At 28.7% G+C, this 230,686-nt stretch carries 188 protein-coding genes, 7 tRNA genes, 2 rRNA genes and 1 other RNA gene (1 of these 198 running past the window's edge); 102 read left to right on the plus strand and 96 right to left on the minus strand.

What is annotated here, in order from left to right:
- Positions 1–1,204 carry the 5' portion of a tRNA uridine-5-carboxymethylaminomethyl(34) synthesis enzyme MnmG gene (gene mnmG / locus EXC34_RS00270; protein ID WP_129687419.1) on the minus strand. The gene continues 629 nt to the left of window position 1, outside the view, so the window shows 1,204 of its 1,833 coding nt (coding positions 1–1,204); its start codon is at positions 1,202–1,204; the stop codon falls past the left edge of the window.
- A gap of 59 nt (positions 1,205–1,263) precedes the next feature.
- On the opposite strand from mnmG, the gene EXC34_RS00275 reads away from it, so the two are divergent.
- A complete protein-coding gene (locus tag EXC34_RS00275; RefSeq protein ID WP_129687420.1) occupies positions 1,264–2,088 on the plus strand; it encodes an HAD family hydrolase in 825 nt (274 codons plus the stop codon).
- A 95-nt stretch (positions 2,089–2,183) separates the two neighbouring features.
- Here EXC34_RS00275 and EXC34_RS00280 read toward each other — a convergent pair whose 3' ends face one another.
- Positions 2,184–4,253, minus strand: coding sequence for a bifunctional metallophosphatase/5'-nucleotidase (locus EXC34_RS00280; RefSeq protein ID WP_129687421.1), 2,070 nt, complete (start codon positions 4,251–4,253; stop codon positions 2,184–2,186).
- A 350-nt stretch (positions 4,254–4,603) separates the two neighbouring features.
- On the opposite strand from EXC34_RS00280, the gene EXC34_RS00285 reads away from it, so the two are divergent.
- The 11 genes from EXC34_RS00285 to rplS all read left to right on the plus strand — a co-directional run bounded on the left by EXC34_RS00285 (position 4,604) and on the right by rplS (position 16,465).
- Entirely contained in the window at positions 4,604–5,893 is a 1,290-nt protein-coding gene (locus tag EXC34_RS00285; RefSeq protein ID WP_129687422.1) for a BMP family ABC transporter substrate-binding protein, read from the plus strand.
- A 14-nt stretch (positions 5,894–5,907) separates the two neighbouring features.
- Positions 5,908–7,770: an ABC transporter ATP-binding protein gene (locus EXC34_RS00290; RefSeq protein ID WP_129687423.1), complete on the plus strand. Its 1,863-nt coding sequence runs from the start codon at positions 5,908–5,910 to the stop codon at positions 7,768–7,770.
- Complete coding sequence (locus EXC34_RS00295) at positions 7,770–9,695, plus strand: ABC transporter permease (protein ID WP_129687424.1); 1,926 nt, start codon at positions 7,770–7,772, stop codon at positions 9,693–9,695. Before EXC34_RS00290 ends, EXC34_RS00295 begins: the two co-directional genes overlap by 1 nt.
- Entirely contained in the window at positions 9,695–10,636 is a 942-nt protein-coding gene (locus tag EXC34_RS00300; protein WP_004420650.1) for an ABC transporter permease, read from the plus strand. The genes EXC34_RS00295 and EXC34_RS00300 overlap by 1 nt, the downstream gene beginning before the upstream one ends.
- 9 nt (positions 10,637–10,645) lie before the next feature.
- Positions 10,646–11,722, plus strand: coding sequence for a leucine-rich repeat protein (locus EXC34_RS00305; RefSeq protein WP_129687425.1), 1,077 nt, complete (start codon positions 10,646–10,648; stop codon positions 11,720–11,722).
- Positions 11,723–11,906: 184 nt separating this feature from the next.
- The gene (locus tag EXC34_RS00310) at positions 11,907–12,491 is read left to right on the plus strand and encodes a variable surface lipoprotein (protein WP_129687426.1); all 585 of its coding nucleotides are present in this window, start codon (positions 11,907–11,909) and stop codon (positions 12,489–12,491) included.
- Positions 12,492–12,750: 259 nt separating this feature from the next.
- Positions 12,751–13,668: a hypothetical protein gene (locus EXC34_RS00315; protein WP_129687427.1), complete on the plus strand. Its 918-nt coding sequence runs from the start codon at positions 12,751–12,753 to the stop codon at positions 13,666–13,668.
- A 534-nt stretch (positions 13,669–14,202) separates the two neighbouring features.
- On the plus strand, positions 14,203–15,018 hold the full coding sequence (locus EXC34_RS00320; protein ID WP_129687428.1) for an HAD-IIB family hydrolase: 816 nt from the start codon (positions 14,203–14,205) through the stop codon (positions 15,016–15,018).
- Between the two features lie 151 nt (positions 15,019–15,169).
- Positions 15,170–15,436, plus strand: coding sequence for a 30S ribosomal protein S16 (gene rpsP / locus EXC34_RS00325; RefSeq protein WP_004420572.1), 267 nt, complete (start codon positions 15,170–15,172; stop codon positions 15,434–15,436).
- Positions 15,436–16,119 (plus strand): tRNA (guanosine(37)-N1)-methyltransferase TrmD, encoded by a 684-nt coding sequence (gene trmD, locus EXC34_RS00330; RefSeq protein WP_129687429.1) that lies wholly within the window; start codon positions 15,436–15,438, stop codon positions 16,117–16,119. Before rpsP ends, trmD begins: the two co-directional genes overlap by 1 nt.
- A complete protein-coding gene (gene rplS / locus EXC34_RS00335) occupies positions 16,109–16,465 on the plus strand; it encodes a 50S ribosomal protein L19 (protein WP_004420576.1) in 357 nt (118 codons plus the stop codon). Before trmD ends, rplS begins: the two co-directional genes overlap by 11 nt.
- Positions 16,466–16,507: 42 nt before the next feature.
- Here the strand turns inward: rplS and EXC34_RS00340 are convergent, their stop codons facing one another.
- Positions 16,508–17,221: an MAGa3780 family membrane protein gene (locus tag EXC34_RS00340; RefSeq protein WP_129687430.1), complete on the minus strand. Its 714-nt coding sequence runs from the start codon at positions 17,219–17,221 to the stop codon at positions 16,508–16,510.
- Between the two features lie 8 nt (positions 17,222–17,229).
- Positions 17,230–17,811 (minus strand): hypothetical protein, encoded by a 582-nt coding sequence (locus EXC34_RS00345; protein WP_129687431.1) that lies wholly within the window; start codon positions 17,809–17,811, stop codon positions 17,230–17,232.
- A 91-nt stretch (positions 17,812–17,902) separates the two neighbouring features.
- On the opposite strand from EXC34_RS00345, the gene EXC34_RS00350 reads away from it, so the two are divergent.
- The 4 genes from EXC34_RS00350 to EXC34_RS00365 are packed head-to-tail and all read left to right on the plus strand — an operon-like array spanning position 17,903 to position 23,734.
- Positions 17,903–20,104, plus strand: coding sequence for a HinT-interacting membrane complex protein P80 (locus EXC34_RS00350; protein WP_129687432.1), 2,202 nt, complete (start codon positions 17,903–17,905; stop codon positions 20,102–20,104).
- Positions 20,104–21,399: a HinT-interacting membrane complex lipoprotein P60 gene (locus tag EXC34_RS00355; protein WP_129687433.1), complete on the plus strand. Its 1,296-nt coding sequence runs from the start codon at positions 20,104–20,106 to the stop codon at positions 21,397–21,399. Before EXC34_RS00350 ends, EXC34_RS00355 begins: the two co-directional genes overlap by 1 nt.
- Positions 21,399–21,710, plus strand: a complete 312-nt coding sequence (hinT, locus tag EXC34_RS00360; RefSeq protein ID WP_096386348.1) for a histidine triad protein HinT — start codon at positions 21,399–21,401, stop codon at positions 21,708–21,710. The genes EXC34_RS00355 and hinT overlap by 1 nt, the downstream gene beginning before the upstream one ends.
- Before the next feature lie 47 nt (positions 21,711–21,757).
- Positions 21,758–23,734 (plus strand): MIP family Ig-specific serine endopeptidase, encoded by a 1,977-nt coding sequence (locus EXC34_RS00365; protein ID WP_129687434.1) that lies wholly within the window; start codon positions 21,758–21,760, stop codon positions 23,732–23,734.
- Between the two features lie 36 nt (positions 23,735–23,770).
- Here the strand turns inward: EXC34_RS00365 and EXC34_RS00370 are convergent, their stop codons facing one another.
- A complete protein-coding gene (locus tag EXC34_RS00370; RefSeq protein WP_129687435.1) occupies positions 23,771–25,138 on the minus strand; it encodes a M17 family metallopeptidase in 1,368 nt (455 codons plus the stop codon).
- A 120-nt stretch (positions 25,139–25,258) separates the two neighbouring features.
- Between EXC34_RS00370 and EXC34_RS00375 the strand changes: the two genes are divergently transcribed.
- From EXC34_RS00375 to rlmD, 4 genes are all read left to right on the plus strand, one after another.
- The gene (locus tag EXC34_RS00375) at positions 25,259–26,251 is read left to right on the plus strand and encodes an ECF transporter S component (protein ID WP_129687436.1); all 993 of its coding nucleotides are present in this window, start codon (positions 25,259–25,261) and stop codon (positions 26,249–26,251) included.
- Between the two features lie 14 nt (positions 26,252–26,265).
- The gene (locus EXC34_RS00380; protein ID WP_129687437.1) at positions 26,266–28,215 is read left to right on the plus strand and encodes a S41 family peptidase; all 1,950 of its coding nucleotides are present in this window, start codon (positions 26,266–26,268) and stop codon (positions 28,213–28,215) included.
- The gene (locus tag EXC34_RS00385) at positions 28,208–29,980 is read left to right on the plus strand and encodes a S41 family peptidase (RefSeq protein ID WP_129687438.1); all 1,773 of its coding nucleotides are present in this window, start codon (positions 28,208–28,210) and stop codon (positions 29,978–29,980) included. Before EXC34_RS00380 ends, EXC34_RS00385 begins: the two co-directional genes overlap by 8 nt.
- Before the next feature lie 201 nt (positions 29,981–30,181).
- Entirely contained in the window at positions 30,182–31,507 is a 1,326-nt protein-coding gene (rlmD, locus tag EXC34_RS00390; protein ID WP_129687439.1) for a 23S rRNA (uracil(1939)-C(5))-methyltransferase RlmD, read from the plus strand.
- A 75-nt stretch (positions 31,508–31,582) separates the two neighbouring features.
- On the opposite strand, the gene frr is transcribed toward rlmD, so the two are convergent.
- On the minus strand, positions 31,583–32,134 hold the full coding sequence (frr, locus tag EXC34_RS00395; protein WP_129687440.1) for a ribosome recycling factor: 552 nt from the start codon (positions 32,132–32,134) through the stop codon (positions 31,583–31,585).
- Complete coding sequence (gene pyrH, locus EXC34_RS00400) at positions 32,134–32,850, minus strand: UMP kinase (RefSeq protein WP_096386311.1); 717 nt, start codon at positions 32,848–32,850, stop codon at positions 32,134–32,136. The genes frr and pyrH overlap by 1 nt, the downstream gene beginning before the upstream one ends.
- A gap of 301 nt (positions 32,851–33,151) precedes the next feature.
- On the opposite strand from pyrH, the gene EXC34_RS00405 reads away from it, so the two are divergent.
- Positions 33,152–34,078, plus strand: a complete 927-nt coding sequence (locus EXC34_RS00405; RefSeq protein ID WP_129687441.1) for a phosphatidate cytidylyltransferase — start codon at positions 33,152–33,154, stop codon at positions 34,076–34,078.
- Positions 34,079–34,096: 18 nt separating this feature from the next.
- On the opposite strand, the gene fba is transcribed toward EXC34_RS00405, so the two are convergent.
- The 4 genes from fba to EXC34_RS00425 form a co-directional block, all read right to left on the minus strand.
- Positions 34,097–34,960, minus strand: a complete 864-nt coding sequence (fba, locus tag EXC34_RS00410; protein ID WP_129687442.1) for a class II fructose-1,6-bisphosphate aldolase — start codon at positions 34,958–34,960, stop codon at positions 34,097–34,099.
- Position 34,961: 1 nt separating this feature from the next.
- Positions 34,962–35,228 (minus strand): DNA-directed RNA polymerase subunit delta, encoded by a 267-nt coding sequence (rpoE, locus tag EXC34_RS00415; protein WP_004420616.1) that lies wholly within the window; start codon positions 35,226–35,228, stop codon positions 34,962–34,964.
- A 72-nt stretch (positions 35,229–35,300) separates the two neighbouring features.
- Positions 35,301–36,080, minus strand: coding sequence for a hypothetical protein (locus tag EXC34_RS00420; protein ID WP_129687443.1), 780 nt, complete (start codon positions 36,078–36,080; stop codon positions 35,301–35,303).
- A gap of 17 nt (positions 36,081–36,097) precedes the next feature.
- Complete coding sequence (locus EXC34_RS00425; RefSeq protein WP_129687444.1) at positions 36,098–36,544, minus strand: hypothetical protein; 447 nt, start codon at positions 36,542–36,544, stop codon at positions 36,098–36,100.
- Between the two features lie 117 nt (positions 36,545–36,661).
- Here EXC34_RS00425 and EXC34_RS00430 point away from each other — a divergent pair.
- From EXC34_RS00430 to EXC34_RS00450, 5 genes are all read left to right on the plus strand, one after another.
- A tRNA-His gene (locus tag EXC34_RS00430) sits at positions 36,662–36,738 on the plus strand.
- Between the two features lie 47 nt (positions 36,739–36,785).
- Positions 36,786–37,151 (plus strand): YigZ family protein, encoded by a 366-nt coding sequence (locus tag EXC34_RS00435; protein ID WP_129687445.1) that lies wholly within the window; start codon positions 36,786–36,788, stop codon positions 37,149–37,151.
- Position 37,152: 1 nt separating this feature from the next.
- The gene (locus EXC34_RS00440; protein WP_129687446.1) at positions 37,153–37,725 is read left to right on the plus strand and encodes a nucleoside/nucleotide kinase family protein; all 573 of its coding nucleotides are present in this window, start codon (positions 37,153–37,155) and stop codon (positions 37,723–37,725) included.
- Positions 37,726–37,776: 51 nt separating this feature from the next.
- On the plus strand, positions 37,777–38,742 hold the full coding sequence (locus EXC34_RS00445; protein WP_129687447.1) for a DnaD domain protein: 966 nt from the start codon (positions 37,777–37,779) through the stop codon (positions 38,740–38,742).
- A 1-nt stretch (position 38,743) separates the two neighbouring features.
- Positions 38,744–39,616: an ATP-binding protein gene (locus tag EXC34_RS00450; protein WP_165001202.1), complete on the plus strand. Its 873-nt coding sequence runs from the start codon at positions 38,744–38,746 to the stop codon at positions 39,614–39,616.
- 45 nt (positions 39,617–39,661) lie between these two features.
- On the opposite strand, the gene lysS is transcribed toward EXC34_RS00450, so the two are convergent.
- Positions 39,662–41,128, minus strand: a complete 1,467-nt coding sequence (gene lysS / locus EXC34_RS00455) for a lysine--tRNA ligase (RefSeq protein WP_129687449.1) — start codon at positions 41,126–41,128, stop codon at positions 39,662–39,664.
- Positions 41,129–41,227: 99 nt separating this feature from the next.
- Between lysS and EXC34_RS00460 the strand changes: the two genes are divergently transcribed.
- Positions 41,228–41,304 (plus strand) — tRNA-Arg (locus EXC34_RS00460).
- Between the two features lie 38 nt (positions 41,305–41,342).
- On the opposite strand, the gene EXC34_RS00465 is transcribed toward EXC34_RS00460, so the two are convergent.
- The 3 genes from EXC34_RS00465 to EXC34_RS00475 form a co-directional block, all read right to left on the minus strand.
- The gene (locus tag EXC34_RS00465; protein WP_129687450.1) at positions 41,343–42,062 is read right to left on the minus strand and encodes an MAG0110 family membrane protein; all 720 of its coding nucleotides are present in this window, start codon (positions 42,060–42,062) and stop codon (positions 41,343–41,345) included.
- 50 nt (positions 42,063–42,112) lie between these two features.
- Positions 42,113–42,187, minus strand: a tRNA-Gln gene (locus EXC34_RS00470).
- A gap of 3 nt (positions 42,188–42,190) precedes the next feature.
- A tRNA-Tyr gene (locus EXC34_RS00475) sits at positions 42,191–42,274 on the minus strand.
- A 167-nt stretch (positions 42,275–42,441) separates the two neighbouring features.
- Between EXC34_RS00475 and EXC34_RS00480 the strand changes: the two genes are divergently transcribed.
- The 8 genes from EXC34_RS00480 (at position 42,442) to EXC34_RS00515 (ending at position 47,951) form a co-directional block, all read left to right on the plus strand.
- Positions 42,442–43,413 carry a ribose-phosphate pyrophosphokinase gene (locus tag EXC34_RS00480; protein WP_129687451.1) on the plus strand — a complete coding sequence of 324 codons (972 nt, stop codon included), beginning with the start codon at positions 42,442–42,444 and terminating at the stop codon, positions 43,411–43,413.
- Complete coding sequence (gene rsmG / locus EXC34_RS00485) at positions 43,413–44,060, plus strand: 16S rRNA (guanine(527)-N(7))-methyltransferase RsmG (protein ID WP_129687452.1); 648 nt, start codon at positions 43,413–43,415, stop codon at positions 44,058–44,060. Before EXC34_RS00480 ends, rsmG begins: the two co-directional genes overlap by 1 nt.
- A gap of 82 nt (positions 44,061–44,142) precedes the next feature.
- Positions 44,143–44,481, plus strand: a complete 339-nt coding sequence (locus EXC34_RS00490; protein ID WP_129687453.1) for an MG284/MPN403 family protein — start codon at positions 44,143–44,145, stop codon at positions 44,479–44,481.
- A gap of 139 nt (positions 44,482–44,620) precedes the next feature.
- On the plus strand, positions 44,621–45,859 hold the full coding sequence (locus EXC34_RS00495; protein ID WP_129687454.1) for an MHO_1580 family protein: 1,239 nt from the start codon (positions 44,621–44,623) through the stop codon (positions 45,857–45,859).
- Positions 45,852–46,250 carry an MHO_1590 family protein gene (locus EXC34_RS00500; RefSeq protein WP_129687455.1) on the plus strand — a complete coding sequence of 133 codons (399 nt, stop codon included), beginning with the start codon at positions 45,852–45,854 and terminating at the stop codon, positions 46,248–46,250. The genes EXC34_RS00495 and EXC34_RS00500 overlap by 8 nt, the downstream gene beginning before the upstream one ends.
- A 16-nt stretch (positions 46,251–46,266) precedes the next feature.
- Entirely contained in the window at positions 46,267–47,076 is an 810-nt protein-coding gene (locus EXC34_RS00505) for a Cof-type HAD-IIB family hydrolase (RefSeq protein WP_129687456.1), read from the plus strand.
- A gap of 246 nt (positions 47,077–47,322) precedes the next feature.
- Entirely contained in the window at positions 47,323–47,523 is a 201-nt protein-coding gene (locus tag EXC34_RS00510) for a TM2 domain-containing protein (protein WP_129687457.1), read from the plus strand.
- Between the two features lie 227 nt (positions 47,524–47,750).
- Complete coding sequence (locus EXC34_RS00515) at positions 47,751–47,951, plus strand: TM2 domain-containing protein (protein WP_129687458.1); 201 nt, start codon at positions 47,751–47,753, stop codon at positions 47,949–47,951.
- 270 nt (positions 47,952–48,221) lie between these two features.
- Here EXC34_RS00515 and EXC34_RS00520 read toward each other — a convergent pair whose 3' ends face one another.
- The 5 genes from EXC34_RS00520 to rpmG all read right to left on the minus strand — a co-directional run bounded on the left by EXC34_RS00520 (position 48,222) and on the right by rpmG (position 59,247).
- Positions 48,222–49,922, minus strand: coding sequence for a BAR domain-containing protein (locus EXC34_RS00520; RefSeq protein ID WP_129687459.1), 1,701 nt, complete (start codon positions 49,920–49,922; stop codon positions 48,222–48,224).
- 351 nt (positions 49,923–50,273) lie between these two features.
- Entirely contained in the window at positions 50,274–52,391 is a 2,118-nt protein-coding gene (locus EXC34_RS00525) for an MAG6410 family transglutaminase-related lipoprotein (protein WP_129687460.1), read from the minus strand.
- A 139-nt stretch (positions 52,392–52,530) separates the two neighbouring features.
- Positions 52,531–56,364 (minus strand): GA module-containing protein, encoded by a 3,834-nt coding sequence (locus EXC34_RS00530; RefSeq protein ID WP_129687461.1) that lies wholly within the window; start codon positions 56,362–56,364, stop codon positions 52,531–52,533.
- Positions 56,358–58,760 (minus strand): GA module-containing protein, encoded by a 2,403-nt coding sequence (locus EXC34_RS00535; protein ID WP_129687462.1) that lies wholly within the window; start codon positions 58,758–58,760, stop codon positions 56,358–56,360. Before EXC34_RS00535 ends, EXC34_RS00530 begins: the two co-directional genes overlap by 7 nt.
- 334 nt (positions 58,761–59,094) lie before the next feature.
- On the minus strand, positions 59,095–59,247 hold the full coding sequence (gene rpmG, locus EXC34_RS00540) for a 50S ribosomal protein L33 (protein ID WP_004420482.1): 153 nt from the start codon (positions 59,245–59,247) through the stop codon (positions 59,095–59,097).
- Positions 59,248–59,419: 172 nt separating this feature from the next.
- Here rpmG and ftsY point away from each other — a divergent pair, with 172 nt between their 5' ends.
- The 3 genes from ftsY to EXC34_RS00555 all read left to right on the plus strand — a co-directional run bounded on the left by ftsY (position 59,420) and on the right by EXC34_RS00555 (position 61,496).
- Positions 59,420–60,463, plus strand: a complete 1,044-nt coding sequence (gene ftsY / locus EXC34_RS00545) for a signal recognition particle-docking protein FtsY (protein WP_129687463.1) — start codon at positions 59,420–59,422, stop codon at positions 60,461–60,463.
- Complete coding sequence (locus EXC34_RS00550) at positions 60,456–60,686, plus strand: sigma factor-like helix-turn-helix DNA-binding protein (RefSeq protein WP_129687464.1); 231 nt, start codon at positions 60,456–60,458, stop codon at positions 60,684–60,686. Before ftsY ends, EXC34_RS00550 begins: the two co-directional genes overlap by 8 nt.
- Positions 60,687–60,767: 81 nt before the next feature.
- Positions 60,768–61,496, plus strand: a complete 729-nt coding sequence (locus tag EXC34_RS00555) for a DUF402 domain-containing protein (protein WP_246003938.1) — start codon at positions 60,768–60,770, stop codon at positions 61,494–61,496.
- A gap of 54 nt (positions 61,497–61,550) precedes the next feature.
- Here the strand turns inward: EXC34_RS00555 and EXC34_RS00560 are convergent, their stop codons facing one another.
- From EXC34_RS00560 to dnaX, 7 genes are all read right to left on the minus strand, one after another.
- Positions 61,551–63,200 carry an MBL fold metallo-hydrolase RNA specificity domain-containing protein gene (locus tag EXC34_RS00560; protein ID WP_129687465.1) on the minus strand — a complete coding sequence of 550 codons (1,650 nt, stop codon included), beginning with the start codon at positions 63,198–63,200 and terminating at the stop codon, positions 61,551–61,553.
- Between the two features lie 71 nt (positions 63,201–63,271).
- Positions 63,272–63,994 carry a 16S rRNA (cytidine(1402)-2'-O)-methyltransferase gene (gene rsmI, locus EXC34_RS00565; RefSeq protein ID WP_129687466.1) on the minus strand — a complete coding sequence of 241 codons (723 nt, stop codon included), beginning with the start codon at positions 63,992–63,994 and terminating at the stop codon, positions 63,272–63,274.
- Positions 63,987–64,901, minus strand: a complete 915-nt coding sequence (locus EXC34_RS00570; RefSeq protein ID WP_129687467.1) for a hypothetical protein — start codon at positions 64,899–64,901, stop codon at positions 63,987–63,989. Before EXC34_RS00570 ends, rsmI begins: the two co-directional genes overlap by 8 nt.
- A complete protein-coding gene (tmk, locus tag EXC34_RS00575) occupies positions 64,888–65,559 on the minus strand; it encodes a dTMP kinase (RefSeq protein WP_129687468.1) in 672 nt (223 codons plus the stop codon). The genes EXC34_RS00570 and tmk overlap by 14 nt, the downstream gene beginning before the upstream one ends.
- Before the next feature lie 2 nt (positions 65,560–65,561).
- The gene (locus tag EXC34_RS00580; RefSeq protein ID WP_129687469.1) at positions 65,562–66,155 is read right to left on the minus strand and encodes a toprim domain-containing protein; all 594 of its coding nucleotides are present in this window, start codon (positions 66,153–66,155) and stop codon (positions 65,562–65,564) included.
- On the minus strand, positions 66,155–66,445 hold the full coding sequence (locus EXC34_RS00585) for a YbaB/EbfC family nucleoid-associated protein (RefSeq protein ID WP_129687470.1): 291 nt from the start codon (positions 66,443–66,445) through the stop codon (positions 66,155–66,157). Before EXC34_RS00585 ends, EXC34_RS00580 begins: the two co-directional genes overlap by 1 nt.
- A 9-nt stretch (positions 66,446–66,454) precedes the next feature.
- Complete coding sequence (gene dnaX / locus EXC34_RS00590; RefSeq protein ID WP_165001203.1) at positions 66,455–68,290, minus strand: DNA polymerase III subunit gamma/tau; 1,836 nt, start codon at positions 68,288–68,290, stop codon at positions 66,455–66,457.
- Between the two features lie 191 nt (positions 68,291–68,481).
- Between dnaX and gpmI the strand changes: the two genes are divergently transcribed.
- The 3 genes from gpmI (at position 68,482) to secA (ending at position 73,461) form a co-directional block, all read left to right on the plus strand.
- Positions 68,482–69,972 (plus strand): 2,3-bisphosphoglycerate-independent phosphoglycerate mutase, encoded by a 1,491-nt coding sequence (gene gpmI, locus EXC34_RS00595; RefSeq protein WP_129687472.1) that lies wholly within the window; start codon positions 68,482–68,484, stop codon positions 69,970–69,972.
- Positions 69,973–70,854, plus strand: coding sequence for a Cof-type HAD-IIB family hydrolase (locus tag EXC34_RS00600; RefSeq protein ID WP_129687473.1), 882 nt, complete (start codon positions 69,973–69,975; stop codon positions 70,852–70,854).
- 63 nt (positions 70,855–70,917) lie between these two features.
- Positions 70,918–73,461 carry a preprotein translocase subunit SecA gene (gene secA / locus EXC34_RS00605; protein ID WP_129687474.1) on the plus strand — a complete coding sequence of 848 codons (2,544 nt, stop codon included), beginning with the start codon at positions 70,918–70,920 and terminating at the stop codon, positions 73,459–73,461.
- A gap of 21 nt (positions 73,462–73,482) precedes the next feature.
- Here secA and EXC34_RS00610 read toward each other — a convergent pair whose 3' ends face one another.
- The 9 genes from EXC34_RS00610 to rplM all read right to left on the minus strand — a co-directional run bounded on the left by EXC34_RS00610 (position 73,483) and on the right by rplM (position 79,894).
- Complete coding sequence (locus tag EXC34_RS00610) at positions 73,483–76,179, minus strand: cation-translocating P-type ATPase (RefSeq protein WP_129687475.1); 2,697 nt, start codon at positions 76,177–76,179, stop codon at positions 73,483–73,485.
- A gap of 71 nt (positions 76,180–76,250) precedes the next feature.
- A tRNA-Ser gene (locus EXC34_RS00615) sits at positions 76,251–76,341 on the minus strand.
- 171 nt (positions 76,342–76,512) lie between these two features.
- Entirely contained in the window at positions 76,513–77,061 is a 549-nt protein-coding gene (locus tag EXC34_RS00620; protein ID WP_129687476.1) for an NUDIX domain-containing protein, read from the minus strand.
- A 57-nt stretch (positions 77,062–77,118) separates the two neighbouring features.
- Positions 77,119–77,625, minus strand: coding sequence for a hypothetical protein (locus tag EXC34_RS00625; protein ID WP_129687477.1), 507 nt, complete (start codon positions 77,623–77,625; stop codon positions 77,119–77,121).
- Positions 77,625–78,515, minus strand: coding sequence for a UTP--glucose-1-phosphate uridylyltransferase (locus tag EXC34_RS00630; protein ID WP_129687478.1), 891 nt, complete (start codon positions 78,513–78,515; stop codon positions 77,625–77,627). The genes EXC34_RS00625 and EXC34_RS00630 overlap by 1 nt, the downstream gene beginning before the upstream one ends.
- Entirely contained in the window at positions 78,508–78,849 is a 342-nt protein-coding gene (locus EXC34_RS00635) for a cupin domain-containing protein (protein WP_129687479.1), read from the minus strand. The genes EXC34_RS00630 and EXC34_RS00635 overlap by 8 nt, the downstream gene beginning before the upstream one ends.
- Before the next feature lie 72 nt (positions 78,850–78,921).
- Positions 78,922–78,998, minus strand: a tRNA-Ile gene (locus tag EXC34_RS00640).
- A 58-nt stretch (positions 78,999–79,056) separates the two neighbouring features.
- Entirely contained in the window at positions 79,057–79,458 is a 402-nt protein-coding gene (gene rpsI / locus EXC34_RS00645; RefSeq protein WP_004420430.1) for a 30S ribosomal protein S9, read from the minus strand.
- Position 79,459: 1 nt separating this feature from the next.
- Positions 79,460–79,894, minus strand: a complete 435-nt coding sequence (gene rplM / locus EXC34_RS00650) for a 50S ribosomal protein L13 (RefSeq protein ID WP_004420427.1) — start codon at positions 79,892–79,894, stop codon at positions 79,460–79,462.
- Positions 79,895–80,108: 214 nt separating this feature from the next.
- Here rplM and EXC34_RS00655 point away from each other — a divergent pair, with 214 nt between their 5' ends.
- The 5 genes from EXC34_RS00655 to EXC34_RS00675 are packed head-to-tail and all read left to right on the plus strand — an operon-like array spanning position 80,109 to position 84,734.
- The gene (locus EXC34_RS00655) at positions 80,109–81,266 is read left to right on the plus strand and encodes an aminotransferase class V-fold PLP-dependent enzyme (RefSeq protein WP_129687480.1); all 1,158 of its coding nucleotides are present in this window, start codon (positions 80,109–80,111) and stop codon (positions 81,264–81,266) included.
- Positions 81,256–81,678, plus strand: coding sequence for an iron-sulfur cluster assembly scaffold protein (locus EXC34_RS00660; protein ID WP_165001204.1), 423 nt, complete (start codon positions 81,256–81,258; stop codon positions 81,676–81,678). The genes EXC34_RS00655 and EXC34_RS00660 overlap by 11 nt, the downstream gene beginning before the upstream one ends.
- Positions 81,671–82,906, plus strand: a complete 1,236-nt coding sequence (locus tag EXC34_RS00665) for a Y-family DNA polymerase (protein WP_129687482.1) — start codon at positions 81,671–81,673, stop codon at positions 82,904–82,906. The genes EXC34_RS00660 and EXC34_RS00665 overlap by 8 nt, the downstream gene beginning before the upstream one ends.
- Positions 82,907–82,909: 3 nt before the next feature.
- Positions 82,910–84,004: a nicotinate-nucleotide adenylyltransferase gene (locus EXC34_RS00670; RefSeq protein ID WP_129687483.1), complete on the plus strand. Its 1,095-nt coding sequence runs from the start codon at positions 82,910–82,912 to the stop codon at positions 84,002–84,004.
- 1 nt (position 84,005) lies between these two features.
- The gene (locus EXC34_RS00675; protein ID WP_129687484.1) at positions 84,006–84,734 is read left to right on the plus strand and encodes a pseudouridine synthase; all 729 of its coding nucleotides are present in this window, start codon (positions 84,006–84,008) and stop codon (positions 84,732–84,734) included.
- Positions 84,735–84,744: 10 nt separating this feature from the next.
- Here EXC34_RS00675 and EXC34_RS00680 read toward each other — a convergent pair whose 3' ends face one another.
- Complete coding sequence (locus EXC34_RS00680) at positions 84,745–85,662, minus strand: DHH family phosphoesterase (RefSeq protein ID WP_129687485.1); 918 nt, start codon at positions 85,660–85,662, stop codon at positions 84,745–84,747.
- A gap of 243 nt (positions 85,663–85,905) precedes the next feature.
- Here EXC34_RS00680 and rplJ point away from each other — a divergent pair, with 243 nt between their 5' ends.
- The 3 genes from rplJ to EXC34_RS00695 all read left to right on the plus strand — a co-directional run bounded on the left by rplJ (position 85,906) and on the right by EXC34_RS00695 (position 88,800).
- Positions 85,906–86,409 carry a 50S ribosomal protein L10 gene (gene rplJ / locus EXC34_RS00685; RefSeq protein ID WP_129687486.1) on the plus strand — a complete coding sequence of 168 codons (504 nt, stop codon included), beginning with the start codon at positions 85,906–85,908 and terminating at the stop codon, positions 86,407–86,409.
- Positions 86,410–86,443: 34 nt separating this feature from the next.
- Positions 86,444–86,815 carry a 50S ribosomal protein L7/L12 gene (gene rplL / locus EXC34_RS00690; RefSeq protein ID WP_004420340.1) on the plus strand — a complete coding sequence of 124 codons (372 nt, stop codon included), beginning with the start codon at positions 86,444–86,446 and terminating at the stop codon, positions 86,813–86,815.
- An 86-nt stretch (positions 86,816–86,901) separates the two neighbouring features.
- Entirely contained in the window at positions 86,902–88,800 is a 1,899-nt protein-coding gene (locus tag EXC34_RS00695; RefSeq protein ID WP_129687487.1) for a transglutaminase domain-containing protein, read from the plus strand.
- A gap of 17 nt (positions 88,801–88,817) precedes the next feature.
- Here EXC34_RS00695 and EXC34_RS00700 read toward each other — a convergent pair whose 3' ends face one another.
- The 7 genes from EXC34_RS00700 to EXC34_RS00730 form a co-directional block, all read right to left on the minus strand.
- Positions 88,818–90,428, minus strand: a complete 1,611-nt coding sequence (locus EXC34_RS00700; RefSeq protein WP_129687488.1) for an ABC-F family ATP-binding cassette domain-containing protein — start codon at positions 90,426–90,428, stop codon at positions 88,818–88,820.
- 146 nt (positions 90,429–90,574) lie between these two features.
- The gene (locus tag EXC34_RS00705; protein WP_129687489.1) at positions 90,575–91,687 is read right to left on the minus strand and encodes a DNA-methyltransferase; all 1,113 of its coding nucleotides are present in this window, start codon (positions 91,685–91,687) and stop codon (positions 90,575–90,577) included.
- Between the two features lie 10 nt (positions 91,688–91,697).
- Positions 91,698–92,516, minus strand: coding sequence for an HpyAIV family type II restriction enzyme (locus EXC34_RS00710; RefSeq protein WP_129687490.1), 819 nt, complete (start codon positions 92,514–92,516; stop codon positions 91,698–91,700).
- A gap of 342 nt (positions 92,517–92,858) precedes the next feature.
- Positions 92,859–93,596, minus strand: a complete 738-nt coding sequence (locus tag EXC34_RS00715) for a YebC/PmpR family DNA-binding transcriptional regulator (protein ID WP_129687491.1) — start codon at positions 93,594–93,596, stop codon at positions 92,859–92,861.
- A complete protein-coding gene (gene nadE, locus EXC34_RS00720; RefSeq protein WP_318025047.1) occupies positions 93,596–94,402 on the minus strand; it encodes an NAD(+) synthase in 807 nt (268 codons plus the stop codon). The genes EXC34_RS00715 and nadE overlap by 1 nt, the downstream gene beginning before the upstream one ends.
- A 5-nt stretch (positions 94,403–94,407) precedes the next feature.
- The gene (locus EXC34_RS00725; protein ID WP_129687493.1) at positions 94,408–95,328 is read right to left on the minus strand and encodes an HpyAIV family type II restriction enzyme; all 921 of its coding nucleotides are present in this window, start codon (positions 95,326–95,328) and stop codon (positions 94,408–94,410) included.
- Positions 95,329–95,408: 80 nt separating this feature from the next.
- The gene (locus tag EXC34_RS00730; protein WP_129687494.1) at positions 95,409–96,848 is read right to left on the minus strand and encodes a DUF2179 domain-containing protein; all 1,440 of its coding nucleotides are present in this window, start codon (positions 96,846–96,848) and stop codon (positions 95,409–95,411) included.
- Between the two features lie 137 nt (positions 96,849–96,985).
- On the opposite strand from EXC34_RS00730, the gene gyrB reads away from it, so the two are divergent.
- From gyrB to smpB, 3 genes are all read left to right on the plus strand, one after another.
- Positions 96,986–98,908 carry a DNA topoisomerase (ATP-hydrolyzing) subunit B gene (gene gyrB, locus EXC34_RS00735; RefSeq protein WP_129687495.1) on the plus strand — a complete coding sequence of 641 codons (1,923 nt, stop codon included), beginning with the start codon at positions 96,986–96,988 and terminating at the stop codon, positions 98,906–98,908.
- A gap of 193 nt (positions 98,909–99,101) precedes the next feature.
- Positions 99,102–99,416, plus strand: coding sequence for a thioredoxin family protein (locus tag EXC34_RS00740; RefSeq protein ID WP_129687496.1), 315 nt, complete (start codon positions 99,102–99,104; stop codon positions 99,414–99,416).
- A gap of 69 nt (positions 99,417–99,485) precedes the next feature.
- Positions 99,486–99,929, plus strand: a complete 444-nt coding sequence (gene smpB / locus EXC34_RS00745) for an SsrA-binding protein (RefSeq protein ID WP_004420225.1) — start codon at positions 99,486–99,488, stop codon at positions 99,927–99,929.
- Between the two features lie 15 nt (positions 99,930–99,944).
- Here smpB and EXC34_RS00750 read toward each other — a convergent pair whose 3' ends face one another.
- Positions 99,945–100,931 (minus strand): LacI family DNA-binding transcriptional regulator, encoded by a 987-nt coding sequence (locus tag EXC34_RS00750; RefSeq protein WP_004420222.1) that lies wholly within the window; start codon positions 100,929–100,931, stop codon positions 99,945–99,947.
- A 39-nt stretch (positions 100,932–100,970) separates the two neighbouring features.
- Between EXC34_RS00750 and ffs the strand changes: the two genes are divergently transcribed.
- Positions 100,971–101,067: signal recognition particle sRNA small type (gene ffs / locus EXC34_RS00755), an RNA gene on the plus strand.
- Here ffs and rsmD read toward each other — a convergent pair.
- Positions 101,061–101,603, minus strand: coding sequence for a 16S rRNA (guanine(966)-N(2))-methyltransferase RsmD (gene rsmD / locus EXC34_RS00760; protein ID WP_129687497.1), 543 nt, complete (start codon positions 101,601–101,603; stop codon positions 101,061–101,063). The genes ffs and rsmD overlap by 7 nt on opposite strands.
- 44 nt (positions 101,604–101,647) lie before the next feature.
- On the opposite strand from rsmD, the gene def reads away from it, so the two are divergent.
- From def to EXC34_RS00800, 8 genes are all read left to right on the plus strand, one after another.
- Positions 101,648–102,235, plus strand: coding sequence for a peptide deformylase (def, locus tag EXC34_RS00765; protein WP_129687498.1), 588 nt, complete (start codon positions 101,648–101,650; stop codon positions 102,233–102,235).
- A 102-nt stretch (positions 102,236–102,337) separates the two neighbouring features.
- Positions 102,338–103,741: a hypothetical protein gene (locus EXC34_RS00770; protein WP_129687499.1), complete on the plus strand. Its 1,404-nt coding sequence runs from the start codon at positions 102,338–102,340 to the stop codon at positions 103,739–103,741.
- Between the two features lie 9 nt (positions 103,742–103,750).
- A complete protein-coding gene (locus EXC34_RS00775; protein WP_129687500.1) occupies positions 103,751–105,910 on the plus strand; it encodes a helix-hairpin-helix domain-containing protein in 2,160 nt (719 codons plus the stop codon).
- Between the two features lie 129 nt (positions 105,911–106,039).
- Positions 106,040–108,940: a DNA polymerase III subunit alpha gene (gene dnaE / locus EXC34_RS00780; RefSeq protein WP_129687501.1), complete on the plus strand. Its 2,901-nt coding sequence runs from the start codon at positions 106,040–106,042 to the stop codon at positions 108,938–108,940.
- Positions 108,941–108,947: 7 nt separating this feature from the next.
- Positions 108,948–109,826: a 5'-3' exonuclease gene (locus tag EXC34_RS00785; protein ID WP_129687502.1), complete on the plus strand. Its 879-nt coding sequence runs from the start codon at positions 108,948–108,950 to the stop codon at positions 109,824–109,826.
- Between the two features lie 132 nt (positions 109,827–109,958).
- Complete coding sequence (locus tag EXC34_RS00790; protein ID WP_129687503.1) at positions 109,959–112,211, plus strand: lipoprotein 17-related variable surface protein; 2,253 nt, start codon at positions 109,959–109,961, stop codon at positions 112,209–112,211.
- A 185-nt stretch (positions 112,212–112,396) separates the two neighbouring features.
- Positions 112,397–114,442 (plus strand): hypothetical protein, encoded by a 2,046-nt coding sequence (locus EXC34_RS00795; protein ID WP_129687504.1) that lies wholly within the window; start codon positions 112,397–112,399, stop codon positions 114,440–114,442.
- Positions 114,443–114,654: 212 nt separating this feature from the next.
- Positions 114,655–116,223, plus strand: a complete 1,569-nt coding sequence (locus EXC34_RS00800; protein ID WP_129687505.1) for a hypothetical protein — start codon at positions 114,655–114,657, stop codon at positions 116,221–116,223.
- A gap of 47 nt (positions 116,224–116,270) precedes the next feature.
- Here the strand turns inward: EXC34_RS00800 and EXC34_RS00805 are convergent, their stop codons facing one another.
- The 3 genes from EXC34_RS00805 to dcm_N are packed head-to-tail and all read right to left on the minus strand — an operon-like array spanning position 116,271 to position 118,823.
- Positions 116,271–117,641: an MAG4270 family putative restriction endonuclease gene (locus tag EXC34_RS00805; protein WP_129687506.1), complete on the minus strand. Its 1,371-nt coding sequence runs from the start codon at positions 117,639–117,641 to the stop codon at positions 116,271–116,273.
- The gene (gene dcm / locus EXC34_RS00810; protein WP_220096528.1) at positions 117,628–118,446 is read right to left on the minus strand and encodes a DNA (cytosine-5-)-methyltransferase; all 819 of its coding nucleotides are present in this window, start codon (positions 118,444–118,446) and stop codon (positions 117,628–117,630) included. The genes EXC34_RS00805 and dcm overlap by 14 nt, the downstream gene beginning before the upstream one ends.
- Complete coding sequence (gene dcm_N, locus EXC34_RS03710; protein WP_246003939.1) at positions 118,404–118,823, minus strand: DNA (cytosine-5-)-methyltransferase N-terminal subunit; 420 nt, start codon at positions 118,821–118,823, stop codon at positions 118,404–118,406. Before dcm_N ends, dcm begins: the two co-directional genes overlap by 43 nt.
- Before the next feature lie 176 nt (positions 118,824–118,999).
- Between dcm_N and EXC34_RS00815 the strand changes: the two genes are divergently transcribed.
- Positions 119,000–120,415 (plus strand): MnuA family membrane nuclease, encoded by a 1,416-nt coding sequence (locus EXC34_RS00815; protein ID WP_129687507.1) that lies wholly within the window; start codon positions 119,000–119,002, stop codon positions 120,413–120,415.
- 57 nt (positions 120,416–120,472) lie between these two features.
- Here the strand turns inward: EXC34_RS00815 and EXC34_RS00820 are convergent, their stop codons facing one another.
- Genes EXC34_RS00820 through EXC34_RS00840 form a run of 5 tightly spaced genes read right to left on the minus strand, consistent with a single transcriptional unit; the run spans position 120,473 to position 125,114 of the window.
- Positions 120,473–120,985, minus strand: a complete 513-nt coding sequence (locus EXC34_RS00820; RefSeq protein WP_004420051.1) for an adenine phosphoribosyltransferase — start codon at positions 120,983–120,985, stop codon at positions 120,473–120,475.
- A gap of 8 nt (positions 120,986–120,993) precedes the next feature.
- Positions 120,994–122,799, minus strand: coding sequence for a translation initiation factor IF-2 (gene infB / locus EXC34_RS00825; RefSeq protein ID WP_129687508.1), 1,806 nt, complete (start codon positions 122,797–122,799; stop codon positions 120,994–120,996).
- A complete protein-coding gene (locus EXC34_RS00830; protein WP_129687509.1) occupies positions 122,778–123,065 on the minus strand; it encodes a YlxR family protein in 288 nt (95 codons plus the stop codon). Before EXC34_RS00830 ends, infB begins: the two co-directional genes overlap by 22 nt.
- A gap of 3 nt (positions 123,066–123,068) precedes the next feature.
- Positions 123,069–124,676 carry a transcription termination/antitermination protein NusA gene (locus EXC34_RS00835; protein WP_129687510.1) on the minus strand — a complete coding sequence of 536 codons (1,608 nt, stop codon included), beginning with the start codon at positions 124,674–124,676 and terminating at the stop codon, positions 123,069–123,071.
- A 9-nt stretch (positions 124,677–124,685) separates the two neighbouring features.
- Positions 124,686–125,114 (minus strand): LSm family protein, encoded by a 429-nt coding sequence (locus tag EXC34_RS00840; protein WP_129687511.1) that lies wholly within the window; start codon positions 125,112–125,114, stop codon positions 124,686–124,688.
- A 331-nt stretch (positions 125,115–125,445) separates the two neighbouring features.
- On the opposite strand from EXC34_RS00840, the gene rpsT reads away from it, so the two are divergent.
- Positions 125,446–125,715, plus strand: coding sequence for a 30S ribosomal protein S20 (rpsT, locus tag EXC34_RS00845; RefSeq protein ID WP_004420037.1), 270 nt, complete (start codon positions 125,446–125,448; stop codon positions 125,713–125,715).
- A 476-nt stretch (positions 125,716–126,191) separates the two neighbouring features.
- On the opposite strand, the gene EXC34_RS00850 is transcribed toward rpsT, so the two are convergent.
- Positions 126,192–127,178: an alpha-ketoacid dehydrogenase subunit beta gene (locus EXC34_RS00850; protein ID WP_129687512.1), complete on the minus strand. Its 987-nt coding sequence runs from the start codon at positions 127,176–127,178 to the stop codon at positions 126,192–126,194.
- A 21-nt stretch (positions 127,179–127,199) separates the two neighbouring features.
- Positions 127,200–128,282, minus strand: a complete 1,083-nt coding sequence (locus EXC34_RS00855) for a thiamine pyrophosphate-dependent enzyme (protein WP_129687513.1) — start codon at positions 128,280–128,282, stop codon at positions 127,200–127,202.
- A 356-nt stretch (positions 128,283–128,638) separates the two neighbouring features.
- Between EXC34_RS00855 and EXC34_RS00860 the strand changes: the two genes are divergently transcribed.
- The 5 genes from EXC34_RS00860 (at position 128,639) to EXC34_RS00880 (ending at position 134,630) form a co-directional block, all read left to right on the plus strand.
- Positions 128,639–129,550 (plus strand): DegV family protein, encoded by a 912-nt coding sequence (locus EXC34_RS00860; RefSeq protein WP_129687514.1) that lies wholly within the window; start codon positions 128,639–128,641, stop codon positions 129,548–129,550.
- Positions 129,551–129,665: 115 nt separating this feature from the next.
- Positions 129,666–130,880 (plus strand): ATP-binding cassette domain-containing protein, encoded by a 1,215-nt coding sequence (locus EXC34_RS00865; RefSeq protein ID WP_129687515.1) that lies wholly within the window; start codon positions 129,666–129,668, stop codon positions 130,878–130,880.
- A 214-nt stretch (positions 130,881–131,094) separates the two neighbouring features.
- Positions 131,095–131,829 (plus strand): sugar ABC transporter permease, encoded by a 735-nt coding sequence (locus tag EXC34_RS00870; protein ID WP_246003940.1) that lies wholly within the window; start codon positions 131,095–131,097, stop codon positions 131,827–131,829.
- Positions 131,819–132,625, plus strand: a complete 807-nt coding sequence (locus EXC34_RS00875) for an ABC transporter permease family protein (protein ID WP_129687517.1) — start codon at positions 131,819–131,821, stop codon at positions 132,623–132,625. Before EXC34_RS00870 ends, EXC34_RS00875 begins: the two co-directional genes overlap by 11 nt.
- Positions 132,626–132,821: 196 nt before the next feature.
- The gene (locus tag EXC34_RS00880) at positions 132,822–134,630 is read left to right on the plus strand and encodes a P68 family surface lipoprotein (protein WP_129687518.1); all 1,809 of its coding nucleotides are present in this window, start codon (positions 132,822–132,824) and stop codon (positions 134,628–134,630) included.
- An 87-nt stretch (positions 134,631–134,717) separates the two neighbouring features.
- Here the strand turns inward: EXC34_RS00880 and EXC34_RS00885 are convergent, their stop codons facing one another.
- The gene (locus EXC34_RS00885) at positions 134,718–135,512 is read right to left on the minus strand and encodes an alpha/beta fold hydrolase (protein WP_129687519.1); all 795 of its coding nucleotides are present in this window, start codon (positions 135,510–135,512) and stop codon (positions 134,718–134,720) included.
- Positions 135,513–135,692: 180 nt separating this feature from the next.
- Positions 135,693–135,767, minus strand: a tRNA-Trp gene (locus EXC34_RS00890).
- 63 nt (positions 135,768–135,830) lie between these two features.
- Between EXC34_RS00890 and EXC34_RS00895 the strand changes: the two genes are divergently transcribed.
- Positions 135,831–136,448: a hypothetical protein gene (locus EXC34_RS00895; protein WP_129687520.1), complete on the plus strand. Its 618-nt coding sequence runs from the start codon at positions 135,831–135,833 to the stop codon at positions 136,446–136,448.
- Positions 136,449–136,824: 376 nt separating this feature from the next.
- On the opposite strand, the gene EXC34_RS00900 is transcribed toward EXC34_RS00895, so the two are convergent.
- The 3 genes from EXC34_RS00900 to EXC34_RS00910 form a co-directional block, all read right to left on the minus strand.
- Complete coding sequence (locus tag EXC34_RS00900; RefSeq protein WP_129687521.1) at positions 136,825–140,328, minus strand: coiled-coil domain-containing protein; 3,504 nt, start codon at positions 140,326–140,328, stop codon at positions 136,825–136,827.
- Between the two features lie 321 nt (positions 140,329–140,649).
- A complete protein-coding gene (locus EXC34_RS00905; RefSeq protein ID WP_129687522.1) occupies positions 140,650–142,014 on the minus strand; it encodes a hypothetical protein in 1,365 nt (454 codons plus the stop codon).
- Positions 141,992–145,783 (minus strand): GA module-containing protein, encoded by a 3,792-nt coding sequence (locus tag EXC34_RS00910; protein WP_165001206.1) that lies wholly within the window; start codon positions 145,781–145,783, stop codon positions 141,992–141,994. The genes EXC34_RS00905 and EXC34_RS00910 overlap by 23 nt, the downstream gene beginning before the upstream one ends.
- A 416-nt stretch (positions 145,784–146,199) precedes the next feature.
- Between EXC34_RS00910 and galE the strand changes: the two genes are divergently transcribed.
- The 3 genes from galE to EXC34_RS03715 all read left to right on the plus strand — a co-directional run bounded on the left by galE (position 146,200) and on the right by EXC34_RS03715 (position 151,189).
- On the plus strand, positions 146,200–147,201 hold the full coding sequence (gene galE / locus EXC34_RS00915) for a UDP-glucose 4-epimerase GalE (protein ID WP_129687524.1): 1,002 nt from the start codon (positions 146,200–146,202) through the stop codon (positions 147,199–147,201).
- Between the two features lies 1 nt (position 147,202).
- Positions 147,203–148,381, plus strand: coding sequence for a UDP-galactopyranose mutase (gene glf / locus EXC34_RS00920; protein ID WP_129687525.1), 1,179 nt, complete (start codon positions 147,203–147,205; stop codon positions 148,379–148,381).
- A gap of 249 nt (positions 148,382–148,630) precedes the next feature.
- Positions 148,631–151,189: an MAG6410 family transglutaminase-related lipoprotein gene (locus tag EXC34_RS03715; protein WP_220096527.1), complete on the plus strand. Its 2,559-nt coding sequence runs from the start codon at positions 148,631–148,633 to the stop codon at positions 151,187–151,189.
- A gap of 63 nt (positions 151,190–151,252) precedes the next feature.
- Here EXC34_RS03715 and EXC34_RS00930 read toward each other — a convergent pair whose 3' ends face one another.
- The 23 genes from EXC34_RS00930 to EXC34_RS01035 form a co-directional block, all read right to left on the minus strand.
- Complete coding sequence (locus EXC34_RS00930; protein WP_129687526.1) at positions 151,253–153,058, minus strand: ABC transporter ATP-binding protein; 1,806 nt, start codon at positions 153,056–153,058, stop codon at positions 151,253–151,255.
- A gap of 12 nt (positions 153,059–153,070) precedes the next feature.
- On the minus strand, positions 153,071–154,867 hold the full coding sequence (locus EXC34_RS00935) for an ABC transporter ATP-binding protein (RefSeq protein ID WP_129687527.1): 1,797 nt from the start codon (positions 154,865–154,867) through the stop codon (positions 153,071–153,073).
- Between the two features lie 37 nt (positions 154,868–154,904).
- Entirely contained in the window at positions 154,905–156,731 is a 1,827-nt protein-coding gene (locus EXC34_RS00940; protein WP_129687528.1) for a M3 family oligoendopeptidase, read from the minus strand.
- Positions 156,732–157,278: 547 nt separating this feature from the next.
- Complete coding sequence (locus tag EXC34_RS00945; protein ID WP_129687529.1) at positions 157,279–158,574, minus strand: Mbov_0401 family ICE element transposase-like protein; 1,296 nt, start codon at positions 158,572–158,574, stop codon at positions 157,279–157,281.
- A gap of 49 nt (positions 158,575–158,623) precedes the next feature.
- Positions 158,624–159,808, minus strand: a complete 1,185-nt coding sequence (locus EXC34_RS00950) for an Mbov_0400 family ICE element protein (protein ID WP_246003941.1) — start codon at positions 159,806–159,808, stop codon at positions 158,624–158,626.
- 117 nt (positions 159,809–159,925) lie between these two features.
- Complete coding sequence (locus EXC34_RS00955; protein WP_129687530.1) at positions 159,926–163,951, minus strand: Mbov_0399 family ICE element protein; 4,026 nt, start codon at positions 163,949–163,951, stop codon at positions 159,926–159,928.
- Positions 163,932–164,549 carry an Mbov_0398 family ICE element protein gene (locus EXC34_RS00960; protein WP_129687531.1) on the minus strand — a complete coding sequence of 206 codons (618 nt, stop codon included), beginning with the start codon at positions 164,547–164,549 and terminating at the stop codon, positions 163,932–163,934. Before EXC34_RS00960 ends, EXC34_RS00955 begins: the two co-directional genes overlap by 20 nt.
- Before the next feature lie 62 nt (positions 164,550–164,611).
- Complete coding sequence (locus tag EXC34_RS00965) at positions 164,612–167,443, minus strand: Mbov_0397 family ICE element conjugal transfer ATPase (RefSeq protein WP_165001207.1); 2,832 nt, start codon at positions 167,441–167,443, stop codon at positions 164,612–164,614.
- Positions 167,443–169,095 carry an Mbov_0396 family ICE element transmembrane protein gene (locus EXC34_RS00970; RefSeq protein ID WP_129687533.1) on the minus strand — a complete coding sequence of 551 codons (1,653 nt, stop codon included), beginning with the start codon at positions 169,093–169,095 and terminating at the stop codon, positions 167,443–167,445. Before EXC34_RS00970 ends, EXC34_RS00965 begins: the two co-directional genes overlap by 1 nt.
- A complete protein-coding gene (locus EXC34_RS00975; protein WP_051043988.1) occupies positions 169,095–169,421 on the minus strand; it encodes an Mbov_0395 family pilin-like conjugal transfer protein in 327 nt (108 codons plus the stop codon). Before EXC34_RS00975 ends, EXC34_RS00970 begins: the two co-directional genes overlap by 1 nt.
- Entirely contained in the window at positions 169,414–169,836 is a 423-nt protein-coding gene (locus EXC34_RS00980; protein ID WP_129687534.1) for a single-stranded DNA-binding protein, read from the minus strand. The genes EXC34_RS00975 and EXC34_RS00980 overlap by 8 nt, the downstream gene beginning before the upstream one ends.
- 8 nt (positions 169,837–169,844) lie before the next feature.
- Positions 169,845–170,072 carry a hypothetical protein gene (locus EXC34_RS00985; protein ID WP_129687535.1) on the minus strand — a complete coding sequence of 76 codons (228 nt, stop codon included), beginning with the start codon at positions 170,070–170,072 and terminating at the stop codon, positions 169,845–169,847.
- Between the two features lie 63 nt (positions 170,073–170,135).
- Complete coding sequence (locus EXC34_RS00990; RefSeq protein ID WP_129687536.1) at positions 170,136–171,647, minus strand: MAG3960 family lipoprotein; 1,512 nt, start codon at positions 171,645–171,647, stop codon at positions 170,136–170,138.
- Positions 171,634–171,834, minus strand: a complete 201-nt coding sequence (locus tag EXC34_RS00995; protein ID WP_129687537.1) for a hypothetical protein — start codon at positions 171,832–171,834, stop codon at positions 171,634–171,636. Before EXC34_RS00995 ends, EXC34_RS00990 begins: the two co-directional genes overlap by 14 nt.
- A 15-nt stretch (positions 171,835–171,849) precedes the next feature.
- Positions 171,850–172,044, minus strand: coding sequence for a hypothetical protein (locus tag EXC34_RS01000; protein ID WP_129687538.1), 195 nt, complete (start codon positions 172,042–172,044; stop codon positions 171,850–171,852).
- The gene (locus EXC34_RS01005) at positions 172,044–173,180 is read right to left on the minus strand and encodes a hypothetical protein (RefSeq protein WP_129687539.1); all 1,137 of its coding nucleotides are present in this window, start codon (positions 173,178–173,180) and stop codon (positions 172,044–172,046) included. The genes EXC34_RS01000 and EXC34_RS01005 overlap by 1 nt, the downstream gene beginning before the upstream one ends.
- Positions 173,181–173,192: 12 nt before the next feature.
- Positions 173,193–174,866: a hypothetical protein gene (locus EXC34_RS01010; protein ID WP_129687540.1), complete on the minus strand. Its 1,674-nt coding sequence runs from the start codon at positions 174,864–174,866 to the stop codon at positions 173,193–173,195.
- Positions 174,859–175,233 (minus strand): hypothetical protein, encoded by a 375-nt coding sequence (locus tag EXC34_RS01015; protein ID WP_129687541.1) that lies wholly within the window; start codon positions 175,231–175,233, stop codon positions 174,859–174,861. The genes EXC34_RS01010 and EXC34_RS01015 overlap by 8 nt, the downstream gene beginning before the upstream one ends.
- A 12-nt stretch (positions 175,234–175,245) precedes the next feature.
- On the minus strand, positions 175,246–175,389 hold the full coding sequence (locus tag EXC34_RS03670) for a hypothetical protein (protein WP_165001208.1): 144 nt from the start codon (positions 175,387–175,389) through the stop codon (positions 175,246–175,248).
- Positions 175,390–175,513: 124 nt separating this feature from the next.
- Positions 175,514–177,619, minus strand: coding sequence for a type IV secretory system conjugative DNA transfer family protein (locus tag EXC34_RS01020; RefSeq protein WP_129687542.1), 2,106 nt, complete (start codon positions 177,617–177,619; stop codon positions 175,514–175,516).
- Entirely contained in the window at positions 177,603–177,917 is a 315-nt protein-coding gene (locus tag EXC34_RS01025) for a hypothetical protein (RefSeq protein ID WP_129687543.1), read from the minus strand. Before EXC34_RS01025 ends, EXC34_RS01020 begins: the two co-directional genes overlap by 17 nt.
- Before the next feature lie 6 nt (positions 177,918–177,923).
- Positions 177,924–179,204, minus strand: coding sequence for a relaxase MobL (gene mobL, locus EXC34_RS01030; protein ID WP_129687544.1), 1,281 nt, complete (start codon positions 179,202–179,204; stop codon positions 177,924–177,926).
- 297 nt (positions 179,205–179,501) lie between these two features.
- On the minus strand, positions 179,502–180,311 hold the full coding sequence (locus tag EXC34_RS01035) for an MAGa4850 family ICE element protein (RefSeq protein WP_129687545.1): 810 nt from the start codon (positions 180,309–180,311) through the stop codon (positions 179,502–179,504).
- Between the two features lie 400 nt (positions 180,312–180,711).
- On the opposite strand from EXC34_RS01035, the gene EXC34_RS01040 reads away from it, so the two are divergent.
- The 6 genes from EXC34_RS01040 (at position 180,712) to EXC34_RS01065 (ending at position 187,259) form a co-directional block, all read left to right on the plus strand.
- Entirely contained in the window at positions 180,712–182,082 is a 1,371-nt protein-coding gene (locus EXC34_RS01040; protein WP_129687546.1) for an ABC transporter ATP-binding protein, read from the plus strand.
- Positions 182,072–182,917 carry an ABC transporter permease gene (locus EXC34_RS01045; protein ID WP_129687547.1) on the plus strand — a complete coding sequence of 282 codons (846 nt, stop codon included), beginning with the start codon at positions 182,072–182,074 and terminating at the stop codon, positions 182,915–182,917. The genes EXC34_RS01040 and EXC34_RS01045 overlap by 11 nt, the downstream gene beginning before the upstream one ends.
- A complete protein-coding gene (locus EXC34_RS01050; protein ID WP_129687548.1) occupies positions 182,910–183,734 on the plus strand; it encodes an ABC transporter permease in 825 nt (274 codons plus the stop codon). The genes EXC34_RS01045 and EXC34_RS01050 overlap by 8 nt, the downstream gene beginning before the upstream one ends.
- Positions 183,724–185,310, plus strand: a complete 1,587-nt coding sequence (locus EXC34_RS01055) for a type 2 periplasmic-binding domain-containing protein (protein ID WP_129687549.1) — start codon at positions 183,724–183,726, stop codon at positions 185,308–185,310. The genes EXC34_RS01050 and EXC34_RS01055 overlap by 11 nt, the downstream gene beginning before the upstream one ends.
- A gap of 90 nt (positions 185,311–185,400) precedes the next feature.
- Entirely contained in the window at positions 185,401–186,039 is a 639-nt protein-coding gene (locus EXC34_RS01060) for a lipoprotein 17-related variable surface protein (protein WP_129687550.1), read from the plus strand.
- Positions 186,039–187,259, plus strand: coding sequence for an endonuclease (locus tag EXC34_RS01065; RefSeq protein WP_129687551.1), 1,221 nt, complete (start codon positions 186,039–186,041; stop codon positions 187,257–187,259). Before EXC34_RS01060 ends, EXC34_RS01065 begins: the two co-directional genes overlap by 1 nt.
- Positions 187,260–187,310: 51 nt before the next feature.
- Here the strand turns inward: EXC34_RS01065 and EXC34_RS01070 are convergent, their stop codons facing one another.
- Positions 187,311–188,396, minus strand: a complete 1,086-nt coding sequence (locus tag EXC34_RS01070; protein WP_129687552.1) for a M42 family metallopeptidase — start codon at positions 188,394–188,396, stop codon at positions 187,311–187,313.
- Positions 188,397–188,623: 227 nt separating this feature from the next.
- Here EXC34_RS01070 and EXC34_RS01075 point away from each other — a divergent pair, with 227 nt between their 5' ends.
- Positions 188,624–190,072 (plus strand): exonuclease/endonuclease/phosphatase family protein, encoded by a 1,449-nt coding sequence (locus EXC34_RS01075; protein ID WP_129687553.1) that lies wholly within the window; start codon positions 188,624–188,626, stop codon positions 190,070–190,072.
- Positions 190,073–190,236: 164 nt separating this feature from the next.
- Complete coding sequence (mgtA, locus tag EXC34_RS01080; protein WP_129687554.1) at positions 190,237–192,939, plus strand: magnesium-translocating P-type ATPase; 2,703 nt, start codon at positions 190,237–190,239, stop codon at positions 192,937–192,939.
- 23 nt (positions 192,940–192,962) lie between these two features.
- Here the strand turns inward: mgtA and EXC34_RS01085 are convergent, their stop codons facing one another.
- Both EXC34_RS01085 and EXC34_RS01090 read right to left on the minus strand, forming a co-directional pair.
- Complete coding sequence (locus tag EXC34_RS01085) at positions 192,963–193,469, minus strand: SprT-like domain-containing protein (RefSeq protein WP_129687555.1); 507 nt, start codon at positions 193,467–193,469, stop codon at positions 192,963–192,965.
- Between the two features lie 292 nt (positions 193,470–193,761).
- Positions 193,762–194,499 carry a nuclease-related domain-containing protein gene (locus EXC34_RS01090; RefSeq protein ID WP_129687556.1) on the minus strand — a complete coding sequence of 246 codons (738 nt, stop codon included), beginning with the start codon at positions 194,497–194,499 and terminating at the stop codon, positions 193,762–193,764.
- 81 nt (positions 194,500–194,580) lie between these two features.
- Between EXC34_RS01090 and EXC34_RS01095 the strand changes: the two genes are divergently transcribed.
- A complete protein-coding gene (locus tag EXC34_RS01095; protein WP_129687557.1) occupies positions 194,581–195,183 on the plus strand; it encodes an FMN-dependent NADH-azoreductase in 603 nt (200 codons plus the stop codon).
- A 92-nt stretch (positions 195,184–195,275) separates the two neighbouring features.
- Here the strand turns inward: EXC34_RS01095 and EXC34_RS01100 are convergent, their stop codons facing one another.
- Positions 195,276–195,668: a DUF4190 domain-containing protein gene (locus EXC34_RS01100; protein WP_129687558.1), complete on the minus strand. Its 393-nt coding sequence runs from the start codon at positions 195,666–195,668 to the stop codon at positions 195,276–195,278.
- Positions 195,669–196,018: 350 nt separating this feature from the next.
- Here EXC34_RS01100 and EXC34_RS01105 point away from each other — a divergent pair, with 350 nt between their 5' ends.
- From EXC34_RS01105 to EXC34_RS01165, 13 genes are all read left to right on the plus strand, one after another.
- Positions 196,019–196,438, plus strand: coding sequence for a MarR family winged helix-turn-helix transcriptional regulator (locus tag EXC34_RS01105; protein WP_129687559.1), 420 nt, complete (start codon positions 196,019–196,021; stop codon positions 196,436–196,438).
- Positions 196,439–196,453: 15 nt separating this feature from the next.
- Positions 196,454–197,023 carry a nitroreductase family protein gene (locus tag EXC34_RS01110; RefSeq protein WP_129687560.1) on the plus strand — a complete coding sequence of 190 codons (570 nt, stop codon included), beginning with the start codon at positions 196,454–196,456 and terminating at the stop codon, positions 197,021–197,023.
- Between the two features lie 231 nt (positions 197,024–197,254).
- Positions 197,255–198,769 (plus strand): 16S ribosomal RNA (locus EXC34_RS01115).
- A gap of 307 nt (positions 198,770–199,076) precedes the next feature.
- Positions 199,077–201,959, plus strand: a 23S ribosomal RNA gene (locus EXC34_RS01120).
- The 16S and 23S rRNA genes sit together here, the layout of an rRNA operon.
- 190 nt (positions 201,960–202,149) lie before the next feature.
- On the plus strand, positions 202,150–202,566 hold the full coding sequence (locus tag EXC34_RS01125; protein WP_129687561.1) for a hypothetical protein: 417 nt from the start codon (positions 202,150–202,152) through the stop codon (positions 202,564–202,566).
- Entirely contained in the window at positions 202,553–203,302 is a 750-nt protein-coding gene (locus EXC34_RS01130; RefSeq protein ID WP_129687562.1) for a F0F1 ATP synthase subunit A, read from the plus strand. Before EXC34_RS01125 ends, EXC34_RS01130 begins: the two co-directional genes overlap by 14 nt.
- Before the next feature lie 8 nt (positions 203,303–203,310).
- Entirely contained in the window at positions 203,311–203,544 is a 234-nt protein-coding gene (atpE, locus tag EXC34_RS01135) for an ATP synthase F0 subunit C (RefSeq protein ID WP_004419585.1), read from the plus strand.
- Positions 203,544–204,113, plus strand: coding sequence for a F0F1 ATP synthase subunit B (atpF, locus tag EXC34_RS01140; RefSeq protein WP_129687563.1), 570 nt, complete (start codon positions 203,544–203,546; stop codon positions 204,111–204,113). Before atpE ends, atpF begins: the two co-directional genes overlap by 1 nt.
- Positions 204,113–204,670 (plus strand): ATP synthase F1 subunit delta, encoded by a 558-nt coding sequence (gene atpH / locus EXC34_RS01145; protein ID WP_129687564.1) that lies wholly within the window; start codon positions 204,113–204,115, stop codon positions 204,668–204,670. Before atpF ends, atpH begins: the two co-directional genes overlap by 1 nt.
- Positions 204,663–206,246, plus strand: a complete 1,584-nt coding sequence (atpA, locus tag EXC34_RS01150; protein ID WP_129687565.1) for a F0F1 ATP synthase subunit alpha — start codon at positions 204,663–204,665, stop codon at positions 206,244–206,246. Before atpH ends, atpA begins: the two co-directional genes overlap by 8 nt.
- Positions 206,246–207,094, plus strand: a complete 849-nt coding sequence (gene atpG / locus EXC34_RS01155) for an ATP synthase F1 subunit gamma (protein WP_129687566.1) — start codon at positions 206,246–206,248, stop codon at positions 207,092–207,094. Before atpA ends, atpG begins: the two co-directional genes overlap by 1 nt.
- 8 nt (positions 207,095–207,102) lie before the next feature.
- The gene (atpD, locus tag EXC34_RS01160) at positions 207,103–208,503 is read left to right on the plus strand and encodes a F0F1 ATP synthase subunit beta (protein ID WP_129687567.1); all 1,401 of its coding nucleotides are present in this window, start codon (positions 207,103–207,105) and stop codon (positions 208,501–208,503) included.
- A complete protein-coding gene (locus EXC34_RS01165; RefSeq protein WP_004419566.1) occupies positions 208,503–208,910 on the plus strand; it encodes a F0F1 ATP synthase subunit epsilon in 408 nt (135 codons plus the stop codon). The genes atpD and EXC34_RS01165 overlap by 1 nt, the downstream gene beginning before the upstream one ends.
- A gap of 42 nt (positions 208,911–208,952) precedes the next feature.
- Here EXC34_RS01165 and EXC34_RS01170 read toward each other — a convergent pair whose 3' ends face one another.
- From EXC34_RS01170 to EXC34_RS01190, 5 genes are all read right to left on the minus strand, one after another.
- Positions 208,953–209,924 carry an MAG5150 family histidine triad lipoprotein gene (locus EXC34_RS01170; protein WP_129687568.1) on the minus strand — a complete coding sequence of 324 codons (972 nt, stop codon included), beginning with the start codon at positions 209,922–209,924 and terminating at the stop codon, positions 208,953–208,955.
- Positions 209,925–209,957: 33 nt separating this feature from the next.
- On the minus strand, positions 209,958–211,007 hold the full coding sequence (locus tag EXC34_RS01175) for a hypothetical protein (protein WP_129687569.1): 1,050 nt from the start codon (positions 211,005–211,007) through the stop codon (positions 209,958–209,960).
- Between the two features lie 85 nt (positions 211,008–211,092).
- A complete protein-coding gene (locus EXC34_RS01180) occupies positions 211,093–211,323 on the minus strand; it encodes a YneF family protein (protein ID WP_096385429.1) in 231 nt (76 codons plus the stop codon).
- A 29-nt stretch (positions 211,324–211,352) separates the two neighbouring features.
- Positions 211,353–217,043 carry an SGNH/GDSL hydrolase family protein gene (locus EXC34_RS01185; RefSeq protein WP_129687570.1) on the minus strand — a complete coding sequence of 1,897 codons (5,691 nt, stop codon included), beginning with the start codon at positions 217,041–217,043 and terminating at the stop codon, positions 211,353–211,355.
- A gap of 285 nt (positions 217,044–217,328) precedes the next feature.
- Positions 217,329–217,820: a deoxycytidylate deaminase gene (locus EXC34_RS01190; RefSeq protein ID WP_129687571.1), complete on the minus strand. Its 492-nt coding sequence runs from the start codon at positions 217,818–217,820 to the stop codon at positions 217,329–217,331.
- A 152-nt stretch (positions 217,821–217,972) separates the two neighbouring features.
- On the opposite strand from EXC34_RS01190, the gene EXC34_RS01195 reads away from it, so the two are divergent.
- From EXC34_RS01195 to EXC34_RS01230, 8 genes are all read left to right on the plus strand, one after another.
- Positions 217,973–218,278, plus strand: coding sequence for a hypothetical protein (locus EXC34_RS01195; protein WP_129687572.1), 306 nt, complete (start codon positions 217,973–217,975; stop codon positions 218,276–218,278).
- A 1-nt stretch (position 218,279) separates the two neighbouring features.
- The gene (locus EXC34_RS01200; protein WP_129687573.1) at positions 218,280–218,849 is read left to right on the plus strand and encodes a diadenylate cyclase; all 570 of its coding nucleotides are present in this window, start codon (positions 218,280–218,282) and stop codon (positions 218,847–218,849) included.
- Position 218,850: 1 nt separating this feature from the next.
- On the plus strand, positions 218,851–220,296 hold the full coding sequence (gene mgtE / locus EXC34_RS01205; RefSeq protein WP_129687574.1) for a magnesium transporter: 1,446 nt from the start codon (positions 218,851–218,853) through the stop codon (positions 220,294–220,296).
- A gap of 166 nt (positions 220,297–220,462) precedes the next feature.
- Entirely contained in the window at positions 220,463–221,821 is a 1,359-nt protein-coding gene (asnS, locus tag EXC34_RS01210; RefSeq protein WP_197722234.1) for an asparagine--tRNA ligase, read from the plus strand.
- 7 nt (positions 221,822–221,828) lie between these two features.
- Positions 221,829–222,842: a glycosyltransferase gene (locus tag EXC34_RS01215; RefSeq protein ID WP_129687576.1), complete on the plus strand. Its 1,014-nt coding sequence runs from the start codon at positions 221,829–221,831 to the stop codon at positions 222,840–222,842.
- A gap of 639 nt (positions 222,843–223,481) precedes the next feature.
- On the plus strand, positions 223,482–225,680 hold the full coding sequence (locus EXC34_RS01220) for an ATP-dependent helicase (protein WP_129687577.1): 2,199 nt from the start codon (positions 223,482–223,484) through the stop codon (positions 225,678–225,680).
- On the plus strand, positions 225,680–227,269 hold the full coding sequence (locus tag EXC34_RS01225) for an MHO_4530 family protein (RefSeq protein WP_129687578.1): 1,590 nt from the start codon (positions 225,680–225,682) through the stop codon (positions 227,267–227,269). Before EXC34_RS01220 ends, EXC34_RS01225 begins: the two co-directional genes overlap by 1 nt.
- Before the next feature lie 13 nt (positions 227,270–227,282).
- On the plus strand, positions 227,283–228,161 hold the full coding sequence (locus EXC34_RS01230; protein ID WP_129687579.1) for a DegV family protein: 879 nt from the start codon (positions 227,283–227,285) through the stop codon (positions 228,159–228,161).
- Positions 228,162–228,179: 18 nt separating this feature from the next.
- On the opposite strand, the gene EXC34_RS01235 is transcribed toward EXC34_RS01230, so the two are convergent.
- The 3 genes from EXC34_RS01235 to rpsB all read right to left on the minus strand — a co-directional run bounded on the left by EXC34_RS01235 (position 228,180) and on the right by rpsB (position 230,675).
- Positions 228,180–228,659 carry a hypothetical protein gene (locus tag EXC34_RS01235; protein WP_129687580.1) on the minus strand — a complete coding sequence of 160 codons (480 nt, stop codon included), beginning with the start codon at positions 228,657–228,659 and terminating at the stop codon, positions 228,180–228,182.
- 235 nt (positions 228,660–228,894) lie between these two features.
- The gene (gene tsf / locus EXC34_RS01240; RefSeq protein WP_197722245.1) at positions 228,895–229,782 is read right to left on the minus strand and encodes a translation elongation factor Ts; all 888 of its coding nucleotides are present in this window, start codon (positions 229,780–229,782) and stop codon (positions 228,895–228,897) included.
- A complete protein-coding gene (rpsB, locus tag EXC34_RS01245) occupies positions 229,779–230,675 on the minus strand; it encodes a 30S ribosomal protein S2 (protein ID WP_129687582.1) in 897 nt (298 codons plus the stop codon). Before rpsB ends, tsf begins: the two co-directional genes overlap by 4 nt.
- Positions 230,676–230,686: the final 11 nt, after the last annotated feature.

Here is a 230,686-nt window from a genome sequence, read left to right on the forward strand (position 1 = left end):
ATATAACCATAGGTTCTTTGTTTAAAATTTTTAATCCTGCATTAATTCCTGCTACAAGTCCTTGTCCAGCAGCTTCTTCATAACCGCTGGTCCCATTAATTTGTCCAGCAGTAAATAAATTCTCAATAATTTTTGTTTCTAGAGAGGGTTTTAGTTGCAAAGGGTCAATTGCGTCATATTCAATTGCATATCCTCATTTTTGCACTCGTGCATTTTTTAATCCCGGAATTGTTCTAATTAATTGATCTTGAACGTCGATTGGTAATGAAGTAGAAAGGCCATTTACATATGTAATAGTTCCATCTGCTGTTTCAGGTTCAAAAAAGACTTGATGACGAGGTTTTGATGCAAATTTAACTATCTTATCTTCAATTGATGGGCAATATCTTGGACCTATACCTTCGATTAATCCAGAATACATTGCACTTTTGTGTAGGTTTTTATTGATAATTTCATGGGTTTGTGGTGTTGTGTAAGTTAAATGGCAAGCAACTTGAGCGGGGATATCAACATTTGAGCGACTTGAAAAACTTAAATTTATTTCATCAAGTATTTCTTGTTCAACTTCTGAATAGTCAATTGAATCAGATCAAATTCTTGGAGGTGTTCCTGTTTTTAGTCTTTGCAATGAAAAACCATGTTTTAAAAGAGAATCACTCAATGTTTTTGTTGTTTTTTCGTTATCTGGGCCACTAAAAATTGCATCAGATCCCCTTAGTATTCTTGAATCCATATAAGTCCCAGTTGTAACCACACAAACCTTTGCAAATATTGTTTGATTATCATCAAGAATTACACCTTTAAAAACGCCATTTTCTGCAATAATTTCTTCAACACCGGCTTGATAAAAGTCTAAATTAGGTTGATTATCAACATATTCATTGATAATTTTTGAATATTTTTCCTTATCAATTTGTGCTCTAAGGGCTCAAACCGCTGGCCCTTTTGATTGATTTAACATTTTCAACTGAATAGTGGCAAGGTCAGCTCACAGACCTTGCATTCCGCCAAGTGCATCAATTTCCCTAGTTATTATTCCCTTTGCAGGCCCGCCGATTGAAGGGTTGCAGGGCATCATTCCTAATCTACTTTTATTAAATGAAATGAGCAAAGTTTTGTGTTTTTGGTGAGTTAAAGCAAATGCAGCTTCTAATCCCGCATGTCCTCCACCAATCACAATTGCATCATAAGTCTTATTATTCATAAATTATATTTTAATACAAAAGATTAATATTAATTATTTAATTTTGGTATAACTATATTATGGAAAAACGTTTAATTCAAGCTTATTTTATTGATCTGGATGGCACAATGTTGGATGCTGGCGAAGATAATGGTTTTATGTCCGCTGAAAACATTGAATTTTTAAAAGAATTACAGAAAACTACTCCAGTTATTCCTTCGACTGGGAGAAGACCAAAAGGTGCAGTTCCTCAAATAATGAAATTGATTAATGCGCCATACGCAGTTTGTTCGACAGGTTCAGTTGTTGCAGATCCTAACGGTGAAATTATTCATAGTGTAAATATAAAAAATGAGACTAAAAATAAGTTACTTAAATTATTCATGGATACTAAATTAAACATAATAATTAATGGTGCAGATACAATTTATCATTTTGGTGAATTCAATTGAAATAAAAGGGATTGAGTAAAAAGATTTGATAAAAAAAGCTATCAAGAAATAGATAAAAATCAAGATATTAGACAATTTTTGATTTTTGGTTTAGATCTAGAAGAAACATCAAATTTTGAAAAATATTTAAACGATAATTACCCTGAATTAGCCACTCATGTTGTTTCTAGAGGATATTCAATTGAGGTTACTGATAAGTCTGCTACAAAAGGTTCTGCAAATAAATATGTTGCTGAGCTTTTAGGTTTAGATATTAAAAAATGTGCTCATATCGGCGATTCAAAAAATGATTTGTTAGCATTGCCTCATGTTGGTTATTTAGTTGCAATGGGTAATGCTGAACAAGAAATTAAGCAAGCAGCAAGTTTTGTTGGTGAAGATTACAGTAATGGCGGTCTAGCAAGAACAATACAAAAATTCGAAAAATTTATTGATAAAACTATTGAAAATTAGTCAATGAATTGATACAAAAAATAACGAATTCAATTTAAATTTACTGATTTTCGTTATTTTTTAATATTCAATTATTTTGAATTTGATGCCAAAAATTATTGTGCAGATTCGGTTGTTGTAGCTGCGGGCGCTTTATGATTTACAACAACATTTTTTGGTAGTTTTTCTGCACTGTAGAAGTCAATTTGTGCATCACCAAATGGATTATTCTCGGTTGCTTTAAAATCTGTCTTTGTGATATGCTGGCCGTATTTAATTAGTTCTTGAAGCATGTCTGACCCCTCAAAGATTAATTTGACTGAGCCATCAGTGATTTTTGCATAATTTAACATGTTGTATTCATCACCACCAACAAGAATATAATCATCGGTAACTAAGTAATATGTAGCGTTTTTATCAATCGCTTTATCATTAATTTTTATTGACTCTTCGACAGGATTGTATATTTTATCCGTTGGTTCAAAATTAATATTTAATTTAACATTTTTTGATCATTGAGCAAAGCCACCTGAAAATATTTTTTTAGCGCCGTGCGCAATAACTTCAATTAATTTATCACCTTTTAATTCAACAGCCGCTATACGATTGCCATAAGGAGACACAGCAAACATGTTGCCACGTGTTATTGGCCCTTTAACTAGGTTTTCGCGGATGCTACCTCCACCAACAAACGCTATTGTGTTATCTAAATTATATTTTTGACCATCTGCTGTTGATTTGTCGCTAATAAACGATCAACCAAGCGCATCAGCAACAAACATACCTAGGTTTGTTTGTTTTTGTCTACCTAGAGCTGATGATTTATTTGCTTCTTCAACTTTGTTAGATGTTGTATGAATAAAATCAATAGGATTATCGAATACTTTAACACCATTAATTTTTTCAAATTCTGCTTTTAACTTAGTTATTTTTTCATCAATTATTTTATTGTTATTTATTGTTCCACCTAAAAGTTCAGTTTCTTCCATTGTTCTAAGTTGTTGATTTACTTTTGTAATTTTATTAGTTTCTGTATCAATATAAATATCTAATTCACTTAAATATTTTGTATATGAATCGGCTTGAGTTAGTATTGTATTGTTTATTTTTTCAGCTTTAACTAATGTGTGCGAGTGTCCGTCAAGAACTAAATCAACACCTTCAACATTATTTGCAAATGTACGTGAATCTCACTCTTTATTTTGTCTATCAACACCTAAGTGCGTTAGCGCTATAACAATATTTACACCCTTATCTCTTAATTCTTTTGCATATTTTGTACCTTCTTGTACTGGATCTTTAAAAGTAACGTGCACTGAGTTTTTTGGGCTTGAGGTTCAAGCAGTATCAGGTGTAGTTATACCCATAATTCCAACTTTAATTCCTGATGCTAGTTCTTTAATTATATAAGGTTTGAATACTAATTCATCTGCAACCGCATCTTTACCATCTATGTCTTTAACCTTGTCAGTTACTGCTTTTTGGTTTCAAACAATGTTAGCTGATAGAAATGGCATATTTGGCGTTTTCTTTTGAATTTCGAATAGATGTGTCAAACCATAGTCAAATTCATGGTTACCAACAGCCACTGCATTATAGTTCATTAAAGCAGCGATTTCTGAGATAGTAACACCTTTATCTGAATCTGATAAAGGTTGACCCTGAATTAAGTCGCCCGCAGATAATAATAAGTCTCTTGAGAAATTTGAACCTAATATTTCTGCATGCCCTTGCATTCCTGAATATTTATTATATTTACCATTATCAAAAACCAAGCGACCATGTTCATCATTTGTGTGAATTAATTTAACTAGTCTAGTTTTGTGGTCTTTTAAATTTCTAAGTTTTAAGTAGTTATCATCAACATTTTTTCTTAGTGCTTGTAATTCAATTGTTTTCTCTTTAACTCATGCATCTTTTTCAGCAGTTAGTTGTTTTGTCTGTTCTTTTGTGTTTCCGCGTTTTTGAATATTTTTGTATTTTTCTTCAAGTTCTTTTTTGTGTTTAGCAATTGTATCATTAAACACTTTGTAGTGTTTTTCATATTCAGCAAGTTGAACTTCAAATTGAGTATTGCTTTGTGCATCTTTATCTTTTTGTTTAGTGTTTGTACAGCTTATAGCAATAGTTGGCAGCACTGAAAGAGCTGCAATTGGCATCATATTTAAAAATAATTTTTTCTTCATTTAATCTCCTATTTTCTCTATATAAAAATTATAAACAAATACGTATCTAATAATTTAATTGTGGCTATAGTAATTAAATTTTAATTATGTTTGTTGGTAATTTATGGAAACTAGTTTAATCTAACTTTGTTGTATTTTCTTTAAAGAGTAAAATTTAATTAAATAAATAATTTTGAACTATATTTTTCCGTATAAAAACATTTTACAATAGATTTCGTAAAAATAAGAATATTTACTATGTTTAGTTGGCAATATATAAAGTAATAAAATATTAATATTTAATATATAATTTAATTGTAAATTTACATATATTCCGTTTGTGTATGTAAAAATTTAAAAAAGGAGATATTTTGAAACGTAAATTTTTACTATCTATTAGTGCAATTTCTGCACTAAGTGCAATGCCTTTAATGGCTGCGGCGTGTGGTAATAAAAAATACTCACACCCAAAACAACCAAGTCAAACAGTTGTTAAAATTAATTTAAACAACAGTTTTAAATTAACAGAAGAACAAATCAAAAAAGCCCCTAAAATCGTTATGATTAACGACGGAGGGGATTTAAACGATAAATCATTCAACCAATCGGCTTGAGAAGGTTTATTAACTTTTGCAGATCTACAAAATAAATTCCCATATTCACAATTTGATGTTATTGAGGTTAAGAACTCACAATTTGCGCAAGCTTATCAAACAGCTTTAAAAGGGGGATATCAAATTTGAATTGCTCCAGGATATTTACACGGAGATCACATTGGTACTTTTGTTAAAAATAATTTAGATAAAATTAAAGAAAATAAAGTTGTAATTATTGGAGCAGATTATACTTCTGATTTGTCAGGTCACGGAATTTACCAAGATTTCAAAACTAAAGAAGCTGCATTTATGGCGGGATATGCTGCGGGTATGTTCCTTTCAAATGAAGCTGATCCAAATAACAGAACAGTTTCAAGTTTTGGGGGTGGTAAATTCCCGGGTGTAACCGACTTTATCGAAGGTTTTTATAAAGGTATTCTATGATGAAATAATCAACAAACCGATGAAAATAAAAAAGTTCACACTCTTACAGAAACAGTAGATTTATCTTCTGGATTTGAAGTTACACCTAAGATGAATTCAACTATCGACAGTGTATTGGCATTAAATCCAAAAATGGTTCTTCCAGTAGCTGGACCTGCTACAAACGTTTTAATTAACAATGAAAAATCAAAAGATAAATATATTGTTGGTGTTGACACCGACCAATCTCTTTCAGCTCCTAAAAATAAAGAATGATTCTTTACTTCAATTCTAAAAAGTATTGGACAATCTACATACGATACAGTTGGTAGATTAGCTTCAACACAAAACTTAGCATCTGAGAGTGATAAATTAGGCAAGTTTGAATTAGATAAACGAGATGGTAATCAAGTAGGTGGATATAATGAAAACTGAGTTGATATTGCGCCTACAAGCATAACCGATCCAGCTAAAAAACAACTTGCTGTTGCCGCGCTTCAAAAAGGTAAAGAAGTGTTTGAAAAATTAACACAAGAAGAAAAAGACTATCTTGCTTCAAAAAGAGCTCTTAAAGATGGCGCAGAATATAATACTGAAGAAGAACGTCTAAATGCTCTTTCAAAAGAATTAATGAAAAAATAAGACAAATTTTCTAAATGTACGCAGTAGAATTTAGAAACATAACTAAAAAATTCCCCGGAATCATTGCAAATGATAAAGTTTCTTTCAAAGTAAAAAAAGGAACAATTCATGCATTGATTGGTGAAAACGGGGCAGGTAAAAGTACTTTGATGTCTATCTTGTTTGGACTATATGAGCAAACAAGTGGGGAAATCCTAATTAATGGCAACAAAGTGCTTTTTTCTGGACCAAATGATGCCAATGCACTAGGTATAGGTATGGTGCACCAGCATTTTAAATTAGTTGATGTTTATACTAACCTTGACAACATTATTTTGGGTGAGGAATGAACAAATAATATAGGTGTAATTGATAGAAACATTGCTATTAAAAAAATTAAAGCATTACAAAACAAATACAACCTACAATTTGACCTTTTCCAAAAATCAGGTGAAGCAACTGTTTCAACTCAACAAAAAGTTGAAATCATGAAAATGCTATATCGTGGAAACGATATTCTGGTATTTGATGAACCAACAGCTGTTTTAACTGATGAAGAAATTCAAGGTCTATTAAAATCTTTTGAAATTTTTAAAAAAGCAGGAAAGACAATAATCTTTATTAGTCACAAACTTAAAGAAATACAACAGGTAGCAGACACTGCTACAGTTCTACGTTTAGGTAAAGTGGCAGGCGACTTTATTATGGGTCAAACATCTATTGATGATATTATCAAGGCAATGGTTGGTAATGAAGTTGTCGAAATTAAAAACAATATTGAATGCAAACGAGATAATGTTGTATTCTCAATCAAAAACCTAACAACAACAAAACTTAAAAAGAACCTTAAAAATATTAACTTTAACATCCACGCGGGTGAAATATTTGCAATTGCTGGTGTAGCCGGCAATGGTCAAGAAGAACTTGAATATGTAGTTGGTGGTATTGAAAAACCATCAAAAGGTTCAATTAATCTTTTAGTTCATGACGAAAAAACAAATAAATATGAGTTAAAAGATATTACAAATACAAATGCACAAGACAGAAGTAAATTACACATGTCTTATATTCCAGCTGACCGTCATCACCATGGAGTTATTCTTGATTTTAGCATCCAAGAAAACTCTGTAATTAGAAGACTTTGAGACAAAGAATTCCAAAAAGCTGGTGTTTTCAAAAATAAAAACATCGCCGGATTTACTCAAAGTGTTATTGAAAAATATGACGTTCGAAGCTCGCAAGGAGCAAAAAGTATTGCTCGTTCACTTTCGGGTGGTAACCAACAAAAATTCATTGTTGGACGTGAAATGATGACTGAACATGATTTTATAATTATTGTTCAACCTACTCGTGGTATGGATATTGGTGCAATAACTAATATTCATACTCAAATTCTTGATGAAAAAGCAAAAGGCAAGGCAATTTTACTAATCTCATATGAATTAGATGAAGTTTTAGCTCTTGCGGACACAATTGCCGTTATTAATGAGGGTAAAATTTTATCAATTAATGATGCAAAAAACATCACTCGGGAACAAATTGGTAAATTCATGTCAGCTTCTTCTTCATCAACAGAAAATTGATTCAATCCAAATGATATTGAAGACTCAAAAGATTCATATATCACAGCATTAAACAGAAAAATTGCAAAACAAAAAGAACAAATCTTGCTTCAAGAAGCTTCAATTAAATCAAGTCTTGTAGTTGCAAGAAAAACCAAGGGTGCTGATAAAAATGTAATCAACGAATTAAAACAAAGTTTATTAAAAGTAAAAGAACAAAAATCTAAATTATTTAATGAAACAAAGCGTGAGTTAATTCATGCAAAAACTTCATTTAATGAAATTTATGAAGATTACAAAAATAATCAAGCAAATAAAATGAAAGGAGAAAAATAATGCAAACAGAAAACAAAAAGTTTAATCTTTGACAAAAATTTTCTGCTAAAGCATCAGAATTTATTCGTTTAGATAAAACAAAATCTACTGCTCGCAAAGTTTCTTCTTCCTTATGGTCATTATTTTTTGGAATTTTAATTGCTTTTGCTTATATCGTAGTCAAAAAAGGTGTACAAAGTTCAATATTTGTTAACCCTATTGAGATTATTACAACTGTTCTTAAATCTTTTAATAGTTCAAACAAATATAAAATTCTTCAATACTTTTTAGTATTCGGCTTTAGCTGCATAGCTTGTGCGTTGAGCTTTAAGGCGGGCTTATTCAATATTGGTATTCCAGGCCAAATGATGATTTCTGGTTTTGTCAGTTTTGCTCTAATAATTCGTTATGGAGCAACAGAATACCAAGAAACACCTACTTGATTGCTAGTTATTGCCCTATTTATATCAATAATATTTGCTTTTGCTATTGGTTTAGTAGCCGGAGCACTTAAAGCTTATTTAAATGTGCACGAAGTTATCTCAACAATTATGATTAACTGAATTATTGTTGGAATATCAATGCTTATTTTTCAACAATCATCAGCATCAATTGTTTGGCCAAACTTTAGCTCAGCACACTTAAAATACTATTTTGCCGATAACTTGCAAGGAACAAATGCGGCATTTACTAACATAAGTACAAATGTAAAAATGGCCTTCTTCATTGTTGGAATTGTTGCATTATTAGCATTATCAATTGGAATTACCTTTATTTTCAACTTTACTAACCTAGGTTACAAAATCAGAATGCAAGGTATTTCTAAATCAAATGGTAAATATATGGGAGTTAACGACAAGCTTTTAACTGTTATGGTGCTTGGAGTTTCATCTGCCATATCAGCTATTGCCGGATTTTACTTCTATGTAATTGGTGAAGGATTCTTCTTAGGAATTACGCAACCACTTAACTTAGGTTTTGAGGCAATCGCAATTAGTTTACTTGCCCTAAACTCACCAGTTGGTGCTCTATTCTCATCACTTTTCTATACATACATTTATACTTCAGGGCCTAGCTTACAATTAGCACCTCTTTACATTCAACCTGAAGACTTACAAGTTATAACATCAGTTATTTTATATCTTGCAGCAACATCAATTATGTTCTTGCAATTTAAACCAATTAACTTCAGTGTTAGAAAAGCGCTATTATTATTAGACCCACGTTATTTAAAATATAGAAAACTAGAACAATTACTTGTTAAAAAAGCTTCATTAATTGCTCAATATAACGCAAAAATTTATGCTTTAGAACAAAATTCTAATAGCCAAAATTATCAATCTTCAATTAGCAAACTTACCAAAATTCAAGATACTTATACTGCTAAATTTACTAAGCTAAACAACGCAATTGAACTAGCTAAATTCAACTGCCAAAAAGCAAATGAACTTTACCAAATTCAAATAGAATTATTTGCTGCTAAAAAAGATAATAATGCGCAATTAATGAGTGATATTAAAGCTAATATAACTCAATTCAAACAACAATGAAAAACAGAAAAAATGCAATTCAAACCTTTTAATTCTGCACCAAGCGAAATTAGAAGTGACATTAAATTAAACAACACAGAAAATTCATTTAAACTGCAAATTAAACAATTACGTAAACAATTAGCACAAATCACCAATGAGTATTTAACAAATGCTATGAACTACAAAAATAGTGATGACCAAACTATTGCCTACTTCGAAAATATCAATGGTGAAAAAATGAAAATTAACTACCAATTAATGACTCTTGGAGTTGGTGTTAAATTTAAACTAAAACAACAACGTAAAGCCCAAATTAAAGACATAAAATCTGAACACAATGACACATATGAAATGATTATTTCACAAAGAAAACAAATGCATATTTGTCCATTTAGAAAGAGAAAGGAGGCATAATGGCATTAACAATTAACGTTTATTCTTGATTCTTACTGTTCTTTTGCATCTTCTCTCTAGGTGCAATTAGTGGGCTATTCTCAGAAAAAGTTGGTATTGTTAACCTTGGTATCAACGGTATGATGGTTATTGGTGCTGCTTGCTATCTTGCATTCAGTAACACACTATCAAAATTTGACGGCAATGAATCTTCAGGATGATGACAAATACCAGCAACACTATTCGCTGTTGGTTGTGCATCATTATTCTCATTACTTCATGGTTTTGCAACCATTAAACTAAAAAGTGAACACACTATTTCAGGTTTTGCTATTAACTTATTAGCATTTGGTATAGCAATTATCCTACTTGACTTCTTTGGTAACGGTAACCGTAAACCTACTATGGGTATTACTGAGTTAAAATATGTAGTTGAAGTTGCTGGCTCGCAAAAACTAGAAATTATTTCTTGAAAAATTGTTATTACTTTAGCAATCATTGCTTTCTCAGCATTCGCTTTATATAAAACAAAATGAGGTCTAAGATTTAGAAGTATCGGTGAAAATCCACAAGCAGCCGATGTTGCTGGAATTAATGTTTATAAATACAAATGACAAGGTATTGCCATTTCTGGCGCAATTGCTGGAGTTGCAGGTGCAATATTTGCTCAAGCAACCCCTGCATCATTTAATGGAGATGTACTTGGTTATGGATATTTAGCACTTGCAATTATGATTATGGGTCAGTGAAACATTTTCATTGTTTGTGGTGTTGCTATTGGTTTTTCACTACTATATGCTCTATCATTCTCAACAGGTGCATTTATCAACACATTAAGACCTTATTCACCTCTACTTGAGACAACTCCATACATATTATCATTAATTGTTATTATGATTACTGCTAAATCATCACGGGCTCCGGCCGCTGCTGGTTTAGTCTACGATAAATCAGTTCGCTAGGAGAAATAAATGAAAAAGTTTAATAAATCACTACTTATAAGCTCTACACCATTATTATTCACTCCGCTTATTGCTACATCATGTAATCTATCTGAAACAATTAATGGTAATAAATACGTACAACTAAGATCAAATACTTTAATTGAACTTAATATTCCTAACCATGTCACAGAAATTGAACCTACAGCACTATTTTTAAGAAGCAAACTAGAAAAAGTTACTTCTAAAAATATTGCAATTCTACCCAAAGATCTATTTCGCTCAGGCAAAGACAACATTGGCGCTAACTCTTCTTTAAAAGAAGTTTCATTCAAAGCTGTTAAAGCTATCGATAATGAAACTTTTAAAGGTTTAATTAACCTAGAAAAAGTTGATATGCCTCTAGTAACTGAAATTGGCGATAGTGCCTTCGAAAATACACCTAAACTTTCTTCTCTTTTTGTTTCTCCTATTTCTAAACTTGGCAAAAATGCTTTCAAAGGCGCAAAATCGCTTATTCAATTCCCTACTCTAACAAATCAAATTACCGAGCTTGCTGAAGGTGTATTCTCAGAAACTGCCCTAACTGAGTTTTCAAATGAAAATATCATTGCGATTGGCAATGCGGCATTCAAAAACTCAAAAATCGAAAAAATTATTGCCCCTAAAGTTACTAAAATTGGCAAAGAAGCACTAATGAGCCAAAGCTTAAAAGAAATAAAATTCTCTGAAAACGCTCAATTCGACCCTCTTGCTTTTGGTTCTAATTTCGCAAAAGCTCCCCAAGCCCTTTTCGATCAAAATGGTCTTTTAACAATCAACCATACTCTATTTCTTATTAACAAAGATAAAGTAACTTCTTTAATTAAAACTGAAAACCGTAAAGTTAAAGAAAAAGATTCAGAAAAGGAAAAAGAAGTTACTTTTACGACCCTTACTCTACCTGATGAAATTACTACTATTAACGTTGAAGCCTTTAATCAACATAGAAATAAATTCAACAAACTAATTGCTAAGGGCGTTAAAATTAGCGACCAAAAACAATTAGATGAATTTAAGAAAAAATTAAACTCATTAGGTATTACTGAAATTGAATTAGCTCAATAATTCAAATTCCCCAAATTAATAATCAAAAATCAAGCATTTATTCCACTGCTTGATTTTTTATTATGCCCATAATATCGCTCAATATTTCATTATTTTGCTGCCGAAAATACATTATTAGCAGTTTTTTAAGAAAATTGCTTTGATATATATAATATGCCCAAATAATATGTAAAAAGGAATAAATATGAAAAAGAATAAATTATTAAGTATAGCTATTATTAGTGCCCCACTTTTATCTATACCTTTTATTGCGGCTGCTTGCCAAAATAATCAATCGAGCCCTAAAACTAAGCAAGGTAGTGAATCGCAACCTGAGGTAGGTTCAAAAGACAAAAAAACTACTCAAACCGATGACAAAAAAGGACAAAAAACAGGTAGCGGCACAGAAGGATCAAAAACTGATAAAAAACCTAGCGAAGACCAAGGTAAAAAAGATTCAATGCAAAGTGGTGCTCCTGACAAACAAAAAGAAATAGCAATGAAACTTGAAGAAGAGAGACTTAAAAAGGAAAATGATCCTGAAAATAACCTACAATTAAAGATTGCTCAAGAATTAGCTGAAATAGAAAAATACAAAAAGCAACACGCTGATAGAAATAAAAAAATAAAAGAGGCTATGGAGAATCTTAAAAAACAAGAAGAAACAGAAAAAGCTAGAATTGAAGAGCAAAATAAAAAAGATAAAGAAGCACAAAATAATCTAAAAGCTGAAGAAGATAAAATAAAAGATTTGGTTTTAAAAAAATCCAAAGCAAATAGTGCTAAATAATCTAAGTTTTATTTATAAATTTCAAATAAATTAATTTGAATTCTTAAAAAATACTAATCTGAGAATTAAAATTAAGCAATATTTACAATTAAAAAATCAAGCATTTACCATTTTTGCTTGATTTTTTATTGATATCTAGACTTATATGTTTCGCTTAAAATAGCATTTTTGCAATATTTTTCATTGAAAATTGCATTTTTTAGTAGTTTTATAATAAAATGCTTATAATAATCCTAAATAATATGTAAAAAGGAAATATATGAAAAAAAGAATAATATTAACAGCATCACTAACAACATGTGCATTGCCACTAGTAGCGATGTCATGCGACAAACAAATGAGGAAAGAAACTGATAAACCGACACCTGTTCCTCAAGGCAATGATGCTAAAGACAAAAAAATCTCATTGTTAGAGGCAATTAACAAAGATTTAGAAGCTAAAATTAAACTATTAGAAAATCTAAATGACAAATTAATGGCCGAAAATAAAGAAATTAAAGCTAACCCCGAAAAATGAGCAAAACATAAAGAATTAACATCATTATGAGCCAAAAACAAAATTGAGACACAAAGCGCTCTTGAGGGTATCAAAGATGTAGCCACAAAAACTAAATATCAAGAGCGATATAATCAGATTGTGGATGTTATAGACAAATCTTCTACACAGCCAACAGCAGAGATTTATAATCAACAATTAACTAAATTGAAAGAGATTGTAGAAGAGATATCAACTCACCCTTATAAACGTCAATATGAGGAAATATTAAAATGAGCAGAGGGCGAGAGTGAACTAATTAAAGAGGATCAATTAAAACAAATTACAGACAATGTTGATATAAAGAAACCTCAGACTATGAAACAAGGTATTGAATCAATTCAAAGTCTAATCCGTAATTTAAAATTGGATGGAGCAATATTTAAATTTGAACCACCAAAATGAGTGAAATTACCAAATGCAGAGAAAATTAAAGAAAGTCAAGAGATTGCTAAAGCTGAATTTGATGCAATAATTAACGAATTAAAAAGCCAATTCCCTTCTTACGCAAATGATATAGATGGCGAAATAAAGGCCCTTGGTGATAATCCTAAATATTCACAATATGTTAAACTAGCAAAGGATTTAATTAATAAATATAGAACAATCTCACAAGGAAATAGGGCTACAACGCAGCCTTAAAAAGATGAAAATGAACAACGACACAATTCTATAGTTAATTTAACTTTAAGAATTTATAATCTAATTTTTATTGATAAATATAAAATAAATTAATTTAAATTCTTTAAAATCACTAATCAAACAACTAAAATTAAATAATATTTACAATCAAAAAAATCAAGCATCTACCATTTTGCTTGATTTTTTTCTTTTACTAATATTAGACCTGTATGTTTTGCTTGAAATATCATTTTTGCAATATTTTTCTTTTAAAATTGTATATGCTGTACTAGAACTTTAAATTTAGGAATTTAAATGCAAACAAGAATCTAATTTTTTTATTTTTCTTTTTTATTTTCAAATTTGTGTGATTAATACCACATTTTTCTTGTAAATTTCTTTTTATTTTTCAATCAATAAAAATTTTGGAATGTTACTTATTCAATTGAAAAATAATTGATTTTAGTAAAAAAATACTAAAAGCTATTTTAAACTTCGGAGTAGGCCTTGTTTTTTTTTTTTTTTTTTGATTTTAATATTAGTTAAAATTATGGAATGAAAAATTTAGTTAAAAAAGCTAAGATATATTTTTTAGATTTAGATGGAACATTTATTGATAAAGTAAATGGTTATGAAACAATTAGCGAAAAAAATATATTAACTGCTAAAAAAGTAAATTTATCTAAACCTGTTATTTTTTCAACTGGTAGAGGTAATACAGAATATACAATGAATATAGCACAACAAGTTGGTTGCGAATATGTTGTGTGTTTAAATGGGGCTCTTGTTGTTGATAAAAATAATAAAGAGGTTTATCGTAAGGAGATGCCTAAAGACATTGTTTTAAATGTTATTGAAGAATTCAAGAAACATAATATGTGTATATATATTAATGGCATAAAAAACATGTACCATAGCGGTAATTTTGAAGGCGTTCTAGTTAAAGAATGATCAAAAGAGAATCCTAAATTTAACTACAATGATATTGATAATAATGGTCCATTTTCAAAATTGCTTGTGTTTGGTTTAAGTATTGAAAAAACAGAAGAATTACACAAATATTTATCTAAAAAATACCCTGAGCTAGCTTTTTATTTGGTGTCGAATGGTTACACAATTGAAGTTGGTCCAAATGATGCTAACAAAGGGATTGCTAATAAATTTGTTTGCGAATTATTAAATATTGACCCAAAAGATGCAATGCATATTGGTGATTCAGCAAACGATATGCCAACAAAATATCATTTAGGTTATTTTGTTTGCATGGGAAGTTCACAAGAACATGTAAAAGCAATTGCTCATTGCGTTGGTCCTGACTATTCAAATTCTGGATTATCAACTGTTCTTGAAGAATTAGAAGAGCTTAAATAGTAATATATTTTGATAAATCGTGTCAAGCAAAAATGCTTGACATTTTTTGTTTTGAATTTTTGTTTTTAATGTAAAATAATAAAGCAATAATGCTGTCAAGTATTTTCGCTTGACACAAATGTCGCAGTTAATTTATTAAGGAGAATATTTTATGGTAAAAATCAGACTAAAAAGAACTGGTTCTAAATTTAATGCTCAATATAAAATAGTTGCTGCTGATTCACGTGCTCCACGTGATGGTAGATTTATTGAGGCTTTAGGACAATACAACCCTCACACAAAAGAATTCTTTGTTAAAGAAGAACTTGTACAAAAATGAGTAGACAATGGTGCTCAACTAACTCAAGTTGTTTTCGACTTATTCAGAAAACACGGTTTAAATGAAAAACTTCAAAAAAATTCAAAACACGCTAAATAATGAAAATTAATTTTTTAACTCTTTTTCCAAATTATTTCAAACCGCTAACTGATGAATCGATCATTGCGAAAGCAATTGAAAAAGATCTAATCAACATTAATATTATTGATTTTAGGAAATTTAGTAAAAATAAACACAACAAAGTCGATGATGAAATTTATGGTGGAGGTCATGGGTTACTGTTACAAGTTGAGCCAATTGATTTAGCACTAGATTCGTTAGAAAATAGAGGTGGTTATAAAGTTTTAGTAACAACACAAGGACGCAAGTTTGATCAAAAAATCGCGAATGAATTATCAACAAAATCACAAATAACATTTATAGCAGGACGCTATGAAGGATTTGATGAAAGAGTTGTAGAACTTGTTGATGATGAAATATCAATTGGAGATTATGTTTTGACTGGTGGCGAACTTCCTGCAATGGTAATGGCAGATTCAATAATTAGACTAGTTCCAGGTGTAATTAGGCAAGAATCACACCAATTTGATTCATTTCAGGATGCAGGATTATTAGATTATCCGCAATACACTCGTCCTCGAGAATATAAAGGTATGAAAGTGCCAGAAGTTTTACTGAATGGCAATCATGCAGATATTGAAAAATGGAAAAAAGATGAGCAATATAAAAAAACATTAAAAAATAGACCCGACATAATTGAAAGGATCAATAATGAGAAATAGATTAATTGAATTAGTAGAACAAAGTCAGCTACGTAAAGATCACCCAGATTTTAGAGTAGGTGACAACGTTAAAGTTTATGTTCGTATCCGTGAAGGTGAAAAAGAACGTATTCAAATTTTTGAAGGTTTAGTAATTTCAAGAACTGAATCAGGTACAAGAGAAAACTTTACAGTTAGAAAAATTTCATTTGGTATTGGGGTTGAAAGAACATTCCCATTACACTCACCATTTATAGCTCAAATTGAGGTTGTTCGTTCAAATAAAGTACGTCGTGCTAAACTAAACTACATTCGTGAAAGAAGTGGTAAATCAGCAAGACTTAAAGAAATCAAACGTAATAAATAATTTATTTAATTTAAACTGCGACATAAATTTAACTACATATTGCTATGTAGTTTTTTTAAACAATTTAATTTTATAAGACTTAATCAATATTATAGTTAGTAACAGTGGAATATAAATATTGCCTAATAAAATAACAAAATTTAATACAAAAATAACTATGCTATTATCACCACTGTAAAATAAAGGTTTACGGAAATTTAAGAAACTATAAATTACAACGCCTGTATCATTTTTAAAAATGCCGTATGTTGCAACATAGATTAAAATTGCAATGAAATAATAAACTACAAATCAAAATATTGGGATAAATAAGTCTAATACTTTAATTTTTACTTCTTTTCTAAATAAATAAAGAATTAAAAGACCAATTATTGGATTAATAAAATGCAGGATAACATTCATAAAAGCGACTGGATAGTTGTATCAAGCTGCAGACCAAAAAATAATCAAACTTCAGAAAACAAACGAAGTAATAGCCATCAAACAAGCCGCGTTAAAAAATAATCTTTTAATAACTTTTGAGTCTTTCTTAATAACTAACAACATCATTGTAATACCAAGAAAAATATTACTTATTGTTGTGAAAAACATTGTAAAGCCAAATCCCTTGAATAAAGCAAACACTGTTGGCAATTCTTCATAAATATCCATAAAAGTTGGATCATAAAAAATAACTACAGAAAAAATTGAGAATAATGTAGTCGAAATTATGAATAATGATGATGTAAAAGTGATATTATCTCTTTTAAAATTCATATATAAAATTATATCTTAATATTCAATGAATCCAATTCAAAATCATTGAAATAAAGCAAAAAAACACCTTCGAATTCGATTTTTTTGCATTTATTTCAATTTAAATTATTGTAAAAAATAAATTTATCTAGCGTTGCATCTGTAAAGAAATAAAGTGTAGGTCGCGTATCGGAAAGCAAATATATTAGTTCTTTAAATTGAATGGGCTGTGTGCCAGCAGATTTAAGTAATGTCAATAAATTATTTTTTGATGCATCTCAATATTTTAAACGCGATTTATTTTTCTTATCAATTGATACAATTTTTTCCCTTGTACTTCCAATTATCAATTGAATTGGTAAAATTTGCTTATCAAATTTAAACGATGCTAAATAACCTTTATTGCTTTTGTTATTGCTAAATTTGAATTTATCTGGGAATAAGTATGCGAGATACGAAAAATCTTTTCAATACAGCGCGACGCTATATTTTTTTTCAATATTTTGACCAGCAATTATTGCATCATAAAATTTCTTAGAAATTGACCAATTAATGTTTTTTTCATTCAAAATTGATGCAAATTCTAAAATTAATTGGCTAATTTTGTTCATATGATTATTATACATTTTCAAATGTTTGGCAAAATAAAATTTATGTATAATATACAATATTAAATTTAATATTAATTAGAAAGAAGGGAATATGGCTAAAAGAAAAGAAACTTTTTTTGAGCGTTTAACTAGAAAAAATGCTCAACAAGAAGAAAATCAAAATCCCAAATCAAAAAAATCAAGAAATTGAAAATTTTGAACAATAAGTTCGCTTTTAACATTGGCTTTAGCAGCTGGTATTTCAGCGCCTTTAATTGCTCAAAGTTTGAATAAAAATTATGAACAACCACTTCCAGACAACACACCGGTATTTAGTTACAAAACACCTGGTTCAAACTCAAATAATGAAGTTAAATTCTACATCAAAGACCTTAAAAGCAACAAATTAGCAGATGACGCAAATGACCCTAAAAAAGTTCTAGACAATGTTTTTCGTCACGCGTTATTCTATCTTTACAATAAAGAAGTTGAAGCTTCAAAAGAATACCAAAGACTATGGAACTCTTCAAGAAAAGAAGATGATAAACAACGTAATGATATTGCTTTAAAAACAATTAAGGAACTAAAGGAAAAACACCGTGGTTCTTTATTAGATGTTAAAAACTTGTTAATTAAAACATATGGTTTTGATAAATGAGAACAAGCTTTCAATGAAATGCTTGTTAAATCGTTTAACGGCGCAAAAAATATTGATGAAGCAGTAGATTTTAAGGTTTATGAATCAATAAGAAATGATGCATTGCGTCGTTTCTCTTTAAACACATCATTTAACATTAATGATATTGATAGAACTGCAACAAGCGATATTTTCAAACTTGATAAAAACGGTAATTTAACCAATGAAATTCTGTACAAAAAAGGCGAAAAAGTATTTAAGTTTTTCCAAAAAGATAAAAACTACTTTGAAATGGATCAAATAAAAGAAAAAATGACTTTTATGACAAATAGTTTTGTTACTGATGATTCATATAAGAGTGCTGAAGGATTTATAAATCACTACTTAAGCAAACATAATCCATTCTTAATTAGTCAATTCACTCTACCAGGAATTGCTCCAAGTAAAAAAGTTGATGGTCAAGAACCAAAATGAAACTTTGATAAAAATGCTGTTAAAAAACTAATGTTTTATTGACCTGCTCAAGGTGAAAATAACTTCAAAGCAATTCCTGCTTTTGACAAAATCAAAGAAAACTTCAAATCATACGATGAACTTGTTGCAAAAGCTAAAGAAAATTCTTCATCAACAATAAATCAAGAAATTGCAGAATATAGTTCTGTTTTAGCCCAACTTTCTCTTGATGAACAAGAAATCAAAACAAATTGAGGTTCAACTGGTCTTACTTCAATTGATGATTTATTAGTTGGCGGTGGCGATAAAACACTTAAAGCCTTTTCTCAATTATCAGATTTGTATACAAACAATATCCCAGAAGTAGATTTATTTAAGGAATTACAAAATATAAGAGAAAAAATCATTTCTGAATTTAAATTACCAAATGTTGATGCCAATAATATTAAATCTCAATCAAAACAAGAAGCTCAAACTGAAATTGGAAAATTCAATAAAGAACTTCAAAAAATATTTGATGAAGCAAGCGACGTTAAAAAAGAGGGAATTTACACTGAAAAATTCAATGAACTTATTGTAAAACCACTTGTTAAATTATTTGAAAATAATGGCCAAATTCAAACAGTTTATAGATTAAAGGACAGTAAAGACGTTCTAATTATCCTAACTTCAAAAGGTATAACTCTAATTAATGTTAAAGCAATTGACAAGATAAAAGAATATGAAAATAAACAAAAATCTGAAATATTAAAAGAAATGATTAAGTCTGACTTTTTATTGAGCAACAAATATAAAAACTCAATATCAGGTAAAAAATACAATGCACTTCAGTTAATTAATCAATCATTAACACAACAACAATATGTTTTAGAAAAAATGTTAAATGAAGATGAATTTTTAAAATATCTAAAAGAACAAAAAAATATTTATGCTTTTGATGAGAACAAAAAACCAATTGAAAATGCAAAATATAACGATAAAGATATTGAAAAAATCAAACAATATAACAAAAATATTCTTATTGCAGAAGATGTTCAAAGAAACTTCAATTTAACCAAATCAGTTGATAATTGAATGAAAGATAGAGCACAAGGTAAATACGATAGCAACTTTATTTATAAAGATGAAAAAGTATTTTTCCCAAATTCAACAAAAAATAAAGATAAAGATGCTAGCGCTCTAGTTTTCGAAAAATTAAATGAATTAAGAAAGGGAATTAAATAATGAAAAAAATAAATTTAGCCATATTATCAAGTTCATTAGTTGCAATTCCTTTTGTTTCTGCTTCTTGTGCAAAAAATGTTAAAACTGTTGAAAAAATCAAACAAGATAATCTAATTAAAGCCGATGCTGCTGAACAATTAAAGGCAAAGTTTACAAGAGCAACTCTATTATCTTTATACAAAATTAAATTCAATAATTCAAATAATCTTGACGAAACATATATAAATGAATTTAAAAAAGAAGAATCGGACTTATTTAAAGATAGTGAAAAAGCATTCAAACTATATGCAAAAAATAAATTAGATAAAGATAAATATTATTTTGCACAAAAAGTTGTTGATTGAACGTCAAGCAGAATTTTAAATAATCAAGAAATCGAAACTCTAAAAACTATTCAACCTCATTCAGAAATAACAACAGAACATTTCAAAGTACTTTGATTGAATGAAAAAACTGGTATTAGAGCTGAACTTGAAAAAATGTTATTTGTAAATAAATATTTTGCAATTAACACAAAAGAAGAGTTAAAGAAAATTGACAAAAACTTTAAATATACAAAAAATATTAAATATGAGTTAAAAAATTACCTACTTGCTAAATACGCAGTTGATAAAAAATATGCTCAAATTTGAATGAAAGATGCTGAAACTAAAGTTGATAATGACTCATTTTTCACCCGCGGTTTTCCAACTATAAAAGATGCAGATACATTTAATGAATTTTGAAAAGATTCAAGTCAACCCAAAGACCAATTAAAAGCAGAAATTGAGTTTATTTCAGGCAATGATGATGATAAAAAACTATACGGTTACAAAGGTTTTAAATCAGCAACAACATCATATTCATTAAAATGAGATTATGAATCTCTTAAAAATAAAAAAGCTAAAAAAGACTTGTATGGATACTTTGATGTAAACAATAATAGATTAGTAAACACAGAAATTGAAAAAGGATTCGTTATTAATCCATACAAAATTTCAACAGGTGAAAAAACAACTCCTATGGTAGTTTATTTAAATCAAATTGCGCCAATTGCTGCATCTCAAGAAGTTGAACTTCCAAATTCAGAAGACTCAAAATCAACAAAATCAAAAGTTACATTATTATCTTTCGATAACACAATGTACAAAGATAAATTGGATATTTTAGCCTTTTTATTCTTCTTAAATGACCAAACTCTTTACGAAACAGCAATTAAGAGTTTTGCTGATTTAGGATACAAAATTAAAATTAATAAAACAAGTATTGCTTTAAGAGAAGCCGCTAAAAGCTTGGTATTTGTGGAGTTGGTATAATGGACAATGTTTTTTTAGATATTATAAGTGGCAAATTAGAAGCAAACTTCATATATAAAGACGATGTTTGTGTTGCTTTTTATGACAAATTTCCTGTTAGCAAAGGTCATTTTCTAGTAGTTCCAATTGAAAGACAAAGAAATATTACCCTTGAAAGCGATGAAACTGCAGCACACTTAATTAATGTTGCGCGTAAATTAGCTAAACAAGAAGTTTTAGATAAAGGCGGCCAAGGCTTCAAAATTTTAATTAATACAAATGCACCTGAACAATCAGTTTTTCACACACACGTTCACGTTATTCCATATTAAAGATTAATATTCACTTTGCGTGAATATTTTATTATCCGGAGATAATTATGAAATCAAACAAAAAACTATTATTTTCATTAATTTTATTGACATCATTTTTGCCTTTTTCAATTGTATCTTGTGTTCAAAAAGGCAAAAATAATGATGAAGTCAAAAAGCAAGAACTTTCAATTAAAATTGACGCAAAAATCAACGAACTAAATACACTTGATAAACAAACTGACGAACCAAAATATTCAGAAGTAAATGCACAAATCAAGGTTGAATTAGCAAAACACAACAACAAATCATTAAAAGACCTAACCGTTCAAGAATTAACTCGTATTTTTAGTGATTTAACTGTTTTTATTGCAACTGTAAATCAAAAAATTAAAACTATTAATGATTTAAAACCGGAATTAGGAGACCAAACTAACCCTGATAAAGGCAATGACAATAGTTCACAAACCCCACCTACCCCACCAAAAGAAGGATATGATAATATTCCAACCCTTCCAACTGACAAGCCTGAATTGCCTGTATGGCCACCTACTTTTCCTAAAATTGATAATAGCTCAAAACACACTTATCCAGAATATGCAAACAAATTTAAAAAAGTAGACTCGAATGTTCTATACAACGAAATATTTGATAGGACTTTTGCTTTGAAATTTGCCACAAAACAAGCAAATGGAAGCCTTATTTCAAATGACAAAGGTACTGGTTGATTACTGGATTATCACAAATACAAAAGTAATCCCCATAAATACAAATTATTTATTGCAACAAACTTACACGTTATAGGTAATTTTAGTAATTCTCTTTCTGATGAATTAAATAAGAAATTAAATTATGAAGACCCTGTTAAAGATAAAGTTGTTGCAGTAGCTTTAGGAAAAGCAAAAACCAAACCAACACAATTTTCGGCATTGCCAAATAACACCGCAAATGAAGAAGCAAATAAAAACCAATGAATTGCCAAATACTACACAAATTCGAATGAATTGGTAAATTATGATAAAGGGGAAGGTGTTACTGACACAGTGCAATCAAGTGCTATTTCTGAACCAAAAATTGTATTTGCCGCGTATGATTTTATGAAAAAGGAATCAATGCAAAAATATCAAGCAGAATTACAAAAAAGTTCTGAAGAATGATACAAAAACCTAAACAATAGCAACATGATTGATGAAGATTATAAAAAACCAATGTTTGATGCATATTTTAAAGGTGACAAACACATTGGAGTAATGGTTGATTTTGCAGTATTTGAGGTCGATGTAGATTTAACTTCCGCTCCTGAAGAATTGAAAGAATGAGTTAATAATGCAGTAAAAGGTCTTGACAACTACGTTGATAGATTGGAAAAAACAGATATTTTACCTAATCAAAATAAACAAATTTCCAAATACATGCTTACAACAGATTATGTTTCTGCTGCTAAAAATGAAAAAAATGAGAATAATTTATACAATATTGAAAACATTTTTATTGGCGGATATCCATTTGGTCATAAACATGGAATGTGAGTTATTAATAATCCAATCGAAAGAAATTCAGAAAATATAACTTCATATCATCGTAGCCCAGTGAATGCAAAAACTTTTGCATTACCTGCCGATAATCATGAAAGTAAATTAGAATTCGGTAATAATTTAGGAATATACGGCAATACTTGAAGAAAATTAATGGCTCAATGATATGGATATCACCACAATATTAATTTTTCTTCACTATATTATGGTGCTTCAGGTTCTTTAGTTTACAATGAATTTGGTCAAATGATTGGTATTTATGACTCAGTTAGAGCAAATGTTAATTCTGGTGACCTATTGCAAACTGGTGGTTTCGCACCATTTATTCAATCAAGTGATATTAATGGAGTTACTGGTGATACACTATATGCTTATAATTTAATTGATGGCACTGATAAATCAAAATTTGCGCACCAATCTAATTCATTTAGAGAAAATCTACGAATAATTTATCCAAATGGATTTGAAAATGGCGAAAAAACAACCAAATTGTTTGACAAAGGCTTTTAGAACAAAAAATAAACCAGCTTGGGCTTATTTTTTTGTTTAAATTAATGATAGTTCAGTTAATGTTTTAACCATTGGACCATATGGAATTTCATTAATTTCCGCTGTTCCAGCTATATCAATGTGAATGAATTCAACATCTTCTGTAAATTCTTTTAAAAACATTGCAGCAGAACAAGAACCGGCATTTCCTGATAAATCAGTGTTTTTTAGATCTGCAACTTGTGATTTTTTGATGTTTGAACCAAATGCTTCATCAAATGGCATTCTTCAAACAAGTTCATTTGCATTTTGTGCCGCTTTACTTAATTGCTCTCAAGCATTTTCACTTGTTGCTCAAACACCTGAGTAAGTGTGGCCTAATGCAACAACGATTGCTCCAGTTAAAGTGGCAACGTCAACGACTCTTGTTGCTTTTAGATTACGAACAGCGTATGTTATACCATCCGCTAATACTAGTCTACCTTCAGCATCAGTGTTGTTGATTTCAACTGTTTTACCATTCATTGATTTTCAAACTGAATCTGGTAATGATGCATCGCCATTAACTCTGTTATCTGTAATGCACATTACAGCCGCAAAGTTTTTCTTAGGTTTTAATTGTGCAATAGCTTTTAGTGTTGAAGCAACAATAACTGACCCTGACATGTCAAATTTCATACCCAACATTGAACGAGAAGGTTTAAGAGAATAACCACCTGAGTCAAAAGTAATACCCTTACCAACTAACACGGTTTTTTCTTTTGATTCTGGATCGCCATTGTATTCAATAACAACAACTCTAGCTTCATACATTGAACCTCTATTTACAGATAGTAATAGACCCATTTCAAGTTTTTCAATTTCTTTTTTGTTTAGAACTGTTACTTTAAGGTTTGAATATTGTTTGAAATCTTCGGCAATAGTTTTAGCAAGTGCTTCTGAGTTTAAAATGTTAGGTGGGGTAACTTGTAAGTTTCTTGCATAGTTAGTAGCTTCAGATAAAATTAATTCTTTTTCAATTGATTTTTCAGTATTTTGGTCAATTTCAACAAGGAATGGTTCAAGCTCAAATTCTGTTTTTTGTTTTTTCTCTTTTAGATTAAATAATTCAGCTTTTTCGAATGAAACTCCACGAATGTAGGCTTGTAAAACTCTTGCTTCATTTAAGTTTTCAGTTGTAAATGATTTAACATCGAATTGGTAATTACGAGCTAAATTAATTGAAAGTGATCCAAAAAATTTAACCAATGATTCGAAAGTTAACTTATCTTTTTCGCCTAAATAAACTAGGGCAAGATTTTCAGATAAATATTCTGTAATTGCATTATTTTTTTCAACCAAATGAGTTTTTGTTGCTTCCCCTTTAAAAGTAGCTTGCAATAAGACTTCATTTGATCTTTTAGTATTTATTTTTTTAATTAGCATCTTATGTCTCCTTTTTATATCAATAATTTTAACATTAAAACACCTTAAATTTATTCTATAATTTAATATTAATTTTATAATTAAATAATGCGATGTGTATAATTTACGTAAAGGAAAATTATGAATCCAGTCAAAACTGATAAAGATTTTAAAATGTTTTCGAGATGGTCAATTAGGCGTATCACTTTTATTGGTATGTTGATTGCTATTTCAGTGTCTTTCTTTTTGGTTGTTGTGCAACTAATGCCTTTTTTGTCTTTACCTTCATACAAAATTAGCATTATTGGTTTGCCAATTAAAATTGCAGGATTTATATTTGGCCCAGTTGTTGGTGGGTTTGTTGGTTTGGTTTCTGAACTTATTTCTTATGCTTTAGTTCCAACATACTTTGATAAGTTCTTTATTTTAGCCGCTGTTCTGGATGGGGTAATTCCAGGCATAATAAGTTGATTATTTTTTAGACTTATTCGCTTCAGCTATGGGGGCAAATTCACTGATGGTGTTTATGCTGAAAAAATATATAAATTATTTAAAAAACTTGACAAATTGCGCTTAAATCCCATTGAAAACGAAAAAATCATTCAAAAAATTGAAGATAAAATAATCCTTCTAAATAATTATAGATTTGGTAGTAAATTACACAAAACATCAAAAAGAAATCTATTAAATATCAATATGATTGTATGCTTGTTAATAATATTATTCATTATTGTTGCTGTTGTAAGTTATATTGGTTTCCATGTTGATGAAGCAGTCATTCAAAGAGGTGTTATTCCAAATCGTTGATTATTGCTTGCAATAATGCTTTCTGGTTATGTTTTAATGATGTTATTCATTATTGCTGCTCGCTTTAAGTTGAGAAGACAACTTTATTTAGTTATTGTGCCAATTGTTGTTTTTTCAGCAGTGTTAGAGACATTTAATGTACCAATTTTAGCTTTAGCTGAACAAAATAGCCTTGAAAATGGTAAACATGTAGGTTCGATATTTGTTTACATGTTTCAACACATAGTTACAAGCCCTGTTAAAATTTGAGGAAATATGTTTATAATTTTCTTTACTTATCAAATAATATCGCCATTAATTTATAAAAATCATGAAATAACATACTAAATATTAGAGGAATAATGTCAAAAAAAATAAAATCATTCATTGCTTCTGTCATTTCGTTAATTTTGCCTACAACACTTCTAAGCAGTTCTTGTGTAACCAACATCTCAAACAAAATTAACAACTTCAAAAATCTAAATAAAGATAACAAAAACACACCAAATCACGAGGTTAGCAATCCAGGCACATCGCCTAAAAAAACAATCCCAATAACCCCAATACAAAATCCACCCAAAAAATCTATTCCGCCAATTGATAAAACAATAGAAAACACATTAAATTTTATTGGTGATAAACCATTTTATAATATAAATTCAGACACTAATATTGAAGACCAAAAAACAACATTTAAAACATATATTCACAAAAAAACCAATGATGTTTATATTAATTTAAATGAAGTTATTGAAAAAATAGGCTTTTTGTTCAATGGAAATAAAATTCAATATAAAAAGAATAGTATCACCAAAAAAATTGCTGATATTGATTTAGGCAATAACAATGAATTGTTCAAGTTTGATGAAGATACAAACGAAATTATTTTTACTTCTTCAAGTGCTTTTAAATTAAATCCGTCAAATTTTCAATGATTTAAATACAATGATATTCGCTATAATGAAACAAAATTTTTGCGAACAAAAAATAAATATAATACCCATAATAAGTTAAAACTTGGTGACTACCAAATGGAAATTATTATTGACAATCAACAAATTTATTTACCATTTTGAGCTTTCAACTTAATGTTTATTTCAAATCAATACTACAACATACAATTTAACGGAAAAAGTTTTATTGGTCTAAATTATCAAACTTCTAGACAGGTTATAGCCGGTCGTCACCGTCTTGATCCAGATTTTTTAAATACAATGGATGCATATTACAATAACTCATTAGAATTAAAATATTCTAGAATTAATAATTTAAATTATTTAGCCTTTTTATTTGATAATTATTTTGGATTAGCCCAAAATTTATATAAATCTAAACAAGTGAAAAATTTTTATGGTTTAGTTGAATCATATAACCTTAAAAATCGATTATTATCAACCTCTAAATCAGAATATGTTTCTGCATACGATGAACTTTGAAATAACATTTTAAATGACCCTCACTCTAGAATTATTAGTAAATCATACGATTGAAAATATTGAGACGTTCACAGGTCGCAGAACATTTCACAGAAAAACAAAGAAATGCTTGATAATAGACAAAAACTAATGGTTGCTCGATTTGAAGCAAAAAATCCAGAAAACCACAACCATAATTTAATTAATAAAATAACGCACGTTTACAAAGACACAGCTAGAATTGTTTTGGATAATTTTGAAGATATAGCTGCATTGTCTGGAAGTAATATTGAAAAATGAAAATACAATTCATTCGCGAGAATGAAGGCAGCTATGGACCGCATTAAAGAAGATGATCCAAATAACCAAGTTAAAAATATTATTTTAGATTTATCTTTAAATGGTGGAGGTTCATCCTTGGAGCTTCAAAAAACACTTGGATTTATAAATAATAAAGATATATCATTAATCATTCATGACAAATTAAGCAGTGAATATACTTACCTAAACTACAATGTTGATACAAATAATGATAAATTGTACAATGAAAAAGATGGTTTTTCAGAGTACAAATGATATGTTTTGGTCGGGGTTAACACCTTCAGTGCCGCCAATTTATTTGCACACGTTGTAAAACAAGAAAACATTGCCACTGTCATTGGCCAAAAAACAGGTGGTGGAATGTTTTCTGTTTTGCCAACAATTCTTCCTGACGGAACAAATGTTGATATTTCAAGTACTCTAGCTTGAACCGGAAAGCCCAATAGAGAAGTACGCACATCAGAAGACCTACCATTTACAGATCAAGGAATTGAGCCCGATTTTTATGTTGATTACAAAAACTTTACAAAACACGATATATTGAATTATCTAATTAAAAAGGAAAATAATGGTTAAAAAAAGAATTTGAATACCGCTAACAGTTGCAGCTTGTGTAATAGCTATGAGTCCAATCGTAGCTGCTCCTTTTTTGCTTAATATTTTAAAAAACAAATTTTATGATTCTAATATTCAAAATATTAAAGATTCCGAAACACCAAAACAACTAAATCTATACAAAAATGCAGAGTTAGTTAATGTTTCTAATGGATTTTTACAAGAACCAAGTGAAATAAGGGTATATCAACATAAAGAAAGCGAAGATTACTATATTAATGCTATAGAAGTGTTCAAAAAAATGAATAATTTTTTTCGATTAAATGGAGTGAATGCAAATAATATTAACAATAAATTTGTGTTAAGCAACAATGGTGCAAATGTTTACTTTAATGAAAAAGATTCAACTATTTCATTCAAAAATTTCAATGATTTTTCCTTTATAAAAACAACAATTAATAGGGATTACAACAAATACATTAATGAACAATATACATCATTTAAGTTAAATAAGAGTGATTTCAAAAATATTAATTTAGCTGAATATGGATTTAATTTTTATGTTTCTGGTGTTAATCTTTATTTGCCAGTTTCTGTGTTTAATTTATTATTTTGTTCGCCAAATTACTTTAATTTACAATTTAATGGGGAAAAATTAATGGTAAGTAATTATGATGCTACCCATGATATTAATTTTTCAAATAACGAATATGTAATTGACTTTTATAAAGATAAATCAAATATACAAAACAGCAAACAACGAAGCACGAATTTAAATTTTTTAGCCCTACTTTTCGATCATTTTCACGGACTTTCGAATCAAATTTACAAGGAAAATGGGGTTAAAAATTTCAAAGAATTACTAAAAAAACATAGTTTAAATGAACAAATATTAAAAAATCAAGTTAGCGAACATGAAAAATCTTATTACCAAATTTGATACAAATATTTTGATGATTTACACTCAAGAATAATTTCAAAATCATATGCTGCGGAAAGTAGCAGATTTCAAATTAATGATGGAATTTATTTATCTAAACGCAGGGATGAATTTAGAAGTATTTATTCAAAACTAGTTAAATTAAGAAGAGAGAAAAATAAATTAAATAAAATAACTCATTTTTACAAAGATACAGCAAGAATTATTTTGGATTCATTTTTAGTTGGAACTCATGAACAAATAAATTCTAGCGATCGTTTTAAATATGACTCTTATTGATTGATGAACGATGCAATTAGTGAGATAAAACGAGTGGACAAAGATAATAAAATAAAAAATATTGTACTAGACATTTCATTGAATGGTGGCGGCTCAAGTGCTGCTCTGCAAAGAGTTCTTGGTTTTATAACAAATAGATCACAAAATCTATTTATACAAGATAGAATGAGTGAAATTTACACAAACATTAGTTTTACTATTGGCACCAACCAAGACGGGCTTTACAATTACAAAGATTCATATAATAATTACAATTGATATATTTTAGCGGGGAAAAACACATTTAGCGCAGCTAATGTGCTTGCGCACAGTGCTAAAACAACTAAATATGCTAAATTAATCGGACAAAAAAGTGGTGGTGGTATGTTTGCTGTTTTACCAACTGTTCTTCCTGACGGCACTCATGTTGATATTTCAAGTCAATCTGGCTGAACATCTGGAACTAATAATAAGATTAAATCGATTGATGATTTACCTTACACCGAACACGGAGTTGAACCAGATTACTACATTCCATATGAAAAATTTTATGACGATAACATATTAGAAAATTTATTTGGAAATTAAAAAAATGTGTATATAATTAATTTGATGCGTTCCCAATGTGAACGGTTACTAGACCTAGAAGGCTAGTTGCTTAAGTGTATATTGCACCTTTCTTACAAAATAATGGAATAAGCCTTATGCGTGATGCTTATTTATTTTCACTTATCTTATATGTTAATAATTTAAAGGGCGTAAAACGCCTTTTTTATATATAATTCATTTATGAATTTTCAGAATGAAATTTTACTTAACATTAAAATAGAAAACTTATCATATGAAGGACTAGGAACTTATCGTAATGAAGATAATTTTCCTTATTTTATTGAAAATGCACTTCCTGGCGAAATAGTTGATATTCAAATTAAAAAGAAAAATTCAAGATTTGCCTTTTGCAAAGTTATAAAGTACCATAAATTTTCTCCACAAAGAAACTTTAATGCTAATGATAAATTGATGCAATCTGGTTCAGCGTCAATTGCGATGCTTAATTATGATGACCAATTAAAATTTAAGCAAGACTACGTTAAATTTCTTTTTAAAAGAAACATTCATTTTGATGATATTAAAAATATTTTAGAGAATCCAAGCCCTTGAGAGTATAGAAATAAACTAACTGTTTTCGTTAATTTTATCGATAACAAAATAGTTTTAGGATTATATGAAAAAAATACGCATAATATCATTGAACAAGATAATTATGATCTAGCATTAAAGCCAATTCAATTGATTTTTGAATGAATTAGTAAAAATATTAATAATTATCCGTTAATAAAAAAACAAGTTAAATTCATTGAAAGTATAACAGTTAGACATTCGAATTTTTCTAATCAATCATTAGTAATTATTAACTCATCTAATTTAGTTGATATTCCCCACGAATTTATTAATGATTTGATAAATAGTAATACTAGTGTTGTGAATATTATCCAGAACATGAAAAACAATACAAAAATTTCAAGCGAAAAATATTTAAATAATTCAACTTTTATCATTGACCAAATTGGCGAATTTCAATATAAAATCAATTGAAATAGTTTTTTCCAAGTTAATAATTATCAAGTTAATAATTTATATAACTTGTTGTTAAATAATTTAAATCTTAAACCCAACAGCATCGTTATTGATGCATATTCTGGTATAGGTTCAATAAGTTTAAAACTGGCCAAAGCATCTAAGTTTGTGTATGGATTAGAAATAATAAAAGAAGCAGTGGATAATGCTGTTGAAAATGCCAAATTAAATATTATCGATAATGTCAAATTTATTTGTGGCGACGTCAATAAAACAATAAAAAACATCAACAAAAATGTTGATGTAATTGTTGTTGATCCCCCTAGGTCTGGAATAAGTGATGTTTTTATGAAGTCTATAATAGAAATAGCCCCAAAAACAATCGGATATATTTCTTGTGATGTTAAGACAATGTGTCGGGATATAGCAATACTTATGCAAGAAGGATATCAGTTAAACTTTCTTCAGCCCTGCGATATGTTCAGTCAAACTCACCATATTGAGTGTGTAGGTATTTTGAATAAAGTTGCTAGTTAATTTAATATGTAAAATGACCTATTAATTCATTTTACCGTTGAATTTGTAAATTTAAAAAATGCGCGGACGCATTTTTTATAATGTTGTAAGTTCTTTTTCTTTTTCTTGAGTTATTTTGTTTATTAATTCAATTTTGATATCAACTTGTTTTTGAATAGTATCTTGATATCTTTTTTGTTCATCTTCACTCAACTCTTCGTCTGCTTTTATAGCTTTTAGTACATCTTGACGCGCGTTTCTAACACCAATTTTAGCTTGTTCAGTGAACTTTGCAAGACTTTTTACAAGTTCTTTTCTTCTGTCAGATGTTAAAGCAGGGAAAGTTAATCTAACTTGATTTCCTTCATCAACTGGATTAATTCCTAAATTAGCAGCCATTAATGCCTTTGCAATATCCTTAACAGAAGATACATCAAAAGGCTTAACTAGTAATTGAGACGCTTCAGGAACCGAAATATTTGCAAGTTCCTCAAGAGGAGTCATAGTTCCATAGTAATCAATTTTAATACCTTTGATTAATTGTGGGTTTGCTCTACCAGTTGAAATTTTTGATAATTCAAATTCGTAGTGATGAATTGATTTTACTGCTTGTTCGTCAAAATTCATTAAATATAGTTCTAATTCCATTATCTTGTTACCTCTGTAAATTCGATATCGCCTTCAATAGCTCTTAATATTGCATCTGGTTCTTGTATATCAAAAACAATCAAACCAATATTATTATCACGGGCCATTGCTGTTGCAGTTAGGTCCATGACCTGTAATTTTCTTTCTAGAATTTCATCATATGTAATTTTGTCAAATTTTTTAGCTACAGGATTAGTTTTTGGATCTGAATCATATATGCCTTTCACTCCATTTTTACCCATAAATATTGTGTCAGCGCCAATTTCAGATGCATATAGTGTTGCCGCGGTATCTGTTGTAAAGTAAGGGCGGCCAGTCCCACCTACAAAAATAACAACTTCGCCATTTTCAAGATATTTAATAGTTTTTTCATTTATATAGTATTCAGCAACACGCTCATCTATTCTTAGTGATGAGTTTACACGTGCTTTTAAGCCTGCTTTTTCAAATCCACTTTGAAGTGCTAACCCGTTCATTATTGTTGCAATCATTCCAATATGGTCAGCTCTATTTCTTGGTATACCATTTTTTTCAGCGCTTGCACCTCTTCAAAAGTTGCCACCGCCAATTACAACACTAACTTGAACACCTTTTTCAACTATTTTTTTAAGTTGCAATGCAATCTTTTCAACTAAAACATAATCAATAGCTAAACTCTTTGATTTATTTGCTAACCCTTCACCGGATAATTTAACCAAAATTCTTTTAAATTTCATATGATCTCCTACATAAATAATTATATTATAATCAACTCACATTTTTTGAACATTAAAATACTAATATTTTTTAAAATATTAAAATTCAATAGTTAAATTTATAACTATTTTTTCCAAAACATTCATTTTGCAATTGAAAAAGTAAAATAAAAAGAAAAAAATTTATTATTTTAGTGTTGTAGCTTCATTTTATTAATAAATTTTAGATTTTTAATATAAAGTAAATCTTCAAAAAGAATAATTAGGACAAATATTTAACAATATATATTTATTTAAAATAAAATAATTTAAAATATTTATAATGAAAAAAACATTGTTAAATAGAATTCTTCCAGGTATTTTAATTGTTGTTTATATTTTGATAAATACCATACCTCTTTCTATATTTTCGCACACTAGTTTAGTTGCGCGTATTTTTTCGTACATTTTTGTTTATACATTGTTTTTTATAATGATTTTTGAGTTATTTAGCGCAATGAGAATACCAAAATATTGGTCTGCATTTTATATGATTATTTTTGCTCCAGTAGTTATATTTCCCCTTACAATGAACTTACAGTGATTTGATAAAGGTTCAATCATGCCAAGCGACACCAACTTAGTTAAACTAATGTCAAGAGCAGCACAAAATTTAGCAAAAGAACCAATGATTTTTTTATTACCACTGATTTCGTCAATATCATTCATTTTGTTAGAAACAATAATTAGAAAGAATTCTTTTGTAAATTCATTAACTAGATTTTTTGTTATTCTTTCTTCCACTTATATATTGATTATATTTATTAAAATATTTCAAATATCAATAATTTATAAAGGTGCTTGAATTTATTGATTTAGTGTTATTATTGTGAGTTCTGCAACAGATATAACAGGTTGATTAGCTGGAAAATATTTTGGTCGCAAATTCATTAAAAAGCCTTTTGCGCCAGTTATTTCTCCTAATAAAACTTGAGAAGGATTTATTGGTTCTGTATTGCTTGGAACAATAGCATCATTCTCTGTTGGATTTGGATTTAATCTATTTAATAATCATATTTTAAACTCATTATTTGGTTTATTCACCCCATTGATATCAATATTAGGTGACTTGTACTTTTCATACATAAAACGAATAAACGGTATAAAAGATTACTCTAAAATGTTAGGCGGACACGGTGGCTTGCTTGATAGGCTTGATAGTAATTCATTTATATCATTCTTTAGTTTTATGTTGTTATTATTTGCATAAAAAAAGCATGGCTTGTAGCTATGCTTTGTTTTTTGAACCAAATTCAATGATTTTTTCAATAACGGTCTGTCTCATTGCTTCAACTCCATTTTTTAATAATTTACGTGGATCAAAGTTTTTGCCTTCAAGATCTTTATTGGATAGGATAAAAGCTCTTGTTGCTTTGTGAAATGATTGTTGCAATTCTGTGTTTACGTTAATTTTTGCAACACCTAGTGATATAGCCTTTTTAACTTGGTCCATTGGCACACCTGAACCGCCATGCATTACTAAACCGATTCCACATTGGCTCAATTCAGATAAGCGTTCGAAATTCAATGATTTTCAAGATTTTGGATAAGGACCATGAATATTTCCGAATCCAGCAGCAAGCATTGAAATACCTAAGTCAACCATTTGTTTAACTTGTTTTGGATCTGCTAACTCGCCATCGCTTATAATACCGTCTTCTTCTCCGCCAATAGATCCAACTTCGGCTTCCACACTGATGCCTAAATGTTGGCAATAATTTACCAATTCTTTTGTTATTGAATAGTTTTCGTCAAATTCTAGACTTGAGCCATCAAACATAATTGAACTGAATCCTGCTTCAACCGCCTTGTAACAACCTTGTTTTGTTCCATGGTCTAAATGTAGTGCAACTGGAATTGAAATATTTAAATCATCAATTAAGCCATTAACCATATTTGCAACAGTTTTGTAGCCGCCCATATATTTAATAGCTCCCTCGCTAACACCAATTATTAGTGGAGATTGCATTTCTTCGGCCGCCAATAATGTTGTTTTTGCTCACTCTAGATTGTTTATGTTGATATGTGGAACTGCATATTTTTCTTGGTAAGCTTTTTTAATTAAGTTTGTAGCATTAACTAATTTTGTCATATTATTTAACCTTGAAACCTGGTCTTATTGATCATTCACCTTTGTCGTTTCTAATGAAATTTGAATCAACTGTTAGTAGTCTATATAATTCACCTAATTTATTGATTCTAATTTCTGAATATTCTTTATTTTTTTCATCGGCCTCAATTTGTCATTTTGTTTTTAATTCTAATTCGACTTTGTCAAATAGAACATAAAAATCAATGAATACGTTATTTTGGCATTGTTCATAAGCAAACTCTGAAACTATATCAAGCATTGTTTTCATATTCAAACTCCTTAATTACAAATAATTAAAACACAAATTGCATTAACTGCAATTTATGCCATATATTAACTACTAAAAGAAGAAACCTTCTCATACATACATTCTTAAAATAAGAATAATTATGCAAATGATTTCTAAAATAACTGCAAATGATCATAATCAAATGATTGGTTTGCCTCAAATGGTACGACTTACATAATGGGTGTAAATTTGTTTTGGTTTGTTCATTTCGATTGCTTTAAAGCCATCAATTAAACGTGTGTGTTCTTTTGAAGATTCTGCGCCATTACGAACTACATAAGCTGCAGTTACTGTGTTGTCATCGTTTCAAGACAATGCAGTGGCAACAAATTCGTATTGATTTTCACTTGATAATACATCATCAAGAGTAACTTCCGATGCTGTTTTTTGGTCTGCATAATTAACAAATACTTTAAGTTCTTTAGCGACTTTGTCTAGGTCAATTGCTTCCTTAACCTCTTCAACAACTTTAACTTCTTCAACTTTTTCTTTATTTGCTTTTGAAGGACTTACATCAACAAGTTCTTCCTTGTTAATAAATTCAATAACTTCTTCATCTCTAACTTTTTGGTCTTGAACTCTGCTTAACATTGTTACTGTTTTTTCAGGAGTTGTAGAACCTCTATAAGCACCGTTTTGATGGAATCAAATTCTAGAGTCACCATCTAACTGCGGAGCAATTACATTGAATTCTTCAATACCCTCTTTAAAGCTTTTGAAATTTGTGTATGCCTTAATGCCTGCTCTTTTTAAATTAAATGAAATTTGTCTATTTTCATCATATTTTTCTGATAAGTAGAATCTATATAATTTAGGTTTTTTTGTACTCATATTTTTCTCCTACAACCTTATTTTGTGTATTTAGGTAAATATCCTGTGTACATTAAAGCGACTAATAATATAACAACAGACATTAGTAAAGCATCAAACAAGATTAAGTTAATTACACGTCATTTTTTTGGGTCAACAAACACCAATTCATGTTCTTTATCATACAATTTATTATCAATAATGTGTGACAATTGGTTTTTTTGGTCAATGCCATCTAATGTTAATTTGTTTACCAATTCACCCATTTTTTGAACAGATAAACTTCCAATTATTTTTTTGCTATGAATAATAAATATTCTAGCATCTTCAACATTTTCTATGTTTCCATTAATTTCTTCAACAATTTGCTGAATACTATTGAAATTTGTTTTACTTTCTAAATTAGCATCTTCAAGAGTAAATTTTTGAACATCTTTTTTAGGATTTTCGAAAATCAAGAATTTTGTTGAACTCTTTGAAATCATATTTATTCCCCTTTCAATATTAATATGAATACTTATATTATAATTTATTAAATAAAAAAATTATCAATATTTTATTTATTTATTCAAAAAATTACTCTATAATATTTTTGCTAAATGGCGATTGTGGTGAAGCGGTCTAACACAGCGGGTTGTGGTCCCGTCATTCGAGGGTTCGAATCCCTTCATTCGCCCCATTTTTTTTATCCCCTTTTTTAGCTAAAATGAATTTATAATTTAAATTATGGAACTTGAATATTTTGAAGAGAAAAAATCAAAATTTTACAGTATTTGCATAAAAGTTGAAAACAAAGAACAAGTTAAAGATTTCGCTGCAAAATTGTGATTAGAACATAAAAAAGCTCGACACATTTGTTATGGTTATGTTTTTTATGAAAATCAAATTCAAAACGCAGGTTGTGATGATAATGGTGAGCCTAAGCACACAGCGGGTAAGCCAATAAGAGATTTGCTATTAAAAACAAACTCAAGGAATTTAGCAATATTTGTTGTTAGATATTTTGGCGGAATAAAACTCGGGGCTGGCGGAATTTCAAGGGCTTATTTAAAAAGTGCAATGATTGCTCTTAAAAAATTCAATGGAGAATAATATGATTGCGGTGATAGGGAAAATTGGGGTAGGCAAAACTACTTTTTTAAAAAATTTAGGTATTGATAATTCAAAAATATTTTTTGCTGACGAATATGTGGCAAAAAATTATTTATTAGGTTCAAAATTATGTCAAAAAATCAGTGAAGAAATAGGTGATTTTTTGCTTGATGAAAATGGTGTTTCAAAAACAAAAATTAAAGAGTGAATTGGCCAAAATATTAATAATTTAGAACGATTAGAAAAAATCGTTTATCAAGAAATTTTTACAACTCTAAAAAATGGGAAATATGAGTTAGCTGAACTACCTAATTTAAGTAATAAATATTGTGATTTTTTGTCTTTGATTTCTGTTGTTTTGTGCTTGTCAAATAACCCTAAAAAAAGGCAAAAAAATCTAGTTAAACGAAATGTGGATAAGTCAACAATCCTGCTAATAGATGCAAAAAACGATCCAAAATCAATCAAAAAATCACTTTTTAGTTTAAAGCCGATTGTGGATATTTATATTAATAACTGCGAAAGTTTAGAACAAAATCAAAAAATTTTAAAATTAGTTAAATCAATTTTATAAAATGGATTAGAAAGCAGCTAAAATCGGCTTGCTTTTTTAGACGAGGCGTATATGTTAAAAAACTTAAATTATCCATTTTTCACAATTGAAACAACATCATTTATTGCAAGTGAAGATTTAAAAAACTTGCGTAAATTTTATGCGCCAATTTTGGGGTCAAACGCCATTGTTTTATATGAATATTTACGTGATCTTGCAATAAGCGATGATCAAGGTTCTGGATTTCACGATTATGACAGCATTACATATATGCTAAAAATGAATATTAATGAGTTAAATGACGCAAGAATAAAGCTTGAAGCTGTCTCATTATTAGAAACACACATTGATGATTTAAATCGTAAAACATTGTTTGCACTTGAGAAACCTCTTGATAAAAAAGGGATTAGATTAAATTCGATTTTAGCTAATAAATTAATGAAAATTATTGGCAAACAAAATTATGATCGTTTAATTGGTATTGATCAGCAAAAACTTTTCAGAAGAGCAGGTCGTTTATATGAAATAACTGCTTCTTATGAAGATGTTTTTGACACTGAGGAAGATTTATCATTGGTAGACTTCATTAATAAACCAAACAATAATCCTGTAGATACTGTTGAACTTTCTTTATCAACTCAAGAGAAGATTGATTTAAATACTTTTGATTTCCCAAATATTTATGAAGCTATACTTAAAACTGATTCAAGAGTTTTCTTTAGTCAAATTCAAGGACAAATTGCAACAACTAAAATAGTTGATCTTATTAAAGAAGCACGTACAGCGGGTTTTTCCGATCCATGTATAAATTTAGTTTTTTACTATGCAAATGAGATGAGTGGAAAAATTGATTTTCGCTATGTAAATAAAATAATTAAAGATTTAATTAAAAAAGAATTATTTGTGTTTGAGCCTCTTGAAAAATATCTTGATTCATTAATGAAAAACAGTAAAAATTTTGTTGTAACCAAAAAAGACTTATACAAAGCGACTTATTATAATCTTTTAGAAAAAGCTGAAAGTATTGAAAACTATTAATATGGACTCAATAAATGAAACAAAAGATTTAGACTTTTTAAATTTATTTGCTTCAAGTGAGAAAGAACGCAAAAAGCAAATAAAAAAGATAATTTCGAAGTCGCTAGAATTAGCTAAGTTGATGGAGTCATTAAAAATTACCTGAGATGAGCTTTTATTATATTTACCCGAGTTTTTGGATGTTAAAAATTATTTGGACAATCCTAGCTCATCGGTTTATAAATTTAGTGTTGATCGCAACCAAAAAAATGAGCTAGTGTTCAATAAAACATTCAATGACAAGGTTTCTGATTTTTTAAACATACAAAAATATCTTTGATTGAGTGATTTTGATGAAATAGATGTCAGCCTAAGATTAAATAAAACCGTTGTAAGAAACATTTACTCGCAACGAGAGATTGAAAATAAACTTCAATTAATAAAAGATAATAATTCTGTTGGTGGTTTGTATATTTCAAGCGGAGATTCAATAAATAATTCTAAATACGCTCAATCAATCGCAATTGATTTTGCTATGAATAAAATGAGTTCTGTTTATGTTAAGACATCTACATTGTTTGCGAAATTAAAAAACGGATTTACAGATAAGAACAACAGAAATCCTGAAATAATTAAGATATTAAAAAGTGCAGATGTTTTGGTTCTTGATGGCTTCGGGTCTGAGAATATTAATAAATGATTCTTGTTTGATATATTAAATGACATTTTAACCACAAGAATACTATCAGATAAAGTAACAATATTTTTTTCATTATTATCTATTGAAAAATTATTTGAATATTACAACAAAAATCCTAACATAAGTCAGGATGCTCATAAATTATCATCGTTCATAAACATAATAAAAAAACATAATAGTTCTCACTCAATATAATTTACGAATATACTTATTTTTCGAAAGAAAAAAATAACCGCCCGGTTATTTTTTTAGTCTTCTAAGTGTTGGGAATAAAAGAACATCGCGAATTGAACTTGTTTCTGTAAGCAACATCACCAATCTATCAATTCCAATTCCACAACCACCTGTTGGAGGCATTCCGTATTCTAAAGCATCAATAAAGTCTCAATCAATGTCACTAGCTTCATCGTTGCCGGCAGCCTTTTCATCCAATTGTTTTTTGAATCTATCTAATTGGTCTATTGGATCAGAAAGCTCTGTATACATGTTTGCGTATTCTTTTGTGTTTATGAATAATTCGGCACGTTCGGTAAATCTTGGATCATCACCTTTTGCAGACAGTGGAGATACTTCAATTGGGTGACCATAAACAAAGGTTGGTTCAATTAGTTCACGTTCAACAAGTTCTTCATATAAGACATTAATAATATGGCCAATTGTGAAGAATTTTTCAAGTTTAATTTTGTGCTCTTTTGCTACTGATACAGCATCTTCTAGCGAAATATTTCTAAAATCCTTGCCAGTTTTCTGATTTACAGCATCAACCATATTAAGTCTTTTAAATGGTTTTGATAAATCAATTTCAACACCATTATTTACAAAAGTATGTTTACCTAATTTGTTACATAGGTACTTAAATAAATCCTCTGTTCTATTCATCATACCTTCTGCATTTGAGTATGCTTCATAGAATTCGATTGTTGTAAATTCAGGGTTATGTGTTGTGTCATAACCTTCATTTCTAAATATTCTGCCAAGCTCATAAACTCTGTCAAAACCACCAATAACCAATTTTTTCAATGGAATTTCTGTTGCAATACGCAAAACAAAATCTTGATTTAATGAATTATGATGAGTAGTAAATGGTTTTGCAGCTGCCCCAGATATGTAATCATGTAAGAATGGTGTTTCAACATCAAGGTAACCTAAATTATTGAAATAATCCTTAATTCATTGCGTAATCTTGATTCTTTTAATAAATTTTTCCCTTGATTCACTATTAACAATTAAATCAACATAACGACGACGATATCTTTCTTCCGCATCAACTAATCCATGATATTTTTCAGGAAGTGGTTTAAGAGATTTAGATAATAAATCAATTTTAGAAACTTTTATAACAACTGCGTCAGTCATAGTTTTCATAACATCACCACTTACTCAAATAATGTCTCCTATATCAAATGTTGAAACAAGTTCAGCATATTCAGGTAGTTCTTTCTTATTGAAATATGCTTGAATATCGCCATGAAAATCTCTAATTACTAAAAATGGACCTCTTTTTCCAACTAGTCTACCAGCAATGTTTCTTGTTATTGATTTTTCATGAAGTTCATCTTTTGTGAATTTTGCAAATTCATTCGCGATTTCATCGCTGTAAGATAACTCACCTAAACCATATGCTTTTTTGTATGCAATAATATTATTTTTTTCGTAATTAGCCAACTTATCGCGTCTAACTTGTTCTTGTTCAGTGTATTTTTCCATGGCACCTCTCTTAGTTTTGTTAAATAATATTCAAATTTTACTTTATTTTTAATAAAAATATTTTGTAAATATCGAAAAAGATATAAAATAAATTCACGTGGTCGCGTAGCTCAGCAGGATAGAGCACAAGCCTTCTAAGCTTGTTGTCAGAGGTTCGAATCCTCTCGTGATCGCCATTTTTTTATTGCGATAAAAAAATGGCAAAGCCATTAAATTATTTAAAAATTCTTGAAATATAATAAACAATCATTACATAATCATATGACAATTTAAAGCCAAAGTACATTGACATTTTTATTGCATTTTTCAATGATAAGAACTCATTACCGAATTCTTTGTACTTTCTATTGAATCTTGTTATCAAGAATCAATCAATAGCCATATATGCTGAAAAGATGGCACATGCAACAAGTGAATATAATACATACACTAGATTTTTATTACTTACAAAGAATATAGTTAAGGCAATAATAATTGACGTAATGAATAGTAAAATCAATGTAATTCATATTTTTTTAAAGTTAATTAAATTGTAATAAGCCAATGTTCCTGTTAGCATCATAACCGCCGCTGGAATGAATAATACTGATAAAATTTTTCAAGTTTCAACTTCTAATGTTAAAAATCTATTAAATACATATCCAAGAGTTAAAAATCCTACAAAAAACATTGAAATAGAACTAAATATTCCAAGTACATAAACATTTCAAAGTGGCCCAGTAATTAATATTGCGAATAGTAATGCAGTACTTAAAATTGCTGCAACAATATACACAATCACTGATCAAGTATTACTTAATAAATATGCTTTGTTTAAGGTAAAAGTTATTCCACCAAAAATTGCAATTGTTAAGTATATACCAAATGAAATTAATGATCCACAAAGAATCGTGTTTGCAAATGTTGCTTTATAAGTTGATTTTGTTTTATTCATACAAAAATAATAACACAAAAAGATAATAAAAAAACACCATTAAGGTGATATGGTTGCCCCAGTTAGATTCGAACTAACGCGTGTTGGTACCAAAAACCAATGCCTTGCCGCTTGGCGATGGGGCAAAATGGTGGAGGGGGAGGGATTCGAACCCCCGAACCGTGAGGAAGTGGGTTACAGCCACCCGCGTTTGGCCGCTTCGCTACCCCTCCATTTTGCTAAAATAGCATATGTATTATAGTATATTTTTTAATTTAGCAAAAAAATTATTTAGTTAAAAATTTTGCAGATTTTTAACAAAATTTTGTTTTTTAGCGTAATAAATATGCGTTTTTCTAATCTTTATTATAATTATGGATATATTAGGAGTTAAAAAAAGATGATTTTAGAAAATATTATGTTATTTGGGATGCCAAACTGCGAAAGTTTAACAAGCAAAATTGCAAAAATTTTAGGTATACATGTTTCAAAAATACAAAAAACACTATACGCTGACGGTGAAAGAATGCTTGTTAGTGAAGAAACAGTTAGAAATAAAGATGTTTATGTTGTTGCGTCAACATCAAGACCTGTTAATGACAACCTTATGGATTTACTACTTTTTGTAGATTCATTGAAAAGAGCGAGCGCAAAAACAATCACAATTGCTTTAAGTTATTATGGATATGCTAGACAAGATAGAAAAGCAAGCGGTCGCCAACCTATTGGTGCTAAATTAGTTGCTGATTTAATTCAAACCGCTGGCGCAACAAAAATTATTGCAGTTGATTTACACAACCCAGCAATTCAAGGTTTTTTCAATATTCCAATCGATGATCTTAGGGGCGCTTATCCAATTGCAAAGGCTGTAAAAGAATTAAATGAACGCTTTACTGTTGTTTCTCCTGACCATTGTGGAACAATAAGAGCAAGAAAACTTGCTGAATTAATTTCTAATTCAGTAAAAATTAGCATTATTGATAAACGTAGAGTTGGTGTAAACCAAACAGAAGTAATGGGCTTAATTGGGGAAGTTGAAGGCCAAAATGCTGTGATCATCGATGACATAATTGACACCGGTGGTACAATTTTAAAAGCTGTGGATACGCTGAAACAACACGGAGCAAACAAAATTGTTGTTGCTGCCACTCATGGAATTTTTACAAAAGGTTTTGAAATGTTTCAAAATCACCCACACGTAAGCAAAGTGATTGTTACCGATTCAATAGATAATTCAGAATTATTGGAAAAATTCGATAAGTTAAAAGTAATTAGTCTTGACACATTTTTAGCAGGCGTTATTAAAGCATCAATCAGTGGAACATCAGTTAGTGATTTATATGACACAATTGCAGATGAAATTAAACAATAATGGACAATAACAAACTGTTTAAGTATGCTAATTTAGTTTTTGAATATAATCAAAAAAAGAACATAACAGGTTTTAAAACTCTTGAAGAAATAATTGAACAAGGAATAAATGATTCCGTTATTTCTTTTGACCAATCTCAATATATTAATATTGATTTTGGAAACAAATATATCGCAGATATAGGGGCTGGTGCTGGTTTTCCATCGCTGCCTTCATTAATTAAAAATAATAACTTTAATTTAACAATTATTGAAGGTATGCAAAGTAGGTGCGACTTTTTAAACTCTGTCAAAAATGAATTGAGTATTGACAAATTACGAATTATAAATTCACGAGCTGAGAAAACTAAAAATTTATCAAACACTTTTGACGTAGTATGCGCCAGAGCTGTGTCTTCTATAAAAAATATGTTCATGTTGTGTCATCATTTACTGAAACCAGGGGGATTATTTTATCTTTTAAAAGGTAGAAATTATCAATCAGAAATCGAGGAATTTTTGAATATTTTTCCTGAGCAAAAAGAAAATATTAAAGTTCATGAATATAAAAACGTTAATAATGAAATGTCATACATAGTATTGATAAGAAAAAACACTAAAACTCCTAGTAATTGGCCTCTTTCATGAAAAATAATTCAAAATTTTTAACAGGAAAAATCCTGTTTTTTTATTAATTTTTTCCTTTTTTCTAAAATTTTTTTATTAATACATATTAAATTTTGGGAGGAAAATGAACAATATTCAAAATATGTATTTTACACAGCATATTAGTTCAGCTGAACGGTATAATGCTGTGAAATCACTCGCTATGTTAGACAAAGCAAATAAAAAAGCACAATTAATGCTTAAGTATTCAAATAAAATCAAAGAAACCAACGAAAATGTTCCTATTTCAAGATTTAAAGAAACATTATCTTTAATGGATAAAACCTCAGCAATGATTATTGAGAAAGAATTTGATGAATATAATACAGATAAACTTTGATACGATAAATACTTTTCAAAAACAACATATTATAAAAATAGAAAAAAAGCAATAGAGGAGTTTTTGTATTTTTACCTTAATTAACTCAAACAATGAGCCACAAATCGTATCAAAAGTAACTATTGACCCTTATCAAATTGTTGCTAAAAAAACTTCAAAAAAATTCCCACAAGTTCCTAAAGATCGCAAGTTTGAAGTCAACATATATGACCCACAAACAGCAATGCGTTCAAGATACTTTGGAAAATTGATTAGGGGAAGAATCGAGATTAAAAGATTTTTTAACAATGACCAATTTGTTATTTCAATTACATTCGCAACACCTGATTGAGGGCACTCTCACTATTCGGACACTATTAGAAGTGCACAGAGAATAGATCCAAAAGATTTGCTTATTTCAGTAAATGGTAAACATTTTGAACATGAAAAAGATTGAAAAATTTCTTCAAGTGGTTATACATTAGGTGAAAGAGATCAATTTATAACAATTGATCCATTATTTAAATACGAAAACACGAACATTGAATTTAAGCCAGAGGATGTAAAATATTTTAATCTTTATAACATAATTCTCACATCTAAAAAGTTAAATTTAAAGTTCAAAGAACTAAAATCAATTGTATTTCAACAAACTTATCCAAATCATGAAATATGAGAGATCAAAAAAGAAAATTTAGACTTAAACGAGCACTATTTAACTACTGTAAATAACAAAATTAATTTTAATATTGCTGACTACTATTCATTTGATTTTGGAGAAATAGACAATGACTTGCTTGGTTCTTCTAAATCATATATAGATGGCGAAATAATTATCAATGATTTGGAATACAAAAATAAAACATATTTAGCAAACTTAAAAATTAAAGATAATAAAGCAAGAACATTCAATAAAACACCTGAATTAGAATATAAAAACTGAGCGCCTTTTAGTGTCTATAATGACATTTTTACAAGACATCAATCATTGTCTAAAAATGGGTTTGAATCATTTTCGGGCGAACAATGAAATAATTTAAATAATAGAGATAAGTTAAGCAGGGAAGTTATTTCAAACATTTACACATCAGGGCAAGAAATTAATAAATATTATTGAAACGAACCAACGGAATTTAATTATTCAACAAAACAAATAAATAATTCAAATAATTTTGATTCTAGAGGATTATTTATTCCATATTCACACATGGGCAATTTATCCACACATTTTAAATATCAATTTGATTTAGGAGGAGAAAATAAACCAATTGATTTTGTTAAATTAAACATTTCACATAGACAAAAAATAGATAAACCATTGCTTGATCCATCATATGGAAAAATTAAATTAGAAATAAAAGATGACGGCATTGAAGTTCCGAATGTCAAGTATTCATTAGATTCAAAAGAAATAGAGTCATTTGTAAAACTTAATCCATTGGATGTAAGATATTTTGAAAGGTTTGCAAAAAATAATGAATAAAAAAACATTGATAATTTCAAGTTGTTCAGTTGCTGCTGTGGCAGCGATTGTAGTTCCAATCGCAGTTGTTTCTGCTAAGAAACATAACAATACTCAATTGAATAAAAACAATGAACAAAATATAACTCCAATACTTAATAGTGAAAATATTTATCCAAAATTAAATACACACGATTTTTACCAATATATTCGTTATTCGAATGAAAAAGTAAAATTTGATAAGTCCATTGTTAATGCCGTTGTAAATAAGGTTGCAACTTCATTATCAATAAGTCCTGAGAATTTATCTTTTAACTATAACTTTGAAAATGATAGTAAAATAACCATGGAATTTTTAGCAAAATTAGATAATAATATATACACACATAGATATGAATTCAATGCATTTTAATTGTTATAATTAAAATATGAATTTTGAAAATATTAAAATTATCTTTATTGATTTAGATGGCACAAGTCTTGATTATAAACGTAAATTATTAAGCGATGAGAATATCTATGTAATTAATAATTTGAAAAAATCTGGTATAAAAGTTGTTGTTTCAAGTGGTAGAGGGTTGAATAAAAAAACTTTTAATATTTTAAGTCAATTAAATTCACAAGATTTAATTGCTTGGAATGGGGCAAAAATTATTGTTGACAACAATGAAATATTTTCTAAACCCATTGAAAAAGTTCATTGCCAAATTATTGAAAAATTAGTAAAAAAATACAACATTACAACTATTGTCAACTCAGATTTTAGAAACCAAACTTACTCAAATTCATTAGTTGTTAAGCTTGCTACTTTGTTTAAAAAAGGAAAAGCGAAAAAAGTACCCGAAATCAATCTTAAAGATGATATTTACAAACTTATTTTTTGGTCCTTAAATAAAAATAATTTAAAAAAATTCCTTAATGAATTAAACAATACAGTTGGAAAAGAATTAAACATTCTTTGTGCAAGAAATTACAACACATTTTTAGAAGTGACAAACATTGAAGCTTCAAAGGGTATTGCAGAACAAAAATTCGCGCAGTATTTAAATATTGACCCATTTGATTGCATTCATATTGGTGACACTATGAATGACTCAACCACAGTTGGTAAAGTTCGTTATAGTATAGCAATGAAAAATGCTTCAAAGGAATATAAATCTATTGCAAATTTTGTCAGTCCGTTTAATTATAAAAATGGCGGACTTGCCAAAACACTGAAATTTATATTCAAAAAGTAAAAGAAAATGTATAAATTAATGAAAGTTGAGCGCAAAATGCCAACTTTTTGTTCTGCTTTATTTCTTTACAAATTTTTTTAAGATATTTGCTTAATGAGAATAATTAACTTGATAATGCTTAATATATTTGGGAAATTAATATGTAAAAATATGGATTTTTGTAAAAATTATTTTATTTTTTTGGCTTTTTCTCATATATATATATATATATAATTTTATTTGAACAAATATTTTGAAAGGAGATTTATGAAAAAATCGAAAATCACTGCCATACTTTTATGCTTTTTCCTTGGTGGTTTAGGAATACATAGATTTTATGTAGGCAAAATTGGTACCGGTGTTATATGATTGCTAACAGGTGGACTATTTGGTATTGGAGCAATTGTTGACTTTATCCTACTTATCATTGGTAAGTTTAAAGACAAACAAGGCAACAAACTAGAATAATAATTAAAATACACAATTTTAAACAAAGACAATAGAAGTTAACACAAAGGTGTTGGCTTTTTTGTAATGATTTATAAAAACCCTTATATATTTTGCATCGCAGGGAAATATGGGTCAAAGTGCAAAAAGTATGGAATTTCATACAAATTATTCGATTTTTTTAGTATTTTCTTCATACTTTATATATATATATACTCTTTTCGAACATTTTTTTGGAAAGGAGATTTATGAAAAAATCAAAAATCACTGCCATACTTTTATGCTTTTTCCTTGGTGGTTTAGGAATACATAGATTTTATGTAGGTAAAATTGGTACTGGTCTTATATGATTACTAACATTTGGACTATTTGGTATTGGAGCATTTGTTGACTTCATACTAATTATCAGTGGTGAATTTAAAGACATACAAGGTAACAAACTAGAATAATAATTTAGAAAATACACAGCTCTTGCCGTGTATTTTCTAATAGTAATTTTAAGTTCAACAAATGTGGATAGCTTTTATTATTTGTAATTACAGCTTATTTGAAATAGACTTTGCTTCTTTATATGTTTTTTAGTGGGTTTATTTTTTCACTAATTCAATCACTTTTACAATATTATTCGATAATTTCTAATTAATTTCTTCAAATATAGAACTAATCTTAATTCTTTTATTTATTTCCTTAGCATTCAAAAGTAAACATTCAAATTCTTGCTAAGCTGTTTTTTCTTTATCTTTGTTTTCCTTTTCATCAGCAGCTTTCCCTACGGCTGATATTAATTTTTCATAGGCATTTGTATACATTTCCACTGTTGGATAAGGTGTTTGGAAATTTTTACATTCTTCAATAACTTTTTCTAACTCATTGATTATTTCTGGATATTTATTTGCACTATTTTTTAGTGATTCAAGAAATGATGTTGCGTTTTTAACTGTCTGTTCGTATTGTGATTTTGCTTTTTCGCGTTTTTCACCTTCTTGCTTAATGTTTTTTAATTCTTCAATTGCTTTGTTAACATCTTCAGTTGTAGATGTTTTCTTAATTCTAGCAGCTACTTCTTTTGCTCTATTTGTTGCCCATTCCCCATACATGTATGAACCACTAATAATATGATCATAGTGTTCTTTCATTTTAATTCCAGCTTTAATACGCTCATTAATTAAAATAATTTGCTTTTCAAGATATAAAATTCCTTGGAAATAAGTTTTATAATCTTTTTTATCACTTTTTAATTTGTTTAATTCGTTAATAACTTTTTCTAAATATCCATATATTTTAAAAGCGTTGGTATTCTGCATAAGAATTGTGGTTTGAATTTTGGCATAAATTGAATCTTTATCTTCTATTTCGCCCATTTCATAGTGTATTGGATCGGGTATCAAATTCCCTAAATCATAATTTTCATCTACTAATAAAAGATTTTTTAAATTTTTATAACCCGAATGATATACGTCTTTTAGTTGTAAACCACCATACGATAATTGTTCGTTCACTCAGTTATTAACTTCATCTGCATTTATGCTTGAATATTTTTCTTTAATGAAATTTAATAAAGCTAAATAGTCCTCTCTAAACACTAGGAGTTCTATTTTGCTTATATAAAATTGGTGCAGTTCTGCATCAAGATTATCAACAAAATCATAGTCTTTTAGCGGTGCATTGTTTAATCTATCTTTGATGCTCATTAATACTTCTAAAATTGTTTGTTTATCAGCATTAATTAATATATCGTTTGGCTTATCTAAAATTAATTTTTGGTAAAAATCATTAATTTGATTATATTTTTTTCAAAGTGGGGCTTTATATTCTTCGAATTTTTCTTTTCTTAATTTTTCCACATAGTCTTTGTAAAAATTATCAATATTTAGTTTATTAACTTTTTTCAATGTAGTTTTAAATTTTGATAAATCAATTTGACTTAATTTTAATTTTTCCTTTTTAATTTTTTTATTATTTGGTTCTTCTCAAGGACTTCAAGCAATTATTTCTTCTTCTTCGAAATCGTATTTAGAAAATATATCTGCAAGCACTTCATTAATTTCTTGCATTATTTGGATTATTTGATTTTCACTTTTTATTTCTTTATCAACTTCTGGATTATATATTTTTTTAATTTCATCTTTAATTTCTTTTAAAGCAATTTGCTCTTCTGGAGATGTTAATTCTTTTTCTAATGAAGCTAACAATTCCAAAAACCCGTTTTTAAAAGCATCAAATTGTTCATTTTTTCTTTCAGGAAAAACTATTTCATTTTCAACTTTAGATATGTTGTTATTAGTTCCATTCAATGATTGCTTTTTAAGAAAAACAACCCCTATAGCAGTACAAGACGTGACGATAGATGAAAATGCTAATAAAAATGCTAAAGCAGCTTTTTTCTTCTTCTTTTTCTCTTTTTCTTCTCTTCTTTCCATAAAAAATCCTTTAATTAATTTATTAATTAAATTATAAAAAATTTTTGTACAAATTGTCTGTTTACAAGTATTAATAGTTAATTTTCTTGATTTATGACATTAAATTTTCACTTTTATTAGGATTATTCAAATCACAAATTTGTATAAATTTTGCTAAAAAATAAATTAAAAATTGTTAATTATTTCAAAATACGAATTCTAATATAGTTGAATTTTTCGGTGTTATAGTACTTTTGTTTGCGTTTAATATTTTGCATAATTTAAAACAAAATAACTGGAGTTATAGACATAAAAAATAACGAATACGCTTTATTAAAAGCGCTATCCGTTATTGTTGTTATCTAAATTTACTTAATTTACGGTAAGGGTAAATACATCAGAAGCAAGTTTATTTGGCATTGGTTTCACTCTGAATTCGTATTGACCTTGGGTTAAGTTTGCTAATTTATTAGCATTAATATCTGTTCAACCATTTGAATTTTTTAAACGGTATTGTATAGTATTACCGACGCCAACCACTTCACCATTATAATATTTAACAATTCTATCTAAATCTCGTCCTTTTTCAATATTAATAACTTGAATTTCAGAAGCAAAATGTGTATTAGAAGATTTTTTTCTTATTGAAATAGGTATTGTACCAATGTTGTCAAGTTTAATTTGATTAGATGTTACGCCCTGTCAAGGATTATTGTATGTACGGTATTCCATACTATTATCAATATTTGTTAACACACCATTGTTCGAATCAGTTGGATTGAATACTGCTTTAGGCATTCCTTGACGTTGAACATCAAAATCAAATGATTTTTGGTAAGCATTAAATTTATATCCGATTTTATGAACTTCAATGTTAACTTTTGCACTTCCAAAATTATCGAAATTTTCAAGGTAAACTAAATAATCTGAGCCTTGTTTTTCAACTTTTTTAATAAATGCACCTTGAACAAATACATTATCATTTGACAACTCAACATCATTGTTTTTAGTTTTTATTTTCAAAATATATGAGCTAACATTATTTGCGAATTTTTCAATTTCTATATTGGTATTTTTAACATGTTCATTGTTACGAGGCAATATGCAAGTATATGTTAAAAAGTTTCGATTTTGTTTCTTTGTTATGTGTAATTTTTCACGGTTGCTTATTTTTTTGAAAATTCCTTCTCTTACTACATTATCAAATTCTGCGTTATATGGTGTAGTTAAAGTTAAAACATTAGTTTTTGACTCCGGACTTAATTGTTTTTCAACCAACTTAGCAACTTGTTCTCTTTGTGTAATAAAGTTTTCTAATGCAATTCCACGATATTTTTCGCCCATTTGTTCATATTTAAAGCGTTTTATGTAATCTCTGCCAAATTTTAAATCATAATCATTAATCAAAAAATAATTATAGTTTATATTATTGTTGAAACTGGTTCTAATTCCTCAAGTAGCATCAACGTGATATCATTTACCTTCTATTTCTACCATATTTCAGATATGTCTTTCGGTTCCAACATCCCCTGTTATAAGCATATTGGGAATATTTAACTCGTCCATAAACATTTTAAAGCCCTTAGCATAACCAGTATATACGCTAGCTTGCTGTATTATTGCAGAATAAGCAGTTTGATCATCTCCTAAATATTGACCCTCTTGATATTTAACATTAGTTGTCAATCATTCATATGCTTTTTTGGCTTTTTGAACATCTGATAAATTATGTCAACCTTTACTTAGTTCCTTAACTCTATTTAGACTTTGTTCATATTCACTTATGTTTTTGCTTTCTTGCTTAGTGTATATTTTTAAATTAGCTTTATATAAGTGACCTTGGTAATATGCTCATAACTCAACATTTTTAGTTTTATTTTCATTATTGTTGCCTTTAATAATATTTGGTGTCACAAAACTAAGAGATGAATTAATGTTTAAATTTTGATTTATTTCATAAACTTCATCAGTTGGGTAATATGTTCTAACATACCAATTTACGCCGTTTACTTCTTGATTAGAGTTGTTCAATAACTTTAAATTTAACTCTTGATCAGTTTTTAATTCAATATTATCATCAAAACCTAAATGGTAATTTGCATCAGAATAATAATTGTATCCAGTTAGATTTGCACTTAAAATTTGATTACTAATTTCCGACTTGTCAACAGTTTGCTTTCTTGGGTGCTTTTGATTATTATTAACAATTGGCGCAGTGTTTTGTTGATTAGATTTTTTTGCATCACTTAATTTAGTTAGAGGCAGTGTTTTTTTAGTATTGACATTCACGATTGGCGCTGCAGGGGTTAGTTTTGTTAGCGGCTTAGTTTCTTTTTTTATGATTGGAGTTGCCGGCGAAAGTGGTGATTCATTTGTTGTTTTTTTATTTTCTTGTTTTTGCGAAACTTCACAAGAAACTAATTGCGAAGCCAAAACAACAACGCTACTTACTCCGCCCAAAGCTAATAGTTTACATTTAAAATTTTTCATTATTAATCCTTAAAATTTATTTTTATTGTACTACCATTCATTATTCAATATTTTAAACAAATATTTATTTTAAGTATATTTTATTGAATTATTGGATTTTTTGAAAATAAAAGCATAATCTATTGATTATGCAATTATATTAGTTTACTCTTTCCGCTATTTTTGATCCACTAAGAACATATTTAAGTTGCAGATTTGCATCATTTCTTTTTTGATGTGTTTCTTTATCTTTGCCATTATGTTGATTTTCGAGGAATCTTTCTTTCGATGGTAGTCAGTTAATTGTATATTCTCCATCCATTCTGATTACAAGATTATTTGCTTCACCACTATGGAATTCAATATGGCCTCTGAATTTATGGTAATAAGGATTCCATTCTTTATTAATAGAACCTTTAAACACAAATTTCATATCTGGATAATGGTTTGATTTATATTCGGGGGTGTCTAAAACAATTGTTGAATTAGAATGTGTTCCATTTGAAACATATGCCTTATAAATATATAGATCGTGATCTTTATCACTTGTAACTTTTGTTCATTTTCCTTTGCCAATAATATTGATAATTTCATGAATAAATATTAATTCTTTAACTGTGTCAAAACTATTTCATAGTTGTTTTATGTTGGCTTCCATGTATTCACTATCATCGTGGAGGTTAGCTCTATGTAATTTCATAGTGTTTGTAATTTCTTTTGATAAATATTCATACTTGTCAAAAGCAATCTTTTTGATGCTATCATTTCTTGCTCTTAAATTTGTGTATTTTACTAGTTCATCGATTGGTGCATTATACATGTCAAGAGCTTTTTTAGCTGTCAACATTTTTGCATGTCATTCTCTTGCTTCGTTATCCAGTTTTGCAGAATTGAAACTTTGAACATTTCTATTTAAAATATCTTGATATTTATCGGCAATTATTTTGTTGTCATTTTGATATATAGGATATGCTCTTAATTTATCAATATTAACTTGCAGAGCATTTTTGGCTGTATTATATTCATTAACTAACTTGTTAATTTCGTTCTGTTTACTAATAATTAGATTTTCAATTTCAGTAATTTTAGCTTCAACTTTTTTAAACTCATCATTGATTAATTGTCTTTGCGAGTTATTGAATGTACCTTTTAATTTATTGTCTATTTCTTTAAGTTTTTCTTTGTGTTTTTGCAACTCATTTTGTTTTTTCGCAAGCTCAGATTTACTTAATGAATTGATATTACGCTTAAATTCGTCTAAAAATCTTATGCTATCTTGATTAAATTTATTATAGTAATTATTTAAATTATTTGGATTATGTAGATTTTGATTTTTCTGTTCAAAACCTGTTGCAGTATCATTGTTATTCTCTGAGTTGTTTTTAATAAATTGTTCTAATTCTTTTATATGGTTGCCAAAACTAAATGGTTTCATTAAATCTTTAACTTGTTCAAGTGTATTAATTGCTTTATTATGCTCTGCATAATTATTTTTATATCTTATAAAATCTTGTAATACACCAACAGTTGAGTCTTTGGCTTTTAGTTCATTAATTAATTTATTTTTTATAGAGTTAGAAATTTGATTATTTGTTTTAGCCTGATTAATATCATTTTCAAGCGATTTTTTAGAATCAAACAATTGTTTTAATGAATTAAATTCTTTTGTAATGAAATCTTTATTGTCGTTTTTCTTAATTAAATCAATTTTGCCATCTCTTTTTTGTTTTGTTATTAAATCAAAATTATTAATTAAGTTAATATGTTTTGTTTTGTGGTCTGAGATATCTTTTAATTCGTTAAATTTATTTGTAACAAATGTTTTATCATCATTTTGCTCAATAGATTTAATTGCATTAGTTTTTGTGGCATTTGCTATTTGAAGCTTATTAATTGATTTAACTGTATCGATTTTCGTTTTATTAAGATCTTGTGCTTCATTTAAAATTTGGGTTACCTGATCAACATTTTTGGCATCGTCAACTCTTTTAGTGAATTTTGCTTTGTTGTATATTTTGTTTAACTTATTTATTTTTGATTTAGCATTTTGTTTTGCGCCAATTAATGCAACTTCATTTTTAGCTTCATCAATTATTGGTTGAATTTGGGCTACTTGATCCACATTTTTAATGCGTTCTTTAAATTTAGTTTTATTTGCAGCACTTAATTTATTGAATTCACTACCTTCTAATTGTTTTAGTGCTTTGTCAATTTCAGTGTTCAAAGTTTGCAGCTCATTAAATCTTTGTTCTGCTTGTTGTTTTGTTTGATTTTTAACTTGGTTTTTAGCATTTTGACGTAGAGAACTTTTTACAAGTTGTAATGTGTCATATTTATCTTGAATTAATTTTTTATCATTGTGCAGTTTTTCAACATCCAATAATATTGGTTTTATTTTATTTAATAGTTCAACAGATGAGTGATTTTTGTCAGCTTGAGAAAGGGAACTGTATTTGCTCATATATTGATTTGCTTCTGCATCATTTAGTAATAACTTGTATTTGTTTTTATTTTTTGAATAGATAAATAAATCAGTTTCTATTTTTGATAGTTTGACAATATCATTTAATACTTGCACACATTCTTGATCACTTGAATTTTCAAGAACATTGTCACTATATTTTTGTTTATCAGCAAGTGATAAATAAAATTCTTTGTGTTTTGGTGAGGTAGCTTTTTGATTAAATTCAGTTTTAACAGATTTCTTAGTGTCATTTTTTTGTTTTTCTAAATCTCGATGCAACTTGTTAATTTGATCAAAAATACTTTTTGCATTAGCTTCACTAATTTGTTTAATTTTTTCTTTTTGATTTGTAATAAATTGATTACTAAATGAAGATTTAAATTGGTCTAAACCTAAGTAATATCCTTGTTTAGTTAAATTTTTTTGTTTTGCTTCTTCAACTAAATTATGAATTTGCAATTCTGGTTTTTCAATATCAATTAACTGATCTAAATATTGTTGCTTTTCATTGTTAATGAATTCTAATTTACTAATGGTTTCTCTTGCTTTTCATAATTTTTTAGCTTTGTTCAACAATGCATTTGAATCTTTTATTGTTGTTTGATTTTTGATTTTTTCTTTTATTTCATTAGCGTAATTATCTGGCAATCATTTTTCGTTTTGTTTCAATATTTCAATGTTTTTGGCATTTTGCTGATCTGTTTTCTTAGCATCATTAAGAATCCTGTCAATTGCTATAATTACTTCTTGAGTTTGTTTAGAATCTAAATTAATTTGATTAATTTTATTTTTTAATTGCTCTTTAGCAGTTTGCGATAAATTATTTAATGAATCAATTGTTTTTATTGCTTCATTAAATTTATTATCTCATTGTTTATATTTGTGAACAATTTCATTAATTGCTTGCGAATCATTAGCTTTTTCAATCTCTTTATTGTACTGATTTTTTGCTTCGGGGTGGGCGGAAATTGCACTGAAGTTTTGCTTATCAAATTCTTTATTTTTTCTCTGTTTATCTAATTCTTTAGCTTCATTAATAATATTCTCTATTTGCTCGGTATTTTGCGCTTGTTCAATATTTTTTAAGTATTGTTCTTTTTTATTATTAATGCTACTCAATGATTGTATTTCATTTTTTGCGGTTTGTTTTTTAGATTTTAAAGAAAGATCATCAAAAAGTTTTTGTGCTAATTCTTTTGTTGGTGCTTGTTTGATTTCTTCAACTGTTTTTAGTTTTTCTGTTTCATCGACACCTTGCAATTGATTTATTTTTTCAATCAAATTCTTTTTGAAGTTATCTAACTCGGTTATTTCATTTAATAGTTCATTTACTTTTTGACTATTGTCGCTATTTAGATCAAATTTAATTTCTTTAAGCTTGTTTAAAATGTTTTCTTTATCTTTTTCACCTAAATTGTTGAACTGGTTGTTATTTAATTTATCTTTTAAATCCTGTTTTGATTGATTTAATTTAACAAAATCATCTTTTAGTTTGTTATATTTATCTTTGTCATCTTCATTAATTAACAACTTCTCAATTTTTCTTGAATGTGTTCTGGATTAAATAACTCAGAATTTGCAATATTCTCATTAAATATTGTTTCTTTTTCTGTATTTTTTGCAGATAAATCATTGATTAATTTCGTTATATCTGATTTATTTTCATTATTTTTTTGTTTTATTTCACTGATTATTTTATTTTTTTCATTTTGGCTAATGAATTTAAGTTTTTTGATTTTGCCTTCTGCTTCAAGTTTAGCGGTCTGTAATAAATCGCCTTTTGCTTTAGCAACAACGGCCATAACTTCATCTTCATTATCTTTTTGATTAATTTCATTTATCAATTCATCTTTATTATTGACAGTTAGTTTATTAATTTCTTCGATAGCTGATTGTTTTGCTTTTTCAACTTGTGCTTTACGATGGATATTCTCAACATCCAAAATATTATTTGCATTTAGCAATTCATTTTTTAAAAGAGATTTTTTATCATCAGGTATTTTATTAGCTGGATCATTAATGTATTGCTTAATTTGTTGTTTTAAGTCATTAATTTTTTTGATATTTTCTAAATGGTTTTGAGCATCAGCGAGATTTTTTTGTTTAATTTCCTTCTTGAATTGATTTTTGTGTTCATCCGTAAAATCCAAATCATTGATTTGGGAAATTAATTGAGATTTTTGCTCATTAATTTTTGAGTATTTTTCTTTTAAATTTGAAAGATCATCAGTATTTGTACCATCAACTGATTTGATATATTCATTTATTTCGCTGTCTGATAAATTGTTCAGTTGTTTTACGAATTCATTTGCTTCTTGTTTTGAATTTGTTTCTTGAATTTTTTGCTTAATTGTTTTTAATTCTTCTAAAGTATTAGCTGCATTAATTTTATTTTTGAATTCTTGAATTTGGTCTTGTTTTAAATGTTGAGCTTTATTTAGTTCTTCTAAAATAAGCCCTTTAATATTTTCAAGTGCTTTATTTTTATTTGATTCTATTAGAGATTGTAAATCATTAATTGGTTTGAAAAGATTTTGGTAGTCTACCTTTTCAATTTTTTGTTTTAGATTAGAAACTGAATTTGCTAAATTTTGCTCAATATTATCTAAATCCTTAGATAACTGTTCAAAATTATCTTTATTTTCTTCAATGCTTTGTTTGTTATCTTGTGCATTGCTTTGTAGTGTGAATAATTCACCTTGGATTTCTGCAGTTATTTTATTTAGTTTGTCCTCAACCTTTTTTAAATGTTCTTGTGATTGCGGTATTAATAATTTTAATTCATTATTTTTGGTTTTTGTCTGTTCGGTTACTGTTGAAGAATTGCTGTCAATAACATTAGTTGTTTCCTTAGCGGCATTGATTTTTTCTTTAAATTCTTCAATGAATTCAGATAATTTTGTTACATTATCTTGCACTACTTCAGCTTCACTATTTTTTTGATTTAACTCATCAATATTGCTTTCAATTTCTTCAAGATATTTTGAATTTAATTGCTCATCGTTTAATTTATTAATTAATTCCAATAAATCTTTAACTTTATTTTCTGCGTTTTTAACTTTCTGCGCAACTTCAGTTAAATTATCAACATGGATTTTTGAATCCTTAACTTTTTGTTTTGCATCCGCAACTTCATTAAGAGCTATTGCTAAATTATTGTATGCTTCTTCAAGACCTGGCACATTAATTTTTGATGTTTCTCTTAATTTTTTTATTGCTGCATTCGATGTTTGTTTAGCATTTTCTACTATTTGGTCAAATGTTTGTTTATTTGCAGTATATTTTTGATTAGATTTAGAAATTTCATTTCTTAAAGTTTTGATTGCTTCTTTAAAAATATCAAGATTTTGGCTAATCGTTTCATTATTTTTATGTTCTTCGTTATCGTAATTATTTAACTTATCTTCAAAATCATTTAACTTATTTTCTGCTTCGGTAATTGCATGTTGTAAAGTATCTACTGAATCTTGATTTGAATTTAATTTTTCAATTAATTCATTAGCTGCGTTTATGTTTAATTTAATATCATCATCTACTTTTTGGAAATATTCAGTTTTTGCATTAGAAATATTATCTTTAAGTGTATTTAAAGATTCCTTGAAATCGTCGATTACTTTTTTAATGTCGCTAGATTTATTTTTTATAGAGTTATATTCATTGAATTTTGATTCTAATTCGCTAAGTTTTTGTTCAGATTTATCAATATTTTGTTTAAATATTTTTAATGAATCTTTATTTTTATTTAGATTTTCATATTCATGAATAGCTTCTTGAGTTTTTGCTTTAATTTCAGCAATTAATTTTTCTAAAAACTCAGGATCAAGATTATTTTTGTTGATTATTGCTGTTGTTGTAACTCCCATTGAACCAAATGATGTTGTAATAACAGATGTTGTGAATATACCGCGTTTAACAGACTTTTTCATGCATACCTTTCCATGACAAAATTTAAATATCAACTTTTTTATTTATTTTATATATATATATTCTTACTGAATTGTTATTTAAAATGTAGAAAAATGCTATAAAAAACGATATAAAAATCATTAAATTAAAAAAATTCCACAAAAATAATATTTTAAATATTTCCTTACTATAAATTTCAATTCAAATTACTTTTAAAAGTTAATATAGTTGAAGTTAATAAAAAAAGTCAAGTGCCATATTGCACTTGACTCGTTATTTTTAAATAATAATTTTTGTTGTGTGTATTTTTATAAAAGTGTGTCATAAAAAAGACCACACCAATATTTATTGATATTATTTTTTCTCTTTGTGCGCAGTGTGCTTGTTGCATTTACCACAATATTTATTTAATTCTACTTTTTCAGGATGGTTTTTTTTATTTTTCTTGCTAATGTAGTTTTCCATCTTGCAATCAGTACATTGAAATGTAAATCCTTCTCTTGCCATTTTTCTCCTTATCTTAATTAAAAATTAAAAATATCATTAAAATCTTTTTAATTATACGATAAAGCAAATTTATTCGCAATATTTTATAAATGAATTAGTTTTAAATTAAAACTTATGTTAATATCCGACTTGTTTTATATACAGTTTGGATAATTTAGAATAAAATTCAATTATGGGATTTTTTAAATTTTTAAAAGAAAAAATATTTAACAGAAAAAAAACAGTTGAAGAAAAACAAAAAGAGATAGACCAAAAGCAACTTAAAGAACTTGAAGAGTCAAAAAAACTTGATAAGTATACAATTGCTTTTGACAATGAATCTAGTTTAGGCCGTAAAATTTTAAATTTACAAAACAAACACAAACAAATAAATGAGGAATTTTTTGAAGAACTAGAAGAAATTTTAATTATGTCTGATATAAGTTCACAACTTGTTTATGCGATAATTACACACATTAAAAACGAGGTAAAGCTTAGAAATCTTAGTTTAACAAAAGATATTGGGGAACTTGCTGCCGATCAAATGTTTGTTATTTACACTAATAAAAGTATTGTTGACACAACATTAAATTATCAAGATGGCCGCCTAAATGTTTTTGTTTTTGTTGGCGTTAATGGCTCAGGAAAGACAACCTCAGTTGCTAAAATTGCTCATAAATACATGAAAATGGGCAAAAAAGTTCTTGTTGCGGCAGCTGATACCTTCAGAGCAGGCGCTGTAAGTCAACTAGATGTTTGAGCTTCTAGAGCTGGTGTTGATATTATCAAACCAGAAAAAGAAAATGCTGACCCAGCATCAGTGGTTTTTGACTCATTAAAAAAAGCAAAAGATGAAAATTATGATCTGCTTTTAATTGATACTGCCGGAAGATTGCAAAATAAAATAAACTTAATGAAAGAGCTTGAAAAAATTTATGGAATTATTAAAAGATTTCAAAATGATGCTCCTCATGAGTGTTTACTTGTTCTAGATGCAACAACTGGCCAAAATGGTGTAAGTCAGGCTAAACATTTTAAGGAAGTTGCTAGTCCAACTGGTATTATTTTAACTAAAATGGATGGAACAAGCAAAGGTGGAATTGTTCTTTCAATAAAAGATGAGTTTGATTTAAATGTTAAATACATTGGGCTTGGTGAGGGATTGGAAGATCTTCAAGAATTTGACCTTGAAAAATTTATTTATGCAATGACTAAGGATTTAATCAATAATGAGTAAAATCACTGAGTTAGATAAAAGAGAGCATTTAATTACTTTATTTGAAAAATATCAAAATTTTTTGACTCAAACTCAATCGCAAGCTTTTCAACTTTATTTTTTGGAGGATATGAGTTATCAAGAAATTGCAAACTTAACTGCAACAACTCGAACTGCCGCATATGATAGTGTTAAAAAAGCGATCAACAAGTTGGAAAGACTTGAGCAAAAAATGGTTCAATAATAAATCAATTGCATCTGAGCATTATCGGGTGCAATTTTTGTTTAAAATTCCCTTTAATTTTTCAATAAATTTACAATACTGATGGCATTTTATGGTAAATTTAACAAAAAAATAATTGATAATGCCATTCAACCTTATAATTTAATTATTGATAAAAAAATACGATTGTTCTTATCAATAATAATAGACGCTTATGCGTGGAAGGTATATATGCCAAAAAATAAAAATAAAGAGATAATGTTTCCTCTTTTAGGCGCAATCGTGAATGTTCAAGCATACAAATATAATGGATATTTGTATAGACAGTGAAATGGTGTAAAAGTCATTAGAAATACTGAAGACCATTTCGTTTTGTTTATGTATAAAACAAAAGTTGCTGAAACTGAAAAGACATCTTGAATGTACAGGGAACCAGTAATTTGGTTTATGCCTAAAAATGAAAATTTTAATGCATTAATTATGCTCAAGAAAAGACATAACTATATTTATATCAATTTAGCATCTAATCCAATTTATGAAGATAACACCATTAAGTTTATAGACTTTGACTTAGACATTAAATGTTATCCAAATAAACCTTTTACTGTTGTAGATCGCGATGAATTTTTAACTAATTCAGTTAAGTACCAATACCCTGATGAAGTTAAAAAAATGGTTTATGAAGCACTTGAAACAGTTGTTGAAAAGGAAAAAACAAATCAATATTTTTTCAAAAATAAATTAGTGAATTATTACATTGATATTATTAAAAATGATAATTCATTACCATATAATTTTAGAGAAAAAACTAAGAATTCAAGAGCTAAATAATTTACCAATCAATTCATTTCTAAATTGAAAACAAAAAAAGCCAGACGGCTTTTTTTAGTTTGTAATTAGAGAAACAATAATTAATGGTTCTTTATTAAATACTTTAAAAATTCTTTTTCTCAAAACTTGGCGAGTACGATTTTGAAAATCTTTTAGTCCTTCAAAAACTTCATCATCAAGCACTGAAGCAATAGTTCTTAAAATTAAGTTTTCCGCTTCTTTTTTATCATTTTTTGATAAAGAACCAACAATATTTATATGTACCTTTCCAGTAATCTTTTTAATAGTTGGATCAAAATTAGCTGTGATAATAATTACTCCATCACGCCCAAGAACCTCACGCTCAGCAATAACCTCAGTACTAATATCGCCGATTCCGTATCCATCAATTATCACATCCCCAATTTCCTTAATTTTGCCACTAGTGCTAGATAATTTGCCATCAATAAAATGAGCAATTTTACCATTTTGCAAAATTAAGCAATTTTCTTCTTTATAATTTGCTTCTTTTCTTATATATTTAGCAGCATCAGATAAATATCTATACAAACCTTGGACAGGGATAACGTATCCTGGACGCAATGTGTTAACTAAATTAATTAGGTCTTGTCGCGCTGGCCGGTGTCTATAAAATTCTTTGTTAGTTACATCAGCAATTTTTGGCGTTATTCTTGAAATATCATCAAGTGAAACAGCGGCAATACTTTCTAAACCCGCTACTGGGGGAGCAATCATAATTACATTATCAGTTGGTTTAAGTTTTAGAAAAACATCATTATTGTCAGTTATTCTTAAAAAACGAGAGTATAGTCTTTCAATTGAGCCAGTGACCAATATTACAGCATTATCAGTTTTATTGGCAAGGCGATAGTCAATTAATTCAGGGAATTCAACATCTCCGTGTTCTTGTCGCATTAGTGAGAATAATTGACCATATGTTTTACCATATGTTATTATTGGTCGATTCGTTTGCTTTGCTAAATCAAGTATTTGGTGTATTGAAACCATCTCTTCATCATAGGCACCAATAATGATTCTTTCATTTGCTTTAGCACTCATAAAAACATCTTTAATTGAAGCAGGCAGTTTAATTTTTTCTACTGCTCTACCAGAATAATTAGCCCTACCAGCATCAACAACAAGCGCAATTAATTTACGTTTTGTAAAACTTCTTTTTAGGTGTTCGAATTGTAGTTTTCCATAGATTCCCAAATCACCTTCGACAAAATTTGACATAAATAGAATATCACCATCTCTGGTTATAAAATTAAAACCTATGTGACCAGGCATTGAGCCTGCTAGTTCAATTGGTGAAATAAATATGTCTCCAAAATTTGTTGTTTTATTAATGACATTAACTTTGAAATCTTTATTTTGAATATTATATTTTGATATTCTATCCAAAATCATTACTTTATTGAATGAAGAAGTATAAATATTTAAATTCGGTATGTGCATTATTAATCAAGGCAGCGCAGAGAATGTTTCGTTTTTAACATCGCTTATAAAAATTCCAACGATTCTGTCTTTGTGTTTTTCAAGATAAGAAAAATCGGGGATCAATGTATCAACACCATTTTTTGAATTTATCGGTACTTTTGTTCCGGCATTAATTATGAATATTTTGTTGTTGAATTCTAGTACGTAACAATTTTTTCCGTTTTCATCAAGACCACCTAATGCAAAAAAGTTAATATTATTCATATTCCTCCAAATTATTAATAAAAAAATAACGATACATTTAGTATTGTTATTATACACACATAAATCAATATTTAATTATTGAATTTAGAAAATTTAGCATATTTATTTACTTTTGTGCGTTGACTTTCTTTGATTTTAATAACCACTGTAAACTCTCCTTTATTTGGGTCGTTTTTTAGTTGGTTTTTAATGTCAAAAATTGTTCCATAATATTGTGATTCGTGTATTTTAGTCAATTCTCTTGCTAAAAATAATTCACATTTTTCGCCTCAAATATTTTCGATATCATTCAAAAATAAATCGATTTTATGAGGCGAAATGTAAAAAATATGAGCGTTTTTGTCATCAAGGTTTGTTAATTGCTCTTTTCTTTGCCCGCTGCGCTCTTTTGGGAATCCATGAAAAACAAATGTTGATGATAAGCCAGATAAAGCAAAAGCACTGATTGCTGCATTAACCCCCGGTATAATCTCAATTTTAATATCATTTAATCTTGCTAATTTTATTAAATCAAAACCAGGATCTGAAATTAAAGGCATCCCAGCGTCGGAAACAAGTGCAATATTTAAATTTTCGGATTTCAATATATTTACAATGTATTCGGCAGATTTTGCCTCATTAATTTTTGAGTATGAAATAAGCTTTTTTTGAATGTTAAAATGATTTAGGAGTTTTTTAGTTACACGAGTATCTTCACAAGCTATTAAGTCACAATTTCGTAGGGTTTCAAGAGCTCTAAATGTTATATCGTTTAGATTGCCAATCGGTGTACCGACAATGAATAATTTACTCATAACACTCCAATAATTGAACAATTAGTGATTGAATTGCTAAAAAAACATTGGTATTATCATTCTTTTTAGCAAAATATTCGTTAATAAGTGTAAATGCGTCAGCGAATTTAAAATTTTTCTTTATTAAAGTATCAATTTTTTTATTCAAAATTTGGTTATATGAATTATTGCTTCAACTTAATGTGCACAAAAATTGAAACAGTTTTAAATAAAACTCAACTTCACTGTGTGTATCTTTTTTATTTAATGTTGCAAGAAACATTCCTAAAAGGTATTTATTTTTAAATGAATCAAGAAATAATGAGATAAATTGATTGATTTTTTCCAAGTTAAAAAGGTGTCTATTTTGCAAAATTTTTTGAATTGAGTCAGTAATCTCAATATAAAGTTTTGCTTCATTTTCTTCAATATTATTTTTTATTAATTTATCAATACTTATTGTTTTTTTATTAATGTTTATTTTTATTATGAATGCTCTAGATTTAATTGTTGGAAGTAAAGCTTTTTGATTTGTTGTAGTTAAAATAAAGATGGTGTTACTGTAGGGTTCTTCTATGGTTTTAAGAAGTGAATTAAGAGCTACATTTGACGCATACTCAATATTTTTAAATATTATTATTTGTTTATCTGTTGTGTTATTATTGGAAAATGAGCTTTTTTCAAATATTTCTATAATATGGCTTTTTGAGAGGTTTTTATCTGATTCTTTGATGCCATCGGCAATTATTACATTTGGAATTGTAATTTCATCGATATTTTTAAAGTTTGTGTTTAAAAATGAGTTAACCATATACAAAAGATTATCATCCAAATATTCATTGTTGTTAATATCAAGCAAGTAACAGTGACTTATTTTTCCCGATTGAATCGAATTATCAATAATTTTGGTTAAATTATTCGCTAACATTTATACCCTTATTTTTAAGAAAATTAATGAATTTTTGGTTTGAAAATAGTTGTTGTTTTAAGTCTGAAAATACTTCTTCTATGCTTTGGTTTGCATTTATAATTAAAAATCTTTTTGGGTCCTGATTTATTAAATCTAGATAGCCATTGTAAACTTTTCTATGAAAATTATCGCCTTCACAGTCCAATCTATCATGCTGCTCTATTAAACGTTCCTGATTCATGCGAGCCTTGCTTTGTTCAGGGGTGATATTAAAAAATACTGTTATATCTGGCATTAAACCATTGATAACTAAATTTGTCATTGCTTTTACGTAGTCTAGGCCTAGCCCTCGTGCATATCCTTGATATGCGTAGAAACTGTCTACATATCTGTCGCAAATAACTAATTTCTGTTCAGAAAGAGCTGGAATTACAACTCTATCAAGATGTATTCTTCTGCTTGCGGAATACAAAATAGCTTCAGCTTCGGGGCTAAGTATTGAATCTTTGTTCAAAATAATTTCCCTAATTTTTTCAGCCTCAACTAAGTGTTTTCCGCCTGGTTCGCGGGTTGTAATAAATTCAATTTCAGGGTAATTTTTATTCAAAAAATCAATTAATTTGTTTAATATTGTGGTTTTCCCGCTCGCGTCTGGACCTTCAAAAGTTATAAACATTATTACCCCTTATTATTTCTGTTGTTTATTGCTTGTTTTATTGTGAATGCATCTAAGTAGTCTAGGTTTGCACCCATTGGTATTCCAATGGCTGCACGACTGACTTTAATGTTCAAGTTTTGGATTAAATTCAGGAGTTTGGTTGTTGTTATTTCTCCCTCAAGGGATGGCGAAATAACAACAATTACTTCCTCGAATTGATGTTGTTTAATGTATTCAACAAGACCTGGATAATCATAGTTTTCTGATTCAAATTTATTTTTAAGCTTCATTAAATAAGGCAAAACATAATAGTGGCCATGAAATATACCTAAATCATCAATTTTGTTAAGGGTTGTAGGGCTTTCAACAATCATTAATGAATTGATTTTTAAAATGTCATCACAATTTAGACACTTTTCATTTTCCTTAATGAAATTGCAATTTTCACAGTATTTAATATTTTGACAGATATTATTCAATGAATTAATTACTTTTTTTGTTTCATCTTCACCTTGGTTGATAAAATATCAACTTATTTTTTCGGCTTGTTTTTTACTAATCCCAGGTATTTTTGAAAGAGTTTCAATTGTATCTTGAATAGTTTTTATTTTCATTAGAAGCCAAATCCGCCTGGCATTTGTGGCATTAGCTTTTCTTGTTCTTCATCGATTCTAGCGAATAATGAGTTAATTACAATTTTCATTAAGTCTGCTAATGTTTCAGGATCTTCTGGATCTAAAAGGTCTGTGTCCTTAATATTAATTGACTCAATTCTCTTACTTCCTTTAGCAATAACTTCCAGTCCATGTTTTTCTTCTTTGAATTCCATTTCCATAAACTCTTCAGTTTTTGCTTCAAGTTCTTTTTGTAATTTTTGCATTTTTCTTAGCATGTTTTGGTCCATTTTAATCTCCTAAATATTGGTTAAATCTTCAAATAATTTTGCTGTTGGTGACTGATTTTTATCAACATTTACATCATTAAATTTATATGTTTCAAAGCCGCCAGCATTGACTTTTTCAATAAATTTATTGCCAATTTCTTTATATCTTCTTAAATCACTAATGATGAATAAGTTTTTGTATTCACCTAAATATGTTTTCAATAATTCTTGGAAACTAAAATTAGTTTTAATTTTTTCAAGGTAATTTAGCTCAGGAAATATTGAAACTTTTGATGCACCTAAAACAATAAATTTTTCACCTGCTGCATAAACTTTAACGTTTTTAAGTGCTAAAACAATGTCTGAATATTTATCATCGTTGTTATTAAAAATAAATTCAAAAGCAGTTTCTACTCTAGATATTTCTTCTCTTGTTGACAAAGCGAAAGCATTCATCAACTCTGAGTCAGAATATGTTTCAGTAAAGGAATTAAATCCAGAGTAGCTATCGTCGAATTTTGGGAATAAAGAAGATTTTTTATTTTTTTGTTGTGTGTTGTCTTCTTCAAAATTAAATTCGGATGTCGAAATTAATGAATCTTCAGCATCAAAACCATCAAATGTCAATAAATCATCATTGATTGTCTGAGCATCGCCTAAATTGTCATTCAATTCGATCATGAATTCTTGGCTTTGCTCAAGAGCAATTTTAACTGTGTTAGTAGGAGTTTTTCTTGGTTTCATAACTTGAGTATCCTTTTTTGTATCATTTTCGATGGTTTTGGGTTCATTTAATTGTTTGGAATTTTGTTCGCTTGCAATTTTGAGTAATGATAATTCAATAAGTTGAAATTGAGAATCTGAATAAATCAAATCTTTGGCAAGTTTGTACAATTTATCAATTGTTTTTAATGCAAAATCATAATTAAATTGCAATAATTCAATGTCTTTTTGAGTTAATAATTCAATAAGATGAACATCTGACGTTCTATTTAAAATAACGAAATCTTTTAGAACTCCAATTAATCCGTCAATTAGATGTTTAGAATCAAGCCCAGCATTTTTTAGTTCATCAATAAGCAAAATAATATCTTTTACATTTCCAACATATAAATTATTAAGAATAGTTATTAAATTTTCATTTGCTGAAATTCCAAATGCATAAGATATGTCTTGAATTTTTATGTGTCCATTACCATATGCTAATGCTTGATCAGCAATTGACAATGCATCACGCATCCCTCCATTAGATAATCTAGCAATATAACCCAGAGAATCCTCATCATATGTAATATTTTCCGAATTTAAAACCTTTTGCAGCTGTTCAATAATTGTTTGAGTAGGTATTTTTCTAAAATTATATCTTTGAACACGAGAAAGAATTGTTAATGGAATTTTTTGAGGATCAGTTGTTGCAAGTATAAATATAACGTGTGCTGGGGGTTCCTCAAGAGTTTTAAGCAATGCATTGAAAGCACCCTTGCTAAGCATATGAACTTCATCAATTACATAAATTTTAAATTTGCCGTTTGCCGGCATATTTTGTATCTTTTCATTCAAACTTCTTATATCATCAACACCATTATTTGAAGCTGCATCCATTTCAATGATGTCAAAGTTTTTATCACTAATTTTTAAACATTGTTCACAAACAAATGTTAGTTCTAATCCATGGCCACAATTTAGTGTTGAGGCAAAAATTTTAGCTACTGATGTTTTACCAACGCCACGAGGGCCCGAAAATAGGTATGCGTGGCTAATTTTGTTGCTAAGTATAATGTTTTTTAATGTTTGAACAATGTGTTGTTGCCCAACAACTTCATCAAAATTTCTTGGTCGATATTTTCTATATAAAGCCTTATACACACCACCTCCACATATAATTAATATTATTATATTGATAATTAATTATTTATTTAATATTTAAAACAAATTTTCAAAATTACGTTATTTAGCTTGGAAATTTAAATATCTTTAAGCAATCAATATTTCATTGAAATATTATTAAAAAAAGTTAAAAAATATAAAATTAAAATATAAATTTCTGAAAGGATAATATGAAAAAAACAGTTTTAATTGTTATTGACGGATTAGGCCTTGGTAAAAAATATGAAGGTAACGCTTTTGAATTGGCAAAAACACCAACTTTTGACAAATTATTAAGCGATTATCCTAATTCAAAAATTCAAGCTTCTGGTCAATATGTAGGTCTTCCAGAGGGTCAAATGGGCAACTCTGAGGTGGGGCATTTAAATATCGGCGCCGGCAGAGTTGTTTACACAGGATTGAGTTTGATAAATCACTCAATAAAAACAGGTGATTTCAAGAAAAATCAAATATTTTTAGATGCAATAAAAAAAGTAAAAAATAATAAAAAAACACTTCATTTAGTAGGTTTATTGAGTGATGGGGGTGTGCATTCCCACCAAGATCATCTTTTTGAGTTGATTGAACTTGCAAATGAATCTGGTCTAAAAGATGTGTCAATACACGTAATAGGTGATGGTCGTGATGTTGCTCCTAAATCATTGATTAGTTCATTGGAAAAATTAAGTGATTTAACTAATAGATATGGTTACACAATTTCATCAATTGGTGGACGTTATTATGGAATGGATAGAGATAAAATGTTTGATCGTGTTCAATTACATTTTGATGCATTATTAGGAGAATCTAAAAACAAATTTTTTGACGTAATTCAATATATTAATGATTCATATGGTCAAAATGTAACAGATGAATTTATTGTTCCTGCAATAAATGAAAAAGGTAAGTTTATAACAAATAATGATTCAGTTATTTTCTTTAATTTTAGACCGGATAGAGCAAGACAACTTTCTCATTGTTTAATTGGCTCATCATTATTTGATTACAATCCAACAAATCGTGTTCAACTTGAAGATTTTATTTCTATGATGAAATATGAAGGAATTGAATCAAAAGTTGCAATAGAAGAGATGAAAGTTGAAAACCCAATTGGTGCTGTTATTAGTCAAAATAATTTAAAACAATTGAGATTAGCAGAAACACAAAAATATTCACATGTTACTTATTTTATGGATGGTGGTGTTGATGTTATTTATGAGAATTCAACAAGAATTATGGTTGATTCTTTGAAGGTTAAAACTTACGATTTAGCCCCAAAAATGAGTGCAAAAGAAATCACTGACAAGCTTATTGAACATGGGCTTAAAAATGATTTAACTATTATGAATTATGCAAACCCTGACATGGTTGGTCACACTGGCGTTTTAAATGCAACAATTGAAGCAATTGAATTTTTAGATTTTCAAATCAAAAGGGTTATAGATTGAGCGAGTGAAAATGATGTTACTGTATTTATTACAGCTGACCATGGAAATTCTGAAGTCATGATTGATAATAAAGGCGGCCCAGCCACAAAACATACAGACAATCCAGTAATGCTTGTTTCAACTGATAAAACTCTAAAACTTGAAGATGGTAAACTGGCAAATATAGCTCCAACTATTTTAAAATACATGGGAATTCAAATTCCAAAAGAAATGAATGAAGAACCTTTAATCTAGATGACTAAACAATTTAAAAGAATTATTTTTAGCGATATTGATGGTACTATTTATCCATTTTCTAATAGAGTGTTGAGCGATGAAACAAAAAAAAGTATTTTAGATTCGCACAATGATGGAATTGAATTTGTTTTAGCTACCGGGAACCCCGCTCTTCCAAAAATTAAAGATTTAGCCAATGAGTTGAAAACCAGATATATCATATGTTCAAATGGAGCGGAAATTTTAGATTTACAAGATGAAAAATACTTGTTTTATTCATTTATTGATGAAGATTCATTGACAAAAATTTTAAATATTTGCAACAAATATAATGCTGCAATTTATTGAAATTCTCTTGATAAATACGGTCTATTCAATGCTTCTAAATCAACCATTGATTTTTATATAGATTTTTATGATTTCAGAGATTGGGATTTTACCAATCATTCTATAAAACGTGTTTTAAAGTTAGAAATTTTAGACAATAACAATTCAATGGAACAGATTAAAAATGATATTGATGAATTAAATTTACCAATTGAAATGGTTAAATTATCAAGTCATATTGAAATTACAGCAAAACAGGTTTCAAAAGGAGATGCCGCACAATTTTTGTGTGAAAACATTTTTAATACCGATATAAAAAATACAATGGCAATTGGGGATAGTGAAAATGATTTATCAATGTTAAATATAGTTGGTTTTGGGTATGTAATGGATAATGCTCCGCAAAGTGTAAAAAGTAAATGTGTGCTTTTTGCTGCAGACGTTGAGCAAAATGGTCTAGGTGAATCTATAATTGACTATGTTTATCGCACAAAATCAATGTATGAAAAAGAAAAAGTAAGATTACAAGTTGAAAAATGAAATGACAAATTAAAAGCCAAAAACAGCCGCTAGTTTCTGTTTTGGCTTTTTAATATTAAATTTAATATTAATACATTTTTAATGTAAAATTGCATTATGAAGTTATTTGAATTTAAGTCTACTGAAATGCGTATAGCTGAAAAAACATTGAAAAAAATCAATGATTATGAAAAAATCATTCAAAAATTGTCTGATGATGATTTAAAAAATAAAACCTTGCAGTTTAAATCTCGTATTGCGAATGGTGAGAGTTTGGAATCAATGCGAGCTGAGGTTTTTGCTGTTTCAAGAGAAGCAACAAAAAGAGTGCTTGGCAAGCGTCCTTATGATGTGCAAATGCTTGGTGGCGTTTTACTTGATTTAGCATCGGTGGCTGAAATGAAAACTGGTGAAGGTAAAACAATTACATCAATCGCACCTGTTTATTTAAATGCTCTTGAAGGCAAAGGAGCTATTGTATCAACAGTAAACGAATATCTTTCTGAGCGTGATGCTATTGAAATGGGTGAAGTATTTAATTGACTTGGTTTAACTGTTGGAATTAATAAAGCACAAATGGATCCAGCTGAAAAACGAGCAGCTTACGCTGCTGACATCACCTATTCAGTGCACTCTGAACTAGGTTTTGATTATTTACGTGATAATATGGCTGAATCAGTTGGCGAAAAAGTTCAAAGAGGCTTAAATTTCTGTTTAATTGACGAAGCTGACTCAATTTTAATTGACGAAGCAAAAACTCCATTGATAATTTCTGGTGGTGAAGGTGAAGACACTAGTGAATACTTTATGGCTGATAGATTTGTTAGAACACTAGTTGAAGATGATTATGAAATTGACGAAGAATCAAAGGCAATTTCGTTGACTTATAGTGGTATTAAAAAAGCCAATGCATTTTTTGGTTTTGATAATTTGTACCATTTTGAAAATTCAGAAATGGTTCATAGAATTCAAAATTCACTTCGCGCCCACAAAGTTATGCGCGAAAATGTTGAATATATAGTTCGTGATGGCAAGATCGAGTTAGTTGATGCATTTACAGGCCGTATAATGGAAGGTAGAGCATATTCTGAAGGTTTACAACAAGCAATTCAAGCTTGTGCAGGTGTTGAAATTGAAAGTGAAACAAAAACACTGGCAACAATTACTTACCAAAACTTCTTCCGTATGTTTACTAAATTATGTGGTATGACAGGTACTGCAAAAACTGAAGAACAAGAATTCATTGACATTTACAACATGCGTGTAAATGTAGTTCCAACCAATAGACCAGTTATTCGTAAAGATTTAGAAGACTCAATTTTCGCAACCGCAAAAGGAAAATGAGAAGCAGTTACTGAAAAAATTAAAGAATTATATGAAAAAGGCCAACCAGTTTTAGTTGGTACTGCACAAATTGAAGATTCAGAAATTTTGCATTACTTTTTATCACAAGCAATGATTCCACACACAGTATTGAATGCTAAACAAAATGCATCAGAAGCAGAAATAATTGCTAACGCAGGTCAAGTTAAATCAGTTACAATTGCTACAAACATGGCTGGGCGTGGTACAGACATTAAATTGTCACAAGAAGCAAAAGAATTAGGTGGTTTATATGTCATTGGTACCGATCGAGCTGAGTCTCGCCGTATTGATAATCAGCTGCGTGGACGTAGTGGGCGTCAAGGGGATCCTGGAGTTTCTAAATTTTATGTTTCATTAGATGATCAATTAATGCGTCGTTTCTCTAATTATGAAGAATTTAAAGAGCAATTTGCTGATAAAGGTGATAGCGAAATTACTTCAAAATCGCTTGTAAAAGGATTTGTTGAAGCACAGAAAAAAATTGAAGGCTTCAACTACGATTCACGTAAAAGTGTGCTTCATTACGATGATGTGATTAGACAGCAACGTGACTTGTTTTATGCACAACGTGACTTGATTCTTGTTCATGACGACTTAGGCTTTATTATTGAAAGAATGTTGAAAAATGCTGTAAATACAATTGTTCATAATCCAATGTTTTTGAATAAAACTGGCACATTTATTTATGAAAAACTATTTTCTTATTTAAATGATGAATTTTTGGGAAAAGGTGTTAGAGATAAATTTGAATTAGAGTCGCTTTCTAAAATTCATGAAAATGACATGCAAGATTTCTTAAATAATGAATTATTAAATAAGTATAAAAAATGAAGACAAATTTACAATGAAAAAACAGCAGAAAATATGGTTCAATATTGCGAAAAGCAAATAGTTTTAAGTGTTTCTGATAGATATTGACAAAACCATATTAATGTGATGGATAAATTGCGTTCAAATGTTAATTTAGTTCAATATTCACAAAAAAACCCTTATCAAGTTTATACAGAAGAAGGTACTAAAAAGTTTAATCAAATGCTTGCAAATATTGCTACTGATGTTTGCCGGGCAATATTCAACGATAGAAATGGGGCGCAATCTCTAATTTCAAGCGAAATGGAGAATGACCCTCTTTTCCAAGCTATTAAAAGTACAGTTTATCTTGATGAAAATGTTGAAGATTCGCAACGCGAACAAATTTGAATTGATTTGTATAAACAAGCTAAAGAAGGTTATGCAAATAATGATGTTGCAAATGTAGAATTTGCTGCTGACATTTTAGAACAAAATAATTATTAATAAAAAAGCAAAACTTAATGACTAGCTTTGCTTTTTTTTCAATATATTTCCAATTCATTTGGTAAATTTTAGCGCTTCATTGGCAACAACTAAAATTAGTCCTAATGATAATGATGATACAATTAGTTTTCAATGTTTGGTTATGTCGGTCATCCGAAATACTTGAGCTATTTGGGGTACAAGTGAAACAATCAAAATTGTGCTACCAGAGAATATAATTGCTGCTCATACTAATCAATATTTTTTAATTGATGAGATAAAAATTGATTTTTCAGACATAAAGTTGATTGTGTTTATTCCGCATGCTAAACCAAGAGTTATAAAGCCACATGTTGAAGCTGTTTGTGCAAATTCTAAGTTATTTGCAATGGCATATTCGGCTCCAATTGTGTATGAAATTAATGTTGCAAGACTTAATAAAAGTGATTGCCAAATCAGTGTTATACCCATTCCTCTTGCAAAAATTGATTCTTTTTTATTGAATGGATTTCTATTCATAACGTCTTTGTCACTATTTACAAATCCAAGTGCAATCGCAGGTAAACCATGAGACACTAAGTTAATTCACAATAATTGACTTGCGCCAAAAATGTAAAATTGTTCGTATTTTCCTTTGTATGCAAAGAAAAATACAATCATTCCAAGCATCATCACAATAATTTCAACAAGAGATGAAACAAGTAAATTCATAATTATTGTTTTGATTTTATCAAATGTTGAACGGCCATTTTTAACTGCACTAACAATAGTATTAAAATTATCGTCAACTAAAATCAAATCAGCTGCTTGTTTAGAAACATCAGTTCCAGTTATACCCATAGCACAACCAATATCAGAAACTTTTAAAGCAGGCGCATCATTTACACCATCGCCAGTCATTGCAACAACTTTTTCATGAGATTGTCAAGCTTTAACAATTCTTAGTTTGTCTTCTGGGTTAACTCTTGCATAAACTGAAATTTTGGTAACTTTTTCAGCAAGTTCTTTTTCACTCATTTGTGCAAGTTGGCTACCAGTTATGCATAAATCACCATCGTTATAAATACCTAATTGACTTGCAATTGCTTTAGCGGTTACAATATGGTCGCCAGTAATCATAACTGTTTTGATTCCTGCGTTTTTAGCGGCTAAAACACTTTCTTTTACATTTGCTCTAGGAGGGTCAACAAGTGCAATTAAACCTACAAATTCAAAGTCATTCTCGTCGTTAAAATTAATATTTTCTGAGTTAATTTCTTTAACCGCTACGGCAATAACTCTGTAAGATTTCTCGGACCAACTATTATTAATTGATAGAACTTTTTCCTTGTCAATGTTGTTTGATTTTTCAATGATAATATCTGGAGCGCCCTTGGTTATCATGAATTTTTTGTTGTTATTTTGGACAAGAACTGAGTGCATTTTTCTGTCACTGTCAAATGGCAATGAAGTTATAATTTTGAATTCGTTTTTCAATGATTCTTTTGTTATTTGATTATCAAAAGCATAACGCAACATTCCTGTTTCAGTTGGATCACCAACTTCTTCAAATTCGCCTTTTTCTTTATTAAAATGAATAAATGCGTCATTGCATAGTGTTACAAATGTTGTTATTTTTTCAAAATTTTGCTTATTATTTTTAACTGTAAATATTGAGTTTGTTTGAAAGTCATACAAGTCAATAACCTTCATTTTATTTTCTGTAAGCGTACCAGTTTTATCGGTACAAATAATTGAGGTTGAACCTAATGTTTCGACTGCAAGTAAATTTTTGACTAAAGCTTTTTCTTTTGTTAAGTTTTTTACCCCAACTGTCAGCAAGACAGTTGTAAAGGTTAGCAGACCTTCTGGAATTGCAGCTACTGCTAAACTAATAGCTGTAACAGTTGCTTGTGTATAGACATCAGGTCTATTTCACCCAGCACTAATATTATTTAATAATATTTGTGTTATCAAGCTAACAAATAATAAGACTACTCCGCTGATTCCGAATCATTTACTTAATTTGTTCAGTTTGTATTGAAGTGGAGTTGTTGTTGCTCCTTGTTTTTGAATTAATTCATTTATTTTACCAATTTCGGTATTAACCCCTGTCGCAACAACAATTGCTAATGCTTTCCCATTAGTTACATATGTACTTGAGTATAGTAAATGTTTATTTTCAGCTAATATTGCATTGTCAGTGGCATCTCAGTTTTCAATTTTGTTAATTGCTAAGTTTTCACCAGTTAATGAAGATTCAACAACCATTAAATTAGTTGCGTCAATAATTCTGCAATCGGCATTTATTGTGTCTCCTGCGGCTAAAAGAATTAAATCACCAGGAACAAGCTCTGTTGATTTGATTTTTTGGATTCTACCATCGCGCATTACACTAGTAAATGACTCATTCATTTTTTCAAGCGCCCTTACAGCACGGTCAGATTTTACTTCTTGATAAGCGCCAAGCATTGAATTTAAAATAATTACTAAAACAATGATAAATGGCTCAATGTACCCGATTAAAATATCTATTCCTTTTTTTTCACCACTAACGTGTTCATAAATTGCTAATCCCAATGAAATTGAAGCACCAATAATTAACAAAATAATCATCGGATCAATAAATTGTTTAAAAAAGGCAACAACAGGATTTACTTTTTTATTTCTCATTAGTGTGTTAAGTCCATGTTTTTGTTTTAATTCATCAACTTGTTTGCTTGATAAGCCCTTATAATTTAAAGCTTCACTTTTAGTCATATTACCTCCATTATTTGTTAATAAATTTTAATAAATATGTGAATAACTTATAAAAATTAAAATAAAAAAAATGGCGGAACAGAGAAGATTTGAACTTCCGCGGGTGTTGCCACCCCTACAGTCTTAGCAGGACCGCCTCTTCAGCCACTTGAGTACTGTTCCGTTTTTTTGCTTTTCTATTATATATTAAAATTTATTAATTTTAAATAAATAGATTATTTGTTGTCGGCAATCAAAAAACAGTTATGTAGAAAATAAATTCGATTATTTCATTGAAAAATCATTGAAATTTTAATAATTTTTCTTGAAATTTTAGATAAATATATTCATTAATTATATTTTTACGTGATTTTTTTTAATAAATAATAAATATAGTGTGTGAAGTGAACTAAGAGTGAATTGATTTTCTAAAATATTCTCTAATTCTTGTCTTGAAACCCACTTGTTGTATGCAACTTTTTCGAATATCGAACCATCCGTTGTGGGTTCATTTTCATTTAATCCACTTACATCAACCAAGAAATTAAACACCTTTTCATTCATTTGTGTGGTAGCGATATTTTTTACCATTTGTTTTATATTTGACTCATTTATGTAAAATCCAGCTTCTTCTTTTACTTCATTTATGCAACAATCTATAGGACTTTGTTTTTCTTCAATACTGCCTGTGATAGGACATGCATATGATTCATCTCAATATTTCTTTTCTTTAATTTCCGGCAAGGGCTGATAATGTATTAAAAATTCAAGATTTTCACCATTTTTTCTGAATAATAATGCTGCAATAGAATCAATGCTTTTTCTTTGACAATATGTAAATCCTTTATCTGATTTGAAAACCGAAATTCATTCATTAGAGAATAGTTTTGTTGCTTTATTCATAGTTAAATTTTACAACAAAAAATAGGAACATTTGTTCCTATAATTTGGTTACAATAATTAAAAGAAACGACTTTTAATTTTGTTAATTAGTGTAGTTATTTTTTCAAGGTTGTTTGATTTTATTAACTCATCAATATCAGAAATATATTTATTAATTTCTTGTTTTTCTTCCTCAGATTGAGTTGGATTAATTCTTTTTGATAGATTTTCTTTAGCATTTGATAAATATATTTTTTTATTGGCTAAATCTAATTTTGGTTGAAATTCCAAAACAGCTTTGACTAATTTATCTGTAGCGGTTTTGATTTCGTCGGATTTAACATCTTTTTTTGATGCAACCGATTTTGTTTCGTTGATAATTGGTATTAGTTTTTCTGATTCAGTCTTCAATTCACTATTTTGTGAATGCTTTTCTGAATTAGCATTTTTATACATTTGTTCTGCATTGAATATTAGTTCATCAAGATATTTTTGCTCGTTTGTTTTTTTGCTACATCCCGCTGATAATACAAGTGGTGAAAGTGAAACTAATGCACTTACTGAAAATAATAATTTTTTATTCATTATCTCTCCTTAATAATATTTTTAATGTAATTTAAGGTTTTATTACCGATTTCATCGTTATCTAATGCATAATCAATCGTAGCCTCAACAAAACCTTCTATTGAACCCAAGTCATATCTTTTGCCTTCAAATTCTACTGCATAAATTTTTTGTTGATATTCATTCATTAGTTTATCAAAAGCATCTACAACTTGAATTTCATTTTTACCATCATATTCAATTTTCGAAAGAATTTGTAAAATTTCAGGATTGAAAACATAACGTCCTAAAATAGCTTTTTTGCTTGGTGCGTCTTTTAATTCTGGTTTTTCTACTGCTCCAATAATTTCAAATTCTTTATTGTTTCTTTCGTCTGTGTTTTTAGGATTTACAATACCATATTTGTGAACATTTTCATCAGAAACACTTTGAACACCAAGAATATTTTGTCCTGTTTTGTTGTAAAAATCAATAAGTTGTTTTGTAGCTGGAATTTCTGACTTGATTAAGTCGTCACCTAAAATTATTGCGAATGGTTCGTCACCGATTATGTCTTTAGCTTGTGCCAAAGCATGACCTAAACCGTTTTGTTCTTTTTGGTAAATAAATTTTATGTTTGCTATTCTGTTGGTTTTTTGTACTTTTTCAAGTAGCTTAATTTTATTTTTTGACTTAAGCTCATCTTCTAGAGCATCATTAACTTCAAAAAGCTTGATAATGTCTTTTTTTCTTTCACTAATTATTAAAATTATTTCATTAATGCCTGAATCTAGTGCTTCATCAACAAGTAAATCAAGAGATGGTCTATTTAAAATTGGAACTAACTCTTTGTGCACTATTTTAGTCATAGGTAGAAATCTTGTGCCTCAACCTGCTGCTGGTATTATTAATTTTTTAACTTGTTTAATCATTATTTTCCTCCAAATGAATTGCAATTCAAATTGAATCAGTGCTTGTATTTAAAACTTTATGGCGTTGATTTGAATTTATCCTTAAACAATCGCCCTGCTTTAGGTTATATATTTTATTATTGCTATCTAATATTTTTGCTTCACCTTTTATCAAAAACGCTAACTCAATATTGTTTTCTTCTAGCCAATTTGTTGAGGCATTTTTTGAGTAAATAATTTCAACACGATTTTTACCAGAATCAATTATTTTATGAGTATATTCTTCACCATTATTGATATTTAGGGTTTGTAACAATTCTATGAAATTACATTCAATATTTATATTAGATTTCATAGTTTTAATTATAAATTATTTATCATATAGAAATAAAAAATAAGCTTACGCTTATTGGTCAATTTAATGAAATGGTGCGAACGAATGGACTTGAACCATCGACCTCACGATTATCAGTCGTGTGCTCTAACCAGCTGAGCTACGCTCGCATATATGTTGCGGCAATATTATACCGCAACTTTTTAATTTTGATATAAAAAAATAAAATTAACGTTTTGAGAATTGACGTGAACGACGAGCTTTACGAAGACCAGGTTTTTTACGTTCTTTAACACGTGCATCACGAGTTAACATTCCCGCTGGTTTTAATTTAGCTCTGTATGAGTCACTTGCAAGTAATAATGCACGAGAAATTCCTAAACGAATTGCTCCGGCTTGGCCACTTAGTCCACCACCACGAACATTAACTGTAATGTCAAATGTTCCTTTTGTGTCAGTTAAAACTAGTGGTTGTTCAGCATCTTGAATAAATAAGTCAGAAGCTAAATATTCTCTTGCGTCACGACGGTTGATAACAAATTTACCTTTTCCAGGTCTTAAGATAACACGAGCTGTAGAACTTTTACGACGTCCTAAACCACGATATTCAATAACATTTTTAGTAGCCATATTATTTTACCTCTAGACTTTCTGGTTGTTGTGCAGCGTGCTTGTGTTCTGGGCCTGCATAAACAAATAGGTTTTTAATTTGTTTGTTACCTAATTTTGTATGAGGTAACATACCGGCAACTGCTTTTTGAACTAATGCAGTTGGTTTTTTAACTCTTAATTTTCCGGCAGTAATACTTTTTAGCCCACCTGGGTAACCTGAGTGGTGGTAGTAAATTTTATCTTCTTCTTTATTTGCTGTAAGTACAACTTTTTCAGCATTTATAACAATTACATAATCACCCATGTCAGCATTAGGGGTAAATGTTGGTTTGTTTTTTCCTCTTAGAATTGATGCCACTGTAGCAGCTAGACGACCTAAAACTTGTCCTTCTGCATCAACAACGTATCATTTTTTGTTTGCGTTTTCTCTATTAACAATAGTTGTTTGTCTCATTGTTTTCTCCTCAATTTTTACTTTAGCAATGCTAAATCGTTAACGGGATTTTTTTACTGGATTTTTATTCGTCGAACCGAATATTATATCGTTTGAGCGACACAGCTCAATCGGTATAAATTAACTATACAATAAAATATTAAATATAGAAGAAGAAAATTGAATTTTTTTTGCAAATAAATGGCAGTTTTCAATTTTGCAATAAAATTAAGTTATGAAACACCTTCGCAATCAATTTCCAATGGCTAAAAAAATTGTTTATTTAGACAGTGCTGCACTGGTTTTAAAGCCAAATGATGCAATTAAAGCGGTGAATAATTTTTATAAAAATTACTCAGTAAGTGTTAGAACATCTAATTCGCCACTTGGAATAAAAAATGATTTACTAATTAAAAATCTTCGTCAAAAAGTTTCGAAACTTTTATTGACAAATTTAGAGGAAACATCAATAATTTTTACAAGCGGAACTACAGCTTCTTTAAATAATTTCGCCCAAATGTATTCAAATTCTATTGAAAAAGGTGATGAGATTTTATTATCTGCACATAATCATTCTTCAAACTTTATTCCTTGAATAGAAGTTGCTAAATTAAAAAATGCAACAATAAAAGTTTCGCAAAATATCATTGAGGATATTAATAAAAATACGAAAATTATTGCACTTAGCCAAATAACAAATAATTTTCATATCGATTTTGATTTAAATGAAATTTATGCAAAAGCTCAAAAATATAATGCCATTGTTGTAAATGACGCTGCACAAGCGATAGTTAATGAACAAGTGTCGATGCAAAATGCTGATGTTGTTGCGTTTAGCGCAAATAAATTTTATGGGCCTACGGGAGTTGGGGTTTTAGCAGTCAAAAATAATTTACTTAAAAAACTATCTCCTAATATTTATGGCGGTGGTTCAGTTTTAGGGATTGCTAAAGATTGTAATTGAATCCAAAACAACTCTATTGAAGGATTTGAACCTGGCACTGCAAACTTTGCTGGTTTACATATGTTTGATGCAGCTTTAACATTTTTTAATCAAAATATTGGTTATGAAAAGACAAATAAAATAATTAGAGATTTGTCTAATTACACTCATAAAATATTGAAAAAAGTAAAAAATATTGAAGTGTATTCTAAACCAGGCGATCACATTGTTTTATTTAATATTAAGCAGCATGATTCACACGATGTTGCGCATTATTTAGGTACTCAAAATATTTATGTTCGCTCCGGTGTTTTCTGTGCTCATTATTTAAAAAATATATATAATGAGAATTCGTATGTAAGAGTATCTTTAGGAATATATAATAATAAAAAAGATATCAAAAGACTTGTTGAAGCTTTAAATAATGGAGGTGATTTCATTGTCATATAATCAAAATCAAAGAAGAGAAATTATAATGTCTCATTATGTGAATCCAATTAACAAAAAAGAATTAAATGGGGAATATTTTGAAAAACATGGTCAAGCCTGCGCTGATTATTTGAAATTTAATTTTTCAATAAAGGATGATAAAGTTGTTGACTTATTTTTCGAAGGCAAGGGTTGTGCATTTATGATTGCTTCAACCGACATATTCATCGAGTTAGTGAATGGTAGAAAAATTTCCGAAATCATTGAAATAATAAACGTTTATGAAAATTTTTTAAGTAATGGCGGAGATGATAAAATTGAAGAAAAATTAGGTAAATTATCTATTTTTAAAAATGTATTAGACCATCCGAACCGCTTTTATTGTGCAACTATGATGTCAAGCGTTTTAAAAGAAAAGATTGTTAATGAGTAAAATAATTTTTCATATTGATTTTGATTCATACTTCGCAAGCGCGCACAGAGTTTTAAATCCTCAATATGACGGAAAACCAATTGCAATTAGTAATAAAAAATTAAAAAGATCTATTGCCTCTTCAATCAGTTATGAATTAAAAAATAAGGGAGCTAAAACAGGTTGGCCTATTTATAAGATATTAGAAGTTGAGCCAAACACAATATTTATTGAACCCAATTTTGATCTTTATATAAATTTATCTAACAAAATATTCGATTTTTTGGCGGAAAATTATTCAAAAAATATCGAAGTATATTCAATTGACGAATGCTGAATGGATGTTAGTGATATTTGCAATGAAGATAATGCGGTTTTACTTGCTAAAAAAATGCAATTAGAAATTAAAAATAAGTTTAGAATACCAATATCAATTGGAATTTCACATAACAAATTTATGGCCAAAATGACAACAGGTTTGGCAAAACCTTTTGGAATTATGTACACAAAATTCAATGATATACCAACCAAAATTTGACCTTTGGATATAAGCGAATATTTCGGAATAGGAAAATCAACCGCTCGAAAACTTAAAGATATCGGCATAACTACCATTGGAAAACTGGCATCATCAAATAAATTTGACCATGATTTATTCAATATTTGAAGATCTCAAACTATTTTTTTTATAAACCAGTCGCGAGGCATAAGTTCAGATAATTTAAATTATGAACACAATGACTTAAAATCAATTTCTAACGAGTTAACTTTTATGTCAATTGATCTTGACGAGCGAGACCAAATTTACAAAATTATCTATAATTTGTGTCAAAAAGTTGCATTAAGAGCCTACAATCGCAATGCATTAGGATATGTTATTACTGTTTCAGTTCGCTCAACAAATAGAGTTTGAACAAGAAAACAAATAACACTTGATTATCCAACAAATGATTTAAATTTTATTTATGAAAAAGCTAGAATTCTTTTTAATCAATTATTTAATGAAGAATATATACGTGGAGTTGGGGTTAAACTTTCAAGACTTGTAAATGAGTTTGATGTTTCTAAAAAAATTAGCTTATTTGAAGATGAAAATATTGACAATTCTAATAAATTAAAAAATATAATAAAAGATATAAATTCAAAAATGAATAAAAAAGTTATTAAAACTGGTGATGAATTTGTTAGAAATAAAACTAAGGAAAACATTCAAAATAGATATCTTAGCGAAGATATGAAAAAGGGGTAAAAAATGAGAATAGCTTTGTTTGGGGGTAGCTTTAATCCAATTCATAATGGCCATATAAAAATTGCCCAATTTGCCTATAATGAATTGAAATTAGACAAATTAATATTTATTCCAGCAGCAACAAACCCATTTAAAAAGAAGCAAAAAAATGAATCATCAGAGCACAGAATAAATATGATTAAATTAGCAATAAGTAGTTGTGGTGAAAATTTTGAAGTTTCGGAATTCGAAACAAAAAAAGGTGGAATCAGCTACACTTATGAAACAATTAGATATTTTAAAAACAAACATCCTAAAGATGAATTATTCTTTATCTTAGGTTCTGATTGTTTACCTACGTTGCATAAGTGAGAATTCATCGAAGAAATGACACAATCTGCACAGTTTGTTGCATTTAAGCGTTCAACTAAAATCGATAAAAATAATGTTAAAAAATTTAAAATTTTAACCTTAAAAAACCCAATTTATGAAGAATCTTCAACATCAGTTAGAAGAGGAAATTTAAGTTACACTAATGAAAATGTTAATAAATATATTGGTGAAAATAAACTTTATGCAAAAGAAATAATACACTCGATTTTAAGTGCTTTAAGAGCAAAACATTCTGTTGCTGCTGCTGAATTTGCTGGAAAACTTGCAAAAGTGCATGGACTGAGCTATAATCAAGGATATTATGCTGGTTTATTTCATGATATTTGTAAGGAAGTTCCTGAAGAAAATGCAAGGGAATTTATCAGTAGTTTTGGTCTAAACGGGTTTGATAAACAAATCTATCCTCGTCATAAACTTCATCAAGTGTGTGGTTCACTATGGGTTGAACACATTTATAGGATCAATGATCTAGATATAATTCAAGCAATCAAAGTTCATACAACACTAGATCTTAATTTGACTGTCTTGGATAAAATTTTATTTATTGCAGATAAAATTTGTGATGGCAGAGCTTTTAAAGGTGTTCAAAAGTTGAGAAAACTTTGTCTTGAAGACCTTGAATTAGGGTTTAAAGAAGTTGTTAAAACTAACTACGAATATAATTTAGATAAAGGTGTTGTTTTTGACGAAAATCAATTAGAAATATATAAAAAATGGATGAATTAGTATGGTAAATGAAAGAATTCAAAAATTAATAGCGCAATCTGGCAAATACTCTCGAAGAGAAGCTGAAAAATTGATTGAAAATGGCAAGGTTAGAGTGAATGGAAAGGTTGCACAACTTGGAGATAAAGCAACTATAAACGATGCAATTTATGTCAATAATAAAAAAATAGATTTAGTGAATAATAAATTAGTTTACTATGTTCTAAATAAACCAAAAAAAACAATAACTAGCCTTAAAGACCAATTTAATCGTCAAACCGTTGTTGATTTAGTGCCTAATGATTATAGAGTTGTTCCAGTTGGCAGACTAGATTACAATACAACTGGTACCTTGATTTTAACTAATGATTTAGAAATTGTTAATAAACTAACTCATCCAAAGTATGAAATTCCTAGAACATATCGTGCAAGAATTGATGAACCTCTAACACTAAAACAATTTAACCAATTGAATTCAGGAATAGTTGTAAACGGTAAAATATCAAATCAAATAGTTGACCAAATAGAAAACAAAAGTTACCTTGTTACATTGAATGTCGGTTCATACCATCATGTTAAAAAACTTTTTGAAGCATTAGGTAGAAAAGTAATAAATCTTAAAAGAGTTAGTTATGCTAATATAAATGTAGAGACAATGCCAGAAGGCACTTACCGAGACTTAACATTTAAAGAATTAAAAGACCTAAAAAATATAATTAGGTTACAAGAAGAAAAGTTATCAAAAAAATAAAGCGATTGCTTTATTTTTTTGCGTTAATTATCTCAAGAACATTTTTTACTTCTTCAATTGAATTTAGAATAAATCCGGAAGAATTATGGTGCCCACCTCCGCCAAATATTTTAGCAATTTCATTGACATCAAAGCTTGATGTTGACCTAATTGAACAACGGTATAATCCTCTTTTATCTTTAAGAACAGCTAAATTAACTTCTGAATTTGATATATTTAAAAATTGATTAACTAAAGGTCTTACTATATCATTTGAAATGATTTTTTCACTAATAATGTAACTTACAATTCCCTCAGTTTTAATTGTTGAAATAGTATTATGGATTATTTGCTTTTCTTCGTTATTTAATTTAATGCTGTTAATTGCTTTTTTATAATCAACACCTTTTGTCATAATTCAGGACATAACATCAAATGTTTTTGAACTTATATTTCGCTCAGTGAAATTATTTGTGTCTGTTAATATTGCAATGGTCATGGCTTGTAAAGCTAATTGATTAACTTTTAAATTTAACTCAATAACCATTTCTGCCAACAATTGACCAGTGGCGGGCCAATAATCACCTCCAATCCCAAACATAAATTGGTCTTCCTCAGGGTGATGATCAAATTTTAATGAATGAATAGGTTCAACTCTTTGATCGAAAACTCGTTTTTTATTGCAAGTATCAACCACAATTTTTAATGATTTATCAAAAAAATCTTTATCCACTAAGTCCAATTTATTTGGGAATAAAAATTCAAGATTCCGCGGACAATCCCCTCCTGATATTTCCACTTGTTTTGTTTTTTTGCTATTTAGTAAAATTATTTCCCTTAGCGCAATCGACGATCCAATAGTATCGCCATCTGGGTTTTTGTGAGTGAGCAATGTTATATATTCATTTTCAAGTATGTATTGTCAAAATTGAGTAAATTTTTGTTTCATATAATAATTATAAATTAAGTATTTTGAATTAATTTTTTTATTTATTTTCCCAATTCAATAGTAAAGTCTATTCAAAAAAATATTTTTTTATAAATATATAAATATTTATCTTAGTTTATAATTTCTTATGCAATACATAAAGACAGTAACTGTGAAAGCTTAATTTGTTACCGAGTGTATATTCTACATTGTCATTTAATCATTAGGTATTGCATTATTAATTATGAAAGGGGGGACACCTTTATGCAATTTAAAGAATCAAAATTTAAATTAGCTAAAAAAGAACTAAGCAAAGAAATAGCTTCTAAGTTATCAAAAGCTAAAGCACTTGTTGTTGCTGAGTATCGTGGTTTAACAGTTCAAGATTTAACACAATTACGTGTTGAAGCTAAAAAAGTTGGCATCGAACTAGTTGTTTTCAAAAACCGTATTGTTAAGTATGCGCTTGAAGGCACAGGTTATGAAGCACTAGCTGACCACTTAGTAGGACCAAACATTTTTGCATTTAGCAACGAAGATGAGTTAGCTGCTGCTAAAGTTCTACACAAATTTGCTAAAACAAATAAATTATTAGTATTAAAAGCTGGTATCTTTGAAGGCAAAGTTATTGATGCTAAAGGAGTTGCTGAGGTTGCTACTTTACCAAACTATGAAGAAGCACTTGGAATTCTTGCACGTTCACTTATCGCGCCTTTACAACAACTATCCCTTTCTTTAAAACTTTACAGTGAAAAAGAAAGTGAATAATTAATTTAAATTAATAATTGAAAGGAAAAATATTATGGCTAAATTAGAAAAAGACACATTTATTTCTGCTTTAAAAGAAATGTCAATTAAAGAAGTTATGGAATTAGTTGAAGCAATGAAAGAAGAATTTGGAATTGACCCATCAGCTGTTGCTGTTGCCGCTGCTCCTGCTGCTGCTGAAGCTTCTGAAGAAAAATCAACTGTAAACGTTGTTATTACAGCTGACAATGGTAAAAAATTAGCTATTGTTAAAGTTGTTAAAGAAACTTTAGGATTAGCTCTAATGGATGCAAACAAATTAGTTTCTGCACTTCCAGCAACTGTTAAAGAAAATGTTTCAAAAAACGAAGCTGAAGAACTTAAAGCAAAACTAACTGAAGCTGGTGCTACAGTAGAATTCAAATAATTTCATTATCAATAATCAATCTCGCTTGTCGAGATTTTTATTTTTTAAAATATTGATTTTAATTTTATTTCTATAAAATAAATAATATGAAAAAAACAAAAATATTTATACCCTTGGCTACAATAATTTCTGGATTAAGCATTATTTCTGCGATGAGTTGCCAAAACACTAAAAAAGAGCCTGATAAGGTTGGGAATAGTTTGCAAAATAGCGACGACCAAAACAATCCTAATCAAAAATTTGGTTCAGGTAAAAAACAAGATCCAACTAGTCAAGAAATTGAAAAATTTAAAAAAGAAATAGTAATAAGAAATAACTTTTTTAATGAAATCAGAACTCTAAAAAGTGAACTTGTTAATGAAAATGCAAAATATAAATATGAAATTATATTTGACCAAATTGATTCATTTTTAGAGCAAAATAGTACGTTTACTCAATCTCAATATAAAGAATTGATTGAGTCAAACACCAAGTTAAAAAACGATTTAGAAAATATTAAAAAAGAAGCATCAAAACTTAAAAAAGCTGAAGATGTAAAACCTTTATATTACAAATCAGAAACTAGCGTAGATTCTAATAATTCAAAAGGTAAAAATCAAACAAATGAGCCTGATTATCCAGAATTAGATGCAATAAAAAATAGTTTAAAAAATAATAAACAAAATTCTAAAAATGAAAATAATACTGTATTAAATCTACAAGTTGAAAATTTTTTAAATATTGTTGGCCCTAAAAATTTAAATGTTTATAAAGATGATAGTTACTCAGCAAAACAAATGAATGAAATTGCCCAATTCGTATTAAATTTAATTGAAAAAGAAAAAACAAGTTCAACAATTAATAAGATAAAGCGAATATATGATTGAATAACTTCGACCATAAAATATGCAACCGGGAATCAAAAACAATATATAAATCCATATGATGTATTTATACATAAGGTTGCGGTTTGTGGTGGGATTAGCTCATTATATAAAGCAATGTTAGATGTTATTGGTGTTAAAAGTGTTATGGTTACAGGATGATCATCTGCGGGTGCTCATCAATGAGTTATGTTTTATAATGAAGAAAAATCTGAGTGGGTACACTCAGATGCAACTTGAGGAATCGTTAATAGTAATTACTTTATGAAATCAAGCTCAGAAATATCAAATGATCATCGAGCTGATGAAGTATTGCAAACTACGTTTAAAGAAGGACAAATTCTATACAAATATTGACATGGTTTATCTGTACTAGGTCTTAGTGATAATAACCAAAGCAAGTTAGAAATTCCAGCAAATGTCAAAAATATGCCAGTTAAGTCAATAAGCATCAATGTTTATTCAAATAAAAATATGACTCATTTACATATTGGCAAGAACATCGAAAAAATTGATTTTGAAATTGCACCAAAGTTTTTACAAACCTATACAGTGTCTGACGAAAATAAACATTTTACAGCGAAAGACGGAATTTTATATACAAAAGACTATTCAAAATTAATCTCTACGCCAATGTCTAATCCGGTTAAAAGTTTAATTTTGCCAAAAGAATTAAGCAATATTGTTGATGGCAAAAATTCATTCTCTGCACCAATGTTAGAAAAAATAATAGTGGAACCCGGTAATTATTGGTTTGCTTCTTATAAAGGTGTTCTTTACAATAACGATTTTTCAAAATTAATAACTGTTCAAGGTGGTAAATCAAAAGTTATTGTTCATCATAATGTTAAATTTAACGGTAATGAATTTTCATCGAAACCAAACTTAAGGGAAGTAGTTTTAGAAGAAGGGATAACAGAGTTAGTTGACTTTACATTTAATGGATTGAGTGGTCTAAAAACTGTTTATATACCAAAAAGTATTGAAAAAATCGCGGAATATGCATTCAATAATTTAAGTCAAAAAATTACATTAGTTGTTCCTTATGAAAACAAATTAGTGAAAGAATATGCCTTGAAAAAGAATTTTAACTATGTGGTTCAAAAAAACATGGGAGTTTAGCCCATGTTTTTTTGCAATTAATAATTCATAATTTTTTCATATTCATCAAGAGTGCCATGGTAGATAAAACTTTTATCTGGTGCAATTTCTAGAATTACATTAGCTACTTGATTTACTAGCGCACGGTTATAAGTTGTAAAAATCGCTCCGCCTCTATATGATTTTAGACCTGAAATTAGTGAGTCAATACTTTCAGCATCTAAGTGGTCTAAAGGTTGGTCTAAAACTAAAAAGTTTGCCTCTAAAAGCATCATTCTTGAAAACATTAATCTTGCTTTTTCTCCACCCGAAGTAACCGCTACTTTTTTGAATACTGAATCATTTGAAAATAACATTCTACCTAAAAAACCACGCATTCTTTGATCAGAAACATCTCTAGTTTCTTCGGTTGAATTTTCTAATGGTCATTTTGAAATTCATTCAAGAATTGTTAAATCTTCTGTAAAGTATTTTTTATTATCATTTGGATAGTAAGTGTGTTTGATTGTTTGGCCTCATTTTACGGTTCCAGAAGTTGGCTGTTTTAACCCAAGCAAACATTCTAAAAATCTAGTTTTGGCAATGTCATCCTCACCGATAAGAACCATTTTTTCGCCTTTTGATAGGGAAAATGATACATTTTGGAACATTATTTTCCCGTTTTCTTCATATGTTAAACCTTCTACTTCAATGATATCTTTGCCAGGTTCTCTGTTAATATCTCAATTAATGTATGGGTATTTACGGTTCGAAGGTTTAATTTCATCTAGAGTTATTTTTTCAAGAGATTTTTTACGCGAAGTTGCTTGTCTTGATTTTGAGGCGTTGGCACTAAAACGAGCAATAAATTGTTTTAGTTTTTCAATTTGCACTTCTTTTTTAGCGTTAGATTGCTTCATAAGTTCAAGAGCAAGTTGGCTAGATTCTTTTCAGAAAGTATAGTTTCCGGTATAAATTTTAGCTTCATTATAATCAATATCAACAATGTGAGTACAAATATTGTCTAAAAAGTCACTATCGTGGCTAACTACAATAACAACATTTTGGTAGTCTGCTAAAAAATTCTCTAATCATTTAATTGAGCGCAAGTCTAAGTGGTTTGTTGGCTCGTCCATGATTAAAATGTCAGGATTTCCAAACAAAGCTTTTGCCAAAAGAACCTTAATTTTTTGATTGGCTGTCAATTGATTCATTGGTAAATCTCATTTGTCTTTTGGTATTTGTAGTCCAGATAAAAGTTCTTGAGCATCATTTTCGGCTGTTCATCCACCAAGTTCACCAAATTTTTCTTCAAGTTCGCCAGCACGAGTGTAGTCTTCCATTGTTGCGTCTGGGTTTGCATAAATAGCATCTTTTTCTGCTTTAATTTTGTATAAATCTGTGTTGCCCATTACCACAACCTCGGTAACAATAAGGTCATCAAATGTATTGTGGTCTTGACTTAAAACGCTTAAACGTCTATTTTTTTCAATAATAATTTGGCCACTTGTAGCTTCAATTTCCCCTGCTAAAATTTTTAAAAATGTTGATTTTCCAGCACCATTAGCCCCAATAATTCCATAAGTATTACCTTCAGTGAATTTTAAATTTACATTTTCAAAAAGTTTTTTATCACTAAATACTTTACATAAGTTTTGAACTTCCAACATAAGACCTCCTATAAATATTTTGTATTATACCAAAATAATGCAAAATTTGAGACTGCGTGTCTATATTAAACGCTACCATCTAAGTTTATAAACAACATAAAAAATGTCAACGGAATGTTGACACATTTTGCAAAATTTTCTTAATTTTATTCAAAACCTAAAACATCTCTTCGATAGTTTTCTCTAATTTCTTTGATTGATACTTTTTGATTATCTCTAATAACAAACCAATAGTCAAATCCATTCAGTCTATTAGCATTTTTATTTGATATTTTTGCAGCAGCACTATGAATGTCAGTTATTTCGCCATTATTAAGTATAACTTTACCATCTTTATTCAGCATTACCTCGCCTTTTTCATCATCTTTAAAATATAAATATTCATTGACAATAAAATATTTGGCGTTAATCATCTCTTTTAATGTTGTTTTTGGTGGTTTTTTATCATATACTGCTTTTTCAATATTGCCAATTTGAATTAGAGTTTCATCAATTCTTTTTTGTCCGTAGTAGCAATATTTAGGATCTTTTTCAATCATTATATAGTTTCGGCCTGTCATTTTTGCTACTTTGCCCGTAGTCATTGTGCCCCCAAATGGGTCCAAAACAATATCACCAATATTTGAGGAAATGTTTATTATTCTGTATAGTAATTCCTCTGGTTTTTGAGTATTGTGAAGTTTATTTCCTTCACGGTCTTTAACTCTTTCATTTCCGCTTGCAACTGAAAAATGTCATACAGAGCCTAATTGTTTACGGTCGCCTTTGTCGAAATCTTTGACATTAATATTAAGCTCTTTTGCTGTTTTGTAATTAAAAGTGTATTTAGATTTTTCACTTTTTGTAGCCCAAATTAATGTTTCATGGCTATTTGTAAGTCTTGTTCCTTTGAAATTGGGGGTTGGATTTGTTTTGTGCCAAATTACATCATTTAAAAATCAAAAGCCAATATCTTGCATTATTGCGCCAATTGTGTAAATACATTGCATACCCCCTATAACCCAAAAAGAACCGTTCTTTTTTAAAACTCTATAGCATGCCTCAAGTCATTTTCTTGTGAATTGGTAATAATCCTCGTTTGACGCAAATTTATCTCACTCATCATTAACGCCTTTAAATTCTGTACCTTCAACACGCAAAAGAGTTCCTGTTGTTCTCATCCAATAAGGAGGGTCGGCAAAGATTAAATCAATACTTTCTTCTGGAATTTTATTTAATTCAGCAATACAATCCCCATTTATTATTAAATTTGTTTTCAATTTATACTCCTTATAGTTTTTTATTTCTTTTTCTTTTGGCACGCTCTAGATTTGACCCAGTTGGAAATAATTCTTTTCTTAAATTATCATATACTTCATCGCTATTGTAATAAAGTTTATCTCATTCACAATCAGGCAGTTTGACAAGTAAGTCAAGAATTTTGTCTGATTTATCAAAATCAGGAATTTCAAAATCAAAATTTGCATTTTCTATTTTATATCGTAATAAGTGTGATCTTATTTCTTGCCACATGTTGGTTATATCTAACCAATCAAAAAAGGTGGCGCCATAGAATAACTTTATATCTTCGTTATTTTTGAAGTATTTTTGTATTTCTGTTGAATAATATTTTTTATTTTTCGTAAAATTATCGTCAATAAATCACAATACTCCTTTGACATTATTTTCAGGATATAATTCTTTAACTGTTTCATATTTTTTTACAAAATTAATAAATTGCCCAACTTTTTTGCTGCTATCGTGATCATCCCTAATTTTTTGTTCAACAACGTACAAGGTATCATTGCATCTAAAAAAATGATCTATTTTAAAAGTTTCCCCATTAATATTTTTTATACTCTTATCTAAAAGTTTAAATTTTTTTGATAAATACTCAGTGATTATTTCTTCTAGGAAATCGCCAAATCGTATTTCTCTACTTTGTGTTATGTTTTGAATTAATTTGGTTTTAATGTTGCTCAATCGAAACAGACCCGTGTATCTATGCGGATACTTAATTATTGAGCCAACAACCTTCTTATATTCCTCATTTACATGTTTTAATTTATTTTCTAATTTATTTAGAAAATCTTCATAAGAAATAAACACACACCCTCCGAACCCTGTATTTAATAATAAGATTTAAATTATTAGTTATATAAATAATATCAAATTAGAAATATGATTTACTAATCATTTTTTAAAAAATAATTCTCCATAAAATATAAAGATAAATTGTTTTTCCTATATTAATCTTAAAATATTAAAAATTGCGAAATGAATTTTAAATTCATATTAAATGTATTAATCATGTAAATAATATATTTCAAGGGAATACTAATATTTATTATAAATAAATGATTTAGTATATTTTGTCTAATTATTAAAGACAATATTTTTTCTTTTTTCAATGTTTTTTAATTGAAAAAAGAAAAATCAACGGCTGTTGATTTAGTCTTCTAATTCAATGTTATGGTAAACCTCTTGAACATCATCATCGTCTTCAAGTCTAGCTATGAATTCTTTTATTTTATTTACTTTGTCAGCTTCTAATTCAACTGTTGAATTTGGGATATATGTCACTTCACATTGTAAAAATTCACTAATTCCTAAGCCAGATTCGATTGCATTTTTAAGTGCTGCAAAATTCTCGGGAGCGCAAAAAATTAAATAAGAATTTTCATCTACATCAATATCTTCTGCGCCATTATCTAAAGCAGTTAATGTTAGAGTATCTTCATCAATTAAATCTTTTGAAATTTCAAGAATTCCTCTTAAATCAAATTGAAAAGGAACTTGACCAGTTTTGCCTAAAACAGCATTTTGGCGATTGAAGTGTGCTGCCATATTTGATTTTGTTCTGTTCATGTTGTCAGAAAGTGTTTTGATTAAGAATGTTGCTCCACCTGTTATTGTTGCATTAAATAATGTTTCGGTAAATGTTGCTCCATCTTTAGCTTCGCCTTTTGCCTTTGCAAGCGCTCTTTCAATGTTCGCTTTGGGCATATTTTTTGATTTTGCTTTAGAAATTGCAAGTTTTAAAGCTGGGTTTGTATCAGGATCTGCGCCACCAGCGCCAGAAGCAACTACAAAAATCTCTTTAAATAACTTTTGAAAAATTTTTCCTCTAGCTCTATCTTGAGCGCCTTTTCTGTGCATAATGTTAGCTGCGTGTGAATGTCCTGCCATTATTTGTCTCCTTTTCTATTTTTAAAATATTGTTCAATTGATTTTGGTTTATATGCTTTATCTCTTTTATGTTGAGAATTCTTATGCAATCTTTCAATTTTTAATTTTATATTAGTTTCCACTAATTCTAAATTATTATTTAAATAATTGTCTAAATCATTATATGTAAATCCTAGCTCATTTTCATCGCTTTGACCTTCTCATAGTCCTGCTGATGGTTTTTTATTTATTATTGATTCAGGAACATTAAGGTGTTTAGCTAACAACTTAACCTCGTTTTTAAGTAATCTACTAATTGGCAAAAAATCAACTCCACCATCGCCATGTTTAGTAAAATATCCAATAAATAATTCATCTTCATTGTCAGTTCCAGCAACTAAATATTTTTTTTCTTGTGCAATAGCATAAAGTGTAGTCATTCTAAGTCTTGGTTTGATATTACTTATCGCCATTTTATCATTAATATTCATTTTACTATTCAATTCGTCAAATGTTGATTTTAAATCTATTGTTAAAAGTTCAAGATTTAAGTTTTTTGATAAAGCTTCAATATCATTAAGGTCAAATTTCATTGAATCAATTGGCATTACTATGCCTAATGTGTTATTTGGGAATGCCTTTTTTGCAAGTGCTGCAACAAGTGCAGAATCTATACCCCCACTTATACCGACTACTACACCTTCACAATTTGCTTTTTTAACCGTATATTCAATTCATTTAGTTAAATAATCAACATATTTTTCAATCTTAAAAATATCGGTTTTTGAATCAATATTTGAATTTAATCTAAGCCCTAATCTCTTCATAATTATTACTCAACCCCAAACTCATCTGATAGTTTTTGATTACGCTCGCGCATAGCCCTAATATAGTTGCAGGATTCTGATTGATTATCAAATACAATGTTCCTTAGGTTTATCATGTCTGGTTCATCTGAACTTAATTTTTCTCAATTCTTAGCACTCATTTCAACCATAAATTCAAAAGTTTCTGGGTCTTTATTTAAGTTTGGCATTTTATAAATATCTTGTATTGAATTATTTTTGAATTTTTTCATGTGTGATTGAATATTATCTCAATCATTTTGCAAGTTAAATAAACCTAAAAATTGCGATCCATATAAAAACATAATATTATTATTTTCTGATTCGTTTTGTTTTGAAAATGAATTGAATACGTCAAAATTTTTTGTATAGAATTCATCTATAAACCAGTAAATAAAATTGATTTGATAGTCTTGATAAGAATTTATAAGTGCATTGTTTCTTTTAGTGATATTTTCAAGTAATTTTGCAAGGGAACTTTTATCAAATGTGTCGCGTTTTCGAGCAAAAACAATATACATTTTTTTGCTTTGTGTGTCAATGAATGCCAAATTAGATCTAAATTTCACTTCCTCGGCTAGTTCTATTATTTGTTCCGCACTCAAATTGGTTTCTGTATCAACTTTTGATTTATCAATAAAAGTTAAATTAAAGCTAGTTTTAATGTGTTCAATTCCGTTTTCCTCAAAACTATTTGTAATTAGAGATTCTGCACATTCAATAATAAATTTGTGAAATTTGTTTTCTTGAGTTCTTAAAAACGACTGGTTCATCTTGGTTAGAGCATCAAATAATTGATATTGTGATTGATAACGATAGGGAGCTTCAATCATTTTTAATAGCAATTTTGGGCCATTGTCTTTATTTAATATTTGGCGTAATTTTAGTTCGAAATTTGTGTAATCCATAGTACCTCAATTTAATAATTTAATTATATTGTATGAAGCAAATTAGCGAATGACAAAACAAAAAAAGTGGTTAACCACTTTTAAAATTTACCACTTGGTATGTATAAATTACCATCTAATGAAGCAACGTTTGAAATTGTAATTAAGGCGTTTTCGTCAACTTCTCTTATTTTCTTAATTAAACGTGGTATTTGTTTGTACAAAGTAATTGATGAAAGAACTTTTGTTCTTGAACCAGAATATCCGCCTTCTCCAATTGTAACTGTAAAGTTGTTGATTGTTTTTTTATCGCCAACAATTGCTTGCTTAATTTTACTCATGTGTGGAGAGTAAACTTTACATTGAACAACTTTAAATCTAGGGAATAATTTGTTAAGCATAACAACAAACACAACATTTGAAATTACAGTTGATAAAAAGTTTGGAGAAAAGTACATTGATGGCTGTCAAGCAACATTTTTAATGCCAATTAAAGTGTCATAAATTTGACCTTGTTGATATTGAGTTAAATCATTTCAACCATTTATTTTTTCAACAAATGGTTTACAAGCTTCTACGCTATTGCCATCAATACCTTTTGTAATGCTTTCTAATAATAATGAACCAGGTAAGTAAGTACCAAAAACAACAGCAATAAGTAAAATAATTATGTTTATTATTCCATTGATTGTTCCGAAGTTTTTGTGTTTAACAACTGACATATATTCGCCAATAATTCCGGTAACACCAGCTGAACCGCCAATAATTGCGATAATTGCAAAGAAGTAAGCTAATAAAAATCCATACACAAAACCAAAAATCATTTGAGCAATAACATTACCTGCATCATTTCAATTTAGGGGAATCAAACTCCACATTTGAGATTTTCCATGTCAAATCTCATTTGAAATATGGTCTTTTAAAATTTTTGGTATATTATTGTGCTCAAAATTACCAATGATATACAATTTTCCAGAACCTGGAATTTGACCTATTGCAAATGAAACTAGAGATGAAACTACTAAAAATAATACAGTCAATAGGGTAAATACTTTACCTGTTTTCTTTCATCCGAATATAAATATTGGAATTGATAAAACAATGTATAAAATTCAGAATAATGCGTGGTCAATTACGTTATATATTTCTGGAGTTATATTTTTATTTTCTCTTAAAAGGACGTTTGTGATTCTTGCAGCTGCTTGACCAAAAGCAGCTGCTCCAAAGTTATATATACCAGGGTTTTTAACTAGAAAAACACCAATGATACCGAATAAAATTGCAAAACCAGAAGTTATCAAACACAATTTTCACATCGGCATAGGAGCATAAAATTTAGATAGTTTTAGTACAAAGTTTGACATTTTTGTGTACTGGTATGTTGTATTTTCTCTTGAAACTGTTTTTGCAACATTTTTGCCAGGTTCTTGGGTAAAAATATCTAAATGAACTTCATTATTTACAACTTCATTTTTTGTAAAATTAGATGAATTATTTTTATCTTGCTTTTTAAATAATTCATCATTTTTGTTTTCTTGCATGATACTCCTTTCTAAATAATGTAAAAAAACACAGCCTTTGAGGCGTTTCATTTATATTATAAATTATTTTAGTTTGCAAATATCAAAAAATAAAAAATTCAATATAATTATAAATATTAATATATAAGGAGACAGCAATGGAAAATAAAGAATATGGTGCATCGAATATACGTGTTTTAAAAGGTTTAGAAGCCGTTAGAGTGCGTCCAGGTATGTATATTGGTTCAACTGGTTTGCGGGGACTTCATCATTTAATTTGAGAAATCGTTGATAACTCAGTTGATGAATGTATGGCGGGTTATGCCGATAAAGTTTCAATTAAATTAACTGCCGATGGTTATGCTGAAATTGAGGATAATGGCCGTGGTATTCCAACTGATTTACACCCTGAAACTGGTTTATCAACTGTTGAAACTGTCTTAACTGTGCTACATGCTGGTGGAAAATTCGACTCAGAAAGCTACAAAGTTTCTGGGGGGCTTCATGGTGTTGGTGCATCAGTTGTTAATGCACTAAGTGATGATTTTGAAGTTTGAGTTAAACGTAATGGAAAATTACACTATGCACACTTTAATAATGGTGGGCAAACTATTCAATCATTGAGTGTTATTGGTGACGCGCCTGGTGAAACTGGAACAAAAGTTCGTTTTCACCCAGATTATTCGATTATGGACAATTTACCTTTTGAACGTGCTGTTGTTGTTGACCATGCTAAACAAATTGCATATTTGAATAGAGGGCTAAGAATTTCTGTTGAAGACGAAAGAGAAAATTCAATTGTTGAATATCATTTTGAGGGTGGTATTGTTGACTATGTTAAAGAATTAAATAAAGGTCAAAAATTAATTCACCCTGAAGTTATTTATGCAGAAGGCGAATATGCACATGGTGAGCAGCCAGCAGTTGCTGTTGAAGTTGCTGTTCAATATAATGAAAAAATCACAAGCAATGTTGTAAGTTACGCAAACAACATAATTACAGTTGAGGGTGGAACACACGAAAGTGGATTTTATGACGCTTTAGTTCGGATTGTTAATAATTATGCAACTATAAATTCATTTGTTAAATCAGAAGAAGACAAATTTACAAGAGACGATGTTAAAGAAGGTATCGTTGCAATTATTTCAATTAAGCACACTGACCCAATTTTTGAAGGGCAAACAAAAGGTAAACTTGGTAACAAGGATGCTCGTGCTGCTGTTAATAAAATTTTTAGCGAAGCTTTTGAACGATTTATGAATGAAAATCCAAGTGAAGCTAAATTATTGATTCAAAAAATAATTGATGCACGCAAATCGCGTTTAGCAGGACAAGCTGCTAGGGATGCTGCGCGTCGCAAAACCGTTTTTGATACAGGTTCATTACCTGGTAAGTTGGCTGATTGCTCATCTAAAAATGCAGAAATTAGTGAATTATACATTGTTGAGGGTAACTCTGCGGGTGGTTCTGCTAAAAACGGTAGAAACCGAGAAACACAAGCAATTTTACCATTGCGTGGTAAAGTAATTAATGTTGAAAAAAATACTCCTGCCAAAGTTTTTTCAAACGCAGAAATTCTTTCAATTATTTCTGCACTTGGAACAGGAGTTGGCGAAGAATTCAATATTAACAAGTTAAGATATCATAAAATTGTAATCATGACTGACGCCGATGTCGATGGTTCGCACATTAGAACACTTCTTTTAACCTTCTTCTATCGTTATTTTAGACCTTTAATTGAATATGGATTTGTTTACATTGCACAGCCACCATTGTACAGATTGCAACAAGGTAAAACAATCAAGTATGCTTATACAGATTCTGAAAAAGAAATTGTCATGAGCGAGATGTCTAATGGTCAAAAAATAACAGTTCAACGTTACAAAGGTCTTGGGGAAATGGATGCTGAACAATTATGAGAAACAACTATGGACCCTGACAACCGCAAGATGCTACAAGTTCAAGTTAGCGACGCAGCACAAGCGGATTGAATTTTTACAACTCTAATGGGTGATGAAGTATTTCCAAGACGTGAATTCATTGAGTCAAATGCTAAATATGTTAAAAATATTGATTTATAATCGAAATAAGGGATTTTTATTCCTTATTTTTCTTTTAAAAACTAATCATTATTAATAAAAAAATAAAAAATTGTATTTTAGTTTTAAAATCGCATTTTTTAAAAAAACATAAAATTTAACTATTTTTTTATTCATAATTTGTTTTTTTGTTTTAAAATAAGTTCATAAATAGTAAATATCGAAAGGACAAAATATGAAAGATATTACACAAGCAATTTGATATGATGAAATTAAACCAAACCAAAAAGGCGTTTATTTACTAGTTTTCCATGCTGTATGATGTCCTCCATGCAGAATGTTTAAAGAATCAAGTGAAGAATTAGCAAACAAAGATGGCATCCCTGTATTTCGTGTTGATGTTGACCAAAACATGAAACTTTCAGGCGAATTCGGAATTACAAACCTACCTACATGATTTATTATGAAGGATGGCGAAGTACTTCAAAAAATGATTGGCTACAAACCTTACAATGAATTAAAACAAGATGTTTTAAAACACGTTAACTAAAACGAGTCTCTCGTTTTTTATTTATCAACTTTTTCAATAGAAAACAATGTTGATTGCTATAATTAAAATATGAAAATAATAAGCGACAATCGAAAAGGTTTACACGGTTATAAAATTGAAGAAACTTATGAAGCTGGCTTGGTTCTTGAGGGCTGAGAGGTCAAATCAGCTCGTGCTGGGACGGTTCAACTAACTAATGCTTATTGTTTTTTTAAAAACAATGAAATATGACTAAATAATGCAACATTCAAACAATTTATGTTAGTTAAATGTGATGAAACTCGTGAGCGTAAATTATTAATGCATAAAAATGAAATTTTACGTCTTCAATCGAAAAAAGAACGTTTTGGTAATTCAACAATATTGCCAACAAAAATTTATTTTAATAACGCATCAAGAATTAAAATTGAAATTGCACTTGTAACTTCAATGAATAAAGCAGATAAGCGAGAACAAATTAAAAAGCGCGACAATGATCGCTATTTGCAAAAAGTATTGAAAAATTATAAATAAAATAGGGAGCGTTCCCTATTTTTGAGTAAGTATTGATGGTCTAAAAATAATTTGTGAATATTGCTTATTATTTTTATCATAAGTTTCTGATTCTTTTTTCTGACTTATCTCATGAACTGTTTTTTCAATTTGTTCACCAATTTTATGATAATCAATAAAAATTTTGGCTTTATATTTCTTTTGAGTATCATAAATTGATTGAGTTCCAATATCAGTTAAACGTAATTGAGTGTCATTTGATGAAACTAAGTTTATAAATGTTTCATGTGTTGAACAAACAACATTAACCAAGTCTTTGTCTTGAAGATATTTTTGGAATTTTTGAACTTCTTGATTGTTCTTATTGTTAACTTCGTATCTTTCGTATTCAATATTTAATTTATCACAGGCTTTTTTGAATCCTCAGTAACGTAGTTGCTTTTGACGTGGCGATAATTTTGAATCATCTGCATAAACAATTTTTTGGTTTTCTTCTATATATTCTGAGAAACTTTTGGTTACAGAATAGAATGAATTTTCAACATCCACATCGATTCAGTTGATCGATTCTGCTTGTTCTCCATAGATGATTGGAATTGATTCTGAAACATGGTGTTTAATAAAATGAATGATTTTTTCATTGTCAATTTTAGGTAAAAAGAAAACCATTGCACTAGGTTTTCAAGCCAAGCAATATTTAATTGTTTCAATATATTGGTCTTGTTCAACTGAAGTATGTGTAATAAACACTTTTTTATTGTGCAATTTTGCAGCATGCTCAATGCCAGTAACAATATGGTTAAAAGAACCTTCATAAAAATCAGGTAATATTGTAAAAATAGATCTTGATCTTCCTTTAATCAATCTAGCACCATTGTTTGGGTAATAGTCATGGTCTTTTACAACTTTTTCAATTTTTTCACGTGTTCTTTTACTTACATACCCATTATTGTAATATCTACTTACAGTACTAATTGATACTTTCGCTAATCTTGAAATATCTTTATATGAAAAACTTCTCATAATTTAATTATATTATATTTAACATTTTTTATATTATAATAATAATGTCAGTGAAACGATAACATTGTAACCTGGTCAGGGTGGGAACACAGCAGCCACATCAATAAGTGTCGTGTTTGCTGGCTTTTTTTATTTACTTAAATATATAATGTTTACTTTACCAAATTTACGAATTTGAATGTTTTTGAATTCATTTGGTAAATTTATTTGGTTGATATCATCAGTTTCAACAACTATTTTTCCTGAATTATTCAATAAATTTTTTTCGATAATTAAATTTAATACTTGCGTGACAAGATCATATTGTTTATATGGCGGGTCAATTAAAATAAAATCAAATTTTGTATCGCTTACATTTGATAAATAGGTAACTGCATCACTTTTGTATGCATTTGAATTCTCTATTTTTAAAGATTCAATATTTTGTCTTAGAATGTTAAAAACACTGTGATTTTTTTCAATAAAAACACAATGAGATGCGCCATTACTTAGCATTTCAATGCCTAACGCACCTGAACCCGCAAATAAATCAAGAACATTCTTATTTTCCAATTCAAACCGCAGTGAATTTATTATTGATTCTCGGATATTACCCTTGGTTGGTCTTGTTATTTCTCTTGGCGGTCTATTGATTAATAATCTTCGATATTTACCTGAAATGATTCTAAGCATATTACCTCGCAAACATATTTTATTTATGGTATCATAAATATTATATGAAATATAAATTAGATGTAAAACAGTACAAAATTAAGCAACTACCAAATAAAGTTCTTAGAGAAAAATCAAAGGATATTCCAATACCAATGCTTCAAGAAGATATTGATTTAGCAAATGCTATGATTTATCATATTGATGATAGCCAACAAGATGGCACTCTTTATCAACCTGGGGTTGGAGTTGCCGCTGTTCAGTATGGGATTCTTAAAAACATGTTTTATATTAATTTTAGCGATGAAAACTCAAACTTGATTGAGCCAGGCCAAAAACCAATTAAAGATGTTTTTATAAATCCAAAAATTATTGCAAAATCTGATTTCAAAGTTGCATTAGCTGAGGGAGAAGGTTGCTTAAGTGTCGGTTCAAATATAAAATCACAATCTGGTTTAGTCTACAGAGCTAATCGTATTGTTTTTGAAGCATATTCATTTCTTGAGAAAAAGTATGTCACCAAAGATTTAACAGGTTATTTAGCAATTGTTGCACAACATGAATTAGACCATCTACAAGGCAAACTATTTATTGACAATATTGATAAATCAAATCCATTTAAGAAATTGAATAACTCTCGTCTTATTGATTAAATTTACTAATATGAATATTTTTTCAATTGAATCGGTAAAATTTGCCGCTTTATTTTTTATATTTAAATTTCGCACATATTAAAAATAATGTATCATTTTTTTATGAAAAATTTTAATAGTGAAACATTGCTAGAGTTTATGAATAAAATGCAAACCGCAATGCAAAATCCAATTATTTGACACATAATAATTGGTTCTGTATTGACATTATTTTTATTGATTGCTTTATTAAAAGGAATTTTTAGAGGCTTTTGATATGCATTATTTTTAATGATATTTGATTTTGTAGGATTATTTGCCGCAATTGGAATAACAGCGGCAATAAATGGCTTTAAACATGTTCCTGATGTAAAATATTTTGATAAAAATGACTTCTGACCATTTGTAGCATGCTTAGTATTTATATTAATACTTACTGCATTTCATATTTTAGCTATTATTCTCGCTAACGTTCTTGTATTTGTTACACGTTTAAGACTTAAAAAACTAAAAGCAAGAGGCAAAAGGGTTGGTTTAATAAGATTGGGCGGTGCTTTAGTTGCGCCGATTGCAATTGTTCCAATTTCAGTAGGCTTTATTGCATCCGCAGGATTTTTTACAAACAAAAATTCAATTGTAAAAGCAAATGCAAGTGTACTTTCAGCAATATCTCACAACAAAATTGCGCTACCTGCAGACTACTATCCGTTTTTTAGAGCTTTATACAACTTAAAAGATGAAATCAATATGGATGCATTTATTAATGAAGCATCAAAAAATATTTCTGAATCCGCAGCTAAAAAACAAAACGAAAACAACAAACAACACGACTATAATGAATATGTAAATCAAAACGGACAAATAGATTTTGGGAAAATCTTTGATAAAGGTTCTTCGGAAATAATTAAAGAATTCAAAAATGGTTTTGTTAAAGAGTTCCAATCACTTAAATTTGAAAGTGTAATTGACAAACAAAAAGTCTTGTCAGTTTATGTTGAATTTGCAAAACACCTTTCACAAGCACAAATAATTAAAGACAATGAAAATAAAACAATAACTATTAATTTTAAAGACTCAAACCAAGATGAACAAGAAGCGTTAAGATCTGTTTATAATAGCGCAACAAACGTCACAAATGAATTTGTAAACGCTGCTGTACAAACTACAATTTCTGACAAACTATCTTATAAATTAATTGATAGAAACTTTATCGAGTCAGATAATAATACAAAATTGCACTTAGCAAACAAGTTGAATGAACTGGCAATTGCTATTGAAACAATGAAGAGTGAAAATTCAAACGTTAAAATTATTTTAAATAAACCTTCGCAAGCTCAAAAATCATTCAATTTTAAAGAAACATTTGACAAAAATATTATCGAAAAATATAAACAACTTATTTCTAAAAAAATGTTTGGAGATGATGCAAAGACACAAATTAAAAAAGCACAAATAGTAACATTAAAACTTGTTTTAGATGCTTGATTTAATTTACAAACAACAAATCCAACTGATACACAAAATTAAGGATAAAACATGAACGAAATATCAATTAAATTCGTGGCTAAACAACTTGAACTTGACATCAAACAAGTTCAAGTTGTTTTAGCTTTATTGGCAGAAAATTCAACTGTCCCATTTATTGCTAGATATCGTCAAGACCAAACTGGTGGTTTAGATGAAGAAGTTATTCAAAAAATTAGTGATATGTATGAATATAACATTGAACTAAATAAAAGAAAAGAAGCAATAATTCAAATACTTAAAGAAAAAGATCTTTTGACCAAAGATATTGAAAATAAATTGAGATTGGCAGAAACTAAAGCCCAGGTTGAAAACATTTATGAACCATTTAAAGTTGGCAAAAAAACAAAAGCAACTGAGGCTATTGCTTTAGGTCTTGAGCCACTTGCAAAAGAAATTTTTACTAACACTGATCCAAAATATAGTCCATATAGAGATGCTGAAAAATACATTAATGATAAAGTGCCAACAATAGAATTTGCAATAGAGCAAGCTAAATATATCATTAGTCAATGAATATCACAAGATGCCTTAGCAAGAGACTATGTAAAAGGTCAACTTTATAAATTTGGAACAATTATTACCAAACTTAAAAAAAATGCTGAAGATGAAAATAAAAACTTTGAACTTTATTATGATTTCAAAGAAAAAGTAAAACAAATTCCAAACCATAGAGTTCTTGCAATTTCACGCGCGGAAGACAAAAAAATTATTTCATATGATATTGATTTTAATCAAAATTATTTAATTTATCAAATCAATGCACTTTATTTTAAAAATAAACAAACTGGAAAAATTATTCATGAAGCTGTGATAGACAGTTTTGAGCGTTTAATTGCACCTTCAATAATTCGCGAAATTAAATCTGATTTGTTTGCAAGAGCTGAAAAGGAAGCTGTTGAGTTATTTGCAAATAGTCTTGAATCAATGCTGCTTTGACCTGCTGTAAAAAATAAAACTGTTTTAGCAATTGATCCAGCATATATACATGGTTGCAAAATTGCAGTAATTGACCCACAAGGAAACTTTTTAGATAAAAATATTATTTATCCAACTCCACCAAAAAATCAAAAAGTTCAAGCTGTGAAGATTGTGAATGATTTAATCAATAAATATAATGTTAACATTATTGCAATTGGTAATGGAACAGCTTCAAGAGAAACTGAGGAATTTATTGCTAATTTAATTAAACAACGCAATGATAAGAGCGATATTTCATATGTTGTAGTCAGTGAAGTTGGTGCTTCTGTGTATTCAGCATCAAAAATTGCTCAAGAAGAATTCCCTGATTTTAGTGTCGAGGAACGAAGTGCAATTAATATTGCGCGTCGTTTCCAAGACCCGCTGAATGAATTAGTTAAAATCGACCCAAAAAGCTTAGGTGTTGGTCAATATCAGCATGATGTTGACCAAAAAGAATTATCAAAAGCACTAGATTTTAAAGTTGATAAAGTTGTCAACCAGGTTGGAGTTGACTTAAATACTGCCTCAAAAACGATCCTAAAACACATTTCTGGATTAAGTGAGAAAATTGCCCAAAATATAATTGATTATCGAAGTGAAATTAATCGTTTTAGTGACCGTTCACAACTTAAAAAAGTGAAGGGTTTAGGTGCAAAAGCGTTCGAACAATCAGTTGGTTTTTTAAGAATTCATGATTCTAAAAATTTCTTTGATAGAACATCAATTCACCCTGAATCATACAAGCTTGCTTTTGACGTTTGTGAGTATTTAAAAATTGATTTGGGAAATATAGACAAATCAATTTTGGAAGCGGCAAATATTGAAGAGTTAGCCAATAAATTCAATTCAAATATTTATGATATAACGCTAATTATTGAGTCGCTAAAAAACCCTACCAAGGATATAAGAGACCAAAAAGAAGGCTACATACTTAAAAAAGATGTTTTAAACGCAGAAGACGTAAAAAAAGGATTAATTATTACGGGTTCTGCGCAAAGTATTACTGATTTTGGTATTTTTGTCTATATCGGTATCAAACAGAATGTTTTAGTTCATATTAGTAATATGAAGAAAAATAACAATCATTTTATAAAACATCCTTCAGAAATCGTAAAAGTTGGTGATAATATCAGAATTGAGATTTTGGATAATGACTTAGAACGTGGGCGAATTCAAGGTAAATTAATTTATGAACAAAATGGCCAGTAGAGCCATTTTTTCTTATGTTTTTGTATGATAAATCAATATTCAATATTGGAGAAAACATAATTATTTGTTTATTAAACAAATATTTAGGAATTTATTTTAAAAGTTAAATTGATAATTTATGATTATTATATGAATAAATATATAAATTTATATAACACAACTGAATACTCGTTTTTAAACTCTTTAATAAGAATTGAAGACCTTGTTAAGCAATCAAAAGAGAATAATTTAAAAGCAGTGGCACTAACGGACTATAACAATATGTTTGGTCTGGGAATTTTCTTAGATCTTTGTTCAAAATATCAAATTAAACCAATTGTTGGGGTTGATATTGATATAGCCCAATATCGCTTTATTTTATTAGCAAAAAACTACGCTGGTTTCCAAAAAATAAATAATTTGATACTAGACAGATCAAAAAATATTGAATTATCAATAGAAAACATTATTGATAATGATATTTTTGTTATAGATCACCCAACAGATGGTTACTATGCTAAAACTAAAAAAAACTACATAATAAATAATGGCAATTATTTTGTGAATTCAATTGATATTTCAATTGAAAACGGAATTTATGTTAGACAAAATCAATTATTAAATATTGAAGACAATGAAGCGTTAAATATACTTCAAAAAGTTGCTAATTTACCAACAACAATTCAATATGATAATTATTTTGATTCTCCGGACATTGATCCAATAATTATTGATCGAATTAATAAAATAATAGATGAATGTAATTTTGAATTGCCACCAAAAACTCTAAATTTAGCACGCTTTGAAAATAATGACGATGAAACAAATGAAAAACTTTTTGCAAAACTTATTAATGAAGGATTGCAAAGAATTGCTCATGAATTACCAAAAGAAAAAGATGTTTGATATTCTCGTTTAACATCAGAAGTTAATATAATTAGAAAACTTGGCTTTGTTAATTATTTTTTAATAATTCAAGATCTTGTTAATTGAGCTAAAAATAATAACATTGCTATTGGCCCTGGACGTGGTAGTGCTGGCGGTTCTTTTGTTTCTTATTTACTAAACATTACGTCAATTAACCCACTTAAATATGACCTATTATTTGAGCGTTTTTTGAATCCGGAAAGAGTTAGTTGACCTGACATTGATATCGATATACAGGATGATAGAAGACAAGAAGTTTTTGATTACTTAAAAGATAAATATGGGGCTGACAATGTAGCTTTGATTTCAACTTTTCAGACAATTGGAGCAAAAACCGCAATAAGAGATGTTGGAAGAGTGCTTGGGATAAGTTTGGCAGATATCAATAGAATTTCTAAAACACTTGATGGTTGAGATTCTCTTGCTCAAGCCTCAATAAAAAACCATAGTTTTATTATTGAGATTGAAAAATATCCTCAACTTTTAGAATATTCATTAAAAATTGAAGGTCTGCCTAGACAACAGAGTTTCCACCCTGCTGGTTTAATTATTGCAAAACAAAAAATATCTAATTATGCACCTACATCGATGAACGCAACTGAATATCAACAAGTTCAACTGACAATGGATTATGTTGAAGACTTTGGTTTATTAAAAATTGACTTATTAGGCTTAAAAACATTGACAGAGGTAAAAAATATTGAAAATAATTTACCTTCAACTGAGCATTTTGACTACTTAATTAACAATAGTAAAATTGATATTTTAAATGACACTAAAACATTGGATCAATTAAACAAAGGCTTTACTGAAGGGATATTTCAACTTGAGTCTGCAGGTATGAAAAAAACAATTTCAACAGTTCAATTGAATACTTTTGATGACTTATATGCAATCATTTCGCTTTTTAGACCAGGTCCTATGGCTTACATAAAGGATTATGCCAAAAATAAAGATAATTTTAACCTTGTAACCAAAATACACCCAATTTATGATGAGATATTAAAATCTACTTATGGGATTATGGTTTATCAAGAACAAATAATGCTTATTGCACAAAAAGTTGCTGGCATGAGTTTTTCTCAGGCAGACTTTTTAAGAAGAGCAATAAGCAAAAAAGACGAATTTAAAATAAAACAATATAAACAAATGTTTGTTGCTGGTGCATTAAATAATGGGCTTAAAATTTCCCAAATCAATTCAATTTACAATAATATTGAGCGTTTTGCCGAATATGGATTTAATAAGTCACACGCTGTTGCTTATGCTTATTTAACAATGAAAATGGCATATTATAAAACAAAATATCCATTGTACTTTTATTCAGCTTTGATTAGTTCAAACCGTAATTCGCAAGCTAAAATTTCAAGTATTGTTGATGAAATTAAAAATAAAGGTATTAAAGTTAATTCACCTGATATTCACTATTCGCAAATGAGTGCAACAATTGTAGATAATGAAATATATCTTCCTTTTGATGTAATAAAAGGATTTGGGACTGAAGGCGTAAACAAAATACTAAATGAACGCAAAAATAATGGTGAATTTAGCTCTAACTTGAATGAAACAATACTTAGATTGCGTTTTGCAGGTATTACAGAAAGCATGATTGAAACATTAACAAAGGCTAATGTTTTTCGTAAATATGGCAATGTAAAATACATTGAAAATTCCCTTACAGCAATATTTGAATGCTATAAATTATTTGCAAAAAAAACATGGCTGGATTCTAAACAAACAATTATTGATTTAGGATATCTAGATTTGAATCATGATTTAGTTGAACAAGATATTGATTATGAAGCAAAAAATGAAATTAGTTTACTAGGTCAAATATACAATGCATTCAATACTGCTAAATATAAAAATGATTCAGGTTTTAAATTATTAACGCTGCCAGTTGGAAGCACTGAATTTATAGTGACAAATGTAAAAGCAATAAGAAAACTAAACCAAAAGCCATTCTTTGTAATAGAATTAAATGATGATACTAAAACTCAAGCATTTTTTATTAATAATTTTGCTTGAAATTTGTGAAGTCCGCTAAAAAGTGGTGATGTAATTAAAGCACAAATAAAAAATGATAAAGGTAAATTAAAATTATTATCATACAAAGAAATTTAGGAGAAAAATGAATAAATTATTATTAATAGATGGGAATTTTATGATGTTTCAATCATTTTATGCGTCATATTATCCCGAAAAAGCAATAACTATGAAAGATGATAATAATCGCAACACAAATGCTGTTCATGTGTTTTTTATGTCGCTTTTTAATTTAATAAATTTTGTTAAGCCAACACATATTTTTATTGCATTTGATGCTCATGGAAAAACCAAGCGTCATGAACTTTATTCAGAATACAAAGCAGGTAGAAAACAAACTCCAATTGAAATATTTGACCAATTCATTATTACTAAAGAAATATTAGATTCACTAAATATTACTTGATTTGAAAAGGTTGGTGACGAGGGTGATGATATTATCGCAACTGTCGCTAACCAAAACAAAAATATTAAAAAAATAATTTATTCAAGAGACCAAGACCTTTTACAACTTGTAGACAACAACACATCAGTTTTACATAAGTCGGGCGCAGGATTTATTTATTATAGTCCGTGAAATTTTGAACAAAAATTCAAAATAAAACCCCATTTAATTCCAGATTTCAAAGGACTCGCGGGCGACAAATCTGACAATATTAAAGGTGTAATTGGAATAGGAGAAATTGGGGCAACTAAATTAATAAATAAATATGGAAGCATTGAAAATATTTATCAAAACATCAATAATATTAATGGCTCAATCAAAAATAAATTAATTAAAGGTAAAAACGACGCAATGTTTTGCAAACATTTAGCCACATTGAATAAAAACATAGAAATTGATTTTGATTTTAATGATTTTTCAGTTGCTAATATTGCTTTTAAAAATGGCTTTGTCAAAATGAGTGAATTTAAACTTAATTCAGTAATTAAAAAATGGAAGAAATTAACTAGTGAATCATAATTAGGTGTTCACATATGGAAAAATGTGGATTGTTTTTTTTTTTTTTTTTTGTTTTTGGGCAGTTGCAACTGCGCCCGCGATCTTATTATTAGAATTAAATTAAATATTAAATTATTATAAGGGGTTATATTAATGAAGAAAAAAATAGGGTTCTTACTAAGTTCGTGCATGTCAGTTTCGGCTTTGCCACTTTTTGCTGCTGCATGTAAAAATGAGCAAGCAAATGGAGGCAAACAAGAAGAAATTGATGTAAACACACTATTTAAAATTTCGCTGCCTAAAAACACTGAGAAAAAACCAAGTGAATTAAAACCCGAAGATATTGTTGTTGAAATCTTAAACAATGATATTAATGTAGAAATTCAAAAAGTTGAATTTAAAGAGGGCAAAGGTGTCTTAGTATCTTATTTAGCAACCAACTCAAAAACAAATAAGATAGTAGATGAAAAAACAATAACTCTTGAGGTCACTACTAAAAAAGACCAAGTAGAAACTAAAGAAGATAAAAAATATGCCAATTTAATAACCATTAGTGTCGATGAAAATACAAAACAAAAAACTGCTGATAAAGTTACTAAAGAAGATATCAAGTTAGAAGTTGCACAAGGTGAAAACTTTAAAGCAGAAGTCATTGGTGTTAATGTACAAAAAAATAATAGAACAGTCATTGATGTAAAAATCAAAATAACAGATAATCAGACATCAAAAGAAATAACCAAAACTCTTGAAGGATTCGTGCAGGCATTGCCAGAAAAAATACTAAAAGGATACGAAGTTTTTAAAGATATAGCAATAGTAAATGACGATAAAGCCTATGATTGATTAAAAAATGCTACTGATGGCACAAAAATTTATTATGACTTTAGAAAACAAAAATTTTTTACTGGGTTAAAAGAAAAAGATAAACCTGAAAATCCAGAAATTTTTGCTATTTTAGAAACAAAAGAAGCTCCTGACTGAGGTATTGAAACCTCAACTCCTGATGCTAGACAAGATGATAATAGTTTTAAAGGAACTGCTTTATTAGTAAAACAAGACACAAAGATCGGAATAAAATTTAGAATCAGTCAATGAAATAATAAAATTAAAAAAGCAACATACTTTGATGAAGTTGCAACGTCAAACCTAATTACTATTGATAGAATAACTCAAAATGATCTTAATAAAATTGCAAGCGAAGTTGTATTTGACTACCCGGATAAAGAAAGTGTTTTAGTTAATAATGTAGAACAATCAAAAATAACTAATAATATCAAAGAAAACTACACTATTGAAATATCTGCAATACAAAAAGTTCTGGAACAAAACAAATTAGTTGTAAACTATAAAGTTAAATATTCTAAGGATGGCAGAGAAGTAGAAAGTGATATTCAAACAAAAGAAATATTAGGTTTTAAAGTGGATGATTTTTCAAGCATGTTCGTAGGTCTAGAATTCACTGTAGAATCAAAAGAAACTAAATTACCATCTGAGGTAAAAAATGAAGAAATTAAAGCAGTTGATAGTGATTTAAAAGAATTTAAGTTTGCTGATAATATAACAAAAGAAGTTAAAATTAAAGAAAATTCAGCTGATGATTATAGAGGATTATTAACTGTTGTTTTTAAAGCAACCAGAAACTCTGATAATAGTGTGTTTGAAAAAGAGTACAACATTGACGGATTAAAGACCAAAAATATAAATCTTGATGAAGTGATTCAAAATTTTGGTGATCTAAAGATTAAAAATGAAATAAATAAATCTGAAACATATGCTTCAGCAATTTCAAAAAGTGATTTTATATTTGGCGATTATGACAAAGATTTAGTTTCTATACTAATTAGCTCAATGAAAGTTAGTGAGTCGGATTCAACAAAATTAATTGTTACATTACAATTTAGCGATAAAACCAAAGAAAGCAATACTAAGACAAAAGAATATGAAATAACAGGATTTAAAAAAATAGATACACCAACAAACAGAAATATCCACTTAAATGCATTGGCGATGCAAGGGACATTATTTGCTTTTGAAGATACATCAAAAAACCGTGAAGAAATATTAGCCTACTTAAAAAATACAAATAATAAGCTTAAGAAAATGCTTAAAATTGATCATAGTTTTGTAAAAGGGATAGATAAAGAATTTTATAAAGGAAAAAATGTTAAATTTATTACTTTGAATGAATCCCTTGAAGATAAAAAGGTAGTTGTTAACACAAATGGAACAAGCTCTAAAAGAAACATTGGATATAATTCAGAGAAAAATTTGGGCATCAAGATAGAATTAGAAGACAATAAAGTTGTTCTTAAGTTTAGACTAGATACTAAAAAAACCGAAAAAGGTGATACAGTTATTGATGAAAATGGCCAAGTATTCACTCAAGTTTTATTCACTATTCAATAATTATTTAACACAAGGTGCGCCTTGTGTTTTTCAATATTCATATTTTTGCTAAAACACTCATTTTATGGAAAAATATGAATTGTTTTTTTTTTTTTTTTGATTTAGCAAATTTACGATTTTTTAACTATTCTAATTATTAAAATAAAAAATATATAGATTAAATCTAAATAGGAGAAATATTCATAATGAAGAAAAAATTAGGGTTCTTACTAACCTCGTGTATGACAGTATCGGCACTACCGCTTTTTGCTGCTGCATGTAAAAATGAAAATAAACAAACCAAGGAAGATGAAGCTGAAATTGATGTAAACACACTATTTAAAATTTCGCTGCCTAAAAATTCAAACAAAAAACCAAGTGAATTAAAACCTGAAGACATTGTTGTTGAAATCTTAAACAATGATATTAATGTAGAAATTAAAAAAGTCGAATTTAAAGAAGGCAAGGGTGTTTTAGTATCTTATTTAGCAACCAACTCAAAAACAAATAAGATAGTAGATGAAAAAACTATAACTCTTGAGCTGACTACTAAAAAAGACCAAGAACCTAAACAAGATAAAAAATATGATGATTTCGTAACAGTTAGCGTTGAAGATAAAACAAAGAAAAAATCTTCTGATGAAGTAACAAAAGAAGATATTAAGATTTCTATTAAAGAAGGTGAAACATTTAAAGCAACAGTAGAAAGCGTAAGTGTTCCTAAAAAACAATTAGATTCAGTTAATGTAAAAATTAAAATAGTTGATGGAGAAGTCACTAAACATATTTATAAAAAAATAGAAGGATTTGTTAAAGCATATCCAAAAGAAGTTAAAGATGGGTATACTAAATTTAAGGATTTAAAAATTGTTGATGATTCAAAAGCTCACGAGTGATTAAACAAAAACAATAGTGAAACAGTTATTTATTATGACCGTGAGTCAGGTAAATTCTTTGTATCAAAACCTAAAACAGAAGATAATAATGATAATTTAGCTATTTTTCAGGTTAAATCAAAACCAAAAAATACTATTGAAACAGTAGCTCCTAAAGGTTCTATAAAAGATAATGTTAATGAAGAATCATATAAAGCAACCGCTCTTCTAATAAAAGAAGGAGAAAAAGTCGGTATTAAATTTAGAATTAGTTTATATGACCATAAAACAAAAAAACCTATTTTTTATGAAAAAGTTGAAACATCAAATCTGCTAGAAATAGGTAAAGCAAAAATCTCTAAACCTATAACTCCGGAATCGGGTAAAAATGACATACAAGGTGATCAACCACCAGTAGAAAATAATGGTTTATCAGAAAAAGATAAAGACGCAACAAAAGACAAACCTGCTGAAACCGAGAAAAAAGACAATCCAGACAAAAAAGTGGATTCTGGCACTAATGAAGCTCTAAAAGAGAAAGAAAACCCAGCAACTCCTAGTACATCCCCAACTAATAGTGAAACAAATGAAGATACCGATGATAAAAATAAAACCGAAACAAACCAAAGTGAAAATCAAGATGCTCCTAAAACTGAAGCAGACAAAAAAGAAACCCCAAATAGTACAACAAATGAAACAATAAATAAAGAAGGTACAACATCACCAAATTCGAATACATCGGATAATAATTCTGAACAGCCTTTAAATAATGAAAAACCTAAAGAAGAAGCTCAAAAAGATCCTAAGGCTAGTGAATCGAGTTCAAGCGGAAAATACGATGATAATAAAGATAATCCTATTGATAAAACTGAAAAAGAAATATCAACTAAACCTGAAACCGATCCTTCAAATAGTGAAATACCAAAAGAAAATAAAGATAACTTAATAGAGGAAAAATCCAAAGAATTTCCAATTCCAGAGCTTTATAAAGCATCTGAGAGCGGAGTGGTTTTTATTTTAAATAACGGCGCTAATAAAAAGTCATTATTAGAATCTCTTGAAGGTGTAAATAATAACCGAATCGTTATTGAAAATGGTGTATTAAAAATTCCTCTAAAAAATAATAAGAAAAAAACCATTAATGACATATCAATTACCGAGTCTATAAACCCTGAATTAAGAAAAAAGATTAACACACATAAAAAAAATAAAACAGATGCTAATATCGGCTATAAATTTAATACAAGGGGACAAGGAATACAAGTTGAAACCATAGATGGAAACAAAATCAGGTTTTCATGATATTTAATTGATAATAACAAATCAAATGAATCAAAAGAAAAAGTATATACTCAAGAAATTGAGTTGCCAAATTAAGTAATAAATACAAAGTTATTTACCTAATCTTTTATTACATTACACAATGTAGTTAATAACAATATTAATATTTATTCAAAGCAATTCAACAATCTAAATTATGGAAAAGTGTGAATTGTTTTTTTTTTTTTTTGATTTCGATGATTTTGCGTATACATGAAACTCAAATATTTAGAATAAAAATAGATATTAAATATAGGAGAAAATTGATAATGAAGAAGAAATTAGGGTTCTTAATAACCTCGTGCATGTCAGTTTCAGCACTGCCACTTTTTGCTGCTGCATGTAAAAATGAGCAAGCAAATGCTGGCAAACAAGAAGAAGTTGATGTAAACACACTATTTAAAATTTCACTACCTAAAAACACTGAGAAAAAACCAAGTGAATTAAAACCCAAAGACATTGTTGTTGAAATTTTAAACAATGATGTTAATGTTAAAATTCAAAAAGTTGAATTCAAAGATGGTAAGGGTGTTTTAGTATCTTATTTAGCAACCAACACAAAAACAAATAAGATAGTAGATGAAAAGACTATAACCCTTGAGGTTACAACTAAAAAAGACCAAGCAGAACCTAAAAAAGATAAAAAATATGATGATTTAGTAACAGTTAGTGTTGATGAATCTAAAAAAAGTAAAGTAGCGGATGAGGCAACAAAAGAAGATATTATTGTTTCAAAAGCTGAAGGCGAAACATTTACTACTGAAGTATTGGAAGTTAAGGTACAAAACAAAAATCTAGACACTGTTAATGTCAAAATTAAAGTTGTTGATGGAAAAATTGAAAAAACAATAACCAAAACTATTTCTGGGTTTAAAGAAGCAACTCCAAATGATGTTAAAGAAGGTTATTTAATATTTAAGGATTTAGAAATCGTTGATGCTGACCAAGCTAAGAAATGATTAAAAGAAGCTAAAAATGGCACAATAGTTTATTACGATTACAAAACCCACGAATTTTATACAAAAAAATTTGATAACAAGAATCCAAATGATAGTGAAAGATTCGCAATATTAAAACCTAAACAAACTCCTAAGTGAGGTATTGAAACAGCGAGTCCTGATGCTAAGCAAGGTAATAAGGAATTTAAAGGAACAGCAAAGCTTGTTAAAGAAGAGAACAAAGTTGGTATTGAGTTTAAAATAAGTAAGTATAATAGCGAAACAAAAACTGCGAATTTCTTTGATATGGTTAAAAAATCAAATTTAATAGATATTCCAGAAATAAAAACAACAGAAAGTGCTGGAGCAAATTCAAATGGAACAATAGACACTCCAAATTCAGGCAAAAGTGAAAAACCTCAAGGTGATCAACCTGGTGGGGGCAATGCAAATTCAAGCGGTGCCGAAAATGGAAATGTATTGAATGAAAATGATATATCTCAAACACTTATGATTCCTGAACTATACAAACCATCATTAAGTGGTAAATTATTTGTTGTCGAAGAAGAAACTAATAAGGGTGATATTATTAAGGGTCTTGATGAAGCAATAAAAAGTTCACAATCTTCATTAAGAATTGACGCTGGTAAATTAAATATTAAACGCGGAAAATCTCTAAAAGGTATCTCATTTGTCAAAGAAATCGATTCATCAATTGTGAAAAAAATAAACACGCACGGAAGTAAGGGTGCATCAATAGGATATAAATTCAATGGTAGTAGAAAAGGTATCAAAGTAGAAAATATTGGTGGCAATAAATATAAACTTTCTTGATATTTAATTACAAAAGATGGCAAACCAACTGATACTATTTTCACTCAAGAAATTGATTTATCATAATAATTTAATCATCAAATTAACGTCTTAGGATTTCTAAGACGTTTTTGTTAATTTAACTTTTGTCAATTTTCACTTATAGTCTCAAATTTAAATCTAGAGTTTTTATTTTTTTGACTTAATTGATTTTTCACTTTTTGCATTCTTTTTTCAATATATTTTTTTGCATTATTAACTATATTTATTTTGTTATTAGCATTAGAAAGTATTTGTTGTTTGAAAGATTTTAATTTTTTTAATTCATTCAATATCATCTTTTGATAATCATTGATATTTGTGTTTTTTAATGTTAAATAAACATGAAAGTTTTCATCAAAAATTCATGTTAATTGGTCATAAAGTCTATGATGTGTTGCGTCCATAGATATTAAATTGTTTTGGTCTGTTATTCACCTTAATTCCTCGCATTTTTTAACTAAATTATTAATTTGAGAAATATTCATAATTTGATTTTTAATTTGAGTATATAGATTTTTTTGAATATCTTGTTTGATTCATTCTACATTATATATGTGAGCTTTTTCACTAGTTACTGAATTAATTTTTAGTGAAGGCTCAATATTTTTTATATTGTCTCTATGCTGCTTAATATGTCTTAAAATTGATACGTCAATTTTGCGCATTTGAGAAAGATTTTTTATATTATTTTTGATACTATTGATTAATGTTTCGTCGATGTAATCACTTTTTAAAACTCTAAATATATTTGTGTAATAATTTTCTTTTACATTCATATTTAATTGATTTTCGAAAAAATCAATTAGTGATAAATTATTTGTTTTTTGATATTTTTTTAGTTCATCAAGTTCATCAAGTTCATTTGGTGTTAAATCCATGAATAAATGAAAATTATCCTTACCAGACATAGAAAAAGATAGTTTAATATTAGCATCTACAACTGTTAATGATTCTATTATTTTTACAATAACTAAGAATTTTGAGTTTGTTTTATCATCCATAAATAATGTTTGACTACTTTTATTATTTTGAAGTGAACCTGACGGATTTGAACCATTTAGAAGAGCATTTATGTTATAAATTGTTGTTTGATATATGGGCTGGCTATAGTCATTAAAAAGATTGTTTAGTTTCTTGATTTGATCTTCACTAAAGTTAATTATTGAATCAGAAGAATTATTTGTTCGCGACTTTTGAATATCATTTCCAATGCACTTTTCTAGAATTTTTCCTCTATTAATGAAATTAGAGTTTTTACTACTAAACCAGCTTGGCGTAGTTAACAAATTCATGCGAAAAACTTTAAAATCAAATTTACGAGCATAAATTAAACCATTAAAAGGATTAATTAAAATATATAAGTATAAATCATAGGCAGGTTTTTTTATATTTTCTATGTTCTTTGAAGCAAAATGTAATTTTAAAACTTTTAAATTATTGGTTAGAAAGTTATTTTCTCTCATAACACTCTTTAATTGTTTTAAATATTGCTTCAAGAACTTCAACACAAATACTATTGCCAGCAGTAAAGATCATTTTATTTGGAGAAATTAGTTTGGATTCTTTTATTTTTAGCGCGTCATTGATGTCAAAACCCATATATTGATAAGCTTCAATTTCATTTATATAACGAATTATATTTTCCTTTTCAAAATAGAATTTTAGTCTACTGTTTGCTCCTGATGCGGTTAGAGTTGGACCTAAACTATCAGTTTTATAAATGTATGCTTCTGAATTGAAGTTTGTGTAGTCACCCAGCTTTGATTTAACAATATTATTTTTAGTTTTTACGAATTCACTCATTTTATAATTGAATAAGTGATTTAGATTGTTTCCATCATAAGGATTATTTATTATTTTATTTAATTTAGATTTTATTTGAATTTCCTCGTTTGGAAATTCAAAATCAATTTTTTCACTTTTGAGAATAGAGACCATAAAGACTCTTTCGCGATTTTGTGAACTTCCATAATTTGCTGCGTTTAAAACTTTATATTTTGATTTATAGCCGATTTTGTCCAATATACCTATTCATTTTTCAAAATCGCCAATAAATTTTTTGCTTACTAATGCTTTTACATTTTCAAGTAAAAGTATTTTTGGTAATCTATCTGTGTTCTCATTCAGAATTCGTTCAACTTCATAAAGTAAACCACTTCTTGTGTTTTGATTCATGCCGCGTTGCTTGCCTTGTTGTGATAAGTCCTGGCAAGGGAAGGAATAAGTTAATATGTCAATATCTTTTGGTAATTTGACAATTCTTTTAATATCCGTGTGATTCTCTCTCTCTTGTTATATCTATCATTAAAATAATTGTTTTTTAGATAGGCATAAAGGTATGAAAAATAACTACGTAATTTTAGTTCGTTAAACCGGTTAAAGTAGTTAGAATTTACAACATCTTTACTATTTGAGCTAAATGTATAGTTTGAAAGTATGTCAACCATTTGATTTTTTGTTAGTTTGTTTTCTGGTTCAAGCAACCCATAGTGAATTATCATGTATGAAATAATTGCATCAATATAAAACTCACAAACGCCAACACTAATTACATCTTTATTTGAATTTTTGTATATGTTCTTAAGTGATTTATATTGACTACCTAGACCTGCAAACATCTCAAATAATTTAATCTTTTTATTCATAATATATTAATTTTAGCGCGCATGAAAATTATCAAATGTTTATTTATTAAAATTGAGATTAAAAATACACTCAAAATATTAGTATTAAAATTTACTTATTCAATTGAATTTTGCATTCATTAGTTCAAATATTGAACATCCCACACTATATTCATATATAGTTGTAGAATTAAATTATGAAAAAAATTAAGCTAATACTTTTGAGTTCAATATCGACAATAGCAACACCTATTTTTATGTCTAGTTCTTGCGCAACTAGTAAAGAAAATAATAAAGTAGCAAACACCAATAATCAGAATGAAGATGCAAATGTTAATTCTGAAGGCAATGTTGAAATTGATTCGCAAAATTCAAATGACACAAACCAACCAACAATGCCTGATTTGCTAGCTGGTAGACCAAGATATAATAGAAATCACCCTCGCAGATCTAAAAGATTAAAAGATAAAAATCAGAATCAAGAAACTGATTCAAAGAGCAAAAAAACTAATTCAAAAAAGAAAACCAAAAAACTAGAAAATAAAGCAAATTCAACTACTGGAAATGGCGAAATAGACTCAAAAAACAATTCAAAAAGTCAAAATATTTCTAATAAAAACAAATTAAGAATTGCATCTTGAAATTTAAAAAATTTTGGCGATTCATCATTGAAAACACCTAAGGCAAAAGCCATATCTTCAATTATATATAAACAAGGTTATGATGTCGTTGGATTAACAGAACTTGATTCAAATAGACCAGTTGAAAGCATCGTCGATTTACTAAACGAACTTGAATCAAAACTAGGTACAAATAATGTATGAAAATCAATTGTATCGGACGAGTATAATGCTGCAAAAGGGTATAAGAGTCAAGCTGATAAATATGCCGCGTACATTTATAAGTCAAATATTGTTGAACCATTACTTTTAAAAAATGGTAAGCAGAGCGCAACATATGATAATAGCAATTTTGAAAATAAATTTAGAGGCACTGTAAATAATTACAATAGACCTCCATTCTTGGTTCAATTTGGGTTAAGAATTCCAGAATATAAAAAAGTAAACTTTTCATATTTGCTTGCTCATTTTGATGGTCCCGGACAAAATAAACATAATCATGAGCCTAAATACCAACGCGAAAATGGTGCTCACGAAATGAATGAAGCTTGAAATATTAAAAATGTGTTTGAATGAGCGAAAAAATTAAATAATGGGGATGATGATTTAATTTTTCAAGGTGATACAAATATTTCACTTGGTAATGAAAAAGATGCATTTGGTTGGATTGGCGGTTCTACTCAAATGCCATTAAAAGAAAATGAGCAAAATAAATCATCATTATCACAAAGAATAAACTCATACTCGCAAACTTTTGACAAAATTGTTCATCAATCTAATCTAAAACATGAAAATGCAAAAGTGTATAAATTATATGATTTTGTAAATGATGGTTCATATATGTTTGAAAATATTTCATCACTTGATAAATGAGTATCATATTATAGTCAATATAAAAGATATAAGACTGCATACAATTACATATACTCAGGCGTGTCCGACCATTGCCCAATTAGCTATGATCTTATTTTAGACGCTAATGATCCAAAATAAAAAACTCGCGCACGAGTTTTTTTGTTTTCAATAGTAAAATGAATCAATTAGTAAATTTTAAACAGTAACTAAAGAATGAATTTCAATGTCTGACTTTGCAAATCTTCCACGACCATTAAGGTCTTTTAATTCAAGAAGTAGAATTATTTTTTTAACAATTGCTCCTTGTTCTTCAAGTAGTTTAACTATTGCTTCGGTTGTGCCGCCAGTTGCTAAAACATCATCAATAATTGCCACTTTTTGTCCTTTTTTAATAAAGCCGTCTTGAATTTGTAGAACATTATTGCCGTATTCTAAATCATAGTTTTTACTGATAACTTTTCCGGGCAATTTACCTGGTTTTCTGACCATTATAAAAGGTTTTTTTAATACTGCAGCTGTGGGGGTCCCAAATAAAAATCCTCTTGCATCAGGGCCCACAATAACATCACAATCTGATGCTAATACTGCCATTTGTTCAATTGTGTAATGAAGCGCTTCACCATTTGCTAATAAAGGGCTAATATCTTTAAAAATTATGCCCTTTTTAGGGAAATTATGTACATCACGAATATATTTATTTAAATCCATTTAAACCTCTAAATATTTACTGCAACATCTTCAAAAAATTCAACAATGTCGTCTTCATTAAAGTCATTAAATTTCTTGATAGTCATACCGAAGTCTTTGCCTTTTTCAACTTCTTTAACATCATTTATGTCACGTCTTAGTGTTTCAACTAATCCTTCGTGAATTAATTTACGTTTTCTAAAGACTTTAACTTTGCAACCAAGCTTTACAATACCCTCATCAAGCATAGTTCCGGCAATTGTACCAACTTTTGAGAAGTAGAAAGTTTTGATAACGTGGCCAGAACCAATTTTTTTCTCTTCATAAACGATTGCTTTTTCGCCATCTAGTAATGCTTGCATGTCTTCAATAACCTTGAAAACAACATCATAGTAAGCAATTTTAACATTTGCTTGTTTTGCGCTTTGTTTTATGTTTGTGTTTGCCTTAATTCTGAATGTAATTATTATGGCGTTTGATGCCTGTGCTAAAAGTAAATCAGAGTTAGTAACTTCACCAGTTTGAGCGCCAATAACTTTAATTACAGCATCATCATTGCACATGCCATCTAAACTTGATTTTAGAGCTTCAGAAGTTCCTTGAACATCTGAACGAATAATTACATTAAGGATTTTTTTGCCCTCTTCATTTGCCATTGCTTGAGCCTTGGCAAATAAATCTTGTTTTTTGTCCATTTGTTGTTTTTCAAGTGCGATTTTTTTGGCATATTTTTCATCATCAAAAGAAATAAATCTATCGCCAGCAAGTGGTGAGGTGTTTAGACCTGAAACTACAACTGGCATTCCTGGAATTGCATTTTCAATCACCTTGCCGGTGGTTGTTTTTAGCATTTTGATTCTACCAAATGAAGAACCAGCAACAACAAAATCGCCTTTGTAAAGAGTTCCATTTGTAATTAGCAATGTTGCAACAACACCAACTCCCTTGTCAGCTCTTGATTCAATAACAATACCTGATGAATAACGATTTGGGTTAGCTTTTAAATCCATTAAGTCTGAAAACGCAATAATATTATCTAAAAGTAAGTCAATTCCTTCACCGGTTTTAGCAGACCCATAAACTGTAATGACATCGCCGCCATATTCTTCAACAATAACATCGTTTTCAGCCAATTCTCTTTTAACTTTTTCAACATCTGCATTTGGTTTATCCATTTTATTAACAAAAACAATTATTGGTGCATTTGCAGCTTTAGCGTGTAAAATTGCTTCTTTAGTTTGAGGTTTAACTCCATCATCGGCAGCAACGACTAAAATAACAATATCAGTAACTTGAGCACCACGAGAACGCATTTCGGTAAAAACTTCATGTCCAGGTGTGTCAATAAAAGTGATCGTTCCTTTTTCATTTGATACTTGGTAAGCTCCAACGTGTTGTGTTATACCACTTGACTCTGTTTCAGCTACCTTAGTTTTTCTAATAAAGTCTAACAATGTAGTTTTTCCATGGTCAACGTGTCCCATAATTGTTATTACTGGAGGGCGTTTTTTAAGTGAAGATTCATCGTCTTCAAATTCAACTCTATTTAAAAAGTTTGATGCATCAACATTTTGTTCTTTTTTAAAGTCTAAATTGTGTTCCATACACACTTCGGCGATTTCTTCTTCGTCAAGCATATGGTTAATTTGGTATAGTTTGCCTTTCATCATGAATGATTTGATTAAATCATTCGGGTTTACACTGATTTTTTTAGCAAATTCACCTAGTGGCAGTGAATTTGTAAAAATAAATACACCATTTTTAACCTCTGTTTTGATGCTTTTTAATTGAGATTCCACATCTCGTTGATTGCTTATTCTACTTTTTTTAGACATTGTGCCTCCCTTAATTCTTTTTCAATGTTGGCATATATTTCTCTTGAAATATTAGTTCTAAAAGCTCTGTTTAAGCCTTTGGTTTTTGTTATTTGTTGCCAATTTTCTTCGTTACATTCAAAGTAGCAACCGCGACCCTTTAATTGATTTTTTAGGTCAAGAGTAATGTGATTTTGTGGTTTGTCAAAATTAACTCTTACTAGTTTTTCTGTTGGTAAAATTTTACCAGTTACAATACATTTTCTATTGGTTTGGGTTTTTTGCATTGGTTATTCTCAGTCTTCATCGACATCAAAATCACTTATATCAAAATCATCTAATCCAAAGCTTGATAAATCATCATCAACTTTGAACTTTTCAATTGCTTCTTTAACTTTTTTATAGTCTTCAACATCTATTTTAGCAGCTGCTTTTTTGTCGTTTTCTTTTTCAAATTCTTTAGATATGTCATCAATAGTAATGTTTTCTTCTTTTGGTTTTGATTCGCTATTGTGTTTTTTGAATAATTCTTCAAAGTCTAAATCAAATTCTGATGTGTCAATATCTTTGAATTCATGCTCTTGGAAGTTTTGTACATCAGAATCAAATGAGTCGGCTGAAACAGTGATTTTATCAATATCAAATAAAGGTTTTGAATATGTTCTTGATGGTCTTTGTTTGAAAAGTGGTTTAACTTGTTCTTCAGGCATTTTTGTAAATTCAATTTTTTGCTCTTTTGCTTTATCTTCGGTTATTAAATCAATATTTAAGCCAGTCAAACTTGATGCAAGAGAAACATTAACCCCTCTTCGACCAATTGCTGGAGTTAGATTATCTTTTGCTACGATAACTCAATATGAATCTTGGCGCGCATTAGCATCAAATTTATTTTTGGCAACAACATCGATAATTTTTGCTGGTGACATAGCATTTCTAATATATTTTTGCGGGTCGCTTTCAAACATTATTACATCGATTTTTTCGCCAATTATTTTATTAAGTCCCAAGATTCTTTGGCCAGATGGTCCTATTATTGCACCGAAAATGTCAAAATTTTCAGGTGCGAAGCTGCCAAGTTTGAATGATACTTTAGTTCTTTCACCAGGTTGACGAACTACATTTACGATTTCAATAATTCCGTCGTTAATTTCAGGTATATTACGTTTCAATGCTTCTTCAACATTCTCTTTTGAATCAACAGAAACTTGAACTTGACTTAGTTTTGCTTCTTCTTCAACTTTATAAACCGTTGCTCAATCGTATTGGCCAACTTTAATGTTTTTCTTAGAACTTATTAAAGAAGATGGCAAGTATGCTGGTGTAAGTGTGTTTTTATCATCAATAATTTGAACATTTCATGAACCATCTGAGTTTTTCGCATTGAATTGAATTTGAACTCTTTCGCCAATTCTATTTTTAAATGTTTCGTAAACTTTTTGTTTTCTCAGATTTGACATTCCTTGTTGAATTGATGAGTGAATAGTTTTTAGTAAAGATTGGAATTTTGTGTTTTTAAGTGCAAAATTCAATTTTGTTAAGTCAAGTTCTTTTTCAAAAACATCATCTAGTGAAATATTTTTGTCAATGGTTTTAGCTTCAGAAAGTGAGATGTATGAAGCGTGCATCAACAATGCTTCATTTTCTGATGCATTTGCATATTCGTTTGCTTCTTCATCGCTTATAACAATCATTGATTTAATGATTGGCGATAATGTTTCTGAATTATCGTCTAATTTGTACTCAACAATAACTTCTGGGTCAATTTTTGAAAGAATTTTGGTTGTTTCTTCACTAAAAACTTTGATAATGTCATTTATGTCTAATCCTTGTTTTTTTTCAAAAGATTTTACTATTTCATAAAATGCGTGTGCATTTGAATTTTCAATAGGTTTTGTCATTTTTACTCCTTAAAATTTGATGTATTTACTAATTGAAAAAATGTTATCTTTTTGAAGTTTTATTTTTCTTATATTTCCTCTTTGGTTTCATTTTATTAAAAGATATTCATCATGAACTTCTAGTAGTTTCGCAATATATTTATCAACTTTGTTTTCGTTTTTCTTTAGTTTTATCTCTAAATCTTCATTGATAAATTCATTGATGTTTTGCAAATCAATTGTTAAATCAGTCCCGGGTGAATGAATTAAAATTGAATCAAAACGCGAAATATCTTGTGTTTCAAGTCATAAATTTATTTTTCTTGATAAAGTTTCTAAATTTTCCATATCTCTATGTTTTACAGTGATATCCAGCGCAAACATGCCATCAATATGAGCCTCATTTGCTTGAATAATTTCATTTGGAAATTCCTTATTTAATGATTCAAATCAATTCATTTTTCTCCTTAAAAATAACAAAGAGTTGCGGGGGAAGCAACTCAATGATATTTGACTTGTATTTTTATTATAGCACAATAAAGTGTTAATCTAAATTTTTGTTTTAGCTGCTTAATACCCCCCAGGTTAAAAAAATGATTGAAATTATGTACATAAAATACAAATTTTTTTCAAAAAGCAATTTAATATATTTATTTAATAAATATTTTTCTTTCGAAAAATCTTAAAATAAACAAAATCATTTATTTGTAAAAAAATTTTTTTAGATTATAATAAATAAGATTTTTTCAACTAGTTATCTAGTTTTAACAATGAAAAAAGGAGGCTTATTATGGCAAATATTAAATCAAAAATTAAACACATTGCTAAATCTGAGGAAAACAGATTAAGAAATAATGCAATGAAAACGAGAATTCGTAAAGCGATTAGAGCAGCTAGAGAAGCAGTTTTAGCTAAAGCTGAAAATGCAAAAGAATTAGTACAAAAAGCTCACTCAATTATTGCTACAGCAGTTCAAAAAGGTGTTTTCCACCCCAACAAAGGTGCTAGAAAATCATCTCGTTTGGATTTATTCGTAAACGCACAAACAAAAGCTGAATAAGTTTCTACATTTAAGCAGTAAATTACTGCTTTTTTTATTCAAACTTTATTTTAGATTGAAATTTTTGTTTAAAATTTCGCAAAAAATAAAACAATGATTTTTAAAAAAACTTAGTTAATCAATAAAAAAGTTACAAATTGATGTTATTTGCAAAAGATAGTTCTCAAATTTAAATCTTGTAATTTGAGTAAATAAAAGCGTTGAGGATTAACAAGTGAGGGGGAATTATTTATAAAGCGTAGTGCTTTTATTACAGCATTCATTGATTATCTAAAATTGTTTCTTAGTTTCATACCTTATTGCATTAATATTTAAATATCTGCACGGATAAGTGTTTATACTTTGCTTAAATTTTATAATGCCTTTATCTTTCCCTATTTTCCTTTTTTGAATGTTTTTTCAATATTAAATGATTAATTGAATTAAATTATTGCAATTAAAAAACAAGCCCAGAAGGCTTGCTTGATGAATTTAAATTATCCAAGAATTTCTTTAATTACAGTAGCAATTTTGTCTTTGTTTACCATGAATTTGCTTTCAAGAGCTGGTAAAGGTACTGTAACGTCAGGTGTGTTTAGACGAACCGGTGCTGCCACTAGGTGGTCAAATGCTTTTTCGTTTACACGAGTAATAACTTCAGCTGCAACTGAACCTGATTGAACTGCTTCTGAAACTACTAATAGACGACCTGTTTTCTTAACTGATTTGATAATTGTTTCTGTATCGATTGGTTTGATTGTTCTCAAGTCAATAACTTCGATTGAGTAATCTTTTCCTTCTTCAGCTAATGATTTTAGAGCGTTAATTGTTTCGTGAACCATGTGTCCGTATGTAACAACTGTTAAGTCATCACCTTCAATTTTAACATCAGCTTTACCAATTGGAAGTGTATAGTAACCAGCTGGAATTTCTTGTTTGAATGAACGATAGTCGTGTTTGTGTTCTAGGAATACTACTGGGTCATTGTCTTCAATAGCTGCAATCAATAGACCTTTTGAGTCATAAGGAGTTGATGGCATAACTACTTTAATACCTGGTATGTGTGCGAATAATGCTTCTAGCGATTCTGAGTGGTGTTCTAGAGCTCTAACCCCACCACCACAAGGCATTCTTAATACTAGAGGTGCAGATAATTTTCCACGTGATCTGTTTCTAATACGTGCTGCGTTACCAAATAATTGAGCTAGACCATAGAAGATAAATCCTGAGAATTGAATTTCAGCAACTGGTCTTAATCCAGCAACAGCTGAACCGATTGCAGAACCAACGATAGCTGATTCTGAAATTGGAGCATCAAATACTCTTTCTACACCATATTTAGCTTGTAAACCTTGTGTAGCACGGAAAACACCACCTTCAAAACCAGCATCTTGACCATAAACAATAACTGATTTGTCTTTTTCCATCATAACGTCTAAGGCGTTTGTAATGGCTGCTATATTATTTACTTTAATTGTTTCCATATTTTTCTCCTTTATTGTTTATTATTCGAATCTTCTGTTAACTTCTCTTTGTTCGATTAGTTCTTCAGGTAAAGTTTCGTATGTGTATTTGTAAATGTCGTCAAAGCCTTCTGTAGCCATTGTTTCTGTTGATTTTTCGTAAGCCACTTTAGCATCTTCTGTGCCTTCTTCGAAGAATTTATTTTTTTCTTCTTCAGTAACAATTCCATTGTCAAATAGGTATTTTTCAATACGGTGGAATGGTTCTCATTTTTCGTATTCGATTTCTTCTTCTCTTGTACGGTATACACGTGGGTCATCACTTGTAGTGTGTTGTCCTTGACGTCATGTAACCATTTCAATTAGAACTGGACCATTTCCTTCACGAGCAAATTCAGCAGCTTCTTTTAATGTTTCGTAAGCAGCTAGTAGGTCGTTACCATCAACACGTAATGAAGGGATATCGTATGATAGACCTCTTTGTGATAGAGTTTTAACTTTGTAACTATTGTGTTCAGGAACTGAGATAGCTCATCTGTTGTTTGCAATAACAACAACAACAGGTAGGTTAAATAATGAAGCTCAGTTTAAACCTTCATGGAATTCACCTTCGTTTGTTCCACCATTACCAATAATTGTAAAGGCAACATTTCCATTTCCTTGAACTTTTAGAGCTTTACCAACACCAGCAGCTTGTGAAATTTGTGAAGCAATAATAACTTGAAGTGGAGTTGTATTTGATTTAAGTTTTGAACCTAATTCAGAACCTCTTCAGTATAGGTAAATTGATTCCATTGATTCACCACGAGCTAGCAATGCAGCTAAAACACGGTAGTGAGGAATGAATCAGTCTTCTTTTTTCATTACAAAACCTAGAGCGGTTAAGTATGCTTCTTCACCAAGTGCAGTAGCAAATGTTCCAAGACGTCCTGTTCTTTGTAGTGTCAATGCGTAGGTGTCTCAAGCACGAGCTTTGATCATATTGTGGTACATGTCTTTTAGCTCTTCTTTTGAAGCAGTTGTTTTGAATGATTTGTCAATTAGATCACCATTAATGTCTAAGAAACGAATCATTGTTTCTGGGCAGTTCATCACTTTGCCCGGTTCGATGAATTTGTATTTCATTTGGAATTCCTTTCATTGAATAATTTGCGTATTTTTGATACGTAATTATTATAAAGCATTAACTAAGGTATATAAAAATATTTTCATATTGTCTTAAAAAAACAATTAAATGCATTTTTGCCCCATTTAAGGCCAGTTTATTTAGTTTTTCATTTATTAACTTTGAAAAAATGACTTTTAAAATTCGATTTAAATTTAATGCAAAAAAATAATTTTAAAAAATAATGGAATTGATTTCATTTCGCAACAAAACTTTATGAAATAAATTAATTATTTTGATTGTGTGCAATTGAAATGAAACCATGCATAAATCATTTCGTTTTTAAAATAATAAAAATTATTGTAATATTAATAATATGAAATATGCAATAGTTATAGACTCTTCTTGTGGTTTAACTCAAGAACAAGCCCATAAATTAGGCTGACATTTTTTACCATTACATATCAATATCGAAGGCAAAGAATTTAAAGATGGTGTTGATATTACTCCTGAAAATTTATTCAATTTTTATAATAAAAACTCAAAAGCTAAAACATCAGCAGTTAATTTAGGTTATGCAGAAGAATTGTTCAATAAACTTTCAAAAGATTATGACAGAATTATTGTATATCCAATATCAAAACATCTTTCTGCTAGTTGTGCTTCATTGACAACATTAGCCAAAGATTTTGAAAAAGTAAGAGTTGTAAATTCAATTCAAGTTTTACAAATGATTTTGATTGATTTAGTTTGATTTGAACATCAAATGTCAATTGATTCTTCAAGATTAGATGAGTATATTGATATTTTAGAAAAAGATAATTTATGACATCGAAAATCAATTTCATTGATTCCTAAATTTAATAGTTATTTAGTTAAAGGCGGGCGCTTGCATCCAGCTGCTGCAGCCGTTGCTAAATTACTAAAAATTGTGCCAATTATTTGTTGAAAAGATGGTCAACTATTAAAAGAAGCTGTTGGTAGAACTTTTTCCAAAACAGTTCTAAAAGCAATTGATTTAAAAAAAGAAATCTTGCCAATTGAAAAAGGTAAGGAATTATATGTTATGTCATTAGATTCTCATTCAGATATTGCTGAACGAGATGATTTGTTGAATAATATATTCGAGAAATTTGGTATTCATTCGATTCATGGCTTAATAGCGCCAGTAGTTGGAATTCACACCGGTCCAGAAGCCTTAGCAATTCTTGTGTACGAGATGGAACCAGTAGTTGCACAAAAGTGCTGTGAATTCTTTAAAAATCTTGGATATATTTCAAAACAATAAGTTAAATGATTAATTGTTGCGAAAAAACTCATATTAAAACACATCAAGCAATAAATCTTGGTGTGTTTTAATATTGAAGAATTGGAAAATATTTTATTGTTTATAATTTCACATTATGACGAAAATAGGTTCAAATAGTAAAAATGTGCTAGTTAGCATTGAAAATTTAAAGTTTAAGTACAATAAAAAATCTACTGATTATGATTTAGAAATTCCAAATTTAGAAATTGAAGAGGGTAAAATTATTTCTTTATTAGGTCCTTCTGGGAGTGGAAAGACCACATTATTTAATATTCTGTTGGGTTTCTTAAAACCTGAAAATGGGAAAATTTTAATCAAAAATAATTTAAAAACACATGAAATTGCATATATCATGCAAGAAAATTCAATTTATGAAAATGTTTCTGTTTTTAATAATATTTTTTTAAGTGCAAAAAATAATAGAAATTGAATAGATTCATCTAGAATTGAATTTTTAGGCGAATTTTCAGATATTAAAAATGATCAAAAAATAAGTAAATATTTTGATGAATATGTATCTTTTTCAAAAGAAAAAGAAAAAAATGATTGAAAGATAAAATTTGCTTATTCTAAACTTTGATTTGCGATTTTGTTTACCAAAAAAATTAGAAAAAAATGAACTCTGCTTAAAAACTTGGCACTTAAAAAATTATTTAAAAAAGAGCTGGATACTCTTGCTAAAAAATTAGAAATAGATCATTTAATTAATAAAAATGTTGATGAACTTTCTGGGGGTCAAAAGCAGCGAGTGGCATTTGCAAAAGGAATAGTTAAGAGAACTAACTTTGTGTTGATGGATGAACCATTTTCTGCTCTGGATGCTAAAATCAAGGAATCAACAATAGATTGATTGTTAAAAATTAAAAATGAATTTAACTTAAGTATAATCATTGTCACTCATGACCAACAAGATGCAATGAAAATTAGTGATAAAATTATTCTTCTTTCCAATGGAAAAGTTCAACAATTTTCCACTGGTCAAGAAATGTATGAAAATCCAGCTAATTTATTTGTTGCAAAATTTATTGGTTCCCCTGAAATTAATTTTATAAAAGAAGAAGACAATAAATTATTCTACATTCGTCAAAATAAAATTAATGTTTCAATTCTTAAAGAAGGAAAATATAAAATAATGAACAAAAAACATTTTGGCGATAAAGTTCAATATCAAATTGAATTCGAAAAAAATAATATTTGATCAATTGTTTTAAATGAAGATAATTTAAAAATCGGTGATTTTGTAGATATTGATTACTCAAAAAATGATGTTCTGATTTTTGATAAATGTGGAGAAAGAATAAATGAATAAGAAAATATCTAGAAACGCGTTAAATATTTTTCAAATATTTTTGCTTATATCCCCTTTGTTAATTTGCATATTACTTTTTAGCTTAGTTCCTATATTCTTAACACTGCAAAAATCATTTAAATATTTTCCCTATTCACATACAAAATCAATATATACGTATAATTTTGGTAACTACAAAAATATATTTAACGATTCTCAATTTCATCATGCGATTTTGAATACAACAACTACAACATTTATTGGTTCATTTAGTGCAATGTTATTTGCTTTAATGTTTGCCATTTTAATCGAGCACGTTATTTCTAAAACTGCAAAAAATGCCTTTTTAACATTGATTTATTCACAATTTTTTATTTCATCATTTGCCGTTGGTATTGCTTTTACAGTGTTTTTCGGAAGCAAAGGACTATTTTATAAACTACTTGGAACTGAATATCATTTTACGTATGGTGAAAAACGTTTGCCAATTTGAGTATATTACTCATTATTTCAATTTTGAAGAGCCTTGCCATTTAATTTAGTTTTGTTTGCTTCAGCAATTAACAGAGCGAACTCAAAATATTCAAAACTTATAAAAAATGATAAATTAACATTATTGCAAAAAATTAAATTTATTTATTCAAATGAAATTGAAAAAGTCTTTTTTGTAATACTTTTTACTAATTTTATTTTTGCAACCCTATTGCTACCTGACGCAATATTAGAAAGTTCTTTTGATGTTGATTTAAATCACGCCCACACTCTTACAAGTTATGCAATTAAGTATTCAGGCGGAGGCTCAAATCCTTCCCTTAAATATGAAAAAGGTTATGCCGCTGCATTTTTTAGCTTTATATACTTAGTTTTTTTGATGTTTATAATCTTGGTTTTAAGACCTTCATTTATTAAAAAAATAATAAATTTTGCGCAAAAATACAAAGCAAAATCTCGGAGAAAAAATGAGTGCTAAAGTCGTTATTAAAGAAATTTTAAGGTACATTTTTATTGGACTTTTGGTTATTTTTGTTTTATTTCCAGTTTATTATTTACTGCTTTTTTCACTATTATCGTCAAATTCAATTAAGGATTCAAGCTATAACTTTGTAATTCGCGAGTGAAATTGAAGTAATTTTGGAAAACTTTTTGACAAACAATTTTTTGATGCTTTATTTTATACATTTGTTTTTGCTTCAACATTAATTTTACTTCGTCTAATTACTTATTCATTGGCGATAGCGGGTCTTTTAAAAATGAAGCCATTGTTGCAAAAAATATTTCAATATTTCTTTTTGTTAATAAGTTTAGTGCCTGAATTTTCAATATTTTTAAGCTTAAAAATCACACTAAATGATTTGCATATTTCGTCAATATTTTTTACAACTATAACTAACGCAATTTTTTCATTTTTTAGTTTTACTTATGTATTTAATTTGGCAAAAAGCACATCGAATAAAAAGTCTAAACTAATGATAAATGACAATTTGCGCTGATACCAAAAAATCATTTATGTATATTTACCAAAACTTAAATTAGCATATTTTTTAATGATAATTTTTACATTTATTTCGGTTTGAAATGATTATTTGTGACCAGTGTATATTTTACAAGGGACAAACATTCAAAATATAACAATTTGATATAGAAACTTATTTGTTACTTCTGGCGGCGCATTAATCAATATTCAAGCTGCGGGCGCGATTATATCAATAGTCATTCCACTAACAATATATGGAATTTTTGCAAAAAAAATCAATAGATTTAATTAATAAATATATCCTAGCAAACTATTTAGATTAGTTCATATAGGATATATTTTATTTACTATAATGGCCTAAAATCAATTCAAAAGGTATAAAACGTGAAAAATTTTCATATTTTGTTGGTAATTAGGGCTTGTAATTTCCATTTTTGGAGTATAAATATGGGGAATACGTATAAATTATTATATTTGGAGACGGGAAAATGAAGAATAGAAAAATATTGATTGCAGGAGCAATAATTGCTTCTACTACACCTTTAATTGCTGCAGCTTGTGGAAGTAAACCAGTTGAAAAAAGTGATTCAATTTTATTTAGTTTAGCACAAGGAAAAAACTGGCCATTACCAACAGCACTAACCAAATTTATTGATTATTACAACAAAAATCAAAGCCATATTGAGGGCTTTAAAAAAGTCAAAGCAAGTTTTGCTGATGAACATAAAATTTTTAGTGAATTTGGATTAATTAAAGATGTAAAAAATAAACTAGAAACAAATGAAATAAATAAAGTACCAAACTTGATTTTAGGGGCGCAATCAAGTGCTTACATTATTAATCAAGATAATAGACTTCTTGATGTTAGCGATGTTGGGGTTAATAAAGATTTATTTGAAAGCAATATTGCAAATTTACACTCAAAATTATCAGGACAAAGCGCTGATAAATTATACAATTTGCCTTTTGACAATGCTGATGTTGATTCAGTAGTTTATAACTTAGATTTAATGCGTTTAATTTTTGAAAAAATCAAAGAAGGCGGCGGAACAGTCAAAGAAGATTTTGAACTTTATAAAAAAGCTCAAGAATCAAAAGATAAAGGTTCAAATGTTCCGGAAGAAAGTATTTTTAAAGCTTTAAAAGTTAAACAAAATGCTTTTAAAGATTTTACAGTTGATAAAACTACATTCGAATCAATTAAATCAATCAGAGAGTTTGCTAAAAAATTTGCTCAAGGTGTTGAATTGGAACAAGCAAAAATCAATTCAAATACAATAAATGGTGAAGTTTTATCAATTGATTATCAAATTGACACATTTTTCAAAGAACTTTATGGTGAGATTCCAGAAAACAAAGAGCTTTATGAACTTGTTAAGACAAATGATAAAAATCAGCCAACAAAAATCAATTACAATTTAATTGATAATCAAGAAGTTTTAGGCAAATTTAAAGAATTATGAAAACAATACAATGAGTCAATTGTTAGTCTAAAAAAACAAAATGTTGGTGATAAAAATGAAACCAAAGCATTTCAATCTATAAAATATATGGCCAATAGTAATCTTGAATGAGGCTCATGAAATATAATGTTCTATAACAGTGCAATTAGTTTTGCGGCAAGTGTCGGCGCAAACCAAAATAGACAAACACCTTGAGCAAATTACTATTTTGTTAATTTAACAAAATTACAAACTCAAGAACGTTTCAATAAAAATGCTAAAGATGAAGATGTTTGAATGCAACCCCAAATAACTCTAACTAAACCTGGTGGTCGTCATTACTTTTTAGAAGGCGGTTCAAGTATTATCCCTATTAAACATGGAGATGAAAAAGATAGAGCAACAAAATTGTTTATTAAATGACTATATACTGGTAAAAATGATATTTTAAATCCAGGGGTTTTAGAAGACAACTGAAAAACTTTTGCTAAAACATCAGGATACATTATTCCACTAAAAAGCGTTGCTAATGAGCAAAATTTAAGATTTATAAAAGATGAAATTACTAAACTAGAAGCGGTTGCTAAAGATTCAAATAGTGATGAAAAAACAAGAAATGCTGCAATCGATGCTAAAAACTATTACACATCAGCTGCAATTTCACTTGAATCAATTCTTAAATTAAGTAAAACTGATGAAAAAGTTAAACCAATGGCCATGGTAACAGATGATTTAACAGCAACAATTGCAACATCAATTGATAAAGCTTTATTTAACACAACAAAATATGACAGTCCTGAACAAGTTGATGCTGAAAAAATTGCTCAAACTATTAAATCTGCTAAAAATAACTAGTATAAAAAAACCTTTGTTTTGATGATTAAATTCATTAAGAACGAAAGGTTTTTTTGTTTTCAATTGAAAAATGAGTTTATTGGTAAATTATTTATCTAAAAAAGGTTCTAAAATATTAATAAAAGCTTGTCAGTTTTCTTCAAACATCATATGACCTGTTTTAGGAATATAATGTGTTTCAATATTCTTGACCTGTGAATTGAAATAACGTATACAATTTTCGCGGTCAATCACTGCGTCTTTTTCCCCTAATATAAGAATAGTAGGTACATTAATTGAGTTTAAGCCTTTTTCAATTTCGTCAATTAACTTCGGATCCGGCAATGAATAACCCAATTTAATTGTATTTTCATAGTTAAATGCTTTAGGATCGAAAAATTCTCTTGTATTTTGCATTCATTTTTCATCATTTGTGAAACGTGAAATATCGTAATATAGACCTTCTAAAAACTTCAAGTATTCTTCAAAAGTTTTGGGAAAATATGTGTTGTAAAATACTTCTCTAGTTACTAATGATGATCTATTCATTGGTGCTACATAAACCATTTTTTTAAATAATTCAGGACGCATTTTATAGGCTAATGATATGGTTCCTCCACCCATTGAATGACCAATCAAAGTAACATTTTTTAATTGATTTTTTTCAATGAATTCTACCAACAATTTTGCAAATTGATACACGCTAACTTCATGTCCATTTACGGGTTCTACTTGATTGTTGCCCGGAAATTGTATTGCATAATAATTAGATTTTGTTCAATATTGTTCAAAAATTTTAAATCTACCAGCACTTGAGTTAAAACCATGAACAAATATTATATTTTCGTTTTCATTATTATTGTCTTTGAAAACGAAATCATAGTCATAAATTATTTTTTTCATCTCTCTCCTTGCTTAATAATATTTAATATTCTAATACAAAGATAATTAATTTATATAAATTAGCCAAAATCAATTTAAAAATCAATATATATGGAAAATATTTCTTAAATTTTCGCCTTAAAAATCTCAAAATTTTTTATTACTTTTTAAATAAATATTTTAAAAAAGTAATAAAAAAAATGGCAGGAGTGACAGGACTCGAACCCATAACACACGGGGTTGAAGCCCGTTGTTCTACCATTGAACTACACTCCTAGCGTTCCATATAATTATAACTAAAAAATAATAAATTTAAAATTTTAAGAATATAATTAACTCATGCCCAGTTTAAAACTAATTTATAGCTATAAAAGTAGATCTTTTTTTACATATGAGTTAACTAGTTTATCTATTTATTTAGCATATTTTATAGCTTCAGGTTTTTCGGTCTTTTTAGCATATATTCCATTTGGGCCAGCATGACTGACTTACTTACCAGTGATTTTGGCAATTGCAATTGTTCATCTGGGTTTTAAGGGAGCTTTTGTTAGTGGACTGGGATTTGGTTTTTCTTCTTTTATAGCTTCTATAATTGTTGGTTTAATTTGATTTCAATATGTAGATGTTTCAATTTTGCCTAGATTTTTTGTTGGAATAGGCACCTATCTTGCATATTTATTATTGAGAATGAATAATAAACCTAAATTATGAAAGTTCATAATATTGACTTTAATTGCCACGGAGTTAAATACTTTGTTTGTATTTACTGCATTATATGTTCACTCAAATTTTATTAACACACTTGCTGGTTTGCCAGGTTTAAAAACTTTTATAGTATTAAATACAATTAACTTGATTTTTGAGCCTATTGCTAATGTTTTAATTGGTTTAGCAGTTTATATTCCATTAATAAATTTTAGAAACACATATCAATACAAAAAAACAATCACTTGATAATTTACTAATTCAATTGTAAAATGAATTAATTTGCAAAAATATCTTGCTAGGCGGGATATTTATTTTTTTATTTGGTTATGTTGGGGGGGGTGTATTTAAATTTAATCGAAATTTTGCATAAAAAATCAAATCGTTATATTCAGATATTTGATTTTTATTTTCAAAACATTTGACCAATGGTTTAAATGTATGAAATAGCATAAAAAAATAATAGATGAGCTATTAGTATTATTTTCTTGATTTGTTTACATGTTTTATTTTTGTGATAAACAAGATTGAAGTATAAAGTGCTTAATATTTATTGTTACTACTTTTGTGTTTTTTTAATAAAAAACAACGTAATGTTAACAATTACGTTGTGTGGATTTTTTAATTGCTATTGAATATTTTTAGCTATTAATTCTTCCTCTTTGATGCTGTCTCCCTTATTTACATTGGTATCGAAATTTTGTGTGGCAACGTTGGGATCGTTTGGATCATAGCTGTCTTTTTTACTTTCGTAATCCTCTTTGATGTAGATTAAAGGAATTATATAGTTTTTATCATTAGGCATACCAATTATCTTTAAGTCCAATTCAAGCCCATCATCATCACCGGACTTAAATGATATTCCTCATGCATGATAATCATATATTCTACCTAACCGTTTAAATTGTATTTTATTTGGATCATAATAATCAAGTGAATCTCGTGCAATAGAAGGTTTTGCAAAACTTCTAAATTTTGGATCGGCATTTCAATTAATAGTTAAATTATTATATTTTGAATTATATTTTGTTTTATCTAATGTAGGGCGAGCATTTTTTAGATTAGTTTTAATTTCTTCTTTATTATTATCTAAATACATAAATGATATTATTAATCGACCATTCTTTACTCTTCATTTTCCGTTGCCAATAAGTCTTAATACTTCTTTTTTGAATATTTTATACTTGGTGCGCAAATATACATCTAGCATGATGCGATTTACATCGTGTCCATTTATACCGTAATTCTCAAGGTTTGTCTTAGTTAACCCATCGAAAAAGTCTTTATTATGCTTAATAGTTGAATTGTAGAATTCTTCTCAACCATCGGATTTTATAGAATCATTTTCCGCCCTATTATTTATATAATCATGGGAATCTTTTATTGTATCAACATATTTTTTAATAATATCTTTAGCTAATTTTAGTTTTTTGCCTTTTTCTTGAATTGAATTATTTTCAAGGTTTTGTTCATACTCTTGTTTGTACTGAGTAACTTGTTTTTCTAGGTGGCTTATTAATTCATTATTTTTTCGTTTTAGGTTTACACTTGTTATTGACTGATTATATTGTTTTAAATCATTAATTTTATCACTTATATCTTTAATTGAATCATTATATTCTGCAGCCTTTGAATTTACTTTTTCTTTATTTGATTTTGCTTTTAACTCGTCATAAATTCTTTGGGCTTCATCCTTGCCATTTGCATTAATAATTTGCTCTTTTGTTGATGCTTTATCAGCTTCAACTTTTTCTAACTTATCAACTTCGCTAATTAATTTTTGTTTGTCAGCATTTAGTTGACTAGCTTCCTTTTCAACTTTCTTGATAGATTCAGAATCAATAGCTTGTTTTAATTTATTCTTTAGATTTTGTTTATCTTTATCGCCTAAATAAGGAAAAGTAACTTTATTATCTAATTTATTGATTAAATCTTCTTTTTGTGTTTTTAAAGTAGCAAAATCGTTTTTGATTTTGTTGTATTTATTTTTGTCATCTTCGTTTACTAATTTGTTTTTTTGTTCATTAATAAAGTGCTCAGTAAACATGTCACTATATTTTATGTTTTCTTCAAATAAATCTTGTTTTTCTTTATTTTTGTTTGTTAATTCTTCAACTATTTTGTTTATTTGCTCTTTACTTGCATTTGTTGTATTTTTTATTTGATTGATTTTTTGCGTTTTTTCGTTATTGCTAATAAAGTCAAGATATCTAATTTTTGATTCAGCATCTAGTTTTTCTGATTCTAAAACATCGCCTTTGGCTTTAGCAACAATTGCTCTAATGCCTGTTTCGTCATCTTTTTTGTTTATTTCGTTAATCAATTGCTCTTTATTATTAATATTTAGTTTATTAATTTCATTAATTGCATTTTGTTTAGCTTTTTCCAATTGCGCTTGATTTTCCACATTTTCAACATCGACTTGACTTTGTGCTTTTGTTAATAAATCTTTAAGTTCTGTTTTTTTATTTTCAGGAATTTTGTTTTCAGAATTATTAATAAATTCTTTAACTTTTGTCTTAGAATTATTAATATGTTTTTTTTCTTCTTTGGATGAAGTTGCCTTATTTAGTTTTTCTGATTTGATATTATTAGATAATTGATTTTTATATTTATCAGTAAAGTCAAAAGTATTGATTTCTGAAATCAATTTTGCTTTTTCATCATTAATTTTTGAGTATTCTTCTTTAATTTTTTCGTAGTTAGATTCGTTATATTCATTGATTTTACTAATGAATTCGCTAATTTCATCTTTAGAAAGATTTTGCAATGTTCTTACAAACTTTTTATATTGTTCTTTTTTATTAGCTAGATTTATTTCATCACGAATATTTGCCAATTCTTGCGGAGTATTAGCTAAAGCTATTTTTACTGAAAAGTGCTCAATTTGTTCTTCGTTAAGGTTATTTGCCGCCTCTAAAACCTTAGTTATTGTGCTTTTCATTTTATCTAGTGAAGCAACTTTATTGTTTTCATTATTTAATTTTAATTGTCCAATATGTTTAAGACCTTTGTCGTATTCTGCATCCTTAATTTTTGTTTCTAAATCTTTTATTGATTCATTTGTTGTGTTGTAATTATCAAATTCTTTTGATAATTCATCAAAATCAGTGCTATTTGCGATTTTTCGTTTAGATTTATTAATTTTTGTTTCTAATTCATTTAATTTTTGGTCAATATTATTTGAAATAACTGCTAATTTTGGTTTAGTATTTTTTAGTGCTTGCTCTGATTTTGAAATAATATCTTTAAGTTGTTCATTTGCTGCTAAAACAGACTCGTTTAAGCCTTCTTCTGATTCAACAATTTTTACTGTGCTATTTGCTTTGGTTATGTTTTTTTCTAAATCAGTAATGAAATCTTCAATCTCTTTAATATTGTTGCCAAGATTTGCAGATTTATTGATTTTGTTATTTAACTCATTAATTACATTGTTAATTGCTTGTAAATATTTATTGTTTTTTTGTTCTTCATTAACGTTTTTTAATTCCTCAATTAGTTTTTTAACTTCTTCAATTGCCTGTTTTAGTTCTTCATTTAAAGTTGATAAATTGTCAACGTTTGATTGAGAATCCTGAACTTTTTGTTTAGAATTCTCGACTTTTTTAATTACTGTTTCTAATTTAATGTCAGCTGCTTGAAGTCTAGGCTTGTCAATTTCATAGGTTTCTTTTAATTGTTTTTTGGCTTCATTTGAAGTTTTTATTGCTTCATTGTACATGGTATCAAATGCAGATTTATTTTGCTCATAACGCAATTTAGAATCTTTAATTTTAGCTTTTAATTCGCTAATTGAATTTTTAAAATTATCAATTTCATTATTGATTTTATCGTTAGTTTCGTATTCTTCTTTGTTATATTCATTGAATTTTCGATTGAATTGTGCTAATTTTTGTTCAGCTTCATCAATAGCATTTTTTAATGAATCAACAGAACCTTTATTTTGGTCAAGTTTATCACTGGTGTTATTAACATCAATTATTTGCTCTTTTATCTCATCATTAATTCTTTTAACTTCTCTTGGGTGCGAATGATTTTTTTGAATAATAATTGCAGAAGTAGCGCCAACTGCGCTACCGCTTGCGATAAGAACTACGCAATTAAATAGTCTCCGCTCTGTAGATTTACGCATAACTTACTCCTTATTGGTTTATAAATATATAAAAAAGAATTTTTTATCTATTATTTAGTTAATCTCTTACATTTTACCTTTGTGCAAAAAAAAAAAAAAAATAGCCCGCAAGCTATAAATTTTCTGGTATTTTATGAAAATACCATATTTTTTGGGTGTAAACTAATAAAATATTTTTTTATTCGCTGTGTTTGTAATAAAAAACGAATAAGTTTTGCAGAAATTAGTTTTTTCTACAATGATTTAATATAGGGGTCTTAATATTTTATAGATGGTTCAGTGGGAACTATAATTACATATCTTGGTTACCGTGTATGAATACTAGACTAATTTTAAGTGACTCTCATTAAATCATTTTGATTGATCTTTTTCAGTCGTATATGTTATTCTGTGCGCTGTATTGTTTCAATAGTTATGGTGTTCTGGTATTGTGACAACACCATATCATGTTCTTTGATCGACGATTAATTTATATTTTATATTATCTTCATCACCTGTGCTAAATATAATGCCTTTTGGGAAATAATCCCAGTGATTTAACTGTCTAGATCTCACAGCATCAGTTTTATGGCCCTTATCAGCATTTCAATTAATGTTGAAGTGTAAATATCTTGGACTATATCATCTATCATCTAAGTGAACTCTTGTGCTTTGATTATTTGCACCTGGGTTTTCTATTCATGCATATGATATATGCATAATTGTATGATTGTTTCACCATACTTCACCAGTTAGCGATCATTTACCATTTCCAATTAATTCTATTATTTCTTTTTTGAACACTAATCGTTTGACATTTAATATCGAAACTTTTGATGCTTCTTTAATCGCCTCTGTATATTGACCTAATTCTTTAACTCCATTTGTACCAAGTATTCTTAATAATTCTGGATTTTTAAAATCAATTCAATGTTTAAATTCATGCCATGCAGAATTTTTAATGTTTTCATTTCTTGCATGTTTGTCTAAATAGACTTTTACATTTTCTAATGATGATTTATATTGAGTCATTGCATCATTGTTTTTATCAATGCTTTGTGTCTTTATATGTAGTAAATTATTATTAAAATTAGATTCATATTCACTTTCAACATTAGAAATAATATTTTCATTATTTTGCACTATTGATTGGTTAGCTATTTTTAAGTCACGATCGCCAATGATATTATCATACTCTTTAATTCTATGAATTGTATCCTTATATGAATTTAGCGAATCTAAATATTTATCAATGATTTTTTTATTTGTGGCCATCTCTTTATCAATTTCGGATTTTAGTTTGTTAAATGCTTCTGTATTGTGGTCTTTTTTCAATCTTTCTATGCCAATTTTATTATTTCATTTTTCTTTATCTTTGTTTTTTAGATAACGTGTTTCACTCACTTCTTTACTTAATGTATTGTGTTTAGTAATTAAATCAATTTTTTCAGCATATCATTTTTCAACTTCTTGGGATTTTGTAATAGCCTTATTAAATTGATTTGAATTAAATTGATACCCTGTAAACGTTTTACTTAATTCAAGTTTTATATTGTTTACTCTATTCACGTCATTTTTTAATTTTTGATTTAATGAAGATAATTCGTTTTTATCCATCATTTTATTATCATTATCATTAAGAATGTATGAATCAAACAATTTTTCAACATCTTGGTATAAATTATTAAATTTTTGAAGTGATTTCATTACTATATAATCTATTATTTTTTTCGATAATTTTATCTATTGTTTCATTATTTTGTAGCATATTTTGATTGATAAATTCTTGAATATTATTAACGTGTTTTCTTATTGCTTCATCATTTTTTTCACGCGATATCTCTTCTATTATTTTTTTAACATTATTTAATGAATTAATTGCAGCATTGTGTTTAGGATAATTTTCTTTTCATTTATGAAATTCAGATTGAACAACTTTGATGTTTTGCTCTGTATCATTCTCTTTTAATTTGTTAATCAACTGGTTTTTAGCAGCATCAGGTATTTGATTTTTATTTTTAGCATCATTAATTGAATTAAACAATGCAGTTTCCTTATCAAAAATATTTTTTACGTCATTATATTTGTTGATAGCATTTTGTTCGCCATCCGTTGATTTAATTGAGTTTATTGCACTATCTTTTGTTTCTTGTTTTAATAAACTATTTGTATTGTTTAAATTTCTAATTTTTTCCGCTTGAACTTTTTTCTTATGATTTAATGTTTTTGCTTCTTGAAGTAATTGCTCAATTTTATCTTTGTTTGCTTTCTTAATTTGCTCAATATATTTACTTTTTTCATTATTTGATAGATATTCATGTTTTTGAATGTTTGAAGTTGAATCATTTTGTTTTGATTTTAAAGCTAAATCATCATAAATTTTTTGTGCTTCTTCACGTGTTGATGCGTCTTTAATTTTTTGAATAGCTTGTTGTTTTTCATTATTAACATTACTTAATTTATTTACTTTATCAATTAAATCTTTCTTAAAGTTATTTAAATTATTTGCATCTCGTTCAATTTTTTGAATTTGTTCTGATGTTGTAGCGTTAATTAGTTCTTTTGTTAATTTTTTAACATCATTTGTACCTAATGAATTGAAATTATTGTTGCTTTGGTCAAATTTGTTTTTTATTACTCTTTTTTGATTTTCAAGTTTAACAAAATCATCTTTTACTTTTGTATAAGCAGTTTTTTCATCATTATCAGTTATTGATTTTTTAATATTTTGGTTAAAGTATTCTTTGTTGAATAATTCTGAGTTTTTAATTGTATCAAACAAATTTTGTTTTTCAGTGTTTTTCTCAGTTATTCTTTTTACTATATTTTCAAGTTCATTGTGATTATCAGTAGTTACTTTTTCAATTTCTGCAATGATGCTTTGTTTTTCATTTTCACTTATGAATTCTAATTTTTCAACTTTAGATTCTGCTTCTAATTTAAGTGATTGAAGTTTATCGCCTTTTATTCTTGAAACAATTGCATCAATTGATCTTTCATTATCTTTTGAATTTATTTCTTCAGTTACTTGTTTTAATTCTTCCGGTTTATCTTTAAGAATTTTTTTGGCTAACTCAATAGCTTCGTGTTTTTTCTTTTCTAATGTTGCATCATTACGAAGCTTCGTAATCTCTTCCTTAGTTTTAGCGTCTGTAAGACCTCTTGTAAGTTTTTGTTTTCTTTCATCTGAAACAAAGTTTTTAGGGTTATTAATAACACCCTGAACTTGTTGTTTTAGGTTATTTAATTGTGAAATTTTGTCTTTTAGATCTTTTGCACTATCTAAATCAGATTCTTTAATTTTGTTAGTAAATTCTTTTTTAGTTTCTTCATTGAAGTTTAATTTATTGATTTCATCAACTAGTAGTTTTTTGCCATTATTTAAATTATCAGCTTCAGATTTAATATCATTAAATTGATTATTTGCATCACTTTCAATGCTGTTTATATTTTCAACTTTTTTGATTAAAGTATTTTTTTCTTCTTCCGAAATATATTGTGTTGCTAAAGAGTTTACGTGCTCTTTTACTTGCTTTTTAATTTTGTCTAATTCATTCGCTTTTTGTGTGATTTGGTCAATTTCTACTTTAGTTGAAGCACCATTTATTTGTTCTTCAAGAAGCTCTTTTTGAGCACTATTTAAGCTTTCTAATTTTTGAATGTTATCAATTGCAGATTTTTTGCCATTATTTAATTCAATTGCTTTATCAAGAACTTTTTGTGGAGTATTATTTGGGGTTTTTGTAGCGCTATTTGCATTTTTTATGTCTTCTAAAAATCTTTGTTTGTCACTAGTTGTTAAGTTTATTAGATTATCAATTTGTGAATATTTAGATTTTTTATCATCTTGTAAGGCTTGAGCTTCATCTATTATTTCTTTGACTTTTTCTTTAGAAGATGCACTAATTAATTCATTAATAACTGAATGTTTTTGCTCATTTGATAAGAAGTTAAATTCATTGTTAATTTTAGATTTAGCAGCCTGCTTATCAGTATTTATTTCATTAATTTGTAAAATTATTTCATCAATTTGATCTTTATTTGTTGCTTGATCAATTTTATTAAAGGCTTCTTGCTTAAATTGATTATTAAATAATTCATATCCATCTTTTAGTTGTTTTTTGACTTTTTCTTTTTCATTTGTAAGATTGATATCATTTTTAATTTCTTTTAATTTGTCAACAGATTTTTCAGATTTAATTTGCGCTTTAAATGATTCAACTTGTTCAGGTGATAAATATATTGCGTGAGCGAGTGTTGATTCAATATTTTTGTGTAATTTTTCCAATGCAATATTTGAATTATTTTGTTCATCGGTTTTTAATTTTGATAGTTGATTTAAAGCATCATTATATTTGGTTTGATTTATGCTATCTTCAATATTTTTTATATCATTTTGCAATCTTTGATTTGAAGAGTTATATTCGTCTACTAAAATATCAAAATCATCTGTTGAATTGATTTTGTCTAATGCACTTTGTTGTTTGTTTGCTAATTCATTTAAATTTGCATCAATGTCAGCTTTTATTTTGCTTAATTTGGCTTTTAATTCTTCTATTTTAGTATCTGAATTTGCTATAACTTGTTTTAATTCATTGTTTGAATTTAAAATATTTTCAGGTAATTGTTCAGTTAAAGAATTGATGTAATTATGAGCATCTTTGGCTACAATATTTTTCTTTTCAAAATCTTTAATAAATTCGGATATTGTAGGTAAATGCTCATTTAGTTTTGCGGAATCATTTATTTTTGCATTTAATAGTTTAATGTGCTTATTTATCTCTTCTAAGTAAGCTGTGTGGCGTTGTTCATTTGTTCATTCATTAAATGTTTTGATTAAATCCGCAACATGTTTTTCTGCCTTTTCAACATCTTTTGCCTTTAATGCTAAATCATCAATATGGGTTTTTGAATCCATAACTTCTGCGCGCTTTTTAGCTTCTTTTAACTCATTCATTGCTTTTTGCAATTCTTCATTGGCTTCGCTTAATCCGGGAAAATTAATATCTGAAGTATTATTTAATTTTTCAATGGCTTGGTCAGAAGTATCCTTTGCTTTTTTAACAATTTTATCGATTGTATCAATATTGGTTTTTAGTGTTTCTTCTGATTGGGTTATTTTAGTTTTAAGTTCTTCAATCTTAGTTTTGAATTTTGACAATGCTTGTTGAATTCTCTTGTAGTTTTTGTATTCATCTTTATCCAATTTTTCATAGTTGGTCTTATATTCATTTAGTTTAGTTTTTGAATTATTTATAGCATTTCTCAATGTATCAACTGAGTTTTTATTAGACTCAAGAGTTTGAATATCATTTTCAACATTTTGTCTTTTTGAATTGATTTCTTCAATGATTTTGTTTACTTGTCTAGGATTTAAACCATTGCCAATAATTGCAGATGCTGTTGCGCCTAGTGCAATTGCACTAGATGAAATAACTGTTGCATTAAATATAGTTCGTTTAACTGATTTTTTCATAAGATTGCTCCTATTCATATAGTTAATAAAATAAAATTAAATTATTATTTAACTATAATAAATATATTTATATATTTATGCTTAAATTCTAATCATTAAGCAAAAAAAAAAAAAAAATAGGACCGATTTGCCCCAAAAAAACGAAATGAAGCAATAAAAATATGGAATTTTATATTGATTTTATTTATTAAATAGTTTATTTATTTAATTTTAAAATTTAAACTTAATTTGATTTTTTGACCAAAATCAATATAAATTCAATTGAATAAAATAAAATTGATTGAAAAATAAATATTCTTTTGTTATAAATTATGAAACAAATAGAATTTAACGAATGAATATCAAAAAATGGGTGCGGCAGTAGTGCTATAAAATTCATTCAATAAATTTATTGGTTTTTAAAAAAGGGAGATCATATGACGTACTTATTGATTGGCGGTGCTGGATACATAGGTAGCCACGTAGCGGAAATTATCAACAAAAGCAAAAGAGATAAAGTGGTTATTTATGATAATTTATCAACTGGTTTTAGAGAATTTATAGAATCTGAAAGTTCATTTTTCGAAGGTGATATTTTAGATGAAAAATCTTTAGATACTGTGTTTCTAAATAATAATATTGATGTAGTTATTTATTTAGCAGGATTAATTAAAGTTGGCGAAAGTGTTAGTGAACCTTTGAGATACTACGAAACAAATATTCAAGGTCTTGTTAATGTTTTAAGAACAATGAAAAAACACAATGTAAATAATTTTGTTTTTTCTTCATCAGCTGCAGTTTATGGCAATGATTCAAAACATGGTGGATATTTTTATGAAGATGATGATAAAAATCCATGTAGTCCATATGGCAGAACTAAATATTTTGGTGAACAAATAATTCAAGATTTTGCAGTAGCTAATAAGGATTTTAGATATTCATTTTTAAGATATTTCAATGTTGGCGGCGCTTCAAAAAGTAAAAGAATTGGTTATTTAACAAAAAATGGATTAATGCCAACCCACATAATTCCGTCAATCAGTTATTATGCCTTTGGCCAAAGCAAAGAGTTTAAAATTTTTGGAAATGACTATAAAACTCCTGATGGAACATGCATTAGAGACTATGTTTATGTGGTTGAATTAGCGGAATTACACAAGTTAGTTGCTGAAAAAATGGTTCAAGATAATACAAATCTATACTACAACATTGGTAGTTCAAATGGTTTTTCTAACTTAGAAATTGTTAAAACATTTGAAAAAATACTTGATAGAAATTTAGGTATTGGTTATGGCCCAAGAAGAAGCGGTGACCCAGATATTTTAATTGCAGCAAACAAAAAAATTACCAGTGAATTAAATTATCAAATCAAAAGTGACATTAATGAAATAATTTCGAGTGAAATTGAATTTAGAAAACACCAACTAAAAAAGGACTAATATGAAAATAATTACTAAATTGCCACAAAACATCAATAAATATGACTATTTATTTATTGGCTCAGGACTAAGTACCGCTACTGTTTGTGCTACTTTGCCGGCTGATAAAAAAATCTTAGTTATTGAAAAAAGACCTCACATTGCCGGAAACATTTTCGATTACAACGAAAAAGGAATTTTAGTACATAAATATGGCCCACATATTTTTCACACAAATGATGAAGAAGTATTTACATTTTTGAATAAATTCACAAAATTTAATTCTTATAAAAATGTAGTTGAGGCCAAAATTGATGATAATTTAATTCCGTTGCCAATTAATATAAATTCAATTAAAATCCTATTTCCAAATGAAGCACAAGAATTCATAAATTATTTAAAATCTCAGTTCCCAAATCAAGAAAAAATTACTATTTTAGAATTGTCGAAATTAGATAAGTTCCAACATATTTATCAAACAATTTACAATCGTGTTTTTGCAAGTTACACTTCAAAAATGTGAAATAAAAGTATTGAAGAACTAGATGCTTCTGTGTTTGCACGGGTGCCAATTTATTTAAGTGAAAGAAACACTTATTTTACTGATAAATTTGAGGGATTACCAGTTGAAGGTTATACAAAGATGGTTGAAAATATGATGTCAAGTAACAATATTGAAATCATATTTAACACCAATATATCCGAAGTAATAAATTTCCAAAAAAATTCAATTTATATTGAAAATAGTAAAATTGATATACCAATAATTAACTGTGCTCCTATCGATGAAATATTTGGATACAAATTCGGTAAATTAACTTATAGATCACTTAATATTGAATTTGAGACACTAGGTGTAAAAACATTACAAAAAACAGCGGTTGTTAACTATCCTGAACACATATCAATGACAAGAATTACTGAATATAAGAATTTTTATCCTGAAAAAAATATTAATATTCAGCAAACCATTATTTCCAAAGAATACCCTGGTGATTTTGATGAAAATTCACAATTATTTTCTGAAAGATATTACCCTATTCCAAATGACATTTCTAAAGATCAATATTCAAAATACTCGTTAGAAGCTCAAAATTATCCTAATCTTTATCACTTAGGTAGACTAGCTAAATATGAGTATGTAAATATGGACCAAATTGTAAGAAAAGCACTAGATTTTGCTAAAAAATTAGACAAGTAAGTAAGCTAATTGCTTGCTTTTTTGTTGCTTAAATAATTAAAGTTACTTATGAATTTTGGATATTCGAATATGCTATAAAGTGGAATTTTGATTCAATTGTTTATTGAAATTTCTAGTCATTTTTACTAAATTTATAAATTTGTTATTTTTATTTTGAATTCAACGTATAAATTTATGTTATGAATTTATATATTTAATTATTTATTTTTAGAAGTAAAATAAAAACACAGGTATTTAAGGGTAAATATTATGAGAAAAAATAAAATTAAAAAAATGTCTTTAAGTCTTTTGTCAGGTGCATCTATCTTTGCGGCAGGAGCATTTGTTTTTAGTTGTGAAGTGTCTGACAATAATTCTAAAAAAAATAGTGGAAAGATAACATTTGGTGTAACACACGGTGTTATGGTCGATGATGATAAAAAAACAAATGCCGCAATCACTGATATAGATGGAAATGTTGGCATTCATAAAGTATCTGACACTAATAGCAATAATAACGATGGTGAAGAGAAAAAGCACACAATCACAACTGGAAATTTAATAGATAATAGTCAAGGAAATCACACTGGTGTAATACCAAAAACTAATTTTGATAATCCAAACCAAAATGATAATGGGACTACATCTAATTTAAACGTAGACAAACAAAAAAATGGTGGAAAGACTAATTCAACAGACCCTTTTAATGCTAAAACAGACAAAAAACCCAATAATGATCAAAATATTAATGAAAATATAACCAGTTCTAATAAAACCGAAAAAGATAAACCCGCCGCTACAACAACACTGCCAATTTCAACAAACTCTTCTGACGAAAATAAACAAATTTCTAAAGAAAACGAAAATAATTCAGCCGATAATTCTGCAAACAAATTAAGTGCTAATAATAAGAACAATCAAGAAGTTAGACATTCTAAAGTAGTTGATAGTTCATTTTATCCAACTCAACCAACCCAAACATTCAATGAAATTTCTATGCAAGAGCAAGAAATTAAAAATAAAATTTTATCTACAAAAAACTTAGCGTCTAACTTCTATTCACATCCCGACTTTAAATTTAAGGAAACTTCTTCAATTATTAAGGGCGATGGTAAAGACGCTAAAAAGTTGGAATTAGTAGATAAATCTGGACATCCTGTTGAAGGGGTTAAATGATTTATTAAAGCTCAGTATCCTGAAGAAAAAGTTTATTCATCAAGTGAAAAAACACCTCAAGATGTTTCAATAAGCATAACAAGTGACGGGGTTGTTACAGGCAAGGAACATGAGCAGGAACAAAGAAGTTATCAAGTTTGAGCAGAATATAAAGGTTATTTATTTAGAACAATTGTTCGTGTTCTTTCGAAATTTGAAGTTAAAGCATTAAATGAAGAAACATTGTCTATTGAAAAAGTTAGAGAAATTACAAAGAATTGACACAATTTGTCTGATGTTATCAAAGCTCGCAATGCATATGATTGAATTTCTAAAAATGTTAAATACCAAGAACGAGGAGATTTAGTATCTGACCAGACAGCTTACTCATGTTTAATTGAAAACCTTTGTGTTTGTGCGGGTTATGCCAAAGGTTTTCAAATGTTTATGAATGAATTAAATATCCCATCTAAAACAATTGTTGGTGCACTTAGAAATGAGTGGCATATTTGAAACCTTGTTGAGCTTGAAGGTCAGTGGTATCATGTCGATGTTACTTGAGATGCTAATACAGAATTTACTAAATATGGTACTAAAAAAACAAGAGCAACTTCATACACATACTTTTTAGTAAATGATAATGACATTGCACCAGGCAGAAAATTTAATAACTATATCCCTAAATCTTTGATGGGTGAAAAATACAGAGGATTTCAATTAGAAGGCTTAATAAAAAGCGAAGAAGATATCCGCAAAATTGTTGAAATGCAAGTGAGTGCAAAATATAATTCTGATTCAAAATTTGTAAGTTTTGTTACTGGTAACTCATTCACTGATCATGCAATGGTAGAAAGAATTATTAAAGAGAAAACAGGACATGATGCTGGTGAAAAACATACAGGGTATAGAAATAATTTCAGAACTTTAAAATATAAATTTTATATTGATTCGAGCAAAATTAATAACATAAAAACAATTCAACTGAAAGCAGATAATTTTAAAAATGATAAAAGTGACTATATTATTAAAGTTTCTGGCGTTGATCTTCCTACTTTAACAAAAGAAAATATTTGAGTTAAAGGCGCCTATATTGAAAAAGTTGAACAATCTGGCAATGATTATTTAGTTTATTTATCAAATTTCAATAATTTTGGCCAATCTGATGTTGAATTATCCGTTTATAAAATAGGATATAAATTTAATGTAGATAATTTAGGAAAGTTAAGTTTTGACGTTAAGCGGCACAATAAACCTCAAGCAAAACTTATTGGAGTTGATGAGAATTCCGGTATTTTACAAAACTTAGATTCAGGTATGGAATATCGTTTAGGTTTAGACGAATGAAAAGATATAACAACTAATCAAATTGAGTTAAAGGGTATTGGGACTAAATTAATTTCAATAAGAAAAAAATCATCAAAATCAATGATGGCTTCTGAAATTCAACTTATAAAACCACAAAAATATTCATATATTGATAAAGAAGTAAAAGTTTATGATAATAAAATTATTGGTGTTGATAGCAATATGGAATATCGTTTAATAAACACTCGTGACTGACAAGATATTAATTCAATTTATCTTGAAAACTTAAAACCAGGAACTTATGAAGTAAGAATTAAACCCGGCGAAAATCTTCTGGCTTCTGAATCAATTAAAGTGAATATTAATTAGTAAAAATAAACACCAAGATTTTACCTCGGTGTTTATTTTTTGAATGAATTGGTCAAATATTTACTAGTCAAATTGTGATTTATAAAGTTTTGCATAGCGGCCTTGCAAGGCAAGCAATGATTCATGATTTCCGCGTTCAACAATTTCGCCATTATCAATAAATAAAATTAAATCAGCGTTTTTGATTGTACTTAATCTATGGGCGATAACAACACTGGTTTTGTTTTTCATTATTGAATTTGCTAATGCATCTTGTATAACTTTTTCAGTATTTGTGTCAATATTTGATGTGGCTTCATCAAGTATTAATATTTTTTTATCGCCTAAAATTGCTCTAGAAATTGAAAGTAATTGTTTTTCACCTTTTGAAAGAAGTGAGTCATTGTTTTGTAATAATGTTTGGTATCCTTTTTCAAGTCTTAAAACTAAATCGTGAGCGGAAACTAGTGATGTTGATTCATAAACTTGGTGTTCTTTGGCATTTTGATTACCAATCATAATGTTGTTCATGACTGTGTCTTTAAACATGAATGAGTCTTGAAGAACAACAGCCATTGATTTATTCAAACTATTTTTGTTAATGTTTTTTAACTCATTTCCATCAATAGTGATTGAACCTTTTTCATAGTCATAGAATTTACTTAATAAATTAATGACTGTTGTTTTTCCTGCGCCTGTTGGCCCAACAAGGGCAATAGTTTGGCCTGGAAGTGCCTCAAAAGAAGCGTTTTTAAGTTGCCAGTTTTCTTTCGTTGTATCGTATCTAAAACTTACATTATTGAATATAATGTGGCCTTTCACATTGTTTAATTCAGTAGTTTCATGTGAGGTATCGGGTTCTTTAAGTTTCAAAATGTCATTAATTCTAGCAGTAGAAATAACACCATTTTGTGAGTTAAAAATTGTCATAATAATACCTTGTAATGCACCGGTAACATTATGAAGAAGTCCGACATATGCAATAACAAATCCAACATCTGGAACTTTTGTTATTGCTCCAAATAGTGGAATTGATGCATTTTTGAATCATAATGCTAATGCGGTTGCAATCAATACAACAAGGTTTGTACACATAATAAATCAAGGTATAAACATTTGTGTGTATAAGTCGGCTACAAAGGCATGATTTTTGATATCTAAAGCGATTTTATTGAATTTTTGTTCAGAATTTTGTTGTCTGCCGAATGTTTTTGTGATTTTCATGTTTTTGACTGATTCTTCTACATATGCATTTAAATCACCAAAATCGTCTCAAACCTTTTTAACATATGGACGTGATTTTTTAATCATTACAAGCCCGATTGAGAACAATGCGAAAGTAGTTAAAATTACAATTAGTGTGATATTTGTGCTATAAACAAACATCATTATTACAGTGATTATTAGGTGAGCAATATTTGAAAAAGTTTGTAAAAGCAATTGACTTAGTGTGCCACAAATATTATTTATATCGTTAACTAAGGTTGATATTAAATTTCCTGCTTTATTTTTATCATAATAGGAAATAGGCATTTTCAACAATTTTTGCATTGCAATTTTTCTCATATTCATAGCTGTAGAATAACTAACAACAATATAAATTCGGAATTCTAGACTTCTTAATATTGCATACAAAATAAATGAAGCCAACATAATTATTATTAATATTAAAAATGTTTTGTCGTCAAATGCTTCTTTTTGCTCAAAAACATTTTTTGTCAATGTTTTTGAAACAATTTGGCCACTTAAAATAATTCCAATAATATATGTAACTGAGTTAAAAATTGTTGTTAGAATACCAAAAAAGAATAATCAGGCGCTTTTTTGCGAATATTTACCAACAAGTTTAATAAGGCCGAGTGTTGAGCCAAACTTTGTTTGTTTTTTCATGATTACTCCTTTCTATGCTTCTAACTGACTGGCATGAATTTGTGAATAAAATTCGCAATTTTTAATAAGCTCTTCGTGTGTACCTTGAGCAATAATTTGTCCCGATTCCATAACAATTATTTGCTCACATTTTTTAAGCGCCCCAATTTTTTGCGAAATTAAAATAGTTGTGCATTCATAGTTGTTTGTTATGTTTTCAATAACTTTTTTAGTAGTTATATTATCAAGAGCACTTGTTGAATCGTCTAGTATTAATATTTTTGGTTTTCTTAATAGTGTGCGAGCTATTGATAGTCTTTGTTTTTGTCCACCCGAAAGATTCGTTGCGCCCTGTGTGATTGGGTGGTCTAAATTATCATCGAATTTATAAACAAAATCATATGCGCAAGCATTTTTTAATGCTTCATTTATTTCTTGGTCGCTTGCATCTGGTTTAGCTCATTGCATATTTGAACGAATTGTTCCCGAAAAAAGCATTGGGTCTTGATAAACAATTCCGACTGTTTGTAGTAGTTGCTCTGTGTTAATTTGGTTAACTTCTTGGTTGGCAATCTTAATCGAGCCTTCATCATACAGGTAATTATTTAGTAATAATGATACAAGCGTTGATTTTCCCGATGCAAATAAACCAATAATGCCAAGCGTAGTTTTATAGGGGATAGTTAAATTTATGTTTTTCAATGAGTAATTTGGATTATCTTTGTAGTATTTAAAATTTAGATTTTCTATATTTATGTTATAGTCAATATTTTTGCCGTCTTCAATTATGTTTAAGCCTTTTTCGACAAATAATGCATCAGCATTCGTGTTTAAAATTTCAACAATTCGTGTTGCAGAAACTCTTGCACTAAAAGCAAAACGTAGAAACATTGTAATTAACAAAATACCAAAACCAATTATTCATAAGTAGTCGATAAAAATATTTACTTGAACAAGGGTATTTACTGTGGCATTTTTTGTAATAACTTCATTTCTTGCTCAGAATAATATCCCAATTTGAACAAAGTTCATAACTGCAAAGAAAATTGGATATAAAATTGATACAGTTGTATTGAATGAAACGTTATATTTTAGTCATGCTGCATTGGTTGTATTGAATTTATCTAGCCTTTTTTGTTCAAGATTATAAGTTTTGATTGTAGAAGCCCCCTTGATGTTTTCATCAATTTCCTTGGTTACTTCTTCAATTTGTTGTTGAACTTTTTTGATTTTTGGGCTTGATATTTTTCCAATTGCAAACAATATTAAAAATAGTAATGGGACAACTAATAATATTATTAGCGCTAATATTCAATTGACAAAGAATGACATTATCGCCCCACCAATAATCATTAAAAATCCTTTTAACATTGTTCTTAGACCCGAAACTAAAAAGTCTCAGAAAACTGCAACGTCATTTGAAATTTTTGTCATTATTGATTCAGGTTTTAAATCAGAAATGTTTTTTAGACTCAAATTATTGATTTTTTCAAACAATTTAACTCTGTAGAAATATGAAGCCCGTTCACCAGCTCTTACATACATAAATGTTGTTAAGAATGATAACAATCCAACAACTAAACATTGAATAAGTATTATTCCGATTAATCAATTTCGTACATAATCTCTGTCTGCTTCATTGAATAAGATTCACCCTTTTACAACTTCAATAGTAATTTTTTGCTTTTGGTCGTCAAAAATTAATTTAATAAACTGTGAAATCATATTTGGAATAAAGAAGCTTATTATTGATGTAAGAAATATTAAAAAGCCGCCAAAAATAAATTCAAATTTCACTCTCTTTGGCAAAATAGAAATTAGTTTGAGCATAACCCCCCTTTCCTTTTTCTTTTGTAAAATGAATTAATTAGTTAATTTTGAATATTTTTTTACCTAGTTTAATATATTCATCAATTAATGATTCAAAGTATTCGAAACCTACTTTATAGAAATTATCATCTTTTAAATCTACATCTACTGATTTAAGTGTGTTTAATGGTCAATCTCTATCACCGGCAGATAAAAAGTTATTAATGTATTTTGTTAAAAATGACTCTCCTTCTTTTTTATATTTGCTAAAGAAGAAGTTTGCAACAAGTTGGCCAATAGCATATTTGTAAACATAGAATCCGTAGTAAAAGTGCGGAACAGTTACGCAAGCTATTTGGTCATTTTTATTGAATTTTGTTTTCTTTGTTGAATATTTCATTGAATTTTTGTGGTAAATTTTCGCCAATGATTCATAACTAGCGCCCACTTCACCATTTTCAATTGCTTTATACAAATCAAATTCGTAGTTTGCTCAAATAGTTTGACGATAAACTGTGCCAATAAATCCATCAATCATACTTTCGATAATTTTGAACTTGAATAAATTACTTTTTGAATTTTTTAACAAGTGGTCATATAACATTAATTCATTAAATATCGAAGCTATTTCTGCTAAAAATATTGGGTATGCAGCATTGTGCATTTCATTGTTTTTATCACTAAAATATGAATGCATTGAGTGGCCTAGTTCGTGTGCTAACGTTTCAACAGAACGCAAGTCTCCATCAAAGTTCATTAAAATATATTTTTTGTCCAATCCATAGGTAGAACCAATTGAATATGCACCAGACATTTTGTTATCAATAGTCATAAAATCAATTCAATTTTCGCTGTATGATCGTTTGATTGTGTTGTGGTATTCTTTACCAAAAGGTTCAAGGGCATCTAAAACAATTTGTTTCATTTGCTCTACTGTATATGTTGATTTTACATTTACTAGTTCTCTAAATGAGTCATATTTTGGCCGATATTTTTCTTTGAATTTGGCCTCATAAAATTTTTTAAATCATTTGTTTCTTTTTGCTACTAATGTTTTTAGTGAGCTAACTTTGTCAAAAAGAGATAAAAGTAATTCTTCATCAACTCTATCAGAATATGTAAGCATTTGTACTGAGTTTTTATATGATCTAATTTTTGCATTTGTGCCAATTGAATTAAATTGTTGAAACAGTAAATTTGCTAGTGAGTCTTTGTGTTTTAAACTAGCATTTTTTCAATTAATTGCCGCGTTTTTTCTTAGTACTGAATCATTTGATTTCATTAATTTTATTCTTAGTGCAGGTGATAATTTGTGTTTTTTGCCTTTTGAGTCTAACGGATAACCATAATCAAGTTCTGCATCAGTAATTAAGTCAAAAACGCCTTCATAAGAGGGTTGAGCATTTGCAAGTTTAACAATATATTCTTCAACATTATCATCTAATTTGTGAGAATAATCATCAATTGACGCTTGCAGTAATTTTTTATAAGATTTTAATCTATGATCATTGACTCATTCTTTCATTTTTTCAATGTTTTTGTAAAATCTTACAGTTTCAGAACCAAGTTGCTCAGAAATATTTTGGTTAATCAAATCTCACTGGTTGCTCAATTCATTAAATTGAGTATTTGTAAGTTCTCTGTTCAAATTATTTGAGATATAGTTGCTTATTTTATTGTTTAGAATTCCTACATTGACTGAATAATTTAGGTAATCTAAATAATTTTCAATTGAATCGTATTTTGAGTCTTTAACTTCAATTGAGTATTGCATAGCTTGTTTATATTCATCAAATAGATCGTTAATTGTCTTACCGTCAAGTAGATATTCTAGGTCAAAAAGATATTGTTTTTCAACTTCTTTTACGTTTTTATATTGTTTCATATTACCCCCTATTTTTTTATTATTTTATTATATTACAATAGTCTAAATTAATTTATTTATATAAACACTTAAGAATTTAATCTAATTCAATAGTAATAATATTGATATAGGTAAAAAAATAAGATAAATATTTAAAAATTTTTGCTATATTTTTTTGGATGAGTAAAATTCGGGCGTGTTGCTTGCAAAGCAATTTAATATCGTAAATATTATACGCTATTTTTGGATATTTTTTTACGTTGCCAAAATTTTTTTCTCCTTTACGTGCGCGCGCACACCTTTAAAGGCAAGATAAGACTGGCAACAAAGAGCTACTAACCGTAGCGCCAGTTTATCTTGCTTATTACTTTGTAATAAGAACCTTTAAAAATTTGGCACAAATTTAGTGCCAAAATGTCACCAAATTTAAAATTTGGCACAAAATTGGCAACAAAGACGGCAACATTAAGTTTTTATATTACGTAGTAATATATAATATTCAAAATTTGGCAATAATGCTGGCACAAAATTGGCACTATACCTATTTTTTACGATTATTTACTAAAAATTATCCTAAATTTTTTTCATCTGATTCTATAAAAAATGTTGCTGCATTTTTAAGTAAATTATGATAAATTACTTTCATTTTTATGCTATTTCTCGAAAATAATGAACCTTGCTTTTTGATAAATTTCTTAAAAAAGTTATAGACAAAATGCTCAGTATAACTTTTTTCAATGATTAAATTTCCCTCGTTATTTCATATATTTTTACAGTGATTATTAATGTATTTAAAGAGTATTCTTGCTTGTTTTATAAAAGATTTTTCTATATTTTTTTCTTTCGCTTCAAGTAAAAAAGTGGCTTTTAATTTCATAAAATCTTCATATTTTAGGTTAAAATTTTTTTCAAAAATTGCACTAAATAAATCAACTCAACGCGCTCCGTATACCTTACTAAATCAGTTTTTATATAGCATTTTATGGTTCTTTGAATTGAACTTTTTATATCCAAATGTTTCATTAATTTTTCTAAATAAATGAAAATAATCAAGGCTATATTTAACCTTAATATCACTAGCAAAAAGGCTCATTCACCTTGCTCCATCACCTTTTAAAACTACTTTTTTCCTTTTAATTTCTAATTTTTTTAACTCATTATTTATGAATTTTTTAGTAAAAATAGAGTCATTTTCTAATGTTTTTTCACTAATATTTTTAGTAAAAAAGTAGCAAATTGCACTTGCTTTTTTAGTGTCTTTTTTAGCGTTTTTACCTATAAAATTTTGATGTAATATTACCTCTCTAATTCGCATTTTTGGGCGGTATTTTGAACCTTGAAATCTAGTGTAAAAATCGTCAACTTCGATATGAATTTTCTTGTAATTTTTTTGCTTAAATACCGACGTATTTTCGTTATATTTTTTGTCATTTTTTTCAAAAATTTGCTGCGATATTTTAAAGCGTTTTTTCATCTCATATAGCAACTGTTTAGATGGTTTTAAACTAACTAATTCATTAGGTAATTTTTGATTATTTAAATCACTTATAATACAGAATTTTATTAAATCAAAATCATATTTTGAACATTTTAAACGCTTAATAATATCGTCGTGATAATGCGTTATTCGACGTTTTTTGCCCCTTGCATCGATATATTCATACATCGTATAATTTAGTTTAAAAATACCTCCAAGCGTTATTCAACACTTGGATTTTCTTTTAGAAATTTTTCATTCTGGGTGTAATATAAAACGATTTTTTGTTCTAAATTCTTGTTCAATCTCATTTAATTCTTGTGCTTTTTTAGCATAAAAATTACTTAAATATAAGTCATTGTTAAATATATTAATATGAAAATCCATAGCATAAAAATTATAAAAAAAACATAGTACAACTATGCTTTAATATACATTACATACGCATTGTTCTGCGTTTTTGGATTTGGTGATTTCGTTCTTTTTCGGGTTCTTGCGAATTTTGATTTAAAAGGTTTCTGGACTTTAATTCTTCATCAATGATTGAAGTGTTTTCAACACAATATCTTTCTTTAATAAATCAAGTAGATATCTCTTCCATTGGTCAACCAGAATTGCCGAATATTTCTTTACTAAAATCTTTAAACTCATTGCTAAAAACACTTTTATCAATTCATTCAGTTAATGATTCATTTTCATAAGCATTTTTGAATTCTAAAAGTTCATTATCTTTTACATTAAAGAAAAAATGGTCTTGTTGAATTTTAGTTAATTTGTCTGAATTGATGCGAAATTCATCATAAAAATTTAAACTTGTTCTTCTTTTACCTCAGGGAAGAGTGAGACTACTCCATATAGTTCCATCTGATACTCTATAACCTTTAAATTCTTCTGTGTTAAGAATATCTCTTTTAACTAAATCGATAATTTCAACGACATTATAACCTTTATCTAATAGTTTATTATCATATAGATAATGATAAATGGGGGCGTAAATCCTATCAACCTTTAATTGTTCTTTTGCTATATCTATTCCAGCGTCAACTGGGTTTAGTTCAACTCTTGTGCGGTTTGTTCGATGATAACTAACAACAAAAGCATTGGCTTTTCTAATTGTTTCAGTTTCATTATTATCAAATAGATTTTCTCATCATCCTTGTTCTTGCTCAAAACTTGCTTTGCTTGCATACAATAATTCTGGTTCAATAATAGGTTTTTGTTTATCGTTGTATCCTGTAATACTTACATTCATTAATGAGATATGATCATTTTTAAAGTTCTTCTCAATCTCAGTGATAATTTGCATCGCATAATTGAAAGGTAGTTTATCTACTCTTGGAAAATTATCTTTTCCATAAGCGATTTTAAATTCTTTTTCTTCCATTCTAAAAATTTGTGAACAATCTACAAGACTATCACTTTTAAATAATGAATACGAAGCAGTTGCATCTGCGGGAATAAGAATTTCTGTAGGAAATCTGACTTTTTTTGATTCGTATATATTAGCACTTCGTGCTTTAACAAAATAATACATCCCATCATTGCCGTTATATCAAATAACAATTGGATGTTCTTTAATTGGTTGTCCATAAACATTGAAAAGCATACTATGTTTTGGCATATATGGGTGAATTTATCAAATTGCATAATAGGATCTCGCTTATAATATTAAATATATTTAATATTATACAGAAAAATAAAAAAATGCCGAAATTAACGGCACATTTTCACAGAATAACTATTTAATTTTTTTATCAAAGTGTCTTACTTTAATTCATCAAGCAACAGTTATACCAATAGCAATTGTAATAATTGCTAATGGTGCTAATACTCCAATTAATATCTTTTTATTTCTTGCTTTTAGTTCTTCTGCTTTTTGTTTATCTTTTGGAGTTTGAACACTTACTTCATCTAAATCATTTATAACTTGCTTTGTAAATGTATTTTCAACTTTAAACTCATTAAAATTTTTACTTACATTATTAACTGGATTAATTCTGACAAAAAACAATCTTTTTTCGTCTTTTATAATAGGTAGACTTTTTAGGATTTCGTTCAATTTGTTAATATCGACAGTGTAATCAACTCCATATTTAAGTTCGTATTTGTCGTTTAAATACTTGTTAATATCATTAATTATATATTGCCTTAAATTAGATAATATATTTTCCTTATAACTAAGCGTTGTTGTTTCTAAAGCACTTAAATCTATTAAATATAAATTGTTGTCTTTATCTCTAACTTCTTTTGCATTATTAGTTGCTTGATAACTAGTTAGTCCAGTAATTTTTCTGTTTATCGGTTTAATTATTATTGTATGTTTATATCCCTTACCTTTTGCTAAATTTCTTATTGCATTATCTAAATTAGCAATTTTTACATCTTTATTAAGGATTAAATTATGTTTTTTAAGTTCGCCTTGTGCATAATTTTCAATTATTGATTTTAAATGCTCAACCTTTGAACCCACAAAATTATGGTCTGGTATTTTAATTTCTTTTAAATCAATATTTTTTACAAAAATATTATCTACTACATTATTAACCTTAGCATATTTAACTCCACTTGCTTTTTTAGCAACTATATTTAATAAAGCATTGTGAATATGATTAGGATTTGTTGGTTTTATTTGTGGTACAGATAATTCTTGTGCTACTGAATTAAGATTTCTTATTTCATAGTCTTCATTATATTTAAGATTTTTTAATTGCTTGCTAATATCGCTAATAATAAATTTTTTAATTTCTTCAATATTATCTAAGCCATTTAATTCGATTGTTTTAAATTCAACATTCTCAAAAATATTTTTATGGGTGCTTGGTTTTGGTTTTTCTGCTCCTTTATTTGGTTTTTCAAATTCTTCTATACCATTTGTTTTAAATGTAATTAGCGGTATTGAAAAGGTTTTATTTGGCACTATTATTACATTATTATCTATACTGTTTTTTAAATCAACTTTAATAGTTAGTAATTTAATAAAACTATTAAATTCAACACTAAATGACAATGCTTGTAAATCTTGCTCATTTAAATCATTAAATCATTGTTCTTTGTTTTTATAAATAGCATTAACAAAATCATCTATAAAATTATTTGCCGCAGTATCTATAAAATATTGTCTATTAAGTTTTAAATTAATAATCTTTTTATCTACTTGTTTTATATCTTTAAATTTAACCTTTAAAAATACTTTGTTTTGTCTTAGTTGGTAAATATCTTCATATGAATTTAATTTAAATGTAATATTAACGCCTGAATTATCTTGTGCTAATTCAACTTTTTCGATATTAACTTTATCTTTATTATTAAATTCGCCTAATAATTCAGTTTCGGCAACTTTTGGATCTTTGAATTTTTCTAAAAATTCGTCAACTGTATATTTATCATCTGGTATGGGTTTAATAATGGGGTCAATTGTAATATACGTATTAAAAGTATATTTATAATAAAGTTTTTCAATATATTGCTTGTAATGTTCCATTACATCTTCATAATTCATTTTTAGTATTTCTGCTTCACTAATGCCAACTGACGTTAAATAGTTATAGAATGCAATTCCTCTTTTAGTTTTTCAAAGCGGTTCAATTTGTCCACTATCTAATACAACATTATCCGTGAAGTATGAATTAGGAGGATTATTTATATCATTTGTGCTTGCTCCGGGTTCTTGAATAAGCACAAGTTTAAAATTAGTAATTCCCTCTTTTGATTTCGAGTGAAAAAGTCAAATTCCAGAAGTTGAAAAGTAATCTGTTTCTGTTGTTTTTAATTCTTGATAATGCACTACTGGCTCTTTATCGAACTCATATTTAAGTAAATATTTACCAGTTTTTGGGTCTTTAACTTTTTTAAGAGGGAATGCTAAAAAAGTATCTGCTTCTCCTATTATTTCTTTAAGTCCACCCTTACCAAGAACTATAGCCTCAGCAATAAATCCTCATTTATCGTTAGTTTTACCATAATTAGGACTAAATAATGTTTTAGCATAAGCCGGTAATAGAGTTTCTTTATAGTATTTTCAAGCATCGGGATTTTCTCAACTTAAATTGCCAAAATTATCTAACACATCTTTTGTAAAAATACTTTTAACTCCATTATAAGCATTTAAATCAAATCAAACTAGTTGCTTTTTAGTTCCCGTATGTGGATCAATTGTAGGGTCATAAAGCGGGTTATTTATATAATTTCCGTCTTGATCTTTCTTATATTCCCCCTTTTCATTTTTTACATATTTTTCGATTAATAATTTTTGATGCTCATTATTTTCTGGATCTCAAGCATATCACTTAAAGTCCATTTTAAGCGATTTAGAATCGATAATGATTATTTTTTCATAAATTAAATCTATATTTTTTTCAATATGTTCCTCGCCCGGTTTATATTGAACAATCTTAATTCGATATTCATTTTTACCATGCGAGTTTTCATCGGTTTTGGTTGTGTCTGTGCTTATGCCAAAATTTAATACTCTTTCAGTATCGTTTGCATCTTTTCGATTATCTGCTAATTTTTTAAAAAATAATTGGTCTAAAACATCAACTTTTTTGCCATTAACAAATAAAACTTCATTTTCTTTTTTGGTTGTATTAAATGAAATACTTAATGGCGAGTGGGCAATTCACTTACCGCCATATCAATGCTTTTTATCGCTTTGTAGTCCAATCTTTTTATCTTTCTCAACTTGTACTAATTTATCATCAACAAGTTTAGTTGAGTAATTTTCATAATCTAAATACTTACCTAAATTAATTATTAATCTTTCATTAATTTCGGCTTTTTGTGCAGATGCAGATGGCGTATATTTTATTTTTATATCACTTTTTAATAATTTTGAACCTTGAAAACCATTAGTTGATGTATCTCTCACGACTATATCTATACTATTTTTTGAATCATCATCACTATTAATCCGATAATTTATTCTTAGTTTATTATGAGGATTTGTTCTTTGAATTGATTCATTAATCTTTCTTATTTCTGCTTCTAGTTTGGATTTATTACTTACTTGTGTTGTTCCACTTTTAATTGGGGTTGTTAAATTTCCGCCAGTATCACTTTCAATTAATATTTCATTTTTAACCGCTCTAAGTGCTTCATTTCACCAACTATTATACTTTTGCAACTCATTTTTATTTCGAGTTGTGCCATTAATATTAAATCTTACAGTATCTACCCGATATCAGGTATAAAAAGCTTCTCTTGATAGGTTTTCGTCAAAATCATATTCACCATAACCCTCATATCTTTCTGTTGTCTTAAACGTTGCATCTGTGTTTTTTGTAAAAGTAATTTCAACATTTTTAATTTCTAAAAACTCTTGTGCATTTTTTATTCTTTGTCATCTTTGAGTACCTAAAATTGCTTCTGCTTCTTTTTCTGAAAATGAACCACGCAATTCATAACCATTATATTCATATTCAGCACCCACTAGTTGACCATATTCACCCGTATCTTTTTTAATTAACTTTTCATTTTTAGGAGTGAATGATAAATGTTTATATACATTTATATGAGGCATATCCAATCGATAATTTGCTCTGCTTCCAACTGCTTTTTTATAAGTCCGAAAATTGCTTGTTTCTCTAAATTTATCCGACGGGTTATTTTGAAGATCTCTTGCATTAAATTCTTCAACATATGTTTTGTCAAATTTAAAGTTTTCTCTTCATTCAGGCGGCAATTGTTGTACTTTTGCAGCAACTACCAATGGACTAAAACAAACAGTCGGTAAAATTGCCAGTAATTTAAAATATTTCTTCTTCATTATTTTTTATATTTGAATCCATTCTGCCATCAAATTCATAATTAGTATACTTTTCAAATGATTTAGCAACTTCTAGCGCTTTTTTCTGTTCTGCCTCTATTTCTTTTTCTAATTGTTTATTAAACACATTTCTCATTTGTTGAAAATAAATTGATTCATTTAATAATTTATCATCCGGTCTATTTAATAATTGTTCATTAAATTCAATTTTGTTATTTGCCAAAATATTTAGCAAAATATCGATTTTTTGGTTTGCTAAAATTGTTTCTACTTCATATTTTTCAACCGTTGTTTTTAAAGTATTTGTAAATGGATACATAGAAGCATACAAGGCTTTTCTAAAAGCATAAAACATATCTTCTTTAAGATCACGCATTACAAGTTTTTTATCTAGTTGGCTTAAGTAATTCATCAAAATGATTGACATTTCTTGCGATACACTTTTATTTTGGCTTGCTAATTCCCTTTGCCATTTTTTAAATCTTAAAATTTCATTTTGGTCATAAAGTCTGAATACAACACGAACTCCATTCTCCGCGGACTTTTTGCTATTTATTGTATTTGCATCCATATTTTTTTCTGTTTTTTTTCTTGCCATATTTTCTCTCAATCTCGCACGCACGCACATTGTGCGTATTAATATACGCGCGTGTGCGCACGTTATCTATCTATTTTTTTAAAGTCCCCTTGCTTAAAGAACAATGATTTTTCATAATCGTTATATCAAGTATCAATTTTTATTTTTGAATTTAAGTGTAATGAGATAATATTGTTTCCAATTTCTCCATCACTTAAAAATGATGTTGCTGAATCATTAAGTCCCCCGCTAAATTCATACATCTGTTTTACGGCGATAAGATCTCTATTTTTAAGTCCGAAAAATGTAGAATACTGGCAGTTCTGAACAATTGATTCTGCTTTTGGTGATACTAATAAGTCTGAGGGGCTTTGTGTAGTTAAATCTAATGATAATAAGTACTTACGCCCAGTTTTCGTTAACTTCCAGATAAAATCAAGCATAATTGGTCTGCTTACATTTACATATTGGTGTATTTCATCAATAAAGGCGATTGTGTGCTTTGTAGGGTCTTTAATTATGTTTTGGTATACCAAGTTTTGAATTAAACTTAATAACACATAAACTCCTACTGAGTTATCATCTTTACCTAATGCCATTAATTCTTTTGTATTAAATATAATAAAATCACTATCTAAATTAATATTAGTTTTAGCATTATATAAGCGTTCAAATTTACCATTATATTGGAATAAATATTTGAATATATCAAGCACTCTTGCCACTAAATCTTGTTTTCTGGCTTTTTCATAAGCATCTGCATATTGGTAATTTTCTAGTTCTGTTATTAAATCACTAATTATCGGGAAATCTAAATTGCTTAATTCATCAAGATTTTTTACATCATATACTCCGCGTTTTTGATATAAATGACGAACAGCAGTCATAATTATCATAATGTGTTCATTAGTAAAATTATCACTCACAAGTTTGAAGAAATCTTCTAATCATTCATTGTGTTTTTTAATAATTTTATAAATATTAAATTCATCTAAATTGTCTGATTCATTTTCTTCTCATATTTGAACTCTAACCTCTAATGGATTTAAACTAGTTCCAGAATCTGTTCCTAAGTTAAATATTGTTCCACCAAATTTTTTTGCCAAATATTTATATTCATTTTCGATATCAATTACATATACATTATGATTTTCCATTAATGCTTCAACAATCGATTTAGATTTAGAGGTACTTTTACCCTTACCACTTGAACCTAAAGTAATTCAGTTGTAATTAGTACGTCTAGAATTCTTTTTATAAAATCTATCAACTATTACTGGTTCGGCAGTATTAATTGTTGTTCCTAAAAAACAAATATTCCCATCATTTTGATATTCATTTTCAAAACCTCAACCATAAGCACAGTTATATGATGACATTTGCAAAGGTTCTTTTAAGTTATTTGTAGTAATGAATAATGATTGAGCAAATGCTTCAAATTGTCTGAATGGCAATGATTTAATAAAAATCTTCGCTCTACGTGCATCTGAAAAATTTTTAGATTCAATTTTTCTTAATTCTTGAATACTATTTGCTTCATTTGAAATCATAAAATGAGAATCAAACAAGTTGTTTTTATCGATTTGGATTTGATTTTCTAAATATTCTATGGCTTCAAGTTGAATATTATTACCTTTTTGGCTAAATGCAGATTTAATCATATGTGAGTTATCTTTTGTTGTTCTTGAACCCTTATCTAGAATATCTCCTACTGAATCATCAGCGATTACACCTAAGTTTCAAATAATTTTATTATTATTATTTAATAAATTATATGTTCAACCATCTTCAAGTCTTAATGGTAATTCAGATACAGTTTGCACTGAATAATATTTATCATCAATTTTAAAATAATGAGGCTTAAATACTACACTTTCAAATTCAAATAAATCTGACAATTTAATTCCGGTATTTTCAACTTTAACTTGTTTGTCATTTTTCTTTTGCTTTTTACTAAATCTTTCTTTAAATCAAGTTTTAATTAGCATTATTAAATCTTGTTTTTCAACTACATCATTATTTTTATTTTTATAAAATGGGCTTTCTTGTTGTTCAAAGTATTTTTCGATTAACTCTTCATTTACTTTTGAACCAAATTGTTTAGATAGAAAATTAATTAAACTTTTACCTTGTACAATATCGGGTTCTACATCCATTGAATTTAAGGTAGTATAAACACTTTCAATTGTTTTTGTTAATTCATTTAGTTTTCTGTCATATACAACAATATAGTAATTATCCAATAAAACATCACTGTCTAATAAATCAAAATCTTCATATTTTTCTTCATATAACTTAACAAAATTTTCAACCACTTCCTCTGACTCGTTGTTTTGTTCTAACTGGTCTAATTTTTTGTTTAAGTTTTCTTTTAAACTAATGAAATTCTTTTTGTAATCAACTAATTCTTTATATCTAACAATCGATATTTGCGAACTAATCGAATCTAAAACATTTACAAATTTTGATAAAAATGCTTCCTTATCAAATTCTGCTTCATTTCAAGGTACTCTTCCCTTGAATTTAATTACTGAAAAATATTTAATTCCACCTTTTAAAAATTTAGTTTTTACATATTTTCTGTCAATTATTGAATGATAAGGGACTAATAAATCAACTTTATTTTTAGTTCCTTTACCATATTTTTTTACTTTAAATCAATATCTAATCATTCAACCCGCTAAAACATATAACCTAACGTCATATTTAGGCACTTTAATAAGCGATGTTGATAAAATCAAGAATAATACCACTCATACTAAAAATCTAATGAATACATTGAAATTTTGGGGTAAAAATGCATATAAAATTAGAAAAGATAATATTACATTTATTAATAAAACAAAAAAGTCTAGTCAAGTATAGTTTTTAAATACTCTGCTACGAGTTTTTTTAATGTTCTTAGGTTGTAGCATTAGTATAAATCTTTACCTTTTTTTACTCTTCTATAAGTATCAATAACCGCTTGATTAGTTGCATCTTTTTTAGTTGTACGTTTTGCATTTTCAAGTAATGATTTTTGTTCTTTACTTAGAGATAAACTATCCCCACTAGATCTTTCAATTTTCTTGTCAATCAAACTTCCAATTTTTTGTCTTCTTTCAGCAATTGCTTTTGCTTCTTCTTTATTACCTTTTTTCAATAGTTTTGCCTCCTGTTTAGCCAATGCATTTTCTTTTTTAGTTAGTTGTTCTGTATCAAGTGATAAATCTTTTCTTGCTTCTTTGTATTCTTCTTTGCTAATTTCTCCTTGTTTGTATTGTGTTTTAAGGTTTTTCAAGTCCTCTCTATCTGCTTTTTTAGCAGCTAGCGCACTTTCACGTCTTTCATTAACTTTTGCGTCCAAGCCTTGTTTTGCTAATTCGTATTCCTCATTATCTATTTTGCCATTTTTAAGTTTTGCTTTCAGATCACGCTTAGCGTTTAATGCTTGCACTCCTCTTTTTCCACCTTTAACGGCAGCACCCGCTTTTGCTAATGCACCGCCGCCACTTTTCATTAATTTGCCAACTCCTTTTGCGGCAGCAAACACACCACCACCAAGTGCCATAGCACCTGCCATCATTCCTTTTGTTTCAGAAATACTTTCTTTTATTGAAGCACTTTCGCCAATAAATGCAGCAACTTCACTCGATATACTTGTTGAAGCAACAGCACCACCAACGATTACTCCTAAAATTAATAAGTATCTAACCATAATATGCAAGTCTTTTAAATCTGGAGAATTTACTCATTTAAAAGTTTGTAAAATAAATGCTCCTAAAACTTGAATAGATACTAAAAAGCCTAAAATTGAAAAGCCTTTGGCAAAATACATTTGCCCTCATTGTCTTAATCTTTTTCCATCATCCGCCATAGCAGTTGGCGCTACAAATGGCGCAATGATAAATAAGAAAAATTGTTGAAATACTTTTTGCACAACAACTAGCATACCCATAACAAGCGGTACTAATGTACTCACACTTAATAGTGATCCTAGAAAAATTAACTCAACCGCTCTTCCATCTTCAAGTTGCTTGTATTGTTCGAATTTTAAAAAGTAATTATTTTCATAAATGTATTGTCAATCTTTAAGACTAATACCTTTTAATCTTGTAGGATCATATAGATTTATAAATATTTGATAATCTAATGCTTCCTTGTCTGCACCCGTAATTAAATTAATCATAATGCCGATTAATAGGTTAAATACATATAAAACTAAAGGTATTCCTATAATTCATAAAGTTGCTAATACAGAATATTTTAATGCAACACTGACGGGGTTTGGTTCATTATCCCCTTTTCAAAAATGAAGCCGAATTAAACTTGCCGCTAATATCACAATATATATAGCAACCGATATTATTAAAAGCCTTAAAAATAATGTGGGGAATTTGCTTAATTCAAATGCTTCTGACAAGCCAATTCCGAATAATAAGTACTGTGGTAAACTAATCGCTATTAATTGATAACATATTAATATCGATTTAATTAATATAAGTGGTAATACCACTATTAAATATCAAAATATATTAAAAACACCAAATCCAATTTTATTATATAGATCGCCGATAAAGCCAGCCATTACGACGCCTTAATTTCTGCAAAGTTTCTAATCATAGTCATTAATAATGGACTAAGCGCTCATAATATAATTACCGCTATAAGAAATATCCCAACTCACTTAATTCTTTTGATTTGTGTTTGTCTAACTTCTTCATTATCCGTTTTTCCCGCTTTAAAAAAACTAATTGCCGTAATTATGATAATAACAATAGTTAATATGCCAGCAAATGCACCTAAAATAATATTTATGTATTGTTGTACTGTGTTAGCAATCGATTCTAAATTCGATTTGATATTTTCTGCACCAGCGTTAGTGTCTAACATAAAATTTGCAAATTTATTCATTTTCTTCTCCAAATATATTTACATTTAATTCTTCTTTATCAATCGGGAAAACATATTCACTTTCTTGAGTTTCATTGTTTTCACTTGTTTCTTTATTTTCTTTTTGTTTATGACTTTTTGCCAAAAAGGTTATTTGTTGACCAATTACATCTAATTTATATTTCTTTTTCTGCGTATCTTTGGCAATATAATATGACGTATCAATTTTGCCAATAACTTCGATTAAATCTCCTTTTTTACAGTATTTCAAATAGTTTTCGGCAACCTTGTTAAATAAATTAATATCAATAAATTTAACTTTATTTATTCCTTGATCAATAACCGCTAAGTTAAATCTCACTCATAAACTATTTTCTTTTCTATGTTCCTTTAATGTGTCGCTAGCAATGCGACCAGTTAGTAATACTTTATTCATTTTTCCTCCTAATTTACTAATCAAAAACTAATAATTACTCAAAGTCCAAATATGCTTAATATTGTTGTCGATAAGATAATTTTTCATTCTGGTTTTTGATTTCTTGCTTTTTCTTTTATCTGTATATCACGTGCAAAACAATCACGATAATTTTTTAATAATGTTATAAGTTGTATTATTCCAATAACCCCCAGAAATAAACAAGCGGTTATTAAATAATTTGTTTCTTTACTCATTTAACTCCAAAAAAAATGCCACCAATTACTCCTAAGGGAGTAATAAGTGGCGGATTTTTAATTCTATTTTTTAAATTTTCAACCATACGGTTTAAATTTATCTAGTATGTTATTTAATTTAGATTCAGAATAACTTCTATCCATTAAAGCAGGACTTTTTATTCCATCTATTTGTTCTATATTTTTCCATATAACTTTATAGTATTCGATATTCGGGTTGTTAGTTAAAAATGCATTTAATGGTTCACTTAATTCTGCTTCACCAAGATATTTTGTAAGGGGTAAAATTACTTGTTCATATTGTTTGTATGCTCATACATAAGTATCTCTAAAATCGCCTTTATCAGTGCCGGGGAACACAAATAATTGCTCATCAATCGTTAGTCCCATAATATGCTCTAATTTTAGATATTCAAGTAATGCTTCGCGGTACTTTCTAATCACGTCATATTTGGCAATTAGTTGTTCTTTAATTGTTTTGCTTTCATCTTTAATATCATTAAGCATCATATCTAAATAATTTAAATATGCTTTTAATAAGTTATATTGCACACTTTGCATTAACACTGACTTTGCATTACCCATAATAAAGTAATCGATGAAATCCATTCCTAATTTAGGTATCGGATTTGATTTTGAACCGGGTTCCCCCTCTTGCGGATTTCTTTTATATTCAACCTTAAAAGCCGGATCTTGCTCATAAAACAATTTTGAGAAAAGCAAATCTTTGTTTTGTTTGGTAAAAGTTGATTCAGTAGAATATTCTATATCTAATTTTCAACGCAAATTATAGCCATTGTAATAAATACCATTTTTCATAAAAATTAATTGTCGATTTGGATCTTTTTCAAGTGGTGATGTAGGGTAATAAGAATCATATTGGTGTTCGGGTCAATTCTCTCCATTTAAATGCCCCGCATTACTTTTATCTAGCGTTTTAAAGTCAAGCCATAATTTGGATTTATAATAATCTAAATATTTTTTTAAATATCCTTTATTAAGTATTTTAAAAGCAATATCACTTGAGTTTCTGTCAGTTGCTTTTACATCTTGCTCAACCTCTAACAATCCTTTAAGTTTTTTAATAAGTGCTTTTAGTTGCTCTTCACTTGCTATTGTTTGTTCTTTATCAGATAGTTTATAGCGTTTTTCTAAATCAATATTTCTTATATAACGCGAAATATAACTTATATTCGGTACTCCTTGAATCGCTATTTCTTCAACTCAATAATCTTTGATTTTTGGTATTTTCTCTTTTATTTTTTGCGAATTATTTTCTAACACATCATTAGCATAAAACACTTCATTTTCATCAAAATCATCTTCTTTATTTAACTTAAATTTAAGTCCATTATATTCAAACACTTTTGTTTTATCAACTTCTTCAGTAGGTTTATTTTGCCCGCTGCTTCCTTGATTATTTCCATCATCTGGTAAAATGATTGCTCCATTTTTACCAGATCCAACTTTCCCTCTGTTTTGCTTGTCAACAAACAATTGATAAATATTACAACTTGTCGCACATAATGGCAATAATGCTAATGGTGCTACACTTAACAATTTAATTTTTTTCATTTTTTACCCTAAAAGTTTTTATTACTTTACATCTTTCTATTTCTATTATATCCCATTTATTCTTTGCCGCTATTTTAACAACTGATTGAACCGCCACGTCTCAATTTTTCGTTGCTCCTAAGGGCTTAGTATATTTACCTTTCCTTCCCCGAATTCTATAAAACGTTTTTTGTTTATCGCTCTTCATTTTTTCCTTTATTTATTAGTTATTACTATTAACTCCTTGTAAGTTTGCTACATCATTTAGTAGTTCATCAATTTCTTTTTCTAATTCGCTTTGCTTATCATTTGCCAGTAAATACTTTTTATTAATCTTGCTTTGCTCAATTATTTGCTTTAAAAATGCCGACAAATCACTAAGCAATTCCTCTATTTGTAATCCAGAACTTTCAACCATTACATACGCAACCTTTTAACTTGTTTTTTAACTTGTTGCTCGATTTGTTGTTCTGGTTCTTTTTCGGATTTTGCTTCTTTATTTTCTGTAATGTATTCTTTATTTACTTGCTCATATAGGTACTGAAAATCTCTATTGTTTACTTCATTTCCATCTCCAATATCTATTCTTAAATGCTCTGTTACCTCTCCATCTACAATATGGTCAAAATAGAATTTAAAATATGGTATCTCAAGTAAGGTTATTTTTCCGTCTTGTTCTTCTTTTGCCCACACGGGTTTTGATTTACATATTCTTTCATCAAGATTTTTAAGTTCATCAACAAGTTCTTGTGTAATAACCTCTCCCTTATAATCTTTTACCCCACCCTCTGGGAACGCCTCATTAAATTCAACTACCCAATAATCCTGTGAATTTAATGGTTCTTTTTCGGATTTTGCTTCTTGGTTTAACTCTTTTTCTCTCTCGCTCAGTCCTTTATCAATAAATGGATGTAGTTCTTGCGGTAATTTTAAAAGTGCTTTTTCACTCATTACAATGCTGTTTGGATCTTGTAAAAAATCATATTCATCTAGTTTGTTCCAATTTAATATGTTTTCGTCGCGTGCGATCTTTATTAGTTTTTCTTTTAAAGTTAAATCTTTTTCTTGCATTATTTCTTCTAAATCGTGCGCTTGAATTAATTTATTTTCAAAATAATCTTTAGTTTCCACATATTTCTGCTTTTCTTGATCATATTCATAAGCCCTAAATCGAATTTCATTAAAATAACTATCTTTTAGTTCATTTAAATAATTCATTTCCTGTTTCGCAAAAGAGTATGCTTGTTCAAAATCATTATCAAAATCACTTTTTTTAAGCGCATATACGCCACTATATGTTTGATAATCCCCATATTTATCTTGGCGAATATCTACACCATTATTTTCAGTTTTGTATACATAATAATGTTCATTGTTAAATTTGCTAAAAGTAAAGACAAAATACTCACTATCAATTTTGGCTTTATTGTCAATATATCAATCAGTATCTTTTTTTTCTGCTATATAGTGGAAATCATTATTTCAAAAATCTTCTCAATATATTTGTGGTTTGATTGTGTCTTCAATAATTCCGTAAGTATAAATTTTGTTCATTACTTCTCCTTTTTACATACGCATTGTTCTGCGTTTTTGGATTTGTTGCTCGAGTTGTTGTTCAAGTTCTTCCGACTTATCTTCTCTGTTTGTTTTTTCAACTTTTGCAAGATATTCTTCAACATCAGTTATTAATTCATCAATTTCTTTGTTCGATACTTTATTTTCCAAATTACTTTCTGATTGCTTAATTGGTTCATCATAATCTTCAAATAATGATAGTTGGCGATATTCAACTTTTTGTGTAGGAATTCGCGGTTCAAAATTAAACATTTCTTTTTTAAATTCAGAATCTTGATTATCAAATAAGTTTTCTTGGGTTTTTGTTTTTAATTGTTCCTGATGTTCTTTTAGTTTTTGTTCAATTTTAAAAATGCTTTCATAAATTGATTTAAACTTATTTTTATCGCTTTCATCTAGTTTGTCAAATACATTTACTCTTTCGTTATATTCATCTATGTTTTTATTAAAACTACTATCAAAATTAATTTGGTTTAAATATCATTCAAAGCCCCTTGCAAATACTTCTTTATTTGATGTGTAATAATCCATTTTTTTATTTTGTTGTTCTAATTCATTATTTGCAACTGCAATTTCATAAGTTTTTCTATATTTATCAACCAAATTTTTAAAGGGTTCATTAATTTCAGAGTAAGGTACAGTAATTGCTAAATCTGAATCAAATAAGTTACCAGTATTTAGTTTTTCATTAATACCTAAGTGATAATCCATTGCGTGGGCTAACTCGTGCATAAATGACTGAATATGATTTGTGTCGTATTTTTCTTGCACTTCGGAGTTATAAGGTTTTATATTAATTGCAATTGTTTTATATGCTGAATTGTATATTGCACTTGCTTTTGCATAATCCGTTTTTCTAAATCTTAAAGTTAAATCATCTTTTAATTCTTCTGGTAAAAACTGAATTATTTTTTCAAATTCTTTACCTAAACTTTGTATTACTTCTAAGTTAGAAGATGGGTCAATTTCAATTGTTTTAAAATATCTATTAAACTGCACTCCGTTTGCTACTCTTTGTGCTTTTTGTGTCATATTTTTTAAAGGTTCTCAAGTTCGAATATTTTTCTCAGTTTCGTCTAAATATTTTGTGATTATTTCACTAGCGCGGATAAAATCAGTTGCAATTTTTACATAAAAATCTTTAAATTCTTCGGGTTTAATCTTGAATTTTTCGGTTGCAATATGTTTAAGGAATGAAAAAGAAAAGTTTTGTTCGTATACTCCATTGTCTATTTGTATTCTTTTTGTATCTATTAAAAAACTTTGCGGGGTTTCTTTAACACCATCAAAATAAATTGAATTAGTATCAGTAATTTTTATTTTGTTATCAATAATTTGCATATATCTAGCGACTGGGTCGCGATTTAACCAATACTTTATACACATTAATTCTTTTTCTTCTTTTGAATCAAGCAATGGTTCAATTAAATGAATATTTATCTTGTTAAAATACTGTTCAACTTTTGGTTGATTTCATTTACCGGCAAAAAATAGTTTTGCTAAATGTTTTTGTTCTTTCTTAGTAAGAATCGGTACCTCTAAATCTAATTTTTCATTGTAAATGTACTGCTCTTCTTCGGTTGTGCTTTGATTAATATTTCGAGTACTTATTACATTACGCATTATGTTTTGAATTATTTTTTTATCTTCAAAAAAGTTAATCATTAATATGTCCTTTAACTATTTGCGCGTACTTTTGTAATTCGTCACCAAAAAATCTAAAATATGCTGTTAATTGTCATAATTCACTAGTTTTTTTATTTTTGACTACTCAATCAAAAATTTCTGGTAATTCAAAATCTAAATTATTTTTTTCTAAATGAGTTATTAATTCAACAAAATCATTTGACAAAATAGTTTTAGCTTCTCTATTTTGCGATTTTGCTTGTTCATTTTCTGCTTTTTGCTCTTCTTTTACTATTTGATGCAATATTTCATATAAGGTTTCTTGTTTTGCATCTTCATTATTAAAATTTTCTTGACTTAGTTTTTGGACAAATAGTTCTTGAATTTTTGCTTGTTGATTTTGCATATGTTTTTTCCTTTATTTTTTGTTAAAAATTAAAATGCTATCTTTTGTTAGACCTAATTTTTGATATCTTTCTTTTAAGTCTTGTAAATATTTTTCTTTTAGTTTTTGGTTATATTCCGCTGCTTTTTTATTTAATTGTGTTTTTTGTTCTGCCATTTTTACTCCTTTTTATCAATATTCTTATTAATGCAATTCACACTGAGTCGCCTAATTAATAATTGTTTTTGTGCATCGAGGTTTTTAGTAAATTTATTGAATAAATCTCAAACTATCGTTTTCATTATTCATTTTCCTTATTTATTATTTTTGCTATTTCTTGTATTTGTTCTTTTTTGTTTGGCACAGTATTTATAATATTTGCTACTTGCGCTCTTTCTTCTTGCGACAATTTTCATTTTGTAAATGTATCATTAATTTTTTGATAAATTTCTTCTGGGTTTTGCGAACTAATCTGTTTGGTTTTTTGGCGGAATTTTTGTAGTGAATTATTTTCATTATTTGCCAACTTATCTTCATTTTTTGGTTGTATATTAATTTCCTTTAAGTTCTGCTCTTCCTGCTTTTCAATTTGATTATTTACACCAAGGGCAATTTTTTTCATTTTCTTAAAATCAAATACATATTTACTTGAAGCGTTGCCAATTGGTTCATTATGAATATATGACTTATCAATATTCATATAATTAAATGCAAATAATGGCTTAATTAGAATCGGTTTATAACCACCTGATAGAACTAAAGCATCTAATTTAGATTTGAATTTCAAATCACTAATACTAAAAATACGTTCATTTTGCTCTGCTATCGTTGTACTTGTCCCTTTATCGTTTGATGTAGTTGATTTTTTCTCTACTTTATTTTCACCAATCATTTCACTTATCTCTTTAAGTGTTTCTTGGTTGTTAGTTTCTAAAAATACAGTTAAACGGGCTTGTGATTTAATTAATTTATTTTCAGAAGCACCCGTATTGTATTTATCTAATTGCGCATAGTCTTGCAGCGATAAAGCAAAGAATATTTTTCTAGACCTTGATATTGCCATTCAGTCGCCAATATCTTTTAGTTTTTCAATTGAAGCAAATTCTTCAAATATCATTAATAACGTTCTGTCAAGTGATAAAGTTTCATTACTATTTGCTTTTGTTATTGCTTGTTCATATATTTGAGAAATTAATATTGGTATCAAAAATGAATTTGCTCTTTTATGATCTGGGAATTTAATAAATATCGCAAACGGTTTTTCGCTATTAAACATTTCGATAAAGTCAATATTATTTTGTGATGTAATACTTTGAATAACTGGGCTAGTTTGAAATAGAATTAATGCGTTTTGTGCATTTGATAAATATCCAGATAATGTTTCTTGAACTACGGTTGCTAATCCATCAATTTCAGTAAAAAGTTCATTTCAAAATTTATTAACTAACTGATATTTTTTAACTTCCTCTCTTCAAGCACCATTTACAAACATATCAATTGAGGTAAAACTATAAGCATTTTTCATAGTAAAGAAATCTAAGGTAAATTCTGGGTTAACAGTTGAATAAAACGCCATAAATTTTAAAATAACCTTAATACAGTTTTTTGCCTGTGCTACTCAATATGAATTTTTTTCTTGTGCATTTGGCAAGTTTTCTACAATATCATTTATAGCGACAATTGCATCTGAATAATCTTCATCATTTAATTCTCTGCCTTTATGCAAACAATCTCAAACTTTTTTAAGAGGATTTCACCTTACTGAATTATGTGAATTATCAAAATCAAATAACCTTATATTGTATCCATTATCTTTTAAAATAGTTCCTGTTGCTTTTAATAATTCACCTTTTGGATCGGTTATAACCATATGCGGTTTTTTGGCACTACTTAATGAAGCGTTGCGTCTTATATTTTCGAAAAGAATTCTTCAAGTTTTCCCTGAACCCGCAATACCTAACAAAATCATATGTGCATCAGTATGATTAACTAATGTACCGTGCTTTTTAATATGACCAATGGCAAATCCCGGTTCATCATTATTTGCAAATTCTTTTTTTAAGTTTTTAATTGAACCCTCTTTTGTGTTTTCATTTCACAAGAATGCTGATTCATCTTTAGTTTTTTTAGAAAATTTTTCAAGTATATTTTTATATTCAAATACCGCTAAAAGTATTAAACAGACAACAATTATTAATAAAACAAATCAATAATTATTTCCCCTTTTATAAAAAGCAAAAATATCATTTAAAGCATTTCGTGAACCATTAAATCAATTCTTTAAGATTGTGAATTTGTAAAAATATAATTGACCTAATAATCCAAGCACCATAAATAAAAATGGCGGCAATATCACTAAACAAAAAACATATTTACTTAAAACAAATAATTTACTTTGTTTTTTCATTTAAAGCCCATTTCTGAACAACGTATTGTTGAATATCTATTTTTTTATTTGCTAGCCTCTTTTCTAAAAATAAAGCCAACTGTAAAGCATATTTAACATCATCAACTTTCATTGAGATATTAACTTTTGATTTTAGTTTTGTTATGTTTAGGTTTTCATAAGTAAATTTATTGACTTTACACAGATTAATAAATTGATTTTTAATATTATCTAAATCGCTTTTGATTAAATTAATATCTTTAATATGTAAATTAATTCAAACTCCACTCTCAATTGTTTTTGTTAAATTTTTATCCATATTTTTTTACCTTTTAGCAACTATATTTGTGCGATATTTTTTTATTGCTTCTATTTTGTTTTTAAAATGCACTCCGTTTGCTTCTCACTCCCATTTTTTAATAATTCACTGTCAATCGATTTTCTTATTTGTGCTTGCATCTGATTTGGACTGATAATTGCTTTGTCTTGATTTATATTCAGAATAATTACCTAATAGATTTTGTGAATCATATTGCTCATCAATTTCATCATCAATACATAGTTTAATAATTGCATTACCAATTTGACTTTCAAATTCTTTGCTTTCTTTTTCAATAAATTCTTTTTGTAATCTATTGTTAAATTGAGTTCCTAAATCTTTTTCTTTTAGTTTTTGGATTTCATTTTGATATTCAGAATATTCTTCTCTGAATTTTTGATTATTTTCTAGTACATATTCAAATACATTTCAAATCGATTTTTTAACGTCATCCGATGTTTTTGAATATGTTTTATTTCTTGCGCCAAGTAATGAGTTTTTAATATTTAGCACATCATTTAACAGTTTTTCATCTGACTCAAAAGCAATTTGTGTCAATTGACGAATATTCTTTCTTTTTTCTCAAATTGAAGATTTAAAAATATTTAGTTCTTGATATTGCTTATTAAACGTAATTTCATTAGCCATTACTTCATTAAAGTTATCTAAGGTTTTTTTATTAAACACTCCCTTGCTTTTATAAGTTAATTTGCCATTTGCATTTAATATTTGCGGGTTAGTTTCTCAAAAACTTAAATGGATATGCGGATATTCAGTGTTTGCGTGCATAGCCCAGTGTCCCGTTATATTTTCAGCATCCAATTTGTTTGCTTTTAAAAGTTTTTTCAAGTTTTTAGTCAGCAAATCATTTCATTCAAATTTATCTACTAAAAAATTCTCTATTCCTAAGTCGCCCGGGTTAATAATCATTTCTCAAACGACTTGTTTATTCGATAGATTTGATAATAATTCTTTTTCTTCTTTAATATCTATATCTTCACCATTACCAAAAAGTTTATATACTCCACTTTTCTCGCTCTTCATTTTTTCTGCAGTACGCGAGTTTATTCACTCTTGCATACTTAGTCCACTATGCTTAAATTCCGCTTTTAAGGTATTTTTATCCATTGCGTCATCTTGCACCCATACCGCACTTTTTCTCGCTATGTAATCCAAATGCTTGCCCGATTTATAAAATTCAAAATTGTGCGGTTCTTTTTGTCCAGACATTATTCTTTTTGAAAAACCACGCTTTGCAAACTCGATATGAGAATAAATTTTTGCCATACTTTACTTAAATTTAAAATTAAGCATTATTTATCATTCAATATAAGAGTTAAAGGTAGTTTTCTTTATATACATATATTAGTTTCCTCTACAGTTTATTTATGTTGCTAATTCTGGACTAAGTCTATTTCCAACCAACTATTAAATTTCATTTTTTTCAAAAATTTAATAGCAAAAATATTTACTTGCTTAAAGTAAATTATTAGGTTAAGTTCATAACTAGCACCGAGGAATCAAGGTACACCACTTAATTTATTTGCACCCTCATTCCTCGATGCAGTGCTTAGTTTATTAACTCTAAAAAATATTTAACAGAAGATATCTCTCACTTTTAAATTCAAAGCAGAATTTGCCCCGAGCATCAAAGTAATAATTTCTACCATTAGCAAATCATTTTCAAGATTTAACAGTTTTAAAAACATCTTTCATTTCTTTATCAAAAATGTAGGTTAGTTTTTTAAAACAAGAATAAATGAAATGTCTATTCTCGCCTGCAAAATATTTGTTCTGGATAATAACTTTTTTGCCACATCCACACTCTCTTTTATACAAGCGATTATGGTAATTACAAATAGCGTCTTTTTTCGCTAATTTTTCAGCCTTAGCTTTTCAACTTAAAATGCGAAAAATTTTAACGACACTTAAGCCATAAAGCAAAAATATAAATCAGCATTTTTTGCCCGAAATTATTAATGTTTTTTTGCTTCTAGAATCGACAACCCGTGGCGCTAATTTTAACATTTGATTACAGTATAAAATTAGTCCATTTTCGATTAGGAATTTTATAACTGAATAAACACTAGATTTTTTTAAGCCGTACTTAAAAAGTTTAGTTAGTGATATTCATTTTTTTACTCCGCCTAGTGCTTTTAAAATTGCTAGAATTTCAACCGCAATTTTTTTACCTAATAAAACTTTAACAAGTTCTTGTGATAATTTCAATTTTGTATTTGAAATTAGTTTTAACCCTTGAAAATTTAATTTTGCATATTTTCTCTCTCTATACAATTTTTTAAATTTTTCTTCAAATCAAAAATTTCTTAATTCTCCGGAGGTTAATGAACGTAAATATTCATCCTCAATTTGTAAATTGGAATATGCACTCATTTATCCTCCTTTTATTTAAATTTTTATTTTTTGATTTTTTTGGGTTATAATTTTGTTGTAAATTGGAATACAAGCAAATTTGGAACCCGAACTCGGGTTCTTTTTTTATCTTGTTTGATATTAAAAAATGCAAGCACGCTTGCTTGCATAACACACTTAAATTTTATAGGTTCATTTTTTTATATAAATTTTAAAGTAATTTATAATTCTCCATTATGAAAGACATAAGAGGTTTTAACACTAGAAAAATATTAAGTATTTTTTCAAGCGAATTTTGTACTTCGCTGTGTTTTTCTTATGGCGAATACTTCGAAAATATATTTGATTTAGCTTCCTCCGTTAATTACTAGTTTTACTAGTAGAAATTTAATAAAAAACAAACAAAACTAAGGAGAGAACTATGAAAAAAAATCGTAACGTTCGCAATGTTATCGAGCTTAAAGAAGTAGTTAAAGAGTTCGAAGACAAAGTAGTTTTAGAAAACGTTAATTTAGAAATCAAAAAAGGTGAATTTATTACATTATTAGGACCTTCGGGTTCTGGAAAAACAACAATTTTAAGATTAATTGCAGGTTTTGAAAGAGCAACTCGGGGTGAAATTAAATTTCACGACCGGGACATTAAAGATTTACCACCACACAAAAGAGATTTATCAACAATTTTTCAAGATTATGCGCTTTTTCCAAACTTAAATGTTGAAGGTAACATTAAATATGGTTTAGCACTAAAAAGAATACCTAAAGAAACAATTAATCCTAAATATGAAAAATTATTAGTTGAAAAACAAAAACAATGAACAAAAAAAGCCAATGATGAAATGGCTAAACTTGACAAACTTCAAACAAGATATGAATTAGAAATGGAAGCATTAAAACCTAATTCACTACCTTACAAAAGAAGACAAAAATATTTAGATAGATCTGACTTTATTTATTCATACTGAGAAAACTATGTTGCAACAAAAACTGAAGACTTTGAAAAGAAATATCTAACACGTAGAATTTCTAAAGAAGAAATGAATCAAGAAGTTGCTAAAATTGTTGAACTAGTTGGCTTAAAAGGTTCAGAAACTAAAGCAATTAATGAACTATCTGGTGGTATGAAACAACGTGTTGCACTTGCTCGTTCACTTGTTATTGAGCCTGAAATTTTACTTCTTGACGAACCATTGAGTGCGCTTGATGCCAAAATTAGAGTAAAAATGCAAAAATTACTAAGAAATATTCAACAACGTCTAGGAATCACATTCATTTTTGTTACTCATGACCAAGATGAAGCACTTGAACTTTCAGATAGAGTTGCAATCATGCGTGATGGTGTTATTGAGCAATATGACACTCCAAAACAAATTTATGACTATCCAGTAAACAAATGAGTTGCAAACTTTATTGGTTCTTCAAACATTTACAATGCAATTTTTAATGAAGATGCAACAGTTACATTCATGGATAAAACATTCAAAACAATTCATGATGAAGATGAATTTGCTGCTGGTAGTGAAGTTGACGTTTTAATTCGTCCAGAAGATATTGATATTATGGATGCATCTGAAACTAAAAAAACCAATGGGCTTATTGGCAAAATTGTTGACATTACTTACCGTGGAAGCTACTACTATTTAAAAGTTGACTTTAAAAACGGTTTTAGCATTTTGGTTGAAACTGCTAAAAAATTTGATTTAGACCAAGAAGTTTCAATTTCTTGAACAATCGACTCAATTCACATTATGGCAAAAGACTCGAAATGAGATTATTCATCTGATGAATACTAAATTTAAAAGTTCATTAGGATTTAACAAACAACTTTTATTACTTTTACCATATGTGTTTATTGCAATCTTTTTGATTGTTCTTCCAATGATTTTAATTGTTGTTCAAGCTTTTACACCTCGCGAAAATTTTGACACAGCATTATTAATCAAACAATTTAATACCTGAGTAATTATTGGCAGAAGTTTAAGAATTGGTGTAATTTCATCAATATTGTGTTTATTAATTGGTTTTCCATATGCATATTTTGTTGCAACAACAAAAAGCAAAATATTGCAAGTTTATGCAATGAGTCTTATTCTTTCGCCAATGGTTATTTTCACAATTGCTAAAATTTATGCAATTAGAGGATTTTTCCTAAGCATTTTTGACGAAGACGTCTTAAATTCAGAATGATTCATGATTTTGGCACTAACATACCTTAACTTACCATACATGATAATGCCGCTTTATTCTGTTTTTAAAGATATGCCTAAAAACATCATTGAAGCTAGTTCAGATTTAGGTTACAACAGATTCCAAACTTTGTTTAAAGTTGTTATTCCTTACAGTTTTAAAGCAATTTTATCAGGATTAAGTTTAATCTTTTTAGCATCGGCAACCACCTTTGTTATTAGTGATAAATTATTGCCAAACCCAGCCCAACTGCAAACAGTTGGTTCACTAATTAACCAATATTCTGACCCATCAAATGCTTATGAACTTTCAACTGGTTCAGTACTTGTTTTGGTGGTTAGTGCAATATTTATTGGTTGCTACGCAATGATTAATTTTGTGCCACGTTTAATAATTAGACTAGTGGCTACAAAATCAAGAAAAGGGGTAAAAAATGAATAAATTTACAACTTTTTTAAGAAAATCATACATTTATTTAATTCTTGCACTAACATACATTCCATTATTTTTTGCAGCTGTATTTAGCTTTAGTAAACCAAGTAAAAAAGGATATTTATCAACCTCTTGAAACGGATTTACAACTGAAGCATGAAGCGAATTTTTCACAGAGGGCAGAGACATTGCCTTGATTAACTCAATTATTATTGCCTTTTTTACTTCGATTTTAGTTGTTTTCATTTCACTAATTACAGTTTTTGCGCTATGAAGACAAAAAAATAAAAAATACGAATTGGTAACAAAAGCAGTAAACAACATTCCAATTATTAACCCAGATAACATTACAGCTATTGGACTAGTTCTAGTATTCACTTTATTCTTTGGCGTGCTTTCAGTAGTTCGTGAAGGAATTATTCGGGGAATCGTTGCTCATACAGTTATGGCGCTTCCTTACGGAATTTCTTTAATGTATCCAAGAAGCGAAAAATTTGAGCGTTCGCTTTATGAAGCTAGTCAAGATTTGGGGTATTCAAAAGTTCAATCTTGGTTTAAAACTTATTTTGTATACATGATTCCAACAATTGTTTTTGCTGGATTAGTTGCTACATTTTTATCATTTGACGACTTTATAATTTTAAAAACAACAACAAATACTTCAACACTAGGGACAAAACTTTACGAAGGTAATATTAAACCTTGAGGTCTTGTTGTTGGCACTGCAATTCTTTTTGCTACCTTTATAGGTAATGCAATTTACATTGGATATAAAGCAAAAATGACAAAAACTAAAAAAGTTTTAGGAGGCACAAATGCAAACTAAAACAAAAAATATCCTAAAAAAATCCGCAATCGCACTTGGCACAATTGGTTCATTAAGTGCTGTATCGGTTGCGATTGCACTAAAAGCCAAAAAACCTTTTAAACCTACTTTTTATAACTATAAATCGTATATGTCAGATACTGGGCGTGAAATTTTGTCTAGCAATTATGACTTTAAAGAATTTGACACTTTAAACGAGTTTACAAAAGCAATTTTAACTCGTAAGGCACTTGGTGGAATTGGTAGTGATGCTCAAGCAGTTCAATTAATTAGACGTGATAAATTAAAAGAAATAGATTATTTAAAAGTATTTATTAAAGACCAAAAAAATCGTCCAAATTGAGCAAAAGATACACAAGGTAAAAATTTACCATACGAGCAATACCGTGATAAAAAGGAATATAGAGAATTTCAAAAATCTCTTTTTACAGATTTGGTTTGAAGCCATATATCAAGCTATGATGATGTATTATTAACTAATTATGATGGCAAAAAATTCGAAGAAATTGACGGTAAAAAACGTCACTTATATGATTATTTTGTTCCTTATTTTAGCCAAGATATGGTCATAGCTTACAACCCATTCAAAGTTGTTAAAGAATTAATAAATCAATCAGTCACTGAAGAAGAAATTCAGAAAAAATTGTATGAATTTGACCAAAAAATTATTGATAGCATTTACGAAAATGGTGTCAATAGAGGCAAAGAACATAATCAAAAAGAAGTGATCATGACTGATGTTTTAAAAGCTTTAAAATCAAACGGCTTTAATCGTTTTGCCATCACCGATGCTGTTAGAGATAACATGATTTATGGTTCTGCATATGAATATGACAACAAAGACAAATATTTTGATACAAATATAACTGGTAAAGCAAGCACAATTGATGAACCAAATTTATACGTAAAATTGATTGATAATTTTGGAAAATTAATCAAAAACTCGCTAGATTATTCATTGACTGACCAAAATATTAACTTTATTGGCGATGGACAATTTTTACTAACTCAACTTGTGGAACCAGATTTAGATAATTCAAAAATTCAGGCAGCTATTTTATACAATGGTGATGCACTTGATGCTTATTTTTCAGAAGATAACATAGAAAGAAGTAAGAATGGATCAATTCGTTTCATTCGCCCTAAATCTAATTTACTACTTGTTGATGGTTTAGTGATGGCTAAAAATGCAGATGTTGAAGAATCAGATTATGACAAGTTAATTAATACATATGTTGATGCAGTCTCTGATGGTCTTCAAGTAGATTATCCTGAAAAAGCATTGGAAAAATTTGAAGAAACATCAAGCTATATTAATTTTGACAACGTTAACTATACACCTACGGTCAAAAGACTTTATGATTATGTAGCTAAAAATTACTTTTCTGATTTAAGTGAATTTGAAAAATCATATGTAACTAACTTGTATGAAATTAAAGATAATTACACATTATTTAACCCAGCTACTCAAAGTGAAAAATTAAAATACAAAGTTATTCACAAAGCTATTGAGCCAACTGACCAAAAAACTTCAACAAACATTAATACATACTGAAATAAAGTTACTAAAAAATAATTTAAAACCTCGCACGAGGTTTTTTTTGTTTTTGAGCAAGTTCACATAATCCATTATAATAATATGTTAAACAAATAAAAAAGGATTAAAATGAATCTAAAAATAATCAAAAATACAATAAGCACAATTGCAATTAGCTCGATGCCTCTGAGTGTTGTTTCATGTGCAAAACAACAAGTTAATAACCAATTACGAATCACAATAAATAATATTAATTTCAACAACAGAGTCGACTTCACACTTGATGATATAAATGAAAAAGATATAAAAACTCAATATAATGACACTATTTATAAAGAAGTTAAGATTAAAGAAATTAAAAAAGATGCTGCAAAAGGTATTTTAGTTGTTGAACTAGAGGCTACTAAAACTAATGGAGAAATTAAAAATCAAACAATCACAATAGATGGTTTTAAGAAATCTTTAAATAATAGTGACTTTAACTCAAAAATTTATTTTGAGGTAAATAATTATGAAGCAGAAAATTTTGAATATCTAAAATGAGAAGATCCCTCAACCTTTCTTGTTGAAGATATGAAAATTAACTATTCAAAAACTGGTTTAAATTCAAATGAATTAGTAGATTTGAAAAATGAAATTATTGATTTTAAAACAGATGATGAAAATAGAACTATAACAATCAAATATAAATTATCATATAAATCAAATGCAAAAAATATTGGTGAATTTGAATATATTATTAAATTCCCGGAAAAAGAGGTTCATTAATGAAAAAACTTTTATTGCCCATTTCATCTGTTACGATTTTGAGTTCATTAGTAAGTGTTTCATGTTCCCAATCCAATTCAAAAATGAATGAAAAAGCAAAATTAATAACATTAAAAGCTATTGCAAAAGAAGTTAGAGATGATGTAAATTTAGTTGATTTTACAAGTGAAAAATACATAAAAATTAATGGTTCTGATATCAATACTGAAATTAGAATAAAAAGTATAAATCCTGAAGGTGATAAGATAAAAGTTTTTTATGTTGTAAGAGATATTCACACAAATTTAATAAGCGATATTCAAAGTACAATTTTGGATATGGAATATATTCAAACAAAGACTAAAATTGAATACAAAGGTAAAAAATTAATTTACAAAAAAAGTGATTATTATAAGCCACTTAATAATTTGAAAGGACAAGAATTATTAAATGCTTTAATTAAATTACAAGCTCAAAAATGAAGCCAACATGTTCAAAGAGGAAAAGAAAAAGGTTATTCTAGATACACTGAACTTTATGATATTTATACAAAAGCATTCCTTGATAAATATTATGAAAAAGACAATACTCTTTTAGATATCTACTCTGAAAATCCTAAAGGAAAAGATCCATATTCATTTGATTTTAACAATAGACATGGAAAAGATTTATCAGGCGATGAGGGTAAAGCTGTTCGAGGAAGAAAAAATCAAGAGGGTGAAATGTATAATAGAGAACATCTTGTACCTCAATCTTGATTTGCAAAAGATCAAGATGTTCGCACAGATGCCCACTTTGTTTGACCAACAGATAAATATGTAAATAATGCGCGTGGAAATAGTTCATTTGGAATTGCGGGTAAAAATGCTAAGGTTTCACTAAATGGAACAAAAACTAGCGCAAATGTATCTGAACCTATCGACGAATTTAAAGGCGATGTTGCTAGAGCTTTAATGTATTTTGCAATTACTCATAATAATAAACTAGTTGAAGGTATGCTTGGGGATACATATTTAGGAGTATTTCCATTCATATCTAAGAATTATTTAGATACATATATTGCTTGAAATAATAAAGACGTTATTGATATGTTTGATATTGACAGAAATAATGAAATAGATAAAGCATATGATAATGGTCTTAGAAACCCATTTACAGATTATCCTCAGCTTGCTGATTTAATTTGAAAAAACACTAACACACCATTTGTTGATCATGGCATATTAGTCGGTATTGAATAAAATAAAAAATTACCAATTCTTTTTAAAAATGAATAAATTGGTAATTTTTAATTAATTGTGTTTTAATTCTTTTGCTTTTTCAGCATTAAAGAATTTAACAAATTCGGTTGCTAAATCAATAGCGGCTTTAATATCAACAATTGAACAAACACCAATTGGTGAGTGTAAATATCTTTGTGGCAATGAAAATGTTATTGCAGGAACTCCACCCTTACCATATTGTAGGGCTGTCGCATCATTTCCGCCACCTTCTGAAATATATTTATAAGCAGGGATATTGTGTTTGCGTGCTAATGACATTAGCATTTCTGTAAATTTAGGGTTAGTTAACAAACCACCATCTTTAACAAGTAATGCAACACCATCGCCAAGTTTTGTGCCACCTTTTATAGCTCCTGTGGTGTCGTGACTAGCACAAGTATCAATTGCAATTGCGACATCTGCGTCAATTATTGAACTAGCTGTTTTTGCGCCTCTTAATCCGACTTCTTCTTGAACTGTTCCAACAATATATGTTTTATTTGGTAAATTTAAATCTTTAATATTGTTTGCTAAAAAGTCAATAACAGTTACGCCTGCTCTATTATCCATTGCTTTACCCGCAACTAGATTGTTTGGCATATCAAATGATTCGCCTGACATATAAACTCTATCGCCTGCTTCAATACCAAAGTCGATTGCTTCTTGTCTAGTTTTAAATCCTGCATCAACATAAAGTTCTTTATTGGTTGGGGCTTTTTTAACTTTTTCATCTTCTAAAATATGAATTGAAGTGTGGCCAAAAATTCCTAAAATTTCTTTGTTGTCTTTATTTGTGACAATTTTACATTTGGTGCCAATAACTGTAACTGGTCAAATTCCGCCAACCGGTGCAACAAGCAAGTTACCATTATCTTCAATATTTCTTACAAAATATCCAACTTCATCCATGTGCGCAGCAATCATAATAACTGGTGCATTGGGGTCAGATTGTTTATTTGTAATGATTAAAGAACCAAATCCATCACGACTAAATTCAAAGTTATCTGACTTAATATTGTTCTTTAAAGCTTGAGCAACTGGTTCTTCATATCTACTCATTGCTTCAATTTCCATGTATTGTTTTAAACGGTCTGAAATTTCTTTAAAATTATTCATTTATATAAGCCTTTCTATTTTTATATTGGTTAAGTACAATAATATTAAATGATAGCAAATTTTAAAATAAGATTCTTTTATTAACCATATATGCGATAATGTTTCATATTTTGGCGAATATTTCATAAAATTATTGCCAAATCAAGTGCTTTTTGAGTTGATATTTAAATAAATATTATAATTGTTTTGCATTCATATGATCTTTATTAAATAAGGAGAAGATTAAAATGAAAAAACCACGTTTTATTGTCCCTATGATAAGTTCAATATTTTTCCCATTATTGGCAGTATCTTGCGTAAATTTTGGGGCTCAAAATCAAACTAAAAATCCTCAAAAAAATGATAACCAAAATCCGAATAAAAAAACTGATCCTAGTGCACCAAAGCCTCCTGCAAAAAATCCAGGAACTCAAAAACCAGGAAATCCAAAACCACCAACAACTACAGAGCCAGGCACAATAACTCCTCCAACTCAAACAAACCCAACCCCACAGCCGCCTGCAACAAACAATCCTGGTAATACAAATACCCCTAAACCAATTGATAATCAAGCTTGAGAACAACTAAAAAAAGATATTTGACAACCAAAATATGTTGAAGGTAAAACACATTTTGTGCGTGTTCCTTATTATGTTAAATTACATTTAAATAATACAAATAAAACCATTGGTTTGTGAGCAAATCACCTTGATAGTCCAGATAATAAAGGATCATCAGAACCTGAAGCTTCATCGAGTTTACGAAGTAAGTATCGAAGAATCCGAAGTCAGGGAGCACAAGAAGTTAGTGAATTTTTGGCACTAAAAGAAGTATTGTCAACTCCAACAAATGATGATTTTATAATCTATGGTGGAGATACTAATATAAAAAATGAGAATTATTTTTTAATAAATGAAATATTGAATAATAGAATCGAGTCAACCCTTTCTACTAAGGAAAATTTAGCTGATAAATGAAAATATAAGGAAACATTTTTAACTTCTCTAGGTAGAACTGGTAATTATTCACACCAATATGACAAAATGATGTTTATTAATAACGATAAGAATTCATTTAATCCAACAGTAGTGGAAAATAATCACAAACCTTTTAAAATTAACATTTTCAGAACATTTGATCATATAATCTCCAAACAAGAATTGAATTTTTCTTATGACGCCAAGTCGAACTCAGGTCATTCAATTATTAGGAACAAAATCTCTGATCATGCCCCTGTATTGACAGATATTGAAAATAGTTTCAATATTTCAACTTCAAATGTTGGCGATAAATTAAAAACAAATCAAAACTTAGGTAAAAATAAAAACACAATAAGAATTGGTCATTGAAATATTTTGAATTATAGTGGAAATGATGACAACCAAGATTCCATTGCAAAAACAAGAGCTATTACTGCAACAATTCAAAAGGCTGGTTTCGATGCCATCGCGTTAACAGAAATAAATGATGGCGCGGGCGAAACTGCAGCAAAAACTCTTAAAAAATATTTGCCAAATCATTATGAAATTGCAGTTCAAGAACAAAAATATACAAAGATTGATGAACATTATATTAATTCAAAAAGATTTGGAAAACTACAACAAGAACAAGTTATTGTAGTTTACAATAAAAATGTCTTTTCATATTATGGACAAAATCTATCTTGAAATAAGCCAATTCAATATTGAGCAGACTAACCATATTTATTAATTACTAGGCATGCCTAGTTTTTATATTTTTAAAGCAAAATACAAGTGAAAGCAAAAATTTTGCTATCATTTAATTAATAAATTAATATTTACTTTTTGAATTCATAAATAGTTTATTAAGTAAAAACCGAATTGAAATTTAAGGAGGTATTATGGCAAAAAAAGTGAAGCAAAATAACACTAACGAAGCAGTAAAACAAAGAATTATTAATGCAGCCAATTCCTCTAGTATTTCGCTTTATAAAGAATATAATTCATCTTCAAAAGGTTTGCAAAATGATGAAATTATTGCCGAAAACAAAGAGTTGTATGGCTCAAACAAATTGGATAAAAAATCAGCAAACACACTTTGGCACAAAATTGTTTCGTCATTTTTCAATCCTTTTTCAATAATTTTGATTGTTTTATCAATAATTTCAATGATTACTGACATTATTTTGCCTTTGCATAGTGGCAAAAATGCCGAGCCAGCAACAATGGTTATTATTTTGTCAATGGTCATTATTAGTGGTACATTGCATCTAGTTGAAGAAGTAAGATCTTCATCTTCATCAGAAAAACTAATAAAAATGATATCCACAACAGCAAGAGTAAAAAGAGGTGGCATATTTTACGAAATACCGCTTGAAGAAATTGTAGTTGGTGATATTGTTACACTCGCTGCTGGAGATATTATTCCAGCTGATCTAAGAATATTAAGTGCCAAAGACCTTTTTGTTTCTCAGTCATCTTTAACTGGAGAAAGTCATGCAATTGAAAAATTAGCCAATCTTGTACCTAAATATGAATATGAAAATCTAGTTGATTATCATAATTTAGCATTCATGGGTTCAAACGTTATTTCAGGATCGGCAACAGCAATTGTTGTTGCTACTGGTAATCAAACTTATATTGGCCAAGTTGTTCAAAAAATTAATGCCAAACCAATTAAAACTGATTTTGAAAAAGGTGTAAGTTCAATTTCAAAATTGCTTATCAGAATTATGATGATTATTGTGCCAATTGTCTTTTTAATAATAGGTATTAAAGGGCAAATTTCAGGCAATAATAAATGACTTGAAGCATTTTTATTCGCAATTTCAGTGGTTGTAGGACTAACCCCCGAAATGCTGCCAATGATTATTACATCAACGCTTGCCAAGGGCGCGGTAATAATGTCAAAGAAAAAAACAATAATTAAGTCGTTAAATTCAATTCAAAATTTTGGGGCAATGGATGTTTTTTGTACCGATAAAACAGGAACACTAACCCTAGATGAAATTGTTTTAGAGCGCCACATTGATGTATCTGGAAAAGACAATAATAAAGTTTTAAAATACGGTTTTTTAAATTCTTATTTTCAAACTGGTTTAAAAAATATTTTGGACTTGTCAATTATTGATAAAACTGATGAATTAAGTGTTGTTGATGAACAATTAAGAAAACTTGATTCAAGTTATGTAAAAGTTGACGAAATCCCCTTTGATTTCGAAAGAAAACGGATGTCAGTTGTTGTTAAAGACAAAACAAAAATTCAAGTTATTACTAAAGGCGCCGTTGAAGAAATGATTTCTGTTTGTAGTCATATTGAAATCGAAGATGATGTTAAGGAACTAGATCAAAAAACTATTGATAAAGTTATAAAACACGTTGACAAGCTTAATGACCAAGGTATGCGTGTAATTGCGGTTGCAAGAAAAGATGTTGATGAATCACAAGTTGGTAAATTTGGTGTTGCAGATGAATCAAAAATGATTTTAATTGGTTATCTTGCCTTTTTAGATCCGCCAAAAGAATCAACTGCATCTGCAATTGAAAACTTGCATAAATTAGGTGTTGAGGTTAAGATACTAACTGGGGATAATGCTAGAGTAACAAAAGCAATTTGCGCCCAAGTTGGTCTAGATGCTGATAAAGTTATTCTTGGCAAAGATATTGAAAACTTATCAACACCTGATTTAGAAGAATTAGTAAATAAATACAATATTTTCGCAAAATTATCACCCGATCAAAAAGCACAAATTATTACTGCCTTGCGTAATAAAGGTCATGTAGTTGGCTATATGGGTGATGGAATTAATGATGCCCCAGCAATGAAAGCTGCTGATGTGTCAATTTCAGTTGACACAGCAGTAGACATTGCAAAAGAAAGCGCGAATATCATACTGCTTGAAAAAGATTTAAATGTATTAGCTACCGGCATAATTGAAGGCCGTAAAACGTATGCTAATATGAATAAATACATTAAAATGACTGTTGCAAGTAATTTTGGCAACATAATTAGTATATTGATTGCTTCAATAATGCTGCCATTTGTTCCAATGTTAGCAGTTCAAATATTATTCTTAAATTTAGTTTACGATATTTCCTGTGGTTCAATTCCATGAGATAATGTTGATAAAGAACTGCTTTTAAAACCTCGAAAATGGAATCCTAAGTCAATTACTCGATTTATGTTGTGATTTGGTCCTGTTTCATCAATTGTTGATGTTTTAGGGTTCATATTACTGCGCTATGTTTTTATTGCACAGTTGTATCCGAGCTTAAATGTTGATTCAGCTGAATTTATGACATTATTCCAAACTGGCTGATTTATAATCTCAATGTGAACGCAAAGTTTGATAATTCATTTTATACGAACTGAGAAAATTCCATTTATTCAATCTCGTCCAGCTCTTCCACTATTATTATTTTCAATATTGGGTTCAATATTAATTACAGTTAGCCCATTTATCCCTTGATTAAATGGCGCAATTAAGGTTCAACAATTAAATCCTTGGTTCTACTTAATGCTTTTCGGCTTAATAGTTTTATATGTAACTTTAACACTTATTGTTAAGTCGCTATTTATTCGCAAATATAAAGAACTTCTTTAATTTAAAACACGCGCAGGCGTGTTTTAATATTCCTCAATAAATCAACCATAATATAATTTCTTGACTTTTTCATGTTCTTTAAAATCGCTACATAAATTTGTTAGTGTATTTCGAAATACAGGGCCATGACCGCCAATGCGATTTTGCTCCCAAGTTATAAAATGTGCAAATTCATGCTCGATTGTGTGTTTAATTTTAGCTTCAGGATAAAAAAATAAATATTTTGTATAGTAAATAATATTTTTAAAATCCTCTTTGTTTGTGAATGCTTCTACATCTTGCAAACTATGTATATATTTGCCATACGCACCATTTAGAGACTTTATCATATATGGTATTTTTCTATTTATTTTTTCTTCAATAGATTCATGTGTGTTTTTAATTATCAACTCTAAGTAATTGGTCATTATTTCAATAACTTGTTTATTTTGCGTTTTCAATTTATTTTCAATTGATTTTGGTAAAAAAAATGTAACTTTTTTATTCTCAAAATCAATCAGCGGTTTAGTTGACTTTTTATTTAGAAACAAAATTTTCGCATCATATTCCGTGCCTAAAATAAACATTTTTTTGTGGGTTCTCAAACTCAAAAATGGCACGATGCCTCTAACAATATTAATTTGATTTCTAAAAGTACTTGTAATATTTTGCAATAAATTTTCAATACTTTTTTCAGTGCAGTAATTTACTAATATGACTTTATTTAATTCATATATGACAATATGTAAACAAGTTACATATTTGTAGCACGCGTGAGAATTTCGTTTTTTATATAACAATCTATATTTATCGTTGTTATGAGAGTAAAACTTTACGAATTCACTACTCATTTTGTTTTAATCCTTGTTCTCATTTTTTGATTTCTTTTAGGGATTTAACTTTATTAACTTTAATTATTTCGAGCATATTTTTAATTTTATCTGTATCAATAGAAGGTGAACTTGACAATTGGTTATAAACATCATTTAAAATTGTTTCAAAATTGTCAGTATTTACTACAATTGACCACTCTTGTTTTCCTTGCAAATTGTAATTAGCTTGTGTTGGTAAAAATAATAGTGAAAATGTTGGAATTTTAAAGCCACACATTTTATTAAAATGTTCAATGTGGCGCAAATTTTGGTGTAAAGGGTTAGCAAACTTTGCTTTTTTATTGTCATTAACAACATAAATGAAACGATTATTACTATCTCCTTCAATATTGCCTTGGAAATATTTTGATTCAACAATAATAATAAATTTGTCACAATAAAGCAAACCATCTATTTCAAACTGTTGTTCGCCTCCATAACTAAATTTTGAACCCTTTATAAATTTGTAATTTGAATTAGCAGCATAATTTTCTAATAATCTATTTACGTTTTCTTCGAATTTAAATCCTAAAGTATCTTTTCGTCTTTGTCTTAAGGCAAAAAATATTGATAATGATATTATCAAAGTAAATACCAATACCATCAAGATTATCCCTAAAGTAATTCCAAAAATCATATTTTTACTGATAGGATAAATTTCTCAATTATTAGATGTTTTATTATTAATATCACTCAATATTTTATTCATAGTTTAATTATAATTAATTAGATAATTTCTTAAAAATATATTTTATAGTTTATAATAAATTTATATTAATTAGGAGGTAAAATGTCAATCCAAATATTTTCAGTTATAGGAAGCGTCAACAAAGATTCATTGTCAGAAAAACTGAACAATGAAGTTGTTAAATTATTAATGAAAAAATTTCCTAATTCAACATTAAATCAATTGAACACGTCAAATTCAGAGTTTCAACATACATCGTTAAATGCAAATAATTTTAGTGAATTTTTTACAGAAACCAACTCAGATCATTGAATAGATATTTTAAAGGAAACTAATGTTTTAGTTATCTCAAGCCCGATGGTTAACTTTAACTATTCTGCAGGTATCAAAAACTTTATAGATTCAGTTGCGGTTGCGAATAAAACATTTTCATATAAATATAGTAAAAAGAATGGTTCAATTGGTTTGCTAGATAATTTAAAAGTTATTATTTTAGGAACACAAGGAGCTCCAGAAGGTTGATATCCATTTGGAAATTTCATTGAAAATTTACGGGGAATTTTTGACTTTTTTGGCGCTAATCAAATTGAAACATTACTTGTGGCAGGAAATAAAGTTGAACCTAATTCTTCAAAAACTCATGAACAAATAATTGACGAAAATCAATCAAAACTAATTGAAATAGTAAATTCAATAAATTATTAATAATTTTAAAAAGTGCCCTCATTGGGCGCTTTTTCTATTAAGTTATTTTAGTTTATGAATTTTATAAAAAATAAAGGCATTTGCCTTTATCATTATATTTTTCCTGTTGATGCTAAAACGATTCCCGCTGCCGTACCACCAATTCAAAGAAAAACTAAAATAACACTAATTGCAATACTGATAGATGAAATAATAATGCCTGCAAGCGCAAGAGACTTGCCATTATCATTTCTTTTTTTAGATGAAGAATATCCTAAACACGAAAGAATAAGACCAATCACTGAAAAACCAATGACTGATAAAACTAACCCAGCAATTGCTAGCCCATTAGAATCGTTACTTACTGGTTTCTGTTCGCTTTGGTTATTACTGCTCATAATGTTTTGCTCACTAGTTTTTTCTTTTAAAGCTGCATTACAATCAGGACAATTTACAATATTTTCAGTAAATTTTTTATCGCATGACTCACAAAAATAAAAATTCATTAAAGCTCCTATATATTATTAAAACATTTTTTTGTGTTAAAAATTATACTCTAGTGTTTTGTGTTGCTGTAAGAGATTTTCATTACTGTTAATTTAATGATAATTCTATAAATTACCAATTTCAATATAAAATTAGTGTCTTTCGAATTTAGTCTTGTAATAAATACCTTATTTTATAATGTAAAAATAGTTAATAAATTTATGTTAAATTGGATATTGTTTTTTATCTAGGTGGATTATTTTCTTGCGCCCTTTAAATTTTTATAATTTATAAATTTTTTTTAGCTGCTTTAAAAAATGTGATATTATGTCTATATAGATATAATCTAATTAGATATTTTGGAGTGTAAATGAGTCAAAATTTAGAATCAGGTATCCGCGAATCGTTGCAAAATTTAGTTACTTCGTTTGATAAAAAAATCAATAAGATTGCATTAGAAAACAAAATAACCTTAAGCCAATTTATGGTTCTTGAGGTATTATATTCTCAGGGGGAGATGTGTATATCTCAAGTTAGAGATTTAATTTGCAGTAGTGTTGGCACCATACCCATAATAATTAATAATCTAGAGAAAGCTAATCTTATTAAAAGGGTTTGTGTCCCTTGCGACAAGCGAATGTCAAAATTACAACTAACTAACGAGGGTCGAGAGGTTATTAGCAGATTGCTACCTATAAATAAGTCAATAATTAAAAACTCATTCAAAAATTTATCTGAAGATGAAAAAAAACAATTGTTATATCTATTGAACAAAATTGAAATCAATTAAATAGGAGAAAAAACTATGAGTATCATTACATCACTATCAATAAGAAGATCATACTATTTAATAAATAAAAAACTTGAGACTTCAAAAGATATTATTGTTGAAAAAATCAAAGAATTAACTGAACTAGTTCCAGACGCATTTAATATGAGAAGCTCACGCGTAGTAGTTGCTTTTAATGAAAAACATGAACAAATTTGAGATGCAATTTACGAGGCATATGGTGGTAAAGTAGCCCGCGATAAAATTGATTCATTTAAGGCTGGAGCTGGAACAATTCTATTTTATTATGACAAAAATACTATCGAAAATATGCAAAACGCGTTTAGTTTATATGCAGATAATTTCCCAATTTGAGCAAATCAAACAAACGGTGCATTACAAATATCTATTTGGTCAATGTTGAGAGAACTTAATATTGGAGCAACACTACAACACTACAACCCGGTTATTGATAAAAAGTTACAAGAATTATTAGGATTACCAGAAAATTTTGTTTTAGTTGCGCAAATGCCATTTGGCGGAATTGAAAAAGAAGTTGAACCAAAACAAGAAGAACCTATTGTTAATAGAGTTATTGTTGCTTAATGTCTAAAGCAGGTATACCTGTTTTTTTATTAATATTAATTATTATATTAAGTATTTTATTTTATTTATTTTAAAATCATTTAATGTTCTTTGCTGAATTTTTAACAATGCAAAAAAATTTCAAAAAAATATTTTTATTTTTAATAAAAGTGTTATCATAGTTAAGCAACTTAATTGTAGATGTTGCAATTGTTCTTTGAAAACTAGATATATAAACATGACGAAGTCAATTTTTTCGAGAGTTTGATCCTGGCTCAGGATGAACGCTGGCTGTGTGCCTAATACATGCATGTCGAGCGAAGTGATTTATCACTTAGCGGCGAATGGGTGAGTAACACGTACTCAACGTACCCTTCAGTTTGGCATAGCGGTTGGAAACAACCGATAATTCCAAATACTCGTAGATGCCGCATGGCATTTACGGAAAAGACGCCTTAAAGCGTCGCTGGAGGAGCGGGGTGCGCAACATTAGCTAGTTGGTGAGGTAACGGCCCACCAAGGCGATGATGTTTAGCGGGGTTGAGAGACTGATCCGCCACACTGGGACTGAGATACGGCCCAGACTCCTACGGGAGGCAGCAGTAGGGAATATTCCACAATGGACGAAAGTCTGATGGAGCGACACAGCGTGCAGGATGAAGGCCCTATGGGTTGTAAACTGCTGTGGTAAGGGAATAAAAAATAGTGTAGGAAATGCCACTATATTGAATGTACCTTATTAGAAAGCAACGGCTAACTATGTGCCAGCAGCCGCGGTAATACATAGGTTGCAAGCGTTATCCGGAATTATTGGGCGTAAAGCGTCTGTAGGTTGTTTGTTAAGTCTGGCGTTAAATTTTGGGGCTCAACCCCAAACCGCGTTGGATACTGGCAGACTAGAGTTATGTAGAGGTTAGCGGAATTCCTTGTGAAGCGGTGAAATGCGTAGATATAAGGAAGAACACCAACATGGCGAAGGCAGCTAACTGGACATACACTGACACTGAGAGACGAAAGCGTGGGGAGCAAACAGGATTAGATACCCTGGTAGTCCACGCCCTAAACGTTGATCATTAGCTGATGGGGAACTCATCGGCGCAGCTAACGCATTAAATGATCCGCCTGAGTAGTACGTTCGCAAGAATAAAACTTAAAGGAATTGACGGGGACCCGCACAAGCGGTGGAGCATGTGGTTTAATTTGAAGATACGCGTAGAACCTTACCCACTCTTGACATCTTCTGCAAAGCTATAGAGATATAGTGGAGGTTAACAGAATGACAGATGGTGCATGGTTGTCGTCAGCTCGTGTCGTGAGATGTTCGGTTAAGTCCTGCAACGAGCGCAACCCTTATCCTTAGTTACTAACATTCAGTTGAGCACTCTAGGGAGACTGCCCGAGTAATCGGGAGGAAGGTGGGGACGACGTCAAATCATCATGCCTCTTACGAGTGGGGCCACACACGTGCTACAATGGCCGGTACAAAGTGAAGCAACCTGGTGACAGTGAGCAAACCACAAAAAGCCGGTCTCAGTTCGGATTGGAGTCTGCAACTCGACTCCATGAAGTCGGAATCGCTAGTAATCGTAGATCAGCTACGCTACGGTGAATACGTTCTCGGGTCTTGTACACACCGCCCGTCAAACCATGGGAGCTGGTAATGCCCGAAGTCGGTTTATTAACAAACTGCCTAAGGCAGGACTGGTGACTGGGGTTAAGTCGTAACAAGGTATCCCTACGAGAACGTGGGGATGGATTACCTCCTTTCTACGGAGTACAAAGCTAATTTAATTAGCATTAACCTTATTTTTCAGACCTACTATTATTATTTATCGTCATGGCTTGGTTAGGTCCCAAGTGTATATCTAGTTTTGAGGGAACAATTCTCTCAATTGTTCTTTGAAAACTGAATAGTAAATATTTTAAAATATTACAACGACATCAAAAAATGAATAAATTTGGTTTATTCGTATTGATTCATCGAGTAATCATATTAATTATATGATTCATTGAAATGTCTTAAAATACACATCATAACAATAGGAAATCTTAATTTAATAAATTAAGGACATACTTTTAAATAAGTAAGAGTTTGTGGTGGATGCCTTGGGTCTGGAAGTCGATGAAGGACGTGATTACCTGCGATAAGCCTCGTGGAGCTGGATATAAGCTACGAAACGGGGATTTCCGAATGGGGAAACCTAACTAGGGTAATGCCTAGTTGCCTTCTTGTGAATACATAGCAAGTCGAGCGAGACACCATGTGAACTGAAACATCTTAGTAGCATGAGGAACAGAAAATAAATAATGATTTCTTTAGTAGCGGCGAGCGAACGAGAAACAGCCCAAACCACTTTAAAGTGGGGTTGTAGGACAGTCTACATAGAGTTACAAAATTTAATGATAGCAGAAACATTTGGGAAAATGTAGCATAGAGGGTGATACTCCTGTACGCGAAATCATTAAATCTCTTGACTGTATCCTGAGTAGGGCGGGGCACGTGAAACCCTGTCTGAATCTGCCGGGACCACCCGGTAAGGCTAAATACTAACCAGACACCGATAGTGAACTAGTACCGTGAGGGAAAGGTGAAAAGAACCCCGAGAGGGGAGTGAAATAGATTCTGAAACCACTTACTTACAATTAGTCAGAGCCCATTTAAGGGTGATGGCGTACATCTTGCAGTATGGACCGGCGAGTTATGTTATCATGCAAGGTTAAGCGGAAAAAAGCGGAGCCGTAGAGAAATCGAGTCTTAATAGGGCGTTAAGTATGATGGCATACACCCGAAACCAGGTGATCTATTCATGAGCAGGCTGAAGCTTGGATAACACCAAGTGGAGGGCCGAACCGTAGTACGCTGAAAAGTGCCCGGATGACTTGTGAATAGCGGAGAAATTCCAATCGAACTTGGAGATAGCTGGTTCTCCTCGAAATAGCTTTAGGGCTAGCGTGTGGTGTTAAGTAATGGTGGTAAAGCACTGAATGTGGAATGGCCGCGCCTAGCGGTACTGACTATAATCAAACTCTGAATACCATTATGGATTGCCATGCAGTCGGAACCGGGGTGCTAACGTCCCGGCTCGCGAGGGAAACAACCCAGATCGTCGGCTAAGGTCCCAAATTCGTGTTAAGTGAGAAAGGTTGTGGGGTTTCATAAACAACTAGGAAGTTGGCTTAGAAGCAGCCATCTTTTAAAGAGTGCGTAATAGCTCACTAGTCAAGAGACCCTGCGCCAACAATTTAACGGGACTAAAACACGAAACCGAAGCCACGGGTACATTTATGTACGTTAGAGGAGCGTTCTTAGGGCGGTGAAGTCAGACCGTGAGGACTGGTGGAGCGCTAAGAAGTGAGAATGCCGGTATGAGTAACGATTCGTAGTGAGAATCTACGACGCCTATTGGGGAAGGTTTCCTGGGCAAGGTTCGTCCACCCAGGGTAAGTCAGGACCTAAGGCGAGGCGGAAACGCGTAGTCGATGGACAACAGGTTAATATTCCTGTACTTTCTATAATAGTGATGGAGTGACGGAGAAGGATAGGCTTACCTCTTACTGGATTGAGGGGCAAATAGTTACTGGGAATTGTAGTAAAATGCGCAATTCATTAACCGGAAGCTATGACGCATAGGCTTTAGCTGAATTAGTTGATTTCATACTTCCTAGAAAAGCTTCTAAACTTAATATTATGGAAACCTGTACCGAGAACGGACACACGTCCCCAAGATGAGTATTCTAAGGCGAGCGAGAAAACTAGTGTTAAGGAACTCTGCAAAATGACCCCGTAAGTTCGCAAGAAGGGGTGCTCACGCAAGTGAGCCACAGAAAATTATGAGGGGCAACTGTTTATCAAAAACACAGCTCTCTGCTAAACCGCAAGGTGATGTATAGGGGGTGAAGCCTGCCCAGTGCCCGAAGGTTAAGTGGATGCGTTAGCTTATGCGAAGCGTTGAAATGAAGCCCGGGTGAACGGCGGCCGTAACTATAACGGTCCTAAGGTAGCGAAATTCCTTGTCGGCTAAATACTGACCTGCACGAAAGGCGCAATGATCTCTCAACTGTCTCAACACTAGACTCGGTGAAATTATGGTCCCAGTGAAAACGCTGGGTACCCGCATCAAGACGAAAAGACCCCATGGAGCTTTACTACAACTTCGTATTGAAATTTGGTCTAACATGTGTAGGATAGGTGGGAGACTTTGAAGCTAGGACGCTAGTTCTAGTGGAGTCAACCTTGAAATACCACCCTTGTTATATTGAGTTTCTTAACTTGCTACCCTGATCGGGTAGGAGGACAGTGCGTGGTGGGTAGTTTGACTGGGGCGGTCGCCTCCTAAAGAGTAACGGAGGCGTTCAAAGGTACACTCAATACGGTCAGAAACCGTATGCAGAGCGCAAAGGTAGAAGTGTGCTTGACTGTGAGACTTACAAGTCGAGCAGGTGCGAAAGCAGGACTTAGTGATCCGGCTGTACATTGTGGAATGGCAGTCGCTCAACGGATAAAAGTTACCCTGGGGATAACAGGCTTATCTTGCCCAAGAGATCACATCGACGGCAAGGTTTGGCACCTCGATGTCGGCTCATCGCATCCTGGAGCTGGAGTCGGTTCCAAGGGTTGGGCTGTTCGCCCATTAAAGCGGTACGCGAGCTGGGTTCAGAACGTCGTGAGACAGTTCGGTCCCTATCTGATGTGGGCGTTGGAATATTGATGAGAGCCGTTTTTAGTACGAGAGGACCGAAACGGACGTACCGCTGGTGTTCCAGTTGTTCCGCCAGGAGCATAGCTGGGTAGCTAAGTACGGAAAGGATAACCGCTGAAAGCATCTAAGTGGGAAGCCTCCTCAGAGATTAGTATTCCCTTGAGATTCCTTGAAGACTACAAGGTTGATAGGCTGGATGTGTAAGCATGGCGACATGTTGAGCTGACCAGTACTAATAAATCGATAGGTTTAAAAGTAATGTGTATTTAATACATTTCAATGAATTTAAAAATTACTATTCAGTTTTCAGAGAACACGCTGCTTAGGCAGTTTTTTTATTGCTTTTTTTGCAAGCAAAACTATAGAAAATTTAGATAATTTTTCTTTTATTAGTTTGTTAAAGTTATAAAATAACTTTGTATTTAAAATATAATTAATTAGGAGTTTATGAAGCAAAAATTTATTGCCAAAATAATAAAAATTCACTGAATAATTTTTTCTATATTTAGTGTTGCATTTTTAGTGGCAATTATTCATAGCTCTTCATTGATTTTTGGATACGTAATTGGAGCAAATATATCATTTTTGCTATTTTTATTTAAAGTAACTGTTTTTTATAAAATTATGTCTACTAAATTTAAGGGCTATGTTGTTGCCTTTACTGGATTAATATTTACACTTGCATTCGTTGGTTTACCATTAGGTGCCATTTTGTGAATTAATAAGTATTTCAATGGATATAATCAAATTATGTTCAGTCCAATTAATGTTTTTTGTTACATTTTTGGTTTAGTAAACATCCCTATATCGATATTTATCGTAGCTTTAATAAAAGAAAAAAAGGAGGTATATGCAAAAAATTAAAGATGGATTTTGGACTTGAAATCAGCCACAATTATTATCTTTATTTGTCACTATTCTAATTATTTTTATAATTTCACTTGTTGTTTTTATAAAAATCAAAAGAGAATCTAAACCAGATAAAGCACCTAGTAAAACAATTTTAGTAGCTGAATCTTATGTTCAATTAATTGATAATAATTACGATGATGTATCAGGAGGAAAACTTCCTTCAGCTCGTTTTTATATCTTTTCTGTTACAACATTTTTACTTGTTGGGAATATGCTTGGTTTAATAGGAATCGACCCTATCGCATCATCATATTCGATAACTCTAACGCTTGGAGCAATTACCTTTTTTGGTATTTATGTCATTGGAATATGATTCCAAAAATGATACTTTTTTCTACGATATGTTAAAAACCCAACCGAATTTCTTGGTCAATTTTCACCATTAATTTCACTTGGGTTAAGGATGTTTGGTAACATAGTTGGTGGCGCAGTTATTATGGCCTCAACTTATTATGCTGGCGGTTGATTATGAGGATTAATTTTCCCAGGTCCACAACTTTACTTTTTCTCGGTTATTTTAACACCTTGAATGCATTTATTTTTTGATGTATTTGGAGCAGTTGTACAAGCCTTAATTTTTACAGTATTAACAACAATTTATTGAACAAATGAAGTGGATAATAATTTGCCAAAAAAACACAATAAATCAAAAAGAAAAGTAATATCTTTAAATAAAGGTATTTATTAGGAGGAATTATGAATAAAGAAGGATTAATAGCATTAGCTGCGGGAATTTGTATGCTTGGTGTAATTGGAACTGGTTTAGGTCAAGGTCTAGCATCAGGTCGTGCCGCTGAAGCGGTAGGTCGTAACCCAGAAGCTGCATCAAAAATTAGAACAATAATGATTATTGGTATGGCCTTGGCTGAAACAGCTGCAATTTACTGTTTTCTTATTTCTATTCTATTATTGTTTGTTTTTGGTAAATAATGCATAAAACCGTGTTTTCAATATTAGCAGAAGGTTCTTATCCAGTTGTTGAACCTTCAGAAGGTTTTAAAGAACAGTTTAATAAACTTTGACCTTCGTGACCAATGATGCTTGCAACATTGGTTTCGTTAATAATAATTATGATTATTTTGTATTTTTTAATGTACAAACCTGTTAAAAAATCTCTTGCTGCGCGTCAAAAATTTATTCAAGACAACATTGACAAAGCAAAGGAAAACAATGCAAGTTCAGAGTTAGTTTTAGCTCAAGTAAATCAACGTTTAAAACAAGCTCACATTGAAGTTGATTCTCTAATTAATGACGCAAAACGTAGGGGTGATAAAGTCATTGAAAAATACACAGACAAAGCCAAAGCTGAAGCAAATAGAATTATTTCTGAAGCTAAAATTGATATTGAAATACAGAAACAAAAGTTTCTAAAAGAAAGCAAAAAACACATTGCATCGGCCGCTACAACATTGAGTGAAAAAATCTTAAAACAACACGTTGATTCAGAAATTCACAATCAAATTATTGATGATTTTTTAACTAAAAATGAGGATGAATAATGTATCAAAAAGCAAATGTTGATAGTTATGCAACGGCGCTTTGCGAGTTACTAATTGAAGATAATTATTTAAACGAAGGCTATAATTTCTTTTTAAATTTGTCAAAACAAATGGAAAATGATAATACTTTTATTGATTTTTTAGCTAATCAATCATTGCCAAAATTCCAAAAATTTGATCAAATCGATTCAATTTTCAATGATTTGGTAAAATCACAAACTATAATTAACTTTTTTAAAGTTATTGTTGAAAAAAATGTTTTTCGACTATTTAAGAGAATTATCAACAACTTCATTAAGATTGCTGAAAATAAACTTAAAATTAAACGTGCAAAAATTTTTAGTGCTTTTGAATTAAACAACATTCAAATTGAAAAATTCAAACAATATTTAGCAAAAAAATACAATTCAGATATTGCGATCGAAACTCACATTGATAAAAGCTTGATAAGCGGATTTAAAATTAAAGTTGACAATGAAATAATTGAACAAAACTATGCATTAGACTTGAAGAAAATGGGACAAATTATTGTTCAGAAAGGAGAAATTGATGAGTAATTACACGCAAGATATTTATAAAATCATTAAAAGCCGTATTAAAAATTTTAATTCACAAGTTGATTTCAGTGAAGTTGGCGAAATTGTTACAATTGGTGATGGTATAGCCCTTGTATCGGGTTTAGACAATGCTAAAAATGGTGAAATTATAATTTTTAAAGATGAAATATACGGAATGGTTTTAAACCTTGAAGAAGAAGTAGTGGGTATCGCCATCTTTGGTAATGCACATAAATTATCTGAAGGTGATAAATGTAAACGAACTGGTGAAGTTATATCAATTGGTGTTGGTGATGAGTTAATTGGTAGAGTAATTAACGTTTTAGGCCACCCTATTGATGGCAAAGGTCCAATTAAATACAGCCAAAAACGGGAAATATTTAAAGTTGCACCCGGTGTTATGAGCCGTAAAGAAGTTAACCAATCTCTTGAAACAGGGATCATCGCCATTGATTCAATGATCCCAATTGGCCGTGGCCAAAGAGAGTTAATTATTGGGGATCGCCAAACTGGTAAAACTGCTATTGCAATAGATACAATCATAAACCAAAAAGGCAAAAATATTAAATGTGTTTATGTAGCAATTGGCCAAAAAAATTCTACAGTTGCCCAAATTGTTCATAAACTACAAGAAACAGGCGCGTTAGAATACACAACTGTTGTTGTTTCAAGCGCCAGCGAACTTGCTCCTCAACAATATATAGCTCCTTATTCAGGTGTAACAATTGCTGAAGAATGAATGGCTAAAGGACAAGATGTTTTAATTATCTACGATGATTTAAGTAAACATGCTGTTGCTTATCGTACTCTTTCTTTACTTTTAAGAAGACCTCCTGGTCGTGAAGCTTATCCTGGTGACGTGTTTTATTTACACTCTCAATTATTAGAACGTGCAGCTCGTGTTAATGAGGAAAATGGCGGCGGTTCAATTACTGCCTTACCAATTATCGAAACCCAACAAGGAGATATTTCGGCTTATATACCTACTAATGTTATTTCGATTACTGATGGCCAGATTTTCACTCGTGAAAATCTATTCAACTCAGGACAGCGTCCTGCAGTTGATGTTGGTTTTAGTGTTTCTCGTGTTGGCTCAACTGCACAAATTAAAGCTATGAAAAAAGTTTCTAACTCACTAAAACTTGAACTAGCTCAATACAATGAAATGCTGGCATTTGCTCAATTTGGTTCTGATTTAGACCAATCAACCAAAACAATTTTAGAGCACGGTGCTAAAGTATTTGAATTTTTAAAACAATCTCAATATCAACCCATCGACATATATTCGCAAATTGCTATCTTACTTGGTAACAAAGAAAGAATTATTAACCCGTTACCAAAAGATGAGATTTTAAATTACCGTCAAGCTGTTATTGATTTTATGCACTCACCACATGGAATTGAGATAGCTAACCAAATAAAATTAGCTGACAATGATTTAACCGATAAAGTTAAAGACAAAATAAGCACACAACTTGTAAAAATAGTTAAAAGCATTGTTTCTACAATTCCGAATTATCATGCCAATGAACACGAAATGATTCCTGAAAAATATCGTGAGTTATTTGAGGCCTAATGTCAAGTTTACAAAAAATTAAAACGCGAATTGAAACAGTTCACTCGATTCGTAAAATAACACACGCGATGGAACTTGTATCAACATCAAAAATGCGCAAAGCGCGTGACCATTTTAATGATGTAAACTCATATTTTGAACAAGTAAGAAACATAATTAATATTTATTTAGCAAACACTCCAGAAAGTGAAGTAGATAATTTTTTACTTAGAAAAAACATTGAAAAACGTCTAATTATTGTTGTTACTAGTGATCTTGGATTAGCTGGCAGTTACAACTCAAATGTCATCAAACTTGCGCGAAATATAATCAATGACAATGATAAAATCATTGTAATTGGTGATAAAGGACAAATATTAGTGCAAAAATACCGCACAAACATTCTTCATCACTACTCATGAGAAAATAATGCTAGCACAGACCTTTCAAGTATGGTTGTTGAAGATGCTTTAGAATTAATTAGACAAAATGAAATTGGCAGTATTAGCATAATTTATAACGAATTTATCAACAATTTAATTCAACAAGAACAATGCAAAGAAATTTGACCTTTAAGCCTTAAATATGAACATTTTGGTGAAAATAAAATTAAAAAAATTATTGAATTTGAGCCAAATCAACACAATGTATCAGTTTCCTTGGCACAAGCATATTTAAATGCATCAATGGCTCAAGCTTTTGCTTCCGGCGTGCTTAGCGAATTTGCAGCTCGCCGAACCGCAATGGAGAGCGCAAATAACAATGCTGATGAACTAATAAAAAACTTAAATCAAGATTACAACAGAAAACGCCAAGGCAATATTACTCAAGAATTGAATGAAATTGTCGGTGGCGCAAATGCTGTATAGGAGGGAATATGAATAAAATTGGTAAAATTGTACAAATTTTAGGCCCAGTTGTTGACGTAAAATTTACTAAAGGCCATATGCCCGCTTTACTGAATGCATTAGTAGCTGAGTTTAATGGCGAAAAATATACACTTGAAGTAGCTCAACATATTGGTGATGAAACAGTTCGCACAATTGCAATGGTTTCAACAAATGGTTTAGCTAGAGGTGTTGATGTAATTGATACAGGTGCACCAATTTCTGTGCCTGTTGGCAATGAAGTTTTAGGTAGAATGTTCAACGTTTTAGGTGAAGCAATTGACAATAAAGCGCAACCTAAAACGAAATATGTGCCAATCCACGCTAAAGCTCCTAGTTATGAAGAACAAAGAACTACAAGTGAAATACTTGAAACAGGTATCAAAGTAGTTGATTTACTTATTCCTTATGCAAAAGGTGGCAAAATTGGACTTTTTGGCGGCGCTGGAGTTGGAAAAACAGTTCTTGTCCAAGAGTTAATTAATAATATTGCTACTGAACATGGTGGACTTAGTGTTTTTGCTGGCGTTGGTGAGCGTACTCGTGAGGGTAATGATTTATTCCACGAAATGAAAGCATCAGGCGTTCTTGAAAAAACTGCACTAGTTTTTGGTCAAATGAACGAGCCTCCCGGAGCTCGTATGCGTGTTGCTTTAACTGGCCTAACTATGGCTGAACACTTTAGAGATCAATCAAACCAAGACGTTTTATTATTTATTGATAATATCTTTAGATTTACACAAGCTGGTTCAGAAGTATCCGCACTTTTAGGCCGTATGCCAAGTGCTGTGGGTTATCAACCCACTCTTGCAACTGAAATGGGTCAGTTGCAAGAGCGTATTACTTCAACTCACCATGGTTCAATTACATCAGTTCAAGCAGTATATGTACCTGCTGACGACTTAACTGACCCTGCACCAGCAACAACATTTAGCCACTTGGATGCTAAAACTGTTTTAGACCGTAACATTGCTGCTCTTGGTATTTATCCTGCTGTTGATCCACTTGAATCAAGCTCAAAATTACTTGATCCACTTATTGTAGGTCAAGAACATTATAGTGTTGCATATGGAGTTGTTTCTATTTTGCAAAGATTCAAAGAATTGCAAGATATTATTGCAATTCTAGGTATGGGAGAGTTAAGCGAAGCTGATAAATTAATTGTTTCTAGAGCTCGTAAAATAAGAAACTTTTTATCACAACCATTTTTCGTTGCAGAAAAATTCTCGGGTAAAAAGGGTGCATACGTTAAACTTTCAGATACAATTAAGAGCTTTAAAGCTATTTTAGATGGAAATTATGACGAAGTTCCTGAACATCTATTCTTATATGCTGGTGATATAAGCGATGTTGATTCTCGTTACGCAGAATTCAATAAAAATAAAGAATAATGAATAAATTACATTTAACTATTTCAACCCCTGATGGTATCTTCTTAGAAGAATATATTAACTCAATTAGCGTAAAAACAATTGATTCTGGAGCAATAACCTTTTTATATGGACACGGGGCATTTATGGGTTCACTTGCTATTGATAAATTAACAATAAATAACCCCGGTGATGACAACTATCGTGTATGTGTTATTGGTGGCGGATTAATTTATACAGACGGCTACGAGTTAAAGATTATCACAAATGATATAACTTTAAAAGAAAGCATCAACATTGACGAAACTCAATCACGCAGAAACAAAATTTTAGACCAGTTGAAATTTGCTTCTAAAAAAGATGCTATTTCACTTGAAAACCAATTACGTAAAATTATTTTAAAAATTAATATTTATAATGAAAAATAAATCGCCGCGGCGATTTTTATTTTCCGAATAATACTTAATTTACTATTGATTAAGTATTGATTCAATATCTTTAATTGATGAATAAACTTCTATTGCTTTATTACGCAATAAATTAATTTGATCTTGTGCTTGAATTATTGAATCAATTAATTTTTCAAACTCATTAAGTGTAGGCAACTTAGTAAATAAATTAACATTAAAATGATCTTTTTTGTCTTGATTTTTAAGTTTATTAATACCACTTTGTAAATCCTCTAAGTTTTTTATTTGTTTAATAAATCCTAAGTTTTGCACAATTGCATTCATTGTAATATTAATTAGTGAGTGAGAATGAGTGTGTTCATGAATATCATTGCTATTGTTTTTGTTGTTTGATGAATTAGTATTTAAATCAGATTCTCATTTATTTGCGTTGTAAATATAGTTAGAAAAGAAATCTTTTACTTTATTTAGATTTAATTGCATTTGCTCGTCTTTAAAGTTATTTTTTCCCAATTCATTCAAATATGAATTGAATAAGTAAAATTCATTAGCATTATTATTTAAAGATAATTTCTGTATTGATGTGGAAATTTGTATATCGGCATCATTAATTAAATTTCGGGCATTTATTAATTCATTTAACTTGGTTGAAGAGTTTATTCATTCATTATATAGTTCTATCTGATTTTCATTTAATTGACTTAGTTCATTGTCATTTAGGTCCATTTTTCCATATTTAGATTTGTCAATTATGTTTTTGATAGTGTTGTAAAGACTATCTTGAGAATCTTCGCTATACATTTTTAGCATTGAACCTTTAAAAATTTTATAGTTTGCATTTAATTCATAAAATTTATTAATATTATTCCCAAGCATTTTTTTAAATTGCTCTAAATTTGTTGTAAATTTTGTTCAGAAATTCTTAATTTTAGTTGTGTCATTGTCGATTTCTTTATTTTTTTTACAAGCAGTTAGTGCAACAGGAAATACAGACAAAGGTAAAATTGAACTAAATAAAAACTTATGCTTCATTTATAATTCCTTTCTTTATTTTAACAATCTTTATTAATTTTTAAATCCACTAATATATGCTTCAAATGTATTTTGTTTTGCATATGAACTCGCAGATTTTCCTTTAAATTTAATTGTTAAAGATACTTTATTATTTTCTAATAACTTCGTATTTATTTCGTAATCAACGTTTTCAATTGATTTTTCAGTGAATTCGGTAAATTTTTGATCAGTATATTTAGAAATAATATCAAGTTTTTGTTTGATTGTATTTTTTGAGTTTAACTCATTTATAAATTGATTTGCTGTTATATTTTTGCCATCTTTATTAACGTTTGAATTTCGCAGCATATGAATATCCTGAGCAGTAATTATTTGATTTCAACCAAAGATACTGAAACCAGGCTCTCCTTTATCGTTAAAACTTCTAAACACTCTTCCTGTTTGTTTGTTAATGGCTGATATATAAGCATGAAATTCATTTGGACCATCAGCATGTGATGTATTTTTAAAGAAATAATCTCAATTTGATTGTTTATAATCACCAGTGATTGTAATATATTTATTACTAATTAATCAATCAAATAACATTTGAGTTGAACCGTTTAATTCTCTGTATTTTTTAGCAAAAAGATTTGAAAATTCAATTGCTGAAATTCTTTTCCCGTGTTCTGCAACATTTGTACTAATTTCAATATCACCTATTTTTACAAAACGATCTGTAATTTTTCCTTTTTCAGGCGATTTTTCAATATATTTTTCTAGACCACTAATAATAAATGTTCTATTATTATTTTTTTTGCTCTTTAAATTCAACTCCAGTTGATTATTATTCAATGTATTAATTGAAACAAAATGAAATTCATTGTTAATTGAATTAACAAAAAACTGATTTAGGTATTGAATAATTTGATTGGAATTTGCACCATTGTCTATTAATTCATTTACCTTATTGAATATTTCAATATTATTCATTGTTTTTCCCAATTCATTCAATTCTAATTGAATATGGTAAATTTCATCATCTTTATTTGAGCATGAACTAGCAATTATTGGTAATGATATTGGTGTGGTAGTTATTATTAATTTGTGTGTTAATTTCATATTATTATCTTTCTAGTGATAAATTTTATTAATTATATTATATTAACTCTTTGAAAAGCAAACAAAAAAACATAGAAACCTATGTTTACTTGTTTGCGTTATACATTGAACGCATAACGTTTTTAACTTGTTGTTCAGATGGTTTTCTACCCATTTGAAGAAACATTGCACGAATCATTTTTTCATTAATTGGTGGATTATCTTTAAGTTGTTTTTGGATTTTTTTTCTAGCTATTATAAAACCAATAAAACCACCAACCAATGCAGTAACTATTGATACAAAAACCAAGGTTAATACTCATTGTGTTGTTCCCATTATTACTCCTTTTTTAGAATTTTAACATATTATTTTGTGTCTACAGGTTGATAACCTTTTATTAGGTCATCAAGTAGTACTTCTGATTTACGCTTTGGATTATTATATTTACTGTCAATGGTATCTCCATAGTAAATATATACAAGTGTGTGATCTCTTCCATAAAAGTAATCTCTTAATCCATTGGATCTTGAATTGTGTGTGGATCAGTCTCATTTAACTAATTGAATACCGGATAAGTAAACACTTGAAACTGAGTGACGTGCATCAAATCCTATGAATCATAGTTTGCCACTATATTTTTTAAATAAACTATCCTTGTAAGGCTTAATTGCTTCGGTAAATGATTGAATAAATCCATTCATTATCATTGCCTCAGCAGTTGTGTTAGTTGCATTTCAGAACAAGAATTTATTTGGCATATTTTTAAATATTAATTGAGATATAAATGTATATGTTCGTCAAAGAGCTTGATATCCTGAAGAGTGTGCTTTTAAATCATTAATCGTAGCATATGCATTTGGTTTATCATTTAATTCTTTATAGAATTGTTTAGTAAGCGGCAGTGCGAATATTTTTATAAAATCATCAACTTTGCCTTGAAGAATTGCGGAAATACCACTTGTTGCATCGAATTTAATTTCATTTGTGGATCTTGCTCTTCCGCTAAACATAACTTCATAAATACCTGTATATTTTGGTGTATATTTGAAAACCAAATTAATAAAATCAGAATATGCCTTTGTATCTATTTGGTTAAGAATTTTTTCAAAAATATGCATATTGTCAAACACTTTAGATAGCATTATTGTTCCATCTTTATCAGATAAAAATTTTAGTGCGCCTTTTTTTAATGAACTTTGTATTTTGTAAGCAATCAAATTATCCTGTATATTTTTGAATTGTTTAAGAGTGCTGAATACCTCATCAACAACATCATTAATAATTTGTGTTTCAGAAGCGCCTTTGGCAAAGGGATAGATAAATTTTTGAATTGTTTCATCTTCACTCTTTGGTATATTAATGCCACTTGATCTCATTGAATTTGCAAATAATTTACCCATTGTATATGAAATATGGTTAGATTCTGTTAAAAGTTTCTTAATTCAAGTTTTTAAAGCATTTTTGACAACATTTGCTTTTTCAGATGTAAAAAATTCTCCAATAACTTCTTTTCAATTATTTAATTTAGCATATTTTTCTTTATTTGTGAATACTTCATCAATTAATGAACTTAGAATACTTTTTAATTCTTGAGATTTGAATGCACTTTTTAGAGTATTAAGTGCATATTGCTCATCTATTCCAAATGATGTTATTTGACCAATTAAATTGAAATCACGAACAAATTTTTCAATCTGTTCATCTTTTGATGTAACAGATTCAACAATTTTCATAATTAGATTTTTTAGTGGTTTTGAGTTATCTTTTAAAGTATTTGAAGATAAAGCCATTTTAAATAATCTAAAATCCTTAACACCTAATAAAGTAGATATTTCACTAAATACTTTGTCAAATAATTGTTTTGTATTGCCATTGTTATTTGAATTTTTGGCAATAGAATCTACAATATTTGGAATTATTTTTAGTTCTTTAATGAATTTAGGCAGTTCATCATATATATCTTTAATTAGTTTTTTATTTTCTTCAGAATCAGCGTTTATGCCATAAGGCTCAACGTTATGTTTAATCAAATTGAATGCTAAATTGTATACTTTTGGATTTTTTAAGATAGTCTTAAATAAGCTTTCAATGTTTTTTACAATTAAATCTTTATTGTTTGAATCACTTAAAACTACATTGATAATTTTTACAAATGATGTAGCTTGCTGAATCTTATCTTTATTTGAAGATAACGAATTTAAAGTGCTGTCAATTAAATTAACTAATGATTCAGAGTTTGTTTGAATTGTATCATTTATGACGCTTTGAAACTCATCTGCACTCATAAACTTCAATATTACATCACGATGTTTTTCAGGAAGAGTTGAGTAAAGTTGACTTGCGATATTTGTATTTTTTGATACATAATTCAATGAATTTTTCAATAATTGTTTTACTAATTCTCTATTCTCTTGGATTATGTCATATTTGTTGAATGATTTGAATAATTTAAGTGCTGATTCTTCAACATTATTTGTCGAAAATATTGAATTTGCAATTGAAGAAGTAAGTTTGGTAAAATCAATATTAAAGCCTTTATCTTTAAATTGTTCAAGTAATGAATTTAAGGTATTAGTTAAAATATGTGTTTCTGAATCAATATTTTCTAGATTTTTGAAAATATCATTAATTAACTTAATAAGTTGTTCTTTTTGAATGCTATCATTCATTCCATCTAATTTGCTTAATTCGTTATAAATAATATTTGCGATTACATTGGCAAAATATTCTTCTTTTGAAACTGTTTTAATTAAATAATCTGCAAAATCTTTTGTTTTTTGTTTATTTTCTTCAATATTTAGAACATTTTTAATTATATTGTTGGCATTTTCTTTTATGTTTGCAGAATTTAAGTACACATTTGCATTACTAATAATTTCAGTAACAAACATTTCGGTAATTTGTTTAAAGTCTGGTGATTCAGTTATTAATTTAACTGATTTTACTAAGTCATTTCTTTGTAATTCGATACTTGTAAAGTTAGTATTTTTTTCTAATTCATCAATAATTTGATTGATAAATTGGTCATCCTTAGTAATATCAACAATTAGTTCATTTGCTAGTTTAATAACTTCTTGTTTATTTTCTTGTGAAAGTCAATTTTCAATTATTTTATCTTTTGAAAATTGTGCTTGAACCGCAGCTTTTATGAAGCTATTTAATAATTTTTCAGTTGAATTATGGTTTAAAATCTTGATTAAAAAGTGCTTAATAACATTTTCATTTATGCCGCTTAATTGTGTAGGTAATTTAGAAATTAATCTTGAAATAATATTTTTAGCAACTGGCTCAGTTTCAACAATATTTGTTGTTAGTTGCAATGCAATTTTTATTAAATTACTTTGATCTAAGTTTTCAAAGATTGCTTTAGAAAGAGTTTTATAGTCATTTGCATTCTTCAATAATTCGGGGTTTACAGATGTTGCAACCGAAATTAATTCATGAATTAAGTTTTTAAACTCTTCTTTTTTGGCACCGTTTTTAATTAATTCTTTTAGTTCGTCTTTGGTAATTAAATTAGTATCCAAATTAAATGAAGATAAAATTTTGCTCAATAATTCATCGGCAATTTTCTCTTTTGTTGAAGAGTATTTAATTAAGTTATCAGCAAGTATTTTGTATGTTTGCTCGTGTTTCTTATTTAGTAGTGGTAAAGAAATTTTTGTAATCTCAACTATTGTATTTTCAATTTGCGAAGGTTCAAATAAATAAGAAAATGAATTAATTAATTCTACTCCAAATTCTTTTAAACTAAAATCACTTGTTTTTTTCGTTTTCAATTGATTTAAAATTGAAGAAGTAATTTTTTGGTCGATATTATATTTGTTATTTAACTCGTTTCAAATACCTAAAATATCAAAAATTAATTCACTTAATTTTTCAGCTTCAATGCCATTTAATAATTCAGGATATTGTTTAATTAGATTTGCTGAAACATTTTTAATTATTAGTTTAAATTCATCATTGTTTGCTAATTCATCAAGGATGTTTTTGATTAAATTGGTGAAAGTTTGTTCATTTTCTTTATCATTAACAAAAGTTGCTCATAGTTCGTTAAATGTTTTTGCTTGCGCATATTTATTTGCATCATCAACAAAGTTAACTACAAAACCAGATATAGTTGATTTTAATGCTTTTGAATTTGCAATTATGCTTGCTAATGAAGTAAGGTCTTTTTGTGAAATAAATTTAGCAATATTGTTATTGTAGGTAAGTTGAACAATTTTTTCAATACCCTTGGATGCTAAGTTCATTTTCATAACATTGTCAAGAATATCTTTGATGATTTCTTTGAATTCATCTTTGTTTCCGTTGAAAACAGATGTTTTTAGTAAACCACTAATAAGCTCAATAATTCTTTTTTCATTGCTTAATTCTTGTTTTGCAGCGGTTAATAAGTTTTGCAATCTCAATGTTTTTGCACCTGGCTGGCCATCATTATCTCAATCTGTGTTGAAGAATTTAGATTCAACACCTAGTAAAAAGTTGCCAATTATTTTTTCATTAAGCATTCAGTTTTTTAGACTATTTGCGTTTTGAGCATTATTTCTGTATAGAAAATCTTTCAATTTTGCTTGTGGGTCAATTTCTTTGTAAAACTCACTGGCAAATAATTTAGGGAGCATCTCATTGAAAATTTTCTCTTCAATATCAAAAGTGTTTAAAACACGTCTAAAGTAGTTATCTTCACTGAATTTATCTTTTAGTCTAACTAAATTAACATCAGAGGTATTGGGGAAATTGTTAAAATCGCTACCGAAGATTTTTAAATAAACATCAAACTCATTGCCATCAAGTACAACTTGAGTTAGATATTGGTCATTTTCATTAATTTTTGCATATTTTTGCGATCATAAAACATTATTATTTTTGAAGTATTCATAATCTCTTTTTCTTGTTGTTAATTTAATAAACAAATCTTGAGCGATTTTTTTGTATCCTTTTTCGCTTGGGTGGATGTCAAAAAAGTTGCTTGTCAAGGTTCTTTGATTATCACTTCAATAATCTTTATCATATGAATTTATAAAAAACACACCTTTTGAAACGGCAGTAGATAAAATTTTGCCATTCATTAGCGACATAATTAAATTGACTATACTGAATTGTGAATTTTTTGTTTTTTCATTGATAAAATTATCAACCATTAACAATATTGATTGAAGTGGTGTTGGATATCCAATAAAATTAATATTTGCATTTGGCGCTAATTCTTTAATAGTGTCAATAAACATTGTTTGTTGACCTTGAATTTTTTTAAATAAATTATCGGCTAAATTTTTAACAATTATTGTTATTTGCTCATAATTAACATTTCCTGAATTTACCATATCAATAATTGATTTAATTGGCAAACTACTAAATGATGAAATAAGTTCATCGATAAAGTCATTTGCGCCAAGTGTTACCGTAATTAAGTTGGAATTTTTCAGAGCTAAAACACTTCTTTGGTAGTGAGCTTCAAAGTTTTTTCCAAATCTGCCAATTACAGTTTTAAACTCGGTTGGAGTTAAATTTTTGACATCACCTTTAGATTTAAAAAGTAGGTTTCATTCTTGGAAAGTTGATCCTGTTACGGCAAGATTATTAAATGAATCTAAACGGTTAATTTCATTGAAAAAACTTGCTAAATAAGCAGGGTATGATAGACCAGTTACTGTTTTGGTTTCTTTATTGAAATCGCCTGAATAATCTCTATCTAGTGTGGCAACAAAACCAGCAGAAATAGAATCGCCAAGCGCAACATATTTGACGTTTGATTTCGAATGTATGTGTTTATTCGACAATTGGCGGTCAGAAACTTTTATTCTATTAAACTTGTTCTGTTTACCATCTATTTTATTACCATTTTGTTTATTAGTTTTTTGAGAATCGTCTCCAATTGAAATTGGATTATTATCACCCGGATTGTGTGTGGTATTTTTGTTTTTGTTTATTTCATTTGAATGTTTAAGTTTTTTTTCTTTAGTAGGTATGAAACTTATTCCGGTAGCAATTCCAGCTACACCAACAGCAACGCCACCAATTATGAATGCAACTTTCAATTTTTTCGATTTCATATTAACCAACTTTCAATTAATATTAAAATTAGATATTAATTATACATAATCATATTGAAAAAGAATAAAAAAAACAACGCGTTACAGGCGCGTTGGACTACAATGGAAATTGAGACAAGCATTATAAATGCCATTAGATAAAAAACTTACATCATAGCGTTATGCAACATTGCCGTAGCATTATTGCACAATTATTATAGAATTATTGCCATAAAAATTTAATGTGAAATCAAAAAAAATAGATATTTTATGGTATTGTTCCCATATTAAAAAGCCCATAGCGAACTAGGCTTTAAAAATTTTATCTCCAACTTTAACTTCAACACCTGTTTCAATTGTTAGTTGTTCACATTCAATATTGCAGCTTTGTAAAATTTTTCTTGCAATTTCACCATCTTCAGTATCGTGATATTTGTCACTTTCATAAATGACCTTGCTAATGCCCGCTTGAACAATTGTTTTAGCACAGTTTGAACAAGGGTATAATGAGGTAAAAATTGTTCCATTCTTTGTTTTACCAAAAGCATTGATAATTGCATTGACTTCGGCATGAACTACATATGGATATTTAGTGTCTTTTGTTGTGTCTGCACTCCTGTCTCAAGGAAATATTTCATCAATACCTTTTGGCATCCCATTATATCCAAGCCCAACAACCTTGTGGTCGTTGTCAATTATGCAAGCCCCCACTTGTGTACTTGGATCTTTAGAACGCAAAGCTGATACTTTTGCCAAGGCCATAAAATAGCCATTTAAATATAGCGAATCTTTTTTCATGATCTTATTATACTACTATAATTGATCAATAAATTTTTTCTGAAATGTTTGTTTTTCAATTGAAAAAGTCAAAAAAATAAGAAAAATAATTTCAACAATGATAATGAATATTTAGAATATAATTTAAAATATAAATGATTATAGGAGGGCTAATGGCAAAATTTGAAAGAGACCCAATAACATGTCAAGAAAGAATCAATAAGAGAAGGGAATTGCTTGCAAAATTACATGAAGAAAATTTACAAATTCTAATTGATCCATCTAAACAATCTGAATTCATTGATGAAATGGCTGAAAAAGATTGCAATCATCCTGAGTGTTTATTAAATAAAAAAGTAATTACTGTAGAAGAAAAATCTAAGATAAAATTTTACAATTTCATCACAATTCTTTTTTGCTTAATAACAATTTTTATGTTGACAATTTTAGCAGTGTTTATAGGCAGAGTAGGTAATTAGTATGAATGAATTGTTAATACCCATTTTAGTTATAGTTTCATTGATTTTACTATTGAATTTGCTTCCAAAAATTATTCTATTTTCGAAAAGTAAATTTGTAAAAAAACGTTTTGAAAAACTTGGAAGTAGTACACAAATTAGATTAATAAATCAATTGAGAGAGGCAGTGGAACATTTTTCAAAAAATAAGGTTGGAGCCTTAATTACTATTGAAAACACTGATAATCTTGATAGTTTAAGAACTGATGGAATAATTTTGAATGCAGATATTAGTTCCTCTTTACTAATTTCGGTTTTCAACAAGGAATCACCCTTGCATGATGGAGCTGTTATTATTCGAAATAATAAAATTTATTACGCCGCAACATTTTATAAAATTTCAAAAAAATCAATTGACAACCAATATGGAGCACGCCACAGAGCAGCAATGGGCATAAGTGAAGTTTGCGATGCTTTAACTATAATTGTTAGTGAAGAAACTGGCGAAGTTAAATTTGTTAAAAATGGAACCTTTTTTAAAATAAGAGTTGAACAGTTTCAAGAGCAATTAATTAAGTACTTAAAGGACTAAAATGAATAATAATGAATTGGATACGTCAAATATTTCCCAGAAAATTAAAGACGTAGTAAACAAAAAAAATATCAAGGATGCACGTGAACTTATTGATGAATTTCACCATGCTGACATTGCATATGCACTTGCAGAAGTTTCAAAAGATGAGCAACTAACATTCTTAAGATTAATTAAAACTGCTGACGCAGCTGAAGTATTTTCATATTTAGAAACAGAACAGCAAACTGAATTAGCACTTTCATTCACTGAAGAATGGGGAATGAAACTATTGCAAGAATTGCAAAGTGATGAACTTGCAGATGTTCTTGATGAATTGCCAGCAAATGTCACCAGTAAAATAATTGCATACACGCCTCAAGAAAAAAGAAATGAGATAAACAAAATTCTTTCATATGCTGAAGATGAGGTTGGAAGTATTATGAGTATTGATATTTCTTCAATACAAAATGAATACACTTGTGAACAAGCTTTATACAAAATCCGAAGAGACTATTCAAAGAAAAATGCTGAATTAGTTCACTATTATTATGTTGTTAGCCCAACTCAAAAATTACTTGGCGCTTTAACCCTAGAAGAAATAGTGTTTGCAAAACCAAACGCTAAAATTGATGATATATATTCTCCTGTAAAATCACTTAAGGCAAATGACAAACAAGAAATCGCTGCAAAAATTTTTAGTGAATATGATATGTCAGTTTTACCAGTTACAAATCAGGATGATAGACTAATTGGTATGATAACAAGCGATGATGTCATTGATGTTATTCATGAAGCTGCAACAGAAGATATATACAAAATGGCAGGTATCAACCCCGACACCGCTGATGCTGATGACTATTTAAAAACGCCTTGATATTCTTTATTAAAAAGCCGTATATTATGAGGTTTGTTAATTCTTCTTTTCTCAACTGTTATTGAAATTGTTTCATATTTCTTAATTCAACAAATATCCCCATTATTAAGTCAAACAAATAAAATCATTGCACCATTGTTAATTTCGTTAATTGTATTTATACCAACTGTAAGTACAGCAATAAGGAATGGTTCAACGCAAACTAATATAACCATCAAAAGAGCACTCACACTTGATAATATTAAAACAAAGAATTTTGGTAAAGTTGTTTTAAAAGAAGCACTTGCCGGATTTGCAATGGGTATTTGTTTGGCTGCTGTAAATCTTGGGAAATTATCAATATTTTTAGCAGCAACAAATGATTTAATGAATAATTCCAAAGATGCTTGACTAGCAATAGCATCTGTATCAATTGCTCTAGTTATTGGCCTAACATTATCACAAATAATGTCAGCTCTTGTGCCAATGGTTTACGTAAAACTTAAAAAAGACCCCTCAAACTCATCACTTGTATTAATACAATCATTATCTGAATTAATTTCAGTTTCATTGGCGTTTTCGTTTATGCTAATGCTTATTACAATTTTTTAAACGCTATATTTAGCGTTTTTTATTCATTTTTCAATTGAATTGGTAAAAATGTTATCTAAGAAAATTTTCATATAATATTGAAATATTAAATATTTGTTATAATTTCAAATTATTAAAGTAATTATTAAATTATTAATAATTAATCTAGACATATAATGGAGGAATTATGCAACCTACAATAAAAAATTTATACAAAAATATTTCATTTTTTGCTAATAAAAATGTAACTATAAAAGGTTGGGTATCAGCAAATAGAGGGAATAAAAAAATTCGTTTTATTGAAATTAATGATGGTTCAAGTATTCTAAATTTACAAGTCACATTAAAAGGCGACAATTTTAACTTTGATACACTAGACCAAATTCATTTAGGTGCCGCAGTTAAAGCTACTGGACAAATAATTTTAACCCCAAGTGCAAAACAAGAATTCGAATTAATAGCTCAAGAATTTGAACTTTTAAGAGATACTGACCTAGATTATCCTATCCAAAAACAGTCAATAAATCTAGAAACACTTAGAGAAATCCCACATTTGAGACATAGAACAAGTCTACTAAGAGCAGTTATGTTGATACGTTCAACTTTAGCTCAGGAAGTTCATAATTATTTTGCTGAAAAACAATTCCTTTTATTTCACGCCCCAATAATCACAAGTAATGATGGAGAGGGAGCTGGAGAAACTTTTGAAGTAAATGACTCAAATTCAAAAAGTCCATTTTTCGGTGCTAATAAAAAAGCAACACTGGGCGTGACAGGACAATTGCATGCCGAAAGCTATGCAATTGGATTTAAGAATGTTTATACTTTTTCTCCAACATTCAGGGCAGAGCACTCAAATACAAAAAAACATGCCGCAGAGTTTTGAATGATTGAACCTGAAGTTGCATTTGCAAACTTATTTGACATTATTGAGTTAGCTGATGATTTTTTAAAAACAATAATCAAAAGAACAATTGAAAAACACCCTGAAGAATTTGACTTTTTAATTAAAAATGTTGATAATGAATTGATGAATAATTTGCAAGCATTTTTAAATAAAAAACTTGCAATAATTGACTATAAAGACGCCCTTGCCGAATTAGAAAAAGTTAAGGACCAATTTGAGGAAAAAAATATTCATTTTGGTCTTGACTTTGGCACAGAACATGAAAAATATCTAGCATCTGAAGTTGCGAAAGGTCCTGTAGCGGTTATAAATTTTCCTAAAAAATTCAAAGCTTTTTACATGCACCAAAATGATGATGGCGAAACTGTTGCTTCATTTGACTTGTTAGTTCCTGGAATTGGTGAATTAGTAGGTGGAAGTCAACGTGAAGTTAATTATCATAAACTATTAGATAGAGCACTAGAAGTTGGTATTTCTCAAGAAGAATTACAATGATATTTAGACTTAAGGCGTTTTGGGGATGCTGGTTCAAGTGGTTTTGGTGTAGGTTTTGAGCGTTTAGTTATGTATGTAACCGGTATCGATAATATTCGCGATTCAATTCCTTATCCTAGAACATCTGGAAATATAAAAATGTAGGAGAAAAATGAAATTAACAATTATTGTACCTTCAATAACAACTGGAGATCAACTTAGATACGTATTCAAACAGTTGCAAGAACAAAACAACCAGGATTTTGAAATTATTTTTGCTATAACTAAGGCAAGCAAAAAAATGCATCCTTTAATCCAGGAAATTTCTGGCTTTTTTGGCTCAAGATTAAAAATTATTTTTAACACAAAGAGAAAAAGTATTCAAAGTGATGTAATAAATGCTTTTCGTTTAGTTAAAAATAACTATGTCTATGTTTTAAATTCAGATGCAGAAATTAAAGAGAATTTTGTAAAGAAAATTACTTCAAAATTAGACGAAAATCAACCTGACATATTAGAATTTAGACCAAACTTAAAAGGTTCAATTAAGTGAAAACCAAATCCAAGAATCAAGAGTGACGAACTGTTCAAAATAAAAACTAATCCAGAATATGTAGCCTACTCTTTTCCATTTTTATTCAACAAAGTATTCAAAAAATCGCTTATCGATAATTTTACAAAATATCGTTCAAAAGAAATTAATGACTCAAAATTCGGTATTGAATTACTTTACATACTTTTAATTAATTCTACTTCTTATTTATATTGAAATGAGTCAATGTGCAAAGAATTTATATCATCAGAAATATGATTTTCACCATCAAACTTTATCTCACAATTCCGCGCGGTTGAAACTTATTTAGAATCACATAATATTTATTTAAAACATGAATTGGATTATGCTCAAATTTACTTTTTGCACATTGTATTAGCTGGTTTTATTAACACTTGAGATTTTGGTGTATTTAAAATCTTTACTTATTTATTAAAATCAAAAAACATTTTCAGTGAAACACGTGCTCAAAAATTCTTAGCTGATTTGCACAAATACTTATCAAAAATTCATACAGAAAATCGACAATTTTTTAATTCAAATATTTATATAAATAAACCTACTAAGGAAGCTGAATATTTAAGATGATTGCCTGAATTGAAAAAATTTGAACCTGTTTATAAAAGCTTATAATGTTATTACATAAAAACTCATCATTTTTTAGACGATTTTTAGCTAATTCAATTGATTTTGCAGTGTTTTCGTCAATTATTATGATTGTATACAAACTTTTTAATTTCAATCTTCAAATTACAATGAGCAAATGATATTTATTCTTATCAATTAATTTAGTCATTTGTTTTATTTTATTTATTATTTTTCCTTGAATATTTAATTTAAGGACAATTGGCGTTTTTTTAACCAGACTACAAATTTTACAAACTAAAAATAGCAACTATTTTGCTCAGTTATTTAAAAATGCATTTCCTTCATTTTGATTTTATACATTACTAACTATTTTGTTTTTATGTTTTATTAAGCCTAATGAAATCGCCAATTTACACAATTTAGTAAATAATATTAATGAGCAACCGTGAAACATTAAATTTTTAACAAGGCTAATTTCATCAATTGTTAGTCTTTGAACATTAATAAATTTATTGAACTATATGCTTATATTTATTTCAAAAAATAAACTAAGCTTATATGAAAGAGCATTTAATTACCGGATTGTATTGATGAAGCATTTCACATTAACAGAAAAAATGAGCGCATTCAAACTAGTTCCTTACACTGTTAAATCACCAGAGATAATTTTTATAAAGGAGAATCATGGCGAGTAAATTAGATTTAATTATGTCACAATTAAATACAGAACAAAAAGAGGCTCTTTTATATTTTGATGGACCTTTGCGCATAATTGCAGGTGCCGGATCAGGAAAAACACGTGTTTTAACTCGTAAAATTGCTTATCTTATCAATATTTTAGGTATTGCGCCAAGTCAAATTTTAGCCCTTACATTCACAAATAAAGCAGCAAATGAGATGACACAACGTATCGTTCAATATACACAAAACAATATTGAAAAATCTCAGGTCTCAACATTTCATACTCTTTGTTCTAGAATACTTAGAAAAGAAGCAATACATCTAAATCTTGACAATGATTTTCAAATAATTGATGCTACAGACCAGCGCTCAATTATTAAAAATATCTTAAAATCAATTAGTAATGGCGAAGATATTGACAATATTGATTCAAATATCAATGAAATTTTGACTTATATTTCCCTTGCAAAAAATAAATCATTCAATGAACAAGACCTAGTAAATGAACTAAATGAAGAATTCCCAGATCAATTAGATGCTAACAAACTAGTTGGAGTAGTATTTAGTAAATATAACAAACATTTGCTTGAACAAAATAGCCTCGATTTTGATGATTTACTAGTTAAAGTTCATGAATTATTTTCAAACAATCCTGAAATAGCAAACTTATGAGCTAAAAAATATTCTTACATTATGGTTGATGAATTCCAAGACACATCAAGAATTATGTATGATATTGTTAAATTTTTAACCACACCTTCAACACAATTAACTATTGTTGGTGACCCGGACCAAACAATTTACACTTGAAGAGGTGCAGACGTAAATTTAATTTTGAATTTTGATAAAGATTACAAAAACACAAAAACAGTTATTCTAAACGAAAACTATCGTTCAACTCAAAAAATTTTGGACGCAGCAAACAACTTAATAAAACACAACAAAAATCGTTTCCACAAAGATTTAATCACTGAAAATGAAGATGGCGATGATATTCAATATTCACACGCTTTTAGCAATGAAGCAGAGGCGCGTTGAATAGTTCAAAATATCAACAAACTTAAAAAACAAAAAATCCAACTTAAAAACATAGCAATTTTTTATCGTTCAACTTATTATTCACGAGCAATTGAAGAAGAATTAATCAAAGAAAATATTAATCACAAAATTTTTAACGGACTAAAATTTTATCAACGTAAAGAAGTAAAAGATGCTCTTTCATATTTAAGATTAATATATGATGGACTTGATTTAGCGCTTTCTCGCATAATCAACACACCTGCGCGCAAAATTGGTACTCAAACACTACTTACATTACAAAAATTCGCTGAGGAAAAGAATTTAAATCTTTGAAAAACCATTAATAAACATTTAAAAGATTTGCCCGTTACAAAAGAAGTTAAGAAAAATCTTGTTGATTTAATTAATGCTGTTAATTATCATCGTGCAGCCCTAAAATCAAATAATATTCACATAGTTCTTGAAAAATTCCTTTCAAAAATCGGCTATTTTGATTACATAAATAACGATGTTGCTCTTAAAGGGACTGGAAAAGACAACCTTTATGAACTTATTAGGTCAATTAAAACCTGAGAAGAAAATAATCCAAGCAAAACTATTAAAGACTATCTTGAATTTGTTTCTTTAGCGTCTGCAACAGATGAAACAGACAACTCAACAAATTATGTAACTTTAATGACTGTTCACTCTGCAAAAGGATTGGAATTTGACAATGTTTTTCTTGTTGGGATGTCAGAAAATGTTTTCCCAACAAGAAAATCGTTAGAAAAACAAAAAGAAGAATACATTGAAGAAGAACGCCGACTAGCCTATGTTGCAATTACACGTGCTAAACATAGATTATTTATTTCCGACTCTAGAGGTACATTAATCGGTACTCATATTGACAAAAAACCATCAAGATTTATAAAAGAAACTGGCATTGATATCAATAAATATATCCTTCAAAAAGCGTCAATTTCCACAAATCTTGATGATTTAACAAATCAAAAACAAATAAAAGAGCTAAATAGATCAATGGTTCCTGGAGATATAATTTCACACACTCATTTTGGCGAAGGAACAGTTATTGAGGTTAATGGCGATACAATAGTTGTGCTATTTGCTGCTAGTCCTACTGAAAAAACTCTATCTAAAAACCACCCATCAATTCGTTTGTTACGAGAAGAAATGGATAATTAATGGAAGAAATAATCTTATTAGTTGCAGTATTATTCATACTATTTTTATCATTTTCACTATTAATTTCAGGCATAATAATGCACGTAATTAGTCTTAAATCTAACAGATTTATTGCTGTTTTTAAGTTAGACAGTAAAGAAAAATGGGTAATGAAAGTTAGTGAAGATGATCTTAGTTCGTCATTATCATTGAATTTTTCAACTCAAAAAGTTTCTAAAAATAAGTTTTACAAAATAAATGATTTTTTATCTCTTTTTGACAAAAAAACTGCCAGCGATATTCAAAAAATCATTGAAGAAAATAAATTTCAAAAAAGATATAGTTTAACTGGAGCTCTTAATCCATCAAAAAAGGAAAAATTAATAAAGTCGCTACTATTTATTAAAAAAATTAAAAAAGACAAATTATTCATAAGAATTTATGGAAAGAATGATGACAATTCATTTTATATCTCATTAAGCGCTTATGAACAAATAAAGAAAAAATCGCAAAACTATGATATTTTGACTGATGCGAACGCCATTATAAAAACAAATACTAAAAATAGTTTTCAATCAATTGTTTTTCCATTGAAATTAACCAATGTATCAGCAATGAGCGAGTCATCTCAAATCGATAAAGTCATTCAAATTTTAAATTTAGATCAAACAAAATGAATCAAACTTAAATATGGTGCGTTAATGTTTCTAATTTATAAAGAAGCATTTAGTGGTTTTAGTATTAATAAAATTAAAGAAAAAATTTCTAACTATAATAACAGTTTTGAAAAAGCGTTGCAATTTTGTCCGGTTATTTTTGTAAGCTCAAAATATCCAAATTCATTAGACAATTTCAATAAAATTTATCATTTTAGTCTAAACAAGTTGTCAAATTTAAGTCAACAATCTCATTTTATAATTAATGTAGATAATTTAGACATAGAACAGCAAAATTTTTCAATAAAAATTGAAGATTTTAACAAGAAAATTAAGTCATCAAGTTTTATTATTGAGTTTTCACAAATTAAAAAACTAAAAAATGATAGTTTACCATCCAGTTCATCAATAGTTCTAGGCAAGGTTGCGGGTATTGATTCTGATGATTTAAATTTGATACTGAATTTTGATTTTTACAAATCCGAGTTTTTTCATAAAATTAACCTATTTCAATATAGTTTAGAGAATAAAAGTAAAAAAATATTGTTGCACACTACTGAATATAATTTATGAAAATACAGCAGTGAATATAATTTGGATAATGTGCTTTTCATTATTAGACCGCATGCTAAATATCTTGATATTGCCCTTCTTAACGAAGTTTTAATAACAAATCCAAAATTAAATATTGGAATTTATGTGAATGAGATAACTCCCAAATTAATTGAATTTATATTAAGGTCGAAAATTAAATACTTTGTTATAGCCTCAAATTTGACACGAAATATCAATGAAGAAACAGAAAAATTTATTCACTTGTTCAATTTTGTTTCAAATATAAGTAAGAAAAATAAACCAATTATTATTTGAGAAAACTTGCCAAAAAATATCAATAATGAACAAATAGAAAGATTAAATATAAACTATAATTACAATAACCAATACACACTTTAAAAAAGGAGAAATTATGAGTAAAAATATCGGAATTATTTTAGACTCTTTTTCTTGTATATCTGAAAAAGACGCTGCTTCGCTTGATTTAGGATTTATACCATTAATTGCTGAAATAGATGGCGAACCTATATTGGATGGCGTTGATAAAGATCGTTTTGAAATGCTTGAACTGATTTCTAAATCAAATAATTTAAAAACATCTCTACCTTTCTTATCTACTTTTGAAAAAGTGTTTGAACAATTCTGCAAAAAATACGATTATGTTATTTTTCTTCCTATTTCTTCATTTTTATCTTCAACATATAATGCTGCACTTACTTTTAAGGATACTTATCCTAATTTACGTGTTATTGATACATCTTTTGTTGGACAGCAAATGCTTGATGTTGCAAAATACGCCAAAATTCACTTTGAAAAATTTCAAGACATTGACAAATTAATAGAATCAATTAAAGATATTGAATCTAGATCAACCACATACATTATCCCCAAAGATATAAACTATGTAATTAAAGGCGGTAGAGTGAGTTCATTTAAAAAATTCTTACTTTCTGCACTATCAAAAATCAATTTATGTCCATATATTAAATTTGACAAAAATGGTACAAGTACTGGTGGCATTGGTCGTGGTTTAAAAGGGGCATTTAAGCAAATTCTTAATAAATTAGCAGACAAAGCAAACACAAAAATTATTGATATTCAAAAAGACTATAAAATTTACAATATTAATGGAATTGATAAAGAATTCAACAAATTATCACATGATTTTTTTGCTGAAAACAAGATTTTATTTGATGACATAAAACTTAATTCTTCATGTATTGCAATTCATACCGGTCCTGAAGCACAGAGTTTCACAGTGATGCCTGACATTTTAAAAAGCATAAAATAAACTCCGCTTGGAGTTTTTTTATGCTGCTTGGGCGCAGTTATTTTGCGCTTTCTGGGATTTTTGAATGACAATAAGTTTTGGTAAATCTAAAGTATCTTGCAATTTTGCAGTCAACTTATCAACCAATTTAATTTGATCATTAATCCCAATAAAAGGCAACGAATCAATTTTGTCTACTTCATCTAATTTGCTAATGATTTCGCCATATTTAATTTTAAAAATTTTTGATAATTTAATACCTTTTGCAAGATTGATTTTTTCAAATTTCCCGCTCTTCAATACTCCTTCATCAGGGTTGAAAGGCAATATGTCCTTGTTGTTATATCCATCATTTAACTCCTTTACACATTCAATAAAATACACATATTCACCATCTTCCGCCACTAATACAATAACATCCGACTTTAAACTGCCTCCTTTTATCTTGTTGATAAAGTCGTTTTTTAATTTTATTGGCTTTAATACTGGTAATGTAATTAACATTTCTTTATTTTGCACAGAATTATGATATTTTTTTATTGCCTTGTATTTTGCTATTTTTTTACTTTTTAGTTATCCACAAATTTGCTGTATATATTCATTTTTCAATTGAATTGGTAAATGGATGAATGTTAATAAATAATAATAAATCAATAATCATAAAATTAATAATTAAAATTTAGCATAAATATATTGTTTAAATAGTTTGGCATCGCAAAAATATTAAAAAATATCCCATAAGGGATATTGATTATTATTGAGAAGCTTTTTGGATTTGTGCTGCAACTTCTGCTGCGAAATCGTCTTGTTGTTTTTCAATACCTTCACCAACGCCATAACGAATTGCTTTTAATAGTGCTAATCCATGGTTTGCTAGGTATTTTTCAATTGAAACGCTTTCTTCCATCATAAATCCTTGTTTTACTAAAACAACTTCAGCTAGTTTTTTGTTTAATGAACCTTCTAGAATTGCAGTTTGGATTTTTTCGGGTTTATTTTCAAAACCAACAGGTTTTACAAATTCAGCTTTGAATGTTTCAATTCTTTCTGTTGGTACTTCTTCAACAAAAATGAATTCAGGTTTCATTGCTGCTAAGTGCATTGCAACATTCCTTGCAACTTCATCATTTGAACCTTTTACTTTAATAAGAGCAGCGATTTGGCCATTAACGTGAGCAAAAGCACCAAGTTTTTCGCCTTCTGAAGCAGTGAAAACTTCAAAACGACGAATAGATAGTTTTTCACCAATTGTTGCGGTCGCGTCTTCTAAGATTGTTTCAACAGTTTCGTTGCCATCTTTTGTTTGCATAAATTCTTCAAGAGTATTTGCGTTTGAATTTAACAAAATTGTTGTAAATCTTTGAACTAATTTTTTAAAGTCTTCATTTTGAGCAACAAAATCTGTTTCAGAGTTAACTTCTAGCATTACTGCTTTATTGTCTTTTTGAGCTATTGAGACTAGTCCTTCTGCAGAAACACGGCCAGCTTTTTTAGCAGCTTTTATTTTACCGTTGCTTTTTAGTCAAGTAATTGCTTTTTCAACGTCTCAGTCTGAAGCTTCTAGGGCTTTTTTAACGTCAATCATTCCACCACCAGTACGTTCACGCACTGTTTTAATAAGAGCTAATTGATTCATTATTATTCTCCTTTTTCTTCAGTTTTTGAAGTTTCTTTTACTGTTTCTTCAGTTCTTTTTGTGAATGGTCTTTCGTATCTTTTTACGAATTGTTTTTGGTCTGATTCAAATTTAGGTAATTCAACTTCTGAGTCTGGTCTATATGCATATTTAGCTTTTCCGCCTCTTGCGGTTGTAATAGCATCAGCTAAAATTGTGATAATTAAGTTAATGCTTTTTGCAGAGTCGTCGTTTGCAGGGATACCAAAATCAACTGCATCTGGGTTTGAATTTGAGTCTAAAATTGCGATAACTTTAACACCTTTTTTACGTGCTTCTTTAACAGCAATTTCATCTTCATTAGGGTCGGCAACAATCATGAATGTTGGCAGACCTTTCATTTTTCTAATACCATTTAAGTTTTTTTGTAGTTTTTCTAATTGTTTTTGGAACATTAATTTTTCTTTTTTAACGTATCCCTCGAAGTTGTTTTGTGCTTTTTCTTCAAGTTCTTCCATTGTTCTAACTCTGCTAAAGATTGTAGATGAGTTAGTTAAAGTTCCACCTAATCATCTATCTGTTACATAAAAACTATTTGTTCTTAATGCATTTTCTTTTATTGTTTCTTTAGCTTGTTTTTTTGTACCAACAAAAATGAATTGAGCGCGAGGGTTTTTAGATACGAATTTGTGTAATAAATTGTAAGCAAATTCAAGTCTTTGAACTGTAACCGCTGTATTAATTATGTGAATTCCTCTTTTTAGTTGAGGATATAGATAATCTTTCATTTTAGGGTTTCATTGGCTTGCTTTGTGGCCAAAGTAAGCGCCAGCTTCTAAAAGTTTGTCTTTAGAAACGATAGGGTTTTTAACTTCTTTTTCTTCAACTTTTTTAGCTGAAATTTCTTTGTTTTCTGTCATTTATATTTTTT

It is taken from the genome of Mycoplasmopsis bovigenitalium (assembly GCF_900660525.1).
Taxonomy (GTDB): domain Bacteria; phylum Bacillota_I; class Bacilli_A; order Mycoplasmatales; family Metamycoplasmataceae; genus Mycoplasmopsis; species Mycoplasmopsis bovigenitalium.